General features: G+C 68.0%; 212 protein-coding genes, 1 tRNA gene, 8 pseudogenes and 2 riboswitches (2 of these 223 only partly in view). Of the genes and pseudogenes, 121 read left to right on the top strand and 100 right to left on the bottom strand.

Annotated elements, in window-relative coordinates:
* The 3 genes in view from fgd to ACIUM1_RS11715 are tightly spaced (at most 37 nt apart) and all read left to right on the top strand, a layout consistent with a single transcriptional unit that may run on beyond the window.
* Positions 1-267, top strand: partial view of a glucose-6-phosphate dehydrogenase (coenzyme-F420) gene (fgd, locus tag ACIUM1_RS11725; protein WP_406817305.1) — the final stretch only. Its footprint begins 744 nt before the window's first position; 267 of the gene's 1,011 nt are visible here — the last part of the coding sequence; its start codon lies beyond the left edge, outside the window; its stop codon occupies positions 265-267.
* 37 nt (positions 268-304) lie between these two features.
* Positions 305-2,368 carry a phosphate acetyltransferase gene (pta, locus tag ACIUM1_RS11720; protein ID WP_406817304.1) on the top strand — a complete coding sequence of 688 codons (2,064 nt, stop codon included), beginning with the start codon at positions 305-307 and terminating at the stop codon, positions 2,366-2,368.
* A complete protein-coding gene (locus ACIUM1_RS11715; RefSeq protein WP_406817303.1) occupies positions 2,365-3,528 on the top strand; it encodes an acetate kinase in 1,164 nt (387 codons plus the stop codon). Before pta ends, ACIUM1_RS11715 begins: the two co-directional genes overlap by 4 nt.
* Here the strand turns inward: ACIUM1_RS11715 and ACIUM1_RS11710 are convergent.
* Positions 3,517-4,701 carry a DUF1501 domain-containing protein gene (locus ACIUM1_RS11710; RefSeq protein ID WP_406817302.1) on the bottom strand — a complete coding sequence of 395 codons (1,185 nt, stop codon included), beginning with the start codon at positions 4,699-4,701 and terminating at the stop codon, positions 3,517-3,519. The two genes, ACIUM1_RS11715 and ACIUM1_RS11710, sit on opposite strands and share 12 nt — an antisense overlap.
* 11 nt (positions 4,702-4,712) lie before the next feature.
* Positions 4,713-6,029 (bottom strand): DUF1800 domain-containing protein, encoded by a 1,317-nt coding sequence (locus ACIUM1_RS11705; protein WP_406817301.1) that lies wholly within the window; start codon positions 6,027-6,029, stop codon positions 4,713-4,715.
* A gap of 94 nt (positions 6,030-6,123) precedes the next feature.
* Here ACIUM1_RS11705 and ACIUM1_RS11700 point away from each other — a divergent pair, with 94 nt between their 5' ends.
* Positions 6,124-6,978 (top strand): hypothetical protein, encoded by an 855-nt coding sequence (locus tag ACIUM1_RS11700; protein WP_406817300.1) that lies wholly within the window; start codon positions 6,124-6,126, stop codon positions 6,976-6,978.
* Between the two features lie 90 nt (positions 6,979-7,068).
* Here ACIUM1_RS11700 and ACIUM1_RS11695 read toward each other — a convergent pair whose 3' ends face one another.
* Genes ACIUM1_RS11695 through glnX form a run of 3 tightly spaced genes read right to left on the bottom strand, consistent with a single transcriptional unit; the run spans position 7,069 to position 11,662 of the window.
* On the bottom strand, positions 7,069-9,366 hold the full coding sequence (locus tag ACIUM1_RS11695; protein ID WP_406817299.1) for a serine/threonine-protein kinase PknG: 2,298 nt from the start codon (positions 9,364-9,366) through the stop codon (positions 7,069-7,071).
* On the bottom strand, positions 9,366-10,343 hold the full coding sequence (locus ACIUM1_RS11690; protein ID WP_406817298.1) for a glutamate ABC transporter substrate-binding protein: 978 nt from the start codon (positions 10,341-10,343) through the stop codon (positions 9,366-9,368). The genes ACIUM1_RS11695 and ACIUM1_RS11690 overlap by 1 nt, the downstream gene beginning before the upstream one ends.
* On the bottom strand, positions 10,343-11,662 hold the full coding sequence (glnX, locus tag ACIUM1_RS11685; RefSeq protein WP_406817297.1) for a protein kinase G-activating protein GlnX: 1,320 nt from the start codon (positions 11,660-11,662) through the stop codon (positions 10,343-10,345). Before glnX ends, ACIUM1_RS11690 begins: the two co-directional genes overlap by 1 nt.
* A 140-nt stretch (positions 11,663-11,802) precedes the next feature.
* Between glnX and ACIUM1_RS11680 the strand changes: the two genes are divergently transcribed.
* Positions 11,803-12,435, top strand: a complete 633-nt coding sequence (locus tag ACIUM1_RS11680; protein WP_406817296.1) for an NUDIX hydrolase — start codon at positions 11,803-11,805, stop codon at positions 12,433-12,435.
* Here ACIUM1_RS11680 and thiE read toward each other — a convergent pair.
* Entirely contained in the window at positions 12,407-13,078 is a 672-nt protein-coding gene (gene thiE, locus ACIUM1_RS11675; protein WP_406817643.1) for a thiamine phosphate synthase, read from the bottom strand. The two genes, ACIUM1_RS11680 and thiE, sit on opposite strands and share 29 nt — an antisense overlap.
* Before the next feature lie 49 nt (positions 13,079-13,127).
* Positions 13,128-13,263, top strand: a riboswitch (TPP riboswitch).
* Here thiE and thiO point away from each other — a divergent pair.
* From thiO to ACIUM1_RS11655, 4 genes are all read left to right on the top strand, one after another.
* A complete protein-coding gene (gene thiO / locus ACIUM1_RS11670; RefSeq protein WP_406817642.1) occupies positions 13,264-14,286 on the top strand; it encodes a glycine oxidase ThiO in 1,023 nt (340 codons plus the stop codon).
* Positions 14,283-14,480: a sulfur carrier protein ThiS gene (gene thiS / locus ACIUM1_RS11665; protein WP_406817295.1), complete on the top strand. Its 198-nt coding sequence runs from the start codon at positions 14,283-14,285 to the stop codon at positions 14,478-14,480. The genes thiO and thiS overlap by 4 nt, the downstream gene beginning before the upstream one ends.
* A 103-nt stretch (positions 14,481-14,583) precedes the next feature.
* On the top strand, positions 14,584-15,288 hold the full coding sequence (locus ACIUM1_RS11660; RefSeq protein ID WP_406817294.1) for a thiazole synthase: 705 nt from the start codon (positions 14,584-14,586) through the stop codon (positions 15,286-15,288).
* Positions 15,285-16,052 (top strand): SGNH/GDSL hydrolase family protein, encoded by a 768-nt coding sequence (locus tag ACIUM1_RS11655; RefSeq protein WP_406817293.1) that lies wholly within the window; start codon positions 15,285-15,287, stop codon positions 16,050-16,052. The genes ACIUM1_RS11660 and ACIUM1_RS11655 overlap by 4 nt, the downstream gene beginning before the upstream one ends.
* Positions 16,053-16,116: 64 nt before the next feature.
* Here the strand turns inward: ACIUM1_RS11655 and ACIUM1_RS11650 are convergent, their stop codons facing one another.
* A complete protein-coding gene (locus ACIUM1_RS11650) occupies positions 16,117-16,647 on the bottom strand; it encodes a serine/threonine protein kinase (protein WP_406817292.1) in 531 nt (176 codons plus the stop codon).
* A 337-nt stretch (positions 16,648-16,984) separates the two neighbouring features.
* Between ACIUM1_RS11650 and ACIUM1_RS11645 the strand changes: the two genes are divergently transcribed.
* From ACIUM1_RS11645 to ACIUM1_RS11630, 4 genes are read left to right on the top strand one after another with little or no spacing between them, the layout of a single operon-like run.
* Positions 16,985-17,323 carry a CD225/dispanin family protein gene (locus ACIUM1_RS11645; RefSeq protein WP_406817291.1) on the top strand — a complete coding sequence of 113 codons (339 nt, stop codon included), beginning with the start codon at positions 16,985-16,987 and terminating at the stop codon, positions 17,321-17,323.
* Positions 17,324-17,332: 9 nt separating this feature from the next.
* Complete coding sequence (locus ACIUM1_RS11640; RefSeq protein ID WP_406817290.1) at positions 17,333-17,758, top strand: DUF2752 domain-containing protein; 426 nt, start codon at positions 17,333-17,335, stop codon at positions 17,756-17,758.
* Between the two features lie 53 nt (positions 17,759-17,811).
* Complete coding sequence (locus ACIUM1_RS11635) at positions 17,812-19,296, top strand: M28 family metallopeptidase (protein ID WP_406817289.1); 1,485 nt, start codon at positions 17,812-17,814, stop codon at positions 19,294-19,296.
* Complete coding sequence (locus tag ACIUM1_RS11630) at positions 19,293-20,762, top strand: M28 family peptidase (RefSeq protein ID WP_406817288.1); 1,470 nt, start codon at positions 19,293-19,295, stop codon at positions 20,760-20,762. Before ACIUM1_RS11635 ends, ACIUM1_RS11630 begins: the two co-directional genes overlap by 4 nt.
* A 33-nt stretch (positions 20,763-20,795) precedes the next feature.
* Here the strand turns inward: ACIUM1_RS11630 and ACIUM1_RS11625 are convergent, their stop codons facing one another.
* From ACIUM1_RS11625 to thiC, 5 genes are all read right to left on the bottom strand, one after another.
* Positions 20,796-21,671 carry an LLM class F420-dependent oxidoreductase gene (locus ACIUM1_RS11625; RefSeq protein ID WP_406817287.1) on the bottom strand — a complete coding sequence of 292 codons (876 nt, stop codon included), beginning with the start codon at positions 21,669-21,671 and terminating at the stop codon, positions 20,796-20,798.
* 16 nt (positions 21,672-21,687) lie between these two features.
* Entirely contained in the window at positions 21,688-22,122 is a 435-nt protein-coding gene (locus ACIUM1_RS11620; protein ID WP_406817286.1) for a MarR family winged helix-turn-helix transcriptional regulator, read from the bottom strand.
* A 46-nt stretch (positions 22,123-22,168) separates the two neighbouring features.
* Entirely contained in the window at positions 22,169-22,792 is a 624-nt protein-coding gene (locus ACIUM1_RS11615; RefSeq protein ID WP_406817285.1) for an alpha/beta family hydrolase, read from the bottom strand.
* Entirely contained in the window at positions 22,789-23,616 is an 828-nt protein-coding gene (gene thiD / locus ACIUM1_RS11610; protein WP_406817284.1) for a bifunctional hydroxymethylpyrimidine kinase/phosphomethylpyrimidine kinase, read from the bottom strand. The genes ACIUM1_RS11615 and thiD overlap by 4 nt, the downstream gene beginning before the upstream one ends.
* Positions 23,617-23,662: 46 nt before the next feature.
* On the bottom strand, positions 23,663-25,342 hold the full coding sequence (thiC, locus tag ACIUM1_RS11605; RefSeq protein ID WP_406817283.1) for a phosphomethylpyrimidine synthase ThiC: 1,680 nt from the start codon (positions 25,340-25,342) through the stop codon (positions 23,663-23,665).
* Positions 25,333-25,443, bottom strand: a riboswitch (TPP riboswitch). Its footprint overlaps the gene before it by 10 nt.
* A 170-nt stretch (positions 25,444-25,613) precedes the next feature.
* Here thiC and ACIUM1_RS11600 point away from each other — a divergent pair.
* The 3 genes from ACIUM1_RS11600 to ACIUM1_RS11590 all read left to right on the top strand — a co-directional run bounded on the left by ACIUM1_RS11600 (position 25,614) and on the right by ACIUM1_RS11590 (position 30,601).
* Entirely contained in the window at positions 25,614-26,255 is a 642-nt protein-coding gene (locus ACIUM1_RS11600; protein ID WP_406817282.1) for a PAS and ANTAR domain-containing protein, read from the top strand.
* A gap of 129 nt (positions 26,256-26,384) precedes the next feature.
* Positions 26,385-26,747: an STAS domain-containing protein gene (locus tag ACIUM1_RS11595; protein ID WP_406817281.1), complete on the top strand. Its 363-nt coding sequence runs from the start codon at positions 26,385-26,387 to the stop codon at positions 26,745-26,747.
* Positions 26,744-30,601 carry an ATP-binding protein gene (locus tag ACIUM1_RS11590; RefSeq protein ID WP_406817280.1) on the top strand — a complete coding sequence of 1,286 codons (3,858 nt, stop codon included), beginning with the start codon at positions 26,744-26,746 and terminating at the stop codon, positions 30,599-30,601. The genes ACIUM1_RS11595 and ACIUM1_RS11590 overlap by 4 nt, the downstream gene beginning before the upstream one ends.
* 4 nt (positions 30,602-30,605) lie before the next feature.
* Here ACIUM1_RS11590 and ACIUM1_RS11585 read toward each other — a convergent pair whose 3' ends face one another.
* Complete coding sequence (locus ACIUM1_RS11585; protein ID WP_406817641.1) at positions 30,606-30,881, bottom strand: hypothetical protein; 276 nt, start codon at positions 30,879-30,881, stop codon at positions 30,606-30,608.
* Positions 30,882-30,953: 72 nt separating this feature from the next.
* Between ACIUM1_RS11585 and ACIUM1_RS11580 the strand changes: the two are divergent.
* Positions 30,954-31,136, top strand: a pseudogene (locus ACIUM1_RS11580) (Rv1535 domain-containing protein); the annotation flags it as partial.
* 89 nt (positions 31,137-31,225) lie between these two features.
* Here ACIUM1_RS11580 and ACIUM1_RS11575 read toward each other — a convergent pair.
* The 4 genes from ACIUM1_RS11575 to ACIUM1_RS11560 form a co-directional block, all read right to left on the bottom strand.
* Entirely contained in the window at positions 31,226-31,672 is a 447-nt protein-coding gene (locus ACIUM1_RS11575) for a hypothetical protein (protein WP_406817279.1), read from the bottom strand.
* A gap of 128 nt (positions 31,673-31,800) precedes the next feature.
* Complete coding sequence (locus tag ACIUM1_RS11570; RefSeq protein ID WP_406817640.1) at positions 31,801-32,607, bottom strand: exodeoxyribonuclease III; 807 nt, start codon at positions 32,605-32,607, stop codon at positions 31,801-31,803.
* Between the two features lie 35 nt (positions 32,608-32,642).
* Complete coding sequence (locus ACIUM1_RS11565; protein ID WP_406817278.1) at positions 32,643-33,551, bottom strand: GNAT family N-acetyltransferase; 909 nt, start codon at positions 33,549-33,551, stop codon at positions 32,643-32,645.
* Complete coding sequence (locus tag ACIUM1_RS11560) at positions 33,551-34,144, bottom strand: peptide deformylase (protein ID WP_406817277.1); 594 nt, start codon at positions 34,142-34,144, stop codon at positions 33,551-33,553. Before ACIUM1_RS11560 ends, ACIUM1_RS11565 begins: the two co-directional genes overlap by 1 nt.
* Before the next feature lie 202 nt (positions 34,145-34,346).
* Here ACIUM1_RS11560 and ACIUM1_RS11555 point away from each other — a divergent pair, with 202 nt between their 5' ends.
* The 7 genes from ACIUM1_RS11555 to ACIUM1_RS11525 all read left to right on the top strand — a co-directional run bounded on the left by ACIUM1_RS11555 (position 34,347) and on the right by ACIUM1_RS11525 (position 39,520).
* The gene (locus ACIUM1_RS11555) at positions 34,347-34,655 is read left to right on the top strand and encodes a DUF3263 domain-containing protein (RefSeq protein WP_007768412.1); all 309 of its coding nucleotides are present in this window, start codon (positions 34,347-34,349) and stop codon (positions 34,653-34,655) included.
* Between the two features lie 19 nt (positions 34,656-34,674).
* Positions 34,675-35,151, top strand: coding sequence for a LytR C-terminal domain-containing protein (locus ACIUM1_RS11550; protein ID WP_406817276.1), 477 nt, complete (start codon positions 34,675-34,677; stop codon positions 35,149-35,151).
* A gap of 73 nt (positions 35,152-35,224) precedes the next feature.
* Entirely contained in the window at positions 35,225-35,902 is a 678-nt protein-coding gene (sodC, locus tag ACIUM1_RS11545) for a superoxide dismutase[Cu-Zn] (protein WP_406817275.1), read from the top strand.
* Positions 35,892-37,022 carry a glutamate--cysteine ligase gene (locus tag ACIUM1_RS11540; protein ID WP_406817639.1) on the top strand — a complete coding sequence of 377 codons (1,131 nt, stop codon included), beginning with the start codon at positions 35,892-35,894 and terminating at the stop codon, positions 37,020-37,022. The genes sodC and ACIUM1_RS11540 overlap by 11 nt, the downstream gene beginning before the upstream one ends.
* The gene (locus ACIUM1_RS11535; RefSeq protein ID WP_406817274.1) at positions 37,022-37,660 is read left to right on the top strand and encodes an LON peptidase substrate-binding domain-containing protein; all 639 of its coding nucleotides are present in this window, start codon (positions 37,022-37,024) and stop codon (positions 37,658-37,660) included. The genes ACIUM1_RS11540 and ACIUM1_RS11535 overlap by 1 nt, the downstream gene beginning before the upstream one ends.
* Before the next feature lie 22 nt (positions 37,661-37,682).
* Positions 37,683-38,705 (top strand): TIGR03617 family F420-dependent LLM class oxidoreductase, encoded by a 1,023-nt coding sequence (locus tag ACIUM1_RS11530; RefSeq protein ID WP_406817273.1) that lies wholly within the window; start codon positions 37,683-37,685, stop codon positions 38,703-38,705.
* Complete coding sequence (locus tag ACIUM1_RS11525) at positions 38,702-39,520, top strand: enoyl-CoA hydratase/isomerase family protein (RefSeq protein WP_406817272.1); 819 nt, start codon at positions 38,702-38,704, stop codon at positions 39,518-39,520. Before ACIUM1_RS11530 ends, ACIUM1_RS11525 begins: the two co-directional genes overlap by 4 nt.
* Here ACIUM1_RS11525 and ACIUM1_RS11520 read toward each other — a convergent pair.
* From ACIUM1_RS11520 to ACIUM1_RS11485, 8 genes are all read right to left on the bottom strand, one after another.
* Complete coding sequence (locus ACIUM1_RS11520) at positions 39,515-40,099, bottom strand: TetR/AcrR family transcriptional regulator (protein ID WP_406817271.1); 585 nt, start codon at positions 40,097-40,099, stop codon at positions 39,515-39,517. The two genes, ACIUM1_RS11525 and ACIUM1_RS11520, sit on opposite strands and share 6 nt — an antisense overlap.
* Positions 40,096-41,016, bottom strand: coding sequence for an SDR family NAD(P)-dependent oxidoreductase (locus ACIUM1_RS11515; RefSeq protein ID WP_406817270.1), 921 nt, complete (start codon positions 41,014-41,016; stop codon positions 40,096-40,098). Before ACIUM1_RS11515 ends, ACIUM1_RS11520 begins: the two co-directional genes overlap by 4 nt.
* Positions 41,013-42,470: an acyl-CoA reductase gene (locus tag ACIUM1_RS11510; protein ID WP_406817269.1), complete on the bottom strand. Its 1,458-nt coding sequence runs from the start codon at positions 42,468-42,470 to the stop codon at positions 41,013-41,015. The genes ACIUM1_RS11515 and ACIUM1_RS11510 overlap by 4 nt, the downstream gene beginning before the upstream one ends.
* Positions 42,467-43,903 carry a hypothetical protein gene (locus ACIUM1_RS11505; RefSeq protein WP_406817268.1) on the bottom strand — a complete coding sequence of 479 codons (1,437 nt, stop codon included), beginning with the start codon at positions 43,901-43,903 and terminating at the stop codon, positions 42,467-42,469. Before ACIUM1_RS11505 ends, ACIUM1_RS11510 begins: the two co-directional genes overlap by 4 nt.
* Before the next feature lie 87 nt (positions 43,904-43,990).
* Complete coding sequence (locus tag ACIUM1_RS11500; protein WP_406817267.1) at positions 43,991-44,131, bottom strand: hypothetical protein; 141 nt, start codon at positions 44,129-44,131, stop codon at positions 43,991-43,993.
* Positions 44,132-44,158: 27 nt separating this feature from the next.
* Positions 44,159-46,333, bottom strand: coding sequence for an AAA family ATPase (locus tag ACIUM1_RS11495; protein ID WP_406817266.1), 2,175 nt, complete (start codon positions 46,331-46,333; stop codon positions 44,159-44,161).
* Complete coding sequence (gene pssA / locus ACIUM1_RS11490) at positions 46,330-47,193, bottom strand: CDP-diacylglycerol--serine O-phosphatidyltransferase (protein ID WP_406817265.1); 864 nt, start codon at positions 47,191-47,193, stop codon at positions 46,330-46,332. The genes ACIUM1_RS11495 and pssA overlap by 4 nt, the downstream gene beginning before the upstream one ends.
* Positions 47,190-47,912, bottom strand: coding sequence for a phosphatidylserine decarboxylase (locus ACIUM1_RS11485; RefSeq protein WP_406817264.1), 723 nt, complete (start codon positions 47,910-47,912; stop codon positions 47,190-47,192). The genes pssA and ACIUM1_RS11485 overlap by 4 nt, the downstream gene beginning before the upstream one ends.
* Before the next feature lie 66 nt (positions 47,913-47,978).
* On the opposite strand from ACIUM1_RS11485, the gene ACIUM1_RS11480 reads away from it, so the two are divergent.
* Positions 47,979-49,187, top strand: coding sequence for an MFS transporter (locus ACIUM1_RS11480; RefSeq protein WP_406817263.1), 1,209 nt, complete (start codon positions 47,979-47,981; stop codon positions 49,185-49,187).
* Here the strand turns inward: ACIUM1_RS11480 and glp are convergent.
* From glp to ACIUM1_RS11465, 3 genes are all read right to left on the bottom strand, one after another.
* Positions 49,184-50,398 carry a gephyrin-like molybdotransferase Glp gene (gene glp / locus ACIUM1_RS11475; RefSeq protein ID WP_406817262.1) on the bottom strand — a complete coding sequence of 405 codons (1,215 nt, stop codon included), beginning with the start codon at positions 50,396-50,398 and terminating at the stop codon, positions 49,184-49,186. The two genes, ACIUM1_RS11480 and glp, sit on opposite strands and share 4 nt — an antisense overlap.
* 19 nt (positions 50,399-50,417) lie before the next feature.
* The gene (locus ACIUM1_RS11470; RefSeq protein WP_406817261.1) at positions 50,418-51,356 is read right to left on the bottom strand and encodes an SDR family NAD(P)-dependent oxidoreductase; all 939 of its coding nucleotides are present in this window, start codon (positions 51,354-51,356) and stop codon (positions 50,418-50,420) included.
* Positions 51,357-52,080: 724 nt separating this feature from the next.
* The gene (locus tag ACIUM1_RS11465) at positions 52,081-52,575 is read right to left on the bottom strand and encodes a cupin domain-containing protein (RefSeq protein WP_406817260.1); all 495 of its coding nucleotides are present in this window, start codon (positions 52,573-52,575) and stop codon (positions 52,081-52,083) included.
* A gap of 38 nt (positions 52,576-52,613) precedes the next feature.
* Between ACIUM1_RS11465 and ACIUM1_RS11460 the strand changes: the two genes are divergently transcribed.
* On the top strand, positions 52,614-53,312 hold the full coding sequence (locus ACIUM1_RS11460; RefSeq protein WP_406817638.1) for a M24 family metallopeptidase: 699 nt from the start codon (positions 52,614-52,616) through the stop codon (positions 53,310-53,312).
* On the opposite strand, the gene ACIUM1_RS11455 is transcribed toward ACIUM1_RS11460, so the two are convergent.
* Complete coding sequence (locus ACIUM1_RS11455) at positions 53,309-54,220, bottom strand: SDR family NAD(P)-dependent oxidoreductase (protein WP_406817259.1); 912 nt, start codon at positions 54,218-54,220, stop codon at positions 53,309-53,311. The two genes, ACIUM1_RS11460 and ACIUM1_RS11455, sit on opposite strands and share 4 nt — an antisense overlap.
* A gap of 102 nt (positions 54,221-54,322) precedes the next feature.
* Here ACIUM1_RS11455 and ACIUM1_RS11450 point away from each other — a divergent pair, with 102 nt between their 5' ends.
* Together ACIUM1_RS11450 and groL are read left to right on the top strand one after the other, a co-directional pair.
* Positions 54,323-54,895 carry a TetR/AcrR family transcriptional regulator gene (locus ACIUM1_RS11450; RefSeq protein WP_406817258.1) on the top strand — a complete coding sequence of 191 codons (573 nt, stop codon included), beginning with the start codon at positions 54,323-54,325 and terminating at the stop codon, positions 54,893-54,895.
* A 178-nt stretch (positions 54,896-55,073) separates the two neighbouring features.
* A complete protein-coding gene (groL, locus tag ACIUM1_RS11445; RefSeq protein WP_406817257.1) occupies positions 55,074-56,699 on the top strand; it encodes a chaperonin GroEL in 1,626 nt (541 codons plus the stop codon).
* Positions 56,700-56,786: 87 nt separating this feature from the next.
* Here groL and ACIUM1_RS11440 read toward each other — a convergent pair.
* The 4 genes and pseudogenes from ACIUM1_RS11440 to ACIUM1_RS11425 all read right to left on the bottom strand — a co-directional run.
* Positions 56,787-56,912 (bottom strand): annotated as a pseudogene (locus tag ACIUM1_RS11440) (2-isopropylmalate synthase); the annotation flags it as partial.
* Positions 56,912-57,307 (bottom strand): pyridoxamine 5'-phosphate oxidase family protein, encoded by a 396-nt coding sequence (locus ACIUM1_RS11435; RefSeq protein ID WP_406817256.1) that lies wholly within the window; start codon positions 57,305-57,307, stop codon positions 56,912-56,914. The pseudogene ACIUM1_RS11440 and the gene ACIUM1_RS11435, both read right to left, overlap by 1 nt.
* Before the next feature lie 55 nt (positions 57,308-57,362).
* Positions 57,363-57,983 (bottom strand): annotated as a pseudogene (locus tag ACIUM1_RS11430) (PPE family protein); the annotation flags it as partial.
* A 41-nt stretch (positions 57,984-58,024) separates the two neighbouring features.
* Positions 58,025-59,773, bottom strand: a complete 1,749-nt coding sequence (locus ACIUM1_RS11425; protein ID WP_406817255.1) for an amidohydrolase family protein — start codon at positions 59,771-59,773, stop codon at positions 58,025-58,027.
* An 82-nt stretch (positions 59,774-59,855) separates the two neighbouring features.
* Between ACIUM1_RS11425 and ACIUM1_RS11420 the strand changes: the two genes are divergently transcribed.
* Both ACIUM1_RS11420 and ACIUM1_RS11415 read left to right on the top strand, forming a co-directional pair.
* Positions 59,856-60,374, top strand: coding sequence for a mycothiol transferase (locus ACIUM1_RS11420; RefSeq protein ID WP_406817254.1), 519 nt, complete (start codon positions 59,856-59,858; stop codon positions 60,372-60,374).
* Between the two features lie 10 nt (positions 60,375-60,384).
* The gene (locus ACIUM1_RS11415; protein ID WP_406817253.1) at positions 60,385-61,239 is read left to right on the top strand and encodes a hypothetical protein; all 855 of its coding nucleotides are present in this window, start codon (positions 60,385-60,387) and stop codon (positions 61,237-61,239) included.
* A gap of 9 nt (positions 61,240-61,248) precedes the next feature.
* Here ACIUM1_RS11415 and ACIUM1_RS11410 read toward each other — a convergent pair whose 3' ends face one another.
* On the bottom strand, positions 61,249-62,982 hold the full coding sequence (locus ACIUM1_RS11410) for a cytochrome c biogenesis protein DipZ (RefSeq protein WP_406817252.1): 1,734 nt from the start codon (positions 62,980-62,982) through the stop codon (positions 61,249-61,251).
* 83 nt (positions 62,983-63,065) lie between these two features.
* Here ACIUM1_RS11410 and ACIUM1_RS11405 point away from each other — a divergent pair, with 83 nt between their 5' ends.
* The 3 genes from ACIUM1_RS11405 (at position 63,066) to ACIUM1_RS11395 (ending at position 67,300) form a co-directional block, all read left to right on the top strand.
* Positions 63,066-63,752, top strand: a complete 687-nt coding sequence (locus ACIUM1_RS11405) for a TetR family transcriptional regulator (protein WP_406817251.1) — start codon at positions 63,066-63,068, stop codon at positions 63,750-63,752.
* Between the two features lie 72 nt (positions 63,753-63,824).
* On the top strand, positions 63,825-64,373 hold the full coding sequence (locus ACIUM1_RS11400) for an MmpS family transport accessory protein (RefSeq protein ID WP_406817250.1): 549 nt from the start codon (positions 63,825-63,827) through the stop codon (positions 64,371-64,373).
* Entirely contained in the window at positions 64,370-67,300 is a 2,931-nt protein-coding gene (locus ACIUM1_RS11395) for an RND family transporter (protein ID WP_406817249.1), read from the top strand. Before ACIUM1_RS11400 ends, ACIUM1_RS11395 begins: the two co-directional genes overlap by 4 nt.
* A 91-nt stretch (positions 67,301-67,391) precedes the next feature.
* Here the strand turns inward: ACIUM1_RS11395 and ACIUM1_RS11390 are convergent, their stop codons facing one another.
* From ACIUM1_RS11390 to ACIUM1_RS11375, 4 genes are all read right to left on the bottom strand, one after another.
* Entirely contained in the window at positions 67,392-67,898 is a 507-nt protein-coding gene (locus ACIUM1_RS11390) for a DUF5078 domain-containing protein (protein ID WP_406817248.1), read from the bottom strand.
* A gap of 79 nt (positions 67,899-67,977) precedes the next feature.
* Positions 67,978-68,889, bottom strand: a complete 912-nt coding sequence (locus ACIUM1_RS11385; RefSeq protein WP_406817247.1) for a crotonase/enoyl-CoA hydratase family protein — start codon at positions 68,887-68,889, stop codon at positions 67,978-67,980.
* 7 nt (positions 68,890-68,896) lie between these two features.
* On the bottom strand, positions 68,897-69,208 hold the full coding sequence (locus tag ACIUM1_RS11380) for a hypothetical protein (RefSeq protein ID WP_406817246.1): 312 nt from the start codon (positions 69,206-69,208) through the stop codon (positions 68,897-68,899).
* Between the two features lie 10 nt (positions 69,209-69,218).
* Positions 69,219-71,315 carry a prolyl oligopeptidase family protein gene (locus ACIUM1_RS11375; protein WP_406817245.1) on the bottom strand — a complete coding sequence of 699 codons (2,097 nt, stop codon included), beginning with the start codon at positions 71,313-71,315 and terminating at the stop codon, positions 69,219-69,221.
* A gap of 67 nt (positions 71,316-71,382) precedes the next feature.
* Between ACIUM1_RS11375 and ACIUM1_RS11370 the strand changes: the two genes are divergently transcribed.
* From ACIUM1_RS11370 to ACIUM1_RS11345, 6 genes are read left to right on the top strand one after another with little or no spacing between them, the layout of a single operon-like run.
* Positions 71,383-72,906 carry an aldehyde dehydrogenase family protein gene (locus tag ACIUM1_RS11370; protein ID WP_406817244.1) on the top strand — a complete coding sequence of 508 codons (1,524 nt, stop codon included), beginning with the start codon at positions 71,383-71,385 and terminating at the stop codon, positions 72,904-72,906.
* A complete protein-coding gene (locus ACIUM1_RS11365; RefSeq protein WP_406817243.1) occupies positions 72,906-73,391 on the top strand; it encodes a DUF779 domain-containing protein in 486 nt (161 codons plus the stop codon). Before ACIUM1_RS11370 ends, ACIUM1_RS11365 begins: the two co-directional genes overlap by 1 nt.
* 21 nt (positions 73,392-73,412) lie before the next feature.
* Entirely contained in the window at positions 73,413-73,691 is a 279-nt protein-coding gene (locus tag ACIUM1_RS11360; protein ID WP_406817242.1) for a putative holin, read from the top strand.
* Complete coding sequence (locus ACIUM1_RS11355) at positions 73,684-74,268, top strand: hypothetical protein (protein WP_406817241.1); 585 nt, start codon at positions 73,684-73,686, stop codon at positions 74,266-74,268. Before ACIUM1_RS11360 ends, ACIUM1_RS11355 begins: the two co-directional genes overlap by 8 nt.
* 49 nt (positions 74,269-74,317) lie before the next feature.
* Positions 74,318-75,715: a dihydrolipoyl dehydrogenase gene (lpdA, locus tag ACIUM1_RS11350; protein WP_406817240.1), complete on the top strand. Its 1,398-nt coding sequence runs from the start codon at positions 74,318-74,320 to the stop codon at positions 75,713-75,715.
* 8 nt (positions 75,716-75,723) lie between these two features.
* A complete protein-coding gene (locus ACIUM1_RS11345) occupies positions 75,724-76,005 on the top strand; it encodes a hypothetical protein (protein ID WP_406817239.1) in 282 nt (93 codons plus the stop codon).
* Here ACIUM1_RS11345 and ACIUM1_RS11340 read toward each other — a convergent pair whose 3' ends face one another.
* Both ACIUM1_RS11340 and ramB read right to left on the bottom strand, forming a co-directional pair.
* Positions 76,006-76,557 (bottom strand): carboxymuconolactone decarboxylase family protein, encoded by a 552-nt coding sequence (locus tag ACIUM1_RS11340; RefSeq protein WP_406817637.1) that lies wholly within the window; start codon positions 76,555-76,557, stop codon positions 76,006-76,008.
* A gap of 5 nt (positions 76,558-76,562) precedes the next feature.
* The gene (ramB, locus tag ACIUM1_RS11335; protein ID WP_406817636.1) at positions 76,563-77,987 is read right to left on the bottom strand and encodes an acetate metabolism transcriptional regulator RamB; all 1,425 of its coding nucleotides are present in this window, start codon (positions 77,985-77,987) and stop codon (positions 76,563-76,565) included.
* A 170-nt stretch (positions 77,988-78,157) separates the two neighbouring features.
* Here ramB and ACIUM1_RS11330 point away from each other — a divergent pair, with 170 nt between their 5' ends.
* The 4 genes from ACIUM1_RS11330 (at position 78,158) to ACIUM1_RS11315 (ending at position 82,463) form a co-directional block, all read left to right on the top strand.
* Positions 78,158-78,955: an acyl-ACP thioesterase domain-containing protein gene (locus ACIUM1_RS11330; RefSeq protein ID WP_406817238.1), complete on the top strand. Its 798-nt coding sequence runs from the start codon at positions 78,158-78,160 to the stop codon at positions 78,953-78,955.
* Positions 78,956-79,221: 266 nt separating this feature from the next.
* Positions 79,222-80,508 (top strand): isocitrate lyase, encoded by a 1,287-nt coding sequence (aceA, locus tag ACIUM1_RS11325; RefSeq protein ID WP_406817237.1) that lies wholly within the window; start codon positions 79,222-79,224, stop codon positions 80,506-80,508.
* A 137-nt stretch (positions 80,509-80,645) separates the two neighbouring features.
* The gene (locus ACIUM1_RS11320; protein ID WP_406817236.1) at positions 80,646-81,509 is read left to right on the top strand and encodes a 3-hydroxybutyryl-CoA dehydrogenase; all 864 of its coding nucleotides are present in this window, start codon (positions 80,646-80,648) and stop codon (positions 81,507-81,509) included.
* Between the two features lie 93 nt (positions 81,510-81,602).
* Positions 81,603-82,463: a cyclopropane mycolic acid synthase family methyltransferase gene (locus tag ACIUM1_RS11315; protein ID WP_406817235.1), complete on the top strand. Its 861-nt coding sequence runs from the start codon at positions 81,603-81,605 to the stop codon at positions 82,461-82,463.
* A gap of 60 nt (positions 82,464-82,523) precedes the next feature.
* On the opposite strand, the gene pcaA is transcribed toward ACIUM1_RS11315, so the two are convergent.
* Positions 82,524-83,387, bottom strand: coding sequence for a cyclopropane mycolic acid synthase PcaA (pcaA, locus tag ACIUM1_RS11310; RefSeq protein WP_406817234.1), 864 nt, complete (start codon positions 83,385-83,387; stop codon positions 82,524-82,526).
* A 188-nt stretch (positions 83,388-83,575) separates the two neighbouring features.
* A complete protein-coding gene (locus ACIUM1_RS11305) occupies positions 83,576-84,295 on the bottom strand; it encodes a TetR/AcrR family transcriptional regulator (RefSeq protein WP_406817233.1) in 720 nt (239 codons plus the stop codon).
* A gap of 135 nt (positions 84,296-84,430) precedes the next feature.
* Here ACIUM1_RS11305 and ACIUM1_RS11300 point away from each other — a divergent pair, with 135 nt between their 5' ends.
* From ACIUM1_RS11300 to deoC, 6 genes are all read left to right on the top strand, one after another.
* Complete coding sequence (locus ACIUM1_RS11300) at positions 84,431-85,813, top strand: DUF445 domain-containing protein (RefSeq protein ID WP_406817232.1); 1,383 nt, start codon at positions 84,431-84,433, stop codon at positions 85,811-85,813.
* Between the two features lie 94 nt (positions 85,814-85,907).
* Complete coding sequence (locus ACIUM1_RS11295; RefSeq protein ID WP_406817231.1) at positions 85,908-86,318, top strand: helix-turn-helix domain-containing protein; 411 nt, start codon at positions 85,908-85,910, stop codon at positions 86,316-86,318.
* 285 nt (positions 86,319-86,603) lie between these two features.
* Complete coding sequence (hbhA, locus tag ACIUM1_RS11290) at positions 86,604-87,218, top strand: heparin-binding hemagglutinin HbhA (protein WP_406817230.1); 615 nt, start codon at positions 86,604-86,606, stop codon at positions 87,216-87,218.
* A gap of 86 nt (positions 87,219-87,304) precedes the next feature.
* The gene (locus ACIUM1_RS11285) at positions 87,305-87,592 is read left to right on the top strand and encodes a DUF2516 family protein (protein WP_040629303.1); all 288 of its coding nucleotides are present in this window, start codon (positions 87,305-87,307) and stop codon (positions 87,590-87,592) included.
* Positions 87,593-87,596: 4 nt separating this feature from the next.
* Complete coding sequence (locus ACIUM1_RS11280; protein ID WP_406817229.1) at positions 87,597-88,037, top strand: DUF2599 domain-containing protein; 441 nt, start codon at positions 87,597-87,599, stop codon at positions 88,035-88,037.
* Entirely contained in the window at positions 88,037-88,714 is a 678-nt protein-coding gene (gene deoC / locus ACIUM1_RS11275; RefSeq protein ID WP_406817228.1) for a deoxyribose-phosphate aldolase, read from the top strand. The genes ACIUM1_RS11280 and deoC overlap by 1 nt, the downstream gene beginning before the upstream one ends.
* Before the next feature lie 72 nt (positions 88,715-88,786).
* Here the strand turns inward: deoC and ACIUM1_RS11270 are convergent, their stop codons facing one another.
* Genes ACIUM1_RS11270 through ACIUM1_RS11260 form a run of 3 tightly spaced genes read right to left on the bottom strand, consistent with a single transcriptional unit; the run spans position 88,787 to position 91,205 of the window.
* Positions 88,787-89,827: a DUF2993 domain-containing protein gene (locus ACIUM1_RS11270; protein WP_406817227.1), complete on the bottom strand. Its 1,041-nt coding sequence runs from the start codon at positions 89,825-89,827 to the stop codon at positions 88,787-88,789.
* Positions 89,824-90,645, bottom strand: a complete 822-nt coding sequence (locus ACIUM1_RS11265) for a carbon-nitrogen hydrolase family protein (RefSeq protein ID WP_406817226.1) — start codon at positions 90,643-90,645, stop codon at positions 89,824-89,826. Before ACIUM1_RS11265 ends, ACIUM1_RS11270 begins: the two co-directional genes overlap by 4 nt.
* Positions 90,646-90,674: 29 nt before the next feature.
* A complete protein-coding gene (locus ACIUM1_RS11260) occupies positions 90,675-91,205 on the bottom strand; it encodes a DUF2505 domain-containing protein (protein WP_406817225.1) in 531 nt (176 codons plus the stop codon).
* Between the two features lie 26 nt (positions 91,206-91,231).
* Here ACIUM1_RS11260 and ACIUM1_RS11255 point away from each other — a divergent pair, with 26 nt between their 5' ends.
* Both ACIUM1_RS11255 and ACIUM1_RS11250 read left to right on the top strand, forming a co-directional pair.
* A complete protein-coding gene (locus ACIUM1_RS11255; protein ID WP_406817224.1) occupies positions 91,232-92,335 on the top strand; it encodes a UDP-N-acetylmuramate dehydrogenase in 1,104 nt (367 codons plus the stop codon).
* Between the two features lie 31 nt (positions 92,336-92,366).
* Entirely contained in the window at positions 92,367-93,737 is a 1,371-nt protein-coding gene (locus ACIUM1_RS11250; RefSeq protein ID WP_406817635.1) for an Ig-like domain-containing protein, read from the top strand.
* On the opposite strand, the gene ACIUM1_RS11245 is transcribed toward ACIUM1_RS11250, so the two are convergent.
* Complete coding sequence (locus ACIUM1_RS11245; protein WP_406817223.1) at positions 93,721-94,470, bottom strand: SDR family NAD(P)-dependent oxidoreductase; 750 nt, start codon at positions 94,468-94,470, stop codon at positions 93,721-93,723. The two genes, ACIUM1_RS11250 and ACIUM1_RS11245, sit on opposite strands and share 17 nt — an antisense overlap.
* A 235-nt stretch (positions 94,471-94,705) precedes the next feature.
* Between ACIUM1_RS11245 and ACIUM1_RS11240 the strand changes: the two genes are divergently transcribed.
* The 7 genes and pseudogenes from ACIUM1_RS11240 to regX all read left to right on the top strand — a co-directional run bounded on the left by ACIUM1_RS11240 (position 94,706) and on the right by regX (position 100,874).
* The gene (locus ACIUM1_RS11240) at positions 94,706-95,983 is read left to right on the top strand and encodes an ROK family protein (protein ID WP_406817634.1); all 1,278 of its coding nucleotides are present in this window, start codon (positions 94,706-94,708) and stop codon (positions 95,981-95,983) included.
* A 61-nt stretch (positions 95,984-96,044) separates the two neighbouring features.
* Complete coding sequence (gene mshA, locus ACIUM1_RS11235; protein WP_406817222.1) at positions 96,045-97,319, top strand: D-inositol-3-phosphate glycosyltransferase; 1,275 nt, start codon at positions 96,045-96,047, stop codon at positions 97,317-97,319.
* Positions 97,316-97,853, top strand: a pseudogene (locus ACIUM1_RS11230) (YbjN domain-containing protein); the annotation flags it as partial. The gene mshA and the pseudogene ACIUM1_RS11230, both read left to right, overlap by 4 nt.
* 121 nt (positions 97,854-97,974) lie before the next feature.
* Positions 97,975-98,724, top strand: coding sequence for a phosphoglyceromutase (locus ACIUM1_RS11225; RefSeq protein ID WP_406817221.1), 750 nt, complete (start codon positions 97,975-97,977; stop codon positions 98,722-98,724).
* A gap of 154 nt (positions 98,725-98,878) precedes the next feature.
* Positions 98,879-100,108, top strand: coding sequence for a sensor histidine kinase (locus ACIUM1_RS11220; protein WP_406817220.1), 1,230 nt, complete (start codon positions 98,879-98,881; stop codon positions 100,106-100,108).
* Between the two features lie 2 nt (positions 100,109-100,110).
* Positions 100,111-100,194: pseudogene (locus ACIUM1_RS11215) on the top strand (hypothetical protein); the annotation flags it as partial.
* On the top strand, positions 100,191-100,874 hold the full coding sequence (gene regX / locus ACIUM1_RS11210) for a two-component sensory transduction protein RegX (RefSeq protein WP_007768263.1): 684 nt from the start codon (positions 100,191-100,193) through the stop codon (positions 100,872-100,874). The pseudogene ACIUM1_RS11215 and the gene regX, both read left to right, overlap by 4 nt.
* 37 nt (positions 100,875-100,911) lie before the next feature.
* Here the strand turns inward: regX and ACIUM1_RS11205 are convergent, their stop codons facing one another.
* Complete coding sequence (locus ACIUM1_RS11205; RefSeq protein ID WP_406817219.1) at positions 100,912-101,697, bottom strand: hypothetical protein; 786 nt, start codon at positions 101,695-101,697, stop codon at positions 100,912-100,914.
* Positions 101,698-101,824: 127 nt separating this feature from the next.
* On the opposite strand from ACIUM1_RS11205, the gene ACIUM1_RS11200 reads away from it, so the two are divergent.
* From ACIUM1_RS11200 to ACIUM1_RS11160, 9 genes are all read left to right on the top strand, one after another.
* Positions 101,825-102,841: a hypothetical protein gene (locus ACIUM1_RS11200; RefSeq protein WP_406817218.1), complete on the top strand. Its 1,017-nt coding sequence runs from the start codon at positions 101,825-101,827 to the stop codon at positions 102,839-102,841.
* Positions 102,838-103,851, top strand: coding sequence for a hypothetical protein (locus ACIUM1_RS11195; RefSeq protein ID WP_406817217.1), 1,014 nt, complete (start codon positions 102,838-102,840; stop codon positions 103,849-103,851). The genes ACIUM1_RS11200 and ACIUM1_RS11195 overlap by 4 nt, the downstream gene beginning before the upstream one ends.
* Positions 103,852-103,865: 14 nt before the next feature.
* Positions 103,866-104,708 (top strand): sugar phosphate isomerase/epimerase family protein, encoded by an 843-nt coding sequence (locus ACIUM1_RS11190; protein WP_406817216.1) that lies wholly within the window; start codon positions 103,866-103,868, stop codon positions 104,706-104,708.
* A gap of 26 nt (positions 104,709-104,734) precedes the next feature.
* A complete protein-coding gene (locus ACIUM1_RS11185) occupies positions 104,735-105,598 on the top strand; it encodes a thioesterase family protein (protein ID WP_406817215.1) in 864 nt (287 codons plus the stop codon).
* Between the two features lie 27 nt (positions 105,599-105,625).
* Positions 105,626-106,501, top strand: coding sequence for a pyrroline-5-carboxylate reductase (proC, locus tag ACIUM1_RS11180; protein WP_406817214.1), 876 nt, complete (start codon positions 105,626-105,628; stop codon positions 106,499-106,501).
* A gap of 138 nt (positions 106,502-106,639) precedes the next feature.
* Positions 106,640-106,897: a cell division/environmental response transcriptional regulator gene (locus ACIUM1_RS11175; RefSeq protein WP_040629292.1), complete on the top strand. Its 258-nt coding sequence runs from the start codon at positions 106,640-106,642 to the stop codon at positions 106,895-106,897.
* Positions 106,898-107,043: 146 nt separating this feature from the next.
* Positions 107,044-107,145, top strand: a complete 102-nt coding sequence (locus ACIUM1_RS11170; RefSeq protein WP_003402602.1) for a 30S ribosomal protein bS22 — start codon at positions 107,044-107,046, stop codon at positions 107,143-107,145.
* 52 nt (positions 107,146-107,197) lie between these two features.
* Positions 107,198-108,325: an SDR family oxidoreductase gene (locus ACIUM1_RS11165; protein ID WP_406817213.1), complete on the top strand. Its 1,128-nt coding sequence runs from the start codon at positions 107,198-107,200 to the stop codon at positions 108,323-108,325.
* Entirely contained in the window at positions 108,307-109,395 is a 1,089-nt protein-coding gene (locus tag ACIUM1_RS11160) for a lysophospholipid acyltransferase family protein (protein ID WP_406817212.1), read from the top strand. The genes ACIUM1_RS11165 and ACIUM1_RS11160 overlap by 19 nt, the downstream gene beginning before the upstream one ends.
* 62 nt (positions 109,396-109,457) lie before the next feature.
* Here the strand turns inward: ACIUM1_RS11160 and ACIUM1_RS11155 are convergent, their stop codons facing one another.
* The 5 genes from ACIUM1_RS11155 to ACIUM1_RS11135 all read right to left on the bottom strand — a co-directional run bounded on the left by ACIUM1_RS11155 (position 109,458) and on the right by ACIUM1_RS11135 (position 114,387).
* The gene (locus ACIUM1_RS11155; RefSeq protein ID WP_406817211.1) at positions 109,458-110,387 is read right to left on the bottom strand and encodes a cyclopropane mycolic acid synthase family methyltransferase; all 930 of its coding nucleotides are present in this window, start codon (positions 110,385-110,387) and stop codon (positions 109,458-109,460) included.
* Positions 110,388-110,909 (bottom strand): MaoC family dehydratase N-terminal domain-containing protein, encoded by a 522-nt coding sequence (locus ACIUM1_RS11150; protein WP_406817210.1) that lies wholly within the window; start codon positions 110,907-110,909, stop codon positions 110,388-110,390. It abuts the gene before it with no gap.
* A gap of 44 nt (positions 110,910-110,953) precedes the next feature.
* Entirely contained in the window at positions 110,954-111,862 is a 909-nt protein-coding gene (locus ACIUM1_RS11145) for an HAD family hydrolase (RefSeq protein WP_406817209.1), read from the bottom strand.
* Positions 111,863-112,199: 337 nt separating this feature from the next.
* The gene (locus ACIUM1_RS11140; protein WP_406817208.1) at positions 112,200-112,415 is read right to left on the bottom strand and encodes a hypothetical protein; all 216 of its coding nucleotides are present in this window, start codon (positions 112,413-112,415) and stop codon (positions 112,200-112,202) included.
* 43 nt (positions 112,416-112,458) lie between these two features.
* A complete protein-coding gene (locus tag ACIUM1_RS11135) occupies positions 112,459-114,387 on the bottom strand; it encodes an ADP-ribosyltransferase (protein ID WP_406817207.1) in 1,929 nt (642 codons plus the stop codon).
* On the opposite strand from ACIUM1_RS11135, the gene ACIUM1_RS11130 reads away from it, so the two are divergent.
* A complete protein-coding gene (locus ACIUM1_RS11130; protein ID WP_406817206.1) occupies positions 114,386-114,622 on the top strand; it encodes a hypothetical protein in 237 nt (78 codons plus the stop codon). The two genes, ACIUM1_RS11135 and ACIUM1_RS11130, sit on opposite strands and share 2 nt — an antisense overlap.
* Before the next feature lie 264 nt (positions 114,623-114,886).
* On the opposite strand, the gene ACIUM1_RS11125 is transcribed toward ACIUM1_RS11130, so the two are convergent.
* Positions 114,887-115,177, bottom strand: coding sequence for a WXG100 family type VII secretion target (locus tag ACIUM1_RS11125; protein WP_406817205.1), 291 nt, complete (start codon positions 115,175-115,177; stop codon positions 114,887-114,889).
* Positions 115,170-115,478, bottom strand: a complete 309-nt coding sequence (locus tag ACIUM1_RS11120) for a WXG100 family type VII secretion target (RefSeq protein WP_406817204.1) — start codon at positions 115,476-115,478, stop codon at positions 115,170-115,172. Before ACIUM1_RS11120 ends, ACIUM1_RS11125 begins: the two co-directional genes overlap by 8 nt.
* Positions 115,479-115,537: 59 nt before the next feature.
* On the opposite strand from ACIUM1_RS11120, the gene ACIUM1_RS11115 reads away from it, so the two are divergent.
* From ACIUM1_RS11115 to ACIUM1_RS11085, 7 genes are all read left to right on the top strand, one after another.
* A complete protein-coding gene (locus ACIUM1_RS11115) occupies positions 115,538-115,804 on the top strand; it encodes a glutaredoxin family protein (RefSeq protein ID WP_406817203.1) in 267 nt (88 codons plus the stop codon).
* Between the two features lie 123 nt (positions 115,805-115,927).
* Positions 115,928-117,298, top strand: coding sequence for a glutamyl-tRNA reductase (locus tag ACIUM1_RS11110; RefSeq protein ID WP_406817202.1), 1,371 nt, complete (start codon positions 115,928-115,930; stop codon positions 117,296-117,298).
* A gap of 13 nt (positions 117,299-117,311) precedes the next feature.
* Positions 117,312-118,259, top strand: coding sequence for a hydroxymethylbilane synthase (gene hemC / locus ACIUM1_RS11105; protein ID WP_406817201.1), 948 nt, complete (start codon positions 117,312-117,314; stop codon positions 118,257-118,259).
* Between the two features lie 23 nt (positions 118,260-118,282).
* Positions 118,283-119,944, top strand: coding sequence for a uroporphyrinogen-III synthase (locus ACIUM1_RS11100; RefSeq protein ID WP_406817200.1), 1,662 nt, complete (start codon positions 118,283-118,285; stop codon positions 119,942-119,944).
* Positions 119,944-120,933, top strand: a complete 990-nt coding sequence (gene hemB, locus ACIUM1_RS11095) for a porphobilinogen synthase (RefSeq protein ID WP_406817199.1) — start codon at positions 119,944-119,946, stop codon at positions 120,931-120,933. Before ACIUM1_RS11100 ends, hemB begins: the two co-directional genes overlap by 1 nt.
* Positions 120,934-120,946: 13 nt before the next feature.
* On the top strand, positions 120,947-121,492 hold the full coding sequence (locus ACIUM1_RS11090; RefSeq protein WP_406817198.1) for a DUF3093 domain-containing protein: 546 nt from the start codon (positions 120,947-120,949) through the stop codon (positions 121,490-121,492).
* Entirely contained in the window at positions 121,489-121,749 is a 261-nt protein-coding gene (locus ACIUM1_RS11085; protein WP_406817197.1) for a hypothetical protein, read from the top strand. The genes ACIUM1_RS11090 and ACIUM1_RS11085 overlap by 4 nt, the downstream gene beginning before the upstream one ends.
* Here ACIUM1_RS11085 and ACIUM1_RS11080 read toward each other — a convergent pair.
* Entirely contained in the window at positions 121,733-122,173 is a 441-nt protein-coding gene (locus ACIUM1_RS11080; RefSeq protein WP_406817196.1) for an STAS domain-containing protein, read from the bottom strand. The genes ACIUM1_RS11085 and ACIUM1_RS11080 overlap by 17 nt on opposite strands.
* A gap of 367 nt (positions 122,174-122,540) precedes the next feature.
* Here ACIUM1_RS11080 and ACIUM1_RS11075 point away from each other — a divergent pair, with 367 nt between their 5' ends.
* On the top strand, positions 122,541-123,776 hold the full coding sequence (locus ACIUM1_RS11075) for an acyltransferase family protein (RefSeq protein WP_406817195.1): 1,236 nt from the start codon (positions 122,541-122,543) through the stop codon (positions 123,774-123,776).
* Between the two features lie 90 nt (positions 123,777-123,866).
* Positions 123,867-124,553, top strand: coding sequence for an Rv0518 family GDSL lipase (locus ACIUM1_RS11070; RefSeq protein WP_406817194.1), 687 nt, complete (start codon positions 123,867-123,869; stop codon positions 124,551-124,553).
* A gap of 1 nt (position 124,554) precedes the next feature.
* On the opposite strand, the pseudogene ACIUM1_RS11065 reads toward ACIUM1_RS11070, so the two are convergent.
* The 3 genes and pseudogenes from ACIUM1_RS11065 to ACIUM1_RS11055 form a co-directional block, all read right to left on the bottom strand.
* Positions 124,555-124,695: pseudogene (locus ACIUM1_RS11065) on the bottom strand (response regulator transcription factor); the annotation flags it as partial.
* Positions 124,696-124,894: 199 nt separating this feature from the next.
* Positions 124,895-127,060, bottom strand: coding sequence for an acyltransferase family protein (locus ACIUM1_RS11060; RefSeq protein WP_406817193.1), 2,166 nt, complete (start codon positions 127,058-127,060; stop codon positions 124,895-124,897).
* A gap of 9 nt (positions 127,061-127,069) precedes the next feature.
* Positions 127,070-127,933: an alpha/beta hydrolase gene (locus ACIUM1_RS11055; protein ID WP_406817192.1), complete on the bottom strand. Its 864-nt coding sequence runs from the start codon at positions 127,931-127,933 to the stop codon at positions 127,070-127,072.
* A gap of 452 nt (positions 127,934-128,385) precedes the next feature.
* On the opposite strand from ACIUM1_RS11055, the gene ACIUM1_RS11050 reads away from it, so the two are divergent.
* The 3 genes from ACIUM1_RS11050 to ACIUM1_RS11040 are packed head-to-tail and all read left to right on the top strand — an operon-like array spanning position 128,386 to position 132,285.
* Entirely contained in the window at positions 128,386-129,531 is a 1,146-nt protein-coding gene (locus ACIUM1_RS11050) for an LLM class flavin-dependent oxidoreductase (protein WP_406817190.1), read from the top strand.
* A 6-nt stretch (positions 129,532-129,537) separates the two neighbouring features.
* Positions 129,538-130,884: an MFS transporter gene (locus ACIUM1_RS11045; protein ID WP_406817189.1), complete on the top strand. Its 1,347-nt coding sequence runs from the start codon at positions 129,538-129,540 to the stop codon at positions 130,882-130,884.
* Positions 130,885-130,926: 42 nt separating this feature from the next.
* Positions 130,927-132,285, top strand: a complete 1,359-nt coding sequence (locus ACIUM1_RS11040) for an amino acid permease (RefSeq protein WP_406817188.1) — start codon at positions 130,927-130,929, stop codon at positions 132,283-132,285.
* Between the two features lie 13 nt (positions 132,286-132,298).
* Here ACIUM1_RS11040 and car read toward each other — a convergent pair whose 3' ends face one another.
* On the bottom strand, positions 132,299-135,865 hold the full coding sequence (gene car / locus ACIUM1_RS11035; protein ID WP_406817187.1) for a carboxylic acid reductase: 3,567 nt from the start codon (positions 135,863-135,865) through the stop codon (positions 132,299-132,301).
* A gap of 92 nt (positions 135,866-135,957) precedes the next feature.
* Positions 135,958-136,353, bottom strand: a complete 396-nt coding sequence (locus ACIUM1_RS11030) for a nitroreductase family deazaflavin-dependent oxidoreductase (RefSeq protein ID WP_406817186.1) — start codon at positions 136,351-136,353, stop codon at positions 135,958-135,960.
* A gap of 73 nt (positions 136,354-136,426) precedes the next feature.
* On the opposite strand from ACIUM1_RS11030, the gene ACIUM1_RS11025 reads away from it, so the two are divergent.
* The 8 genes from ACIUM1_RS11025 to ACIUM1_RS10990 all read left to right on the top strand — a co-directional run bounded on the left by ACIUM1_RS11025 (position 136,427) and on the right by ACIUM1_RS10990 (position 144,377).
* On the top strand, positions 136,427-136,771 hold the full coding sequence (locus ACIUM1_RS11025; RefSeq protein WP_406817185.1) for a hypothetical protein: 345 nt from the start codon (positions 136,427-136,429) through the stop codon (positions 136,769-136,771).
* Between the two features lie 92 nt (positions 136,772-136,863).
* Positions 136,864-138,213, top strand: coding sequence for a glutamate-1-semialdehyde 2,1-aminomutase (gene hemL, locus ACIUM1_RS11020; protein WP_406817184.1), 1,350 nt, complete (start codon positions 136,864-136,866; stop codon positions 138,211-138,213).
* Positions 138,213-138,821 carry a histidine phosphatase family protein gene (locus ACIUM1_RS11015; RefSeq protein WP_406817183.1) on the top strand — a complete coding sequence of 203 codons (609 nt, stop codon included), beginning with the start codon at positions 138,213-138,215 and terminating at the stop codon, positions 138,819-138,821. Before hemL ends, ACIUM1_RS11015 begins: the two co-directional genes overlap by 1 nt.
* Positions 138,822-138,918: 97 nt before the next feature.
* Entirely contained in the window at positions 138,919-139,536 is a 618-nt protein-coding gene (locus ACIUM1_RS11010; RefSeq protein WP_406817633.1) for a TlpA disulfide reductase family protein, read from the top strand.
* Between the two features lie 16 nt (positions 139,537-139,552).
* On the top strand, positions 139,553-140,332 hold the full coding sequence (locus tag ACIUM1_RS11005; RefSeq protein WP_406817181.1) for a cytochrome c biogenesis CcdA family protein: 780 nt from the start codon (positions 139,553-139,555) through the stop codon (positions 140,330-140,332).
* Between the two features lie 47 nt (positions 140,333-140,379).
* Positions 140,380-142,008: a cytochrome c biogenesis protein ResB gene (locus ACIUM1_RS11000; RefSeq protein WP_406817632.1), complete on the top strand. Its 1,629-nt coding sequence runs from the start codon at positions 140,380-140,382 to the stop codon at positions 142,006-142,008.
* The gene (gene ccsB / locus ACIUM1_RS10995; RefSeq protein WP_406817180.1) at positions 142,005-143,000 is read left to right on the top strand and encodes a c-type cytochrome biogenesis protein CcsB; all 996 of its coding nucleotides are present in this window, start codon (positions 142,005-142,007) and stop codon (positions 142,998-143,000) included. Before ACIUM1_RS11000 ends, ccsB begins: the two co-directional genes overlap by 4 nt.
* Positions 143,001-143,063: 63 nt before the next feature.
* Positions 143,064-144,377: a MinD/ParA family protein gene (locus ACIUM1_RS10990; protein ID WP_406817179.1), complete on the top strand. Its 1,314-nt coding sequence runs from the start codon at positions 143,064-143,066 to the stop codon at positions 144,375-144,377.
* On the opposite strand, the gene ACIUM1_RS10985 is transcribed toward ACIUM1_RS10990, so the two are convergent.
* Positions 144,374-144,535 carry a hypothetical protein gene (locus ACIUM1_RS10985; RefSeq protein WP_406817178.1) on the bottom strand — a complete coding sequence of 54 codons (162 nt, stop codon included), beginning with the start codon at positions 144,533-144,535 and terminating at the stop codon, positions 144,374-144,376. The genes ACIUM1_RS10990 and ACIUM1_RS10985 overlap by 4 nt on opposite strands.
* Before the next feature lie 46 nt (positions 144,536-144,581).
* Here ACIUM1_RS10985 and ACIUM1_RS10980 point away from each other — a divergent pair, with 46 nt between their 5' ends.
* Positions 144,582-144,977: a DUF4229 domain-containing protein gene (locus ACIUM1_RS10980; RefSeq protein WP_406817177.1), complete on the top strand. Its 396-nt coding sequence runs from the start codon at positions 144,582-144,584 to the stop codon at positions 144,975-144,977.
* On the opposite strand, the gene ACIUM1_RS10975 is transcribed toward ACIUM1_RS10980, so the two are convergent.
* Positions 144,974-145,981: a beta-ketoacyl-ACP synthase III gene (locus ACIUM1_RS10975; protein ID WP_406817176.1), complete on the bottom strand. Its 1,008-nt coding sequence runs from the start codon at positions 145,979-145,981 to the stop codon at positions 144,974-144,976. The genes ACIUM1_RS10980 and ACIUM1_RS10975 overlap by 4 nt on opposite strands.
* A gap of 97 nt (positions 145,982-146,078) precedes the next feature.
* The gene (locus ACIUM1_RS10970; protein ID WP_406817175.1) at positions 146,079-146,951 is read right to left on the bottom strand and encodes a 1,4-dihydroxy-2-naphthoate polyprenyltransferase; all 873 of its coding nucleotides are present in this window, start codon (positions 146,949-146,951) and stop codon (positions 146,079-146,081) included.
* Between the two features lie 86 nt (positions 146,952-147,037).
* Between ACIUM1_RS10970 and ACIUM1_RS10965 the strand changes: the two genes are divergently transcribed.
* Both ACIUM1_RS10965 and ACIUM1_RS10960 read left to right on the top strand, forming a co-directional pair.
* Entirely contained in the window at positions 147,038-147,814 is a 777-nt protein-coding gene (locus ACIUM1_RS10965; protein WP_406817174.1) for an S-methyl-5'-thioadenosine phosphorylase, read from the top strand.
* Positions 147,811-148,839, top strand: coding sequence for an NAD-dependent epimerase/dehydratase family protein (locus ACIUM1_RS10960; protein WP_406817173.1), 1,029 nt, complete (start codon positions 147,811-147,813; stop codon positions 148,837-148,839). Before ACIUM1_RS10965 ends, ACIUM1_RS10960 begins: the two co-directional genes overlap by 4 nt.
* Before the next feature lie 3 nt (positions 148,840-148,842).
* On the opposite strand, the gene ACIUM1_RS10955 is transcribed toward ACIUM1_RS10960, so the two are convergent.
* Positions 148,843-150,567: a hypothetical protein gene (locus tag ACIUM1_RS10955; RefSeq protein WP_406817172.1), complete on the bottom strand. Its 1,725-nt coding sequence runs from the start codon at positions 150,565-150,567 to the stop codon at positions 148,843-148,845.
* Positions 150,568-150,877: 310 nt separating this feature from the next.
* Between ACIUM1_RS10955 and ACIUM1_RS10950 the strand changes: the two genes are divergently transcribed.
* The 3 genes from ACIUM1_RS10950 to ACIUM1_RS10940 are packed head-to-tail and all read left to right on the top strand — an operon-like array spanning position 150,878 to position 154,025.
* On the top strand, positions 150,878-152,701 hold the full coding sequence (locus ACIUM1_RS10950; protein ID WP_406817171.1) for a hypothetical protein: 1,824 nt from the start codon (positions 150,878-150,880) through the stop codon (positions 152,699-152,701).
* Positions 152,702-152,703: 2 nt separating this feature from the next.
* On the top strand, positions 152,704-153,366 hold the full coding sequence (locus ACIUM1_RS10945) for a glycosyltransferase family 2 protein (RefSeq protein ID WP_406817169.1): 663 nt from the start codon (positions 152,704-152,706) through the stop codon (positions 153,364-153,366).
* Positions 153,363-154,025, top strand: coding sequence for a DUF2064 domain-containing protein (locus ACIUM1_RS10940; protein ID WP_406817168.1), 663 nt, complete (start codon positions 153,363-153,365; stop codon positions 154,023-154,025). The genes ACIUM1_RS10945 and ACIUM1_RS10940 overlap by 4 nt, the downstream gene beginning before the upstream one ends.
* A gap of 4 nt (positions 154,026-154,029) precedes the next feature.
* On the opposite strand, the gene ACIUM1_RS10935 is transcribed toward ACIUM1_RS10940, so the two are convergent.
* The 10 genes from ACIUM1_RS10935 to ACIUM1_RS10890 form a co-directional block, all read right to left on the bottom strand.
* Positions 154,030-155,409 (bottom strand): hypothetical protein, encoded by a 1,380-nt coding sequence (locus ACIUM1_RS10935; RefSeq protein ID WP_406817631.1) that lies wholly within the window; start codon positions 155,407-155,409, stop codon positions 154,030-154,032.
* 17 nt (positions 155,410-155,426) lie between these two features.
* The gene (gene menE, locus ACIUM1_RS10930) at positions 155,427-156,518 is read right to left on the bottom strand and encodes an o-succinylbenzoate--CoA ligase (RefSeq protein WP_406817630.1); all 1,092 of its coding nucleotides are present in this window, start codon (positions 156,516-156,518) and stop codon (positions 155,427-155,429) included.
* Between the two features lie 68 nt (positions 156,519-156,586).
* The gene (locus ACIUM1_RS10925) at positions 156,587-156,889 is read right to left on the bottom strand and encodes a DUF3349 domain-containing protein (protein WP_406817167.1); all 303 of its coding nucleotides are present in this window, start codon (positions 156,887-156,889) and stop codon (positions 156,587-156,589) included.
* Positions 156,890-156,945: 56 nt separating this feature from the next.
* A complete protein-coding gene (locus ACIUM1_RS10920) occupies positions 156,946-157,245 on the bottom strand; it encodes a hypothetical protein (RefSeq protein ID WP_406817166.1) in 300 nt (99 codons plus the stop codon).
* Positions 157,245-158,486, bottom strand: coding sequence for an anion permease (locus ACIUM1_RS10915; protein WP_406817165.1), 1,242 nt, complete (start codon positions 158,484-158,486; stop codon positions 157,245-157,247). The genes ACIUM1_RS10920 and ACIUM1_RS10915 overlap by 1 nt, the downstream gene beginning before the upstream one ends.
* A 97-nt stretch (positions 158,487-158,583) precedes the next feature.
* Positions 158,584-158,991: a VOC family protein gene (locus ACIUM1_RS10910; RefSeq protein ID WP_406817164.1), complete on the bottom strand. Its 408-nt coding sequence runs from the start codon at positions 158,989-158,991 to the stop codon at positions 158,584-158,586.
* 40 nt (positions 158,992-159,031) lie between these two features.
* Positions 159,032-159,928, bottom strand: coding sequence for an SDR family oxidoreductase (locus ACIUM1_RS10905; RefSeq protein ID WP_406817162.1), 897 nt, complete (start codon positions 159,926-159,928; stop codon positions 159,032-159,034).
* A gap of 34 nt (positions 159,929-159,962) precedes the next feature.
* Positions 159,963-160,865, bottom strand: coding sequence for a 1,4-dihydroxy-2-naphthoyl-CoA synthase (locus tag ACIUM1_RS10900; protein ID WP_406817161.1), 903 nt, complete (start codon positions 160,863-160,865; stop codon positions 159,963-159,965).
* A gap of 16 nt (positions 160,866-160,881) precedes the next feature.
* A complete protein-coding gene (locus ACIUM1_RS10895) occupies positions 160,882-161,337 on the bottom strand; it encodes a nitroreductase family deazaflavin-dependent oxidoreductase (RefSeq protein WP_406817160.1) in 456 nt (151 codons plus the stop codon).
* Between the two features lie 11 nt (positions 161,338-161,348).
* Positions 161,349-162,272 carry an aldo/keto reductase gene (locus ACIUM1_RS10890; protein WP_406817159.1) on the bottom strand — a complete coding sequence of 308 codons (924 nt, stop codon included), beginning with the start codon at positions 162,270-162,272 and terminating at the stop codon, positions 161,349-161,351.
* A gap of 86 nt (positions 162,273-162,358) precedes the next feature.
* Here ACIUM1_RS10890 and ACIUM1_RS10885 point away from each other — a divergent pair, with 86 nt between their 5' ends.
* Positions 162,359-162,898, top strand: coding sequence for a TetR/AcrR family transcriptional regulator (locus tag ACIUM1_RS10885; RefSeq protein ID WP_406817158.1), 540 nt, complete (start codon positions 162,359-162,361; stop codon positions 162,896-162,898).
* Positions 162,899-162,985: 87 nt separating this feature from the next.
* Here ACIUM1_RS10885 and fadD8 read toward each other — a convergent pair whose 3' ends face one another.
* Positions 162,986-164,587 (bottom strand): fatty-acid--CoA ligase FadD8, encoded by a 1,602-nt coding sequence (gene fadD8 / locus ACIUM1_RS10880; protein WP_406817157.1) that lies wholly within the window; start codon positions 164,585-164,587, stop codon positions 162,986-162,988.
* A gap of 66 nt (positions 164,588-164,653) precedes the next feature.
* Here fadD8 and ACIUM1_RS10875 point away from each other — a divergent pair, with 66 nt between their 5' ends.
* The 7 genes and pseudogenes from ACIUM1_RS10875 to ACIUM1_RS10845 form a co-directional block, all read left to right on the top strand.
* Positions 164,654-166,258 (top strand): amidohydrolase, encoded by a 1,605-nt coding sequence (locus ACIUM1_RS10875; RefSeq protein ID WP_406817156.1) that lies wholly within the window; start codon positions 164,654-164,656, stop codon positions 166,256-166,258.
* Positions 166,259-166,320: 62 nt separating this feature from the next.
* Positions 166,321-167,238, top strand: a complete 918-nt coding sequence (locus ACIUM1_RS10870) for an o-succinylbenzoate synthase (protein ID WP_406817629.1) — start codon at positions 166,321-166,323, stop codon at positions 167,236-167,238.
* A complete protein-coding gene (locus ACIUM1_RS10865; RefSeq protein ID WP_406817155.1) occupies positions 167,235-168,023 on the top strand; it encodes an alpha/beta fold hydrolase in 789 nt (262 codons plus the stop codon). The genes ACIUM1_RS10870 and ACIUM1_RS10865 overlap by 4 nt, the downstream gene beginning before the upstream one ends.
* A 54-nt stretch (positions 168,024-168,077) precedes the next feature.
* On the top strand, positions 168,078-169,736 hold the full coding sequence (menD, locus tag ACIUM1_RS10860) for a 2-succinyl-5-enolpyruvyl-6-hydroxy-3-cyclohexene-1-carboxylic-acid synthase (protein WP_406817153.1): 1,659 nt from the start codon (positions 168,078-168,080) through the stop codon (positions 169,734-169,736).
* 11 nt (positions 169,737-169,747) lie between these two features.
* Positions 169,748-170,305, top strand: coding sequence for a hypothetical protein (locus tag ACIUM1_RS10855; RefSeq protein WP_406817152.1), 558 nt, complete (start codon positions 169,748-169,750; stop codon positions 170,303-170,305).
* 51 nt (positions 170,306-170,356) lie between these two features.
* Complete coding sequence (locus ACIUM1_RS10850) at positions 170,357-171,511, top strand: glycosyltransferase family 4 protein (protein ID WP_406817151.1); 1,155 nt, start codon at positions 170,357-170,359, stop codon at positions 171,509-171,511.
* A 122-nt stretch (positions 171,512-171,633) separates the two neighbouring features.
* Positions 171,634-172,239, top strand: a pseudogene (locus ACIUM1_RS10845) (adenylate/guanylate cyclase domain-containing protein); the annotation flags it as partial.
* Positions 172,240-172,257: 18 nt separating this feature from the next.
* Here ACIUM1_RS10845 and ACIUM1_RS10840 read toward each other — a convergent pair.
* The 3 genes from ACIUM1_RS10840 to ACIUM1_RS10830 form a co-directional block, all read right to left on the bottom strand.
* Entirely contained in the window at positions 172,258-173,745 is a 1,488-nt protein-coding gene (locus ACIUM1_RS10840; RefSeq protein WP_406817150.1) for an FAD-dependent oxidoreductase, read from the bottom strand.
* A gap of 93 nt (positions 173,746-173,838) precedes the next feature.
* On the bottom strand, positions 173,839-174,030 hold the full coding sequence (locus ACIUM1_RS10835; protein ID WP_406817149.1) for a CsbD family protein: 192 nt from the start codon (positions 174,028-174,030) through the stop codon (positions 173,839-173,841).
* A gap of 79 nt (positions 174,031-174,109) precedes the next feature.
* Positions 174,110-174,934, bottom strand: a complete 825-nt coding sequence (locus ACIUM1_RS10830) for an SDR family oxidoreductase (protein WP_406817148.1) — start codon at positions 174,932-174,934, stop codon at positions 174,110-174,112.
* 57 nt (positions 174,935-174,991) lie between these two features.
* Between ACIUM1_RS10830 and ACIUM1_RS10825 the strand changes: the two genes are divergently transcribed.
* Positions 174,992-175,684: a demethylmenaquinone methyltransferase gene (locus ACIUM1_RS10825; protein WP_406817147.1), complete on the top strand. Its 693-nt coding sequence runs from the start codon at positions 174,992-174,994 to the stop codon at positions 175,682-175,684.
* 5 nt (positions 175,685-175,689) lie between these two features.
* Here ACIUM1_RS10825 and ACIUM1_RS10820 read toward each other — a convergent pair whose 3' ends face one another.
* Positions 175,690-176,106, bottom strand: coding sequence for a DUF732 domain-containing protein (locus ACIUM1_RS10820; RefSeq protein WP_112632270.1), 417 nt, complete (start codon positions 176,104-176,106; stop codon positions 175,690-175,692).
* A 112-nt stretch (positions 176,107-176,218) separates the two neighbouring features.
* Positions 176,219-177,457, bottom strand: coding sequence for a menaquinone reductase (gene menJ / locus ACIUM1_RS10815; RefSeq protein ID WP_406817145.1), 1,239 nt, complete (start codon positions 177,455-177,457; stop codon positions 176,219-176,221).
* A 22-nt stretch (positions 177,458-177,479) separates the two neighbouring features.
* On the opposite strand from menJ, the gene grcC1 reads away from it, so the two are divergent.
* Both grcC1 and htpX read left to right on the top strand, forming a co-directional pair.
* Positions 177,480-178,487: a nonaprenyl/(2E,6E)-farnesyl/geranylgeranyl diphosphat synthase gene (grcC1, locus tag ACIUM1_RS10810; RefSeq protein WP_406817143.1), complete on the top strand. Its 1,008-nt coding sequence runs from the start codon at positions 177,480-177,482 to the stop codon at positions 178,485-178,487.
* 112 nt (positions 178,488-178,599) lie between these two features.
* Positions 178,600-179,463 (top strand): zinc metalloprotease HtpX, encoded by an 864-nt coding sequence (gene htpX, locus ACIUM1_RS10805; RefSeq protein WP_085288019.1) that lies wholly within the window; start codon positions 178,600-178,602, stop codon positions 179,461-179,463.
* Between the two features lie 61 nt (positions 179,464-179,524).
* Here the strand turns inward: htpX and ACIUM1_RS10800 are convergent, their stop codons facing one another.
* From ACIUM1_RS10800 to ACIUM1_RS10785, 4 genes are all read right to left on the bottom strand, one after another.
* Positions 179,525-181,075: a SulP family inorganic anion transporter gene (locus ACIUM1_RS10800; RefSeq protein WP_406817142.1), complete on the bottom strand. Its 1,551-nt coding sequence runs from the start codon at positions 181,073-181,075 to the stop codon at positions 179,525-179,527.
* A gap of 242 nt (positions 181,076-181,317) precedes the next feature.
* A complete protein-coding gene (locus ACIUM1_RS10795; protein ID WP_406817141.1) occupies positions 181,318-182,343 on the bottom strand; it encodes an NAD(P)H-dependent glycerol-3-phosphate dehydrogenase in 1,026 nt (341 codons plus the stop codon).
* Between the two features lie 58 nt (positions 182,344-182,401).
* Positions 182,402-183,913 (bottom strand): flavin-containing monooxygenase, encoded by a 1,512-nt coding sequence (locus ACIUM1_RS10790; RefSeq protein ID WP_406817140.1) that lies wholly within the window; start codon positions 183,911-183,913, stop codon positions 182,402-182,404.
* A 102-nt stretch (positions 183,914-184,015) separates the two neighbouring features.
* Positions 184,016-184,507, bottom strand: coding sequence for a YajQ family cyclic di-GMP-binding protein (locus ACIUM1_RS10785; protein WP_007768058.1), 492 nt, complete (start codon positions 184,505-184,507; stop codon positions 184,016-184,018).
* 69 nt (positions 184,508-184,576) lie between these two features.
* On the opposite strand from ACIUM1_RS10785, the gene ACIUM1_RS10780 reads away from it, so the two are divergent.
* A tRNA-Tyr gene (locus ACIUM1_RS10780) sits at positions 184,577-184,660 on the top strand.
* Between the two features lie 181 nt (positions 184,661-184,841).
* On the opposite strand, the gene ACIUM1_RS10775 is transcribed toward ACIUM1_RS10780, so the two are convergent.
* On the bottom strand, positions 184,842-186,032 hold the full coding sequence (locus ACIUM1_RS10775; protein WP_406817138.1) for a tyrosine-type recombinase/integrase: 1,191 nt from the start codon (positions 186,030-186,032) through the stop codon (positions 184,842-184,844).
* Positions 186,033-186,065: 33 nt separating this feature from the next.
* A complete protein-coding gene (locus ACIUM1_RS10770; RefSeq protein WP_406817137.1) occupies positions 186,066-186,308 on the bottom strand; it encodes a helix-turn-helix domain-containing protein in 243 nt (80 codons plus the stop codon).
* Positions 186,309-186,749: 441 nt separating this feature from the next.
* Between ACIUM1_RS10770 and mobF the strand changes: the two genes are divergently transcribed.
* The 7 genes and pseudogenes from mobF to ACIUM1_RS10735 all read left to right on the top strand — a co-directional run bounded on the left by mobF (position 186,750) and on the right by ACIUM1_RS10735 (position 196,727).
* Complete coding sequence (gene mobF, locus ACIUM1_RS10765; RefSeq protein ID WP_406817136.1) at positions 186,750-189,551, top strand: MobF family relaxase; 2,802 nt, start codon at positions 186,750-186,752, stop codon at positions 189,549-189,551.
* Positions 189,552-189,728: 177 nt separating this feature from the next.
* Positions 189,729-192,452, top strand: coding sequence for a DEAD/DEAH box helicase family protein (locus ACIUM1_RS10760; protein WP_406817135.1), 2,724 nt, complete (start codon positions 189,729-189,731; stop codon positions 192,450-192,452).
* Positions 192,449-193,762 carry a restriction endonuclease subunit S gene (locus ACIUM1_RS10755; protein WP_406817134.1) on the top strand — a complete coding sequence of 438 codons (1,314 nt, stop codon included), beginning with the start codon at positions 192,449-192,451 and terminating at the stop codon, positions 193,760-193,762. The genes ACIUM1_RS10760 and ACIUM1_RS10755 overlap by 4 nt, the downstream gene beginning before the upstream one ends.
* 178 nt (positions 193,763-193,940) lie before the next feature.
* A pseudogene (locus tag ACIUM1_RS10750) lies at positions 193,941-194,156 on the top strand (hypothetical protein); the annotation flags it as partial.
* A 420-nt stretch (positions 194,157-194,576) separates the two neighbouring features.
* Positions 194,577-194,795, top strand: a complete 219-nt coding sequence (locus ACIUM1_RS10745) for a hypothetical protein (protein WP_406817628.1) — start codon at positions 194,577-194,579, stop codon at positions 194,793-194,795.
* Positions 194,792-195,214 (top strand): PIN domain-containing protein, encoded by a 423-nt coding sequence (locus ACIUM1_RS10740; protein ID WP_406817133.1) that lies wholly within the window; start codon positions 194,792-194,794, stop codon positions 195,212-195,214. Before ACIUM1_RS10745 ends, ACIUM1_RS10740 begins: the two co-directional genes overlap by 4 nt.
* Positions 195,215-195,233: 19 nt before the next feature.
* On the top strand, positions 195,234-196,727 hold the full coding sequence (locus tag ACIUM1_RS10735) for an N-6 DNA methylase (protein WP_406817132.1): 1,494 nt from the start codon (positions 195,234-195,236) through the stop codon (positions 196,725-196,727).
* 65 nt (positions 196,728-196,792) lie between these two features.
* On the opposite strand, the gene ACIUM1_RS10730 is transcribed toward ACIUM1_RS10735, so the two are convergent.
* From ACIUM1_RS10730 to ACIUM1_RS10710, 5 genes are all read right to left on the bottom strand, one after another.
* A complete protein-coding gene (locus ACIUM1_RS10730) occupies positions 196,793-197,620 on the bottom strand; it encodes a hypothetical protein (protein ID WP_406817131.1) in 828 nt (275 codons plus the stop codon).
* Positions 197,621-197,720: 100 nt separating this feature from the next.
* Positions 197,721-202,202, bottom strand: a complete 4,482-nt coding sequence (locus ACIUM1_RS10725; RefSeq protein WP_406817130.1) for a PIN domain-containing protein — start codon at positions 202,200-202,202, stop codon at positions 197,721-197,723.
* Between the two features lie 464 nt (positions 202,203-202,666).
* A complete protein-coding gene (locus ACIUM1_RS10720) occupies positions 202,667-203,155 on the bottom strand; it encodes a GreA/GreB family elongation factor (RefSeq protein ID WP_406817129.1) in 489 nt (162 codons plus the stop codon).
* Positions 203,152-203,553: a hypothetical protein gene (locus ACIUM1_RS10715; RefSeq protein ID WP_406817128.1), complete on the bottom strand. Its 402-nt coding sequence runs from the start codon at positions 203,551-203,553 to the stop codon at positions 203,152-203,154. The genes ACIUM1_RS10720 and ACIUM1_RS10715 overlap by 4 nt, the downstream gene beginning before the upstream one ends.
* A 162-nt stretch (positions 203,554-203,715) precedes the next feature.
* Positions 203,716-204,648 (bottom strand): DMT family transporter, encoded by a 933-nt coding sequence (locus tag ACIUM1_RS10710; protein WP_406817127.1) that lies wholly within the window; start codon positions 204,646-204,648, stop codon positions 203,716-203,718.
* A gap of 118 nt (positions 204,649-204,766) precedes the next feature.
* Between ACIUM1_RS10710 and ACIUM1_RS10705 the strand changes: the two genes are divergently transcribed.
* On the top strand, positions 204,767-205,282 hold the full coding sequence (locus ACIUM1_RS10705; RefSeq protein ID WP_406817126.1) for a hypothetical protein: 516 nt from the start codon (positions 204,767-204,769) through the stop codon (positions 205,280-205,282).
* Positions 205,283-205,528: 246 nt separating this feature from the next.
* Entirely contained in the window at positions 205,529-206,836 is a 1,308-nt protein-coding gene (locus ACIUM1_RS10700) for an NRAMP family divalent metal transporter (RefSeq protein WP_406817125.1), read from the top strand.
* 13 nt (positions 206,837-206,849) lie between these two features.
* Here the strand turns inward: ACIUM1_RS10700 and ACIUM1_RS10695 are convergent, their stop codons facing one another.
* The gene (locus ACIUM1_RS10695; RefSeq protein ID WP_406817124.1) at positions 206,850-208,211 is read right to left on the bottom strand and encodes a hypothetical protein; all 1,362 of its coding nucleotides are present in this window, start codon (positions 208,209-208,211) and stop codon (positions 206,850-206,852) included.
* Between the two features lie 104 nt (positions 208,212-208,315).
* A complete protein-coding gene (locus ACIUM1_RS10690) occupies positions 208,316-209,200 on the bottom strand; it encodes an NYN domain-containing protein (RefSeq protein WP_406817123.1) in 885 nt (294 codons plus the stop codon).
* A gap of 46 nt (positions 209,201-209,246) precedes the next feature.
* On the opposite strand from ACIUM1_RS10690, the gene ACIUM1_RS10685 reads away from it, so the two are divergent.
* Positions 209,247-210,125 carry an alpha/beta fold hydrolase gene (locus ACIUM1_RS10685; RefSeq protein ID WP_406817122.1) on the top strand — a complete coding sequence of 293 codons (879 nt, stop codon included), beginning with the start codon at positions 209,247-209,249 and terminating at the stop codon, positions 210,123-210,125.
* Here ACIUM1_RS10685 and ACIUM1_RS10680 read toward each other — a convergent pair.
* Complete coding sequence (locus ACIUM1_RS10680; RefSeq protein ID WP_406817121.1) at positions 210,122-212,341, bottom strand: FUSC family protein; 2,220 nt, start codon at positions 212,339-212,341, stop codon at positions 210,122-210,124. The two genes, ACIUM1_RS10685 and ACIUM1_RS10680, sit on opposite strands and share 4 nt — an antisense overlap.
* Positions 212,342-212,451: 110 nt before the next feature.
* Here ACIUM1_RS10680 and galT point away from each other — a divergent pair, with 110 nt between their 5' ends.
* The 3 genes from galT to ACIUM1_RS10665 all read left to right on the top strand — a co-directional run bounded on the left by galT (position 212,452) and on the right by ACIUM1_RS10665 (position 215,562).
* Positions 212,452-213,555, top strand: a complete 1,104-nt coding sequence (galT, locus tag ACIUM1_RS10675) for a galactose-1-phosphate uridylyltransferase (protein ID WP_406817120.1) — start codon at positions 212,452-212,454, stop codon at positions 213,553-213,555.
* A complete protein-coding gene (locus ACIUM1_RS10670; RefSeq protein WP_406817119.1) occupies positions 213,552-214,640 on the top strand; it encodes a galactokinase in 1,089 nt (362 codons plus the stop codon). The genes galT and ACIUM1_RS10670 overlap by 4 nt, the downstream gene beginning before the upstream one ends.
* A gap of 235 nt (positions 214,641-214,875) precedes the next feature.
* Positions 214,876-215,562 (top strand): PAS and ANTAR domain-containing protein, encoded by a 687-nt coding sequence (locus tag ACIUM1_RS10665; protein ID WP_406817118.1) that lies wholly within the window; start codon positions 214,876-214,878, stop codon positions 215,560-215,562.
* A gap of 227 nt (positions 215,563-215,789) precedes the next feature.
* On the opposite strand, the gene ACIUM1_RS10660 is transcribed toward ACIUM1_RS10665, so the two are convergent.
* On the bottom strand, positions 215,790-218,165 hold the full coding sequence (locus tag ACIUM1_RS10660) for a YbhN family protein (protein WP_406817117.1): 2,376 nt from the start codon (positions 218,163-218,165) through the stop codon (positions 215,790-215,792).
* A 161-nt stretch (positions 218,166-218,326) separates the two neighbouring features.
* On the opposite strand from ACIUM1_RS10660, the gene ACIUM1_RS10655 reads away from it, so the two are divergent.
* Both ACIUM1_RS10655 and ACIUM1_RS10650 read left to right on the top strand, forming a co-directional pair.
* Positions 218,327-219,277, top strand: a complete 951-nt coding sequence (locus ACIUM1_RS10655; RefSeq protein ID WP_406817116.1) for a class I SAM-dependent methyltransferase — start codon at positions 218,327-218,329, stop codon at positions 219,275-219,277.
* Between the two features lie 2 nt (positions 219,278-219,279).
* Entirely contained in the window at positions 219,280-220,227 is a 948-nt protein-coding gene (locus ACIUM1_RS10650; protein ID WP_406817115.1) for a class I SAM-dependent methyltransferase, read from the top strand.
* A 54-nt stretch (positions 220,228-220,281) separates the two neighbouring features.
* Here the strand turns inward: ACIUM1_RS10650 and ACIUM1_RS10645 are convergent, their stop codons facing one another.
* The 5 genes from ACIUM1_RS10645 to recC all read right to left on the bottom strand — a co-directional run.
* The gene (locus tag ACIUM1_RS10645; protein ID WP_406817114.1) at positions 220,282-221,526 is read right to left on the bottom strand and encodes an HNH endonuclease signature motif containing protein; all 1,245 of its coding nucleotides are present in this window, start codon (positions 221,524-221,526) and stop codon (positions 220,282-220,284) included.
* Positions 221,527-221,612: 86 nt separating this feature from the next.
* Positions 221,613-222,335, bottom strand: coding sequence for a TVP38/TMEM64 family protein (locus tag ACIUM1_RS10640; protein WP_406817627.1), 723 nt, complete (start codon positions 222,333-222,335; stop codon positions 221,613-221,615).
* Between the two features lie 8 nt (positions 222,336-222,343).
* On the bottom strand, positions 222,344-224,056 hold the full coding sequence (recD, locus tag ACIUM1_RS10635) for an exodeoxyribonuclease V subunit alpha (RefSeq protein WP_406817626.1): 1,713 nt from the start codon (positions 224,054-224,056) through the stop codon (positions 222,344-222,346).
* Positions 224,057-224,067: 11 nt separating this feature from the next.
* Entirely contained in the window at positions 224,068-227,370 is a 3,303-nt protein-coding gene (recB, locus tag ACIUM1_RS10630; protein ID WP_406817113.1) for an exodeoxyribonuclease V subunit beta, read from the bottom strand.
* Positions 227,370-227,538: the final stretch of an exodeoxyribonuclease V subunit gamma gene (recC, locus tag ACIUM1_RS10625; protein ID WP_406817112.1), read on the bottom strand. It continues 3,128 nt past the right edge of the window; the window shows 169 of its 3,297 coding nt (coding positions 3,129-3,297); its start codon lies off the right edge, out of view; the stop codon is at positions 227,370-227,372. The genes recB and recC overlap by 1 nt, the downstream gene beginning before the upstream one ends.

Below are 227,538 nucleotides of genomic sequence, written 5' to 3'. Positions count from 1 at the left end.
TGGGCGCCGCTGTCGCTGACGGCCGAACAGAAGACCAGCATTCACGACCCGCTGGAGATGGAGAAGGCCGCCGACGAGCTGCCCATCGAGCAAGTCGCCAAGCGCTGGATCGTGGCGTCGGATCCCGACGAGGCGGTCGAAAAGGTCGGCCAGTACGTGAAGTGGGGCCTCAACCATCTGGTGTTTCACGCGCCCGGCCATGACCAACGCCGGTTCCTGGAGCTGTTCGAGAGGGACCTGGCGCCGCGGCTGCGGCGGCTGGCCTGAGGGGCGGGCGAATGGTCTCCGGCGCTGTTTCAGTTCAGTGACTGCGATCTATATCGCCGCCCCGGAACCGGAGACCGGCAAGTCGACTATCGCGCTGGGGCTGCTGCACCGGTTGACCGCGACGGTCGCCAAAGTCGGTGTGTTTAGGCCCATTACCCGCTATGACACCCACGAACGCGACTACATCCTGGAACTGTTGCTGGCACGGACCACCGCGGGTCTGTCGTACGAGCAGTGCGTCGGCGTCACCTATCAGCAGCTGCACGCCGACGGTGACGCCGCCATCGCCGCCATCGTCGACGCCTTTCACGCGGTAGCCGAGGCGTGCGATGTGGTGGTGATCGTCGGCAGCGACTACACGGACGTCACCGGTCCCGCGGAACTGTTTACCAACGCGCGCATCGCGGTCAACCTCGGGGCGCCGCTGCTGCTGACGGTCAGCGGCAAGGGCCGCACGGCCGCCGAGATCGCCAGCGTCGTCGAGGTCTGCCTGGCCGAGCTGGACGCCCAGCACGCCCACACCGCCGCTGTGGTGGCCAACCGGTGCGAGCCGGCCGAGCTGACCGACGTCGCCCAAGCGCTGCGCAGGTTCGCGCAGCGCAGCTACGTGCTGCCCGACGAGCCGCTGCTGTCGGCGCCGACGGTGGCCGAGCTGGAAAAGGCGGTCGGCGGAACGCCGGTCAGCGGCGAAGCATCGCTGCGCGAACGCGAGGTCACCGGGGTGCTGGTCGCCGGGATGACGGCCGACCACGTGCTGGAGCGGCTGCGCGACGGCATCGCGGTCATCACCCCCGGCGACCGCTCGGACGTGGTGCTCGCCGTCGCCAGCGCCCATGCGGCGGAAGGCTTTCCGTCACTGTCGTGCATCGTGCTCAACGGCGGCTTCACGCTGCATCCGTCCATCGCCGCCCTGGTGGCCGGACTGCGGCTGCGGCTCCCCATCGTGGCCACCGAGCTGGGCACCTACGACACCGCCAGCGCGGCGGCCTCGGCCCGGGGCCGGGTCACGGCAGCCTCGCAGCGCAAGATCGACACCGCGCTGGAGCTGATGGACCGCCACGTCGATGTCACCGATCTGCTTGCACAGCTTGCCATTCCGATTCCCACCGTCACCACGCCGCAGATGTTCATCCACCAGCTGACCCTGCGGGCGCGTTCGGATCGCAAGCACATCGTGCTTCCGGAAGGCGATGACGACCGCATCCTGCGCTCCGCCGGGCGGGTGCTGCAGCGCCGCGTCGCCGACCTGACCATCCTGGGTGATGAGGCCCAAATCCGCCAGCGCTCGGGCGAACTCGGAGTGGACCTGGGTGATGCCACGGTGATCGATCCGCGCACCAGCCGGCTGCGCTACGAGTTCGCCGACCAGTACGCCGAGCTGCGCAGGGCCAAGGGCGTCACCGTCGAGCAGGCCCGCGAGGTGATGCGCGACAGCACGTATTTCGGCACCATGCTGGTGCACAACTCGCATGTGGACGGCATGGTATCGGGCGCCGCGCACACCACGGCCCACACCGTTCGGCCCGCGTTCGAGATCATCAAGACCGTGCCGGACGTCTCGACGGTTTCCAGTATCTTCTTGATGTGCCTGCCCGATCGCGTCCTGGCGTACGGCGACTGCGCGATCATCCCGAATCCGACACCCGAGCAGCTGGCCGACATCGCGATCTCCTCGGCGCGCACCGCCGCGCAGTTCGGCATCGATCCGCGGGTGGCGATGCTGTCCTACTCGACCGGTGACTCGGGTACCGGCGCGGACGTCGACAAGGTAAGGACGGCAACCGAATTGGTGCGCAAACGCAAACCCGACCTGCCGGTCGAGGGACCCATCCAGTACGACGCCGCGATCGAACCGTCCGTTGCGGCCACCAAATTGCGCGACTCGCCGGTGGCCGGTCGCGCCACGGTGCTGATCTTCCCCGATCTCAACACCGGCAACAACACCTACAAGGCGGTGCAGCGCAGCGCCGGCGCGCTTGCCATCGGGCCCGTGCTGCAAGGCCTGCGCAAGCCGGTGAACGACCTGTCGAGGGGCGCATTGGTCGAAGACATCGTGAACACGGTGGCCATCACCGCGATCCAGGCGCAGGGCCAACCGTGACCGACAGCGGCGACGCACGACTGGTGCTGGTGATCAACTCCGGCTCGTCATCTCTGAAATACCAAGTGGTGGAACCCGATTCGGGAGTGGCCCGGGCGACTGGCCTCGTCGAGCGGATCGGGGAGGAATCGTCGTCGGTCCCCGACCATGACGCCGCGCTGCGCCGCGCCTTCGACGCGCTGGCCGACGACGGCATCGACCTGGAGGCCAGCGGCATCGTCGCGGTGGGCCACCGCGTGGTGCATGGCGGCAACACTTTCTATCGGCCGACGCTGCTGGACGACGCGGTGATCGGCAGGCTGGACCATTTGTCGGAGCTGGCCCCGCTGCACAATCCGCCCGCACTCAAGGGAATCCAGGTCGCGCGCAAACTGCTGCCCGACCTCGCCCACATCGCGGTGTTCGACACCGGCTTCTTCCACGACATGCCGCCGGCGGCGGCGACGTACGCCATCGATCGCGAGCTGGCGCAGCGGTACAAAATACGCCGGTACGGCTTCCACGGCACGTCACACCGCTACGTCAGCGAGCAGGCCGCCGCGTTCCTGGATCGATCGGTCGGTGACCTGAAACAGATTGTGCTGCACCTGGGTAACGGGTGCTCCGCGTCGGCGATCGCCGGCACCCGGCCGTTGGACACGTCGATGGGTCTGACACCGTTGGAGGGGCTGGTGATGGGCACCCGCAGCGGTGATATCGATCCCAGCGTCGTCGCCTATCTGTCGCACGTGGCCGACATGGATGGCGACGACGTCGAGTCCATGCTCAACCAGCGCTCCGGGGTGCTGGGCCTGTCCGGTGAGCGGGACTTTCGCCGGTTGCGGACGAGGATCGAATCCGGCGACGAGTCAGCACAGTTGGCCTACAGCGTGTTCACCCACCGGTTGCGCAAGTACATCGGCGCCTACCTGGCGGTGCTCGGGCACACCGATGTCATCACCTTCACCGCCGGGATCGGCGAGAACGACCCGGCCGTGCGCCGGGACGCGGTGGCCGGCATGGAGGAATTGGGCATCGTGCTCGACGAGCGCCGCAACCTCGGCGGCGGCAAGGGCCCGCGCCAGATTTCCGCCGACGATTCACCGATCGCCGTGCTGGTGGTCCCGACCAACGAGGAGCTGGCCATCGCGCGTGACTGCGTGAACTTGCTAGCCGGATAGGAAGCCGAGGCCGTTTCGTCCGCCGCCCACCGACGGCGCCGGATCGGTCCCAACCGTCCGCGCCAGTAACTCTGCGTAGATGTCACGAAAATCGACTGTGTACTTCAGGTCTCCGTTGTCGAGGTCGGTGAGGCTGGGCTGCTCGCCGTAGCAGCCGCCTGTGACGGGAGCACCCGCGATGAATACGGGGCCGGCCGTGCCGTGATCGGTGCCTTGCGAGGCATTGGCCCGCACCCGGCGCCCAAATTCCGAGTACGCCATCAGCACCACGTCGCGGCCGGCCATCTCCTGAACGAACGCGGTCACCGCCGTGTCGAACGTCTGCAGCAACCGTTGCTGCGTGCCGCGTTCGCCGGCATGGGTGTCGAAGCCGCCCAGTTGCACGGTGTAGACCCGGGTGGGGACGCGGGCGTTGATCGCCTGGGCCACCATGCTCAGCTGGGTGGCCAGCGAATTGCCTTTGCCGGCAGCGGGTTTGACCGCGGCGAAGGTGGTGTCGGAGGTGCGCGCGGCGCGGTAGGCCTTGCACACCGCGGCCATTGCCGGCGTGTCGTCTGGATCGTCGTCGCCCAGCGCCGTCATCAGCGCGTCGAACGTCTCCACCTTGCCCGGCGCCAAGCCGGGCGACAGCGCCGCGGCGGTGCACTTTGCGCCGACGGCCAGTGGGGGCAGCACGGCCCCGATGTTCACCGCCCGCAACGGATCTTCTCCGGTGGCGTCGAGCCAGCGGCCGATCCAGCCGGTCGACACCGGCTCGGCCGGTGAGGCCGTCTGCCAGATGTCCATCGACCTGAAGTGGCTGTGGTCGGGCTTCGGGTAGCCCACCCCGCGCACGATGGCGAGCCGTCGCTGGTTCCACAGCCCCGCCAGCCCCTTCATCGCCGGATTGAGACCCAGCTGCTGATCGAGCTGCAGCACATCACCGGGTGCGTAGGCGAGTTCGGGTCGCGCGTCGTGATAGGCGTTGTCCGCGTAGGGGATCACGGTGTTGATCCCGTCATTGCCGCCGTAGAGCGTGGCGATCACCAGGACGCCCGCGCCGTCGGCCAACGGCCGGTCCCGGGCCGCGCGCATCAGGTCGGGCCAGCCGACCGCGACGGCTCCGGACAGCAGGCCGGCCGCACCGACGCCCGCGCTGGCGATCAGGAATCGGCGGCGGTTCATCTCGGACATGGCCGGTCTCGCTAGGACGTCAGGTATTCGGGAGTGTTGACGGCGGCCGCGACCAACTGCGCCGGTTGGCGGACCAGCGGCTGCAGCGCCTTGACGGTGCGGTCCGACCAGGAGCCGACGCCGATCAGGTAGCCGACCGCGTCGACGCGGTCGCCGGGTGCGGTGTCCTCGATGCCGGACAGGTCGCCGGCGTGTGCCAGTTCGATCGCCGCGCGCAGGCGGGTCCCGGCGCTGGCGGTGGACAGCCACACCTGGCCGCCGGGCCAGCCGCCGACGCTGGGCGGATAGAACGGACGCTGGCCCAGCGTGCGCAAGGTCGCGTCGATCATCTTCAGCCGCTTGGCGTCGTTGACGGGTACCTGCAGCGCGCGGATCACCCCGACGAGCCATTCGGCCGGGGTGTTGACCACCGCCGCTCGGCTGCGGACGAACTCGTCGTCAGTGAGGATCGCGCGGGTCAACGCGCGCAGGTTCCGGCCCGGGCCGTACGCGGACACCAGCCTGTCGAGCGCGGCGCGCGACGGCGGATCGTCGGACGCCAATTGCCGCCATAGGCGTCCGGCAACGTATGCGGCCGATCTGGGTTGCGCCAGCACGGTGTCGCAGAATCCGGCGGCGTCGAAGTCGCGGGTCTGGCCGAACAGCGTCTTGGCGCTCGAGTCGTGGCGTTTGGGGATCATTGCGGTTCTGCCCCCGGCGCCGATGACCCACCCCGTCAGGGCTCGCGCCCCGTTGCGCACGTCGCTTTCGGTGTAGCCGTTGCCGTGTCCCAGCGCGAACAGCTCCATGAACTCGCGGGCCAGGTTCTCGTTGGGCGCCTTGGCGGTATTGCTCTGCGCGTCCAGCCAGCGCAGCATCGCGGCGTCGGTCAACATCGCGTACGCCAGCGCGCGAAAATCGCCCAGCGACCCGGCGCGCAGTTTCTGGTTCTGTGCGGCCATGTGCGCGGCCACCCGCACCTTCTGCGCTGAGGTGGCGAAGTGGTTGTGCCACAACAGGGTCAGCTTCTCTCCCACCGGCTGCCGCACGCCGACCATGCGACGTATCCACCAGTTCGACAGCACGCCCAACTGTTCGCTCATCTGCTGGTTGTACTGCTTGCGCGCGGCCGGCGTCGCGCCCTTGCCCGGCGGGCTGGGCGCGGCCAGGGTGGGCATCGGGGTGGCGAGCGCGCCGGGGTCGGCGTCGGGATCGGTGGCAAGCATCGCGTCCACGTAGCCCGGCCAGTCCCGGCCGACGGCCGCGTCCACCTCTGGTCCGGTCACCCCGAATCCGGCACGGCGCAGCATCCGGGCCGTGCTGACCCACGCGGTGGACTGGCCTGCCATGGATCAACTATGCCCAACCTTTCTTGCGTTTTCCTTGCGAAGCCTGTGGATGCGGGTGCCCGCGATGCGGCGCCCGCGTGTGATCCTTCGCGACATGAAGGAGCCGTTTGTCGGCAGCGAGGCGTTGCGCCATGGCTGGTTGAGCCGGCACCAGCTGCGGACGCGGTACCGCGCGGTGTTTCCCGACGTCTACCTCTCGAATGACGCCGTGCCCTCCCTCGAGTCGCGCATCGCAGCCGCGTGGCTGTGGTCTGGTGGCCACGCCGTCATCGCCGGGGCGGCGGCCGCTTTCCTGCATGGGACCAGGTGGATACCCGACAATGTGCCCGTCGAGCTGATATGCGACCGGCCCCGCGCGCCGCAAGGCGTGCTGACGCGCCGGTGCGCGCTGACCGCGGGGGAGACGCAGTCCATCGACGGCTTGCCGGTCACCACACCCGAGCGCACCGCCTTCGATATCGGCAGGCGCGGGGCCATCCGCTCGGCCGTTGTCCGGCTCGACGCCCTCGCGCGTGCGACGGATTTCAAGGTCGACGACGTGCTTAGGGTCGCCCGAGGCCACCCTTCTTCGCCCGGCCTGCGGCGGCTGGAGGCCGCGCTCAATCTGGTCGACGCGGGCGCGCAGTCGCCGCGGGAAAGCTATTTGCGGCTGCTCCTCATCGACGCCGGCCTGCCCCGGCCGCAAACCCAGATACCGGTGCTCGACGGCGACGGTCTCCCCTTCGCCTACCTCGACCTGGGCTGGGATGAGGCAATGGTGGCTGTCGAATACGACGGCGATCAACACCGGACCAACCGACGCCAATACGTGAAGGACGTTCGACGGCTGGAAAGGCTCGAGCGGATGGGCTGGATCATCGTCCGGGTCGTCGCCGAGGACCACCCCGTCGACGTGGTTCGCCGTGTCCGAGCCGCCCTGGTGGAATCCAGTGTGCGGTCAGGGCTTTGATTGTGCGTGCAGGGCGAGTTCTCGCCGGCTGATTTCCCGCCCAGGACGCACACTCGACGAAATCGAAGCGCAGGCCAAGCCCAACCAGAACTAGAACGTGCTGGTGGGGCGCACCCGGTTGGCCATGTCCACCAGCGCGTAGCGGTGCCGCTGGGTGGGGGCGACGCGGGCCAGGTTGCGCAGCGACGCCTCGACGCCCAGCCGCAGCCCGTGCTCGGTGAACGGAAAACCGAGGATGTGGTTGGTGCTGGCCTTATTGTCTTCCAGCCAGTCCATCGCGCAGCCCAGCACCAGGGCGCGGATCTGCAGCACGCGGGGCTCGGTGGGCGGCAGCGCCTCCACCCGCCGGGCCGCGTCGCGGATGTCTTCTTCGGTGATCTCGCGCTTGGACCGGCCGGACAGCAGCGTCACCGCGCTGGTCAGCCGCGCGGTGGTGAAGTGCCTGGAGGTGGCCGGCACCTCGTCCAGCGTGCGCACCGCGGCGGCCCGATCCCCTTCCGCGGACAGCGATCTGGCCAGCCCGAACGCCGCCGAGATCACGCCGTCGTTGGTCTTCCACACCGTCTCGTAAAACTTGTGGTCGTCGACGTCACCGGCCAGCTCGGCGGTGGCGGCCAGTGCCAGCTTGGGCGCCAGCTCGCCGGGGAACGTGTCCAGCACCTCGGTGAAATGCATTGTGGCGGAGTCATAGTCGCCGGTGAGGAGCTCGGCGACGGCCCTGTACCAGACCAGCCGCCACTGCCAGCCGACCCGCTCGGCCAGGTCGTCGAGCTTGCGGGTGGCCTTGGCCACGTCGCCGAGATCCAACAGCGCGCGGACCTCCATCAGCGGCAGTTCGACCGACTCGGACACCTCGACGCCGTCGGCGTCCAGCGTCCCGTGCCGGGCCGCGCGCAACGAGTCCAGGGTCTGCACCGGCTGAGACAGCACGGTCGTCTGCAGGATCGGAGCCGCGACGTCGGCCGGGTCGACCAGCGGAACCTGTAGTGCGGTAACGATTTCGCGCGCGGTCAGCTTCTCCGAGTGGACCTGACCGTCCAGGTACACGTCCGTGTGCGCGACCAGCAGGTCCACCCCGAACGTCGAGCGACTGGGGCTGAAGATGGTCGACAGGCCGGGTCGGGGCACCCCGGTATCGTGGGCGACCACCTCGCGCAGCACGCCCATCAACTGGGCGGACATCTCCTCGGTGCTGCAGAACCGGCGCCGCGGGTCGGGATCGGTGGCGCGGCGCAGCAACCGGCGGAAGGAGTCATAGGTATCCAGCACGGGGTCGTGTTCGGGCAGGCCGTCGACGTAGCGGCCGTTGCGCGTTTGCAGGTTCAGTGTGAGCGCGGCCAGCGTGCGGCCCACCGTGTAGATGTCGGTGGCCACCGTCGGGCCGGTCCGCACGATCTCCGGAGCCTGGAAACCCGGTGTGCCGTAAAGGTATCCGAACGAATTGATCCGCGACACCGCACCCAGGTCGATCAGCTTGAGCTGCTCCTCGGTGAGCATGATGTTCTCCGGCTTGAGATCGTTGTAGACCAGGCCGATGGAGTGCAGATAGCTCAGCGCGGGCAGGATTTCCAGGATGTAGGCGATGGCCTCGGCGACGGGTAGCTTCTCACCCTTGCCGTGCTTGAGCGGCTGACCGCCGACGTACTCCATGACGATGAGGCCGACGGGATTGCCGTGCTGGTCGGTGTGCTCGACGAAGTTGAAGATCTGCACGATCTGCGGGTGCACCACCTCGGCCAGGAACTGTCGTTCGGCCATCGCGATCGCCTGCGCCTCCGCGTCGCCGGAGTGCACCAAACCCTTGAGCACCACCGGGCGGTCGTTGACGTTGTGGTCGACCGCCAGATAGACCCAGCCCAGACCGCCGTGCGCGATGCAGCCCTTCACCTCGTACTGGTTGGCAACGATATCGCCGGGATTGAGCTGCGGCAGAAACGAATACGGGCTGCCGCAGGACGGGCACCAACCCTCCGACGCACCCTTGGCCTTCTTGCTGGACCGGCCGACCGGTTTGCCGCAGTTCCAGCAGAAGCGCTTGGACTCCGGCACCATGGGGTTGGTCATCAGGGCTTCGAGCGGATCGATGTCGCGTCCGCGGGGAATCTCGACCAGGCCGCCGCCGAGGTGTCGAACCGCCGGCACCGATCGCGTCGCCACCGTCATGCGGTCCTGCGGATCGGTGTCCAGAGCACCCAGCGAGATATGCGGGAAGTCGTCGTCGTCATCGTCGTCGTCGAAGTCGGGACGGAACAGTGCCTGGGTGGCCTGCAGCCGACCGGTCGCCGCGCCGCCGGTCTGGACGTCGGCGGGCTGGGTGCCCGGGCCCACGTCTGCCACCTCTTCCGCGCCGGTTTCCGGCTGCTCGGTGTGCTTGTCCGGCTCGGCCATCAGTCCAGATACCTCGGTACGGGCGGGGCCGGCGCGGGACCCAGCACCGTCAACCACTTGCGGTACAACGTGTTCCAAGTTCCGTCCCGGCGGATCCGTTCCAGGGTCCCGTTGACGAACCGCACCAGTCCGGTGTTGTTGAGATTGACGCCGATGCCATAGGGCTGGGTGGCCATATTCGGCCCGACGATGTGCAAGTAGGGATCCTCTTCGACGAGCCCGGCCAGGATCGAATCGTCGGTGCTGACGGCGTCGATCTCCCGCTGCTGCATCGCCACCAGGCAGTCGGCCCAGTTGACCACCGACACCACGACCGGCGGCGGATCGATCTGCTGGATGCGGTGCAGCGAGGTCGTGCCCCTGGCCACGCACACGCGCTTCCCGGACAGGTCGGCGACCTTGACGATCGCCGAGTCGCGCGGGGCGAGGATGCGCTGGTTGGCGTCGAGGTAGACGGTGGAGAAGTTCACCTGCTTGCGACGCTCGCAGGTGATGGTCATGGTCTTGACCACGACGTCGACCTCGGAGCGCTGCAGCGCGGTGACGCGTTCGTCCGACGACAGGATCCGGTACTCGACGTGGGACGGCGCCCCGAAGATGTCGCGCGCGATCTCGCCGGCGATGTCGACGTCGAAACCGGTGATCTCGCCGGTGATCGGGTCGCGAAAGCTGAACAGGTTGCTGCCGATGTCCAGCCCGACGATCAGCCGGCCCCGGGCGCGGATGTCGGCGACCGCGGCGTCCGCCTCCGCCTTGGTGGCAAACGGCCGCAGGCTGGCCGTCAGGTCGCAATCCTGGGTCGGGCCGTCGGGCGGCAGCGGCGGCTGCGGCGGTAACTGTTCCATGCCCACCGGTGTCGGCGGCGGCAACGTCGGCACGCTGGCCACCCGCAAGGATTCGGTGTGTCCGCAGCCCGACAGCAGCAGCGCGGCGATCACCACCGCGCACGCCCGGCGAAGCGGGGGCAGCCGGGTCATCATCGATACTCTTTCAGCCTCGGCCACAAGCCCAGCGCCACCGCGATGGCGGCGCCGAGGCTGAGCACCACGCCGCCCACCTGTGCGCCGGACAGGCCGCTGCGCGCGTTGATGACGTCGTTGCGCAGGTGGATCCGGCCCTGGTCCATGGCTTTGGCCAGCTCGTCTTCCAGCTTGTCGAACGCCGGGGTGGAGTCCTCTTCGCTGCTGCCCAGCGCGACCTGGGTGGCGGCCCGGTAGTTGCCCACCGAGATGTACGAGGTAATCCGGTCGTTGGCCTGCCGCCAGCGCAACAGCAGCTGATCGGCGCCTTCCAGGTCGGGCTTGTCCACGGCGTCACTGCGGGACATGTACTGGTCGAGCTGGCGGTGCATGGAATCGATGCGCTGGTAGAACGACTGCTTGCGCTTCTCCTCGTCGCCGCGGCGGATCAGCGACAACGTCTCGTCGGCGCGGGCCTGCTGGGCGGTGATCGCGACATTGGTGACGGTCTTGAGGGACTCCGCGGCAGTGTCCTTCGCGCTACGACTGGCCGTCGTAGAAATGGTCAGCGCAGTTCCAACCCAAACCACCATGACGAGAATAGCGAGTGCGCCCACCACCAGGCCCGGGTTGATTCGCCGCCGGGTACGCCGCGCCAGCCAGCGGTGCGAGAACGCGCCGAAGATGACGGTGGCGCCGACCACCATGATGACCGGCGCCGGGATCTGCGTCGACGCGGTGGTTTCCGCGTCCACCCGCTCCGACGTCGCCTGATACAGCCGCGCCGCGTCGGGCAGGATCGTCGATTGCATCAGCCCCGACGCCTCCGACAGGTACGACGACCCGACCGGGTTGCCTTCCCGGTTGTTGGTCCGGGCGATCTCGATCAGGCCGGTATAGACGGCCAGCTCGGCGTTGATCCGGCCCAGCAGCTGCACCAGCGGCTCGTCGGTGAGCCCGCTGGAGGCCCGGGTCACCGCGACCGACGCGTCCGTGATCGCCTGCTCGTAGCGCTGGCGCACCGGCTGTGGCTCCGCTTCGGCGATGAACGCGGTGGCCGCCGCGGCGTCGGCCACCGACAGGGTGGTGTAGAGCCGCCCGGCGGCGAACGACAGCGGTTCGGTGTGGTTGAGCACCGTGGTGAGCACTTGCTGCCGGTGGTTGATGGTGGTCGAGGTGGCGAAGGCGCTGATCCCGCCGAGCGCGGCCAGCACGATGCCGATGGTCAGGATGCGGCCCGGCGTCGTGGAGATGAACCACCAGCGGGGATGAGCCGGTTCGGCCGGTGACCGCGATCCCTGCGGCTCGGTCGACGGATGCGCCAGCTCAACCGTCACGTGTTATCAGCCCTCATCTCTCGGCCACTTCGTTTCGCTGCACGGACCTCTATAAGCGAAGTCTAAGAGCATGTTCGGGTGGATGGGTGGAGGCAGACGCAATTGACGACGCCCAAACCAAGTCTGCATATCCTGAATCCGTGCAGGGCGACGGTGACGGTTGGGTGATCTCCGCCAGCGGCGCCCATTACTGGGGCCGGTTCGGCGCGGCGGGTTTGCTGGTGCGGGCCCCGCAACCCGACGGCACGCCCGCGGTGCTGCTGCAGCATCGGGCGGTGTGGAGTCACCAGGGCGGCACCTGGGGGCTGCCGGGCGGCGCCCGGGACAGCCACGAAACCCCGGAGGAGACGGCCGTCCGCGAGGCGAACGAAGAGGCCGGCCTGCTGGGTGAGCGGCTCGCCGTGCGCGCGACCGTGGTCACGGCCGAGGTTGCCGGGATAGCGGGCACCCGGTGGAGCTACACCACCGTCGTCGCCGACGCCGATGAGTTGCTGCACACCGTGCCCAACCGGGAAAGCGCCGAGATGCGCTGGGTCCCCGAACACGCGGTGGCCGACTTGCCGCTGCATCCCGGTTTCGCGGCCAGCTGGCAGCGGCTGCGTACCGCGACGGCGGTGTTGCCGCTGGACGACGACGACGAGCGGCGGCGATACCTGCCGCGCACCATTGAGATCGAGGCCGGCGTCTTCGTCTGGTGCATGCCCGGGAACGCCGATCAGGCGCCTTCGCAGCTGACCCGCCGGATCAGCTCGCTGCTGCCAGCGCCGAACTGAGCCGCGCGGCCGCGGCGCGCGGGTCCGCGGCGGCGGTGATCGCCCGCACCACCACGATGCGCCGGGCGCCGGCGTCGAGCACCTCGGGCAGCCGCCGCTCGTCGATGCCGCCGATCGCGAACCACGGTTTGCCGATTCCGAGTTCGGTGGCGGCCCGCACCAGCCCCAGGCCCGGCGCCGGCCGGCCCGGCTTGGTGGGTGTGGGCCAACAGGGGCCGACGCAGAAATAGTCGACGGGGCTGACGGCGGCGGCGGCCGCCTGGTCGAGGTCATGGCTGGAGAGCCCGAGCAGCACGTCCGCCCCGGCGATGTCTCGCGCGACGGCCGGCGGCAGGTCGCCCTGCCCGAGGTGCAGCACGTCGGCGCCGGCCGCCCGGGCGATGTCGGCGCGGTCGTTGACGGCGAACAGGGCGCCGTGCCGGCGGGCCGCTTCGGCCAGGATCCGGCACGCCGCCAGCTCATCGCGCGCCTCCAGCGGGCCGAACCGCTGCTCACCGGCCGATCCCTTGTCGCGCAGCTGGATGATGTCGACGCCGCCGGCCAGGGCGGCGTCGGCGAACTCGGCCAGATCGCCGCGCTCACGGCGCGCGTCGGTGCACAGATACAGGCGCGCGGCGGCCAGAGCGGAAAGTCGTCTATCAATGGGACGCTGCACACCGAGACGCTAGCGCGCTAGCGTGGAGCCGAAGAGAACTACCAGACACGGGAGTCCCGGGTGGTCGGCTGACTGCGGGGCTGAGAGTGGGCACAGCCGGGGCCGCCCGGACCTGCCCTTACCGTCACACCTGATCCGGGTCATGCCGGCGAAGGGAGCTGAGAATGACCGGGATGCCCTCGGGACCCCCGCCGGGGTGCCTGGCCGTCGTCGGTGGAGGTGTCATCGGGCTCGCGGTCGCGCGCCGCGCGGCGCAGGCCGGGTGGTCGGTGCGGGTGCACCGCAGCGACCACAAGGGCGCATCCTGGGTCGCCGGCGGCATGTTGGCGCCGCACAGCGAGGGCTGGCCCGGCGAAGAGCGGTTGCTGCGGCTGGGCCTGGAATCGCTGCGGCTGTGGCGCGAGGGCGGTTTCCTGGACGGCCTGCCGCCCGAGGTGGTCACCGCCCGCGAGTCGCTGGTGGTGGCCGTCGACCGCGCCGATGTCGCGGACCTGCGCACCGTCGCGGAATGGTTGTCCGCCCAAGGGCATCCGGTGGTCTGGGAGTCCGCCGCGCGGGACGTCGAACCGCTGCTGGCGCAGGGCATCCGGCATGGCTTTCGGGCGCCCACCGAACTGGCCGTGGACAACCGGGCGGTGCTGGACGCGCTGAGCGCGGAATGTGAGCGTCTCGGAGTGTCGTGGGCGCCGCCGGTGTGCGACGTGTCGCGCGTCGACGCCGATGCGGTGGTGATCGCCAACGGCATCGATGCGCCGGCGTTGTGGCCCGGCCTGCCGGTACGGCCGGTGAAGGGCGAAGTGCTGCGCCTGCGGTGGCGCAAGGGTTGTATGCCGTTGCCGCAGCGGGTTGTTCGCGCCCGCGTGCACGGACGCCAGGTGTATCTGGTGCCCCGCTCCGACGGCGTGGTCGTCGGCGCCACCCAGTACGAACACGGGCGCGACACCGCCCCGGTCGTGTCGGGGGTGCGCGACCTGCTGGATGACGCCTGCGCGGTGCTGCCGGCGCTGGGCGAGTACGAGCTGGCCGAATGCGCCGCCGGGCTGCGCCCGATGACACCCGATAATCTGCCGTTGGTGCATCGCCTGGACGCGCGGACGCTGGTCGCCGCCGGCCACGGCCGGTCGGGATTCCTGCTGGCGCCGTGGACGGCAGAACAGATCGTTTCCGAACTGGCCCCGGTGGGAGCACGCCGATGATCGTCGTAGTCAACGAGCAAAAGGTCGAGGTCGACGCGCACACCACCGTCGCCGCGCTGCTGACTTCGCTGGGTTTCCCGGACCGCGGCGTGGCGGTGGCGATGGACGACGCGGTGCTACCCCGATCTCATTGGACAACAGAGCTTTTCGACGGCGCCAAGCTCGAGATAGTGACGGCGGTGCAAGGTGGCTAGATCCGAATTGTCCCCTTCCTCTGCGGGCCATCCTGACCCGCATCGTCAGGAGACGGAAGCAAAACTGACTATCGGAGACCGCAGCTTCGCGTCGCGGCTCATCATGGGCACCGGGGGAGCGAGCAATCTCGCGGTGCTCGAAGAGGCGCTGGTGTCCTCGGGCACGGAACTGACCACCGTCGCCATCCGCCGGGTCGACGCCGAAGGCGGTACCGGACTGCTCGATCTGCTCAACCGGCTGGGCATCACGCCGCTACCCAACACCGCGGGGTGCCGCGGCGCGGCCGAGGCGGTGCTCACCGCGCAGTTGGCGCGCGAGGCGCTGAACACCAACTGGATCAAGCTGGAGGTGATCGCCGACGAGCGGACGCTGCTGCCCGACGCCGTCGAATTGGTGCGAGCCGCAGAGCAATTGGTCGATGACGGATTCGTCGTGCTGCCGTACACGAACGACGATCCGGTGCTGGCCCGCCGGCTCGAGGACGCCGGGTGCGCGGCGGTCATGCCGCTGGGTTCGCCGATCGGCACCGGTCTGGGCATCACCAATCCGCACAACATCGAGATGATCGTCGCCCGGGCCGGTGTTCCGGTGGTGCTCGACGCCGGCATCGGAACCGCCAGCGACGCCGCGCTGGCGATGGAATTGGGTTGCGACGCCGTGCTGTTGGCGACCGCGGTGACCCGGGCGGCCGATCCGGCAGCCATGGCCGCCGCGATGGCCGCCGCGGTCACCGCCGGCTACCTGGCGCGGCGCGCCGGACGCATCCCGAAGCGGTTCTGGGCGCAGGCGTCGAGCCCGCAACGATGAGTCGTTATGTCGCCCTGGGTAGTTCGATGGCCGCCGGGCCAGGTATCCGGCCCCGGGCCGCGGGCGCACCGCGATGGTCGGGCCGATCCGCACGCAATTACGCGCACCTGGTAGCGCAGCGGTACCGGCATGACCTGGTCGACGTCACCTTCTCCGGGGCGACCACCGCGCACGTGCTCACGGAGCGCCAACACGGCGCGCCCCCGCAGATCGCCGCGCTGGACGGCACCGAGAGCTTGATCACGGTCACCATCGGCGGCAATGACGTCGGCTACATTCCGCTGTTGATGGCCGCGTCGCTGCCGCACCCGCTGCGTCGCCTGCCGCTGCTGGGGGATCGCATCCGCGAACTGCTGGACCGCGAAGCGCGGGATCGGGCCCTGGACGCGGTGTTTGAATCGCTGTGCGCGGTCGGCCGTGCCATGCGTCAGCGATCGGTGCGGGCGCGGATCTTCTTCGTCGACTATCTGACGGTGCTGCCCCCGCCGGGCGTGCCGGCCGCGCCGCTGTCGCCCGCGGATGCGGACCTGGGCCGGCATGTGGCCGCCACGCTGGAGACGATGACGGCCGACGCCGCCGCGGCGACCGGTTGCGAAATCATCCGCGCCGGCGCGGCGGGTTGCGAACATCATGCATGGTCGGCGAAGCCGTGGACGACGCTGCCGGCCCGCTTCGGTGTCCCACTGCCGGGACGCCCCGCTCCGTTACACCCGAACGCCGCCGGGATGCGTGCGGTGGCCGACCTGATTGCAGCTCAGCTGTAGACGTCGGCCGTTCGCGGCGCCCTGCGGTTGATTTCACCAGATCGGTTGCGGCACAGCAGCAGACTCACCCGTTGGCGCGCCACCACTGGTAGAGCGCCGCGACGTCGGTGTTGGACGCGCGCAGGTAACTCAGCATGTTGTTGGCGTCCGTGGTCCAGATGATCTCGGCGCCGTTTTGGTAGGTGCCGCACGCCGCCTGCCCGGCGCTGGCGGCTGAACCGTCCTTGTGCCAGCTGGACGGCGACTGGCCGGCGTCCCCGCACGGGGCCAGCACGTCCTCCTTGATGGTGGCCTTGAACGAGGTGGCCAGGTTCTCGGCGTTGGTGAACAGCACGTACTTGGCCTGCACCGGGCCGCGCGGGTCGGGGCTCTGCCCGCAGGTGAGCACCGCCAGTTGTGTGCTGCGGTCGATGTTCTGGGCGGTGCAGTTGTTCAGGCCGTACCCCTTCGACAGCGAGCCCGCAAGCGTGTTGATATCCGACGCGTTCCCGGTGGTGGCCGGATCCGCGCTCGCCGGGCCGCCGCCCGCTAAGGCCAAACCGCCGGTGAGCACCGTTGCCGCCGCCGCCCTCAGCGCGTTGCTGAAATCCCACATGAATCGCTCCTTGACGACCGCTTCTCAACACGGATGGTAGGGCTATGTCGGGGTAAAGCAACATGTTCCGCCGGCAATTGTCTGGGTGGGCAGTCTTCCCCGGCTCAATCCGCAGACGAGCAGGAAAATGATGGTGACGTGGCGCTCGCCGCACACCAGCGCGAAATATGTTGAGCTCGGCCTTGATCCCGACTTTCGGTGCACGCGATGATGTCGCCGGCGCGCTGCGTCCGGCACGGCCTGAATGTGATCTAGTCATTGCTAGTGCCGATCAGACTCCCCTCGGGTAGGGTTAGCACCGCTTGCCGTCAGCTAACTTCTCTTGACTGGAGAATTCATGACACAACCCCCTCCGCCGCCCGGTTATCCGCCTCCCGGCTACCCGCCGCAGCAGCCGGCCGGTCAAGCGCCGAATAACTATCTGGTGTGGTCGATTTTGGCGACCCTGTTCTGCTGTCTTCCCTTCGGAATCGTGGCGATCGTCAAGTCGAGCCAGGTCAACGGGTTGTGGGCGCAGGGCCGCTACGCCGAGGCGCAAGCGTCGGCTGAGAGCGCCAAGAGGTGGGTGATCTGGTCGGTGGTCATCGGCGTCGTCGTGGGTGTCATTTACGGCATTCTGATGGCGGTCGGTGCGCTGAACACGAACACCAACGCGGCAGTCGCCGCGATGTTTTAAAGTCCGATCATGGAAACCCGCTGGGGGGCGGCGCAGGCGGATCTCGGTGCGCCACTGGTGGTGGCCGCATCCGCGACGCTGATGTGCGTCGTCATCTGTGCGGCTGATCCGACCACCCCCAACGGTCCGCTGCCGGTGTGCCCCACCAAGGCGTTGTTGGGCATCGACTGTCCCGGATGCGGCAGCTTGCGCATGCTGTATTCGCTGTTGCACGGCAATCTGTTGGCGGCCGCCAGGTTCAACGCCTTGGGCCTGGCGGCTGTCGTGCTGTTGGTGTGGGCCTACGTGTCCTGGACCTACGGACGCCTGGTGGGTCGGCGGATTCGCAGCTGGCAACACCGGCGCTGGGCCGCGGCCGTGACGCTGTCGCTGGTGCTGGCCTGGTTCGTGATGCGCAACATCCCCGTTGCGCCCTTCACCGCGCTGCATGTCTGACACCGCCGTGTCCTGAACCGGGCCGCCGGGGCCGCGGTCTAACCTGGGGCGCGATGGTGAACAAATCCACGACGATCCCGGTGTTGCTCGCCGTGATCGCCCTGACCGCATTCTCGACCGGCTGCTTGCATCGGTCGTCTGACAAGCAAACCCTCCCTGCGGGTGACTTTGCCTCCGCGTTGCGCGGCAAGGTGACCACCGACGCGATGATGGCGCACCTGTCCAAGTTGCAAGACATCGCCAACGCCAACAACGGAACCAGGGCAGTGGGTACACCGGGATACGAGGCCAGCGTCGACTACGTGGTAAATGTGTTGCGCGGCAGCGGCTTTGACGTACAGACCCCCGAATTCTCGGCTAAAGTGTTTCACGCCGACAAGCCGGAACTCACCGTCGGCGGCAAGGCGGTGGAGGCGCGCGCGCTGGACTTCAGCCTGGGCACCGGTCCAGACGGGGTGAGCGGGCCGCTGGTCACCGCGCCGGCGAACAACCTCGGCTGCGCGGCCTCCGACTACGCCAACCTGCCGTTGCACGGCGCCGTGGTGATGGTCGACCGTGGCACCTGCCCGTTCGCTCAGAAGGAGGACGCCGCGGCGCAACGCGGCGCCGTGGCGATGATCATCGCCGACAACGTCGACGAACAACAGATGGGCGGCACGCTGGGGCCGACCACCGAGGTGAAGATTCCGGTGCTGAGCGTGACCCGATCGGTGGGCGTGCAGCTGCGGGACCAACCGGGGCCCACCACGATCAAGCTCACTGCCAGCGCCCAAAACCTTCGGGCCCGCAACGTGATTGCGCAGACCAAAACCGGGTCGGCGACCGACGTGGTGATGGCGGGAGCGCACCTGGACAGCGTGCCTGAGGGGCCCGGTATCAATGACAACGGATCGGGGGTGGCCGCCGTGTTGGAAACCGCCACGCGACTGGGGAGTTCGCCGTCGGTGCACAACGCGGTGCGGTTCGGCTTCTGGGGCGCCGAGGAACTCGGGCTGATCGGGTCGCGCAACTACGTCGAGTCGCTGGATTTGACGGCGCTGAAAAACATTGCGCTGTACCTCAACTTCGACATGCTCGCGTCGCCGAATCCCGGCTACTTCACCTACGACGGCGACCAGTCGTTGCCGATGGACGCTCGCGGCCAGGCGGTGGTTCCCGAGGGTTCGGCGGGCATCGAGCGGACGCTGGTGGCCTACCTGAAGTCGGCGGGAAAGACCGCGCAGGACACCTCGTTCGACGGCCGGTCCGACTACGACGGGTTCACCTTGGCCGGGATCCCCGCGGGTGGCCTGTTCTCGGGCGCAGAGGGCAAGATGACCGCCGACCAGGCCAAGTTGTGGGGCGGAACCGCCGACCAACCGTTTGACCCCAACTATCACCAGAAAACCGACACGCTCGACCACATCGACCGCACCGCGCTGGGAATCAACGGCGGCGGCGTGGCTTACGCGATCGGCCTGTACGCCCAAGACCTGGGCGGCCATAACGGCGTCCCCGTCATGGCGGACCGCACCCGGCACGTGCTGAACAAGTCATGATCTCCCGGCTGGGCGCGACTCTGCTGGTGGTCGCCGTGGTGGCCGGTTGCTCGTCGACGCGGCCGGCGGTGCCGACGGCGACACCGGACCTCGGGCACGGTTTGGCCAAGAAGGTGAACGTGCAGGGCATGCTGACGCACCTGCGTGCCCTGCAGAACATCGCCAACGCCAACGGCGGTAACCGCGCGGACGGAACACCGGGCTTCAACGCCAGCGTGGACTACGTTGCCAAATCCCTGCACGACAAGGGTTTCGACGTACAGACACCGCAGTTCGACCGGCTGTACACCGTGTCGTTGGGTAAGCCGGCGGTGACCATCGCCGGCCGCGCCTATCCCGTCGACCAGGCCTCGCTGCTGGTTCAGACGCCGCCCGGCGGACTGACCGGGCAGCCGGTCCGGCCGACGCAGCCGTCGGGTTGCACTCCCAACGATTACCCGGCAGTGGTGCCCAAGGGCGCCATCGCCGTCGTCGACGACGCGCACTGTTCGGTGGTCGACAAACAGAACAGCGCCGTGGCCAAGGGCGCGAGTGCGGTGATCGTGCTGAATTCGCCCACCGGGCGGGGGGCTCCGCCCACGCTGTTCACCACCGGCTACTTCAAGCAGCTGACGGTGCCGGTCGCCGTGCTGGGTCCCTACGGTGCGGCCGCACTGGCGGGTTCCACCGCACCGATACGTCTGGTGCTGGATGCGCAGAACGTCAAGATCACTTCCCGAAACGTGTTGGCGCAGACCAAGACCGGATCGGCCCACGACGTCGTCGTGGTGGGTGCGAAGCTGGACGGCTCGCGCGCCGGACCCGGGATCAACGACGACGGCTCCGGGGTGGCGGCCGTCCTGGAGACGGCGCTGCAACTGGGGCCGCTGGCTCCGGTGAACAACGCGGTGCGGTTCGTGTTCTGGGGGGCCGATGAGGACGGGCGCAACGGCGTCCTGGACTACGTGTTCGGCATGGGCCGCGACCAACTCAACGACATCGCGCTGTACTTGAACTTCACCATGCTGGGTTCACCCAACGCCGGATTCTTCACCGACGACGGCGATCAGTCGGGTCCGCCCGGGCCCGGTGTCTCGCCCGCGGACGTGCCCGAAGGCTCGGCCGGCATCGAACGCACCCTGTCCGGCTACCTGAACCTCGCCGGAAAGCGGCCCGCGGACATGCCGTTGGACACCCGGGCCGACTACCACCCCTTCCTGATCGCGGGCGTGCCCGTCGGCGGCATGACCACCGGATCCGCACAGCCGAAAACCCCCGTGCAGACCCGGCTATGGGGCGGCCAGGCCGGCGTGCCGTTCGACCCGAACTTCCAGAGCCCGCGCGACACCGTCGACAACATCAACCGGGAGGCGCTGGCGGTGATGGGTTCTGGCGTCGGATTCGCCGTCGGCAGCTACGCCGAGTCCATCGGTGGTGTCAACGGTGTGCCGCCGCACAACAAGCGGCATCGCAGCCGGGTGCCGTAGCGGCGCGGCTTGTCGGCCGAACCATCAACGAGCTCAACCTATCTCGGCGAGCCGGGGAATCACCTCGTCGCCCAGCCGGCGAACGAATCCGACCGGATCCGGATTGCCGGGCATCGGGCCGATGTTGATCATCTCGACACCGAGAGCGGCGCAGCGTTCGACCGTCCTCAAGAATTCATCGGTGTCGTCGAAGGGGTCGGTGCCGGCCAGGCCGCCAAACGTCTTGCGGACAGCGCCGGGATCCCTGCCCACTGCGTCGCAGTGCCGGTTGAGCACGTCGATCTTGTGCTCGAGCTCCGCGACGTCATTGGACATGCTGTTCCAGATGTCGGCGTACTGCGCGACCAGGCGCAGCGTCTTCTTCTCGCCGTCGCCGCCGATCAGGATCGGGGGTCGGCGAATCGGTTGCGGCACACAGATAGTCTCGTTCAGCTGGTAGTGCGTGCCGGTGTAGGCCCCGTTGTCCGCACTCCACATCTGCCGGCAGACCTGCAGCGTCTCTTCCAGCATCTCGAAGCGGGTGCGCAGCGGTGGATACGGAATGCCCAGCGCGGTGTGCTCGCGTTCATACCACGCCGCGCCCAAACCCAACACCGACCGGCCCTGCGACAACACGTCGAGGGTGGTGACCGCCTTGGCCAGCAAACCGGGATAGCGATAGGTGACGCCGGTGACCAGCAGGCCCAGGTCGATGGTGGTGGTCTGGGCGGCCAGAAAGCCCAGTGACGTGTAGCCCTCGAGGAACGGATTGTCTGCGGGCGCAAGCTGTTCCATCTGGAACAAGTGGTCGGCAAGTGTGAACAGCGTCGCGCCGCCCTGCTCGGCCGCCTTGGCCGCGTCGGCCAGCGTCGGGCCCAGCCTGCTCGGGTCTCCCGGCAGAAAGTCGATGAAGTGCAGTCCTAATTCCATTCCGACACTTGTCCTTTCATTGTTCGGTCAGGCGCTCGAGCAGTGCTAACGCGTCGACGATGACGGTCCGCTCGGCTTCGGTATAGCGCTCCTGGATGGTGCGGGCCAGCCACTCCTCGCGGGCGCGACGGTCGCTTTCGGCGCGTCTTTTCCCGGCCGGGGTCAGCGAGACCACTTGGCGCCGGCCGTCGTTCGGGTCCGGCGCGCGCTCGACGAGCCCGCGCTGGCCCAGCGCGGCCAGGATGGTGGCCATCGACTGGGGGCGTACCTGTTCCGCGGCGGCCAACGCGCTGGCCGACGACGGCCCTTCCTTCCAGAGCCGGGTGAGCACGGCCGTCTGCGACGGTGTCAGACCGTCGACCGCGATGTCCTTCAACCGGCGCCGTAGCCGGCTGAACACCACCCGGATATCGCGTGCCGCCGCTACCGCGGAGTCGCTGATGCCATCCACCACACCACTCTAAATTAGACAGCTAAAACTGTCCAGTCCAAACTGTCTAATTCCGCCCGAGCAGCTGCAGTGCCGCATCGACGGCCAACGCGGGCACGTTCAACGTCTTGGAGCGCAGATCGTGTCGTGCGCTGGCGATCTCGACGACGGCGGTCGTCCCGGTGATCAACGCGGCGGCGGCACGCAGTTCGTCGGGCGTGCCGAAGGGGTCCGATGTGCCGTGGGTGAACACCGTCGGCACGGTGATGTCGGGCAGGTGCTCGGTGCGGGCGCGTTCAGGCTTCCCCGGCGGATGCACCGGATAGGAGAACAGCGTCAGCACGTCCACCGCAGCCTGCCGGGCCGCGACCACCATGGACGTCTGCCGGCCGCCGTAGGAATGCCCTCCGGCGATCAGCGGGCCGTCGGCAAGGCCGCGGCACAACGCAATCGCCTCGGCGATGCCGGCCCGATCGGTGGCGGCCGAACCCGAGGGCGGGCCGCTGGGCCGACGCCGGCGGTAGGGCAGGTTGTACCGCACCGCCAGCCAGCCACGCTGTGCCCATTCGTCGCAAACCTGTTGCAACAGAATGGAATCCCGGTTGCCACCGGCGCCGTGAGTCAACACCACCACACCCTCGGGGTCACCGACGGGTTCGTGCGCGACGCCCGCGATCTGATCGAGATTCATGACAGCCGAAACAGTGGTGAGACGGGGCCGTGGCCATGGCCCAGCGGGTATGCGGCGCGCAGACATTCGGTCACCCATCGCTTGCCGAACGCGACGGCGTCGGGCACCGTGTAGCCGTGCGCCAGGGCGCACGCCACCGCGCTGGCCAGCGTGTCACCACCGCCGTGGTCGTTGCCGGTGGCCACCCGCTGCGCGTCGAACTCGTGGAAGTCGGCGCCGTCGTAGAGCAGGTCGCAGCTGCGATCCGATGACCGCAGGTGACCGCCCTTGATCAGAACCCACCGCGAGCCCAGCGCATGCAGGGCCTTGGCCGCCGACCGCTGCGACTCGGCGTCCACTACCTCGATACCGACCAGCAGGCGCACCTCGTCGAGATTGGGCGTCACCAGCGTCGCCAACGGAAACAATTGGCCACGAAGCGAATCCAGCGCCGCAGGAGCCATCAGCGGATCGCCGTGCATGGACGCCGCCACCGGGTCGACCACGAGCGGAACCGTCAGCCCGAGCCGGCGCCAGGTGGCGGCCACGGTGTCGATGACGCGCGGCGACGCCAGCATCCCGGTCTTGGCGGATTGGATGCCGATGTCACCGGCCACGGCCTCGATCTGTCCGGACACGACGTCGCCGGGTACCTCGTGAAAGCTCTGCACTCCCAATGTGTTCTGCACGGTCACGGCGGTGACCGCGACGCAGGCGTGCACCCCCAGCAGCGCCATGGTGCGCAGGTCGGCTTCGATGCCCGCGCCGCCCCCGGAGTCCGATCCGGCAATGGACAGCACCCGCCGCGGCGTGGTGCCCGGCGTGGGCAGCGGCAGGAATGTCACCGGTTCAGCTGGCGGTTACCCGGCTCCCGCTCGGCCGCGCTTGCGATCACTGCTGGGCCAGCGGTAGGTACACCCGGTTGCCGTGCTCGGCGAACTCGCGCGACTTCTCCGCCATGCCCTCGGACATGGCGGCCTCGATCGCTTCCTCGCTGTCCAGGCCATGTTCGGCGGCGTAGTCGCGGACGTCCTGGGTGATGCGCATCGAGCAGAACTTCGGCCCGCACATCGAGCAGAAGTGCGCGGTCTTGGCGGGTTCGGCCGGCAGCGTCTCGTCGTGGTATTCCCGGGCGGTGTCCGGGTCGAGCGACAGCGCGAACTGGTCGTTCCAGCGGAACTCGAACCGGGCCGTCGACAGCGCGTTGTCGCGCTCTTGCGCATGCGGATGCCCCTTGGCCAAATCGCCCGCGTGCGCGGCGATCTTGTAGGCGATCACCCCGTCCTTGACGTCCTTGCGGTCCGGCAGCCCCAGGTGTTCCTTAGGGGTGACGTAACAGAGCATCGCGGTGCCGGCCTGGGCGATGATGGCCGCGCCGATCGCCGAGGTGATGTGGTCGTAGGCCGGGGCGATGTCGGTGGCCAGCGGGCCCAGCGTGTAGAACGGGGCCTCCTCGCACCACTCCTCTTCCAGCCGCACGTTCTCCACGATCTTGTGCATCGGGACGTGGCCCGGGCCCTCGATCATCACCTGCACGCCATGGGATTTCGCGATTTTCGTCAGTTCGCCCAGGGTGCGCAGCTCGGCGAACTGCGCGGCGTCGTTGGCGTCGGCGATGGAGCCCGGCCGCAGGCCGTCGCCGAGGGAGAAGGTGACGTCGTAGCGGGCGAAGATCTCGCAGAGCTCGTCGAAGTTGGTGTACAGGAACGACTCTCGGTGATGCGCCAGGCACCAGGCCGCCATGATCGAGCCGCCGCGCGAGACGATGCCGGTGACCCGCTTGGCGGTCAGCGGCACGTAGCGCAGCAGCACGCCGGCGTGCACGGTCATGTAGTCCACACCCTGCTCGCACTGCTCGATCACGGTGTCGCGGTAGAGCTCCCAGGTCAGCTCGGTCGGATCGCCCTTCGTCTTTTCCAGCGCCTGGTAGATGGGCACGGTGCCGACCGGCACCGGGGAGTTGCGCAGGATCCATTCACGGGTTTCGTGGATGTTCTTGCCGGTGGACAGGTCCATGATGGTGTCGGCGCCCCATCGGGTGGCCCACACCATCTTGTCGACCTCCTCGGCGATCGAGGACGTCACCGCCGAGTTGCCGATATTTGCGTTCACCTTGGTTGCAAATGCCTTGCCGATGATCATCGGCTCGATCTCGGGGTGGTTGTGGTTGGCCGGGATCACCGCCCGGCCCCGCGCCACCTCGTCGCGGACCAATTCGGCGGGCATGCCCTCGCGGGCGGCGATAAACGCCATCTCGGCGGTGATCTCGCCGGCGCGGGCGCGCTGCAGCTGGGTGCCGCGGTCGCGGACCACGCCGGGCCGCGGCGACAACCCGGCCGTCAGATCGATCGTCGCGGCCGGATCGGTGTAGGGCCCCGAGGTGTCGTACAGGTCGAAGTCGTCGCCGGTGGACAGGTGCACCCGCCGCAGCGGCACCCGCAGGGTCACTCCGTCCGGACCCTCGATCTCGCGGTAGGCCTTGCTGCTGCCCGCGATCGGGCCGGTGGTCACCGCCGGCTCAACGCTGTGCGACGCGGCACCCGGCGCGGTTCCGGAAAGGACATCAGTCATTTTTCTCTCCCTACGCCGGCATTACCCGGTCAGGTTCGTACGGTCGACGGCCCCGAGCCGTCCTCTCAGCGCACTCGGCGTGCGCTCCCGCGTATGGATGGGTCCGCACGCGACGTTACCCCGACCCCGGACCAAGTGACATGGTTGACGGCCTTTTCGCCCGGGACGGTAGCCGAGCGCATTCCCGTAGTGGAAAAATGCAAACGTGCAACAGGGCGGGCGAACAGGGGAATCGTCATCCAATGGTGGCGGCGCCCGATCTTCCGAGCCGATGCAACCGGCTCCCGGGTATCTGAACATCGGCGCATTCCGTTTTTGGTTCGTCGGGCAACGCTGGGAATGGTCCGACGAAGTGGCCAGGATGCACGGCTACGAACCGGGAGCGGTCGAGCCGACGACCGAACTGCTGTTGTCGCACAAGCACCCCGACGACCGTGCGCACGTCCAGGAACTGCTCGACCACGCCCTGCAGTCCGAGGAGTCGTTCTCCAGCCGGCACCGGTTCATCGACACCCAGGGCGCGGTGCACGACGCGATCGTTCTCGCCGACCGGATGCTGGACGAGTCGGGCGCCGTGCTGGGCACCGAGGGCTACTACATCGACCTGACCGACACCTTCGACGAAACCCGCCAAGAGGTGCTGGACGCGGCGCTGCCGGACCTCTTCGAGAGCCGCGCGGCCATCGAACAGGCCAAGGGCGTGTTGATGTACGTGTATCGGGTCAGCGCCGAGCAGGCGTTCCGGGTGCTGCAGTGGCGGTCGCAGGAAACCAACGTGAAACTGCGTGCGCTGGCCAAGCAGCTGCTCACCGAAGTGGCCACCCAGCCGGCACCGCTGGCCGCTCTGCAGGGTCAGTTCGACCATTTGCTGCTCACCGTGCACGAGCGGATTCCCGCCGAGCCCACTGGGTAAGCTCGAATCGGGAAACGAGCAGTTCGGGTAGGGGTTAATCTCTCAGGGTCTGCGATGCGCGACCGCGCATCCCCGCCGCGTCTTCGGGCTTAGCGGCTGCAGATCTGAACGTAGGCTGCGGCGAAAGGCATGAAGTTGTTGGCGGTCGAACACGAGGCCCACGACGACGCGGTGATTGTGAGTGTCAAAGGCGATGTCGACTCCAGTACCGTCGGTGAGCTCGCCGCTCATCTGACCAGTGCGCTCGGGCTGGCGTCGACGCAGCCGGTGCGTCCGGTGGTGATCGACTTGCTGGCTGTTGATTTCTTCGGCAGCGCGGCGCTGAACGCGATGCTCGACTGCCATGAGGACGCCAAAGCCGGCGGAACGTCGGTTCGTTTGGTCGCCGACCACGACCAGGTGCTGCGGCCGATCCAGGTCACCGAGTTGGACCGGATCTTCGACATCTACCCGACGCTGTCCGCCGCAGTACATCGACGACGACAGCAATGAACTCGCGACTGCCGGCTGACCTGGCCGCTGCCGTTTCGTTGAGCGGTGAGATGGGCCGGCGGTTCGCCGAGTACGACTGGGAAACTCATCCGCTGGGACCGCCGCGGAGCTGGTCCAGTGAGATGCGGGCGGCGGCCGCCACGACCCTGGCGTCGCGGTTCCCGCTGGTGCTGTGGCTGGGCGCCGAGGACCTGTTCGTGGTGTACAACGACGCCTACATCGAGATCCTCGGCGATAAGCACCCCCGCTCCCTGGGCCAGCGCGGCCGCGACGTCTGGTGGGACATCTGGGATTCGATCGCCCCGATGCTCGCCGGTGTGATGTCGACCGGTGAGGCGACCTGGTCGCGAGACCTGATGCTGCCGATGGTGACCGCCGGGCGGCGCGTCGAGCGGTACTTCACCTTCACCTACAGCCCGCTGATGGGCGCCGACGGCAGGCCTTTCGGCATCTTCTGCCCGTCCTACGAGACCACCGAGCGGGTGCTGAGCGAGCGCCGACTGCACCTGCTCAACACGGTCGCCTCCGCCATAGTCGAGAGCCGCAGCATCGACGACGCGGTCGGCGTCGCGGTGCGGGTGTGCGCATCGCAGCCCGCCGACCTGTCGTTCATCGCCGTGTATGCCGGCGCCGGCGAGACGGGCGAGATCACGCTGCGCGGCGCGACGCCATCGGTGCGCACACTGCTCCCCGGCGAGTTGGCGCAACTGACCGACTGGGATACGGCGCGGTCCCGCGCCGAGGTCAAGGTCATCGACGACGTCACGGGCGCCATCCCCGGCATCGACGAGGCGCTGGGCGCCGACTGTCCGCAGCAAGCTCTGGTGTTGCCGCTCGGGGAGGCCTCGACCGCCGGAGCGCTGGTGATCGGCGCCAGCCCTCGGCGCCCCCTGGACACGCAGTTTCAGGGCTTCTGCCAGCTGCTGGCCGACCAGTTGACGTCAACGTTCGGCTCGATCGTCTCCTATGAGCAGGAGCGGCACCGTGCCGATGCGCTGGCCGAACTCGACCGGGCCAAGACCGCATTCTTGACCAACGTCAGCCACGAGTTCCGCACCCCGCTGACGCTGCTGCTCGGACCGCTGGACGACGCGCTGTCCGACGCGGCGCCGGAAAGCGTTCTCGCGCAGCGGCTTACCACCGCGGGACGCAACGCGCGGCGTCTGCAGCGCCTGGTCGACTCGCTGCTCGACTTCTCCCGCATCGAGGCCGGCCGTGCCAACGCGAAGTTGGTGTGCACCGACGTCGGCGCGCTCACCGCGCAGATCGCGTCATCGTTCGCCGAGCTGTGCCACCGGGCGGGGCTCGAGCTCGAGCTGGACTGCGCGCCGGCCCTGGCCGACGTGGACCCGGCCATGTGGGAGACCATCGTGCTCAACCTGTTGTCCAATGCGGTCAAATACACTCTGCAGGGCACGATTTCGGTGCGGGTGCGCTCCGAGTCCGAGGACTGTGTGATCTCCGTGCGCGACACCGGGGTCGGGATCGGCGCCGACGATCTCAAGCAGCTGTTCGAGCGCTTCTACCGGGCCGACAACGCTCGTGGCCGCAGCGTCGAGGGCACCGGGATCGGGTTGTCCCTGGCCCGTGGGCTGGTCGAGCTGCACCGCGGCACGGTGCAGATCGACAGCGAATTGGACCGCGGCACAACGGTGACAATCCGGCTGCCGCGGTCGGCCTCGGACGCGGTGGTCGAGCCGTCGCCCGCCGGGCCGGATGAGACCAATCCGTATGTCGCCGAGGCGAGTCAGTGGGTGGCGTCGGCCGCTGAACCGGTCGCCGCCGCAACCGACTCGGCCCGGCAGTTGGTGCTGATCGCCGACGACAACGCCGACATGCGGGCGCACCTGGACCGGGTGCTGTCGCCCCGATGGGACACGGTTCTGGTCGGCGACGGCGAGTCGGCGCTCGCCGCGACCCGGAAGCTGCGCCCGGACGCGATCGTCACCGACGTGATGATGCCGGGGCTGGACGGTTTCGGATTCGTCGCCGCCGTGCGCGCCGATCCGGAATTGGCGGCGACGCCGATCCTGATGTTGTCCGCCCGGGCCGGCGCAGAAGCCGTCAACGAGGGTTACGCCGGCGGCGCCGACGACTACCTGCCCAAGCCGTTTCGGTCTCGGGAGCTGATCGACCGGCTGGCGTCGAGGTTGGCCGCGGTCGGCCGCGAGCGTGACCGGCAGCGTCGCGAGGCGGAGTCGCGCCTGGCCTCTGATCTGGTGCAGTTGGACGCGGCGCTGCAGAGCACCAGCTCGGTCGGCGGGATCCTGGACGCCCTGCTGGGCTCCTCCTTCGGCTCCGGCGATGCGGGCGCGGTCGCGATCGGGGTCGTCGACGGCGAGCATTACCTGCGGTTCGAATACGCCGGCGACTTGCCCGCGGAGTTCCGCGACCGCTACCACGTCGTCGCGCTCGATGCCCCGCTGATCGGTGCCGACGTCGCGCGCACCGGTGAGGCGATGATCGTCACCGACACGTTCGAGCTGCCGCCGCGCTACGAGCACGCCGTGCGGGACAGCGCGGCGAGCATCCGCGCCTGCGTGGCCCACCCGCTGCGGGAGGGCTCCGGCCGCATGCTGGGTGTGCTCGCGTTGCTGTGGCCGTCGCCGCGCCAGTTCGCGCCCGCCGAGCTCGAGGCCTTCGCCCGGATGGCCGAGCTGACGTCCTCGGCCCTGGACCGGGTGCGTCTGATGGCCCGCGAACACGAGATCGCCGTCGACTTCCAGGAGCACCTCCTCGACCTGGACCGCGGCTCCACCGCCGCGGTCGTGTCGGCCGTCTACCAGCCGGCGGGGGAGGCGATGCGGGTCGGCGGAGACTGGTATTCGGTCACCCCGCTGGACCATCCCGGCAGGATCGCGATATCGGTGGGCGATGTGGTCGGACACGGCCTGGCCGCGGCGATCGTGATGAGCAGGCTGCGGGCCGCGGTCGCCGCCTCCGCGCTCACCGCGGGTGAGCCGGACGCGGTGCTGGGCGCGCTGGATCGCTACGCCGCCAGCGTCGACGGCGCGCGCTGCGCGACGGTGGCGTATGCGCAGATCGACACCGAGGCCCGCGGCGGCGCCGCCACCGTCAGCTACAGCTGTGCCGGGCACCCGTACCCGCTGTTGGTGCTGCCCGACGGGGGCGCGGTGTATCTGGACTCGGGGCGGCGCGCCCCCGTATCGGTGACGGGAAACGGCGCCCACGACGCGACGGACCACCCGGCCGGCGCCACCGCGACGGCGGAGCTGCCGGCGGGCGGGTTGATCCTGCTCTACACCGACGGACTCATCGAACGGCCCGGCGAAACGCTGGACGACGGCTTCGACCGGCTGCGGTCGGTCGCGTCGCAGTGCGCCGGGCTGCCGGTGGAACAGATGTGCGCGGAGTTGCTGTCCCGGATGGCCCCGCCGTCCGGCTACCGCGACGACGTGGTGGTGCTCGCGCTGCGACCGAGCCACCTTGCCGCGGCCAGCTTCGCCACCGTGGTGCCGGCGGTACCCGCTCAGATCCCCGTCGCGCGCGAACAGCTGCGGGATTGGCTGAAGACCATCGTCGTCGTGCCGCACCGCGAAACGGACATTCTGCTGGCGACCGGCGAAGCGGTCACCAACGCGATCGAACACGGCAGCCGCAGTGATTCACGCCGGACGGTTTCCATCGAGGGCTTCCTGCATCAGGACGCCGTCGTGATCACCGTCAGCGACACCGGCCAGTGGATCGGCGATTCGTCGGCCAGCTTGCGTAACCGCCGCCGCGGGCGCGGGCTCACCCTGATGAGCGGGTTGGCCGACGACGTCGACACGCGGCGCACCCCGGCCGGCACCCGGGTCACCCTGCGCTTCGAACACGCCGTGGCGGGGAGCTGACCGGCTAGCTCTCCTCCATCGCCTCGCCGAGCTCCTCCAGAAGCTTGTTGTGGTGGTTGCTCGCCAGGAAATGTCCGGCGGCGATGACCAGGGCTACCGGCCAGTCGATGAGTTCGAGGGCCGCCAGGGCGGCCAGCCCGCCGAAGTAGGCCAACTGCTCTGGCCTGGGAATATCCACCTGGCCGACCACCGGCAGGTTCACCGCGAAGGTCTCGCCCTCGCGGATCTTCTCCACCGCCTCCCGCTGGGGAGTACCGCGCCGCGACTTCTTTTCCGCCATCATTTGCCTTTCGGTAACGAAGGGTTTCCCATCTCGCTGGGTCACGCGTTCACCGTCGGACGTATGTCGACGATGACCGACACCGGGGGCGATCCGCTAGTTTCATCGGTTGCTTCGGTGCTGAGGGTGCCGCTAGTTGAACTCTATGCGCTGTTATGGCGCGTGGGGGTTGTCGAGATTCGGCACAGCGACCGGGCTCCCGGTCGCGGCACGAAAGCGGCTCGCGGCCCGATCTGTCCGGATGCGTCCGCCCACGAAAAAGGTGACGTAGTGCGCTGGACGTCGCGGCAGCTGGCCCCGGCGGTGTTGCACCGGGCAATCAGCTGATCGACGGGGGAATTCGCCTAGTTGGTGCTGCGCAACCCCGCGGTGCCCGCCCGGCGTCCGGCCGTCTTCTTGGCGGTGGACTTGCTGGGGGTTTTCGCTGGCGCCGCTTTCTGCGGCGCCGGCTCGACCGGGACGGACTTGAGGTTCGCCTTCACCGCGCGGGGCCCGGAGTCCTGCCTGTGGCTCAACTTCTGCAACAGCAGTGCGCTGCCGCCCACTGCCACCAGCAGCGGCCACTCGACCAAGCCGGCGACGCCGAGCGCGCCGAAGGCGAGCGCGGCGGCGGGCGCCGAGTGGCTACCGCTGTTCATGCCGCGCTTGACGCCCTCCGCGGCTCCGGTGACGCCGCCGATGACTCCGTTGACCGCCGCGCCACCCACGGCACCGGCGGCCGCGGTCGTCGCGGACGCCGCGCGGTTCACCGCCTGACTCACGCCCCGGACTGCTCCGCCGATGACACTCATGATCACTCCCTGCTTTTGCTGCTAATCCCCAAAGCCTGCCACCTTGCCAACCTGCAGACAACGAGAAGCTGCATCTAATTTGCCCGAGTTCGATGCGATGCCGGCCTGCCCCGACCGTCGAAGCGCGGCTAGTCGCGCCGCACGTCGATGAGCACCGGCGCGTGATCGCTGGCCGCCTTGCCTTTGCGTTCATCGCGGACGATCTGCGCGCCGGTCACGCGGTCCGCCAAAGCCGGTGAGCCCAGGATGAAATCGATACGCATGCCTTGTCGCTTCGGGAATCTCAGCTGGGTGTAGTCCCAGTAGGTGTACACCCCTGGGCCCGGCGCGAAAGGCCGCACCACATCGGCGAATTGCGCATCGACTATGGCCTGGAACGCCCGGCGCTCCGGCTCCGAGACATGCGTGGCGCCGGAGTAGAACTCCATGCTCCACACGTCGTCGTCCTGCGGGGCGATGTTCCAGTCGCCGGCCAGCGCGATCGCGGCGGTAGGATCGTCACGCAACCAGCTCGACGCCGAATCACGCAGTGCGGCAAGCCATTCCAGCTTATACGTGTAGTGTGGGTCGCCCAGCGCCCGGCCGTTGGGAACGTAGAGGCTCCACATCCGGACGCCGCCGCACGTCGCGGCCAGGGCACGGGCTTCCGCGGTGGCGGCAACTTCTGGCTTGCTACTCCAAGTGGGCTGGCCGTCGAATCCGATCTGCACATCGTCGAGCCCGACGCGCGAGGCGATCGCCACGCCGTTCCACTGATTGAAGCCGACGTGGGCCACCTCGTACCCGAGTTCGAAGAACGGCAGAGTCGGGAACTGGCTGTCGGAGCATTTGGTTTCCTGCATTGCCAGCACGTCGATGTCGGCGCGGGCCAGCCAGTCGATGACCCGGGGCAGGCGGCTGCGGATCGAGTTGACGTTCCAGGTGGCCAGCCGCAGCGGGTCGCCGCCATCAGTCGTCCCGTTGGGCATGGCTAAACGCTATCCCAGAGGCCCGGGCGCACCGGGAGGTAGCGGCGGCGGTGGTGCAGCCGGAAACCCGCCGGGGCGGCAGGCGTCGCGCCGGTGTCGGGTAGGCACATATAGCCGCGCGTCGCGCCGCGGCCGGCGCCCCAGGCCAACAACGCCTCGCACAAGTCCGTCGCCGACCGCCCGTCGCCGGGGTCCGCGACGTTCACGGCCCAGACGCCCACCCAGCGCGCGCCATCGGGTGCGTCGGTCACCGCGGCCCGCGCCACCGCTGCGTCACCGTGCCTGCCGAATGCCAGCTCACCGCCGATGACGGCGGTGAGCACGTCGACCGGAATTTCGCTGCCGGATATCCGCAGCCATGCGTCGTCGGGGCCCGGGGACAGGGTCACCGAGCCGGTGGAACCGCCGACGGCCAGGCCGGAAAGGTCGCGCACCACAACCCTTTCCGTGTGTTCGCCGGTCAGCCCGCAAGGCGGCACCAGCATCCGGTCGGGCACCGCCAGGCATGGCGTCAGGCCACGGCGCCGGTACCAGTCGGTGATCTTGGGGGCGGTCCCCACTTGGGCGGAAAGACCAAGTGGCACAGCGGAATTCGCGGCAAAACCGACGCCGTGGCCGGCCCGCAACAGCCAGCCGTCCAGCCATGAGTGCTCCGCCCCCGGCCAGGCCGCGGCGGCGGCATGCTCGAGCGCGCGGATCTGGGAGGTGCGGACGGGGGTGTCGGTGAGCACCCGCAGCGCCACCGCATCGGAGGGCGCGAACTCGACGACGGCGCCGGTCTTCGTCTGCACCCGCACCATCGGATCGACGGCCAGCAGGTGGCCCACCGCATCGGTCAACGGCGGCACCGAACCGGCCGGGCGGCGATAGCGAACCGTCACCCGGGTTCCGGCGTCGGGCCACGAGACCATCAGTGTCCGAACGGGTCCGGTACCTCGCCAGGCATCCAGGACAGTCCGGGAACGCCCCAGTTGTGGGATTTGACGGCGCGTTTCGCGCTGCGGGCATGCCGGCCGATGAGGCGGTCCAGATAGAGGAAGCCATCCAGGTGCCCGGTCTCGTGCTGCAGCATCCGCGCGAACAGGTCGTTGCCTTCGATACAGACCGGCTTGCCCTCGGCGTCGAGTCCGGTGACGCGGGCCCACTTGGCGCGGCCGGTCGGGAACGACTCGCCGGGCACCGACAGGCAGCCCTCGTCGTCGTTGTCCGGGTCGGGCATGGTCTCGGGTATCTCGGAGGTCTCCAGGACCGGGTTGACGACGACACCGCGGCGGCGCTCGGTGCGGCCCCGGTCGTCGGCGCAGTCGTAGACGAAGACCCGTAAGCCGACCCCGATCTGGTTGGCCGCCAGCCCGACCCCGTGCGCGGCGTCCATGGTGTCGTACATGTTCTCGATCAACTCGGCCAGATCCGCCGGCAGCGAACCGTCGGCACCGACCGGCACCGGCTGTGTCGGGGTATGCAGGACGGGGTCTCCCACGATGCGGATCGGAACGACTGCCATGGTCGGCTAAGCTACCGCACGCCCGCGGGCAGCTAGGCCGGCGATCGGCGTCTGGGCAATGTGGGTCAATCCGCCGACTCGCGGGTCTGGATGACGGCTTGAGGGTTTGGCGCGTGTTTCAATATTCGCCGAAACACGCGCTTAGCTAAGTCAAGTCATTCGAGCAGTTCGGTATTCGCCGGAAGGGTCCAGGGGAAGCGATATGGACAGCGCCATGGCGCGGGCAAATCGATCGGGGGACGACTCTGAGATCGCAGATGGGCTCACCCGCCGCGAGCACGACATCCTGGCCTTCGAGCGCCAGTGGTGGAAGTTCGCCGGTGTGAAGGAAGACGCCATCAAAGAGTTGTTCTCGATGTCGGCGACGCGTTACTACCAAGTGCTCAACGCGCTCGTCGACCGGCCCGAGGCCTTGGCCGCCGACCCGATGCTGGTGAAACGGCTGCGCCGGCTGCGCGCCAGCAGGCAGAAGGCACGTGCGGCGCGGCGCCTCGGCTTCGAGGTGACCTGACTCGTTACAGTAGGGCTCGATGAAAGAACGAGTTCCCGACTCCACCGGGCTGCCCCTGCGGGCCATGGTGATGGTGCTGTTGTTCCTCGGCGTCATTTTCCTGCTGCTCGGTTGGCAGGCGCTGGGTTCGTCCGGGAGCTCTGACGACGATTCGGCGTCGGCGGGGTCCAGCGCGAGCTCCACCAGCTCGGCGTCCGCGTCGCCCACCAGCAAGCCGGCCAGCACCCAGGCCGACGTGCAGATCTACAACATCTCCTCGAAAGAGGGCGTCGCCGCGCGCACCAAGGACCAGCTGACCTCTGCCGGCTTCAAAGTCACCAAGGTCGACAACCTGGCCGTGCCCGACGTCACGGCCACCACGGTCTACTACACCGACGCCGGCGACGAACACGCCACCGCGGATGCGGTGGGCAAAAGCCTGGGCGCGCCCGTCGAACCGCGAATCCCCGCGCTCAGCGGCGAGCCGCCGGGTGTCATCGTCCTCGTCGCGGGCTAGTCGTTCAGGTTTGACGCCCGACTCCTGCGCGAGCCGTTCCGGCTCGCATCGTCACGGGGCTAGGCTGCTGGCTATGGGTAAGCTGCCTCTGGTTCTGGCCGGTGGCGTCGTGCTGCTGGGCGCCTGTTCGTCGCCCGAGCATGCGTCATCGGTTCCGGGTACCACCCCTGCGATCTGGACCGGATCGCCGTCGCCCTCGGCCGCACAAGCCTCCGAGCCCGGGGCCGCGACGGCGCCGAGCATCATCACGCACCTGAAGGCGCCGGACGGCACTCAGGTGGCCACCGCGGCGTTCGAATTCAACAACGGCTACGCCACCATCACCGTCGAGACGACCGCCGACGGTGTGCTCACGCCCGGCTTTCACGACATGCACATCCACCAGGTCGGCAAGTGCGAGCCCAACTCGGTAGCCCCGACCGGCGGCCCGCCGGGGGACTTCCTGTCCGCGGGCGACCACTTCCAGGCTCCCGGGCACACCGGCGAGCCCGCCAGCGGAGCCTTGCCCTCCCTGCAGATCCGCAAGGACGGCTCCGGAGCGTTGATGACCACCACGGACGCCTTCGCCATGCAGGATCTGCTCACCGGGCAGAAGACCGCAATCATCATTCACGCCGGTGCGGCCAACTTCGCCAACGCCGCGTCCGGGAGCAACAACCAGACCAGCGGCACGCCGGGCCCCAACGGCATGACGATGAATACCGGTGACGCCGGCAAGCGGGTGGCGTGCGGTGTTATCGGTGCCGGCTAAAAGGGCCAACACCCACATCGACTTCGCCCGTTCGCCACGGCCGACCCTCGGGGTCGAGTGGGAGTTCGCCCTCGTCGACGCGCACACCCGCGACCTGAGCAACGAGGCCACCGCGGTGATCGCCGAGATCGGCGAAAACCCGCGTGTACACAAGGAATTGCTGCGCAACACCGTCGAGGTGGTGACCGGCATCTGCCACTCCGCGGGCGAGGCCATGGAGGACCTGCGGCAGACCCTGGGCCCGGCACGCCGCATCGTGCGGGACCGGGGCATGGAGCTGTTCTGCGCCGGCGCACACCCGTTCGCGCAGTGGACTTCTCAGAAGCTCACCGACGCGCCGCGCTATGCCGAACTGATCAAGCGCACCCAATGGTGGGGACGGCAGATGTTGATCTGGGGCGTGCACGTGCACGTCGGCCTCTCGTCGCCGAACAAGGTGATGCCGATCATGACCTCGCTGCTGAACTACTACCCGCACCTGCTGGCTCTGTCGGCGTCGTCGCCGTGGTGGGCGGGCGTGGACACCGGCTACGCCAGCAACCGAGCGATGATGTTTCAGCAGTTGCCGACCGCGGGGCTACCGTTCCAGTTCCAGACGTGGGCGGAGTTCGAACGTTTCGTCTACGACCAGAAGAAGACCGGCATCATCGACCATGTCGACGAAGTCCGTTGGGACATCAGGCCTTCCCCGCACCTGGGCACCATCGAAATGCGGATCTGCGACGGCGTGTCCAACCTGCGCGAGCTGGGTGCGCTGGTCGCTTTGACGCACTGCCTGGTGGTCGATCTGGACCGCAGACTGGATGCCGACGAGTCGTTGCCCAGCATGCCGCCCTGGCATAACCAGGAGAACAAGTGGCGCGCCGCCCGTTACGGCCTGGACGCGGTGATCATCCTGGACGCCGACAGCAACGAGCGATTGGTCACCGAGGATCTCGACGACGTGCTGAACCGGCTCGAGCCGGTGGCCAGGAAGTTGAATTGCGCCGACGAGCTGGCCGCGGTGGCCGACATCCCGCGAGTGGGCGCGTCCTACCAACGGCAGCGCCGGGTGGCCGAGGAGCACGACGGTGATCTGCGTGCGGTCGTCGACGCGCTGGTGGCCGAACTGGAAATTTGATGACCGAACCCCTTGAGCTGGCGATGTTTCCGCTGGAGTCGGCCCTGCTGCCCGACCAAGAACTGCCGTTGCGGATCTTCGAGCCACGCTATGGCGCGCTGGTGCGGCACTGCATGGACACCGGCGAACCGTTCGGGGTGGTGTTGATCTCGCGCGGCCGCGAGGTCGGTGGTGGTGACGCCCGTTGTGACGTCGGTGTGTTATCCCGGATCATTGAATGCGTCGACCACGGCGCCGGCCGGTACTCCTTGGATTGCCTTACCGGAGACCGGATCCGGGTGTCCGAATGGCTGCCCGACGACCCCTATCCACGGGCGACGGTCACGCTGTGGCCCGACGAACCGGGGGAGGCGGTGTCGGACGCCCAGCTGCTCGACGTCGAAGACCGGGCCATGGCGCTGTTCGAGCGGATCGCGCAGGCGCGTGACATCAACCTCCCTGGCCGCGAGGTGGTCCTGAGCCACGACCGGCACGCCCCGGCGGGGAAGCGCTTGTACGCGTTGGCATCTCGCATCCCGATCGGCGCCGCCGACCGGTATTCGGTGCTGTCGTCGCCGACGGCCGCCGAACGCCTCGTCGCACTGCGCGAAGCTGTGGACGCGGTCGCCGAAGTGGTGGAGTTCCAGCTTTCCGAATGACGGGCGGGTGAAGGACGGGCGGATGAAGGTACAGCTTCAGGTCAGCGGTTCACCGGCGCAGGCGGCGGCGAGTGCGGCCGACATCGCCGCTACCGGCGCGGACGGATTGTTCACCTTCGAGGGCCAGCATGACGTCTTCTTCCCGCTGCTGATCGCCGCCGGAACGACTGGCCTGGACTTGATGACCAACGTGGCGATCGCCCCGCCGCGCAGCCCGTTACACATGGCGCACTGCGCCTACGACCTGCAGCTCTACAGCGGCGGCCGATTCCGGCTCGGCTTGGGCTCGCAGATCAAGGTGCACATCGAAAAACGTTACGGCAGCAGCTGGGGCAGGCCGGCGGCGCGGATGGCCGAAGCCGTCGCCGCGATCAAGGCGATCTTCGCCGCGTGGGAAGGACTGGCGCGCTTGGACTTTCGCGGCGAGTTCTACACGCACACCATCATGGCCCCCAACTTCAACCCCGGCCCCAACCCGTTCGGACCGCCGGCGGTGCTGCTGGGAGCGCTGGGCCCGGTGATGACGCGCACCGCCGCCGAGGTCGCCGACGGCCTACTGGTGATGCCGTTCAACAGCGCCCGCCACTTCACCGAACGCACCGTGCCCGCGATCGGCGAAGGGCTGCGTCGCTCGGGGCGGACGTTCGACGAATTTGCGGTCATCGCCCAGGCCATGGTCGCCGTCGGCCGCGACGAGGCCGACCTGGCGACCGCGATCGACGGGGTCGCTTCCCTCATCGCGTTTTACGGCTCTACGCCGGCCTACCTGCCCGTGCTGGAGGTCGAGGGCTGGGCCGATGTCCAGCCCGACCTCAACGCGCTGTCCAAGCAGGGCCGCTTCGCCGAGATGCGCGGGCTGGTCACCGACGAGATGGTTGCCCGGATCGGGATCGTGGGAACGCCCGAGCAGTGTGCCGAGCAGATCGCCGCGCGGTTCGGCGAGCACGCCGGCGAAGTGTGCTGCTATTTCCCCGGTTACACGCCGCGGCCCGCGGACGTCGCCGACATGATCGGCGCCCTGCACCGGGTGCCCGCCCTGCCATGAGCGCCGACCTGACGGTCGAAATCGATTCGGGCGTGGCGGTGCTCACGCTCAATCGGCCCGACCGGCTCAACGCCTACACCGCCGAGATGGGCGAGCTGCTGAGCCGCGCATATCGGGATTGCGATGAGGACGACGACGTCCGGGCCATCGTGCTGACCGGCGCCGGGCGCGCCTTTTGCGCCGGGGCCGACTTCTCGGGCGACGCAAGCCCGTTCGACGCACCCGCCGCCGACGGCTCGTTCTCGGCCTCGCCGATCACCCCGGCGGCCTTCGAGTTGCGCAAGCCGGTGATCGCCGCGGTCAACGGCCACGCCATCGGCATCGGGCTGACCATCGCGCTGCAGGCCGATATCCGCATCGTCGCCGAGGACGCGAAATACGGTGTGGTGCAGGTCCGCCGGGGAGTACTACCCGACTGCATGTCGCACTGGACGCTGACCCAGTTGACAACCCTGGGGGTGGCCGCCGACATCCTGCTCACCGGGCGCACGTTCGGCGGCGCCGAGGCCGCCGCGCTCGGTGTGGCCAGCCGCGCGTTGCCCGCCGGCCAGGTGCTCGACCACGCGCTGACGGTGGCCCGCGACATCGCGGTCAATGTGGCGCCCATGTCGGCCGCGCTGTGCAAGCGCCTGCTGTGGGACAGCGTGATGTATCGCTACACACCGCGACAGGTCGCCTCGCTGGAAACCCTGCTGCACGAGCGGGTGATGGGCAGTCCCGACGCCGACGAGGGCGTCGCCGCGTTCCTCGATCGCCGGCCGCCGCGTTTCACCGCACGGCTGTCCGACGAATGGACCCCACTTCCCGAGCTATGAACCGGCGTCGGCAGTGAGCAACGCGGCCAATGCGGCACCGAGGTTGTGCAGGTTGGTGTCGAGTGAATAGGTGCGGTCCAGAGTCCAGTTGAGGATGCCCCCGGACAGGGCGCCAACCATGATGTCCGCCAAGGTTTGTGCGTCGTGACGCGGACTTACCTCTCCGCGCGCCACCCCCTCCTTGACCAGCTCGACAAACGTGTCGTGCAGGTGGGATCCACGGTGGATGCCGTAGCCACTGATGGCCAGCATTTCCCCGATCATCTCCCGGTAGGTGTCGCCCGATCCGGCCAGCGTCGCGGCGATGTCGTCGAACACACCGACAAGCCGGACGGGGATCGCCTCGTCGGCGCGTTCGAACACGACGTCATGGAGGTTGACCAGCCGCTGCTCGGCCAGTGCGCGGATCATGTCCTGCCGGGTGGCGAAATGGTTGAAAAACGTTCGGTTGGCGACGTCGGCGCGTTCGCAGATCTCCTCGATGGTGGTGGCCGCGACGCCGTGATCCAAAAACAGATCGAAGGCGGCGGTGAGAATCCTCTCCCGCACCTCGCGTTTGCGTCGTTCGAGCCTACTCATGCTGTTGCACAGAGCTTTTCGGAGAGCTCCCACAGCTCCGCGGCGCGACGCTCGTCGCGGGCGTGCGGTGCCGCCGCGCTGACCGCGCAGTCTTCCAGGTAGAGGCCGCCGCGGCCGGCGAGTTCCGGGCTGACGGCGGCCCACACCTGGGTGGCTGCGCCTTGCTCGGGCATGACGAAGTCGAGGAAACCGTCGGAGGGTTCGGGGCTGTTCTGGACGGCGAGCTTACGCAGCTGCGAGAAGTCGCCGCGGGACATGTACCGCGCCAGCGAGGTGGCCACCGTGCCGGGATGCACGGCATAGCAGCGGATCCCGAAGTCGCGCAGGCGCCGGTCGGCCTCCACCGCGTGCAGGATGTTCGCGGTCTTGGCGGCGCCGTAGGCGATGAACTTGTCGTACTCACGGCGCTCCCAGTTGGGATCGTCGAAGTCGACGTCGCCCATCACGTGGCCAGCCGAGGACAGGATGACCACCCGGGCGTCGCCGGCGGCGGCGAGCTGGGGGCGGAGCAGCCGGGTGAATTCGAAGTGCCCGAAATGGTTTGTCCCGATCTGCAATTCGAAGCCGTCCAGAGTGCGGCCGAACGGGGTGAACATGACACCGGCGTTGTTCATCAGCACGTGCACCACCGGCGTGATGTCGCCGATCGCGCTTGCCGCCGCGCGAACGCTGGACAGCGCGGTGAGGTCGAGCTGCACCGCCGAGGTCCTGGCGCCGGGTGTTGCGGCCGCGATCCACTGGGCGGTCTCCGCGAGCGCATCGCGATTGCGGGCGGCCAGGATGACGTGCGCACCCGCGGCGGCGAGCGCCCGGGCCGACTCGCGGCCCAGCCCCGACGACGCCCCGGTGATGACGCATGTCTTGCCGGACAAGTCGATTCCGTCGATGACTTGAAGTGCGGTGGGACGGTTGGTCATGCGGGCGCGGCCTGCCATAGCGGGACGACGACGCTCGGATCGCATTCCTCGTCGACGATCCATTTACACATCCGCCGGATCGGTTCGATGGCGTCCTGCGGCATGGCGAGTGCCACGCTGCAGGCATACCCCAGGCTGGTCAGTCGCTGGGCGCCGAACAACGGCAGTGTGTCGCGCAGCCGGCGCTTGAGCGATTCGGGATAGATGCCGATGGTCTGCGTGTAGGCATTCACCGCGGCGGTCACCTTGTCGATGCTATCCACCGGGACGATGTTCGCGACACGACCGGACAACATCGGCGAATAGTCGACCGGTTCGTCGATTTGAGAGACGACGATGGCACCCTCGTGGTGCTCGCCGCCGACGACGCGGTAAAAATCCTCGGCCATTCGCGAGGCCTCGACATGGTCGAGCAGTTCGCGGCTGGGGTAGCGCGGCGCGGTGCTGACGACCGCGGGCAGGCGTACCAGTTCGCGATAGATCAGCTCGCCGAGCCGGTTGGCGTTGGACAAGCCCACGGCGTCGGTTCCGGTGAGCACGTAGATGACCCTGGCGTTGGCACAGCCTTCCTGGTTGGCCACGCCGATGTCGATCGCCGCGCGGCGGGCCACCTCGCGCAGAGTCTCGTCGTCCGCGAATGCCTCGGCACCGATGATGGTTGCGCTGCGTTTGGGGTCCAGCGCGATCAGCTCCAAACCGGGCTGAATGTAGCGGGTCACGTGCCTGACCGACGCCAATCCACCCCAGGCCACGATCTTTTCGATGCGATGTGGCTGGTAGAGCGTTTCCTCGACGGCCGGGTCGCCGCCCTTCCAGTAGCCGACGGCCAGATGCTTGGTGATCGGGTGATCCGGTGCGATGTCGGCCAGGGTGCGGGCAATGGCGATCGCGGTGAGGGGATCGTTGGACGGCGCCTTGATGATGACGTCGGAGCGGGTGATCACCGAACGCAGGATGGTCACCGCCGAGACCAGGCCGCCGTTGCCGGCCGGGATGTGCAGCACCCGCGAGCCGAAGGCACGCACCCGCAATTCGCGGCCGTCGCCCAACGTGCGCGGCACCCAGCCGTTCAAGTACTCGAGCCCGACCTGGGTGTCGGCGATTTCGGTGACATTGGCACGGGAAAACAGCGGCGGCAGAACGCGATAGCTGTTCTTGAGCATCTCCGCTGGCAATACGTTGGCGACCAGCGAGGCCTCGTAGGCCTCCTGTAGGTGGGTGTTCGTTTCGAAATCCAACGCGTCGCCGAGGGCGGCAAGGACATCGAGGATCTCGTCGAAGCTCAGCGCGTAGAGATCGGTCATCTGGCCGGGGCTGCTCAGCGGTAGACGCTCGACGTACCTGCTCATGTCCGGCGCCAGGAATTGCGAGGCGCCGATCCGGGTCTCGAACGGCACCAGATCGTCGGTGATGACCTCCCCGCGCAAGAACAGCGGGACAGTGTAGGCGATCACAGCTCCACGCCCTTCATGAAGTTGACGGCTTCGTCATGCACCTCTTGGGTTGCGGCGCAGGTGATCCGGTCGTCCTCAACACCTTGCTTCTCGCTATAACGGATGATGTCTTTCTCGAACGCGACGCTGGCCTGCCCGCACGGACAGTGCAAATCCCAGTCGATCGTGACCTCGTCGCCGGAGATGACGCCGCCCCAGTGAGCGCGCAGCAAGATGTCGTAGACCGCTGCGCGGCCGGTCTGCACGCCGGTGCGGGGGAGTGGCTCGCTGGTCTCGGGATCGAGCACGAACGGAATGACCCACGGCGCCACGTGGTAACGGCCCTCGCTGCAGCCCCAGTGGAAAGTGCTGGATTCGGAGAAGCCGTAACCGACCTGAATGCGGTCGACCCCGAGGAAGTCCTTGATGGTGTCCATGAAATCATCCGGCAGCGCAACGCCTTTCATGCCACCACCGGTGAGAATCGCCGAGTCCGGTGCGAAGACACTGCGCACGCCGCGATCCAGCCCGGCTTTGGCGATGTCATACATGAGGTGATAGGTGCCGAGCATGAAGACTCGCTTGCCGCGCAACTGCTCGGTGATGCGGGTGAAGAACTTGTCCATGTCCTGCGGCTGTCGTGCCTGCAAAGCGATGAACTCGTCTTTGCGCGCGGCCAGCGCGGGATCGATCTGGAGCCGGTCCAGCTCGCCGCGGGATGCTGCCGCCCGCATCTTGGAGGCCAGAAACATCAAGTCGGTGTCCACGGCGAACGGGTAGAGGGCATGAAACTTGGTTTCGTCGCCGCCGGTGAAGCCACGCTTGATCATGTTGGCGATGCGCAGGTGACCGAGCTTGCCGCTGGCGAAGTTCGGCCACACCACCTCGACGGACGGGTTGAGTTCCTTATCGGTGGGTTCTTGACCGAAGGTTTGAAACAGGCAGATCTTCCACAGCGTCATGCCTTCACTTGCGCCACGTTTGTCTTTGGGCAGGATCGAGATGGTGCCGGTGGTGCCGCTGGAGGTGATCACCTCCAGCGGAGTTTGCGCGTCGAGCCGGTCGATCCACTCGTCAATGCCGGTGCAGCCGGCGGTGTCGACGCCGGACAAGTCATAGCTGGTCAGCTTGTCCAGCCACTGGGTCATCAGATCGAAGCGCTTCTTGTCGATCAGCGCAGCCGGGTAGGACTTGAAGGCTGTATGCGAGAACAACAGCGGCACAACGTCATGGAACTGCTCGAGTGCGCTGATGCCCAGTCGGTCGGCCAGCTTGCGCAGCATCTCGATGCTTTGGTAGTGCTCAGCGAATCGGATGCGCATGGCCTGGCGCTGCAGCTCTTCCAGCTCGAGGCGGTCGATGCTGTGCATCTGCGTGTAGGACTGGGAGAAGAAGCCGATCGGGTCGTTCATGAATTCGTGCACGGGAAGTGCCGTGCTTTCGGTGACCGTCATCAGGGATCCCTCGATTCGTTGCCGCCCCTGATGGCCACCATAGCCACAATATGCAGTTGTAGGCAAGATTGCAGTAAACTGCAAAAACTAGCTCCACACCGCCGGGAGGCGACTCCGGTGGGCGCTGCGCCGCATCAGCCGGGGTGCCACCACCCGGTGCAGGGGGCCGATCAGCGCCCAGACCGCCAGGACCGACGCCGCTACGTCGTTTTCCAGCCAGGCCGGCATCGGGACATCGTGCGCATGGCGCCAGTGCTACAGAGCTTTGGCGAACGCCCGTAGCGACTCCACCTGCGCGGGATCCAAAGAGGGACGCACGTTTTCGCGCGCCGTGGCGAGGTCGGCGGCGGTCACATCGGTGGCGTCGATGGATCGGCGCATGGCCGTCAGCGCGGCCTCCCGCAGCAGCGCCACACAGTCGGCGGCGCTGTAGCCGTCCAGCCCGGCCGCCACCTCGTCCATATCGACATCGGCGCTCAGTGGAATGGATTTGCCTGCCGTGCGCAGGATTTCGCGGCGGGCCGCGGCGTCGGGCGGTTCGACGAAGACCAGCCGTTCCAGCCGGCCCGGGCGCAGCAGCGCGGGGTCGATGAGATCCGGTCGGTTGGTGGCGCCCAGCACGACCACGTCGCGCAGTGGGTCGACGCCGTCGAGCTCGGTCAGGAGCGCGGCCACCACTCGATCGGTCACGCCCGAATCGAAGCTCTGCCCGCGCCGCGGCGCCAGCGCGTCCACCTCGTCGAGGAAGACCAGCGAGGGCGCCGAATCCCGTGCGCGCCGGAACAATTCGCGCACGGCCCTTTCCGAACTCCCCACCCATTTGTCCATCAGCTCGGAGCCCTTCACCGCGTGCACGGACAGCTGCCCGGTGCTGGCCAGCGCCCGCACGATGAAGGTCTTGCCACAGCCCGGTGGCCCGTACAGCAGCACCCCGCGCGGCGGCTCGATGCCCAATCTGGCGAACGTGTCCGGATGCTGCAGCGGCCACAACACGGCCTCGGTCAACGCCTGTCTGGCCTCGGCCATGTCGCCGACGTCATCGAGGGTGATGTTGCCGACGCTGACCTCCTCGCCGGCCGAACGGGACAGCGGCCTGATCACCGTCAGGGCGCCGGCCAGGTCCTCGTGTCTCAGCTCGGGCGGCCGGCCGTTGGCGCTGGCCCGCGATGCCGCTCGCAGCGCCGCCTCGCGCACCAGCGCGGCCAGGTCGGCCACGACGAAACCCGGTGTACGCGAAGATATTTCATCGAGGTCAAGCTCCCCGGTGGGCACGTTTCGCAGCAGCGACTCCAACAGCGCCTTGCGGGTGGCGGCGTCGGGCAACGGCAGGCCCAGCTCGCGATCGCACAGATCGGGGGCCCGCAACCGGGCGTCGAGCTGGTCGGGTCGCGCGGACGTGGCGATCAGGGCGACGCCCTCGCTGGCCACCGCCGTGCGCAACTCGCTCAGGATCAGCGAGGCGACCGGCTCGGCGGTGGCCGGCAGCAGGGCATCGACATCGGTGATCAGCAGCACGCCGCCGCCCTCGCGGGTCGTCTGCACCGCCGAAGCGACCGCCTTGAGCCGGTCTTCGGGGCCCAGTGCGCCGACCTCCGGGCCGTCCAGCGTGACCAGCCTGCGGTCACCGCACACCGCGCGCACCAGCGTCACCTTGCCCACGCCGGGTGGGCCCGACACCAGCACACCGAGGTTGGCACCGGCGCCCAATGTTTTGAGCAGGTGCGGTTCGTCGAGCGCGAGCTTGAGCCATTCGACCAGCTTGGCCGCCTGTGGCTGGGTGCCTTTCAGTTCCTCGACGACCATCTCGGGCCTGGCGACTTCGACCGAAATCTGCGACGCGGCCCGGGCATTGGAGACAACGCCGGTGCCCCAGGTGACCAGCGAGTTGGGCTGCACGCTCACCGGCCCCTCGGGGTCGACGCCGGTGACCGTCAGCAGCTCCGAGGTCCAGCTGATGCCCACCGCGGCGGCCAGCGCGCGGGTGGCCTCGGACGTCGAGGTGCCGGGACCCAGGTCGCGGGGTAGCAGCGAGACGGCGTCACCCACGGTGAGCACCTTGCCCAGCAAGGCTTGTCGCAGCGTCACCGGTGTGACCGACTGGGTGGCCAGCGCCGAGCCGGACAGCGTCACCGACCGCGCGCCGTAGACGGTGACGGTGCCGACCACCACCGCGGTCCCCTCGCGCAGTCCCGCGTTCGACAGTGTCACGTCGTCGAGCAATACGGTGCCGACCGGTGTGTCCGGGCCGGCCAGGCCCGCGACGGCCGCCGTGGTGCGCGACCCGATCAGCGATACCGCATCCCATTCTCGAATCCCCAGTGCGGCAATGGCGTTGGGGTGTAGTCGAACGACGCCGCGGCGGGAGTCGACCGCGGAGGTGTTCAGCCGGGCGGTCAGGGTGAGCTGACGGGCGTCGCCGGAGCGACTCACGGCAAGCGCCTGCCCGGCTTGCGCAGGCCCAGCCGCGCCACCGACCGGCGGTTGGGCTGTGCCCGCCGGATCGCCCGCCGGGCGGCCCGGCGCTGCTTGGGTTCGTCGTCCCACGCCTCGGGGTGCGCGGCCAGCCAGCGCGAGTTGCGGATGGCGAATGGTACGTGGCACAGGTAGGCGACGATGAGCACCCAGATCAACACATACGGCGCCAGCACCGCCGCCGCCGCGCCGATTGCCAGCACCGCCAGCAGCGGTGCCGCCCAACTCGGCGGCACCGCGACCGCGTGCATCTTGCGCATCGGGATCTTGCTGACCATCAGGATCGAGGTCCCGGTGATCCAGATGCACAAGAACAACGGTGACGTCCACCAGCCGTCACCGAACTGCAGCTTGAGTCCGATCAGACCGATCATCGAGATCGCGCCGGCCGGGGCCGGCATGCCCACGAAGAACTCGTGCGCGTAGGACGGCTGGCTGCCGTCGTCCTGCAGGGCGTTGAACCGTGCCAGCCGCAACACCACGCAGACGGCATAGAGCAGGATCACCACCCACCCGGCCGGCGACGTGGTCAGCAGCGTCACGTAGAGCACGATCGCCGGGGTTACGCCGAAGTTCACCGCGTCGGCCAGCGAATCGATCTCTTCGCCCATCCGCGACTGGGCGTCCAGGATGCGGGCCACCCGCCCGTCGAGTCCGTCCAGGATGGCGGCCGCCGCGATCAGCGCCATCGCGGCCTTGGGCTGATGTTCCAGGGCGAACCGGATCGAGGTCAGGCCCGCGCAGACAGAGAGCACCGTCATGGCGCTCGGCAGGATCTGCAGGTTGACCGCCGGCCGTCCGCGCGGCTTGCTGATCATCGCAGCTCGGCCAGCACGGTCTCGCCGGCGATCGCGCGCTGGCCGACCTTCACCAGCGGTTCGGCGCCCGCCGGCAGATAGGTGTCCAGCCTGGAGCCGAACCGGATCAAGCCGTAGGTGTCACCGATCGACAGCTTGTCGCCGACGTGCGCGTCGCAGATGATCCGCCGAGCCAGCAACCCGGCGACCTGTACCGCGACGACGTCCGCGCCGCTGGCGGTGCGCAGGCGCAGGCTGGTGCGCTCGTTTTCGGTGCTCGCCGCGGCCAGATCGGCCGAGCCGAATCGGCCCGGCCGGTGCTGCACGGCGATCACCTCGCCGCTGACCGGCGCACGCTGCACATGGGCGTCCAGCAGCGACAGGAAGATGCTGACGCGCGGCAGCGGCGCGTCGCCCATGCTCAGTTCGGCGGGCGGCGCGGCGAAGTCGATCACGCAGATCTCGCCGTCGGCGGGTGCGACGATCGCGCCGGGCCGGCTGGGCGGGACTCGGGGTGGGTGGCGAAAGAAGCCCGCGCAGGCGCCGGCGGCCAGCAGGCCGGCCCGCCGCACCCAGCGGTGCCTGCGGCCGAGCAGCGCCAGTGCCAGCCCGGCGCCGACGAACGGCCGCCCTGCCGGATGCACCGGTGGGACCGCGGAGCGCACCAGCTCCAGCGCGTGTTGCGGGCTGAAGCCCGGGTCCTGAGCAGAAGGGCCGATAGTGCGGGGGCGTCGTGCCACGGCGGCCATCTTACGGAGCGCGCCGCTGATTCGTAGCCGGCCGCAGCGGGAACGTCCACCGTCGACATGCACTCGAACGATCGGCGGAAAACACAGTTGCGCCGGGCGAAAGTCGCGGTCACCGCCGTATTCATCGCCCACGGCCTGGTGTTCTCGTCCTGGGCCGCCCACATTCCCCACGTCAAGGCCGGCCTCGGCCTTTCCGACGCCGCGCTGGGAACGGCGCTGTTCGGCGCGCCGGCGGGCTCGGTGGTGGCCACGTTGCTCAGCCATTGGGCGCTGCCGCGCCTGGGCAGCCACCGGTTGATCCCGGTCACGGCTGCCGGCTATGTCGCAGCCGGAGTGACGGTGGGCCTGGCCGGCTCCGCGGCGGCGCTGTTCGGTGCGCTGGCGCTGTGGGGGCTGTTTCAGGGGGCGCTGGACGTCGCGATGAACACCCAGGCCGGCACGGTCGAGCGGCTCGCCGAGGCGCCTATCATGGCGCGATTCCACGGCATGTGGAGCGTCGGGGCGTTGCTGGGGGCCCTGATCGGCGCGGCGTGCGTCGGCGCGGGCGTCAGCCTGACCGTCCAGCTGACTGTCCTGGGGCTGGTCGTGCTGATCGTGGTGGAACCGCTCACTCGTGGCCTGATTCCCGACGCGGTAACGGCCGCCGCCGCACCGTCGCAGCCTGCGCCGGGTAGGCGGGGGTGGATGACGCCGGCGGTGGCGATCCTGGCCGCGGTGTCGTTCGCGTCGTTTCTGTGCGAAGGCGCCGCCACCGACTGGTCGGCCAACTACCTGCGCAACGTCGTGGGCGCCGGCCCGAGTGTGTCTGCGCTGAGCTACGCCGCCTACACGTGCGCGATGGTGGTCACCCGGTTCGGCGCACCCTGGCTGCACGCGCGGACGTCCAGCCGCCGGTTGCTACCGGCGCTGGCGCTGGTGGCCGTCGTAGGCATGGGCGTGACGCTGGCGGCCGCCAGCGCCTGGGTCAGCGTGCTCGGTTTCGCCGCGCTGGGCGCCGGTGTGGCGCTGCTGGTACCCACCGCCTTCAGCGCGGCCTACGGCGCAAGCGGCGCCGGATCGGCGATCGCCATCGTGGCCGCGACCGGTTGGCTGGGCTATCTGCTGGGGCCGCCGCTGATCGGCCACCTGTCCGGGCGGGTGGGGCTGTCGGCGGCGCTGATCACCATTCCGGTGATGATGGCGATCGTCGGCGTCGCGATCCGCTGCACCCCGGCCTTCGGCCAGGCCGACGAATTCCACCGGGACGTGGCGACGCCCGCCGGCTAGCGCAGGTCCCAGACCTGTAGCTGCGTTCCCTCGGGCAGCTCGACGACGTCCTCCGGGATGTCCAGCAGCCCGTTCGCCGACGCGAGCCAGCGCAGGTGATGCGACGCCGGCGGTCCGTAACTGGTGACGGTGCCGGCGTCATCGTTGAGCACCGCGCGCCGGAATTGGCGCTTGCCGCGCGGCGATGTCAACGACTCGGCGAGGACCGCGGTGCGGTGCGGGCGGTCCGGATCGGGCAGGCGCATCGCCCTGCGCAGCGCGGGCCGGATGAACACCTCGAAGGACACCAGCGCGCTGACCGGGTTGCCCGGCAGCGTGACGATCGTCGCGCCGCCCACCCGGCCCACGCCCTGCGGCATGCCCGGCTGCATGGCGACCTTGACGAATTCCACGCCCTGGTCGCCGTCGCGCCCGAACGCGTCCTTGACCACCTCGTAGGCGCCGGCGCTGACCCCGCCGCTGGTGATGATCAGATCGACTTGGTTTTCGGGGCCCGCGTATCGGTCGATGATCGAGCTGAATTGCGCCACTTCGTCTTCCGCGGTCGCGACGGCGACCAGATCGGCGCCCGCATCCCGGACGGCTCCGGCCAGCATGATCGAGTTGGATTCGTAGATCTGCCCCGGCAGCAGCGGCGTGCCCGGTGTCACCAGCTCCGATCCGGTCGAGATCACCAGCACCCGCTGGCGCGGGATCACCGGCAACTCGGCGATTCCCAGCGCCGCGGCCAAGCCGAGGACGGCCGGCGTCACCACCTGGCCCCGGCGCAGGACGGTGGTGCCGGGAGAGACGTCCTCGCCCGCGCGGCGAATGTGCCGGCCGGCGTCGTGGGGCGCGCGGATCGCGACCACGTCCACGCCGCCGTCGGTGTCCTCCACCGGCACGACGGCCGTCGCCCCGGCGGGCAGCGGCGCGCCCGTCATGATCCGGTGGGCCGTGCCGGGCTGCAGCGTCAGCTCGTCGGTGCGCCCGGCCGGAATGTCCTCGGCGACGGGCAGCACCACCGGATGGTCGGGCGTGGCGCCCGACGTGTCTTCGGCGCGTACCGCGTAGCCATCCATGGCGGAGTTGTCGAAGACCGGCAGCGCCAGCTGCGCCACCACGTCGTCGGCCAGGACCAGGCCCTGGGCCTGGGCCAGCGGGACCGCGACCGGCGGCCGGGCACGAATCAGTTCGGTGACGACCCGCTGGTGTTCGGCGACTGAGCGCATCGGGGTCATTATCCGTGCTTCAGACGGGGAAGCCGACGCCGGTCAGTTCTTCGGAGACGGCCCAGAGCCGGCGCTGCAGCTCCGCGTCGTGGGACTGGGCGCTCGACTTGACGAGCTTCGGGCGACCACGTTGCTCGAGGAACCCGGCCGGGCCGTAGTACTGCCCGCCCTGGACGGCCGGGTCGGTGGCCGCCCGCAGCGTCGGCAGCGCGCCCATCGCCGGGCTCTGGAACAACATCGGCCCCAGCGCGGCCTTCACCGGCCGGAAGACGCCCGGCAGGTGGCGGGCCAGCTCGGTGTTGGAGCCGCCCGGGTGCGCCGCGACGGCAATGGTTTTCGCGTCGGCCTTGGCCGCGAGCCGGCGCTGCAGCTCGTAGGTGAACAGCAGGTTGGCCAGCTTGGATTGCCCGTAGGCGGCGATCCGGTCGTAGCCGTGTTCCCACTGCAGGTCGTCGAAGTGGATCGCGGCCCGCAGCCGGTGGCCGAGGCTGCTGACCGTCACCACCCGCGAATCCCGCACGCCCAGCAGGTTGTTCAGCAGCAGCCCGGTCAGCGCGAAGTGTCCCAGATGGTTGGTGCCGAACTGCAATTCGAAGCCGTCGGTGGTCAGCTGCTTGGGCGTCCACATCACCCCGGCGTTGTTGATCAGCAAGTCGATTCGGGGGTAAGCCGAGCGCAACGCGTCGGCGGCGGAGCGGATCGAATCCAGCGAGGTCAGATCCAGCTGCTGCAGCGTGACGTCCGCGCGCGGGCTGGCGGCGACGATGCGCGACAGCGCCGCGTTGCCCTTCTCGAGATTGCGCACCGCGAGCACGACGTGGGCGCCGCGGTAGGCGAGCACGGCGGCCGCCTCATATCCGATGCCGGTGTTGGCGCCGGTGACGACGACGACGCGGCCGCTTTGATCCGGAATGTCACCCTCCGACCAATTGCGGTTCTCTTTGTCGTTGGAAGCCATGGCCCAAAACATACCTATGGTCGGCGGACGCCGCCGGGTTGGGCGACGGCCTCGGTATCGCGGCGGCCCCGTAGCCCCGGGGTGTCATAGCCCTTGGCCTCGGTGATCACCAACATCGCCGAATTATTTTGCTGGGCAACCGAATTCCCGCGGTTCGGCCGGCGCGCCGAGCTGATGAGGCGGGGGGAGTGGACCGGCGGCAGCGACCAGGCAGCTGAGACATGTTGAGGCATCGACGATTTGGACGATCCGGACGTCGCGGCGCGCCGTCATCGCTGTCGGCCTGCGGCGCTACGTCAACGGCGACCGGTCGCCAGCGACGTAGCGACGGCCGGCGTGCGCGGGCGGTGGGCCGAAGGGCGCGGCACGCGGGGCCGTCGAGTCATCGCGGGCGGCGCGAGGGACAGGCGCGCCCGGGCGCGATCACGGTATCCGCGCCCGCCCCGCTGATAGCCGGTGACCCGGGTGGCGCGTTCGCGCGTGGCGACCGGCTCCGGTGGGCGCGGCCGGAAGTCCGGTGTGCTCCGGGGTTTTGGGCGTTTGATCCGCAGGCTGATCATCACCGGCGCGCTCATCGACCAATCGATTCTTTGCCGCATCCAGGCCGCAGCCCGCTTCGACGGCTTGCTCGTCCGCACGGCCACACCCTACGCCCACAGCTGCGGCGGCCAGGGGCAAGAGCAGAAACCTTACAGCAGAACAAAATTCGGGTTAACGCAACGGTTTACTGCACCCAGAAATTATCGTGGCGGACGAACCACTCGCGGCGCTCGTCGTCGGTCATGTCGGCCAGCGCCGCAAAGCCTTCGAAGTAAGCCTCGCGGGGCGCGCCGGGCGCGAACAACATCAGAATGGACGCGGCTTCGTCCGCCTCGTTACGAAAGCCGTGCACGCCACCGGGCGGCACGTACAGGAAGTCGCCTTGGTGGCCGTCCGTCCACTGCGTGCCGTCGTAGAGCTTCATCGTCCCGGACAACACGAAGAACGCCTCGGACATGGCGCGGTGGAAATGCGCCGGGGGTCCGCCGCCGGCCGGCGCGATGTCGACCCGGTAGAGCCCGTAGTCGCCGGCGGTGTCCTCTTGGTTGGCCAGGTAGTGGTACTTGACCCCGGTCGCCTCATAGTCGGGGGGCTGATCGGCGCGCTTGAGCGAGGCGCTGATCTCCGGCTCGTCTTTGGTGTATCGGGCTGGCGGGTAGGGCGGCACGACGAGGGACATGGATCCAGTGTGCGCATAGCATCACCGGTGTGGGGACTGTGGACGGATCGATCGCCGAAGATGTCCGCGTGCAACGGCTGCTCGACGCCGAACGAAAAGCCACGCAACTGTTCGACGAGATCGAGCGGCGGGCCATGATCCGGCCGGGTCTGGGCGAGAAGGAGCTGTCCGACCGGATCCACGACCTGGCGGGCGAGATGTTCGGGGTGACGCGGCACTGGCACCGGCGGATCGTGCGCGCCGGGGAGAACACGCTGCAGCCGTTCAACGAGCGCCCGCCTGACCGGGTGATCGCCGAGGACGACATCGTCTTCCTCGACCTGGGTCCGATCTTCGAAGAGTGGGAGGCCGACTTCGGGCGGACGTTCGTGCTCGGCGACGACCCGCACAAGGCAGCCCTTCGCGACGCGCTGCCACGGGTCTGGGAGGCCGGCCGCGAGCATTTCGCCGGCCATCCCGAGATCACCGGCGCCGAGCTGTTCGACTACGTCGTCGGGGTGGCCCGTGCCGAGGGCTTCGCGTGGGGCAGTCGAATCGCGGGCCATCTGATCGGCGAGTTCCCGCACAAGAAGATCGCTGGTCCCGGCGTCGAGTGGATCATCATGCCCGGATCGAACAAGCCGATGCGCCGCACCGATCCGCGCGGGCGCATCTGCCACTGGATCCTCGAGATCCACCTTGTCGATCGCCCGCGCGGCTTCGGCGGCTTCTACGAGCAGCTGCTCGATTTGGGCTAGTCGACGGGGTAGACGACGCCGGTGAGCTCCTCGGATACCGCCCACAACCGGCGCTGCCGCTCGGCGTCGTGCGACTTGCGGCTGGATCCCACCACTTTGGGGTAGCCGCGCGTTTGCGCAAAGCCGTCGGGTCCGAAGTATTGCCCGCCGACTACCGCTGGGTCGGTCGCGGCACGCAGGCTGGGCAGGGCGCCCATCGCCGCGTCTTGGAACAGCGGTGCGAGCGCGGGGTAGACGACCGCAGCCCATCGCGGCAGGTTGCGCATCAGCTCCGTGTTCGAGCCGCCGGGGTGGGCTGCCGCGGCGATCGTCGTCCCATGCGGAGCGAGCCGTCGTTGCAATTCGTAGGTGAACAACAGGTTGGCCAGCTTGGCCTGCCCGTAGGCCGAGACCCGGTTGTAACTGCGTTCCCACTGCAGGTCGTCGAAGTGAATGTCGGCGCGGATGCGGTGGCCGATGCTGCTGACCGTCACCACCCGCGAACCCGCGACCGGTAGCAGTCGATCCAGCAGCAGACCGGTGAACGCGAAGTGGCCGAGATGGTTGGTGCCGAACTGCAGCTCGAAGCCGTCCTTGGTGGTCGACCTGGGTGTGTACATCACGCCGGCGTTATTGATCAGCAGGTCGATGCGATCGTGCGCGGACCGCAACTGCTCGGCCGCGGCCCGAACAGAGGCCAGCGACGTCAGGTCGAGTTCCTGCAACGCGACGTCGGCATGCGGGTGCTGCGCGGTGATCCGGGCCGCCGCGTCCTTGCCCTTGTCCAGGTTGCGCACCGCGAGCACCACGTGCGCGCCGTGCTCGGCGAGCGCCGCGGCGGTCTCGTAGCCCAGGCCGGTGTTTGCTCCGGTGATGACGGCGACCCGACCGGTCTGGTCGGGAATGTCTGCAGTGGTCCACTTGGCCATCCGAGGCTCCTTGAACTTGTAGAGTAAACGGAGCGAGCGCCCCGGTTGATTGCACTATACGGAACGCACGCCCCGTTTTGTCAACCGTCAGGTGGTGAACAGATGACGCAGCCCGAACGTCCGCTGCGCGCGGACGCGGCGCGCAATCGGGCGCGCGTGCTGGAAGTCGCCTACGAAACCTTCGCCGCCGAGGGGCTCTCGGTACCCATCGACGAGATCGCCCGGCGCGCCGAGGTCGGGGCCGGCACCGTCTACCGGCACTTCCCCACCAAGGAGGCGTTGTTTCAGGCCGTCATCGAAGACCGCATGCAGCGGCTGGTCGACGACGGCCGCGCCCTGCTGGAATCCGAAGGATCCGGCGAAGCGCTGTTCACCTTCCTGCGCTCGATGGTGCTGCATTGGGGCGCGACCGACCGCGGTCTGGCCGACGCGTTGGCCGGTCTCGGCATCGACATCGCCTCCGCCGCCCCCGACGCCGAGGACGCGTTCCTGGCCATGCTCGACGAGTTGCTGCGGGCCGCGCAGCGGGCGGGCACCGCGCGCCAGGACATCGGGGCCGGGGAAGTGAAGGCGATCTTAGTCGGCTGCCAGGCGATGGAGGCCTACAACTCGGACCTGGCCGAGCGGGTGACCGGCGTCGTCGTCGACGGTCTACGCGCTGGGAGATCGGGCTGACCTCTTCTTGCACTCGACATAGGCGAGTGCTAAGAATGACTTGGCACTCGCGACCGGCGAGTGCTAGGTCGGGACGGTGAGGCCAGGGCCGCGACAAGCGGAAGACACCTAGCCGTCCGTCGCGGGCACTGCACCCGGCCAGAACGTGTCATCCCCAATCCGGAGGAATCACTTCGCAATGGCCAAGACAATTGCGTACGACGAAGAGGCCCGGCGCGGCCTCGAGCGGGGGCTGAACGCCCTCGCCGACGCGGTAAAGGTGACGTTGGGCCCCAAGGGTCGCAACGTCGTCCTGGAGAAGAAGTGGGGTGCCCCCACGATCACCAACGATGGTGTGTCCATCGCCAAGGAGATCGAGCTGGAGGACCCCTACGAGAAGATCGGCGCCGAGCTGGTCAAGGAAGTCGCCAAGAAGACCGACGACGTTGCCGGTGACGGCACGACGACGGCCACGGTTCTGGCCCAGGCGTTGGTCCGCGAGGGCCTGCGTAACGTCGCGGCCGGCGCCAACCCGCTGGGTCTGAAGCGCGGCATCGAGAAGGCCGTCGAGAAGGTCACCGAGACCCTGCTCAAGTCGGCCAAAGAGGTCGAGACCAAGGACCAGATCGCTGCCACCGCGGCCATCTCCGCGGGCGACCAGTCGATCGGCGATCTGATCGCCGAGGCGATGGACAAGGTCGGCAACGAGGGCGTCATCACCGTCGAGGAGTCCAACACCTTCGGCCTGCAGCTCGAGCTCACCGAGGGCATGCGGTTCGACAAGGGCTACATCTCGGGCTACTTCGTCACCGACGCCGAGCGTCAGGAAGCGGTCCTGGAGGACCCGTACATCCTGCTGGTCAGCTCCAAGGTTTCGACCGTCAAGGACCTGCTGCCCCTGCTGGAAAAGGTCATCCAGGCCGGCAAGCCGCTGCTGATCATCGCCGAGGACGTCGAGGGCGAGGCGTTGAGCACCCTGGTCGTCAACAAGATCCGCGGCACCTTCAAGTCGGTGGCCGTCAAGGCTCCCGGCTTCGGTGACCGCCGCAAGGCGATGCTGCAGGACATGGCCATCCTCACCGGTGGCCAGGTCATCAGCGAAGAGGTCGGCCTGTCGCTGGAGAGCGCCGACGTCAACCTGCTGGGCAAGGCCCGCAAGGTCGTCGTCACCAAGGACGAGACCACCATCGTCGAGGGCGCCGGTGACCCCGATGCCATCGCCGGTCGGGTGGCCCAGATCCGCCAGGAGATCGAGAACAGCGACTCCGACTACGACCGCGAGAAGCTGCAGGAGCGCCTGGCCAAGCTGGCCGGCGGTGTTGCGGTGATCAAGGCCGGGGCCGCGACCGAGGTCGAGCTCAAGGAGCGCAAGCACCGCATCGAGGACGCGGTGCGCAACGCCAAGGCCGCCGTCGAGGAGGGCATCGTTGCCGGTGGTGGCGTGGCCCTGCTGCACGCGACCCCGTCGCTGGACGAGCTGAAGCTCACCGGTGACGAGGCGACCGGCGCCAACATCGTCCGCGTGGCGCTCGAGGCTCCGCTGAAGCAGATCGCCTTCAACGGTGGTCTGGAGCCCGGCGTTGTGGCCGAGAAGGTCCGCAACTCGCCCCCCGGTACCGGCCTGAACGCCGCCACCGGTGAGTACGAGGACCTGCTCAAGGCCGGCGTTGCCGACCCGGTGAAGGTGACCCGCTCGGCGCTGCAGAACGCGGCGTCCATCGCGGGCCTGTTCCTCACCACCGAGGCCGTCGTCGCCGACAAGCCGGAGAAGGCGGCCGCACCCGCGGGCGACCCGACCGGTGGCATGGGCGGTATGGACTTCTAAGTCCACGACTCGAATATCGGAAAGCCCGGCCCTCATCAGGGGGCCGGGCTTTTCCATGTCTGCGCGAAGATGCGTCGCCCGGCTTCGCCGGCCTCGCACTAGGCCGCTAGCGTGCCGACCCGCTTCGCCCGGCTTCGCCGCGCTCGCGATCGGCACTGGGCTGATCGCGTGCCGACCCGCTTCGCCCGGCTTCGCCGCCCTCGCGATCGGCACTAGGCCGGCAGGGAGAACACCACGCAGTCGTGCAAGCAGCCCTTGGCGGCGTCGGGGGAGTCGGCGTCACGATGCAGCAGCGCGCGGGTCGGAACCACGGTCAGGCGGGCGGTCTCGGCGCCGGCCTCGGTCACTTCGGCCGTGCCGTCGACGATCAGTGAGTAGCCGCCGGGTTCGGCGGGCGGCCACAACAGGGTCACGTCGGCGCGCTGGGCCAGGTTGTTGCGGGTTCGCCCGCCGATGAGTCCGACGTCCAGGGTGGCTTCACGCAGCTGCGGCTCGACCGTCACGGTGTGCACGCGGTATTCGTCGTCGACCGTGATCAGGTACGCATACGGGTAGTCGACGAGCGCGTCGGCCAGCGCCTTGAGATCGACCTTCTTTTTGGTGCGCATGATCTTTCCAGGATAAGCGCGGGTCGGTGCCTTACTGCGGCGGCGAGGGCCGCAGGAACCCGGCGATGCGCGACGTGTAGCCGCGGGCGACGGCGCCGGAGCTGGCCGGGCGCGTGACGGCCGTGCTGGTGTTGGAGAAGCCGAGGTTTCGCAGCACCTGGTGCCAGGGCGGCAGCTTGGCCACGGCCGCCGACGCGTCGGCGTGGTAGCCGAACATGGCTGCCACGTCCGAGGCCCACATCTGCTCGTATGCGGCCTCGATGTCGGCGATGGCCGGGGTGTTCTGACCCAGGTGATTGTTTGCTGCCAGCGCCGACACCAGGGCGCGGTTGGCCGCGACCACGGCGGGCTGCACGGTGGCGGCAAGCGCCACCTCGAATGCGGTCGCGATGGCCGAGGCCTGCTGCGACACCTCTTCGGCCTGCGCGGCAGCTGCGCTGAGCCAGCTCACGTACTGGCTGGCCACGGACAACATGGCCGCCGACGACGCCCCCTGCCACGACCCGCTGGCGAGATCCGTCGTCACTGCCGAAAATGACGAGGCCGACGATGCCAACTCCTCAGCCAGTCCGTCCCACGCCGCCGCAGCAGCAAGCAGCGGCCCGGGACCAGGACCGGAAAAAATCAGCGCCGAGTTGACTTCTGGCGGCAACCACGCAAAATGCGGGTTCGTCACGGACCCAACTTAGCTGGTATATGCCACTTTTGGTGGCATTATCACGAGGCTGCGGGGACGGGCTGGCGGCCGCGCACCAACCTGCCCGGGCGGGCGTCGGTGGGAACGCCGTTCTCGGCGATCACTTCCCCGGCCACGATTGTGGCGACGTAGCCCTCGGCGGTCTGATCCAGGCGGCGCCCGCCCGCGGGCAGGTCGTAAGTGATCATCGGCTTGTGCAGCCGCAGCGCGGCGTGGTCGATGATGTTGAGATCCGCCTTGTAGCCCACCGCGATCCGGCCGCGGTCGCCCAGCCCGGCGATGCGGGCAGGCACCGACGTGAGTTCGCGAACCGCCTCGGGCACCGTGAACCGTCCGGCCTTGCGGTCCCGCGCCCAGTGCGTCAGGAAGTAGGTGGTGTAGCTGGCGTCGCAGATCATCCCGTAGTGCGCGCCGCCGTCGCCGAGGCCGAGCACCACGTCGTCACGGTGCAGCAGCTCACCGACGGTGTCCAGCGAGTTGTTCTGCAGGTTGCTGGTGGCGACCAGCAGCATGGCCCGGCCCTCGTCGTCGAGCAGCCGGTCGTAGGCCTCCTCCATCGGTTCCACGCCGCGGGCGCGGGCTCGCGCCCCGATGCTGGTCGACGGGTCGGGCTCGTAGTCGGGGGTGTCGCCCAGTGGGAAGATCCAGTCCCACATCTGAGCCACGTACAGGATCGGGTGGCCCTGGCCGGGCTTGTCGGCCAGGATGCGGGCGCGGACCTCCGGCTTGCGCATCTCGGCGACCCGCTCGGCCAGCGGCAGGTGGGCGATCTCGCGGTAGCTCGGGTAGAGGACGAACGGGTTGGCCGTCAGTTGCAGGCCGATGATCAACCCGATCGGGCGCGGCAGCAGCTGCGCTGTGACTCGGATGTCGCCGCCGTCGGCTGCGCTATTGGCCTTCTCGATCATCGTGATCGCGTCCGGCCAGGACGGGTCGCCCGAGTTGGCGACGACGAGGGTGAAGGTGACCGGCAGCCCGACGTCCTCGGCGACGTCGAACACCGTCTGCAGCACGGGCTGGTAGCCGCCCGACGGAATGTCGGGAACGAACTGCAGCAGCCCGCCGCCGCCGTCAACGACGCCGCGGGCGATCTCCTCGATTTCCTCCCGCGCGGCCTCGTAACTCGGGATGGGCGAACCGCTTTCGGTCTTGTGAATCGTCAGCCGCGACGACGCGAAACCGAGCGCGCCGACCTCGATCGCCTCCTTGGCCAGCGCCCGCATCTGCGCCAGGTCGTCGGCGGTGGCCGGCTCGCGGTCGGCGCCGCGCCGGCCCATCACGTACACCCGCAGCGGCGAGTGCGGTAGGTAGGCGGCCACGTCGATGTCGCGCTTTCCCGATTCGAGCGCGTCCATGTATTCGGGGAAGGTCTCCCATGTCCACGGCAGACCGTCGGTCATGACGACGCCGGGAATGTCTTCGACACCGGCCATCACGTCGACCAGTACGTCATGGTCGGACTGGCGGCAGGGGGCGAAGCCGACCCCGCAGTTGCCCATCACCACCGTTGTCACCCCGTGCGCCGAGGACGGTGTCAGACGCTCCGACCAGATGGACTGGCCGTCGTAGTGGGTGTGCAGGTCGACGAAGCCGGGCGTGACCAACAGTCCGGTGGCGTCGATCTCCCGCGAGGCGGTCGCCCCCCGTAGGTCACCGTTGGTGCCGACCGCCTTGATGACGTTGCCTTGCACCGCAACATCGCCGACGTACGGCTCACCGCCCAGCCCGTCGACGATGGTGCCATTGCGGATGATGAGGTCGTAAGTCATCCAAACAATCTACGACCGGCGCGGTGGGTCATGCCAGGATCTTCCCGTGATCTCTGCCGAGCGCTCCCGTAGTGTCGCCGATATGGCCAGCACCGATGATGACGCCGTTCTGCAAGAGCTCCTGCGCGACGCGTTCACCCGGCTGATCGAACACGTCGACCAGATCACCGAGGGTTTGACCGACGAGGTGTCCGCCTACCGGCCGGCCCCGAACGCCAACAGCATCGCCTGGCTGCTCTGGCACAGCGCGCGGGTGCAGGACATCCAGCTGGCCGACGTCGCCGGCGTGGAGCAGGTGTGGTTGCGCGACGGGTGGGTGGATCGGTTCGGACTTGATCTGCCGCGCAACGACACCGGTTACGGACACGGACCCGACGACGTGGCCAAGGTCAAGGCGCCCGCGGATCTGCTGTCGGGCTACTACCACGCGGTGCACAAGCTCACCCTCGAATACATCGCCGGGGTTACCGCCGAGGAGTTGGCCCGCGTGGTGGACACCAACTGGGATCCACCCGTGACGGCCAGCGCGCGGTTGGTGAGCATCATCGACGACTGCGCCCAGCACCTCGGGCAGGCCGCGTACGTGCGGGGGATTGCGTAGATTCGCAGGCGTGCGATTCGCGGCGACCGTGCTGTGGTGGCTCATCACCACTCTCGCGCTGGCGGCGGCGATCCCCGCAGCCTGGGCGCAGCTGCATATCGTTGACTCCGACGGTTACGCCGCGCTGGCGCAACACGCGGCGACCGACCCGGCGCTGCAGTCGGCCATGGCGTCCGAATTGACCAGCCGGGCAATGACTCTCATCACCCAGCATGGCGGTGGTCGATCTTCGGTCGACAGCTCGGAGGTGCATGACGCCGCGAGCGCCTTCACCGCCGGCCCGGCCTTCCCGCCGCTGTTCGCCCAGGCGAACCGGGCGGCGCACGGCTGGTTGTTCGGCGACCCGGGGGCCGGCGACAACGGCAACCAATGGGCGGTCGACGTGGCGCCGATGCTCAACGACGGCGCGATTCGGTCGCTGCTGAGCCGACACAACGTGACGGTCCCCGCGAAAATGACTGTCCCGCTGACCGTTTCGGTCCCGCAATCGATGCGGCAAGGACGGCTGAGCCGGCTGTCCACCTGGGGTCCGTGGCTGAGTGTGGGTGCGGCGGCGCTGTGCGGTGTCTGCGCGCTGCTCACGGTGGCCGCCGCGCGCCGCCGCGGTAAGGCGCTGAGCAGCCTGGGGGTCTCGGCGCTGCTCGTCGGGGCGGCCGGGTGGGCGGGCATCGAGGTCGCCGGTCGCTACGTCAACGACGCGCTCAACCGCACCACCGGCAATGTTCGCAGTGTCGCCGAGGTGATGGTCGAACACGCCGAAGCCGGTCTGCGCCAATGGCTCAACGTCACGTTGCTCGCCGGCGCCGCCCTGGTCGCGGTCGGCGTGGTCGCCGCGATGCTGGGCACTCTCGCGAAGAAGTCGTGAGCCCGCCGGCTAACCGAACGTGAACGAGAACAGCTGCATGCCCTTGCTGACTTGCATGTCCAGCTGATCGCGGTGCGCGGCGTCGTCGGCGACGATCCGGTGCAACGTAGGTGCGCCGCCGATCGGCGTGGTGGTGGTCTTGCCGCCCCTGGTCACGGTGATGGTGCCCGTTCCGCCGACGACGGCGTAGACGTCTTTGGCGGTGTAGTTCAGCCGGACGGCGGAGTCGTCGCCGTCGGCCGTGGCCCCCTGATCGTCCAGGGTCCAGCGGCCGCGCAGGGCGAACTTGTCGTCGGCGAGCTTGGGTGGGAAGCTCAGCGTGGCGGTGCCGTCTTTGTAATCCCCACCGCCGCCGTAGTTTCCGGTCTTGCCGACACCGAGATACGTCTCGGGTGTGAGCCTGGTCCGCGGAGTCATGTCGGCCGAGTTCGTCGGCGAGGGCAGCCGGACGCCGGGATGGGCATCGACCAGGAGCGCGCGAATCAGTTCCTCGGTGCCGTCGTAATCGCCCTCGCCGAACTGGGTGTGCCGCACTTGCCCCTTCGTGTCGATCAGGTACTCGGCCGGCCAGTACAGGTTCTGAAAGTTGTTCCAGATGGCGTAGTCGTTGTCCAGTGCGATGGGATAGGGGATGTGCAGGTCGGCGGCGCCGCTGGCCACATTGGCGGGCACCCGCTCGAAGGCGTACTCCGGGGTGTGCACCCCGATGACCAGAAACCCGCTGTCGCGATACCGGTTGTACCAATCGATTACGTGCGGGATGGCGCGCTGACAGTTGATGCACGAGTAGGCCCAGAAGTCGATCAGGATGACCTTGCCGCGCACCGATGCCGGATCCAGTGGTTTGCTGTCGGGGGTGTTCAGCCACCCGGTGATGCCGGTGAGGGCGGGAGCCGGTCCGCACTGTTGCAACTCGGCGGAGCCGTCGGAGCAATCGCTTAGTGCGCCGCCCCCGGTGCTGCCGGGCCGGCTCAGCTGCAGCCCGCCGCCCTGGTTCGGCTGCTGCATGGGGGCCGGGCCCAGGCTGCGCTCGATGTCGTTGGCCCCCAGCCTGTTCTGCATTGCCGTCGTGTAGTCGGGGACGGCGCGTTGCAGCACCGCGGGCAGGTTGAACACCAGCGCCACGGCCAGCACGATCATCGCGATCCCGCCGGCGATCTGAATCGCGCGCTGCCGGCGGCGAAACGCGGCCACCCGTTGGGCGACGCGTCGGCCGGCCAGCGCGAAGGCCAGCAGCGGCAACGCGTTGCCGACGGCGAACGCCGCGGTCAACACCAGCGCACCGGGGCCGATCGACGAGGTGCCGCCGGCCACCACGATGGCGGCCAGCACCGGTCCCGCGCACGGCACATATAGAGCGCCCAGCGTCAGTCCGAGGCCGAAGCCGTTTGTGCCGGAACCGATTTGGCGCTGCGGGAGATACGCGAACGGCCGCTCGATCAGGTGTTGCACGGGCGGGAAGATCAACCCCAGGCCGATCAGGGTCAACACCACCAGGGCGGCCCACCGGATCGCGTCCTGCGGCAGGTGCAGCGCGGTCAGCAGCGCGGAGCCGATCAACGTGGCCAGGCTGAAGCTGCACACCAGGCCCGCGATCACCAGGTACGGCCGCGCTGCGGAACTCACGCCGGCCCGGGTGCTGTCCATGCCGGACAGCAGAATCACCGGAAGGACCGGCAGGATGCACGGCGAGATGCCGGTGATGAGACCGCCGAGAAACCCGATGAGCGCGATGGTGTGCATAACTACATACACCTTTACCTGCGGCGAGCGGTTCACGTGACCCACCGCAAATCACGTCGCGTGCGTTATGCAAATCACACAATGTGCGTTACGCTCGGCCGGTGGCGCAACTGACATTCCAGCGCGCCCGCACCGAGGAAAAGAAGCGCCAACGTGCGGAGGCCCTCGTGGAAGCCGCACGCTCGCTGGCGATGGAGACGGGCGTCGCGTCGGTAACCCTGACCGCGGTGGCCAGCCGCGCCGGAATTCACTATTCGGCGGTGCGCCGCTACTTCACCTCGCACAAGGAAGTTCTGCTGCACCTGTCCGCCGAGGGCTGGGTGCGATGGTCGAACACCGTGTCCGAGAAGCTGGCCGAACCCGGCGCGAAGTCGCCCTCGCGCATCGCCGAGACACTCGCCGAAGCGCTGGCCGACGACCCGCTGTTCTGTGACCTGCTGGCCAACCTGCACCTGCACCTCGAACACGAGGTGGACGCGGAACGGGTCATCGAGGTCAAGCGCATCAGTACCGCCGCCACGCTCTCGCTCGCCGGTTCGATCGAGAGCGCGCTGCCCGAGCTCGGGCGATCGGGCTCGCTCGACATCCTGCTGGCCGCGTACTCGCTGGCGGCCACGCTGTGGCAGGTCGCGAACCCACCGGAACGGCTCACCGACGCCTACGCCGAGGAGCCGGAAGTGGTTCCTCCCGAATGGAATCTGGACTTCGCGTCCGCGTTGACGCGCCTGCTGACGGCCACGTGCGTCGGGCTCATCTCGGGATCGCAATGAACGCAGAGAGGAGGCCGGGGGGCTGTGGCTTGGCGAACTACAACCGGTGAACGGGAAGGACTTGGAGCGTCTATGACGACGACTGAGCCGAGGACCGAGCCGCTGAAGAAGCAGGGCTCCGCCGACAGGGAGGGCGAAATGGCCGCTCCACAGCGCGCCAGGAAAAAGGGGCTTTTGGCGCGTTTCTGGCTGGTGCTCACGATCGCAGCTGTCGTCGCGCTGTCAGGATTCGTCGTATACCGATTGCACGGCGTCTTCGGCGTTCATCGTGGCTCGTTCGGTGGTGGCACCTCGGGCGAGGTCCTCGACGAGTTCAACGCCAAGACGATCACGCTCCAGGTCTGGGGCCCACCGGGCAGCACGGCAACCATCAACTACCTCGACGAAAACTCCCACCCACAGCAGGCCCTCAACGTGCCCTTGCCTTGGAGCAAAGTATTGAGCTCAACGAAGCCCGGCATCCCGGCAAACCTGGTGGCGCAAGGAGACGGCAGTTGGATCGCCTGTCAATTCGTGGTGAACAAGCACGACGGAAGCGGTGACGTCATCAAGACTCCGAATCACTCGCCCCCCAACGAAACGGTGAATGCCATGGTCTACTGCCTGGACAAGTCCGCATGAGCGAGATCACCACGGATATGCCGCGCGTCGATCAGCCGCTGATCCCGCCGTTCCTGCCGCGGATGATCCACCGGCTGGCGCTGCCGATCGTCCTGGTGTGGTTGGGTATCGTGTTCGTCACCAACACCGTGGCCCCGCAGCTGGAGGTCGTCGCCAAAACCCACTCGGTGTCGATGAGTCCGACCGACGCGGCGTCCTTCCAGTCGATGATGAAGGTCGGATCGACGTTCAAAGAGTTCAACTCCGACAACTCGGCCATGATCTTGCTGGAGGGCGACAAGCCACTCGGCGCCGAAGCACACCGCTACTACGACGAGATCGTCAGACGCGTCGAGCAAGACAAGAAGCACGTGCAGCACGTCCAGGATTTCTGGAGTGATCCGCTGACCGCGGCGGGTTCCCAGAGCCACGATCAAAAGGCCGCGTACGTCCAGGTGTACCTCGCCGGCAACATGGGCGGCGGGCTGGCGAACGAGTCCGCCGCGGCCGTCCGCAAGATCGTGGACTCGGTGCCCGCGCCGCCGGGAATCAAGGCCTACGTCACCGGCGCGGGCCCGCTGTTCGCCGATCAGTCCCACGCCGGTGAGAAGGGCGTGGCGAAGGTCACGCTCGTCACCTTCGTGGTGATCATCGTGATGCTGCTGTTCGTCTACCGGTCGATCAGCATCGTCCTGATCATGCTGGCCATGGTGTTCATCGAGCTGGCAGCGGCGCGCGGTGTCGTCGCGACGCTCGGTAACTACGGCATCATGGGGCTGTCGACGTTCGCCAACAACATGCTGGTGCTGATGGCGATCGCCGCCGGGACGGATTACGCGATCTTCGTGGTCGGCCGCTATCACGAGGCCCGTGGGCTGGGCGAGACGCGGGAACAAGCGTTCTACACCATGTTCCACAGCACCGCGCATGTCGTGCTGGGATCGGGCCTGACCATCGCCGGTGCGATGTACTGCCTGAGCTTCTGCCGGCTGCCGTACTTCCAGTCGTTGGGGGTTCCTTGTGCGGTCGGCATGCTGGTCGCCGTGTTGGCGGCTTTGACACTGGCTCCGGCAATACTGACGGTTGCGTCGTTCTTCAAGCTCATGGATCCAAAGCGCATGCTGCAGACCCGGGGCTGGCGTCGCATGGGCACCACTGTTGTCCGCTGGCCCGCACCGGTTCTCGCGGTGACCGTCGCGATCGCGCTGGTTGGACTGCTCGCCCTGCCCGGTTACAAGACGGACTACGACAACCGCCACTTCCTGCCGGCGGACACCCCGGCCAATGTCGGTTATGCCGCCGCGGACCGGCACTTCGACCAGGCTCGGCTCAATCCTGAGCTGTTGATGATCGAGACCGATCACGACCTGCGTAATCCGGCCGACTTCATCGTCCTGGACAAGGTCGCCAAGGCGGTCTTCCACATTCCCGGTATCGGCCGGGTGCAGACCATCACCCGGCCGTTGGGCACGCCGCTAGACCACAGCACCCTCGGTTTCCAGATGGGCGCGCAGGCCGCGGGGCGAATCCAAACCCAGCACTATCAGGACGAGCAGGCGGCAAACCTGCTCAAGCAAGCCGACGAGCTGCACAAGACGATGGCAACCCTGCGCGAGCAGATGCAGGTGACCCAGGATCTCAGCAACACGACGCACGAAACCACCAGGCTCACCAAGGAAACCGTGCAGATCACCGAGAAGTTGCGCGACGACATCGCCAACTTCGACGACTTCCTCCGGCCGATCCGTAGCTACTTCTACTGGGAGAAGCACTGTTACGACATCCCGGCCTGCTGGGGACTCCGGTCGGTTTTCAACGCGCTCGACGGCATCGACCAGGTGGCTGAGAACATCGTGAACCTCAGCGCGAACCTGGACAAGCTGGACAAGATCCAGCCGAAGCTGGTGGCGCTGATACCGCCGCAGATCGAGAGCCAGCAGCGCAACCTCGACACCATCATGTCGAACTATGCGATCACGCAGGGCCTCAACGAACAGGCGAGAGCGCAGTCCGACAATGCCACCGCGCAGGGCGACGCCTTCGACAAAGCGAAAAACGACGACACGTTCTATCTCCCACCGGAGGCGTTCAAGAGCCCGGATTTCGCGCGAGGTCTCAAACAGTTCATCTCGCCGAACGGGCACGCGGTCCGGCTGATCATCTCCCATGAAGGCGACCCGGCGACTCCTGAAGGCATCAACCACATCGAACCGATCAAGCAGGCGGTGCACGAGGCGATCAAGGGCACTCCCTGGGAGGGCGCCAAGGTCTACCTCGGCGGCACCGCCGCGACGTACAAGGACATGCACGACGGCTCCAACATCGACCTGATGATCGCCGGAATCGCCGCGGCCACATTGATTTTCATCATCATGCTGGTGATCACCCGAAGCGTCGTGGCGGCTGTCGTGATCGTCGGTACCGTGTTGCTGTCGCTGGGCGCCTCATTCGGACTCTCCGTGCTCTTGTGGCAGTACATCTTGGGCATGAAGTTGCACTGGATGGTGCTGGCGATGGCGGTCATCCTGCTGCTGGCGGTCGGCTCGGACTACAACCTGCTGCTGATATCGCGGTTCAAAGAGGAAATCCACGCCGGGCTCAAGACGGGGACGATCCGCGCGATGGCCGGGTCGGGCTCGGTGGTGACCTCCGCCGGTCTGGTGTTCGCCGCCACCATGGCCACGTTCATGTTCAGCCCGCTGCTGGTGATGGCCCAAGTGGGTACGACGATCGCGCTGGGTCTGCTCTTCGACACCTTGATCGTGCGGTCATTCATGACGCCGTCGCTGGCCACCCTGCTCGGGCGCTGGTTCTGGTGGCCGCAGCACGTGCGTCCACGGCCGGCCAGCACCATGCTGCGGCCATACGGACCGCGTCCCGCCGTGCGCCAGTTGCTCCTCAAGGACGTCGACGAGCACCCGCCGGGCGGATTAGTGCAGCCGCGCTGATTCAGCGGCGCACGAACGTCCAGATCCCTGCGGGCGCGCGAGGACGGCGCCGGGACGACGCTACGGATCCCTTCGGGGGGCCGTCAGCGAATTACTGATCCACCCGACCCTTGACGGGCCCCGGCCATCCGGGGGGGCCGGTTGGCTCGGCCCAGTCCCAGACCGCCATGTCGCCGGGTGGGTACTGGTTGCAGATATCGGTGGCCTTGGCCACGACGCCCTTGTTGTTCCAGAAGATCTTCATGTGGTTGGGCCAGGCCACCCACAGCGGATCGGACACGGGCGCGTAGAAGTTCTCGGAGTAGTTCCGGCGGTCCTGCGGCGACAGCGAATAGAACCAGTGCGCCTTGTCGATGGTGGCCTGCTGGACGTTCGGGTGGTTGTCGAAGTCGATCATGTAGCGCTGGTAGTACACCGGGCTGGTGTCCCGGGTGGCCGCCAGGATCTGCTCGGCGTCACACGTGGTGTTGATCATGCGGCGGGGGATCGGAAAGTCCTCCGTGGAGTCGGCTACCGCGGTCGACGGAAAGATCGCAGCGGTAACACCCAGAGCAAGGAACGCGGCGCCTGCACGCAGGCCAGTACTCAGCCGAGACATAGCAGATACGGTAACACTTTTTGGCCCGCCCGGAACAGTTCCCAGCCCACTGCCAGGATTTGGCTAGTGCAGCTCACTATCAGTCGCGATCAGGCACGATGACGTGATTGGGATCGGGCCGTAGCTCCGGCGGGGCCTGACTGTAATCGCCGAACGGGCCGTCGCGGCGCTCGATCGCCGCCCGCACGCCGTCGGCCTCGGCGGTTTTGATGAAGGCCAGCGCGTCGGGGGTGTTGCGCATCAGGCCGTCGAGGATGCCGCCCAGCGTCTGGGTGGAGGCCAGCCCCATGTTCTCGTAGGCCTGGTTGACGATCAGTTTCTGAGCTTGTAGCTGCGACAACGGGATTTGCGCCAGCTCGCTTGCGACCTCGGCGACCCGCGCCTCCAGCCGCTCGAACGGCACCGCCTCGTTGATCAGCTCGACCTCGGCCGCCTGCACGCCGGTCAGCGGCCGGCCGGTCAGCGCATGCCACTTCGCCTTGGCCAGGCTCAGCCGGTAGAGCCACATCCCGGTCAGATACGCCCCCCACATCCTGCTGTAGGGCGTGCCGATCACGGCGTCCTCGCTAGCGATGACGATGTCGGCGCACAGCGCGTAGTCGCTGGCCCCACCCACGCACCAGCCGTGCACCTGGGCGATCACCGGCTTGGACGCCCGCCAGACCGCCATGAACTTCTGCGTCGGCCCGGTCTCGCGGGCGCTGACCATCGCGAAGTCCTTGCCGGGATCCCATTTCCCGTCGGTCATCATGGACTCGCCCCAGTGCCGGAACCCGCCGCCGAAGTCGTAGCCGCCGGAGAAGGCCCGGCCGGCACCGCGCAGCACGATGACCTTGATCGCCGGGTCGCGCTCCGCCAGGCCGATGGCGGCCTCGATCTCGTCGGGCATCGGCGGCACGATGGTGTTGAGCTGCTCTGGACGGTTCAGCGTGATGGTGGCCACCGGGCCGGCCGTCCGGTATAGCAGCGTCTGGAAGTCGCTGGTTGGCATAGCGTCCTTACGGGTCGGGCTGACGGTTCTCCGGCGAGGACGCGTAGATTCGCCCGCCGATCTTGAGATACGGCGTGGTGAGGTAGGCCGAGAACGCGACTATGGCGGCGAAGACCGCCGCCGCGAGGATGCCGTTTGGCCACAGCTGGCCGGTGCCGAATGCGAAGCAGACGATGCCGATGACCGCGGTCGCCCAGTAGAACCGCCGGCCGGCGCGACGGTGCTTGACGAAGCGATAGCGCGCCTGTGCCGCCGAGGCCAGGATGAAGATCAATCCCGTCGCCAGCAGGGTGAGTTCGATGCGTTGGATCGCGGACACGTCGACGATCCTATGGCCGCCCGAGCATCTGCCATAGGAACGAGTAGGTCAGTGCCGACTTGAACGCCACCTGCTCGTTGTCCGCCGCACCGGCGTGGCCGCCCTCGATGTTCTCGTAGTAGAAGACCTGATGGCCGGCGGCTTCCAGCGCCGCGGTCATCTTGCGGGCGTGACCGGGATGCACCCGGTCGTCGCGGGTGGAGGTGGTCATCAGCACCGGCGGATACCGTCGCGTCGCCGAAATGTTCTGGTAGGGCGAGTATTCGGAGATGAATTTCCAGTCGTCCGGGTCATCCGGGTCGCCGTATTCGGCGACCCACGAGGCGCCGGCCAACAGCAGGTGATAGCGCTTCATGTCCAGCAGCGGCACGCTGCACACCAGCGCGCCGAACCGCTCCGGGTACTTGGTCAGCATGATGCCCATCAGCAACCCTCCGTTGCTGCCGCCCTGCGCCCCGAGCTGCTCGACGGTGGTGATGCCGCGGTCCACCAAATCGGTTGCCACGGCCGCGAAATCCTCGGCCACCTTGTGCCGGCCATCGCGCATCGCCTGGGTGTGCCAGCCGGGGCCGTATTCGCCGCCACCGCGAATGTTGGCCAGCACATACGTGCCACCGCGGGCCAGCCACAGCCGGCCCAGCACGCCGCTGTAGCCCGGCGTGTTCGACGATTCGAAGCCGCCGTAGCCATAGAGCAGGGTGGGCGCCGGCCCGTCGGAAGCCTGCTCGCCGCCGGGCCGCACCACGAAATACGGGATCGAGGTGCCATCGCGCGAGGCGACGAAATGCTGTGTCACCGAGATGTTTTCGGCATCGAAGAAGGCTGGGGCGGATTTTATCTGCTCGATTTGGCCGTCGTCGGTTCCCCGCATCAGCCGCGAAGGCGAGTCGAATCCGCTGGAATCCAGGAAGAACTCGTCACCGGTGTCGTCGGCGGAAACGACCACGGTGTTCGTCGCGGCGGGAATGCCGGGTACCGGCTCGCGCCGCCAGTCTGCCGGTGACGATCGCAAGCGCGGCGAAGCCGGGCGCTGAGGGTCGTCACGCGAGGGCGGCGTGACGATCTCCACCCGACTGGCCACGTCGGCCAGTGAGACGATCAGCAGCCGGTCCTTGGTCCACGCGTAGTGGTTGAGGGCGGTGTGTTCGTCGGGTTCGAAGACCACCTGCAATTGTGCTGTGCCGGCGAGGAATTCGTCGTAGTTCGCGGCCAGCAGCGACCCGGCGGTGTAGGTGGCTTCACCCACCGACCAGTCACTGCGCAGCTCGATCAGCAGCCACTCGCGGTGCAGGCTCAGGCTGGCGTCGGTGGGCGCGTCGATGCGGATGAGTTCGGAGCCGCGCAACTCATAGACCTCTTCGTTCCAGAAGTCCAGGGCCCGGCCGATCAGGGTGCGCTCGTAGCCGGGAATCCGGCTGGTGCTGGCGACCACGTTCACATCGGACGTCGCCCCCTCGAACACCGTCTCGGCGTCGGTGAGCGGGGTGCCCCGGCGCCACCGTTTGATCACCCGCGGATAGCCGGAGTCGGTGAGCGAGTCGGCGCCGAAGTCGGTGCCGACCAGCACGGTGTCCGGGTCGGCCCAGCTGACCTGCGACTTGGCTTCGGCAAGCTCGAACCCGTCGTCGACGAATTCGCGTGTGACCATGTCGAATTCGCGCACGATGGAGGCGTCCGACCCGCCGCGGGACAGGCTGACCAGTGCGCGGGTGTACTCGGGATAGATGACACCGGCACCGGCCCACACCCACTTCTCGCCGTCGGCCCGGCCCAGCTCGTCGACGTCGATCAGCACGTCCCAGTCGGGGGAGTCGGTGCGGTAGCTGTCCAGCGTGGTGCGCCGCCACAACCCGCGCGGGTTCGCCGCGTCACGCCAGAAGTTATAGAGGTACTCACCGCGGCGGACCACATACGGGATGCGGGCGTCGGTGTCGAGCACCTCGAGCGCCTCGGCGCGCATCCGTTCGAAGTTGTCGTCGCGAAAACGCGCCAGCGTCGGCTCGTTGCGCGCCCGCACCCAATCCAGGGCTTCGTCACCGGTGACGTCCTCGAGCCACAGATACGGGTCGTGGTTGTCTTCGGTGGCAGCGTGAGGTTGCGACGTCATAGCTGCCATTGTTCCTGCGGCGGTAGTGTGAGGTGAATTACACGCCAGGAACGAGGAGTGAGAGCAGATGCCTGTTTTCGCACGTCCGGGTTCTGCCGGGGCATTGATGTCGTATGAATCCCGCTACCAGAACTTCATCGGGGGGCAGTGGGTCGCGCCGGCGAAGGGGCGTTACTTCGAGAACCCGACCCCGGTCACCGGTCAGACGTTCTGTGAGGTGGCCCGTTCCGACGAGGCCGACATCGAAAAAGCGCTTGACGCCGCGCACGCGGCGGCTCCGGCGTGGGGCAAGACGGCCCCGGCCGAGCGCGCGGCGATCCTGAACAAGATCGCGGACCGCATCGACGAGCACACCGCCGCGCTGGCGGTGGCCGAGGTGTGGGACAACGGCAAGCCGATCCGCGAGGCGCTGGCCGCCGACATCCCGTTGGCGGCCGACCATTTTCGATACTTCGCCGCGGCGCTGCGCGCGCAGGAGGGTTCGCTGAGCCAGATCGACGAGGACACCGTGGCCTACCACTTCCACGAGCCGATCGGCGTGGTCGGGCAGATCATCCCGTGGAACTTCCCGATCCTGATGGGCGCCTGGAAACTGGCGCCCGCGCTGGCGGCCGGCAACGCGGTGGTGCTCAAACCCGCAGAGCAGACGCCGGTTTCGATCCTGTACCTGATGTCACTGGTCGGCGACCTGTTGCCGCCCGGAGTGGTCAACGTCGTCAACGGCTTCGGCGCCGAGGCCGGTAAGCCGCTGGCGTCGAGCAACCGGATCGGCAAGATCGCGTTCACCGGCGAAACCACCACCGGGCGGCTGATCATGCAGTACGCGTCGCAGAACCTCATCCCGGTCACCCTGGAACTCGGGGGCAAGAGCCCCAACATCTTCTTCTCCGACGTGCTGGCCAAGGCCGACGACTATCAGGACAAGGCGCTGGAGGGCTTCACCATGTTCGCCCTCAACCAGGGTGAGGTGTGCACCTGCCCGTCGCGCAGCCTGGTCCAGGCCGACATCTACGACGAGTTCCTCGAGCTGGCCGCGATCCGCACCAAGGCGGTCCGCCAGGGTGATCCGCTGAACAGCGAAACCATGCTGGGTTCGCAGGCATCCAACGACCAGCTGGAAAAGGTGTTGTCCTACATCGAGATCGGCAAGGACGAGGGCGCCAAGGTGATCACCGGCGGCGAACGCGCCGAGCTCGGCGGCGACCTGTCCGGCGGCTTTTACATGCAGCCCACCATCCTCGGCGGCGACAACAAGATGCGCGTCTTCCAGGAGGAGATCTTCGGGCCGGTGGTGACGGTGACGTCGTTCGCCGACTACGACGACGCCATCTCGATCGCCAACGACACCCTCTACGGCCTGGGAGCCGGGGTATGGAGCCGCGACGGCAACACCGCGTATCGGGCCGGGCGCGACATCCAGGCCGGCCGGGTATGGGTGAACTGCTATCACGTCTATCCCGCACACGCGGCGTTCGGCGGGTACAAGCAGTCGGGCATCGGACGGGAGAACCACAAGATGATGCTCGACCACTATCAGCAGACCAAGAACCTGTTGGTGTCCTACTCCGAGAAGGCGCAAGGATTCTTCTGATGGTCCCGCCCCCTGGGGTGGTCATCACGGCACCGGCCGCCGAGGTGCTGGCCCGGCTGCAGGCGACCCACGGTCCGGTGATGTTTCACCAGTCCGGTGGCTGCTGCGACGGCTCAGCACCGATGTGTTACCCGCTGGGCGACTTCCTCGTCGGCGACCGCGACGTGTTGCTGGGCGTCCTCGACGTCGGGACACCGGGAGTGCCGGTATGGATTTCCGGTCCCCAATACACGGCCCACTATCGCGACAAGCACACCCAACTGATCATCGACGTGGTGCCTGGCCGCGGCGGCGGGTTCAGCCTGGAGGCCCCCGACGGGGTGCGGTTCCTGTCCCGCGGGCGCGCCTTCACCGACGACGAACGGGCATCGCTGGCGACCGCGGCGGTGATCACCGGCGCGGATTACCAGCGCGGTGAACGCCCCGCGGCACGGGGTCCGGTGGTGGCCGACGCGGCCGCGGCGGCATGCCCGCCGCGCCGGTAGCCGCACAGTACAGTCGAGAAAGTGATCCCCCTTCCGCGTCCCTGGGTGCTGGCCGGCGCCATGCTGATCGGTAGCGCGGTCGGACTTTTGGCGGGTGTGGGATGCACCGTGGCGATCCACGCCAGCGTCCGGCCGGGAGTCGCCATCGCCTCGGTGGTCGGCATCCTCAGCGTGGTCGGGCTGACCACGATCCTGTTCTCCGGCCGCCGCTGGGTCACCATGCTGGGCGCGTTCCTGCTCTCGGTGGCGCCGGGGTGGTTCGGCGTGCTGGTCGTGTTGCGGGTGACCGCCGGTGCCTGACGACAAGGAGGCCTCGAACCCCGGCACCGAGGCGTTCGTGCCGGACTTCTCGGATGACGAAGACGAGCACACCGGCACCCAGTCCTGGGTCCCCGATTTCGATGACGACACCGGCGAGCACCCCACCGCGATCGAGCCTGAACCTGCGACGGGCACCGTCGACGACGGGGCGGCGACGCCCACACCGGATGCCCGCGAGCAGGAGTCGGCCGAGCCCGTCGGCCCGGTGCAACCAGTCAACGTGCCCGGCCGCTACCTCTACCTCAAGTGGTGGAAGTTGGCCCTGGTGCTGCTCGGCGTGTGGGCCGGTGCGGCCGTGATCGGGCTGGGGCTGTTCTATTGGTGGTACCACTCGGTCGACAAGACGCCGGCGCTGTTCCTGGTCCTCGTCTATGTGGTGGTGTGCATCGTCGGCGGCGTGATGCTGGCGATGACCGAGGGCAGGCCGCTGATCTCGGCGCTCTCGGTGGCGGTGATGTCCGGGCCGTTCGCCGCGCTGGTCGCGGCGGCGCCCGTGTACGGCTACTACCACTGCGAGCGGGTGGGCCACTGTCTCGTCGGCGTCATTCCATACTGACGCCTCGCCCGGGCGGCCAGCATGGGTGGTGGCCAACTAGGGTGGGTTGGTGACTTCTCACTATGACGTCGTCGTCCTCGGGGCCGGTCCCGGCGGATATGTCGCAGCCATTCGCGCCGCACAACTGGGCCTGAGCACCGCGGTCGTCGAACCGAAGTACTGGGGCGGAGTCTGCCTCAACGTCGGTTGCATCCCGTCCAAGGCGCTGCTGCGCAACGCCGAACTCGCCCACATCTTCACCAAAGAGGCCAAGACATTCGGCATCAGCGGCGAGGCCACCTTCGACTACGGGATCGCGTTCGACCGCAGCCGCAAAGTGGCCGAGGGCCGCGTCGCCGGCGTGCACTTCCTGATGAAGAAGAACAAGATCACCGAAATCCATGGCTATGGCCGCTTTACCGACGCCAACACGATATCGGTCGACCTCAATGACGGCGGCACCGAGACCGTCACCTTCGACAACGCCATCATCGCGACCGGCAGCAGCACCCGGCTGGTTCCCGGCACGTCGCTGTCGGCCAACGTGGTCACCTACGAGGAACTGATCCTGTCCCGGGAGCTGCCGGAGTCGATCGTCATCGCCGGCGCCGGCGCCATCGGCATGGAATTCGGCTACGTGTTGAAGAACTACGGCGTCGACGTGACCATCGTGGAGTTCCTGCCGCGCGCGCTGCCGAACGAGGACGCCGACGCGTCCAAAGAGATCGAGAAGCAGTTCAAGAAGCTCGGCGTCAAGATCCTTACCGGGACCAAAGTCGAATCCATCTCCGACAACGGCTCCGATGTGACGGTGGCCGTCAGCAAGGACGGTAAGTCGGACGAGCTCAAGGCGGCAAAGGTGTTGCAGGCCATCGGGTTTGCGCCCAATGTCGAAGGCTACGGACTGGAGGCGGCCGGGGTCGCGCTGACCGACCGCAGGGCCATCGGAATCACCGACTACATGCGCACCAACATCGAGCACATCTATGCCATCGGCGATGTCACCGGCAAGTTGCAGCTGGCCCATGTCGCCGAGGCGCAGGGCGTGGTGGCCGCCGAAACCATCGCCGGCGCAGAGACTTTGGCGCTCGGCGACTACCGGATGCTGCCGCGGGCGACGTTCTGCCAGCCCAACGTCGCCAGCTTCGGTCTCACCGAGGAGCAGGCCCGCGCCGAAGGCCACGACGTCGTGGTGGCCAAGTTCCCGTTCACCGCGAACGCCAAGGCCCACGGTGTGGGCGACCCGAGCGGGTTCGTCAAGCTGGTCGCCGACGCCAAATATGGTGAGCTGCTGGGCGGACACCTGGTCGGCCACGACGTCTCCGAACTGCTGCCGGAGCTGACGCTGGCCCAGAAATGGGACCTGACCGCCACCGAGCTGGCCCGCAACGTGCACACCCACCCGACCATGTCCGAGGCGCTGCAGGAATGCTTCCACGGCCTGACCGGGCACATGATCAACTTCTGAGACAACAGATGATGCGCACCGTCACGCCTGAGGCCATCGCGGGTGCCGTCGGTGGCCTGGCGACCGGTTATGTCGGGTGGTTGCTGGCCATTTCGAATGGCGACAACGCGACGGCCGGCCAGTGGGGCCCGCTGCTGCTGCTGGCTTCGGTGCTGCTGGGGATCGGCGCCGCGCTGTGGGGCTTGCGGCAGCGCCGGCGCGGCAAGCAGGCATGGGCGGGGTTCGCCTTCGCGCTGCCGGTGCTCCCGGTGGTATTGACGCTGGCCATCCTGGCCGACGTCTACCTGTAGCTAGCGCGGATGGTCCAGCGGGATCTCGAGCGCTGACATGGTCGCGGCAAGGCCGTCGTATTGGCTTGCCAATAAACAGAATTCGATCAGCTGCCGGCGATCGAGGTGAGTCGCCAGCTGCCGCCAGGTGTCGGCGGTGACGGTGCGGTCCTTGACGAACTCGTCGGTGGCCGCCAGCAGCGCCTGCTGACGGACGGTCAGGCGTGCGTCCACCGGGTCCAGCTTGTCGGGCCACGCGAAGATCGCGGCCTGCAGGTCGGCATCCAGGCCGGCCGCCCGCGCCATCCGGCGGTGGTGTTGCAGCTCGTATTCGCAGGCGCGCAGATGCGCGACCCGCAGGATCACCAATTCGGTGTCGATGGTGGGAAGCCGCCCGCGCAGCAGCCGGCCCCCGTAGGCCAGCCACGTCCAGAACAGCAAGCGGCGCTGACCCAGGGTGGTGAACAGATGCATCTCCGGGGCGGCCACGGTGCGGGCACCGAGCTTGGCGATCACCCAATTGATCGGTCCCAGTTCGCGAAACCGCCCCGGCGGGATGCGGCCGTCCGGCAGGTCGGTCACGGTTGGGTCACCAGGTAGGGCGATACCGTGCTGCGGTGTTCGTCGAGATCGAGGGCGCGTCCGAGCGCCGGGAAGGCGCGCTGCGGGCAATTGTCGCGTTCGCAGACCCGGCAGCCCGCGCCGATCGGTGTGGCCACTGTTCCTGGTTCCCCCGAAACGTCGAGTCCTTCGGAGTAGACGAGCCGGTGAGCGTGCCGAAGCTCGCAGCCCAGCCCGATCGCGAAGGTCTTACCCGGCTGACCATACCGGGCCGCGCGACGCTCCACGGTGCGGGCCACCCACATGTAGTTGCGGCCGTCGGGCATCTGGGCGATCTGGACCAGGATCTTGCCCGGATTGGCGAACGTCTCGTAGACGTTCCACAGCGGGCAGGTGCCTCCGCTGGAGGAGAAGTGAAAGCCGGTGGCGGACTGGCGTTTTGACATGTTGCCAGCCCGGTCGACCCGCACGAACGAGAACGGCACGCCGCGCATCGAAGGGCGCTGCAGCGTCGAAAGCCGGTGCGCGATGGTCTCGTAACTGATCGAGTAGAACGACGACAGCCGCTCGACGTCGTAGCGGAAATTCTCCGCGACGTCGTGGAACTGGCGGTAGGGGAGTACGGTGGCCGCGGCGAAGTAGTTGGCTAACCCGAGCCGGGCCAGCGTGTGTGACTCGTCGCTGGTGAACTTGCCCTCCTCGACCAGGGTGTCGATCAGGTCACCGAACTCGAGATAGGCCAGTTCGGCCGCCATCTTGAAGACCTGTTGTCCCAATGACAGGTGATTGCTAAACTCCAGCGTCTTGGTCTGCGGGTCATAGCGGTGCAGCACGGTGTCGCCCAGGTCGATCCGGCGATTGATGTGCACCCCGTGCACCTCGGTGAGCCGGCGGGTCAGCTCCCGCGCCAGATCCCCGTGGTGCAAGCGCATTTTGATGGTCAGGTCCTCGGCCGCGGTATCCAGCTCATGCAGGTAGTTCTGCCGTTGGTAGAAGTAGTCGCGCACTTCCTCGTGCGGCATGGTGATCGACCCGCTGCCGCTGCCGTCGGAGAACCGCTCCTCGGTGGCGGCCGCGAGCTGCGCCGTGGTGATCCGGTAGCGGCGGTGCAGGTTGACCACCGCGCGGGCCAAGCCGGGGTGCGCGCTGACCATCTCGGCGACCTCGGTCGGGTCGACGTCGATGTCCAGATCGCGGTCCATGGTGACTTCGCGTAACTCGGCCACCAGCCGGGTGTCGTCCTGGGACGAGAAGAACGTCGCGTCCACCCCGAACACCTCGGTGATGCGCAACAGCACGGCCACCGTCAGCGGGCGGACGTCGTGCTCGATCTGGTTGAGGTAGCTCGGCGAGATCTCCAGCATCTGGGCCAGCGCGGCCTGGGAAAACCCGCGTTCGTTGCGGAGCTGGCGAACGCGTGAGCCGACGAACGTCTTGGACACCCCATCGAGGTTACCGGCCATGTGAAGGTGTGGTTCGCAGACTTCGCACCGCCGGCGGTCGCGCCGGGATTGGTATTCGGTGCACCCCGTTGGCATGATGCGACCGGGGCCTCAGGCCTTAGCCTGTGGTAACCACGAGGAGGAGACGGGGAGCAGCCGGGAGGGTGGCCGTGAGCCTGGATAAACAACTGATGCCGGTGCCCGACGGTCACCCTGACGTTTTCGATCGCCAGTGGCCGTTGCGGGTCGGTGATATCGACCGCACGGGCCGGTTACGGCTGGACGCGGCCGCCCGGCACATCCAGGACATCGGCCAGGACCAGCTGCGCGAGATGGGCTTCGAGGACACCCATCCCCTGTGGATCGTCCGGCGCACCATGCTCGACCTGATCAAGCCCATCGAGTTCAACGACATGCTGCGGCTGCGCAGATGGTGCTCGGGCACCTCGAACCGCTGGTGCGAGATGCGGGTGCGCATCGATGGGAAGCGCGGCCAGGGCCTGATCGAGTCCGAGGCCTTCTGGATCAACATCAACCGCGAGACCCAGATGCCTTCGCGCATCGCCGACGACTTTCTGGCCGGCCTGCACAAGACGACCTCCGTCGATCGGTTGCGCTGGAAGTCCTATCTGAAGCCGGGCAGTCGTGACGACGCGGTCGAGATCCACGAGTTTCCGGTCCGGGTCACCGACATCGACCTGTTCGACCACATGAACAACTCCGTCTACTGGAGCGTGATCGAGGACCACCTCGCGGCGCACCCGGAACTGTTGCGGACGCCGGTGCGCATCACCATCGAGCACGAGGCGCCGGTGGCGCTCGGCGACAAACTGGACATCATCTCGCACGTCCACCCCGCCGGATCCACCGACCAATTCGGTCCGGAGCTGGCCGATCGCACTGTTACAACGCTCACATACGCCGTCGGCGACGAGGCCAAAGCCGTCGCCGCGATCTTTGCTCGCTAAATCGGACAAGCGTCCCGTTAACCGCCGTTGACCTGCGCATTCCAGTTACCGGTGGGTAGCTTCTGAAACGGTTAAGTTAGTTAGCAACTTAGCAAACTTCGCAAATTGCCGCGTTCCCGTTGCTTAAATTGGCAACTGAAACGGGTGGACCGGCCGCTATGACCTGTGCCATCTTCGAGTTAGCACACCAGTGAAGTTGAGCCGCTAGCTACCGCCGGTGAGGCCTCCAGCAACTCAGTAGTGAAGATCGTGAAGGAGCACGCCCAATGTCTTCCGTTGGCACCCCTAAGAGCGCCGAACAGATCCAGAAGGACTGGGACACCAACCCGCGTTGGAAGGATGTCACCCGGACCTACTCCGCCGAGGACGTCGTCGCCCTGCAGGGCACCGTCGTCGAAGAGGCCACCCTGGCCCGCCGCGGCGCCGAGGTGCTCTGGGAGCAGCTCCACGACCTGGAGTACATCAACGCGTTGGGCGCCCTGACCGGCAACATGGCCGTGCAGCAGGTCCGCGCCGGCCTGAAGGCCATCTACCTGTCCGGCTGGCAGGTCGCCGGTGACGCCAACCTGTCCGGCCACACCTACCCCGACCAGAGCCTGTACCCGGCCAACTCGGTGCCGCAGGTGGTCCGCCGGATCAACAACGCGCTGCTGCGCGCCGACGAGATCGCCAAGGTCGAGGGTGACACCTCGGTGGAGAACTGGCTGGCCCCGATCGTCGCCGACGGTGAGGCCGGTTTCGGTGGCGCGCTCAACGTCTACGAGCTGCAGAAGGCCATGATCGCCGCCGGTGTGGCGGGTTCGCACTGGGAGGACCAGCTGGCCTCGGAGAAGAAGTGCGGTCACCTGGGTGGCAAGGTGCTGATCCCCACCCAGCAGCACATCCGGACCCTGACCTCGGCTCGCCTGGCCGCCGACGTGTGCGACGTCCCGACCGTCGTCATCGCCCGCACCGACGCCGAGGCCGCCACGCTGATCACCTCCGACGTCGACGAGCGCGACCAGCCGTTCATCACCGGTGAGCGCACCAAGGAGGGCTTCTACCGGGTCCGCAACGGTCTGGAGCCGTGCATCGCCCGGGCCAAGTCCTACGCGCCGTTCTCCGACCTGATCTGGATGGAGACCGGAACTCCGGACCTCGAGCTCGCCGCCAAGTTCGCCGAGGGCGTCAAGGCCGAGTTCCCCGACCAGATGCTGGCCTACAACTGCTCGCCGTCGTTCAACTGGAAGAAGCACCTCGACGACGCCACCATCGCGAAGTTCCAAAAGGAGCTTGCGGCAATGGGATTCAAGTTCCAGTTCATCACGCTGGCCGGCTTCCACGCGCTGAACTACTCGATGTTCGATCTGGCCTACGGCTACGCTCGCAACCAGATGAGCGCCTACGTCGAGCTGCAGGAGCGCGAGTTCGCCGCCGAGGAGCGTGGCTACACCGCCACCAAGCACCAGCGTGAGGTGGGTGCCGGTTACTTCGACCGCATCGCCACCACCGTGGACCCGACCTCGTCGACCACCGCGCTGACCGGCTCCACCGAAGAGGGCCAGTTTCACTGAGGACGAGCGGGCTTGCCCGAGCGTCCGCGGCGCGAGCCGCGCCTTGAAAATCAAATCAAGTAGCGTAGGCCCCGCCCAGCTAAACCCTGGGCGGGGCCTATTGCGGTGCAAGTCGATACGACACCGGAGAAAAATCAGTGAGTGACGCAACGATTCAGCGGGTAGGGGTTGTCGGGGCCGGCCAGATGGGGTCCGGCATCGCCGAGGTCTCGGTCCGCGCCGGTGTCGACGTGACCGTGTTCGAGACCACCGAGGCCCTTATCACGGCCGGACGCAACCGCATCGTGAAGTCGCTGGAGCGCGGGGTCAGCGCCGGCAAGGTGACCGAGCGGGAACGCGACCGGGCGCTGAGCAAGCTCACGTTCACCACCGACCTGAACGACCTCGCCGACCGCCAACTGGTCATCGAGGCGATCATCGAAGACGACGCCGTCAAGGCGCAGGTGTTCGCCGAACTCGACCGGGTCATCACCGACCCCGACGCGGTGCTGGCTTCCAACACGTCCAGCATCCCGATCATGAAGATCGCTGCGGCCACCAAGAACCCGCAACGCGTGCTGGGTCTGCACTTCTTCAATCCCGTGCCGGTGCTACCGCTGGTCGAGTTGGTCAGCACGTTGGTCACCGACGACGCCGCCGCTGCGCGCACCGAGGAATTTGCGAGCGCGGTGCTGGGTAAGCAGGTGGTGCGCTGCTCCGACCGGTCCGGCTTCGTCGTGAACGCGCTGTTGGTGCCCTACCTGCTCTCGGCGATCCGCATGGTGGAAGCCGGCTTCGCCACCGTCGAGGACGTCGACAAGGCCGTGGTGGCCGGGCTGTCCCACCCGATGGGTCCGCTTCGGCTGTCCGACCTCGTCGGACTGGACACCTTGAAGCTGATCGCGGACAAGATGTTCGAGGAGTTCAAGGAACCGCACTACGGCCCGCCGCCGCTGTTGCTGCGCATGGTGGAGGCCGGCCGGCTCGGCAAGAAGACGGGCCAGGGCTTCTATACCTACTGAGTAACGGTTCATGACTCACCGGTGCGGGGACGGCCGTTACTTACGTATCCGTTAGTATGCTCGCGTTGAGTAGGACGAAAGGGTTGTGCCGTTATGACGAAGTTGGAGCCCTATTACGCAGAGTCGCAGTCCATCTACGACGTCTCGGATGAATTTTTCGCATTATTTCTCGACCCCACGATGGGCTACACGTGCGCCTACTTCGAGCGCGACGACATGACTCTCGAAGAGGCGCAGATTGCGAAATTCGACCTGGCGCTGGGCAAGCTGAACCTCGAGCCGGGGATGACGCTGCTGGACATCGGTTGCGGCTGGGGCGGCGCGCTCAAACGAGCGGTGGAGAAGTTCGACGTCAATGTCATCGGAATCACGCTGAGCCGCAACCAATTTGAGTACAGCAAGAAGAAGCTGGCCGGGATGCCGACCGACCGCAACATCGAGGTGCGCCTGCAGGGCTGGGAGGAGTTCGAGGACAAGGTCGACCGGATCGTCTCCATCGGCGCCTTCGAAGCATTCAAGATGGAGCGCTATCCGGCTTTTTTCGACCGTGCTTACGAAATCCTTCCCGATGACGGCCGGATGCTTTTGCACACGATCTTGACCTACACGCAGAAACAGCAGCATGAGCGTGGTGTCTCGATCACGATGAGCGATATCAGATTTGCCCGATTTATTGGTCAAGAGATTTTCCCGGGCGGACAGCTGCCGGCGCAAGAAGACATTTTCAAGTTCGGCGAGGCGGCGGGTTTCACGGTCGAGCGGGTGCAATTGCTGCAGCAGCATTACGCGCGGACCCTCAATATTTGGGCGGCAAATCTGGAAGCCAATAAGGAAAAGGCGATCGCCATCCAGTCCCATGAGGTTTACGACAAGTACATGCATTATCTGACCGGGTGCGAGAATTTCTTCCGCAAGGGCATCACCAATGTGGGGCAATTCACATTGGTGAAGTAGCGCGGTCAGGTCAGCCCCGAACGGTGCTCCGTTCGGGGCTGAATGCTTTGAAGCAACCGGTTACTTCTGCAGCGTGAACTGATTGACGTCGGTGTACCCCTCCCGGAACAGCTTCGCGCAGCCGGTGAGGTACTTCATGTAGCGGTCGTAGACCTCTTGAGACTGGAGGGCGAGGGCCTGCTCGCGCTTCGCCTCGAGCGCCTCGGCCCACAGGTCCAGTGTCCTGGCGTAGTGCAGCTGCAGCGACTGAACCCGGGTCAGTTCGAAGCCCGCCGTGACGCCGTACTCGCCCACGGTCTGAGGCGTCGGCAGCCAGCCGCCCGGGAAAATCTCGGCCAGGATGAATTGCGAGAACTGCACGATCTCGTGGGTCAGCTTCATCCCCTTGGCTCGGGCCTCCTTGAACGAGGGCCGAACGATGGTGTGCAGCAACATCACTCCGCCGGGTGGCAGCGCTTGATAGGCCATCTTGAAGAAGCGGCCGTAGCGCTGGCGGCCGAAGTGCTCGAACGCGCCGATCGACACGATGCGGTCCACCGGCTCGTGGAACTTCTCCCAGCCCTCCAGTAGCACCCGCCTGGTGCGGGGGGTGTCCATCTGATCGAAAGACTTCTGCACATGCTCGGCCTGGTTCTCGGACAGCGTCAGGCCGACGACGTTGACGTCGTACCTCTCGATGGCACGTCGCAGGGTGGCTCCCCAGCCGCAACCGATGTCCAGCAGCGTCATCCCCGGCTCGAGGTTCAGCTTGCCCAGCGCCAGGTCGATTTTGGCCATCTGGGCTTCTTCGAGCGTCATGTCGTCACGCTCGAAGTAGGCGCAGCTATAGGTCTGGGTGGGATCCAGGAATAGCCGGAAGAAATCGTCGGACAAGTCGTAATGAGCTTGCACGTTTCCGAAGTGCGGCGTGAGCTGCACGGGCATGTCGACGTGAGCCTTTCTATATGTGGCGGACAGGGGGCAGACAGCCAAACGACAACCCCGCTATATCCCCCGACACTCCCTGGCATGCTAGTCGCTGTTAAGGCTTGAGTCGCCCCGACAAGGTGCGTCCTAGCCCCATACGGGACGAGGGTAATCGCCAAAACCGGCAGAGCGGTGTCGAGCCATTTCTACGGGCCGAACTCGTCCCGAAGCTCTGGCGGCGGCACTATCGGCGAAGGATGCGGCTCCCCGCGGAATTTCTCCAGCGAACCGCCGACTTCGACGATTCCCTTGAGGGCGTTCCAGCTCAACATGGTCAGGTAGTCGATCAACTCATCGCGACTCATTCGCGGGTATGACATCCAGGAGTGGGTGGCCAACTGCACGCCGCCGACGATCAGATACGCCCACGGTTCCACGCCACCGGTGTCCATCCCGGCGTGCTGCATGCGCCGGCGCATCAGTACGGCGAGCATGCGCGCGATGATGCGCTCGGAGTCGGCGATGACTTTGCTCTTGCTGGCCGAGCTGTTCGACATCACGAACCGGTAGGGCTCGGGCTCATTCGCGACGGTCTCGACGTAGACGCGGATGACCTCGCGGGTCAGGTCGAAACCGTCCAGGCCGGAGGTGAGCGCCCCGGCCATATTGGGAATCAGGGTGGTTTGGGTGAAGCGCATCATCACGGCCGTCGTGAGGTCGTTCTTGTCGACGAAGTAGCGGTACAGCACCGTCTTGGAGACCCCGATCTCGGCGGCGATCTCATCCATGCTCAGGGTGCCACCCAATCGGCGGATCGCGTCGATCGTGCCGTCGACCAACTCGTTACGACGCTCCACTTTGTGCTGATGCCATCGCCGCTTGCGCCCATCCATCTTGACGCTCACAGCCGTGTATTGCTCTGCCACAATCGCCCGATTTCCCATTCCCTAGACGCCTTGATCTTACGGCGTGCGGGGGTTGGTTTCCTGTCTCGCCGGGGCGTGGGTGAGACGCCGCGAACCGTGTCGTCACACCAATTGGCGGGAAAGATAGATGATGGAGTGGTGGCACATCGAGCCTCGGCGAGGGGCGACGCGTCGGGCCCGCCGGGGGCGAGGCCCGACTCGTCGACGCCGCCGGCCGCCGCCCACCCCGTTCGGGCGTCTTTTGCGGAATCCTTCGCCGGCGCCGATCCCGAGGCCGACGCGCAGCGCCGGGTGGCATTGCGCCGGATGAAGATGGTGGCACTGAGCTTTCTGATCGGTGCCACCGGCGTGTTCCTCGCCTGTCGGTGGGCCCAGGCGCATGCCAGCCTGGGAGCCTGGGTCGGATATGTCGGCGCCGCCGCCGAGGCCGGCATGGTGGGCGCACTGGCGGACTGGTTCGCCGTGACCGCGCTCTTCAGGCACCCACTGGGCATTCCCATCCCGCACACCGCGATCATCAAACGCAAGAAGGACCAGCTGGGGGAGGGGCTCGGCACGTTCGTGCGGGAAAACTTCCTGTCACCGGAGGTCGTCGAAACCAAGCTGCGCGACGCCCAGGTGTCCGGCAGGCTGGGCAAGTGGCTGTCGGAGACGGCCCATGCCGAGCGGGTGGCGAGCGAGACGGCCACGGTGCTGCGGGTGTTGGTCGAACTCCTGCGCGACGAGGACGTCCAGCAGGTGATCGACCGGATGATCGTGCGCCGCATCGCCGAACCGCAGTGGGGCCCGCCGGTTGGGCGGGTGCTGGCCACCCTGTTGGCCGAGCACCGGCAGGAGGCGCTGATCCAGTTGCTGGCCGACCGGGCCTTTCAGTGGTCGCTGAAGGCCGGCGAGGTCATTCAGCGGGTGGTCGAGCGCGACTCGCCGACCTGGTCGCCGCGGTTCGTCGATCACCTGGTCGGCGACCGCATCCACCGCGAGCTGATGGACTTCACCGACAAGGTGCGCCGTAATCCGGACCACGAATTGCGCCGGTCGGCCACCCGCTTCCTGTTCGACTTCGCCGACGACCTGCAGCACGACCCGGACACCATCGCGCGCGCCGACGCGATCAAAGAGCAGCTGATGGCGCGCGACGAGATCGCCAACGCCGCGGCGACGGCCTGGAAGACGCTGAAGCGGCTGGTGCTCGAGGGTGTAGATGATCCGTCCAGTGCTCTGCGCACCCGGATCACCGACACCGTGGTCCGCATCGGGGAATCGCTGCGCGACGATGCCGACCTGCGGGACAAGGTCGACAACTGGCTGGTCCGGGCGGCCCAGCATCTGGTCTCGCAGTACGGGGTGGAGATCACAGCGATCATCACCGACACCATCGAGCGCTGGGACGCCGAGGAGGCCAGCCGGCGCATCGAATTGCACGTGGGCCGTGACCTGCAATTTATCCGGATCAACGGGACCGTGGTGGGTTCGCTGGCGGGTTTGGTGATCTACGCCGTGGCGCAGCTGCTGGTCTAGCGAATTTCTACCAGTGCTAACAAGTGCTTGCAATAGCAAGCACTTGTAGTAGTCTGAGGCGCGTCAAGACCAGCCGTCCGACCAGGAGCACGCCATGACGCCCGAGGAGAAGCTCTCCGCCAAGGTGTCCAACGCTGCCTCCGACATGGCCTCTGATATCGGCAGCTTCATCCGTAGCCAACGTGAACTCGCGCAGGTGTCGGTGCGCCAACTCGCCGAAAAGTCCGGCGTCAGCAATCCCTATTTGAGCCAGGTGGAGCGTGGATTGCGCAAGCCCTCCGCCGATGTCTTGAACCAGATCGCGAAGGCCCTCCGGGTTTCCGCCGAGGTTCTCTATGTGCGCGCCGGGATTCTCGAACCCAGTGACAAAAGTCAGGTGCGAGATGCGATCGTCACCGACACTGCGATCACCGAGCGCCAAAAGCAAATTCTGCTCGACATCTACTCATCGTTCGCCCAGCAAAACGAATCGAGCCAAGAGGAGTGTCCGACCGAATCCGACTAGCGAGTGATAGTCCGTTTCACCTGGCGCCGTCACCGTCTGTGCTGGGAGTTTGCGCCAGAAGGCGGGCTTTGCACAGCGCAGTAGCGAGTTGGTGATGTATAGACGACCGGCCGTAGGGGTTACCCAACGGACAGCACCTAAACGGTTCCAGCTGAATCGTTGGACGAAACACCCCGGCATCGGCGCCCCAGTTGCGAAGGAGACGTTTGCACCTAACTTCTCGACCAGACAGCTAATAACACCGAATAACGCCCATAGCGAAAACACACCATGAAAGGAAAGACCATGGCGGAAAACACGAACATCGAAGATTTGCGGGCCCCGCTGCTCGCGGCGCTGGGTGCGGCCGATCTGGCCCTGGCCACCGTCAACGACCTGATCGCCGGCCTGCGGGAGCGCGCCGAAGAGACCCGCGCCGAGACCCGCACCCGCGTCGAGGAGCGTCGCGCTCGGCTGACCAGGCTGCAGGAGGACCTGCCCGAGCAGTTCACCGAGCTGCGCGACAAGTTCACCACCGAAGAGCTGCGCAAGGCCGCCGAGGGCTACCTGGAGGCAGCTACCACCCGGTACAACGAGCTGGTCGAGCGCGGCGAGGCGGCCCTGCAGCGGCTGCGCAGCCAGACCGCGTTCGAGGACGCGTCCGCGCGCGCCGAGGGCTACGTCGACCAGGCCGTCGAGCTGACGCAGGAAGCGCTCGGCACCGTCGCGTCGCAGACCCGCGCGGTCGGCGAGCGCGCCGCCAAGCTGGTTGGCATCGAGCTGCCCGGTAAGGCCGAAGCGGGCGCCAAGAAGGCGCAGAAGGCCGTGAACGCGCCGGCGAAGAAGGCTCCGGCGAAAAAGGCTCCGGCCAAAAAGGCTCCGGCTAAAAAGGCTCCGGCCAAGAAGGTCACCCAGAAGTAAGCACCAACGGTCACACCTGTCGGCTCCGAGTCACCTCTGGGTGACTCGGAGTCGACGTTTTCCAGGGTGCCCCATACGCTTAAGGCGTGAACCACCTCGTGGGAACCGTCATGCTGGTTCTGCAGATCGCCGTCCTCGTCACGGCGATCTATGCGTTCGTGCATGCCGCGCTGCAACGACCCGACGCCTATACCGCCGCCGAGAAGCTGACCAAGCCGGTGTGGTTGCTGATCCTGGGCGGGGCCGTCGCCCTGACGTCCATCTTGGGTTTCGTTTTCGGCGTGCTCGGAATGGCGATCGCGGCCTGTGCCGCGGGCGTGTATCTGGTCGACGTTCGACCCAAATTGCTTGAGATTCAAGGTAAGTCGCGCTAGCCGAATGAAGGCCCTGTTGACGGCGCCGGTGGCGGTGCTCGTCGGTTTGTGCTGCCCGGTGCCGCATGTCGCCGCGGCTCCCGATCCGGGCAGCGGTGCGGCGAATCCGCCCGTCCCGGCCCCGCCGTACATCGACCACACCCAGTGGGCGCAGTGGCAGGGCCGAAGCAGCCTGCGGGTCTTCCCGTCGCCGGCCGGCCGGACCGCCTCGAGAATTCCCGCAACCCCGGCGCTGGCCGACGAGGCCTGGGCCGAGGTGCTGGCCTTATCCCCAGACGCCGACACCGCCGGCATGCGCGCGCAGTTCCTCTGTCATTGGCAGTTCGCCGAACTCGCCCAGCCCGGCAAGGTCAGCTGGAACCTGGAGCCGTGGCGACCGGTCGTCGACGACGCCGAAATGGTCGCCTCCGGCTGCAATCCCGGCGGTCCGGAAGAATCCTTCTGATGGCAACAAAACCCAGCCGAGCGCAGTTGGCGGCGTTCGTCGACCACACCCTGCTCAAACACGAGGCGACCGACGCCGATATCGCAGCCCTGGTCGCCGAAGCGGCCGACCTGGGTGTCTACGCGGTGTGCGTGTCGGCCTCCATGGTTCCGGTCGCGGTGCGAGCCGGTGCCGGCGTGCGGGTGGCCGGCGTGGCAGGTTTCCCGTCCGGCAAGCACCTCTCGGCGGTCAAGGCGCACGAAGCGGCCCTGGCCGTCGCCTCGGGCGCCTGCGAGATCGACATGGTCATCGATGTGGGGGCGGCGCTCGCCGGTGACATCGCCGCGGTGCGCGCCGATGTGCACGCCGTGCGCAGCGCGATCGGCGGCGCGGTGCTCAAGGTGATCGTGGAATCCGCGGCGCTGTTGACGCTGGCGGGCGAGCCCATCCTGACGCAGGTGTGCCGCGCCGCCGAAGACGGCGGCGCGGACTTCGTCAAGACCTCGACCGGGTTTCATCCGTTGGGCGGCGCATCCGTGCGGGCGGTCGCTCTGATGGCCGAGACCGTCGGGGGGCGGCTCGGGGTGAAGGCCAGCGGCGGCATCCGCACCGCCGCGGACGCGCTGGCGATGCTGGATGCCGGCGCCACCCGGCTGGGGCTGTCGGGCACCCGCGGAGTGCTCGACAGCCTGGGCTGAACTGTCCGGCTCCTCAGCGCGGCCCCTGCCGCGCATCGTCACCGGACGAGCTGTCCGGCTAGGCGCCCGCCGTCACAGGTTGGCGAAGCACGGGTCGTTGTTGTTGCCGGTTGGAATGCTGGCGTTCTGCGTCGAGAAGTGGCTCGCCACACCCGTATCGGTGACCTGCACGCTGTCGGCGTGGATACCCAGCGGGTAGTTCTTGGTCAGGTTCGAGGTGAAGTCGTCCAGCGTCGACTGCACGGACTCCTTGGGCATCGTGAAACCGAGCGCATTGAAACTGACGATCTGCAGCTGCAATCCGGTGCCCGACACCACCGGCTTGGCCGTGATGTTGTCCAACATCCCCTTCAGTTCGATGGTGCCGTCGGCGGGATGGGTGGTCACGGTGTTGGTGACGAACGGGCCCAGAACCGGGATCGCGTTCTGCACCGACTGCTTGATGCCGTCAGAGGTCCAGCTGATGGTGGCGTCCAGCGAGCCGATGGTGCCCTTCGAGTTGGCGGTGTCCTTGAGCCGGACGTCGTTGATGTTGATCGAGAGCTTCATGCCCTTGGCGTCGCGGATGTTGTTGCCCGCCGTCTGCACCGAGATGTTGGTGTAGTGCTTGGTCGCCTGCTGCCACAGCATCAGGGGCGTCACCCCGAAGGACGCGGTGGCCTGATCTTTGACCTCGCAGGCCACCGCCTGCGCGACCTTGCTGTCCGCGACGTGGCGCACGTACAGCTCCGCCCCGATGAGCCCGGCGATGATCAGCGCGAACACGATGACGAAGATCAACAGGACGGAGACCGGGTCGCGGCCGAAGCGGCGCTTCTTCTTCCCGTCCTCGTCGTCGCCGGGTTGAGTGGCCAGCCGCTCCGTCGGGCCGGCGGGCGGGGTCGGCGGCGGCGGGTAGCCGGGCTGCTGCATGTTCGGCTGCGGCGTCCCGAACCGCTCGGTCTGCCCGGGCGGGGGAGCCTGAGCGGGAGGCGGCGGCGGTACATGACCCGGACCGCCGGTGGTTATCCGCTCGGTCGGTCGCTCCGTGGGCGGCTGGCCGAAGGGCCCCTGGTGGGCGGGACGGCCCCACTGCGACGGGTCCGGGTTGGGTGGTCCTTGTGGGTTCGTCACCCGACCGATTCTGCCCTATCAACCTGAGCAAAGTCCGAGCGGTTGCGCAGGACCGCGATGCTCTCGCGGGCCTGGGTCACCCTGTCGACATCGATATCGGCCACCACCAGCTGCGGCTGCGGGCCGGCCGACGCGACGACCTCACCCAGCGGTGAGACGACGAGGCTGCCCCCGACACCGGTCGGCGCCCCCGACCCGGATCCGTGCGCGTCACCGGGATCCGCCTGACCGGCCGCCGCGACGTAACTCATCGAATCGAGCGCGCGGGCGCGGGCCAGCAGAGTCCACTGGTCGAGTTTGCCCGGACCCGCGCCCCAGGACGCGCACACCGCGATCACCTGGGCGCCGCGCCGGGCCAGCTCGGTGTAGAGGGCCGGGAAACGAATGTCGTAGCAAACGGTCAACCCGACCCCAACGCCGTCGACCGTGAACACCACCGGGTCGTGTCCCGGCGCGACGGTGCGGGATTCGGTGAAGCCGAATGCGTCGTACAGGTGGATCTTGTCGTAGTGGACCGAATCGCTCGGACCGGCCGCGATCAGTGTGTTTTTCACCCTCCCGTCGCCCGCCGGGGTGAACATGCCGGCGACGACGCTGATGTCGAGGTCGGCCGCGATGCGGCGCACGCCGTCGGCCCACGGCCCGTCGACCGGCTCGGCGACCGGGCCCAGCGGCACACCGAATCGGCACATCGTCGCCTCTGGGAACACCACCAGCTTCGCGCCCGCGTCGGCGGCCCGGTGACTGTACTGGCGCACCAGCTGCAGGTTTGCTGCCGGGTCGGCGCCGCTGAGGATCTGCGCCAAGGCGATTCGCATGAGGGCCAGCTTAGGCCGGGCAACGCGGATCAGGGCCGGTGCGTCTTGGCGATCCACTCCGTGGTGAACCGTTGTTCGGCGGCGACCAGTTCGGCCAGCCGGGCGCCGATGATGTTCTCCAACTTGCCGCCGATGATCGGGACGCGCACCTGGACGGTGGCGCGAAAGGTCAGCCGGGCGCCGCCGGTCCCTTCGATCGGCGCCAGGGCGGCGCTGCCGGCCAAGCTCACCGGCGCATCGACAATTGAACCCACGACCGACCCCGACGCCGAGCCGCCGGCGACCGGCCCCCACGTCTCCTCGCGCCGGATGCACAGGTCACCGCTGTGCAGCTGGGTGACCATTCCCGGGAGCTTGTCACTGCGGATCACCTGCAGTGTGACCACCTCGACGGTGTCCTCGGCACCGGACTCGCCGCCGACCCGCATGGACTCCAGCGTGGCGACGTCGACACCGGACCCGGCCAGTCTGGCCCGCCAGTAATCCGCATCGGTGAAGGCGCGGTGCACCTCGTCAACGCTGCCGTCGTAGTCGGCCGACAAGTCGAATGAACGCGGCATAGCAGGTCAGGCTACCGTTACGGGCCATGAAATCCAGCGGAGCCGGTTCGGAGTTCGCCGGCGCGCCGGTCACCGACGCGGCCCCGCTGGCGCCGCTGACCACGCTGCGGGTCGGGCCGACCGCGCGTCGCCTGATCACCTGCACCAGCAGCGAACAGGTGATCGCCACCTTGCGGCAGCTGGACGGCGAATCGCCTGGCGGGCAACGCGACTCGGTGCTGGTCTTCGCCGGGGGCTCCAACCTGGTGATCTCCGACGCCCTGACCGACCTGACCGCGGTGCGGCTGGCCAATGACCGCATCGCCGTCGACGGCAACCTGGTCCGGGCCCAGGCGGGCGCGGTGTGGGACGACGTCGTGGTCACGGCCATCGAGCACGGCCTCGGCGGGCTGGAATGCCTGTCCGGCATCCCCGGGTCGGCCGGGGCCACCCCGGTGCAGAACGTCGGGGCCTACGGCGCGGAGGTCTCCGACACCATCACCCGGGTCCGGGTGCTCGACCGGGCCAGCGGCGAGGTGCGCTGGGTGCCGGGCAACGCGCTGGGCTTCGGCTACCGCACCAGCGTGTTCAAACGTGGCGGCAATAAACCCGAAATCCGCTCTGTCGTACTGGAAGTGGAGTTCGCGCTGGACGCGTCCGGGCGCAGCGCGCCGCTGCGTTACGGCGAGCTGGCCGCCGAGCTGGGCGTCACCGTCGGCGAGCGGGCCGACCCGCGCGCCGTCCGCGACGCGGTGCTGGGTCTGCGGGCCCGCAAGGGCATGGTGCTCGACGCGACCGACCACGACACCTGGAGCGTGGGCTCGTTCTTCACCAACCCGGTGGTCGCCCCGGACGTCTACGAGCGGCTGGCCGCAACCGTCGACGGGCCGGTTCCGAACTATCCGGCGCCCGACGGGGTCAAGCTGGCCGCCGGCTGGCTGGTGGAGCGGGCGGGCTTCGCCAAGGGCTACCCGCATGACCCGACCGCCCGGTGCCGGTTGTCCACCAAGCACGCGCTGGCGCTCACCAACCGCGGCGGCGCGAGCTCCGAAGACGTGATTGCGCTGGCCCGCACCATCCGCGACGGTGTGCGGGCTGTGTTTGCCATCACATTGGTTCCCGAACCGGTCCTGCTCGGCTGCAGGCTGTAGCCGCAATTTTGCCGACGCGCACGCGGCCGCGATTTGGGGTGGCCGGGCCGCTCGGTTTTCCCCGGTATCTTTAACTTCCGTGACCCCGTCCAACGCCCCCCGGCCGGTCAACCGGCGTGCGGCTTTGGCGACCCTTGGACTGGGTGTGCTCGCGCCCAACGTGTTGGCGGCGTGCGGCGGCACCTCCGCGAAACAAGCCGAAAAGAAAGAGCAGCCCGCACCGCAGCTCAAGTACCAGCCGGCCAATGCGACGGAGAACGTGGTGCCGATCGCCCCGGTCAGCGTCGAGGTGAGCGACGGCTGGTTCCAGCACGTCACGCTGTCGAACTCGTCGGGCAAGGCCGTCGCGGGGTCTTTCAACCAGGACCGCACGGTGTACACGACCTCCGAGCCCCTGGGCTACGACCAGACCTACACCTGGAGCGGCTCGGCCGTCGGGCATGACGGCAAGGCGATCCCGGTGGCGGGCAAGTTCACCACGGTGGCGCCCACCAAGAAGATCGGCGGGGCATTTCAGCTGGCCGACGGCCAGACGGTCGGGGTCGCCGCCCCGATCATCATCCAGTTCGACTCGCCGATCAGCGACAAGGCCGCCGTCGAGAAAGCGCTCACCGTCACCACCACCCCGCCCGTCGAAGGCAGCTGGGCCTGGCTGCCCGACGAGGCCGCCGGTGCCCGCGCGCACTGGCGCACCCGGGAGTACTACCCCGCCGGCACCACGGTCAACGTCGAGGCCAAGCTCTACGGCCTGCCGTTCGGCGACAACGCCTACGGTGCCGAGGACATCTCGCTCAACATCCAGATCGGTCGCCGGCAGGTGGTCAAGGCCGAGGTCTCGTCGCACCGCATCCAGGTGATCCGCGACGAGGGCGTCATCATGGACTTCCCGTGCAGCTACGGCGAAGCCGACAAGGCGCGCAACGTCACCCGCAACGGCATCCACGTGGTGAGCGAAAAGTACGCCGATTTCTACATGTCCAACCCGGCCGCCGGTTACAGCCACGTGCACGAACGCTGGGCGGTCCGGATCTCCAACAACGGCGAGTTCATCCACGCCAACCCGGCCAGCGCCGGCGCGCAGGGCAACACCAACGTCACCAACGGCTGCATCAACCTGTCGACCGGCGACGCCGAGCAGTACTTCCAGTCGGCGATGTACGGCGACCCGGTCGAGGTGACCGGCAGCACCATCCAGCTCTCCTACTCCGACGGCGACATCTGGGACTGGGCGGTGGACTGGGACACCTGGGTGGCCATGTCCGCGCTGCCGCCGCCGACCGCGCGCCCCCCGTCGACGCAGATCCCGGTCACCGCGCCGGTCACGCCGTCCAACGCGCCGACGCTGTCGGGGACGCCGACCACGACCACCACCACGACCAGCTCGGCTACGCCCGGCGGTTGAACCTCGACGCGTTGGCCTGATCGCGCGGCTTCACGACGATCAGGTCCAGGTCGACGTGCGACGGCCGCGAGGCGACAAACCCGATCACCTCCGCCACGTCGTCGGCGACCAGCGGTGTGATGCCGGAGTAGACGGCGTCCGCGCGTTGTTCGTCGCCGTCGAAGCGGACCAACGAAAATTCCGTTTCGACCGCGCCCGGGGCGATCTCGGTCAGCCGCACCGGCTTGCCCAACAGCTCGCCGCGCAGCGTGCGGTGCAGCGCTCCCTGGGCGTGTTTGGCCGCGGTGTATCCGGCGCCGCCGTCGTAAACCTCAAGTGCCGCAACGGAAGTGACGGTGACGATCAGCCCGTCGCCGGAGTCGATCAGCTTGGGCAACAACGCGCGGGTGACCCGCAGCGTGCCGATCACGTTGGTCTCCCACATCCACCGCCACTGCTCGAGGTCGGCATCGGCGACCGGTGCCAGACCCCGGGCGCCTCCGGCGTTGTTGACCAACACATCGACGCGCTGCAATTTGCTCGCCATTGTTTCGATCGCCGCATCATCTGTGACGTCGGCCACAATCGCGGTACCACCGATTTCACTGGCCAGAGCCTCGATCCGGTCCGCGCGGCGTGCCACCGCGACGACGTGAAAGCCCTGCGCAGCCAGGTTGCGGGCGGTTGCTGCGCCGATACCGGAGCTGGCCCCGGTGACTACTGCGACCCGTTCATTCCTGCCAGTTTCAACCATCGAACCAACCTTAGTGAACGTGCTAGATTTTGCGTGTGCTCCTCAGCGCCCTGTCCAACACCACGACCACCGCGTGTCTTTGCGCGGCGGGTGCGTGTTGTTGCTGCGCACTTTGCCGCTCCTGACCCCAGCCAGGTGTGGCCAAGACGGCCAGCAAAAATCGGACAAAAGGACGCTCGTGCGCACCAATACCCTCACCCATACCCATCATTCGCCCAGCCGCGCCGTCGGGCACCTGCCCGGTCAAAAGGGTCACCGCGCGGTGCGCCGGCAAATTGTGCCGCCGGCGCTGAACATCCCCGACTCGGCGGCCGCTTCGGTCTTCCGGGCGGTGCGGCTGCGCGGCCCCGTCGGCCGTGACGTCATCGCCGGTGTCACCTCGCTGAGCATCGCCACGGTCAACCGCCAGGTCATCGCGCTGCTGGAAGCCGGCCTGCTGCGGGAGCGCGCCGACCTGGCCGTGTCCGGCGCGATCGGCCGCCCGCGCGTGCCGGTCGAGGTCAACCACGAGCCCTTCGTGACGCTGGGCATCCACATCGGCGCGCGAACCACCAGCATCGTGGCCACCGACCTGTTCGGCCGCACCCTCGACACGGTCGAGACCCCGACCCCGCGCAACCCGGCCGGCCCCGCGCTGGCGACGCTGGCCGACAGCGCCCGCCGCTACCTGCGGCGTTGGCATCGTCGGCGGCCGCTGTGGGTGGGCGTCGCCATCGGTGGCACCGTCGACAGCGCCACCGGGCAGGTGGACCACCCGCGGCTGGGCTGGCGGCAGGCGCCGGTCGGGCAGGTGCTGGCCGATGCGCTGGGCCTGCCGGTCTCGGTGGCCTCGCACGTCGACGCCATGGCCGGCGCCGAGCTGCTGCTGGGCATGCGGCGCTTCCTGCCCAGCTCACCGACCAGCCTCTACGTCTACGCCCGCGAGACGGTGGGCTATGCGCTGGTGATCGGCGGACGCGTGCACGTCCCGGCCAGCGGGCCGGGCACCATCGCGACCCTGCCGGCCCACTCTGAGCTGCTCGGCGGCACCGGGCAGCTGGAGTCCACCGTCAGCGACGAGGCCGTCGTAGCGGTCGCCCGCCAGCAACGCATCTTGCCGTTCGCCCCGGCGAATCGCGCCACCGGATCCGCCACCGGCATCGCCGACCTGCTCCGGGTGGCGCGGGCCGGCAACCAGCAGGCCAAGGACCTGCTCGCCGAGCGCGGCCGCGTGCTCGGTGAGGCGGTGGCGTTGCTGCGCGACATGCTCAACCCCGACGAGCTGGTGGTCGGCGGCCAGGCTTTCACCGAATACCCCGAGGCGATGGAGCAGGTGCAGGCGGCGTTCGTCGAACGCTCCGTGCTCGGCCCTCGCGACATCCGCCTCACCGCCTTCGGCAACCGCGTGCAGGAGGCCGGCGCGGGGACGGTCTCGCTGTCCGGGCTGTACGCCGACCCGCTCGGCGCGATGCGCCGCGCCGGGGCGCTGGACGCCCGGCTGCACGAGGTCGCTCGCGACGAGTCGTCCGCCTGACGCGACCGTATTGTCCAGCGCGCTTGGGCTGGCCGGTGAACCATCCTGTAAAGATGACAGGGTGCGCCACGATGACGTTGTCCGGCTGAATGAACCGCGCCGGGTCGCAGTGTTGGCGGTCCACACCTCACCACTGGCCCAGCCCGGCACCGGCGACGCGGGCGGCATGAACGTCTACGTGCTGCAGACCGCGCTGCACCTGGCGCGGCGCGGCATCGAGGTGGAGATCTTCACCCGCGCGACCGCCTCGGCCGACCCGGCGGTGGCGCGGGTGGCGCCCGGGGTGCTGGTCCGCAACGTCGTGGCGGGCCCGTTCGAGGGCCTGGACAAATACGACCTGCCGACCCAGCTGTGCGCGTTCGCGGCCGGTGTGTTGCGTGCCGAGGCGTCGCACGAACCGGGCTACTACGACATCGTGCACTCGCACTATTGGCTGTCCGGACAGGTCGGCTGGCTGGCGCGGGACCGCTGGGCGGTGCCGTTGGTGCACACCGCGCACACCCTCGCCGCGGTCAAGAACGCCGCACTGGCCGAGGGGGACTCACCCGAACCGCCGCTGCGCACGGTCGGCGAGCAGCAGGTCGTCGACGAGGCGGACCGGCTGATCGTCAACACCGACGATGAAGCCAACCAACTGATCTCGATCCACCACGCCGACCCGGCGCGCATCGACGTCGTCCACCCCGGAGTGGATCTCGACGTGTTCCGCCCCGGCGACCGCGGGGCCGCCCGCGCCGCGCTGGGGCTGCCGAGCGACGAAGACATCGTGGCGTTCGTCGGGCGGATCCAGCCGCTCAAGGCGCCCGACATCGTGTTGCGCGCCGCCGCGAAGCTGCCCGGGGTGCGGATCGTGGTGGCCGGCGGACCCTCGGGTAGCGGCCTGGCGTCCCCGGATGGATTGGCCCGGCTGGCCGCCGAACTCGGCATCGCCGAGCGCGTCACACTCCTGCCGCCGCAGTCGCGCCCCAACCTGGCCACATTGTTCCAGGCGGCCAATCTCGTTGCGGTGCCCAGCTATTCGGAGTCGTTCGGCCTGGTTGCCCTCGAGGCGCAGGCGTGCGGGACGCCGGTGGCCGCGGCCGCGGTCGGCGGGCTGCCGGTGGCCGTGCGGGACGGGGTGACCGGCGCGCTGGTGGGCGGGCACGACGTCGGGCACTGGGCGGACGCCCTGGGCCGGCTGCTGCGTTTGCCGGCCCCACAAGCCGACGCGATGAGCCACGCCGCCGCCGCGCATGCGGCCAGGTTCTCCTGGGATCACACCACCGACGCGCTGCTGGCCAGCTATCGGCGCGCGATCCGCGAGTACACCGCCGAGCGCCGCGGGGTGGGCGCATGAGCTCCGCCACCGTCGAGCGGGTCATCGAGGATGCTCTGCAGGCCAGTGGGCTGAACTACTCGAAACACGCTGGCGCACATGGGGGTCCGCCGGGACTGGTGGTGGAACTGCCCGGCGAGCGCAAGCTCAAGACCAACACCATCCTGAGCATCGGCGAGCATTCCGTAAGGGTGGAGGCGTTCGTCTGCCGCAAGCCCGACGAGAACCACGAAGGCGTCTACCGCTTCCTGCTCAAGCGCAACCGCCGCCTCTACGGCGTGGCCTACACGCTGGACAACGTCGGCGACATCTATCTGGTGGGCCGCATGTCGCTGGCCTCGGTCGACGCCGACGAACTCGACCGAGTGCTCGGGCAGGTGCTCGAAGCGGTGGATTCGGACTTCAATACGTTGCTGGAGTTGGGTTTTCGCTCGTCGATTCAGAAAGAGTGGGAGTGGCGGGTGTCGCGCGGTGAGTCGCTGAAGAACCTGGAGGCCTTCGCCCACCTGATCGGCGAAGACGACGATGCAGAGCGCGAAGCGCGATGAGGAGGAGTCGAGCATCAGACGACGAAGACGACGATGCAGAGCGCGAAGCGCGATGAGGAGGAGTCGAGCATCAGACGACGAAGACGACGCTGACGACCGCTGAATGAGTGCGTGAGAGACTAACCGGCATGGGAGACACCGCCACGCTGGTACTGCTGCGCCACGGCGAAAGCGAATGGAATTCGTTGAACCTGTTCACCGGTTGGGTCGACGTCGGCCTCACCGAAAAGGGCCGGACCGAAGCCGTGCGCAGCGGTGAGTTGCTGACCGAGCACAACCTGTTGCCCGACATCCTCTACACGTCGCTGCTACGCCGGGCCATCTCGACCGCGCACCTGGCGCTGGACGCCGCCGACCGGTTGTGGATTCCGGTGCGCCGCAGCTGGCGGCTCAACGAACGCCATTACGGGGCGCTGCAGGGGCTGGACAAGGCCGAGACGAAGGCCCGCTACGGCGAGGAGCAGTTCATGGCCTGGCGGCGCAGCTACGACACACCGCCCCCGCCCATCGAGAGGGGCACCCGGTACAGCCAGGACACCGACCCGCGCTACGCCAACATCGGCGGCGGTCCGCTGACCGAGTGCCTGGCCGACGTGGTGGCGCGCTTCCTGCCGTACTACACCGACGTCATCATCCCGGATCTGCGCAGCGGCAAGACGGTGTTGATCGCCGCGCACGGCAATTCTCTGCGTGCCCTGGTCAAGTATCTCGACGGGATGTCCGACGAGGAGGTCACCGGCCTGAACATCCCCACCGGCATCCCGCTGCGCTACGACCTGGACGCCGACCTGCGGCCGGTGGTGCCCGGCGGCACCTATCTGGACCCGGAGGCGGCCGCCGCCGGCGCCGCCGCGGTTGCCAACCAGGGGCGCGGCTGACCCGGGGGCGCCCGCGCCGTTTGGCGAGATAAAGGCCAATTCGCCAAACATCGCGTGAACGGGAGCGGAACACCTGTGGCGCAAGGTGTGACTTGTCCGATTTTGGCCTCGTTCCGCTAGGGCAGCGTTCAGGAAGATTTGTAGGATTTGCTATGTGACTGTGTTCTCGGCGCTGTTGCTCGCCGGGGTTTTGTCCGCGCTTGCGCTGGGCGCAGGTGTGCTGGTGGGGCTTCGGCTGGCACCGCGGGCGGTGCAGCGCCGCCAGCGGGTCGAGTGGACCGGGATCACCGTCGCGCAGATGCTGCAACGCATCGTGGCGCTGATGCCGCTGGGCGCGGCGGTGGTGGACGCCCATCGCGACGTCGTCTACCTCAATGACCGGGCCAAGGAGTTGGGCCTGGTGCGCGACCGTCAACTCGATGACGAGGCTTGGCAGGCGGCGCAGCAGGCCCTGACCGGCATCGACGTCGAATTCGATCTGCAGCCGGCCAAACGGGCGGGCGGCCGCTCCGGCCTCTCGGTGCACGGGCATGCCCGGTTGCTCAGCGAGGAAGACCGCCGGTTCGCCGTGGTCTTCGCCCATGATCAGTCCGACTACGCGCGAATGGAAGCGACCAGGCGCGACTTCGTCGCCAACGTCAGCCACGAGCTCAAGACCCCGGTGGGTGCCATGGCGCTGCTCGCCGAGGCCCTGCTGGCCTCGTCCGACGACTCCGAAACCGTGCGGCGGTTCGCCGAGAAGGTGCTCGTCGAGGCCAACCGGCTCGGCGACATGGTCGCCGAATTGATCGAGCTGTCCCGGCTGCAGGGCGCCGAGCGGCTGCCCAACGTCGTCGAGGTCGACGTCGATAAGGTTGTGGGCGAAGCGATTTCGCGTCACAAGGTGGCGGCCGACAACACCGATATCGAGGTCCGCACCGACGCGCCGAGCGGTCTGCGGGTGCTGGGCGACGAAACGCTGCTGGTCACCGCGCTGGCCAACCTGGTGTCCAACGCCATCGCGTATTCGCCGCCGGGCTCGCCCGTGTCGATCAGCCGCCGCCGCCGCGGCGAGAACGTCGAGATCGCGGTGACCGATCGCGGCATCGGGATCGCCCTGGAAGACCAGGAGCGGGTTTTCGAGCGGTTCTTCCGCGGGGACAAGGCGCGCTCACGCGCCACCGGCGGCAGCGGCTTGGGCCTGGCCATCGTCAAGCATGTCGCGGCCAATCACAACGGCAGCATCGGCGTGTGGAGCAAGCCCGGAACGGGATCGACGTTCACCCTTTCCATTCCGGCGGCCATGGCGTCTCATCAAGACGATGACGATGAGGAATCCGAGCAATCGCAGGGCCGCGACGTGCGGCCCACCCGCTCACAACGAGAGGAAGAACTAAGTCGATGACCCGCGCGTATGACGATGCAGTGGGGGTACCCCCAGCCGCGCAGCGGCCAGGGGGCCGCAGCGATGAGGAGGAATCGCGCCGATGACCAGTGTGCTGATCGTGGAGGACGAGGAGTCGCTGGCTGATCCGCTGGCGTTCCTGCTCCGCAAGGAGGGTTTCGAGGCCACCGTGGTGACCGACGGTTCGGCCGCGCTTGCCGAATTCGATCGCGGCGGCGCCGACATCGTGCTGCTCGACCTGATGCTGCCGGGAATGTCCGGCACCGACGTCTGTAAGCAACTGCGTGCGCGTTCCAGCGTGCCGGTGATCATGGTCACCGCCCGAGACAGCGAGATCGACAAGGTCGTGGGCCTCGAACTCGGTGCCGATGACTATGTGACCAAGCCGTATTCGGCGCGCGAGCTGATCGCGCGGATCCGGGCGGTGCTGCGCCGCGGCGGCGACGACGATTCCGAGATCAGCGATGGGGTGCTCGAATCCGGCCCGGTGCGGATGGACGTCGAACGTCACGTCGTTTCGGTCAATGGCGACACGATCACGTTGCCGCTCAAGGAGTTTGACCTTCTCGAGTATCTGATGCGCAACAGCGGCCGGGTGCTGACCCGCGGACAGTTGATCGACCGGGTGTGGGGCGCCGACTACGTCGGCGACACCAAAACACTCGACGTCCACGTCAAGCGCCTGCGGTCCAAGATCGAAGCCGATCCGGCCAACCCGGTGCACCTGGTGACGGTGCGGGGATTGGGTTACAAGCTCGAAGGCTAGCCCGACGGCTTCGTCTGCGGCGTGGTCGCCTGCCCGGCTACTCGGCGAGGCGAGTGGCCGGGTGCACCGCGATGAGCCCTAACTTGCTGCGGCGCTTGCACATTGCGGCCAGTTCCGCGTAGGCCTTCGCGCCCAGCAGCTCGCTGAGTTCGTCGGCCAGGCTCTCCCAGACCTGCTTGGCGCCGACATGGGCGGCCGGGTCGCCGGTGCAGTACCAGTGCAGATCGGCCCCACCGGAACCCCAACCGCGGCGGTCGTATTCGGTGACCCAGGTCTTGAGGATCTCGGTGCCGTCGGGCCGGGTCACCCATTCCTGGCTGCGACGGATCGGCAACTGCCAGCAGACATCGGGCTTCATGGTCAGCGGCGGCACGCCCAGCTTGAGCGCCTTGCTGTGCAGCGCGCAGCCGACACCGCCCGGGAAACCCGGCCGGTTCAAAAAGATGCACGCGTCTTTGTGCTTGCGGGTGCGGTACTGCGGTTGGCCGTCGTGCTCGTCGAGCTCCAGATATCCCTTGCGGCCCAACCCTTTTTCGCGAAATTGCCAATCGGCGTCGGTCAGTTTCTGCACCGCGTCGTCGAGGCGGGCGCGGTCGTCGTCGTCGGACAGGAACGCACCGTGTGAGCAGCACCCGTCGTCCGGGCGGCCTTCAACGGTGCCTTGGCAGGCCGGAGTGCCGAACACGCAGGTCCATCGGGACAGCAGCCAGGTCAGGTCCGCAGCGATCAGGTGCTCGGGGTTGTCGGGATCGTAGAACTCCACCCATTCGCGGGCGAAGTCCAGCTCGACCTCTCGTCCCGGTCCCGGGTGCGAATTCCCCACCAGTCCACGTTAGACCACTTTTCCGCCCATGCGAGGCGCGGACACTCGGGGCCCGTATGGCCCCGATCACGGCGGGTTGACCGGGTCGCGCAAAGCACCACCGCCAGGGCTTCGTTAGGTTGTTTGCGTGCGATTGGGCGTTCTAGACGTGGGCAGCAACACGGTGCACCTGCTGGTGGTCGATGCACACCGGGGCGGTCACCCGACGCCGATGAGTTCGACGAAAGCCACCCTGCGCCTGGCCGAGGCGACCGACAGCGCCGGCAAGATCACCAAGCGCGGCGCCGAGAAGCTGATCTCCACGATCGACGAATTCGCCAAGATCGCCGACAGTTCGGGCTGCGCGGAGCTGATGGCCTTCGCCACATCCGCGGTCCGGGACGCGGGCAACTCCGACGAGGTGCTGAGCCGGGTGCGCAAGGAGACCGGCGTCGAGTTGCGGGTGCTGACCGGGGTCGACGAGTCGCGGCTGACCTTCCTGGCGGTGCGCCGGTGGTACGGGTGGAGCGCGGGCCGCATCATCAACCTCGACATCGGTGGCGGCTCGTTGGAGATGTCTAGCGGCGTCGACGAGGAGCCCGAGGTCGCGTTGTCGCTGCCGCTGGGCGCCGGACGGCTGACCCGTGAGTGGCTGCCCGACGATCCGCCCGGCCGGCGGCGGGTGGCGATGCTGCGGGATTGGCTGGACGCCGAGCTCGCGGAGGCCAGCGTCAACATCCTCGAGGCAGGCAGTCCCGACCTGACGGTGGCGACATCGAAGACCTTTCGCTCGCTGGCGCGGCTCACCGGCGCGGCGCCGTCGGGCGCTGGACCGCGGGTCAAGCGGACGCTCACAGCAAACGGCCTCAGGCAACTCATATCTTTCATCTCTAGGATGACGACCGCTGACCGGGCAGAACTGGAAGGAGTGAGCGCCGAGCGGGCGCCGCAGATAGTTGCGGGCGCTCTGGTGGCGGAGGCGAGTATGCGAGCGCTGTCGATCGAATCGGTGGATATTTGCCCGTGGGCATTACGGGAAGGTCTCATCTTGCGCAAACTCGACAGCGAAGCCGACGGAACGGCCCTGATGGAGCCTTCGGTGCGCAATGCTGGAGGTCAGGTAGTTGATCGGAATCAGAACCGATCGAGAGGCGACAAACCATGACCGGACCGCACTCCGAGACCGAGAGCCCCGGCACTCGGCCCATCTCGGTGGCCGAACTGCTGGCCAGAAACGGAACCATCGGTGCCCCGGCTGTCACCCGGCGGCGGCGACGCCGGCGCGGCGACAGCGACTCGGTGACCGTCGCCGAGCTGACCGGCGACCTCCCGGTGATCCGCGATGACGACGACGAACCCGCCCGCAACGCCAACGAAGCCACCGACACGATCGACGCCGTCGAGCCGGACCCGCCCACTGAGACCGCCGCCCGGGACGCCGAGGCGGTCACCAAAGCCGAGTCGGTGACCAAAGCCGAGCCGGTGACCAAAGCCGAGCCCAAAGCGCCCTACTGGTCCGAGCCCGAGCCGCGCTGGCCCAAGTCACCGCCGCAGCCCAAGCGGGCGGCGGGCCCCGAGCGCAGCGAGTACCCGCGGCCGCTGCCCGACTCCGGCCCGGCCGGCTCGTCCGGCTCGGGCACCGGTTCCGGGGCCGAGGACATGAGCTTCGACCCGCTGGACCACTACGCCGATGTCCCGGTTGACGTCATGGACTCCGAGGTTCGCGAGGCCGAACCGGCGCTGGAGGATTCCGCGTACGTGCGTTCCTTCCTGCGGTCCGGGGATGCCGAGGACGACGAGGACGGATCGGGACCGTTGCCCGCCGGGGTGCTCAGCGATGACGAGCACCTGGATGTCGAGGACCGCCACGCGGACGCGGGCCCGGATGCCCACCCGGAGCAGGGCCGATTCGACGCGGTGTGGCGCGGCGGCGTGGTCGTGCTGCAGTCGATGCTGGCCGTCGCGTTCGGCGGCGGGCTGTTCGTGGCCTTCGATCAACTGTGGCGCTGGAACAGCCTGGTGGCGCTGGTGCTGTCGGTGCTGGTGATCCTGGGCCTGGTGGCCGGGGTCCGGGTGGTTCGCAAAACCGAGGACATCGCCAGCACGTTGATCGCGGTCGCGGTGGGTGCGCTGATCACCCTGGGACCCTTGGCGCTGTCGTTGCAGTCGGGCTAGCGGCACCGCAAACAGTGCGCCCAGCCATCAAAGTCGGCCTTTCCACGGCTTCGGTGTACCCGTTGCGGGCCGAAGCCGCCTTCGAGTACGCGGCCCGGCTCGGCTATGACGGCGTCGAGCTGATGGTGTGGGCCGAGACGGTCAGCCAGGACGTCGCCGCAGTCAAGAAGCTGTCTGAGCGCTATCGCATCCCGGTGTTATCCGTGCACGCGCCCTGCCTGCTGATCTCGCAACGGGTGTGGGGCGCCAACCCGATCCCCAAACTCGACCGCAGCGTGCGCGCCGCCGAACAGCTGGGCGCCCAGACCGTGGTCGTGCACCCGCCGTTTCGCTGGCAGCGGCGCTACGCCGAGGGTTTCTCCGAGCAGGTGGCGACGCTGGAAGCGTCCAGCGACGTGATGGTCGCGGTGGAGAACATGTTCCCCTTTCGGGCGGACCGGTTCTTCGGCGCGGGCCAGTCACTGGAACGGATGCGCAAACGCGGGGGCGGGCCCGGCCCGGCGATTTCGGCGTTCGCGCCCTCCTATGACCCGCTCGACGGCAACCACGCCCACTACACGCTGGACCTGTCCCATACCGCGACCGCGGGCACCGACGCACTGGACATGGCCGAGCGGATGGGAGCAGGGCTGGTGCATCTGCACCTATGCGACGGCAACGGTCTACCCGCCGACGAGCACCTGGTGCCCGGACGCGGCACGCAACCCACCGCCGAGGTATGCCAGATGCTGGCAGGCAGCCATTTCGCCGGGCACGTCATCCTGGAGGTGTCCACGTCCAGCGCGCGTTCCGCCGACGAGCGCGAAGATATGCTCGCCGAATCGCTGCAGTTTGCCCGCACGCATCTGCTGCGCTGACCACGCCAGGAGAACACCCGAACAACATGAGTGCCCTATTCACCACCGCAATGACGTTGCGGGAGGCCGGTTCAGGCGTCTTTGAGGGCGAGCTCGACAAGCGGTGGACCATCGGTCCCAAGGTGCACGGCGGCGCGATGCTGGCGCTCTGCGCCAACGCCGCGCGCACCGCCTGCGGGGCGCCCTCCGACGGGCTCGAATCGGTTCAGCTGCCGGTCCTGGAACCTGTCACCGTGTCGGCGAGCTTCCTGTGGGCGCCCGATCCCGGCCAGGTCGAGTTGGTGACCTCCATTCGCAAGCGGGGCCGTCGGATCAGCGTCGTCGACGTCGAACTGAACCAGGGGGACCGCACCGCGGTACACGCGGTGGTCAACCTCGGCCAGCCCGAGCACTGGCATCGGGACGGCTCGGACGGGGTAGCCCGACCCCTGCTGTCGGCCAACCCGGTGTTGGGCCTGATGGCGCCCGAGCCCCCGGACGACATCGAGCCGATCGGACCGGGGCACCCGCTGGCCGGCCTCGTGCACCTGGGGGAGGGCTGCGACGTGCGGCCGGTGTTGTCGACGATGGCGCCGCGCAGCGACGGGCGCCCGCCGGTGATCCAGATGTGGGCGCGCCCCCGCGGTGTGGCCCCAGACGCCCTGTTTGCGCTCATGTGCGGCGATCTGTCCGCGCCGGTGACCTTCGCCGTCGACCGCACCGGCTGGGCGCCCACAATCCAGCTCACGGCGTTTCTGCGGGGCCTGCCGGCGGACGGCTGGCTGCGCATCGTCGCCACCTGCACCGAGATCGGGCACGACTGGTTCGACGAGGATCACACCGTCGTCGACAGCCTGGGGCGCCTGGTGGTGCAGGCCCGTCAATTGGCATTGGTCCCTGCCGCTCGCTAGGACGCGCTGTCTGCGATGCTTTCCGGCATGGCAAGAATCGCGATCATCGGTGGCGGCAGCATCGGGGAGGCACTGCTGTCGGGTCTGCTGCGAGCGGGCCGGCAGGTCAAAGACCTGGTGGTGGTCGAGCGCGTTCCGGAGCGCGCCAAGTATCTGGCCGACACGTATTCGGTGCTGATCAGCTCGGTGTCCGACGCGGTGGAGAACGCGTCGTTCGTCGTGGTCGCGGTCAAGCCCGCGGATGTCGAGTCGGTGATGGCCGAGATCGCCCGTGCGGCCGCCGGGGCGGACAACGACACCGCCGAGCAGGTCTTCGTCACGGTGGCGGCCGGCATCACCATCACCTACTTCGAGTCGAAGCTTCCGGCCGGGACGCCGGTGGTGCGGGCGATGCCGAACGCGGCGGCCCTGGTCGGCGCCGGGGTCACGGCCCTGGCCAAGGGCAGGTTCGTCACCGCGCCACAGCTCGAAGGCGTCTCGGCCCTGTTCGACTCCGTGGGCGGCGTGCTGAGCGTTCCGGAGGGCCAGATGGACGCCGTCACCGCGCTGTCAGGCTCCGGACCGGCGTATTTCTTCCTGCTGGTCGAGGCCCTGATCGACGCGGGCGTCGCCGCGGGCCTGAGCCGCGAGGTCGCCGCCGACCTGACCGCGCAGACCATGGCCGGCTCGGCCGCGATGCTGCTCGAGCGCATGGACGCTGATCGGCAGCTGGGCGAGGCGGAGGCTTCGGGACCGCGGATGGACGCTACCGCGACGCAGCTGAGAGCGACAGTGACCTCGCCCGGCGGCACCACCGCGGCCGGCCTGCGTGAGCTGGAACGAGGGGGGCTGCGAGCGGCCGTGGACGCGGCCGTTCAGGCCGCCAAAATGCGCTCTGAGCAGCTAAGAATTACATCAGAGTAATCCAAGTTTTTTGAACTGATTGTCCCCCACCAGTACCAGTAACCCCATTAGTCCCGCTATTCTCCTCTTGTAAGCACGTGTGGGTGCCAGCGGAGGGGAAGCCGCTGGCATGCGCGTGCCTGACACGATTGGGTTGCGATGACGTCTAGTAACGGGCCATCGGCGCGAGATGCTGCAGGTAAGCCGCGGGACGCCAGTTCCGTCGACAGCCAGCAGGGCAGGACTCAGTTTCTCACCGTCGCTGAGGTGGCGGCGTTGATGCGGGTCTCCAAAATGACGGTGTACCGGTTGGTGCATAACGGCGAGTTGCCCGCGGTCCGGGTGGGCCGGTCCTTCCGGGTGCACGCCAAGGCCGTCCACGACATGCTGGAGACGTCCTACTTCGACGCGGGCTGACCTGAATCGGTGCCGCTTCCGGGCGGCACTCAGGCTCCGTGGTCACGCGGCGATCCGCCGACGCCGGTTTGGTGTTCGGTGCGTTCCGCCGGGTAAAGTGTCCGGGTCCAATCTTTGAAGCAGGTCACGGTCAGATAGCGGAGTTCATGGGTTCAGTAATCAAGAAGCGGCGCAAGCGTATGTCGAAGAAGAAGCACCGCAAGCTGCTGCGTCGCACCCGGGTGCAGCGCAGAAAACTCGGTAAGTAACCCCGTCCGCGGCATAGTGCCGCCTCCCTGGCCTGGCCGCTAGGCTGTTCGGGTGGATCCGTCGAATGGGGAGAACGCCGGGCCGGGCGACACCGCCGGCGACACCGTGCATTACCCCAAGGTCGTGCTGGTCACCGGGGCCTGCCGGTTCCTGGGCGGCTACCTGACGGCTCGGCTCGCGCAGAACCCGATGATCAACGGGGTCATCGCGGTGGATGCGATAGCCCCGAGCAAGGACATGCTGCGCCGGATGGGGCGCGCCGAGTTCGTCCGGGCCGACATCCGTAATCCCTTCATAGCCAAGGTGATTCGCAACGGCGACGTCGACACGGTGGTGCACGCGGCGGCCGCGTCGTACGCGCCGCGCTCCGGCGGCACCGCGGCGTTGAAAGAGATCAACGTGATGGGCGCGATGCAGCTGTTCGCGGCCTGTCAGAAGGCGCCCTCGGTGCGCCGGGTGGTGCTCAAGTCGACGTCCGAGGTTTACGGCTCGAGCGCTCACGATCCGGTGATGTTCACGGAGGACAGCACCAGCCGTCGCCCGTTCCGCAACGGTTTCGCCAAGGACAGCCTCGACATCGAGGCCTACGCGCGCGGATTGGGGCGGCGCCGGCCCGACATCGCCGTGACGATCCTGCGGCTGGCCAACATGATCGGTCCGGCGATGGACACCACGCTGTCGCGCTATCTGGCCGGCCCTTTGGTGCCAACGATGTTCGGCCGGGATGCGCGACTGCAACTGCTGCACGAGCAGGATGCGCTCGGTGCCCTGGAACGCGCGGCGATGGCCGGCAAGGCCGGAACGTTCAACATCGGCGCCGACGGCATCATCATGCTCTCGCAGGCGATCCGGCGGGCCGGCCGGATTCCGTTGCCAGTACCGGGATTCGGCGTGTGGGCCCTGGATTCGTTACGACGCGCAAACCGTTACAACGAAATCAGTCGTGATCAGTTTGATTACTTGAGTTACGGCAGAGTCATGGATACCAGTCGGATGCGATCAGAACTTGGTTTTCAGCCGAAATGGTCGACGGCGGAAGCATTTGACGACTACGTTCGCGGCCGAAGCCTGACTCCCATTATCGACCCGGATCGGGTACGCTCCTGGGAAGGTCGCGCCATATCCCTAGCTCAGCGCTTGGGTAGCCGAAATCCAATTCCGTGGGGTGGGGTCAGGTAGGAATCGTGGCGGGTGAAACCAGAGCGAATGTCATTCCACTGCATACGAATCGGGCTCGGGTAGCGGCGCGTCGGAGAGCCGATCAACGAGCAGACTCATCTCGCCAGCACCCCTCGTTACTGTCTGATCCGAATGGGCATGCCTCGGCCGAGCAGATCGCCGCGGTGGTTCGTGAAATCGACGAGCACCGCCGCGCCGCGGGGGCATCGTCGGCCGACGCACCGCTGAATGATCTGGCGCAGCGGGTCGCCTCGGTGGCCGGATTCCTCCGCCAGCGACTCACCGGCGACTACACCGTCGACGAGTTCGGCTTCGACCCGCACTTCAACAGCGCGATCGTTCTGCCGTTGCTGCGGCCGTTCTTCCGATCCTGGTTCCGGGTCGAGGTGAGCGGGATCGACAACCTGCCCGCCGACGGCGCCGGGCTGGTGGTCGCCAACCATGCCGGTGTGTTGCCGTTCGACGGGCTGATGCTGTCGGTGGCCGTGCATGACGAGCACCCCGCGCATCGCGAGCTGCGACTGCTCGCCGCCGACATGGTGTTCGATCTGCCCGTGGTGGGCGAGGCGGCCCGCAAGGCCGGGCACACCATGGCCTGCGCGACGGACGCGCACCGGTTGCTCGCCGCCGGCGAGCTCACCGCCGTGTTCCCGGAGGGCTACAAGGGGCTGGGCAAGCGCTTCGAGGACCGCTACCGGCTGCAGCGGTTCGGCCGGGGTGGATTCGTCACGGCGGCGCTGAAGACCAAGGCGCCGATCATTCCGTGTTCGATCATCGGGTCCGAGGAGATCTACCCGATGATCGCCGACGTCAAGCTGCTGGCGCGGCTGTTCGGGCTGCCGTACTTCCCGATCACGCCGCTGTTCCCGCTGGCCGGGCCCGTGGGCCTGGTTCCGCTGCCGTCGAAATGGCACATCGCGTTCGGTGAGCCGATCTACACCGACGACTATTCCGCCGCCGACGCCGACGACCCGATGGTCACCTTCGAGCTGACCGACCAGGTGCGTGAGACCATCCAGCAGACGCTGTACCGGCTGCTGGCCGGGCGTCGCAACATCTTCTTCGGCTGAGCCGCGCAAAAGGAAACGCCACCGCGGAAAGCCGCGATGGCGTTGACCTTTGACGAAGCCGACTACTTGACCATGGTGAACTGGCAGACGTTCGTGTAGCCGTCCCGGAACAGGTCCGAGCAGCCCCGCAAGTACTTCAAGTAGATGTCGTAGGTCTCCTGCCCCTTCAGGGCGATCGCCTCTTCCTTGTGCGCCTCCAGGGCATCCCCCCAGGCCGTCAACGTCGGAACGTAGTTCTTGCCGATGAAGTGATGGCGCTCGATCTTGAAACCCGCGTCAGTCGCGTACTTGTCGACCAGGTCGACCTGGGGCAACTTACCGCCCGGGTAAATCTCCTTCAGGATGAAGCTGATGAACCGCAGCAGGGTCATGTTCACCTGCAAGCCCATCGCTTTGCCCTCTTCGGCGGAGGGCACCACGATGGTGTGCAGCAGCATCCGGCCGTCGTCGGGCAGCAGGTCGTAGTACTTCTTGAAGAAGGTGGCGTAACGCTCGTACCCGGCGTCGCCGGCACCGTCGGCGAAGTGCTCGAACGCGCCCAGCGACACGATGCGGTCGATCGGTACGTCGCCGGGGAATTCCTCCCAGCCCTGGATCCGCACCTCCTTGCGGCGCGGGCTGTCCATTTTGTCGAACTCCGCCACGCAGTGGGCGTACTGGTTCTCGCTCAGCGTCAGGCCGATGACGTTGACGTCGTACTCGGCCACGGCGTGCCGCATGGTCGAGCCCCAGCCGGAGCCGATGTCCAGCAACGTCATGCCGGGCTCAAGGTTCAGCTTGTCCAGCGCGAGCTTCCGCTTGGCGTATTGCGCCTCTTCCAGCGTCTTGGTCAGATTCTGCGGGTCCGGGTTCTCGTCGAAGTAACCGCAGCTGTAGGTCATCGACGGGTCCAGCCAGAGCTTGAAGAACTCGTTCGACTTGTCGTAGTGCGACCGGACTTTCTCGACCGGCGGCTTCAGCTGCGTGCTTCCAGCTTCCCCCTGTGCAGACATTTACAAAGCCCCTAACTTTCCTGCGGATATGGATGCCACTGCCGCGGCGGTAGCTTCAACGTCCTCCTGGTTTGAGGACTCTCCCAGCATCGTGACGACACTCGTGACGATCGGCTTTCCATCGCCATCGGTCACTTCGCTGCGGATCTCCGCCAACACGGTGCCGTGGGACTCGATCACCGAGTCGAGGTAAGTGTCGAAGTACAGCCTATCGTGCGCCAGGATCGGCCGGTGGAACTTGAACTTCTGGTCGCGGTGAATGACCCGGGCGATGTTGATCGGAATGCTGAACTTGGTGAAGATCTCCAGCTGAACGCGGCGCCCCGCAATGGCGAGGAACGTCAGCGGCGCCACCATGTCGGGGTACCCCGCTTTCTCGGATTCCCGCTCGTCGAAGTGCGCCGGGTGGTCGTCCTTGATCGCCATCGCGAACTCACGGATCTTCTCGCGACCGACCTCGAAGTAATCAGGTGCGCGGTAATGGCTGCCGATAAGTCCTTCGGCTTCCTTGGGGACCGTCATGGCGATATGCCCTCCGCTCGATTGTGTGTCAGCGGCGCAGCTTATCAGCGTGATTGCCGCCGAGAGGCCAGCGCAGCCAGCGCACCACCGGCTGCGCCCAGCGCCAGCGCCGACGGCACCCCGATCCTGGCCGCCTTTCGAGCGGTGCGGAAGTCGCGAATCTCCCAGCCACGCTCCCTGGCCAGGGCGCGCAGCCGTGCGTCGGGATTGATGGCGACCGCGGTGCCGACCAGCGACAGCATGGGCACGTCGTTGAAGCTGTCCGAGTAGGCGGTGCAACGTTTCAGGTTGAGCCCCTCGCGAATCGCCAGCGACCGGACCGCGTGCGCCTTGCCCGTGCCGTGCAGGATGTCGCCGACCAGTCTGCCGGTGAAGACACCGTCGACCGATTCCGCGACCGTGCCCAGCGCGCCGGTCAGGCCGAGCCGATGGGCGATGGTGGCGGCGAGCTCGTAGGGCGTGGCGGTGATCAGCCAGACCTGCTGCCCGGCGTCCAGATGCATCTGGGTGAGTTCACGGGTGCCGGGCCAGATCTTGTCGGCGATGATCTCGTCGTAGATCTCCTCGCCCAGGGCGACCAGCTGTTCGACCGAGCGGCCCTCGATGAAGGCGAGCGCCTTGCGCCGGCCGGCGGCGACGTCGTTGCTGTTTTCCGTCCCGAGAATCTGGAACTTGGCCTGCGCGTAGAGGAATCCGAGCACGTCGCGATAGGTGAAGTAGTTGCGGGTGGCCAGCCCGCGTCCGAAATGCACCGCCGACGAGCCCTGCACGAGCGTGTTGTCCACGTCGAAGAAGGCGGCGGCGGTCAGGTCGATCGGCGGTTGGGGGCGGTCCTGCGAGGCGGCGGCTTCCTGCATGCCCTCGATCGCGCGGGCGGCGCTGGCGTCGGCGGCCAGCGACTCCGGGTCGACGTAACCGGTGTGGTCCGCGTTGCCCGGGTCAGAGGAAGTCATCGTCAAACCTCCTAGATCGCTGTGTTGCCTGGCGACCCAGCGGGTGCCCGACCTTCAACCCTATCGGGCTGATGACGGCCGGGCGCTGACGTGTCCCGGGCTGGTGGAGCGGGCCCTACTCCCTCCGGCGTGGGACCTGAGCGGTGACGTTGTCCGGCATGCCCTCGAGCAGTGCGGCAGTCAGTTCATCGAAAGACAGCGCGAGGACTTCCATGTTGGTTTGTTCGGCAATCGCTATGCACACTCACCACGATGCAACGATCCGATGCAGGAATGCGGGAAATGCGGTGAGGCCTAGATGCCGCTACTGATCAACGACGCTATACCGAAAATTCGTCTAAGCTTTCTTGTTGGGGTCATACTCGGTCCCAGAGATATCATCCCAAAATTTCGGCGAAACGTTTATTTTTCGGTCCCCTGGAGCAACAGCGTCGACTTTGGCCTGAAATTCGTCGAAGCCCCGTCTTGCGCGCGCTAATTCTTCTTCTGTGGGCGCGGTGACACCAGCTTCTTCTGGTGTCGAAAAAGTCTTGCCAGCAATCTTTTTGCTCATTTAGACTCCCGTCAGGATCTCAAGGTGAGAGCGGAATAGCCAGTCAGCGTTCGATCATTTCAATAATCGTCCTACCTGTCTTAGGATCTATTGTCTTGCTTACGACATAAAATTTTGACCCGGCTGGAAACAATACTTCTTGCTCACCTGGAAACATCGACACGGAAGAAACATCTCGTCCTGTAGTCGACCAGATTCTGAACTCGGTGTTTCCGGCGAAAGTAGGTGACAGAGCTACAGTATGGTCCGTTGACGTGCTAGTGAAGGCAGCCTCCGTAATTACTTCGCCGGGCCGGTACTGTTCGAGCACATCGGCCGGCAGGTTTGTGCCGCGGACTACGGCGCCTTCATACATCGGAAGTTTCTCCAACGCTTTGTGAAGTGCGTCAACACGGTCCTGTTGAGATGCGTCCAACGCGCCTTCCCTAAGGGCAGAATTCAGGTCTTGGTATCCGGGCCCAGTGTAGTGAGCGAGCGCGGCCAGATCATCCGAGTTAAGCGGGTGCAGTGGTAAATGGTGATTGCTGCTGTTGTCCGTATCCGGGTGGTGCGCTCCGTGGCCGTTGGGCTCTTTCGGGTCGCCGTCGGGCGGCTTATGGGCACCGCCGTCGGCGGGCGGGTGTGGGTCCCCGCCATTGCCGGGCGGGTGTGGGTCCCCGCCGCGCGGCTCACCGGGATGGGTGGGTGGCTCGCCACCGTGGGGAACCTCACCCAGGCCGGGAGGTGCTTCGGCGGGGATCCCGCCGAACGTCGGGGCAGACGCCGGCGTCGGCAGGTGCGGCGCAGCCGCGTGTGCGTGAGCGGGGACGGGCTCGGGTGGTTTCGCATCGGGTAACGCGGTGTCTCCCGCATGCGCAGCCACCGGCGCCCTACCGCCGGGCGCGGCCGGCGCCGCGGTCGGTTTGGGCGGCTCCGCGGTCGGTCTGGGCGGCTCCGCGGCAGGCGGCTTCTCGACGGGCGGCGGCTTGGACTCGGTGGTGCTGTGCGGCAGCGGACCGTCCGCGGGCAGCGGCGCCGGCTTGCCCGACGGCCCTGGCTTGCCCGCGGCTGCGGGTGCCGGTTGGCGCGATTCCGGCGGCTTGGGGGCGGCCGGGGGTGGTTCCGCCGCAGGCTTGACCGACGGCGGCCTGGGAATTTCAGGCGGCTCCCTCAAGCCTTTGAGAGCATCGGCAGCACCGTGCCCGACCTTTCCCAGCTTGGCCAGCGGCCCACCGGGGAGAGCCAGAGTTGCCACGTCGAAGATGGATTTTCCGAGGGCTTCGGCGGGGTTCTTGCCCCACTCGTCCCAGTGGGTGACGTCCTTACCCAGCGCTTTCCACGAATCGGCGACTCCGGGCCCTCCGTCGGGCCCCAAGCCGACGAGCGTCCCGGCCCCGGTAACCATGCCGCCCATGGTTTCGCCGTAACCCTTCGGGTCGAGCACGGCGTGGAATTGGCTGATGTCGTACAGCCCTTTGAGCAGATCCCACCCTTCGACGCCAACGCCTTTGAACGTCTGGCCCACCTGATTGAGTGCCTTGCCCACCGGGGTGCCGTGCAAAAAGTGGTCCCACTCTTTGTCCGCCCAGTGCGCCATATCCTTTGCGGCGGTGGCGGCCTCGGACACGGTGGTCTTGATCTGGTCGGCGAGCGTATCGGCTTCCTGGGCGAAGCTGTCCACCACCGTTTTGATGTCGTCGGCGATTCTTTTGATCTCGTCTTCGTCTTCGTCGGTCAGCAGGTCCCAGACCTCTTTGATCCCGGTCAGCGGATCGCAGATGCGCGACAACAGATCCAGGATGGCCGCATGGACCTTGTCGATCTTGGCCGCGTAGCTGTTGAGTTGCGCGGCGATCGTTTGGCATTGCCGTGCAACGCTGGTGGTGGCGCCGGTCGCATCGGCCAACGCTTTGTTGATCGCCGCGGCCTCGGGAATCTGCTGCGCTGCAATGGCAGCCATCGTGCCGCCGCCTGCCGCGGTCTCGGTCGTCATGAAGTTCACGCCCGCGGTCGTCCACGCCGCGGCGGCGGCACGCAACTTCGCCGAATCGCCGGTGGGCCAGATCATTCCGATATACGGCGCGACCCAGCTCCAGCCCGCCGGGGCGCTACTGCCGGCGCCGACGGCCGACGGCGGTGCAGCCCCGACAGTCAACGGCGCCGTGACCGGCGGTGTCGGCAGGCTCTCCCGGCCCGCGACATCCGACATCGCCTCGGCCAGCGCATAGTTGAGCGCCGACATCCGCACGCCGTCGCCGATGCTGCACAGCCCATTGCGGGTTCTGGTCATCGCCTCGATCACCTTTGCCGCCGCGCCGTCGTATGCGCGACCCAACGCCGCGCCGACCGGATCGTCACCGGCCATGCCGGCGCTGCCGGCCAGCGCCGTGGTCAAGCCCGAGATCACCGATCCCAACGAAACACCGGTGGCCAGTACGGTGCCACCGGCGCGGTCTAGGGCAGTCGGGTCACACGCCAGCGGCGCCATGCGTTCACGACCACATACCGAGATTCGTGGACATCGCCCCGGTGTAGTTGCCGTGCGCGGTCGTGGCCGCCTTCTCCAGTTGCGCCAGCGCTTGGCGCATCATCGCCTCGCCGCGCACCCAGTGTTGATGCGCCTCGGCGTGAGCCGCTGCGGCATCACCCGTCCACGAGGTGTGCAATCGCGTTACGCGAGAATCGATTTCAGTGATCATGTCTTCGGCATAGCGTTGAAACGCCGCCATCCGCTGCACCGCGTCGGCCAACGCCTGCGGGTCGACCCGAAACGCCTCAGCCACCACGCACCGCCCGTTCCGCCTCGGCGGACCCGGCCTCGTTGCTTTGATACGCCCCGCCGGCCTGGCCCACCAGATGTGCCAGCATCGACAACCCGAGCTCGACCTCGCGGGCGCCCCGGTGCCACAGCTCCCACGCCGACCCATACGCGGAGCCCGCCGCACCCTGCCAGCCACCCAGCATCTGGCCCACCTGATCGTCGAGCTGGGAAAGCTGGGCCGAAAGCTGCTCGGCCGCACCGCTGAGCGAGACGGCAGCGCCCTGCATCGCGAGGGGATCGACCCGCAGCGTCTCGTCGGCCATAGGCGGAACATAACGCCTGGTATATGGGCCCACAAGTCACCGATGACACACTGGTGCCCATGACTGACGCGACCCGGCGGCGGGTGGAACTGTTGACCCGCGACGGGTGCACCATCTGCGAAAGCGTCCACGCCCGATTGGCCGAACTGGCCGGCGAGCTCCGCTTCGAGTTGTCGACGACCGACGTCGACGCCGCCGCCGCGGCGGGCGACACCGCGCTGCGGGCCGAGTTCGGCGACCGGCTGCCGGTGGTCCTGCTCGACGGCCGCGAACACAGCTACTGGGAGATCGACGAGCCCCGGCTGCGGGCGGACCTCGCCACGTGACCAGGGCGACCGTCCGGCGCAGTGACGTCGGTCAATTATTTGGTAGCCCAGCTGATAAACGTTTACCGTGGACAGCAGTTCAGTTACTGGAGGAAGCAAGGGAGCTGGCCAGGTGATGCTGCCGTGAGCGTCTTGCTCTTCGGGGTTTCGCACCGCAGTGCGCCGGTCTCCGTCCTGGAACAACTCAGCATCGACGAGGCCGATCAGGGCAAGATCGTCGACCGGGTGTTGCAATCGCCGCTGGTGACCGAGGCCATGGTGCTGTCCACCTGCAACCGGGTCGAGGTCTACGCCGTGGTGGACGCGTTCCACGGCGGATTAGCGGTGATCGGGCAGGTGTTGTCGGAACAGTCCGGCATGTCGATGGCCGACCTCACCAAGTACGCGTACGTCCGATACAGCGAGGCCGCCGTCGAGCACCTGTTCGCGGTCGCCAGCGGGCTGGATTCCGCGGTGATCGGCGAGCAGCAGGTGCTCGGCCAGGTCCGGCGCGCCTACGCCACCGCCGAGACCAACCGCACCGTCGGCCGGATACTGCACGAGCTGGCCCAGCGCGCCCTGTCGGTGGGCAAGCGGGTGCATGCCGAAACCGCCATCGACGCCGCCGGCGCCTCGGTGGTGTCGGTCGCGGTGAACATGGCCGAACGCCGGCTGGGCCGGTTGTCGGGCAAGACCGCGGTCCTGGTCGGCGCCGGGGCGATGGGCGCCCTGGCCGCCGCGCACCTCTCCCGTGCCGGCATCGGCCACGTGCACGTGGTCAACCGGTCGCTGTCCCGGGGTCAGCGCCTGGTCCGCAAGATCCGCAGCGGCGGTGTGCAGGCCGACGCCCTGCCCTTGGATCGCCTGGCCGACACCCTGGCGGGTGCCGACGTCGTGGTCAGCTGTACCGGGGCGGTGACCCCGGTGGTCTCGCTGGCCGACGTGCACCACGCGCTGGCCGCCGCGCACCGCGACGAAGAGACGAACCCCCTGGTGATCTGCGACCTGGGCATGCCGCGCGACGTCGACCCGGCGGTGGCGGGACTGCCCGGCGTGTGGGTCGTCGACGTGGACCGCGTACAGCACGAGCCGTCGGCCCACGCCGCGGCCGCGGACGTCGACGCCGCCCGCACCATCGTCGCCACCGAAGTTGCTGCCTATCTGGCCGGGCAGCGGATGGCCGAGGTCACGCCGACGGTCACGGCGTTGCGTCAGCGCGCCGCCGATGTGGTCGAAGCGGAACTGCTGCGCCTGGACAACCGGCTGCCCGGGCTGGAAAGCGCCCAGCGCGAAGAGGTGGCCCGCACCGTGCGGCGGGTGGTGGACAAGTTGCTCCACGCGCCGACCGTGCGGATCAAACAGCTCGCCAGCGCGCCCGGCGGTGACAGCTACGCCGAGGCGTTGCGGGAACTCTTCGAACTTGATCAGACCGCGGTCGATGCCGTGGCTGCCGGCGAATTGCCGGTCATTGCAACCGGATTCGACGCGGGTATTCCGCAGCAAACCGCCGAGTAGGCGATTGGCGAACGTGATCCGGATAGGCACCCGGGGCAGCCTGTTGGCCACCACCCAGGCCGGAGTCGTCAGGGACGCTTTGATCGCGCTGGGGCATCCGGCGGAGCTGGTGACCATCACGACGGCCGGGGACCGCTCGTCGGGGCCCATCGAGTCGCTCGGGGTGGGTGTCTTCACCACCGCACTGCGCGAGGCCATGGAGGAGGGCCGTGTCGACGCCGCGGTGCACTCCCATAAGGACCTGCCCACCGCCGACGATCCGCGGTTTGCTGTGGCGGCCATACCGCTGCGCAACGACCCGCGCGACGCGGTGGTCGCACGGGATGGACTGGTGCTCGCGGAGTTGCCGGCCGGTTCGCTGGTGGGCACCTCCTCGCCGCGGCGGGCCGCGCAGCTTAGAGCATTGGGTCTCGGTTTGGAAATTCGCCCCCTACGAGGCAACCTAGATACCAGGTTGAACAGGGTAAGCAGTGGTGATCTCGACGCGATCGTGGTAGCCCGGGCGGGACTCGCCCGGATCGGTCGCCTCGACGATGTCACCGAGACGCTAGAGCCGGTGCAGATGTTGCCAGCACCGGCTCAGGGTGCGCTCGCCGTCGAATGCCGCGCCGGTGACAGCCGGTTGGCGGCAGTCCTGGCGGAACTGGACGACGCCGACACGCGCGCGTCGGTCACCGCGGAGCGAGCCCTGCTGGCCGAACTGGAGGCCGGTTGCTCCGCACCGGTGGGCGCGATCGCCGAAGTGGTCGAGTCCATCGATGAGGAAGGCCGGATCTTCGAAGAGCTGTCGCTGCGCGGCTGCGTGGCGGCGCTGGACGGGTCCGACGTGATCCGCGCGTCTGGTATCGGCAGTCCCGATCGGGCACGGGAGCTAGGGCTTTCGGTGGCCGCGGAGCTGTTCGAGCTGGGCGCGCGAGAGCTGATGAGCCAAGCGCGGCAAAACCCGCCGCAAGGAAATTAAATGCGAGTTACCTGGGAGCGACAATGACGACGCGAGGGCGTAAGCCGACACCCGGCCGCATCACGTATGTGGGCTCGGGCCCCGGTGACCCGGGATTGCTGACGACCCGGGCCGCCACGGTGCTGGCGAACGCGGCCCTGGTGTTCACCGACCCCGACGTGCCTGAGCCGGTGCTGGCCCTGATCGGCAAAGACCTGCCACCGGTTTCCGGGCCGGCTCCGGCCGAACCGGTTGGCACGAACGGCGACGGCGGTTCCGACCAGGGCATGGTGCAGCCGGCGGTGATATCCGGTGGCCCCGACATCCGTCCGGCGCTCGGCGACCCCGCCGACGTGGCCAAGATCCTGACCGCCGAGGCTCGCACGGGCATCGACGTGGTGCGGCTGGTGTCCGGCGACCCGCTGACGGTCGATTCCGTCATCACCGAGGTCAACGCCGTCGCACGCAGCCACCTGCATTTCGAGATCGTGCCCGGACTGGCCCCCAGCGATGCCGTACCGACGTACGCGGGGCTGCCGCTGGGCTCGTCGCACACGGTTGCCGATGTGCGCGACCCACACGTGGATTGGGAGGCGTTGGCCGCGGCACCCGGTCCGCTGATCCTGCAGGCCACGTCGTCGCACCTGGCTGATGCGGCGCGCACCCTGATCGAGCACGAGCTCGCCGAGACCACCCCGTGCGTGGTGACCGCGCACGGCACCACCTGTCAGCAGCGTTCCATCGAAACCACGCTGCACGGCTTGACCGACTCCGCGGTGCTGGGCGGCACCGACCCCGCCGGCCCGTTGACCGGACCGCTGGTGGTGACCATCGGCAAGACGGTGGCCAGCCGGGCCAAGCTGAACTGGTGGGAGAGCCGTGCGCTGTACGGCTGGACCGTGCTGGTGCCGCGCACCAAGGATCAGGCCGGCGAGATGAGCGAGCGCCTGACCTCTTACGGCGCCCTGCCGATCGAGGTGCCGACCATTGCGGTCGAGCCGCCGCGCAGCCCGGCTCAGATGGAAAGGGCCGTCAAGGGATTGGTCGACGGCCGCTTCCAGTGGGTGGTGTTCACCTCCACCAACGCGGTGCGTGCGGTGTGGGAGAAGTTCGGTGAGTTCGGTCTGGATGCGCGCGCGTTCTCCGGAGTGAAGATCGCGTGTGTGGGCGAGTCGACCGCCGACCGGGTCCGGGCGTTCGGGATCAGCCCCGAACTTGTACCGGCCGGCGAACAGTCCTCGCTTGGGCTGCTTGACGACTTTCCGCCCTACGACAGCATTTTCGATCCGGTCAACCGGGTGCTGCTGCCGCGCGCCGACATCGCCACCGAGACGCTGGCCGAGGGTCTGCGCGAACGTGGTTGGGAGATCGAGGATGTCACCGCCTACCGGACGGTGCGGGCCGCGCCGCCCCCGGCGGAGACACGGGAAATGATCAAGACCGGCGGCTTCGACGCCGTGTGCTTCACGTCGAGCTCCACGGTGCGAAACCTGGTCGGCATCGCGGGCAAGCCGCACGCACGGACGATCATCGCCTGCATCGGGCCCAAGACCGCCGAGACCGCAGCCGAATTCGGTCTGCGGGTGGACGTCCAGCCCGAGACCGCCGCGGTTGGCCCGCTGGTCGACGCGCTGGCCGAACACGCCGCGCGGTTGCGCGCCGAGGGTGCGCTGCCACCGCCGCGCAAAAAGAGCCGCAGGCGCTAGTGCCGGTCGGGGGTTACCCGCGGCAGCGCCCGCGCCGGCTTCGCACCACTCCGGCATTGCGCCGCTTGGTGGCGCAAACATCCTTGGAGCCAAGGCATTTGGTGTTGCCGATGTTCGTCGCCGACGGCATCGACGAACCACGGCCGATCGCTTCGATGCCGGGCGTGGTGCAGCACACCCGTGATTCGTTGCGCAGCGCGGCCGCCAGCGCCGTCGCCGCCGGGGTGGGCGGGCTGATGCTGTTCGGCGTGCCCCGCGATGAGGACAAGGATCCGATCGGGTCGGCCGGCACCGACGCCGACGGCATCCTCAATGTCGCCCTGCGGGACTTGGCCAAGGACCTCGGTGAGGCCACCGTACTGATGGCCGACACCTGCCTGGACGAGTTCACCGACCACGGGCACTGTGGCGTCCTCGACGACCGGGGCCGGGTCGACAACGACGCCACCGTGGGCCGCTATGTGGAACTGGCTGTGGCACAGGCTGAATCGGGCGCTCACGTGGTGGCGCCGAGCGGCATGATGGATGGACAGGTGGGTGCGATCCGCGACGGGTTGGACGGCGCGGGCTTCAGCGACGTGGCGATTCTGGCCTACGCCGCCAAGTTCGCCTCGGTGTTCTACGGCCCGTTTCGGGAGGCGGTCAGTTCCAGCCTCTCCGGCGACCGGCGCACCTATCAGCAGGAGGCCGGCAACGCCCGGGAGGCGCTGCGCGAGGTCGAGCTCGACCTTGACGAGGGTGCCGACATCGTGATGGTCAAGCCGGCGATGAGTTATCTCGACGTGGTCGCGGCCGCGGCCGACGTCTCGCCCGTTCCGGTCGCCGCCTATCAGGTGTCGGGTGAATACGCGATGATTTGCGCTGCGGCCGCGAATAATTGGATCGACGAACGGGCCGCGGCGCTGGAGTCGCTGACCAGCATCCGGCGCGCCGGAGCCGATATCGTTCTCACCTATTGGGCCGCGGATGCGGCAAGGTGGCTCTCGTGAGATGGGGCTTGGGATGACTACCGGCAGCGACACCGCACCCAAGCCGTTGTTCTACGAACCCGGGGCCAGCTGGTGGTGGTTGGCGTGCGGCCCGGCCGCGGCGGTCGCCATGGTCTTGATCGAAATCTGGAGCGGCGCCCCGGTGTCGCTGGTGGTCCCGGCGATCTTCTTGGTGCTCGTGTCGGCGTTTCTGGGGATACAGGTGAAGGCCGCCCGGATCCACGTCTCGGTCGAGCTCACCGAAGATGCGCTGCGCCAGGGCACCGAGACGATCTTGGTCCGCGAAATCGTCAAGGTGTATCCGGAGCCGGACAATCACGAAGCCTCCGGGAAAGAGCTGGCGCGGTGGCAGTCGGCCCGGGCCCTGGGCGAGCTGGTCGGAGTGCCGCGCGGGCGCGTCGGCATCGGTCTCAAGCTCACCGGCGACCGCACGGCCCAGGCCTGGGCGCGTCGTCATCGTCAGCTGCGCGCGGCCCTTACCCCGCTGGTCCAGGAGCGGGTCGAGCCCAGCCGATCGATCGACGGAGACCGCGAAGACGACGCCGGGAGTGCGCAGTGAACGCCCGCCACCGCGCGATGCTCGAGCTCGTGCTGGCCTGCGCCGCGCTGGTGTGCTCGGGACTGACGTGGGTGCACTCGCATCATGTGGTGGGCGTGGCGCCGATCGCCGACGGCCAGCCCTCCACCACGTCGCTGGTCTACGACCCGCAGCTACTACTGCTGACGTTGGTGCTGTTGACGAGCGCCGGCGTACTGGCCGTCATCGGGGCCACAGGGCTGCGGCGCGCGCGCTCGGACGCTAAGACGGCTTCCTGACGAGCGGCAATGCCATCCGGCGGCGCAGCACGATGGCGTCGGCCCGATCCTGCAGCGCCTCGTGAACCGAGCGCATGAGCGGAAAACTGGCGTCATGGCCGGTGTCGTCCAGCACCTGGGTCACCGCTGAGCTGGCGACCAGGGTCCAATCCACCCCGGCGGCGCGACAATCGGCATCGAACGCATACAGCAGCGAAATGCCGGCCTCAGCAAATTCGTCGACGTCCGCCACGTCGAGCACCACGGGGTTTTCTCCGAGCGTGAAGCGCGCGATGTGGTCGCTGATGCGGTCGACGTTCAGGTCGTCGATCTCGCCGCGAATGTGCACCACCGTCGCCAGGTGGCGGGAGTGCGCCCGGACCTGTGCACCGTCGCAGTCGAACACGCAGTTGTCCTGGCCGGTCCGACCGCCTGCGATCGTCATGAAGACCCCTCACTCGCCGTGGCGCTCGCGCTGTCTTCGGGGGCGCCTCCACGCTCACCAAAGGGCGTATATGACGTTAGGCCGCAAGCCTAAGGGGACCGGAAGCCGTGTCTAACGCTTTGCTAAGAAGCGAGCGGGAGGTTGCCGCACCCGGCGGATTTAGCAAATGCTTGGCGGTGTATCGGGCAATTCGATTACCCCGGAACGCCGTTTGCCACACCTCAACCGTCCCCGCATGCCGTCGGTTGCGCTGCTAGGCTGCCTAGGCTGCCGGTTTCTGGTCGGGGGGCTTGTGAAAAGGCGAGATGTCCCGTCCAGCCGAAGTGACGGCGGAACGAAACAGCAGGATTCGGACGGGAAGAGCAGCGTGCGGGGCGCAGAGATCAAGGGCGAGATTACCGCCCTGACGGGGCTCCGTATCGTCGCCGCGCTCTGGGTGGTGCTGTTCCACTTTCGGCCGATGCTCGGCGACCTGTCGCCCGATTTCCTCGAGAACCTCGCACCGGTGCTCAATTGCGGCGCCCAGGGCGTCGACCTGTTCTTCATTCTCAGCGGGTTCGTGCTGACCTACAACTATCTCGACCGGATGGGCAGATCCTGGTCGACCCGCGCAACCCTGCACTTCCTGTGGCTGCGCCTGGCCCGGGTGTGGCCGGTATACCTGGTCACGTTGCACCTCGCCGCCCTGTGGGTGATCTTCACCCTGCACGTCGGTCATGTGCCGTCGCCGGACGCCGCTTCGCTCACCGCGATCAGCTACGTGCGCCAGATCCTGTTGGTGCAGTTGTGGTTTGTGCCGTTCTTCGATGACTCGAGTTGGGACGGGCCGGCCTGGTCGATCAGTGCGGAGTGGCTGGCCTACGTGCTCTTCGCGGTCCTGGTACTGGTCCTGCTGCGGATGAAACAGGCGACCAGGGCGCGCAGCCTGATGGTCTTGGCGTTCGCGGCCTCGCTGCCGCCCGTGCTGATGTTGCTCGCCAGCGGCCACTTCTATACGCCGTGGAGTTGGCTGCCCCGGATCGTCACCCAGTTCACAGCCGGCGCACTGGCCTGTGTCGCGGTACGCAGGCTGCGGCTGAGCGATCGTGGCCGTCGCGTCGCGGGATACGTCTCCCTGCTGCTGCTGGCCGCGATGGTGGGCGTGCTGTATTGGTTTGGCGCGCACCCGATATCGGGAGTGGTGGAGAACGACAGCGGCGGCGTGGTCGACGTGCTGTTCGTTCCGCTGGTGATCTCGCTGGCCATCGGGCTGGGTAGCCTGCCGCGGGTGTTGTCGACTCGGGCGATGGTGTACGGCGGCAAGATCTCGTTCTGCCTGTACATGGTCCATGAGCTGGTGCACACCGCCTGGGGCTGGGCCGTGGAGCAATTCGAGCTACCCACCCTGGACAATCCGTGGAAATGGAACATCCTGGGCCTGCTCGCGATTGCGCTGGCCGCCTCGGTGCTGCTGTATCACGGCGTCGAAGAGCCCGCGCGCCGCTGGATGCGCAGGATGGTCGACGTCAGGGCCGTCAACGCGAGAACCGATCCCGGCGACTCGAACAGTAAGCTGCATCCCATCGACCGTCCGCTGGAAGCGGTTTCGGCCCGCGCGGTGTGATGGCCGCCTCAGCGGCCGGCCGCGATTCACGGGGAATACTCGATGGGGACGCGGCGGCACCCGACTATGCCGTTCACAGTGGAGGTGAGAGTGAGTCGTCTGGCCACCTTTCTCATTGGGTTGAGTTTTCTGGCGGGCGTGGCCATCGCATACCCGGGGCAGGTGCGCACCTACGAGACTTTGACGCTCGACTTCCGGCTGAATCATGTGGCGGTGGTTGGGGATTCGTACACCACCGGGACTGCGGAGGGGGGTCTGGGCTCGAGATCGTGGACGTCACGCGCCTGGCAGCTGCTCGGCTCGCGGGGTTCGCGGATCTCGGGCAGCGTGGCGGCGGAGGGCAGGGCCGGTTATGCCACCCCGGGTGACCACGGCAGTATCTTCGAGGACCTGACACCCAGGGCGGTCCAGCCCGACGATGCGCTGGTGGTGTTCTTCGGCTCCCGCAACGATCAGGGTGTGGACCCCGGGACCCTGACCGCAAAGACGCACGCCGCTTTGGATGTGGCGCGCCAGCTCGCGCCGTCGGCGCGACTGCTGGTGATCGGACCGCCGTGGCCCACCGCCGATGTGCCGCCGTCGATGTTCCTGATCCGCGACGTCCTCGCCGGCGCGGCCGGGGCCGAGGGGGCGACGTTCATCGACCCGATCGCCGAACACTGGTTCGTCGGCCGGCCCGACCTGATCGGCGCCGATGGGGTCCATCCGAATGACGCCGGCCATCAGTACATGGCGGACAAGATCGCGCCACTCATCCGCACCCAGCTGTCGACCTGACTCAGGCGTGGCCGGCCGCTGCCCGGGCGAGCTGAAGCCGCGATGACACACCGAGTTTGGCGTAGACGTGCGTCAGATGGGTCTGCACGGTGCGCGGCGAGACGAACAACCGCGCCGCGATGTCTTTATTGGGCAACGCTTTTGCTGTCGGTGGCTCAGTCGTTCGCGTGCCGCTCGTAGTCCCAGCGCTCCAAGCGGTCCTGCACGTGCAGGAAGCCGATTCCGGCGAAGGGTGCGGCCAGTGCGATGCAGACCAGCAACAGCGGAGACATGACCCTAAAACCTCCAAACACCCTTCACTGATCTGACGTTGGTCAGCCATGAGAGGTTCATTTCAGCACTCACCCGTCCACCAGGGCGCGGTCGGCGAGCGCACCCAGCAGCGGTGCCACCAACTGCGCGTACTCGGTCGTCACATGGTTGTCGTCGCGGAACACCAGGGTGTTGCCGACGATGAGCGGGCAGCGGTCGGGGGTGCAGAACAGGTCGGTCAGGTCGGCGTAGCGGCCGCCGCTGCGGGTCGTCACCGCCTGCTCCGCGGCGATCCCGTCGCCGTCCACCGCCGCGGATCTTGTTGGCGCACAGGCATTCACGTCGTCGAGGTGGGCGGACAGGCAGGTCGGCGCCGAGGAATGCGGGTCGGCGGCGGGCCCCAGCACCAGGACGGTCGCGCCGGTGCCGCGCAACTGCGCCACCGTGCGTCCCAAGGTGTCGATCCACGCCGGGTCATACGAGGTGAAGCCGAAGTCCCCGCCGTAGCGCCGACTCATGTCCAGCACGATCAGCCGTGGGTGTTCGGCGTTCATCCGGTCCATGATCTGCGCGCGCCACTGTTCGCATTCGGTGTACTCGCGGCCCAGATACGGGCTGACGATGTGCAGGTCCTGCAGCGGGCAGGTCACCTTGGCCAGCGTCTCCAGCCGCCAGTGCCGCTGCTCGGCGAGCTGCTCGAAGGCGGGGTTCCACATGGCGGCGTGTGAGTCACCGATCAGGGCGACGGTGGTCGGCGAGGCCGTATCGCCGGTCGCACACTCGCTTTGTCCGACGTCGCGCCAGGACCGCACGCAGCCGTTGACGAAGACGGCGGCCTTGTCCGCGGGCGCCTTGGCCAGCGGCGGATCCAGGTTGGAGGGCACGGCTCGCAGTCCGGCGGCCGCCGCGAGCGCCAGCCGCGCCTGGTCGAACCCCTGACGAACCGCCGCCTCCTGCGGGCTGACGGCGGGAACGTTGGTCGGGGGCGTCGCGATGATGTTGGCGCGCGGGGCGGCCACGCCGTGGCCCACCGGCGCCGGTATCACGTTGAGCAGCAGCATGCATGCGCACGCGGTGGCGGCGCTGGCACCGCCCGCCACCACCAGGCTGACTTTCGCCGACCGGCGCAGCGCCGCGGCGAAGCGGCCGGGGTTCTCCACCAGGTGCAGGGTGATGACGGCAAGTCCGGCGGAGACGGCCGTGGCGCTCAACCTGGCCGGCAGCCCCGCGGGCTCGCCGAGCAGCGCCGGCATCAGCAGCAGCACCGGCCAGTGCCACAGGTACCACGAGTAGGAGATCCGGCCGATGGCGCGCATCGCCGGTCGGCACAGCAGGCGACCGGGCCCGAGTCCACCGGTGACGGCGCCACCGCCGATGATCAGCGCGGTGCCCAGCACCGGCAGCAGCGCCGCGGTACCGGGATACGGGGTGTGCGAGTTAAGCTGGGTGCAGGTCAGCACAATCAACGCCAGGCCGCCCCAACCGACGACCGTTGCCGCCCGCAGCGACAGCCGGCGCCACTGCTGAATCGACAGGGCCACCAGGCCACCGGCGGCCAACTCCCAGGCGCGGGTGGGTAGCGAGAAGAACGCCCACGACGGCGACGTGCGGGTCCACAGCGTCCCGGCCGTCAACGATGCCGCGGCGACCACCGCCAGGACCGCCGCGTACGGGACGGTGCGCGTCGAGGACCCGCGAAGACGCGGGATGCGCCGGACCGACCAGGCGACGGCGATGATCAGCACCGGCCACACCAGGTAGAACTGCTCTTCCACGCCAAGCGACCAGTAATGCTGGAACGGTGACGGGGCGTCGGAGGTCAGGTAGTCGGTGCCGCGCAGCGCGAACCGGTAGTTGCCTACGTACAGGGCGCTGGCGATGCCGTCGGAGAACACGCTGCGCGCCTGCAGCGGGGGCAGCACCGCGGCCGCCCCGGTCGCGGTGATGGTGCCGACGATGGCCGCGGCCGGCAGCAGCCGCCGGGCGCGCGCTCCGTAAAAACGGCCCAGCCGAACGGTATTCGTCGTGCTCGCCTCGCGAAAGAGCAGCCCGGTGATGAGGAAGCCGGAGATGACGAAGAAGACGTCCACACCGATGTAGCCGCCGGTGATCCCGGGGATGCCCGCGTGGTAGAGCACGACGGCGATCACCGCGACGGCGCGCAGTCCTTCGATGTCCGGCCGGAATCCCCTTCGAGAGGTCGGCCGCGCAGCCGGGCGTGGGCTGCTGGCGACCGATTCCTGCCGACGTGTCATCTGCGTGGGCTAGGTCGCCATCCAGGCCAGTTCACCGGGCAGTTGACTGCGCCAGTAGGCAATGTCGTGTCCGCCCAGGGAGAAGCTGCCTGCCGGTTGGGTCTTCAACTGGTAGACGAATTGCTTTGTGGCGAAATAGAAGCGGTCGAAGTTGCCGCAGTCCACCCGCAGCGGTATGGAGTTCAGCGCCGACAGGCCCATCACGCTGTTCTGCACGAAGTCGTCGTTGCTGTCGAACGCCCCGGGGGCACTGGTCGCATACGAGGTGTACAGCGCTGGGCTGATCGCGCAGATGCCGGCGGTTCGGGCCGGCCCCAGCTTGGCGCCGAGACGAAGCGCCCCGTATCCGCCCATCGACCACCCCATGAAACCCACCCGGGAAGTGTCGAACCCCATGGTGGACAGCATCGGCAGCAGCTCGTCGAGCACCATGGCGCCGGAGTCCTCACCGGAAGTCCTTTTGTGCCAGTAGGTGTTGCCGCCGTCGACGCCCACCACCGCGAACGGCGGCTTGCCCTCCTTGACCAGCTGGGCCAGCCCGTCTGGGACACCCATGTCGAGCATCTGATTGGCGTCGCCATCCACGCCGTGCAACGCGATCACCGGGCGCAGCGCACCGGTCTGGCCCGGCGGCAGGGCGATCACGTAGTTGGTCTTGATCCCGCCACGCGCGGCCGACACGAACGACCCGGTGAGCCGGGTGGGCAGCGCTTTGCCCGCCGTCGGCGGCTCGAACGGCGCAGGAGCCTGCGGCAACGTCGCGGCGCGCGAAGCGGCCGGAGCCAGCAGCGAGCCGAAGGTGAGCACGCCGGTGGCCCCGAGGCTGGCACCGGCGCCCATCCGGAGCACCGCTCGGCGTGTGAGATCAGGCATGATCGCAATAATGCCGCCCTGAGCGGGGATTACCCGCCGAGCCACGCCGTATTGGAAGCATTGTGTGATCTGGCGTGATCTTTCGGTGCCGAAGCGGTGACCTGGTAGGCCGTCCGACCGCCGCCCCTCGCGGAAAATGTCGGCGCCGAGTTGCGGCGGCGACCGGACCGTAGTCATGGTAGCGCCGATCCTGCCGGTTGCCGCCGCCGGAGATCATTGCGATCGTATTGCCTTCTGGGACAGCGGGAGACGCGGGCGCTGCCCGACCTCTGCCCGGTGGCCCGACGTCTGCGTTCGGCGCGCGCTGCTGTCGGCTATCGCGGTGCCGGCGGCGTTGTACCGAAATGCAATCTGGCAGGTTTCAACCCTCGCCCGGCGGCGCCGACTCCAGAAGGATGAAGCGAGTCTGGCGTGTGCACGGGGGCGAAAGCGGAGCGAAGAAGGATTGTGAATTGAGTCTCGCGTTTCATTGGTTTCTGCCGACCTACGGCGATTCGCGGAATCTGGTCGCGGGCGGGCACGGCACGGCGATGTCCGGTGACCGGCCGGCCACACTGAAGTACCTGCACCAGATCTGCACGGCAGCCGAAGACAACGGTTTCGAAGCCGTCCTCACGCCCACCGGATTGTGGTGTGAGGACGCATGGTTGACGACGGCGATGCTGGTCGAATCGACCGAGACGCTGAAGTTCTTGGTTGCGTTCCGCCCAGGGATGCTGAGTCCGACCCTGGCCGCGCAGATGGCCGGCACCTTCCAGCGGCACTCGGAGGGGCGGCTGCTGCTCAATGTGGTCACCGGCGGCGAACCGCACGAGCAACGCGCCTACGGGGACTTCCTGGACAAGGAGGCGCGGTACGCCCGCACCGCGGAGTTCCTCCACGTGGTGCGGCAGTTGTGGACCGCCAAGGAGCCGGTCACCTTCGCCGGAAAGCACATTCAGGTCGAGGGCGCGCAGCTGAACAACCCGCCCGACCCGATACCGGCGGTGTTCTTCGGCGGTTCCTCGGCATCCGCCGGGCCGGTGGCGGCCAAGCACTCTGATGTGTATCTCACCTGGGGCGAACCGCTGACCGCGGTCGCCAAGAAGCTGGACTGGATCCGCGGCCTGGCCGTTGACGCCGGCCGGATCCTGCGGTACGGCTTGCGGATTCACGTGATCAGCCGCGACACCGCCGCCGAGGCGTGGGCCGAGGCGGACCGGTTGCTGGCCGCGATCGACCCGGCGGACGTCGAGCGGGTGCAGGCCAGCCTGGCGCGCAGCGAGTCGGAGGGCCAGCGTCGCATGCTGGACCTGCATGGCGGCGACAGCGGCAAACTGCTGGTGGCGCCCAACCTGTGGGCCGGCGTGGGCCTGGTGCGCGGGGGAGCGGGCACCGCCCTGGTCGGGTCGCACGCCGAGGTGGCCGAGCGGCTGGCCGAATACGCCAGGTTGGGCATCAGCCACTTCATTCTGTCGGGGTATCCGCATCTGGAAGAGGCCTACTGGTTCGGCGAGGGCGTGTTGCCGATTCTGGAGCGGATGGGTTTGTGGCGCCATCCCAACCGCCAGTCGCACCCGGCGGCGGCGACGCCGTTCGCGGTCGCCTCGGCGCACTGACGGGTCATGGCGTCCACCCTGCCCGCGTCCGCGGTCGCCACCCCGGCGCCCGGCGCGGTTGACGAATCCGCCGAGCAGCAGCGCCGGCGGTTGCGCATCGTCGTCGCGGCGAGCCTGTTGGGCACCACCGTCGAGTGGTACGACTTCTTCCTCTACGCCACCGCGGCGGGCCTGGTGTTCAACAAGGTGTTCTTTCCCGACGAGAGTTCCTTGGTGGGAACACTTTTGGCGTTCGCGACGTTCGCCGTCGGGTTTGTCATGCGGCCCATCGGGGGCCTGGTGTTCGGCCACATCGGCGACCGGATCGGTCGCAAGCGCAGCCTGGCCCTGACCATGCTCATCATGGGCGGCGCGACGGCGCTGATCGGGGCGTTACCCACGGCCGCACAGGTCGGGGCGTGGGCGCCGATACTGCTGCTGGCCCTGCGCGTGCTGCAGGGGTTCGCGCTCGGGGGGGAGTGGGGCGGGGCGGTGCTGCTGGCGGTCGAGCACAGCCCCGGCGACCGGCGCGGCCGCTATGGGGCGGTTCCACAGGTCGGCTTGGCGCTGGGCCTGGCACTGGGCACCGGCGTCTTCGCGTTCCTGCAGGCCGCCTTGGGCCAGGCCCGGTTTCTGTCCTACGGCTGGCGGATCGGCTTCCTGCTGAGCGTGCTGCTGGTGGTGATCGGCATCGTGGTGCGGCTGCGGGTCGAAGAGACCCCGGCGTTCCGTCAGTTGGGTGCCCTCGCGGGAGCGGCCACCGTGCCCATCCGGGACATCGTCCGCGAACCCCGTTCCCGGCGAAACACTCTGCTGGGATTGCTTTCTCGCTGGGCGGAGGGCTCGGCCTTCAACACCTGGGGCGTCTTCGCGATCAGCTATGCCACCGGCGCGCTGGGCTTCAACAAGGTCTCGGTTCTGGTCGTGGTGACCATCGCCGCCTTGCTGATGGCGGTGCTGCTGCCGGTGTCTGGAAAGCTGACCGACCGGTACGGCGCACGACGGGTGTACATGGTGGGCGTGACCCTCTACGGCCTGGCGGCCTTTCCGGCGTTCGCCTTGTTCGGCACCCGCAACCTGGTCTGGTTCGGACTGGCGATGGTCCTGGTGTTCGGTGTGGTGCACGCGCTGTTCTACGGTGCACAGGGGACCCTGTACTCGTCGCTGTACCCCACCGGCACCCGCTACACCGGCTTGTCGTTCGTCTACCAGTTCTCGGGCGTGTACGCGTCCGGGGTGACGCCGATGATTCTCACCGCGCTGATCGCGGCCGTCGGTGGCGCGCCCTGGCTGGCCTGCGGGTATCTGGTTGCGACCGCGGTGATCAGCGTGGTCGCCACGGCGCTGATCCGCGATCGGGACCTCTACCTGTAGGTCGTTGTTGCTGTGGGCCGCGAAGCCCGCTAGCGTCCGGGCATGGCTAGCAATCCGCAACTGCGCCAAGGACTGTCGCAGCGCCAGCTCGGCATGATCGCCCTCGGCGGCGTGATCGGCGCCGGGCTGTTCGTCGGGTCCGGCGTGGTGATCAGGGACACCGGTCCGGCCGCGTTCCTCACCTATGCCCTCTGCGGTCTGCTCATCGTCCTGGTGATGCGGATGCTGGGTGAGATGGCGGCGGCGAACCCGTCGACCGGTTCGTTCGCCGACTACGCGGCCAAGGCGCTGGGCGGCTGGGCGGGATTCTCCGTCGCGTGGCTGTATTGGTACTTCTGGGTGATCGTGGTGGGCTTCGAGGCGGTGGCCGGCGGCAAGGTGCTCAACTACTGGTTCCATGCCCCGCTCTGGCTGCTGTCGCTGTGCCTGATGCTGTTGATGACCGCGACCAACCTGTTCTCCGTGTCGTCATTCGGTGAATTCGAATTCTGGTTCGCCGGAATCAAAGTCGCGACGATCGTGGTCTTCCTGGTCGTCGGCACGGCGTACGTCCTGGGATTGGTGCCGGGCCACCACGGTGGCCTGGCGAATTTGCACTCACATGGCGGGTTCTTTCCCCACGGCGTCGGCGCCGTGTTCGCCGCGATCGTGGTGGTGATCTTCTCCATGGTGGGCGCCGAGATCGTCACCGTCGCCGCCGCGGAGAGCCGCGACCCCGAGCTCGCGGTGCAAAAGGCGACCCGGTCGGTGGTGGCGCGGATCGCGGTCTTCTTCGTCGGTTCGGTTTTCTTGCTCGTGGCGCTATTGCCCTGGGATTCCGTGGAACTCGGCGCCTCGCCGTACGTGGCGGCGCTCAAACACATGGGACTTTCCGGGGCGGATCAGGTGATGAACGCGGTGGTGCTGACCGCGGTGCTGTCCTGCCTGAATTCCGGTCTCTACACCGCGTCGCGCATGTTGTTCGTGCTCGCCGAGCGGGGCGAGGCCCCGATGCGGTTGGTCAGACTGAGCGGACGTGGCGTCCCGCACTTCGCGATCCTGTGTTCGTCGGCGGTTGGATTCGGCTGCGTCATCATGGCGCGGGTCGCGCCCAACACGGTGTTCCTGTTCCTGCTCAACTCGTCGGGCGCCATCATCCTGTTCGTCTACTGGCTGATCGCGTGCTCGCAGATGATCTTGCGCCGCCGGACGCCCGCGGAGAAATTGACGGTGAAAATGTGGTGTCACCCGGTGCTGTCCATTCTCACACTGATCGGAATCACCGCCGTGCTGGTGCAAATGGCGTTCGACCACACGGCCCGCAGCCAGCTATGGCTCAGCCTGCTGTCCTGGGCCGTGGTGGCCGGGTTGTACTTGCTGGCCCGATCTCGCGGGCGCATCCGGGTGTCGGCCGGGGATTAATGCTTGAGTGCCCTTACCCCGCATGCGCTTCGCTGCGGGTCCTCAGCAACCCGAGCCGCTGCAGATCGGTGACGTATTTGTCGATCAACCCCTCGGTCACGTGCGGCACGTCCTTGTCGCTTCCGATCCCCGCGGATTGCACTGCGGCACGGAACTTTTCAGCGGGGATACCGGTACCCTGCGTCGGTTCACCGGGCTTGGCGTAGGCGTTCATCAGCGGCAGCAGGGAGTTCTTTCGCTGCTTCTCGGGCAGTGCCTTCATCGCCTCGGTGAACCTGGCCAGCCACTGCTGGTAGTCGTCGATGCGCTCGATCTGGTGCCCGTCGGCGATGAGCCAGTCGACGAAGGTGTCCAGCGAAACGCCGTCATCGTGGGTGTTGAGCACGTTGTAGGTGTGATAACCGCGCCGGGCGCGCGCCCCGAGGGTGGTGATGGCCTCGGCGGTGAAATCGGCCGGTAGCCCGTCGTAATGGGCGCGCTGCGGATTGCCGGACGCATCGAGCTGGTAGAACGACCGCGGTGCGATCCCGGTGGCGACCAGGCTCAAGATCAGGCGGGTGAACATGTCCGGCACGTTGAGCTGACCGGCGAAGTCACTGTGCGCCAGGATCATATCGGACCGGAACACCGCGACCGGCACCCCGCACAGGTCGTGCGCCTCGCGCAGCAGCACCTCGCCCGCCCATTTACTGGTGGCATAACCGCTGGCATACGACTCGTCGAGGGGCCGCGACGGGCTCGCCAAGCGCACGTCGACGTCCTCGCCGATGAAGCCGCCGTCCGGCAGCGTGGTCATTGCCACGGTGGAGATGTAGTTGATCGGCTTGAGCCGCTTGGTGATTGCGAGTTTGATGATCTCGGCGGTCCCCACCACGTTGGGTCCGAACAGCTGGCTGTAGGGCAGCACGTGGTTGACCAGGGCGGCCGAATGCACGACGAGGTCGACCGACCGGGCGAGCCGCTCGTATGTGGGTGTGTCCAGGCCGAGGTTGGGCGCCCCCACGTCACCGACGAGCACCCGCAGCTGCTTGTCGGCCAATTGACGGAAACGCTCGGACAATTCGGCGTCTCCGCTGTCGATCGCGGCCTCGATGCGCTGACGTCCGGCGGCCGGGTCGGCGCCGCGGGCCAGGCAGATCACCGTGCCTCCGACGGGCGCCAGGCGCTCCAGCCAATCCAGGCACAGGAAGCGCCCGAGGTAGCCGTTGGCTCCGGTCAGGAGCACGGTGGTGATGGTGCCGGTCGGCGCCGGCAGGTGGGGCGCGACCGCCAGCGTGTCGGCGTCGATGAACTTGTCCAGGGTCAGATCCTCGGCACGGGCGACGGTGGCGTCGCGTCCGTGTACCGATGCGAATGTCGGCCGGGTCGACACCGAGGTACGTTCGCCGTCGACGAAGTTCGCGACGGTGGCCAGGTTCGCGGTGGGGCTGACGATGGTTTGCACCGGCACGTCGACGTTGAAGATCTCCGACAGCAGCGTGGCGAAGGAAAACGCGGACAGCGAATCACCGCCGAGTTCAATGAATTTCGCGTCGGCGCGCAGCGCGGTGTCCACCGGCAAGCCCAGGGTGGCGGCGGCCGCCCGCCGGACCGTGTCGAGGGTGGGCAGCTCGCGGCTGGCGGCGCGCAGCTCGCCGAGCTGGTTGCCGTGGCTGGCCTCGATGTCGTCGTACATGGCGTCGAGGCGTTCGCCGTAGCGCGCCTTGAGGGCCGGGCGCAGCAGCTTGCCGACCCCGGAGAGCAGCCCGTTGTCGCGGGTGAATCGGCGTGACTCCAGCAGAAAATCGCGCGGGATCTCGTAAGGGTGCAGGCGGGCGTCGGCGGCGATGCGTTGCAGCGAGTCCGCGATCAGGGCATGCGCGTCCCCGTCACCCACCGCGTCCTCGTTCGGCACGATCACCGCGAGCAGGAATGGCTGCTCGCTGCTGCCGTAGAGAAAGATCTGCCGGATGTACGGGCTCGTCGAGAAGGTGGCCTCCAACTGTGCGACCGCGACGAATTCCCCCTGCGAGAGCTTGATCACGTTGTTGCTGCGGTCCAGATACATCAGGTGGTCGGGGCCCAGCTCGGCCATGATGTCACCGGTCTTGTAGAACCCCTCGTCGTCGAAGATCTTCGCCGTCAGCTCGGGGTGTTTGAAATACCCGGGAATCAGGTTGCCGGCCTTGAGGTATAGCTCACCGCGCGGGTACGGCTTGTCGGTGGTGAGGTAGCCCAGCTCGGGGACGTCGACCAGTTTGTAGTCGGTCACCGGTGGGCGCCTGATCCTGCCGTCGCGGATGATGCCGCCGCCGGTCTCGGTGGTCCCATACCCGTCGGCCACCGGGATGTCGAGCAGCGACTCCATGAAGGCATGCATCTGCTTGGACAGCGGGGCGCTTCCGCACATCGCCGAGATCACCCGTCCGCCCAGAAAGTCTTGCCGCAGTTCGGCTTTCACCGCGTCATCGAGCTGCTCGCCGTACAGCTCACCGCTGGAGCGCTGGTCGAGCTCCTTGCGGTAACGGCGAAAGAACATGTCGCACACCCGCGGAACGAGGTTCAGGGCGGTGGGCCGGACCAGGGCGATGTCGTCGAACAGGGTGGACATGTCACTCTTAGCGGCGAAGTAGCCGATCCCCCCGGAGGACAGGGTGGCGATCAGCCACTCCAATCCGTATACGTGCGACAGCGGCATGTACTGCAGGTGGATCGCGGGAATCAGCCTGCCGATGTCCACGGAAGGACTGTGCGGTCGCTGCCAGGTCCGGGTCAGCATGTCGACGGTGTACATGGCCCCTTTCGGGGCGCCGGTGCTGCCGGAGGTGTAAATCAATGTGGCCAGCGGGTTTTCGCCGTCGGGCGGGACGAACGCGGCAGGCGGCGGGAGTCGGCGGCCCGACTCGAGTTCGGCGGAAAGCGACACCACCGCGGCGCGGTGCCCGGCGTCGAGTAGCCGAGCGCGGGCGTACAGGTACTCGTGGTGCTGCTCGTCGTCGTCGCTGGTGTAGTCGAACACCACCAGACGTTCGACCGAGGGCGCGTCGATGACGACATCGACCGCGGTGCCCAGCGACTCGACGCTGACGGCAAGAACACGCGGTGCCGTCTCGGCGACGATCGGGCCGAGCCGGGCCGCCGTAGAACTGGTCTGCAGCGGCACGAACACCGCACCCAGCCGGATGCAGGCCAGGTAGTGCACGACGTAGTCGACGCTGGTGAAACCCAAGACGCCGACGAAATCGCCCGGGTGTAAACCGCCGGCCAGGCCGGATTGCCACGCCGCGGCCAGCGCCGTGACCCGCTCACCCAGCTCGCGGTAGGTGATGGTCTCGAATCCGGATAGCAGTGTCGTCGCCGCGCGGTCCGTCGCCGGGTCGCGCACCACCTCGCAGGCGCGCTGCCCCAGCGCGGGCCGGTCGGCATAACCGCTCAGATAGGTCTCGACGACTTCGGCCAACCGCAATCCCGGGCGATGCGCGGCTTCGGTCACTTCCGGCAACGGAGCGGCTGCCCGAAACTGCGGGTCGTCGGCATACAGCTGCTCGATGCGCTCGGTCAGTCGCTGTTCGCGGCCCGAGTCGGTGTCGGTCTCAGTCATCGGCGGCTTCCTCTCGTCGCGGCGGATGCCGGTGCCGTATACCCGCCCTGGCTGCGCCCAGTCAGCCCGCCGCGATCCTCATCACCGCGTCGTCAGGAGGTCCGGGTGAGCAACACCGCTTGCTCGAAGGGAATCCTCTCGAAAACCGGTCGCACGCCGCGCCTTACGTACGCCGCCGCCTCGTGCTTGCTGACCACGCGCGGATCGGCGATGCCGAAACTCTTGCCCTTGGTGCGCAACCGCCCGCCTCCCGCCGCGATCAGGTTCTTCAGCCAATCCCGGTCGGGGCCGTAGCTCAGCAGGATGGCCACCCCGGGTTTGCCATCGACCTCGGTGTTGAACACGTTCACCGGCGTCCGGTACGGCTTGCCCGAGCGCCGCCCAACGTGCTCAACGATCCCGAACAGTGGGAGCCGACCCGCCCACATCCGCTGAATCGGGTTGGTGACGCGGCGGTTGAACCGAGCAAGTCCTTGTGGGAGTTGCATACCGCTATCCAACTCGCAATTCCCGGGCGAGCACAACCCGCCATCGGCGCGGCAACGGGTCTACTGTCATCTCATGGGAGAGGCAGCAGGTGACGAGGCCACGCGGCGGGCCGAGGAGCTGCTGCGCAGGGGGGAGGAACTGTCGGCGGGCAAGGCCATCACGGCCGACGACGTAAAGCGTGCCGCCGAGCGTGCCGAGCTCGCCCAGTTGCGCGACCAGGCGGCGCATCGCCGCGTCGCGCAGCGCCATTATGAAGCCGGCGTCGCGCACGAGCGTGCCGCCGAAGTCGAGCAACGTGCGGTCGCCGAGGGTCTGGGTGACGTCGCCGCGCACCGGCGGGCGGCGGACCAGGAACGCGAGGCCGCGCGCCGCAACTTCATCGCGGCGCAGCAAGCCGGGCAGCGGGACGCCGACTAGCACCCCGGCACCGAGACCACGCCGCGTGCCCCTGGCGCGTTCTGCTACACCCTGTAGTGGAATGGCCCGCGCGGGCTGGGACACTGGTCGTCATGGGAAGCAGTGATCAGGCGACCGCGCACGCCACCGGGGCCCCCCGGGCCACGGCGGCGTCGGCCCGGTTGTTCGAGGATGCCTGCGCCGTCATTCCCGGCGGGGTGAACTCCCCGGTCCGCGCGTTCAGTGCCGTGGGCGGGACGCCGCCGTTCATCACCGAGGCACGCGGGTGCCGCCTGACCGACGCCGACGGCAACCATTACGTGGACCTGGTCTGCTCGTGGGGCCCGATGATCCTGGGGCATGCCCACCCGGCCGTCGTCGAGGCCGTCGCCAGGGCCGCTGCCTCGGGCCTGTCGTTCGGGGCGCCCACGCCGGCCGAGAGCGAGCTGGCCGCCGAGATGATCGCGCGGGTGGCGCCGGTCGAGCGGATCAGGCTGGTCAATTCCGGCACCGAGGCCACCATGAGCGCGGTCCGGCTGGCCCGCGGCTTCACCGGCCGCGCCAAGGTCATCAAGTTCTCCGGTTGCTACCACGGCCATGTCGACGCGTTGCTCGCCGACGCGGGCTCCGGGGTGGCGACGCTGGGCCTGCCGTCCTCGCCGGGAGTCACCGGCGCGACGGCGGCCGACACGATCGTGTTGCCCTACAACGACGTCGACGCCGTGCGGCAGAGCTTCGCCCGGTTCGGCGATCAGATCGCGGCGGTGATCACCGAAGCCAGCCCCGGCAACATGGGCGTCGTCCCGCCCGCGCCCGGCTACAACGCCGCATTGCGCGCAATCACCGCCGAGCACGGCGCGCTGCTGATCATCGACGAGGTGATGACCGGTTTCCGGGTCAGCCGAAGTGGTTGGTACGGCATCGATCCCGTCGAGGCCGACCTGTTCACCTTCGGCAAGGTGATGAGCGGAGGCCTGCCGGCCGCCGCGTTCGGCGGTCGGGCCGAGGTGATGGAGCGGCTGGCGCCGCTGGGCCCGGTGTATCAGGCCGGCACGCTGTCGGGGAACCCGGTGGCGATGGCCGCCGGGCTGGCCACGCTGCGCAACGCCGACGCCGCCGCCTACGCCAGCTTGGACGCCAACGCCGACCGCCTGGCCGGACTGTTCTCCGAAGCGCTCACGAATGCCGGTGTGGCGCACCAGATCCCGCGTGCCGGGAACATGCTCAGCGTGTTCTTCTCCGAAACGCCGGTGACCGACTTCGCGTCCGCGCGGGCCACCCAGACGTGGCGCTACCCACCGTTCTTCCATGCGCTGCTGGACGCGGGTGTCTACCCGCCGTGCAGCGCCTTCGAGGCGTGGTTCGTCTCGACCGCGCTGGACGACGGCGCGTTCGACCGGATCGCCGACGCGCTGCCCGTCGCGGCCCGGGCCGCCGCGCAAGCCCAGGAAGGGACATCCTGATGGCCGAGCACACCAGGGTGCACGTCGTGCGGCACGGCGAGGTGTACAACCCGAGCGGCATCCTGTACGGCCGGCTGCCCGGCTTTCACCTGTCCGACAACGGTCGCGCGCAAGCGGCCGCGGTCGCCGACGCGCTGGCCGACCGCGACATCGTCGCGGTGATCGCCTCGCCACTGCAACGGGCCCAGGAAACCGCCGCGCCCATCGCCGCCAGGCACGGATTGCCGGTGGACACCGACCCGGATCTGATCGAATCGGCCAACTATTTCGAGGGCAAACGGGTCAGTCCCGGCGACGGTGCCTGGCGCGACCCGCGGGTGTGGTGGCAGCTGCGCAACCCGTTCCGGCCGTCCTGGGGTGAGCCGTACGCCGAGATCGCGGCCCGGATGCAGACGGCGGTGGACAAGGCCCGCGCCCGCGGCGCCGGCCACGAGGTGGTGTGCGTCAGCCACCAGCTGCCGGTGTGGACGCTGCGGCTGCACCTGACCGGCCGACGGCTGTGGCACGACCCGCGGCGGCGGCAGTGCGGGCTCGCGTCGGTGACCACCCTGGTCTACGACGGCGACCGGCTGGCCGGCGTCGAGTACAGCGAACCGGCGGCACCTTGATCACTCGCCGACGACGATGCAGAGCGCAGCGATGAGGTGGGGGCACCTCCCGCGCGCGGGGGAGAGTGGCGCCTTGACCGCGCGACGACGACATGCGATGGCCGGGGCCGTGCTGGCGGCGCTGCTGCCCGGCCTCGTCGCCGGCTGCTCCGCGGGGCATGACGCCGTCGCCCAGGGCGGCACCTTCGAATTCGTCTCACCCGGCGGCAAGACCGACATCTACTACGACCCGCCCTCCAGCCGGGGCCGCCCCGGCCCGCTGGCCGGGCCGGACCTGGCCGACCCGGCGCACACGCTGTCGCTGGACGACCCGATCTTCGCCGGCCGGGTGGTCGTCATCAACATCTGGGGACAGTGGTGCGGGCCGTGCCGGGCCGAGGTGACCCAGCTGCAGCAGGTGTACGACGCCACCCGCGGCTCCGGCGTCTCCTTCCTGGGCATCGACGTCCGGGACAACAACCGGCAGGCGGCGCTGGACTTCGTCAACGACCGCCAGGTGACGTTTCCCTCCATCTACGACCCGGCGATGCGCACGCTGATCGCGTTCGGCGGTAGATACCCCACCACGGTGATCCCGTCCACGCTGGTCCTGGACCGCCAGCACCGGGTCGCGGCGGTGTTTTTGCGGGAATTGCTGGCGACCGACCTGCGGCCGGTGGTGCAGCGGCTGGCCGGCGAGGCGGCGCCGACCCCGGCCGGCAAGGCGGCGACGTGACGGGCTCGGGACCGCAATGACCGGCTTCACCCAGATCGCCGCCGCCGGACCGCTGCTGGTGGCCCTCGGCGCATGCCTGCTGGCGGGGCTGGTGTCGTTCGCCTCGCCGTGCGTGGTGCCGTTGGTGCCCGGCTACCTGTCGTACCTGGCCGCCGTCGTCGGGGTGGACGAACAACCGCCGGCAGGAGCAACGAAGGCCCCGCCGGGCGCCCGCTGGCGGGTCGCCGGCTCCGCGGCGCTGTTCGTCGCCGGGTTCACCACCGTGTTCGTCCTCGGCACCGTCGCCGTCCTCGGCATGACGACCACGCTGATCACCAACCAGCTGCTGCTGCAGCGGGCCGGGGGAGTGCTGACCATCGTGATGGGGCTGGTGTTCGTGGGGCTGATCCCGGCCCTGCAACGCCAGGCCCGGTACAGTCCGCGGCAGCTGACCACGGTCGCCGGGGCGCCGGTGCTGGGCGCGGTGTTCGCCCTGGGCTGGACGCCGTGCCTGGGGCCGACGCTGGCCGGCGTGATCACCGTCGCCTCGGCCACCGATGGCGCCAGCGTGGCGCGGGGAATCGTGTTGGTGATCGCGTACTGCCTTGGCCTGGGCATTCCGTTCGTGCTGTTGGCGTTCGGCTCGGCGGGCGCGGTGGGTGGACTGGCCTGGCTGCGCCGGCACACCCGGGCCATCCAGATCCTCGGCGGCGTCCTGCTGATCACGGTCGGCGCGCTGCTGGTCACCGGGGTGTGGAACGACTTCGTCTCCTGGCTGCGCGACGCGTTCGTCTCCGATGTGAGGTTGCCGATTTGAGAACGGCGATCGCTTTCGCACGCAACACCTGGCGCGCGTTGACCTCGATGGGCACCGCGCTGGTGCTGTTGTTCCTGCTTGCGCTCGGCGCGATCCCCGGGGCGCTGCTGCCGCAGCGCAGCCTGAACGCCGGCAAGGTCGACGACTACCTGAAGGCCCACCCGGTGATCGGCCCGTGGCTGGATCGGCTGCAGGCCTTCAACGTGTTCTCCAGCTTCTGGTTCACCGCCGTCTACGTGCTGCTGTTCGTGTCCCTGGTCGGCTGCCTCACCCCGCGGATGGTCGAGCACGTCCGCAGCCTGCGGTCCACCCCGGTGGCCGCCCCGCGCAACCTGGCCCGGCTGCCCAAGTACGCCAGCCGGCGGGTCGACGCCGGCGCCGAAGAACTCAACAGCCTGGCCAACACGATGGCCGGGCGGCTGCGCGGCTGGCGCACCGCCATCCGGCACACCGACGGCCCCGAGCCCGCCGGTTCCGATGTCGCCGAGGTGTCCGCCGAGAAGGGCTACCTGCGCGAGTTCGGCAACATCGTCTTCCACTTCTCCCTGCTGGGCCTGCTGGTCGCGGTGGCCGTCGGCAAGCTGTTCGGCTACGAGGGCAACGTGATCGTCATCGCCGACGGCGGCCCCGGCTTCTGTTCGGCCTCGCCGGCCGCATTCGACTCGTTCCGGGCCGGCAACACCGTCGACGGCACCTCCCTGCACCCGCTGTGCATCCGCGTCGACGACTTCGCGGCGCACTATTTGCCGTCGGGGCAGGCCACTTCGTTCGCCGCGAACATCGAATACCAGTCCGGCCGGGATCTGATTTCCAACGACTGGCGGCACTACCGGCTGGAGGTCAACCACCCGCTGCGGCTCGACGGTGACCGGGTGTACCTGCAGGGGCACGGCTACGCGCCCACCTTCAGCGTCACCTTCCCCGACGGGCAGATCCGCTCGGCGACGGTGCAGTGGCGCCCGGACAATCCGCAGACGCTGCTCTCGTCGGGTGTGGTGCGCATCGACCCGCCCGCCGGCAGCTATCCCAATGCCGCGGAACGCCGCCGCCACGAGATCGCCATTCAGGGCCTGCTGGCGCCGACCGAGCAGCTGGAAGGCACGCTGTTGTCGTCCCGCTTCCCGGCCCTGGACGCCCCGGCGGTGGCCGTCGACATCTACCGCGGCGACACCGGGCTGGACACCGGGCGGCCGCAGTCGCTGTTCACCCTGGATCCCCGCCTGATCGAGCAGCACCGGTTGACCAAGGAGAAGCGGGTCAACCTGCGTGCGGGCCAGTCGGTCCGGATCGACCAAGGGCCGGCGGCCGGCACCGTGATCCGCTTCGACGGCGCCGTGCCGTTCGTCAACCTGCAGGTCTCGCACGACCCGGGCCAGGCCTGGGTGCTCGTCTTCGCTATCACGATGATGGGCGGTCTGGTGGTGTCGCTGCTGGTGCGCCGCCGCCGGGTGTGGATCCGTCTGACGCCCGACGCCGGCGGATCGCCCGGTACGGTGAACGTCGAACTGGGTGGCCTGGCGCGCACCGACAACTCCGGTTGGGGCGACGAGTTCGAGCGGCTGTCCGAGCGGTTGTTGACCGGCTTGGGCGAGTCCGGCACCGGGACACCCACCGCGTCGGACGGCGACCCGATACCCGCAGCGTCCAAGAGGAGTTCTGAGGTGGACGTCACATGAATACCCTGCACGTCAACATCGAGCTGGCGCGCTACTCGGACTGGGCGTTCACGTCGGCCGTGGTGGCCCTGGTCATCGCGCTGCTGTTGCTGGCCTTCGAGCTGGCCTATGTGGGGGCCCGGGCCGGCGGGCGCCGCGCGGATCAGCGGGACCGGGTGTTGGCCGGTGCCGTCAGCGCCGACTCCACCACCCCCGGGGTGGTGGAGCAGGCAACCCAGCGGCCGGTCGACGAGCGCGCCGGCCGTGCCGGGCTGTCCGTGGTGTACCTGGGCACCGGGCTGCTGCTGGCCTGCCTGGTGCTGCGCGGCCTGGCCACCCTGAGGGTGCCGTGGGGCAACATGTACGAGTTCATCAACCTGACCTGCCTGTGCGGGTTGATCGCCGGGGCGGTCGTGCTGCGCCGCCCGCAGTACCGCCCGCTGTGGGTGTTCCTGCTGCTGCCGGTGCTGATCCTGCTCACGGTGTCCGGTCGCTGGCTCTACACCAACGCCGCGCCGGTGATGCCCGCGCTGCAGTCCTACTGGCTGCCCATCCACGTGTCGGTGGTCAGCCTGGGCTCGGGGGTGTTCCTGGTCGCCGGCGTCGCCAGCATCCTGTTCGTGCTGCGGACGTCGCCGCTGGGAGATCCCGACCGCGCCGAGCACAGCGCGCTGAGCCGGCTGGTGCAGCGGTTCCCCGACGCGCAGACCCTGGACCGCGTCGCTTATCGCACGACGATTTTCGCTTTTCCGGTGTTCGGTTTCGGCGTTATTTTCGGCGCCATCTGGGCCGAAGAAGCCTGGGGCAGATATTGGGGGTGGGATCCCAAAGAGACGGTGTCTTTTGTCGCCTGGGTGATTTACGCCGCATATCTGCATGCCAGGTCGACGGCGGGATGGCGGGACAGGAAGGCCGCCTGGATCAATGTCGCGGGCTTTGTGGCCATGGTCTTCAATTTGTTCTTCGTTAACCTGGTCACTGTGGGCCTGCATTCTTATGCGGGCGTCGGGTGACGGTGCTCAACCGGCCCGGATAACGCACGACATGCCGAACAACGCACAACAAGGGGGAGTGCAGTGACCGAGCATCCGACGACGGGCGTGGGGGCGCCCGAACAACCGACCACGCAGCTACCCCCACAGCCCGCGCCCCCCGCAGACCAGCATGAGGGCGCCGGACCGCAGGCCCAGTCGGGCGGCGAAGACGCCCCCACCCGCGCCTTCGCCGGGTTCCGCACCGAACGCCGGGTCCCCGGACCCGAGCGCCCGCCGGCCGCGCCGCCCCCGGCGCCGAGACCCGGTGGGATGCCGCCCTGGGATCCCACACCGATGACCGGCATCCCGCGGGTCGACCCGACGGCCTACGGCGCCTACTACGACGGTCACGACGCGCCGCCCACCCAGGTCCACGGGGCCCCGCCGCGGCCCCCGGAGCACCTGCCGCACACGCCGTATCCGGAGCTGTCCACCGGCATGCTGTTGCGGCCGGTAGCCCCGCCGCCGTCGGACGGCTGGCGGCGACTGCTGTTCAAGCTGTCCGGCGGGCTGATCAACCTGGGCGAGAGCCCGCGGGCCGCCCGGCACAACAACCTGGTCGCCCAGGTGAACCGGCCCCTGCGGGGCTCCTACCGGGTGGCGTTCCTGTCGCTCAAGGGCGGCGTCGGCAAGACCACCATCGCCGCGACGCTGGGCGCCACCTTCGCCTCCATCCGCGGTGACCGGGTGGTGGCCGTGGACGCCAACCCGGACCGCGGCACGCTGAGCCAGAAGATCCCACTGGAGACGGCGGCGACCGTGCGTCAGCTGCTGCACGACGCCGGCACCATCGAGCGCTACAGCGACGTGCGGCGGTACACCTCCAAAGGACCGAGCGGCCTGGAGGTGCTGGCGTCCGAGACGGATCCCGGCATCTCGGACGCCTTCAGCGCCGACGACTACGGGCGGGTCCTGGACATCCTGGATCGGTTCTACGGCCTGGTGCTCACCGACTGCGGGCCGGGACTTCTGCACTCCGTGATGAGCGCGGTGCTGGACAAGGCCGACGCACTCGTCGTGGTCAGCTCGGCGTCCATCGACGGCGCGCGCAGCGCCTCGGCGACGCTGGACTGGCTGGACGCCCACGGCCACGAGGACCTGGTCCGCAATTCGATCGCGGTGATCAACGGGGTGAAGGCACGCCCGGGCAAGGTCGACATGAACAAGGTGATCGACCACTTCTCCCGGCGCTGCCGCGCGGTTCAGCTGGTCCCGTTCGACCCGCACCTCGAAGAGGGCGCCGAGATCGAGCTGGACCGGCTGCGGCGCGGGACGCGGGAAGCGCTGACCGAGCTGGCCGCGATCGTCGCCGACGGGTTCCCCGGCGACCAGCACAACCCGGGAGTGTTGGGCTAGCGCGGGTTGTTGTCGCCGTGACCCAACCGCCGCAAGAAATCCGGATCGTCGTCGGGCCCGATGACGCGGGTCTTCGGCCGGTGGGCCTGCGATCGCGCAGCACGCCAGCCGACGTAGATCAGCGTCCCGAAAATCACGACGAGCAGCAGGTAGAGCACGCAACACCTCCTTGGGGCGAATATACCCGCGCCGTAGGCTCTCCCTGTGTCACAAGAAGCTAGCGACGACAGCACCGGGAACACGGAGAACCACGCCGCGCCCGGGGGTGTCGCCCAGCCCGCCGGGAACCGGGTCGCGGTGCACGTGGCCGCCTACCTGGCGGCACGGGTTCTGCTGGCGGTGGCGCTCACCGGAGTGATCTACGGTGTGGCGCGGCTGGCGGGCATCACGCAGTTCCCGATCGTGGTGGCGGTGCTGTTCGCGCTGATCATCGCGATGCCGCTGGGCATCTGGATGTTCGCCCCGCTGCGCCGCCGCGCCACCGCGGCGCTGGCCATCGCCGGGGAACGACGGCGCCGGGAACGCGAACTGCTGCAGGCCCGTCTGCACGGCGACGCTGCGCCCGGCGAGGGCGGCGGCCAAGATTCAGGGCACGGCTAGCCGCTGGGCAGCCGCACGACCTGCGCGGCATAGCTCAGGCCGGCGCCGTAGCCGAGCAGCAGGGCCAGGTCGCCGGCCTTGGCCGCCCCGGTGGTCAGCGCCGCGGCCATCGCCAGCGGGATGGACGCGGCCGAGGTGTTACCGGTGTGTTCGATGTCGTTGGCGACGATCGCGTCCGGCCGCAGATCCAGACTCTTGGCCAGCACCTCGTTGATCCGGCTGTTGGCCTGATGCGGCAGGAACACGTCGATCTCGTCGGGCCGGACGCCCGCCGCGTCCATCGCCTGCCGGCCGACCTTGCCCATTTCGAAAGCCGCCCACCGGAAGACCGCGCTGCCTTCGAGCCTCAGGTAGGGGCGCTCGCCGGTGCGGTTGTCCAGGAAGTCGATCCACTCGATGTCCTGGCGGATGGCGAAGGCCTGCGCGCCGTCGCTGCCCCAGACGGTGGGTCCGATGCCCTGGTCGGGGGTCTCGCCGACCACCACTCCGGCGGCGCCGTCGGCGAAGATGAAGCAGTTGCTCCGATCCTGCATGTCCACGGTGGGCGACAGCTTCTCCGAACCGAGCACCAGCACCTTGGCGGCCGTGCCGCCCCGCACCATGTCGGACGCCACGCCCAGCGCGTAGCCGAAGCCGGCGCAGCCGGCCGAGATGTCGAACGCGGGCACGCCGGTGGCGCCCACCGCCGTCGCGACCGCCGGCGCGCACGGGGGCGTCTGGGTGAAGTGGGTGCTGGTGGCGACGATGACGCAATCGATGTCGGATGGCTCGAGGGAGGCCTTGGCGACCGCCTCCAGCCCGGCCGTGGTCGCCATGGAGGTGACGGATTCGTCGCGCGCGGCGAATCGGCGGGTCTTGATTCCGGTTCGCGAATAGATCCACTCGTCGGACGAGTCGATGTTCTCGCAGAGCTCGTCGTTGGTGACCACCCGCTCGGGGCGGTACGACCCGACGCTGAGTAAGCCGATGTTGGTGGGCCCGCTGGTCGCGGCAATCTGCTTCATTGCGGTCCTTCGCTATCGCCCGAGCAGACGCAAAGGTACCCGAAACGGGGCGCCCTCGGGAGTTTTTGACTGGACTATAGGTAACCCCAAGCGGCCGTTAGGGAGTCAGCGCGAGCGCCGCAGCCACCGCGACCGCCCACACCACCATCGCCAGCCCGGTATCGCGCAGCACCGGAATCAGCTCGCGCCCGCCGCGGCCCGATCGCACCGGGGCCGCAGCGCGCAGCGCCAGCGGCGTGGCGATCAATCCGGCGGCGCACCACGGGGTCGCCCGCAGCAACACCAGAGTCAGCACGCCGGCGGTGCCCAGCAGCGCCTGGTACAGGATCCGGGTGCGGGCATCGCCCAGCCGCACCGCCAGGGTGATCTTTCCCGACTGCGCGTCGGTCGGGATGTCCCGCAGGTTGTTGGCCACCAGCACCGACGAGGACAACGCCCCGATCGACACCGCCAGCGTCAGGCCCACCCAGTCCACCCGCAGCGCCTGGGTGTACTGGGTGCCCAGCACGGCGACCAGCCCGAAGAACAGGAATACCGCGACCTCGCCGAAACCGGCGTACCCGTAGGGTTTCGACCCGCCGGTGTACAGCCACGCCCCGGCTATGCAGGCCGCGCCCACCGCGATCAGCCATGGCGCGCTGGACAGCGCCAGCGCCAGCCCGGCGATCGCCCCGATCGTCAGGCTGGCGACCGCGGCGGTCAGCACCGCCCGCGGCGCCGCCAGCCGCGAACCGACCAGGCGCACCGGGCCGGCCCGGTCGTCGTCGGTGCCGCGGATGCCGTCCGAGTAGTCGTTGGCGTAATTGACGCCGATGGTCAGCGAGAGCGCGACGGCCAGCGCCAGCAGCGCCTTCCACCACACCGCGGATCCCAGCCACGCCGCCGCACCGGTGCCCGCGACAACCGGCGCCACCGCGTTGGGCAGCGTCCGCGGCCGCGCACCGGAAATCCACTGCCCCAAATTGGCCACACCGACATCCTGCCAGGTGGCGGGTCCGCGATGCCCGGGCCCCGCACCGACGATCAGCCCGCGCGGTCATGCACCACAATGGTCGGATGCTCGGAGTCATCGGCGGCAGCGGCTTCTACACCTTCTTTGGATCCGACTCCCACGACGTCGCCGTCGACACCCCGTACGGGCCGCCCAGCGCCCCGGTCACCGTCGGCGCCATCGGCGATCACGAGGTGGCTTTCCTGCCGCGGCACGGCGCCAAGCACGAATTCTCCGCGCACACCGTGCCGTACCGGGCCAACATGTGGGCCCTGCGCAAGCTCGGCGTGCGGCGGGTACTCGCACCGTGCGCGGTCGGCAGCCTCAAACCCGAACTCGGTCCGGGCACCGTCGTGGTGCCCGACCAGCTGGTCGACCGCACCAGGGGCCGCGCCGACACCTATTTCGACTCCGGCGGCATCCACGTCGACTTCGCCGACCCGTACTGCCCGGCGCTGCGCGACGCGGTGACCGCCCTGCCCGGTGTGACCGACGGCGGCACCATGGTGGTGATCCAGGGGCCGCGCTTTTCCACCCGCGCCGAAAGCCAATGGTTCGCCTCCGCCGGCTTCTCGCTGGTCAACATGACCGGCTACCCGGAGGCGGTGCTCGCCCGAGAACTCGAAATATGCTATGCCGCAATAGCTTTGGTGACCGATCTGGATGCAGGGGTGAGTGCCGGGGAGGGTGTGAAGGCCGTCGACGTGTTCGCCGAATTCGAGAAGAACATCGAAGTGTTCAAGACGCTGGTCCGCCGGGCCATCGGCCGGGTGGCCGTCGACCGCACCTGCACGCATTGCCGGCCGCACGCCGGGGTCACGTTGCCCATCGAGTTGCCGTGAGGGTGCTGCTGACCGGCGCGGCGGGCTTCATCGGTTCCCGGGTGGACGCCGCGCTGCGGTCCGCGGGGCACGAGGTGGTGGCCGTCGACGCGTTGCTGCCCGCCGCGCACGGCCCAGATCCGGTGCTGCCGCCCGGATGTCACCGCGTCGACGTGCGAGACGCCGACGGGTTGGCCCCGTTGTTGGCGGGCGTGGACGTGGTGTGCCATCAGGCGGCGATGGTGGGTGCGGGCGTGGACGCCGCCGACGCCCCCGCCTACGGCGGGCACAACGATCTGGCCACCACGGTCCTGTTGGCGCAGATGTTCGCCGCCGGGGTGCGGCGCCTGGTGCTGGCCTCGTCGATGGTGGTGTACGGGCAGGGCAGATATCACTGCGAACGACACGGATCCGTGGATCCGCTGCCGCGGCGACGCGCGGACCTCGACGCCGGAATCTTCGAGCACCGTTGTCCGCTCGGCGGGGAGGAACTGCACTGGCGCCTCGTCGACGAGGACGCCTGCCTGCGGCCCCGAAGCCTGTACGCCGCCAGCAAGACCGCCCAGGAGCATTACGCGCTGGCGTGGTCGGAGGCCACCGGTGGTTCGGTGGTGGCGCTGCGCTACCACAACGTCTACGGCCCCGGCATGCCGCGCGACACCCCCTACTCCGGGGTGGCGGCGATCTTCCGGTCGGCCCTGGAAAAGGGTGATCCGCCAAGGGTTTTCGAGGATGGCGGGCAGATGCGTGACTTCGTTCACGTCGACGACGTCGCCGCAGCCAACGTCGCCGCGACGCAGCAGCGCGAGGGCTTCACCGCCGTCAATGTCTGCTCGGGCCAACCGATTTCGATTCTGGAGGTGGCCGGCGCGCTGTGCGATGCGCGGGGCGGCTCGCTGTCCCCGGTGGTCACCGGGCAGTACCGCAGCGGCGACGTGCGCCACATCGTCGCCGACCCGTCCAGGGCCACCGAGGCGCTCGGTTTCCGGGCGGCCGTCGCACCGGGCGACGGGCTGCGGGAATTCGCGTTCGCGCCCCTTCGCTGAGCGTTAACCCTGCGGGGGACGGTAGATCTGCGGTTTCTGCGCGGGGATTTGGCGGGTTCCCGAATCGTCACCGCGAAAGATCCGGGGCGCGTTGCCCAGCGGCGGTATCTCGTTGGTGGGTGGATCGTTGTCGGCGCCGGGGACGCCGGCGGGAATGCGGGTGGTCGCCGCGGTCGACGGCCTCGCACCGTGGCCCACCGGGACTCGGGTGGTGGGTGCCGCGGCATTCGCCGCGGCGGCGCGCCGGCGCGCGGCGCGACGAGCCAGCCGACGACCGCTCAGCTGCCCGGTGACGATGGCCGCCACCAGGATGCCCAGCGCCAGCCAGCACAGCGTCACGTCGAAGACGCTGGTGATCTGCTGGGCCAGGTTGTTTCCGTAGACCGGGTGCAGCGCAGGCGAATTGGGCGAGTCGGCGAACCGCGGCGCCAGCTCGACGCCGACGATGACACGGGCCACGCTGAGGGTGGCGACGAGCCCGCACAGCGAGGTGACCGTTCGCGTCGAGAGGGTGGCCAGCCTGCGGCGCAGCCAGATCGCCAGCACCGCGGTGGCCAGGTCGAACGCGGCCTGCACGATGCTGTTGTACCGGGAGAACGGATAGTTCAGGATCACGCCGACGACGAGGTCGGTGATCCGCATCGCCACCGATCCCACGCACCAGACGGCGATGAGCAGCAAGCCATTTCGGATCGTCGCGCGCCACGCGGATTCCTCCGTCGGCAAAGCGTTCCGGTGCCCGAACAGGGCTCGCGGCGCGAACAGCGCCGCGCCGGCCGCCCACGCCAGGTAGCCCTCGAACCCGACGCCGGCGGTCGACGTGTTCTGCGCGATGCCGTGGAAGGCGTCGATGTCACGACCGGCGGGCAGGAACCACACCAGGATCCCGGCGGCCAGCGTCGACGCGCCGAGCACGACGGTCGTCAGCCGGCTGTCGCGGGCGCTGCGCAGCAGCCACCTGGAGGCGACCAGCACCGCGATCAGCGCCACTACGCCGTACACCACCGCGGTCGCGATCACGGCGATGTTCTGCTTGCCGAATTCCGCGGCGCCGCCGGTGTTTTGCAGCGCGTACCGCACCCGCCAGTACAGGTTGAAACCGAAGCTGAGCACCGCCGTGAGCATCGACAGCGCGCCGATGATCCGCGCCGACCTGTGCCATCCGGTGGATTCGTCGCCGGCCGGAATCGGTCCGGCAACGGCGCCGGTCGGCACCGCCTGGGCGCTCAGCAGCGAGCCGGCAACCCCGGCCCAGGCCCCCGGCCCGACACCGCCGGGCACGTTGACCGTGCCACCGAAACGTACGGTCTCGTACGCGTCGAACACCACGAAGGCGAGCACCAGCAGTAGATAGGGGGCGTTGAGCGCCAGCCGAAGCCGCGCGGCCCGCGCCGGGTTGAACCGCGCGCCGGTCGATCGCCAGGTCCCGGCGAGCAGGACGGCGACGACGGCCAGCACCGTCACCGCGATCAGCACCCCGAACAGGATGCCGTTGCTGTTGGGGATTCCCAGGCCGAAGTAGAGGTTCCACGGCAAGAACACCGCGAGGACCAGCAGCGCGACGGCGGTCAGGTCGCCGACCACGTGCCGGTACCGCTTCGTCGCCGCGGCCGCCGGGGCGGCGGCGCCGCCGGTGGCGTGCGCGCGGATGATGCGCGGCGCCGGTGCCGGCCCGGTCTGACCGCGGATGGGCCCGGTCGGCGTGTCGTCGCTGCTCTGGCTCACCATGCCCCCCGGGGTTCAAGGACGGATATTCTTGGCGCAGTTTCGGGTGTCCGGTGAGGGATTACCCCGCCGAGCGAAACGCCGTGCTCGCTTGCCAACATATTCTCCGTTCGGATGCCGTGGCGGTGGCTCAGACCGGCTGCTGGGGCGCAGATGATTCCGCGGTGGGGCGTCCTGTCGTTCGAAAAGCTGGTTACGCTGCGCTAGTAGACGAAGCTTGTCGCCTGAATGATTGACACTGCCAACGGTATCGCAAGTGTAATGATGCCGGGACATCGCCGGCTGCGGGGTAGCCGGGTGAAGGAGAGCGGGGATGGACGTCGTTTTGGGGGTTGCGGTCACCGGACCCGTCGCTCGCTTGGCCCTGGTCGGGTCGGGCGCGCAGGGGGCCGACGTGATCGACCAATCCGTCGTCGATCTCGCTGACAATCCGATCGGAACGCTGACCGAGACCGTGGTCGGCACGAACCGGCTGCTGGCCGGCGAGAACCACCGGCTGGTCGGCACCCGGCTGTGCTGGACCGACCACCCCGCCGCCGACCGGTTGCGGCGGGCGCTGGAGGATTCCGGCGTGCACAACGTCGCGGTGCTGTCCGAATCCCAGGCGGTGGCCGCCCTGATGCGCGCGGCCGGCCGGCCCGGCGCGGCGCTGGTGATGGACGACGCGACCGCGACGCTGTCGATGGTGGGTTCGGGCGACGGCGACCCGGACGCGCCGCCGACCGTGCTGGCCAGCCAGCCGCTGGCCGGTGCGGGCGGCGATGCGACGGCCGCGTTCCACACCATGATGGCGAACCTGCGCGCCCACCCCGACGCCCCACAGGATGTGTATCTGCTGGGTGCGTCGCCCGATCTGAACCGGGTCGCCGACGAGCTTCGCGACGCGTCGACCATGCGGGTGCGGGTCGCCGACGACCCCACCTTTGCGCTCGCGCGCGGCGCCGCGATCGCCGCCGCCCCGGCGGGGACGCTGCCGGCGGGGGACGCGACGGCCCTGGCGCCGGCGGTCGGGCTGACCGGCGACGAGACCGCGATGGCACCGGTGGCCGGGGACGCCACCGCGCTGGCGCCCGCGTTCGGGGACGCCACCGCGCTGGCACCGGCGGCCGGGTTCACCGGCGACGAGACGACCGTCGTGCCGGCGCCGGAGTTCGCCGACCCGAACGCCGAAGACCACCAGCTGGCCTATTCGATGGCCGATGACGGCGAGCAGTACCCGGGCGAATTCGACGAGTACGACCCCGAATTGGACGACTACGAGTACGGCGACGTCGACGAGGAAGTACCGACGAAGCTGTCGCGGCGGTCGCTGGTGATCGGCAACGCCGTCATCGCCTTCGCGGTCATCGGGTTGGCCTCGCTGGCCACCGCGATCGCGGTCGCCGTTGAGCCCACCGCCAGCCGGCAGCCGGTGGTGGGTGTCCAGAATGGCACTCCGGGCAAGTTCATGCCGATCCTGCCGAGCCAGCAGCAGGCGCCGCTGCCGCCGCCCCCGGCCGATGCGCCCAACGCCGGATTCCAGGGCGGCACCGTCCCGGCCCCGAACAACCCGGTTCCCCAGCAGGTGGCGCCGCCGTCGGGAGGCGGCGTACCGGCCCCCGTTCCGGAGGCACCCGCCCCCGGTGGCGTGCCCAACCCCGGTGCGGTGCCCAATCCCGGTCCGGGTTGGGCGCCTCGCCCGAATCCCATTGTGCCGGTTCCCCTTCCGATTCCCGTGCCGATCCCGGGGTGGGGGCCGAACTACCCGCCCTACCACCCTCCGTACAACCCGCCCTACAGCCCGCCCTATACGCCGCCGACGACCACGCCCTATACGCCGCCGACCACCACGTACCAACCGCCGACGACGACGTATTCGCCGCCGAGCACCACACACGAGCCGCCGACGACGACGTATTCGCCTCCGACAACGACGTATTCGCCGCCGAGCACCACACACGAGCCGCCGACGAGCACCTATTCGCCGCCGAGCACCCGGGAAACCACCCAGGCGCCGCCGCCGACGCACACGCAGCAGACCGTGCCGCCGACGCATTCGCAGCCGGTCTACCCGCAGCAGCCGGTCTACCCGCAGCAGCCGATGTCCCCGCAGCAGCCGATGTACCCGCAGGAGCCCCACCCCCACCGCGGGTTCTGAGCGTGGCCGAGGCCGACGGTCTGGTCACGGTGGTCCTGCCCTGCCTCAACGAGGAGGAGTCGCTGCCGGCGGTGCTGGCCGCCATTCCCGCCGGCTACCACGCGTTGGTGGTGGATAACAACAGCACCGATGACACCGCCGGCGTCGCGAGCCGGCACGGCGCCCGCGTCGTCGCCGAACCCCGGGCCGGGTACGGCGCGGCCGTGCACGCGGGCGTGCTGGCGGCGACGACACCGATCGTGGCGGTCATCGACGCCGACGGCTCGATGGACGGCGGCGATCTGCCCCGGCTGGTCGCCGAGCTCGAGCGCGGCGCCGACCTGGTGACCGGCCGGCGCCGGCCGGTGCCCGGGCTGCACTGGCCGTGGGTGGCCCGGGTCGGCACTGTCGTCATGAGCTGGCGACTGCGCACCCGGCACGGGCTGCCGGTGCACGACATCGCGCCGATGCGGGTGGCCCGGCGCGATGCGCTGCTGCGGTTGGGCGTCGTCGACCGGCGATCGGGTTATCCGCTGGAACTGCTGGTGCGTGCCGCCGCCGCCGGATGGCGCGTCGTCGAACTCGACGTCAGCTACGGCCCACGGACGGGCGGCAAGTCGAAGGTCAGCGGGTCGCTGCGGGGCAGCATCACCGCGATCCTCGACTTCTGGAAGGTGATTTCGTGAGCCTGCTGCCGGTGACGCTGCTGGTGGTCGCCAAGGCGCCCGAGCCGGGCAGGGCCAAGACGCGGCTGGCTGCGGCCGTCGGCGACCGGGTCGCGGCCGAAATCGCCGCCGCGGCACTGCTTGACACGCTCGACGCCGTGGCCGCGGCACCGGTGGCGGCGAGGGTGGTGGCCCTGACCGGCAACCTGGACGCGGCCGCGAACGCCGCCGAGATCCGGCAGCGGCTGGCGTCCTTCACGGTCATCGCGCAGCGCGGTGCGGATTTCGCGGCCCGGCTCGCCAACGCGCACGCCGACGCGGCCGACGGGTCTCCGGTGCTGCAGATCGGCATGGACACGCCCCAGGTGAGCGCGGAGCTGTTGGCCGGGTGCGCGCGCCGGTTGCTCGAGATGCCGGCGGTGCTCGGGCCGGCCCGCGACGGCGGCTGGTGGGTGCTCGGCGTGGCGGAGCCCGCCATGGCGCAGTGCCTGCGCGGCGTTCCGATGTCCGCGCCCGACACCGGGGACCTGACCTTGAAAGCATTGCGCGACAACGGCATCGACGTCGCAACCGTCCAGACGCTGGCCGACGTGGACTATGTTGACGACGTCGCGCTGGTGCGCGACGCCTGCCCACCCACCGGCCGGTTCGTCCGGGTCACCCGCGCCGCCGGCCTGTGAGCCGCTACCAGTTCGTCAGGATGACGGTGTTGAGTGCCAGGGCGCCGACGGCGTTGAGCGCCAAGAAGATTCGGTGTGAGCGTACCGGCAGCAACGCGGCCGCCGCGGTGAGCCACACGGTGAACGGCAGCCAGATGCGTTCCACCTCGGCCTTGCTGAGCATGCTCAGGTCCGCGCACACCACGGCGGCCAGCACGCCCAACAGCAGCAGGTGAAAACCGGAGCGACGCCGGATGGCGGCCCAGTCGAACACCCTGCTGATTCCGGCGACGCCACCCAACCCGATCGCGCACACGACGCACGCCAGGTTGGCCCAGCTCCAATACTGGAACGGCCGGAATTTGGCGATGCCCTGCCAATAGCGTTGCTGCACCAGGGTGTAGCCGTCGAACCAGAAGAACCCCGCGACGGCGAAGGCCACCGCCACCGCGATGGCGGCCAGCGCCGCCGGGCCCAGGGCGCGCAGGATCGCTCGCCAGTGCGCCCAGCCGTTGTCCGGCTGCTGGGCGGAGGCCAGCACCGCCAGGGCCGGCAATCCCATCAGCATCAGGCCGTAGTTGCAGAACACCCCCCAGCCCAGCAGCAGGCCCGCCCCCGCGGCCGTCAGCGCGGGGAATCGGACCGGGCGGTGCACCGCCACGGCCAGCAGCGCGATGCCCCAGGCCGCCACGCCGGCGAAGTAGCCGTCGGCGGACACGGCCACCCAGATCGCCGTCGGTGCCAGGGCGACGAACGGGGCGGCCCGGCGCGCGGTCTGCTCGTCGGCCAGCGCGCGCACGGCGATCATCACCGCGGCCGCCGCGCTCGACCCGCACAGCAGACACAGCAGCCCGGCCCAGGCGCCGCCGTGCAGGCCCAGCCGGTCCAGCCAGACGAAGGTCAGCAGCGCGCCGGGTGGATGCCCCGACACGTGGGTGGTCCACGAGTTCGGTTGGTAGTCCACGATCCGGCTCGCGAACGTTCGGAGCGTCGCGCCGATGTCGGTGATGCTGGGCACCTGCGACAGGTATTCGTCCCGGGTGGTCAGCCGGCCGACGAAGCCGCGCTGCCAGCCGTCGATCATCGCCAGCGCGAACGCCCACCCGCACGCGGTTGCCCAACTGCCGAGCGTCAGCGCCCGCCACGAAAGGCGTTGCGACAGAACGGGTCCCCACGCGACGACGGCGATCGCGATGGCGATGGCCGGTCCGGTTCCCCAACTGGCGTGGATCAACCATTCGCCGAAGATCGGCGCGGCGCCGGCGTGGGTGGCGAACTTCTCGGCGCCGACGTCGAGACGCGGCCGCACGCCTGCGTTCACCCGCGGCAGCACGAACGCCGCCGCCACCAGCACCACCCCGATCGTGACCGCTACCGCTTCGCGCGCTGCCTCCCGTCCGGCGATCCTCACGGAGGAACAGCCTATTGATCGCCCGCGCCGGCGAACCGGCGCACCAAGGCCGTCCGGTCGACCTTGCCGATGCCGCGGCGCGGCAGTGCGTCGACGATGTGCAGCTCGCGCGGCGCGGCGGTGGCGTCCAGGGTGCGGGTCACCTGCGCCCGCAGCGCGTCCAGGGTCGGCGCGGCGGACCCGTCGCGCACCACGATCGCGGCGACCACCCGCTGCCCCAGCCGGTCGTCGGCCACTCCGAACACCGCGCACTCACGCACCGCCGGATGGGCGCACACCGCCGCCTCGACCGGCTGCGGCAGCACCGTCAACCCGCCGGTGCTGATCGCGTCGTCGGCGCGGCCCAGGACGGTCAGCACCCCCGCGTCGCTGACGGCGCCGAGGTCGTCGGTGCGAAACCAGCCCGGCTCGGCGAACGGATCCGGGTCGACCGGGTTGCGGTAACCCTTGGCCAACGTGCTGCCGCCGATGACGATGCGGCCGTCGACCGTCCGTAGCCGCACGCCGTGCAGCGGGACACCGTCGTAGACGCAGCCCCCGGCGGTCTCGCTCATGCCGTAGGTGCGGACCACGGTGATGCCCGCCGCGGCCGCGTCGTCGAGGACCGGTCGCGGCGCCGGGCCGCCGCCGAGCAGCAAGGCGTCCAGTTCGGCGAGCGCGGCCGCGGCCGCCGTGTCGGCCAGCGCCTTGGCCAACTGCGCGGCAACCAGCGACGTGTATCGCCGCCCCGGCCGCAACGCCCTTATCGCCCTGGGCAATTCGGCGACGTCGAATCCGGCGGAGACGTCCATCTCGACCGGTACCGAGCCGGCCAGCACGCTGCGCACCAACACCTGCACCCCGGCGATGTGGTGCGGCGGCAAGGCAAGCAGCCAGCTGCCCGGCCCGCCGAGGCGGTCATGGGTGGCCGTCGCGCTGGCCGTCAGGGCGGCGGCGGTCAGCAAGGCGCCCTTGGGAGTTCCGGTGGTTCCCGACGTCGCCACGACCAGGGCCACGTCGTCGTCGATGGATTGCCCGACCCGCAAACCCACCCGCAGCGCCTCCGCCTCGCGGTCGTCGCCGGCGGGCAGCGCGACCAACGCGGGGTCACGCCCGTCGAGCACCCGTTCCAGGGCGGGCAACAGCGCCGAGACCGCCGAGCCCGGCGCGAGGCGCAGGGCGCGCAGTACGGCTATGCCGGGTCCCCGGCCTGGTCGGCGTCGTCGAACGGCCAGCCCTTCGCCGCCAGTCGCACCCGCACCCGCTCGACGTCGGCGGGGGAGGGCAGCTCGTCGGTGATCTGGGTGATCAGCACGCCGATGTCGACATCGTCGAACTCGCCGCGCCGAACCAGCTCGCAGGCCACCGCCTTGGCTTCGTCATTGGACAGCCGGCGGGCCAGCAAGGCCAGCACCGGGAAGGTGTCGGTGGGCGGCACGCCTTCGGGGTAACCCGCCCGCAGCCAGGAGACGATCGAGTTGAGGAATCCGTTCACGCGCTGACAACACCCCCCGGTGTCTGGCTAAGCAAATCCGTGGGCACCAATCGATGCTACTTGGGTTTGGCGCCGAGGAAAGGTTGGCCAGTGTGATGGGCGATGAAGTCCCGCGAGATGTACAGCAACGCGAAGGCGATGACGAAAAGCACCACCGCGTAAATGGCCCAGGCGATCGCGAGCAGCGCCGGGTTCTTCTGCGCTGGGCTGCCCTCGGCGCCGGCCTGTCCGGCGCCGATCGCCTGGAATCGCAGCCCCAGGGCGAACAGTCCCGGTAGTGCGGCGCCGGCCAGCATGGAGAAGAGCAGGATCTTGAGGGAGGCCTGGTAGTTGAACCAGTCGCTGAAGTGACTCATCACGCATTCGCCTTAATGGTGGGGTCGTCGGAGCCGAACCGGGGAGTCGTACCGCCGCCGACCTTGGGCCCGGCATCCGAGGGCGGGTGCTGATCGTCGGACTCCTCGAGCCCGCTGGTCAGGTCGCCCTTCCATTCGGCGTTGACGTTGCGGTGGTCGACCTTGACCTTGCGCGACCGGATGTAGATGGTGGCCGAGACCGCGACCAGCAGCGCGAAGCCGACGATGGCGCCCGGGTAACCGCCGATCAGGTGCACGATCCAGTAGGTGAGAGCACCGACCAGCCCGGCCAGCGGAAGCGTGACCAGCCACGCGACACCCATCCGGCCGGCGACGCCCCAGCGCACCTCGCCGCCGGGCTTGCCCAGCCCGCTGCCCAGCACCGAGCCGGTGCAGACCTGGGTGGTCGACAGCGCGTAGCCGAAGTGGGCGGAAAGCAAAATCACCGCGGCCGAAGAGGATTCGGCCGCCATGCCCTGCGGCGACTGGATCTCGACCAGTCCCTTGCCCAGGGTGCGAATGATCCGCCAGCCACCCAGATACGTGCCGAGCGCCATCGACACCGCGCAGCCCACGATGACCCACAGCGGCGGCATGGCGGCGGTCTTGCTGACCGAGCCGTAGGACATCAGCGCCAGGAAGATGATGCCCATCGTCTTCTGCGCGTCGTTGGTGCCGTGGGCCAGCGACACCAGCGACGCCGAGCCCCACTGGCCGTACCGGAAGCCGGCCTCGGTGCGCGCGGCCGAGATGCCGCGGGTGATCCGGTAGACCAGCCAGGTGGCGACCGCGCCCACCACGATGGCCAGGATCGCCGACACCACCGCCGGGATGATCGCCTTGGACACCACGCCCTTCCAGATCACCCCGTGCGCGCCGACGGCGGCGATGGTGGCGCCGACGATGCCCCCGATCAGGGCGTGCGACGAACTCGAGGGGATACCGAGCAGCCAGGTCAGCAGGTTCCACACGATGCCGCCGACGAGGCCGGCGAAAACCAGCTCCAGCGTCACGATGTGCCCGTCGATCAAGCCTTTGGCGATCGTCGCGGCGACGGCGGTGGACATGAACGCACCCACGAGGTTCAGCACCGCCGACAGCGCGACCGCCACCTTGGGCTTGAGCGCGCCGCTGGCGATCGAGGTCGCCATCGCGTTGCCGGTGTCGTGGAAGCCGTTGGTGAAATCGAAAGCCAGTGCCGTGATTACGACAATGATCAAGAGGAACAATTGGATGTTCACAGCGCCTGATTCTGGTGGTAGGAGGTTTCCATTGTCGAATGCTGGGCGAGCCGAATCGCGGGTATACCTTGACTCGTCGCCAGATGTTACCTCTCAGTTAACCGGCGTTTGCCGGTCGTTCACCTCGGGTGTCGCGCCGTAACGGGTGGTCGGAGGGGATTTCGAGGAAGATCAGCGTGACGCCGTCCGGGTCGATCACGTGCATCTCGTGCAGGCCCCACGGCTCCCGGCGAGCCTCACGAGCGATCGCCACCCCGCGGCCGCGAAGCTCGGCCTGGGTTGCCTCGATGTCGCGGACCTGTAGCCACAGCGCGCCCGGGAACGGCCCGCGGGAATGGTCCGGGGAGCCGTACCCGGCGAGTTCCAGCAGCGACTGGCCCGCGAAAAATACTGTGCCCGCGCCATATTCACGCGCTATCGCCAGGCCGATCTGGTCGCGGTAGAAGGCCAACGACCGCTGATAGTCCGCCGGCCGGAGCAGCATCCGGCTGGCCAGGATCTCCATAGCGTCGTGTCTATCACAGCGCCCGCTCGAAGCGGCCGGATCAGCCGTCGGTGATGCGGTTGGGTTGCAGGCTCTGGCGCTGCATGACGGCGTTGACCCAGCGGGGGCCGAAGGTGTCCAGCGCCTTGGCGGCGATCGCCATCCGCGGTGCGATGCGCACCGGGCGGGTGCGCGCGGCGGTGATCATCCACTCGCCGGCCTCCTCCGGCGTCAGCGCCGGCATGCCCTGGTAGGCCTTGGTCGGCGCGATCATCGGGGTGGCCACCAGCGGGTAGTACAGCGTGCTGGAGTGCACCCCTTTGTCGCCCCACTCCGTTTCCACCACCCGGCTGACCGTCGACAGCGCGGCCTTCGAGGCGTTGTACACCGCGAACAGCGGCGAGGCCTCCGACAGCACCCCCCACGTCGAGACGTTGATGATGTGGCCGTCGCCGCGCTCGATCATCCCCGGCGCCAGCCCGCGGATCAGCCGCAGCGGCGCGTAGTAGTTGAGCACCATGGTCCGCTCGACGTCATGCCAACGTTCCAGTGATTCGGCCAGCGGCCGGCGAATGGAGCGGCCGGCGTTGTTGATCAGGATGTCGATCCCGCCCAGACGTGTTTGGACGTCGGCGACCAGCGTGTCGACGGCGTCCATGTCCGAGACATCGCACGGGATCGAAATGGCGTCACCGCCCGCGGCGGTGATGCGGTCCGCGAGCGCGTCGAGCAGTTCTGCGCGGCGGGCCACGACGACCACCGTGGCGCCCGCCCGGGCGAACTGCTCGGCGGCGGCCTCGCCGATGCCGGAGGACGCTCCGGTCAGCAGGATGCGCTTGCCGGCCAGCTCGATCGGCTTGATCAGCGGACGGTTGACCAGTACTTGCGGCGCCATCGGGGGTCGCATGGTCGCCAGCACGAACTGGTCGGCGATCCGGCGGAGGGGACTCTTGCTCACGGGACGCGAGTCTAGGCGGGCGACTTGCCGGCGCTCAGAAGTAGCGCGGGAACCGGCTCCAGTCCGGGTCGCGCTTCTCCAGGAACGCGTCGCGGCCCTCGACGGCCTCGTCGGTCATGTACGCCAGCCGGGTGGCCTCGCCCGCGAACAGCTGCTGGCCCACCAGGCCGTCGTCGAGCAGGTTGAACGCGAACTTCAGCATGCGTTGCGCCTGCGGGGATTTGGCGTTGATCTCGGCGGCCCACTCGATGCCGGCCTTCTCCAGCTCGGCATGGTCGACGACGGCGTTGACCGCGCCCATCTGGTGCATCTGCTCGGCGGTGTAGGGGCGGCCCAGGAAGAAGATCTCCCGGGCGAACTTCTGGCCGACCTGACGCGCCAAATACGCGCTGCCGTAACCGCCGTCGAAGCTGCCCACATCGGCGTCGGTCTGCTTGAAGCGGGCATGCTCGCGGCTGGCCAGGGTGAGGTCGCAGACCACGTGCAGGCTGTGCCCACCGCCGGCCGCCCACCCGTTGACCAGACAGATGACCACCTTGGGCATGAACCGGATCAGCCGCTGCACCTCGAGGATGTGCAACCGGCCGGCGCGGGCGGTGTCGACGGTGTCGGCGGTGTCGCCGGTGGCGTACTGGTAGCCGCTGCGCCCGCGGATGCGCTGATCGCCGCCGGAGCAGAACGCCCAGCCGCCGTCCTTGGGGGACGGCCCGTTGCCGGTCAGCAGCACCACGCCGACGTCGGGGGACATCCGGGCGTGGTCGAGCACCCGGTAGAGCTCGTCGACGGTGTGCGGGCGAAACGCGTTGCGCACCTCGGGCCGGTCGAACGCCACCCGCACCGTGGCGTCGTCGACGTGCCGGTGATAGGTGATATCGGTGAGGTCGCCGAACCCGGCCACGGGACGCCAGGCCTGTTCGTCAAAGGGGTTGTCACTCAAGGGTGTTGAACTCCATCTAGATCGGATCCAGCCGGAATACCGCGCAGCGGCCGGCCAGCGCCTCGAATTCCTCCGGGCGTCCGTCGGTGACCAGACCCGCCCTTTTCATGAAACCCACGCCGGTGGGCACCTCGGCCGGGAAGGCCCGCAGGATCGGCCGTGCGTCGTCGGCGGGCAACTCGGCCATCCGCACCCGCTCGACGCGGCGGCCGCGCGCGATCGTCGCTTCCTGCGCCGCCCGCACGTTGGCGACCCAGTCGGCACCGGGGAATCCGGCGACGATGTACCGGTTGCCGTCGACCGTCATCGGGGTCACCGGTGTCGATCGGGTGGCGCCGGACTTGCGCCCGGCCACGCTCAACACCACCGGGCTCTCGGCCCCGAAACTCATTCCCAGCCGTGACATTCCGATGAAGATCTTGTTGGCCGGCTTCAGCCACCACGGAGGCCGGACGCGGTTACCGCTTCCCATAGGCAGCGACGTTACCTCTGAAAGGGCCCGACACCATGGGGCTGGGGCTCGGTAGCTCCGACGGCGTCGAGGCGTGCCAGCGCGTCGGCGCTCAGCGCGACGTCCGCGGCGCCGATGTTCTCTTCGAGGTGGGCGATCGACCGGGTGCCGGGAATCAGCAAGGTATTCGGCGTGTGGGCCAACAGCCAGGCCAGCCCGACCTGGGCAGCGGTGACACCGAGCTCGCCCGCGATCTCGGCCACCGCCGGGTTGTCGGCCACCTTGGGGAATCCGGGGAACGCCGAGCCGAGCGGGAAGTACGGGACCCAGGCGATGTTTCGGGCCGCGCACAGCTCGAGCGTGGCTTCTTGGGAGCGGTCCAGCAGGCTGTAGGGGTTCTGCACGCAGACGATGCCGGCGGGTAACGCGCGTTGCACGACGTCGAGCGGCACGGCGCTGATCCCGATCCCGCCGATCTTGCCTTCGTCGCGCAGCGCGATCATCTCGGCGAGTTGGTCATCGAGGTCGACCACCTGGTCTCCCTCGGCGGCCAGCCCGGGGCCGAGGTCGAGGCGGCGCAGGTTGACCACCGCAATCCGATCCAGGCCGAGGTGGCGCAGATCGTCTTCGACGGCGGCGCGCAGCTCGGCCGGCTTTTGGGCGGCGGCCAGGGGAATGGGTTGTCCGCCGGTGTAGCGCGCACCGACCTTGCTGACGATGACGAGGTCGTCCGGATAGGGGGCCAACGCCGCCCGGATCCGGCGGTCCACCTCGCCGGGGCCATAGAACGATGCGGTGTCGATGTGGTTGACGCCCAGTTCGATCGCGCGGCGCAGCACCGCGACCGCGTCGTCGACGGTCGTGGCCTCGAACAGTTGCATGGCGCCGTAGCCCATCCGGGCGACGGGCGTCGTGCCCAGGGTGCCGATGCCGCCGGGCGGGGTGTGGCCTGTCATGGTGCTCCTGAAGGATTCGGTGACACACTGGGGAAGCGGAGGGGCCTCCGCATACGCAGCATAGCAGAAACGGAGGGACCTCCGCTTTGGTGGAGAGGTCGGATGCGCGGCGCAACCGCGAACGGCTGCTGGAGGCGGCCACCGCGGCGTTCACCGCGCACGGGGCATCGGTCTCGCTGGAGTCGATCGCCCGGGACGCGGGAGTGGGGATCGGCACGCTCTACCGCCATTTCCCCAACCGCGAGGCGTTGGTCGAGGCGATTTTTCGCGCCGAGCTCGCCGAGGTGGCCGCCGCGGCCGGGCGGCTGCTGCAGCGGCACCCGCCCAAGATTGCGCTGCGACGCTGGATGGACCGCTATGCGTCATTCGTGGCCGCCAAGCGCGGCATGGCCGAGTCGCTGCAGGCGATCTTCGCCTCGGGCGCCATGGAAGTCAGCCAGACTCGCGACAGCATCGTCGGCGCCGTCGAGATGCTGCTACGGGCCGGCGCCGACGACGCGAGCCTGCGTGCCGACGTGCCGGCCGACGACGTGGTGTCCAGCCTGAACGGCATCTTTCTGGTCAGCGGTTCGCCGGAGCAGACCGGCCGCATGCTCGACCTGCTGGTGGCGGGGGTGTCGGCTTAGCCCCCACCTACCCGCCGAACGTGAAGTTGGTTTCACGCTCGGACGCGAGCGTGAAGTTGGTTTCACGCTCGGCGCAAAGCGCACGCCCTAGCCCACGGAGCGGGCGGCGCCCTCCCAAAACTGCGCACGGACGGCCTTCTTGTCCGGCTTGCCGAGCGCGGTCACGGGGACCGAGTCGACGACGATCACCTGCTTGGGCGACTGCACCGAGCCCTTGCGCTCCTTGACGGCGGACTGGATCTCGGCGGTCACGCGCGCCACCGACTCCTCGTCGGACGGATGGTCGGGCCGCAGCACGATCACCGCGGTGACGGCCTCGCCCCACTTCTCGTCCGGTGTGCCGATCACGCAGACCTGCGCGACGGCCGGGTGCTCGGCGACGACGTCCTCGACCTCGCGCGGGAACACGTTGAACCCGCCGGTGACGATCATGTCCTTGACCCTGTCGACGATGAACCAGAAGCCGTCCTCGTCCTCGCGGGCCATGTCGCCGGTGTGCAGCCAGCCGTCCTTGAACGTCTTGGCGGTCTCCTCCGGCAGGTTCCAGTACCCGCCGGAAAGCAGCGGGCCGGACACGCAGATCTCGCCGACCTCGCCCTGCGGCACCGGGTTGCCGTCGGCGTCCAGCAGCGCGGTGCGGGCGAACAGGGTGGGCCGCCCACAGGAGGTGAGCCGCTTCTCGTCGTGGTCCTTCTTGGCCAGGTACGAGATCACCATCGGGGCCTCGGACTGTCCGTAGTACTGGGCGAAGATCGGCCCGAAGCGGCGGATGGCCTCGGCCAGCCGCACCGGATTCATCGCCGAGGCGCCGTAGTAGACCGTCTCCAGCGAAGACAGGTCGCGGGTGTGTGAATCGGGATGGTCCATCAGCGCGTAGATCATCGACGGCACCAGCATGGTGGCGGTGATCTTCTGCTCCTCGATGACCCGCAGCACCTCGGCCGGATCGAACTTGGTCAGCACCACCAGCTCGCCGCCCTTGATGATCGTCGGCACGAAGAACGCTGCCCCTGCGTGCGATAGCGGGGTGCACATCAAGAACCGCGGGTTCTCCGGCCACTCCCACTCGGCGAGCTGGATCGTCGTCATCGTGGTGATGGACTGCGCGGTGCCCAGCACGCCCTTGGGCTTGCCGGTGGTGCCACCGGTGTAGGCCATCCCGCCGATGTGATCGGGCGGAAGGTCGGCCGCCACCAACGGCTTTGGCGAATACTTGGCGGCTTCGGCCACCAGGTCCACCGCGGAATCACCCAGCGATTCGGGGACCGGACCGATGGTCAGGACCTGCTTGAGGCCGGGCACCTTCTCCAACAGGCCCAGTGCCCGCTCGACGAACATCGGGTTGGGGTCGATGATCAGTGACGTCACGCCGGCGTCGTTCAGCACATAGGCGTGGTCGTCCAGCGATCCCAGCGGGTGCAGGGCGACGCGCCGGTAGCCCTGGGTCTGGCCGGCGCCGATGATCATCAGCACCTCGGGCCGGTTCAGCGACAGCAGCCCGACGGTTTGGCCGGTGCCCGCACCGAGCGCCTCGAACGCCTGGATGTACTGGCTGATGCGCTCGGCGAGCTGACCACCGGTCAGGGTGGTGTCGCCGAGATGAAGCACCGGCTTGTCTTTGTTGCGCTTGAGCGCACCGACGGTCAGGTGTCCGGAATGAATGGGATGGCGCAGGAGATCGTCACTCATGTGGCCAGACTAGAACGTGTTGCAATTTGGGTCAGCCAGACCCTCCTGCCACTAGCATCCGTGGCTATGGCCGATGCAGATCTCGTCGTCACCGGAACCATCCTGACCGTCGACGAGGCGCGGCCCACCGCCGAGGCGCTCGCCGTCGCCGGCGGCCGGATCGTCGCCGTCGGCACCCGCGCCGAGGTCGCCGGCTGCACCGGCCCCGCCACCCAGACCATCGACATCGGCGACGGCTGCGCCATGCCGGGATTCGTTGAGGCACACGGACATCCGTTGATGGAGGCGGTCGCGCTGTCGGACCGCATCGTCGACATCCGCCCGGTCACCATGCGCGGCGCCCACGACGTCGTCGCGGCCATCCACCGCGAGGTCGCCCGGCGCGGGTCCGACGGCGCCTACCTCAATGGCTGGGATCCGCTGCTGCAGAGCGGTCTTCCCGAACCCACGCTGAGCTGGCTCGACGACATCGCGCCGGACAGCCCGCTGGTGATCATGCACAACTCCGGGCACAAGGCTTACTTCAATTCGCGCGCCGCCAAGCTTCATGGGCTCACCCGCGACACCCCCGACCCCAAGGGCGCCAGGTACGGCCGCGACGCCAACGGTGAACTCGACGGCACCGCCGAGGAGACCGGCGCGGTGTTCGGGCTGCTGGGCGGGGCCATCGACTTCGCCGACTACCCGCAGATGCTGCTCGCCGAATGCGCCCGGCTCAACCGCGCCGGCCTGACCACCTGCTCGGAAATGGCGTTCGACCCCAACTTCCGGCCGGTGGTCGAGCAACTGCGCGAGCGGCTCACGGTGCGGCTGCGCACCTACGAGATCTCCAACCCGCAGATGTCCACCGCCGCCACGCCCGGGCAGGGCGACGACATGCTGCGGCAGGTCGGCATCAAGATCTGGGTGGACGGCTCGCCCTGGATCGGCAACATCGACCTGTCGTTTCCCTACCTGGACACCGAGGCCACCCGGATCATCGGTGTCGCGCCGGGCTCGTGTGGCTGCGCCAACTACACCGCCGAGCAGCTGCACGAAATCGTCGGCGCCTACTTCCCGCTGGGCTGGCCGATGGCCTGCCACGTGCAGGGCGACGCCGGCGTGGACACCATCCTCGACGTGTACGAAGAGATCCTGAAGCGCCATCCCCGTGACGACCACCGGTTGCGGCTCGAGCACGTCGGCGCAATCCGCCCCGAGCAGCTGAAAAGGGCCCACGACCTCGGGGTGACCTGCAGCATCTTCGTCGACCAGATCCACTACTGGGGGGACGTCATCGTCGATGGCCTGTTCGGCGAGGAGCGCGGAACCCGTTGGATGCCAGCGGGATCCGCGGTGGCAACCGGGATGCGCATTTCGCTGCACAACGATCCGCCGGTGACCCCGGAGGAGCCGCTGCGCAACATCAGCGTGGCGGTGACCCGCACGGCGCCGAGCGGCCGGGTGCTCGGACCCGAGGAACGGCTGACCGTCGAGCAGGCGATCCGCGCCCAGACCATCGATGCGGCCTGGCAGCTGTTCTCCGACGACGTGATCGGCTCGCTGGAGGTCGGCAAGTACGCCGATCTGGTGGTGCTCTCCGCCGATCCGCGCACCGTGCCGCCCGAGCAGATCGCCGACCTACAGGTGCGGGCGACGTATCTGGCGGGCCGCCGGGTCTACAGCGCGTGACGGCAACGCGCCCACCCGGCCTGCAAGACCTGCTCGGCCGCCTGCACGTGGTGGCGCTGCCCATGCGGGTGCGGTTTCGCGGCATCACCACCCGCGAGGTCGCGCTGATCGACGGCCCGGCGGGCTGGGGCGAGTTCGGGGCGTTCGTCGAGTACGGACCGCGCGAGGCCGCGCACTGGCTGGCGTCGGGCATCGAAGCCGCCTACCGAGAGCCGCCGCCGACCCGCCGCGACCGCGTCCCGATCAACGCCACGGTGCCCGCCGTGGCCGCCGCCCGGGTGGCCGAGGTGCTGGCCCGGTTCCCGGGTGCGGCCACGGCCAAGGTGAAGGTCGCCGAGCCCGGCCAGACGCTGGCCCACGACGTCGACCGGGTGAACGCGGTGCGCGAACTGGTGCCGACCGTGCGGGTGGACGCCAACGGCGGCTGGACCGTCGAGGAGGCGGCCGCGGCGGCCGCCGCGCTGACCGCCGACGGCCCGCTGGAATACCTGGAACAGCCCTGCGCGACGGTCGACGAGCTCGCGGCGCTGCGCCGGCGGGTCGAGGTGCCGATCGCCGCCGATGAAAGCATCCGCAAGGCCGACGACCCGCTGGCCGTGGTCCGCGCCGGCGCCGCCGACATCGCGGTGCTCAAAGTCGCTCCGCTGGGCGGGATTTCGGCCATGCTCGGGATCGCCGCGCAGATCGACATCCCGGTCGTGGTCTCCAGCGCGCTGGACTCCGCGGTGGGTATCGCGGCCGGCCTGACCGCGGCCGCGGCGCTGCCGCAGCTGCGGCATGCCTGCGGGCTGGGCACCGGCGGGCTGTTCGTCGAGGACGTCGCCGAGGTGGCCGCACCCGTCGACGGCACGTTGGCCGTCGGGCCGGTGGCGCCCGATCCGGACCGGCTGCACGCGCTGCGCGCGGCGCCGGAGCGGCGGCAGTGGTGGATCGACCGGGTCAAGGCCTGCCATCGGCTGCTTGTACCGTCGACCGGGTGATCAACCTGGCTTACGACGACCGCGGCTCCGGTGAGCCCGTGGTCTTTATCGCCGGCCACGGCGGCGCCGGACGAACCTGGCACCCGTATCAAGTGCCCGCTTTCCTGGATGCCGGATACCGCGTCATCACCTTCGACAACCGCGGCATCGGCGCCACGGAGAACGCGGGCGGCTTCTCGACGCAGACCATGGTCGCCGACACCGCCGCCCTGATCGAAGGCCTGAATGCGGCCCCGGCCCGCGTCGTCGGGATGTCGATGGGCGCGTTCATCGCCCAAGAGCTCATGCTGGCCCGGCCCGAGCTGGTGAGCTCGGCGGTGCTGATGGGCACCCGCGGCAGGATGGACCGGGCCCGGCAGTTCTTCCGCGACGCCGAGGCCGAACTGTCCGACGCCGGCATCTCCCTACCGGCCGCGTACGAGGCCAAAATCCGCCTGCTGGAAAACTTTTCCCGCAAGACGCTCAACGATGACACCGCGGTCGCCGACTGGATCGCGATGTTCTCCACCTGGCCCGTCAAGCCCACCCCGGGCATCCGCGCGCAGCTGGATGTCGCGCCCTACACCAGCCGTTTGACCGCCTACCGCAGCATCGCGACCCCGGTGCTGGTGATCGGCTTCTCCGACGACGTGCTCACCCCGCCGTACCTGGGCCGCGAGGTCGCGGATGCGCTGCCCAACGGCCGCTACGTGCAGATACCCGACACCGGTCATCTCGGCTTCTTCGAGCGCCCCGATGCCGTCAACGCCGCCATGCTCAAATTTTTCGGCGAGGCCACCGGCTGAGCGCGGTTCGCCAGCGCCGAGTGCGGTTCTGCGCGCCTGTGACAGGCTGTAGGAGTGAACCCCTCGACGACTCAGGCTCGCGTCGTCGTTGACGAGCTGATTCGCGGCGGCGTCCGCGACGTGGTGCTTTGCCCCGGTTCGCGGAACGCCCCGCTGGCGTTTGCGTTGCAGGACGCCGACCGGTCGGGCCGGATCCGTCTGCACGTCCGCATCGACGAGCGCACCGCCGGCTATCTGGCGATCGGGCTGGCCATCGCCGCCGGCGCGCCGGTCTGCGTCGCCATGACGTCCGGTACCGCCGTCGCCAACCTGGGCCCGGCGGTGATCGAGGCCAATTACGCCCGGGTGCCGCTGATCGTGCTCTCGGCCAACCGGCCCTACGAGCTGCTGGGCACCGGGGCGAACCAGACCATGGAGCAGCTGGGCTACTTCGGCACCCAGGTGCGGGCCACCATCAGCCTGGGCCTGGCCGAGGACGCCCCCGAGCGGATGGATTCGTTCAACGCCACCTGGCGATCGGCCACCTGCCGGGTGCTGGTGGCCGCCACCGGTTCCCGTACCGCCAACGCCGGGCCGGTGCAGTTCGACATCCCGCTGCGCGAACCCCTGGTGCCCGATCCCGAGCCCCAGGCGCCGACGCCGCCGGGCCGCCCGGGCGGGCGGCCGTGGACCTACACGCCGCCGGTCAGCTTCGACCAGCCGCTGGACATCGACCTGTCTGCCGACACGGTGGTGATCGCCGGGCACGGCGCGGGCGCCCAGCCCGACCTGGCGCAGCTGCCCACCGTCGCCGAGCCGACGGCGCCCGCCCCGGCTAACCCGCTGCACCCGCTGGCGCTGCCCCTGCTGCGGCCCAAGCAGGTCATCATGCTCGGCCGTCCCACCCTGCACCGCCCGGTGTCGGCGCTGCTGGCCGACCCGCAGGTGCCGGTGTTCGCGCTGACCACCGGGCCGCGCTGGCCGGACGTCTCGGGCAATTCCCAGGCCACCGGGACGCGGGCGGTCACCACCGGCGCGCCGAACCCGGCCTGGCTGCGGCGCTGCGCGGAGACCAACCGGCACGCGCTGGCCGCCGTGCGCAACCAGCTCGCGGCGCACCCCTTGACCACCGGCCTGCACGTCGCGGCGGCGGTGGCCGACGCGCTGCGGCCCGGCGATCAGCTGGTGCTGGGCGCGTCCAACCCGGTCCGCGACGCCGCCCTGGTCGGCCTGGACACCCGCCGCATCCGGGTGCGGTCCAACCGCGGCGTCGCCGGCATCGACGGGACGGTCTCCACGGCCATCGGGGCGGCTCTTGCACATGAGGCGTCCCACGAACGCGACGGTGACCCGGACAGCCCGGCGCGCACCGTCGCGCTCATCGGCGACCTGACGTTCGTGCACGACAGCTCCGGGTTGCTGATCGGCCCCACCGAGCCCACCCCGCGGCGGCTGACGATCGTGGTCTCCAATGACAACGGCGGCGGCATCTTCGAACTGCTCGAGCAGGGCGACCCCCGGTTCTCCGACGTGTCGGCACGGGTGTTCGGCACGCCGCACGACGTCGACGTGGGGGCGCTGTGCCGCGCCTACCACGTCGAGAGCCGCCAGATCGAGGTCGGCGAATTGCCGGCCGCCCTCGACGAACCGGCGCCCGGCATGCGGGTGCTCGAGGTCAAGGCCGACCGGTCGTCACTGCGCCAGCTGCACGCCGCCATCAAGGCCGCGCTGTGAGGCCCGCCTAGATGGCGATATCCCCAAAAGCTCTGCTGCGCATGCTGCTTCACGGACGCAGTGATGAACGGCCGAACACCCCCGCCCGGATGGCGTTGCGGTGGGCCCGAATTGCGGTGCTGATCGTGACCGGGCTGGTCACGTTGCAGTCCCTGCTGCTGGTGGCCGGCGCGTGGCGCGACGACATCGCGATCACCCACAACATGGGCGTCGCGCAGGCCGAGGTGCTCAGCGCCGGGCCGCGCCGCTCCACCATCGAATTCGTCACCCCCGAGCGGATCACCTATCGCCCCGAGCTCGGGGTGCTCTATCCGTCCCATCTCGCCACCGGGATGCGGATCTACGTCGAATACAACAAGAACGACCCGAACCTGGTGCGGGTGCAGCATCGCAATGCCGGACTGGCGATCATCCCGGCCGGATCCATCGCGGTGGTGGGGTGGCTGGCCGCGGCGGCGATCCTGATCGCGCTGGCGCTGCTGGACAAGTGGCTCGATCGTCGTGACGCCCCCCGGGAGGAACCGCAGAGCGCGGCCGAAAAAAGTGTCGGACCTGCAAATTTCGCGTGACGTATACACACAGGCAACCTTGTCGACAGCCGGCGCTGACACCGTGGTGATGTGCGCGTTGCCATCGTCGCGGAATCCTTCCTCCCCGAAGTCAACGGTGTCAGCAACTCGGTGATCCGGGTGCTCGAGCATCTGCGCCGGACGGGTCACGAAGCCCTCGTCATCGCCCCGGACACGCCTGCCGGCCAGCCCCGGGCGGATCGCATCTACGACGGGATCCGCGTTCACCGGGTGCCGTCGCGGATGTTCCCCAAGGTGACCACCCTGCCACTCGGGGTGCCGACGCCGCGGCTGAGAAAGGTGTTGCGCGGATTCGATCCGCACGTGGTGCACCTGGCCTCGCCGGCGCTGCTGGGCTACGGCGGAGTCCGGGCCGCGCGCTGGCTGGGGGTGCCGACGGTGGCGGTGTATCAGACCGACGTTCCGGGATTCGCGGCAAGCTACGGCATTCCGATGACCGCGCGGGCGGCGTGGGCGTGGTTCCGGCATCTGCACGGCCTTGCCGACCGTACCCTGGCGCCATCCACCGTGACGATGGAATCACTTGTCTCCCATCGCTTTCCGCGGGTCCACCGATGGGCGCGCGGGGTCGACGTGCTGCGGTTCGCGCCGTCCGCGCGCGACGAGGCGCTTCGGCAGCGGTGGTCACCGCAGGGCAAGCCCATCGTCGGATTCGTGGGCCGGCTCGCGCCCGAGAAACACGTCGAGCGACTCATCGGGCTGGCCGCCAACGACGCGGTCCAACTCGTCATCGTGGGCGACGGTGTCGACCGCACCAAGCTGCAAACGGCAATGCCGACAGCGGTTTTCACGGGGGCGCTGTACGGCGGCGACCTCGCCGCGGCGTACGCCAGCATGGACGTGTTCGTGCATCCCGGTGAGCACGAGACGTTTTGTCAGGTCGTGCAAGAAGCGCTGGCGTCGGGGTTGCCGGTGATTGCCCCCGACGCCGGCGGCCCACGTGACCTCGTCACCCCGTGGCGAACCGGTCTGCTGTTGGCCGTCAACGAGTTCGAGTCCCGGCTGCCCGAGGCGGTCGGGCACCTGATCACCGAACGGCCGCGCTACGCCCTGGCCGCCCGGCGCAGCGTGGTCGGCCGGAGCTGGCCGGTCATCTGCGACGAACTGCTGGGCCACTACGAGGCGGTGCTGTCGCCGTTCGTGCGCCGGCAACTCGGCGCGACGCGCTACGCGCAGGGCGAATGACCCAGGGGCCGTGACGCTCCGCCACCCGCGCTGAAATTAACGGCTCCCTCGCGGGGTGTCCAGCGGCTTATCCTTTCGCCAGACCCACTGCAGACGTGGGGGCCGGATCAGCGGAGGGTCGGATGACGGCCACAACAGCGTGCCGGGCGTGTGGCACCGAAACTCTGGATAGCGCCCGGTTTTGTCATCACTGCGGCGCACCGGTTCGCGACGGTGCTGGCCGCGCCGAGTACAAGCAGGTCACGGTCCTGTTCGCCGATGTGGTCCACTCGATGGACATCGCCGCAGCCGTCGGGACGGAGCGGCTGCGCGAGATCATGGTCGACCTTGCCGACCGCTGCGCGGCCGTCGTCCGGCGGTACGGCGGCACCGTGGACAAGTTCACCGGCGACGGCATCATGGCGGTGTTCGGCGCGCCGGCGGCGATGGAGGACCACGCCCTTCGCGGATGCCTTGCGGCGCTGAGCATCCAGGAAGAAGCGAAAGCTCTCGGCACCGAGGTGCAGGGCCGAGACGGTGCGACATTGCTCGTGCGCGTCGGGCTGAACTCCGGGCAGGTGATCGCCGGTGAACTCGGTTCTGGATCTTTCGGCTACACCGCAATGGGCGATCAGGTGGGCCTGGCCCAGCGGATGGAATCGGTCGCGCCGCCGGGCGGGGTGATGCTCAGTGTCTTTACGGCGCGACTGGTTGATGACGCAGCGGCGTTGAGCGAACCGGAGTTGGTCGCTGCCCTGAGAAGGTAGCTACGTTTTGGCGCTGGGAACGTGCTCGGAACCTAGTGGGCCACAACGGATTCCGAATCGCTCCCGGACCGTGTCGAGGACACGGCGCTGGCGCTCACATTCGCGGCGGTGCGCGAGCATGAACCGTGCCATGCCCGGCAGGCGGCGCGGTAGTGGATACCACTTGTCGAAATCGAGGCCGTTCTCAGCGAACACGCGGCCGGGGACGTTGTCGTAGATCAGGCTGAGGTTGTGCCCGACGAGTACGAAAAGCACGTACGGAAATGCGAGCGGCGCCTTCTGCCGCAGACTCATCCAGTCGATCTCGTAGAGCGGGATCTCACCGAGTTTGTCCAGAAACATCAGGTGGCCCAGGAAATACCCCATGAACGCGGGCAAGTGCAGCGTGGCCGACCGCACGTTGATGGAAACGACTGCGCCACTGGGCGAAACGTAGGGCTCGTACGGGTATTCGTCGGGGAATTTGACGTATCCCGTGCAGTTCACGAGCCAGCTGCCCGGTTCGATCGTCTTCGTCGATCCGCTGCGCAACACCAACTCGGTGGTGCCATCGCGGTCGACCGCATCTTCGAAATAGTCCATGACGAGATCGTTCAGCCCGGCGGCGATCGTGCGGTTCTCGGCCTCAGACAAGACTCCCAACACGAAGTTGTCCGCCTGTGGCGTCAGGAACGTGCCATGGGTAGTGCGGTACCAATCTTGAACTTCCGATTCGTTCGTGCCGTCATACCGGTGACTCAGCTGGGTAGCGACGACGCTCGGCGGTGTGCCCGTCCACCAGCGGCGGGCGCCGCTCGGCAACAGGCTGTCGCGGCAAGAGAAGAATGTTCCGCGGCCGGCGACCAGGTTGACCTGTCGACCGGGGTAGCTCGTGATCAGTGCGTGGGCGGTGTCCATCGCGGTCTTTCCGCCGCCGATGATCCACACCGGCGCATCGCTTTCCCTGATGTCACCCCCCCGGACGTCGCAGTAGTCGGGCGACACCGAATGGACGCGGGTGCTGGAGACCTCGAGCGGTTCGTTCGGCGTGACTCCCAGGCCATACGCTTTGATCAATCGCTTGGCCTCGACGACGAGGCCTCGGCCGTCGGCGGCGCGACAGGTGGCCCGCACGAGTCCGTTCACTTCTACTTCCGACTCCAGATGCCAGCCGAAGTACTCGTCGACGTGGACTCGCTCCTTGATCACGTCGAGACAGTGTTCGAAGTGGCCGAGTACCTCGCCCTTGGTCGCCAGGTAGCTGCGGTCCTTGCCGAGCGTCCACGCGATGTTTCCCGCGGTGAACATCGGGTGCGGTTGGTGCAGGCGAACATACGGGTAGACATCGACCCACATGCCGCCCGCACGCGCCCGACGATCGACGAGGATCACCTTCTGATCCCGGGACAGGTATCGGCTCGCGGCGAACAGGGCGTTCAACCCGGCGATGCCGGCTCCGACGATGCAAACGTCGCAGGTCTCCACGGCTGGGAACAGGGGTGCGGACATCGGACCGCCTTTCCTCGCGGACGTTCACAATTATGTGTCCGCAGCGTGGTGGCGGGACGAGTAATCGACTACTCGATCACTCGCGGTTCGTCGCTAGGGCTGTCGGCGCCGGCGGGGCCGGAACGCATCTTTGACCTTTTCACCGGCATCTCTCAAATGGGCCGCCCGCTGGTCCGCCCTGCCCTCAGCTTCCAACGCCGGGTCGTTGGTGGCGCGCCCGGTTGCCGCCTTGAGCTTGCCCGTGACCAGCCGCACCTTGTTTCGGGCCTTATCCGCGCCGCTCATAACGTGTCCTTCGGTCGGTTCCAAGTGGTACTACAGCGCTTACCCCTTTTTCCCGCTCGAGCCACGCGTGTCCCGTCGATCAGCCCTGCGCCAGCTCGGCGACGGGCTGCCATTCCTCCCAGTTGCGCAGCCGGCTCTCGTACTCCGCCTTGGTGGTTTCCAGTGGGGAGGCTCCGAAAAAGACTCGCAGCGGCGGCTTTTCGGCGTCCACCACCTTCAGCAGCGCGGCCGCGGTAGCGCGGGACTGGCCCTGGTTGGCGGCGCGTTCACTGCGGGCTTTATCGGCGGCCGAATGCACCTCGGCGTAGGCCGGCAGTCGCGCCGCGCGTTTGGCCGACGCGCCGCCCCAGTCGGTGTCGAAAGATGCGGGCTCGACCAACGTGACATGCACACCGAACGGGGCGACCTCCTGAGCCAGCGACTGGGAGAGTCCCTCCAGCGCCCACTTCGAGGCATGGTAGATGCCGAGGTTCTGGACCGTCGTGATGCCACCGATCGATGACACCTGGATGATGTGCCCGCTGCCCTGCTCGCGTAGGTATGGCAACGCGGCCTGGGTGATCCACAGTGCGCCGAAGAAATTGGTTTCGATCTGGTTGCGTGCCTCTTGTTCCGACAGCTCCTCGACCAACCCGAATTGGCCGTAGCCGGCATTGTTGACCACGATGTCGAGCCGGCCGAAGTGGTCGTGCGCCCGCTTGACCGCCGCGAAATCGGCCCCCCGGTCGGTCACGTCCAGTCGGATCGGCAGCAGTGCGTCGCCGTACTTCTGCACGAGGTCGTCCAGTGCGGCGGTGTTGCGCGCGGTCGCGGCGACTTTGTCGCCGCGCTCTAGCGCCGCGCTCGTCCACTCCCGCCCGAAACCCCGCGATGTCCCGGTGATAAACCACACTTTTTCAGTCACGCCCCGATACAACGCCGACCGTGCCCGCTCATTCCCACGACAGGTAGCGTTTCTCTGGTGAGTCGCGCGGAGCTGGACAAGGATCCCCGGGACGTCGCGTCGATGTTCGACGGCGTCGCCCGCCGGTACGACCTGACCAACACCGTGCTGTCGATGGGCCAGGACCGCTACTGGCGCAAAGCCACCCGGTCGGCGCTGGCCATCGGGCCGGGGCAGAAGGTGCTCGACCTCGCCGCGGGCACCGCGGTGTCCACCGTGGAGCTGGAGAAGTCCGGAGCGTGGTGTGTGGCCGCCGACTTTTCGGTCGGCATGCTGGCGGCCGGTGCCGCGCGCGACGTTCCCAAGGTCGCCGGTGACGCCACCAGGCTGCCATTCGCCGACGCCGTATTCGATGCCGTGACAATCAGTTTCGGGCTGCGCAACGTCGTCGACACCCAGGCCGGTCTGCGCGAGATGGCCCGCGTCACGCGTCCGGGTGGCCGGTTGGTGGTGTGCGAGTTCTCCACTCCCACCAACGCGCTGTTTGCCACGGTCTATAAGGAGTACTTGATGCGGGCGCTGCCGCGGGTGGCGCGGACGGTGTCCAGTAACCCCGACGCGTACGTGTATCTCGCGGAATCGATCAGGGCGTGGCCCGATCAGGCGGCCCTGGCGCAGCAGATAACCGAGGGGGGCTGGTCCGGGGTGCGCTGGCGCAATCTGACCGGCGGCATCGTCGCCTTACACGCCGGGCACAAGCCCGCGCGCTAAAAGTTCTAGTGGTTGCCGGCGGCTTGCACGAAGCCGACCTGGTCGGGGCAGTAGTGATCAACCGCGGCACCGAGGAACTGGAACGCCTGGCCCTGGGTGGTGCCGCGCGGCAGGTTGCGCTGGATGAAGGTGGCCGACTTGTACGCGTCGCCGTCCACGCCCCGGCCAATGCGCTCGCAGGTGATCTTGCCCAGCCACGCCAACTGGTCCTGCGGCTGGTAGATGCCGAAGCCGTTGACGGTGTTCTTGAATGGGGCGTCGTAGTCGCTCGGCGGCGACGGTGTGCGCGGTGTCGGGTATGGCGCCGTCGGCGGCGGGTCCGCCTGCGCCGGCGCGGAAAGCTGCGCCGGGCCGGCCAGCGCGATAGCAGCAGCGGCGGCGGCAGCAGCGGCTCCGATAGTAGCCAGCCTCGTTCCCTTCATTAGCTGGACTATACACGCCTCGGCCTGGGAGCGGGGACGAAAGTCAATCGCCGATCGCCGGCCCCGCCGGACCGCGGCCGGCCCGCCGACCAGCGGCGATACCCATGCTCAGTCAGCTGAACGGCGTGCGGCGATCCAGCAGCCGCGACAGCCGCCCGCCGCCGCGCCAGGCCCGGGCCACCCAGTCGGCGTCGTCATCGGTGACCAGGTTCGCCATCACCCGCACCGCGACGGTCATCAGGGTCGTCGAGCGCATGGCGATCGGTCCGGTCGACGGCAGAAACCGCTGAAACGTCAGCAGCAGTGCCAGCCGGCGCGCCACCGAGAAGCCGCGACCGTAGTGCCGCTGCAGCAGCGCCGGCCACACCTGCGACAGGTCGGGGCAATCCAGCAGCTCGGCCGCCAGCCGCCCGGTTTCCAGCCCGTAGTCGATGCCCTCCCCGTTGAGCGGGTTGACGCAGGCCGCGGCGTCGCCGATCAGCATCCAGTTGGTGCCGGCCACCCCCGACACCGCGCCGCCCATCGGCAGCAGCGCCGACGCGACCGCGCGAGGTTGGCCGGTGAATCCCCACTCGTCGCGACGCAGGTCGGTGTAGTGGTCGATCAGCGGCCGCAGCGCCAGGTCGGCGGGCCGTTTCGACGTCGACAACGCCCCGACGCCGATGTTCACCTCGCCGTTGCCGAGCGGGAAGATCCAGCCGTAGCCGGGCAGCACTGTGTCCTTGGAGCCGTCGGGTCCGCGCAGTTCCAGATGCGACGTCAGCCAGGGGTCGTCGGCGCGCACGGTGGTCAGGTACCCGCGGGCGGCGACGCCGTACACCGTCTCCTGATGCCAGCGCCGGCCCAGCTTGCGGCCCAGCGACGACCGGGCGCCGTCGGCCACGATCAACCGACCGCAGCTCACCTCGGTGCCGTCGGCCAACGTCACCGACGTCACCCGGCCCGATGAATCATGTTGCACCGCAACGGCCTTGGCCCCGAGTAGCATCCGCGCCCCGGAATCTTCGGCGACTTTGCGGATCCGGTCGTCCAGTTCGAAGCGGGCCACCGCGCTGCCGGTCGACGGGAACGACGGGCCGGGCCAGTCGACCTCCACCTCGCCGCCGAACCCGCTCATCCGCAACCCCCGATGCCGGATGCGGGTGTCCAGCCAGTCGCGCAGCCCCAGTCGTTCCAGCTCGGCGACCGCGCGCGGGGTCAGCCCGTCACCGCAGGCCTTGTCGCGGGGAAAGCTCGCCGAATCGATGACCAGCACCTCATAGCCCGCGCGGGCGGCCCAGGCCGCGGCCGCAGAACCGGCGGGTCCCGCGCCGACGACCACCACTTGGGCTCGGGTCGCTGCCGTCTTCATGTACACCAGTATGTTTGGTCCCGTGAGTACTCCGGCGACGGTGGTGGCGGGCGTTGACTTCGGCGACCGGGCCTTCGCGGCGACCGTGCGCGACGGTGTGGGGCGGATCGAGCAGCTGATGGACACCGAGCTGCGCAGCGCCGACGACATCATGACCGAGTCGCTGACCCACCTGTTCAAGGCCGGCGGCAAGCGGTTCCGGCCGTTGTTCACCGTGTTGTCGGCGCAGCTGGGGCCCAACCCGAGCAGCGCGGACGTGACCATCGCCGGCGCCGTCATCGAGCTGGTGCACCTGGCCACGCTGTACCACGACGACGTGATGGACGAGGCGGAGGTTCGTCGCGGCACGCCGACCGCCAACGTGCGCTGGGGCAACAACGTCGCCATCCTGGCCGGCGACTATCTGTTCGCCACCGCTTCCCGGTTGGTCTCCCGGCTGGGGCCCGAGGCGGTGCGATTGATCGCCGAGACGTTCGCCCAGCTGGTGACGGGACAGATGCGCGAGACGCGCGGGTTCGTCGAGGGATCCGATCCGATCGAGCACTACCTGAAGGTGGTGTACGAGAAGACCGCGTGCCTGATCGCCGCGGCGGGCCGGTTCGGGGCGATGTTCTCGGGTGCCGACGCCGATCAGGTGGAGCGCCTGAGTCGCCTCGGCGGCATCGTGGGCACCGCCTTCCAGATTTCCGACGACATCATCGACATCGACAGCGACGCCGGTGAGTCCGGCAAGCTGCCCGGCACCGACGTGCGCGAAGGCGTGCATACCTTGCCGATGGTCTACGCGCTGCGCGAACCCGGACCCGAGGCGGCCCGGCTGCGTGAGCTACTGGTCGGGCCCATCGACGACGACGCGGCGGTGGCCGAGGCGCTGGCGCTGTTGCGGGCGTCGCCGGGCATGGCCAAGGCCAAACGTTCACTTCAGGAGTACGCCGAGCGGGCCCGCGGGGAATTGGCGCTGTTGCCGGACGTCCCGGGCCGGCACGCCTTGCAGACGCTGGTGGACTACACCATCAGCCGGCACGGCTAGCGCGGCCTAGCGCCTCCAACCGGCGTGTGGAACCAACGGGGCCATCTCGGGCGTTCAATGAGCTGTAATCGGCAATAACGCGCGCTCCCGAGTGCTCGCAAGGAGGACACCGATGACCTGGCATCCGCATCACAACACGTTCAAGACGTTCGCGTTGTTGGTTGGCATGTCCGCGTTGATCGTGTTCGTCGGTTCGCTGTTCGGCAGGACCGCGATGTTCCTGGCGGTGCTGTTCGCCATCGGCATGAACGTCTACACGTACTACAACAGCGACAAGCTGGCGCTGCGGGCGATGCGCGCGCAGCCGGTCTCGGAGGTGCAGGCGCCGGCGATGTACCGGATCGTGCGTGAGCTGGCCACCGCCGCGCACCAGCCGATGCCCCGGCTGTACATCAGCGACACCAACGCGCCCAACGCGTTCGCGACCGGACGCAACCCCCGCAACGCGGCGGTCTGCTGTACCACCGGCATTCTGGACATTCTCACCGAGCGCGAGCTGCGCGCCGTACTGGGACATGAGCTTTCGCACGTGTACAACCGCGACATCCTGATCTCGTGCATCGCCGGCGCGTTGGCGTCGGTGATCACCGCGCTGGCCAACATCGCCATGTTCGCCGGCATGTTCGGCGGTAACGACCGCGACGGCGAGAATCCCTTTGCGCTACTGCTGGTTTCGTTGCTGGGTCCGATCGCCGCGACGGTGGTGCGGTTGGCGGTGTCCCGGTCACGCGAATACCAGGCGGACGAATCGGGTGCGGTGCTGACCGGCGACCCGCTGGCGCTGGCGTCGGCCCTGCGCAAGATTTCCGGCGGTGTCCAGGCCGCGCCGCTGCCGCCGGAGCCCCAGCTGGCCAGCCAGGCGCACCTGATGATCGCCAACCCGTTCCGGGCGGGCGAGCGGATCGGGTCGCTGTTTTCCACACACCCGCCGATCGAGGACCGTATCCGCCGGCTGGAGGAAATGGCCGGGCGCTAGCCCGGATTCGCCAGGCCTGGCCGGCTGTCGTCCGGGCCTGCCTGGGCGGGGGCCGGTCCAATTACGCTGCGGCCTCGGGGCTTTGGGCTTCGGCCAGCGGTTCATGCAAATCGCGCCGGCCCGTCTCGATCACGCCCTGAATGTGAACCGTCCCGCCGGTCGCCTCGTGCTGTTGCTGCCAGTCGGTAATCGTCTGCTGGGCAGCGTGATCCAGGTAGTGCACCGCGATGACCACCGTCACCGTCGCGCCCTGCGGAACCGACGCCAGCATCCGCGTCAGCCTGGGCAGCGCCAGGAAGGTGCACGCCGCGCCCTGGATGCTCACCCGCCATTCGTCGTGCACCGGCGAGGCTTCGATCTGAGCCCGGATCACCCGCCAGCCGGTCAGCGCGATGGCCAGCGCGAGCCCGATGATGACCCCGTGCAGCAGGTTGAGGAAGATGACGCTGAGGGCCGTCACGACGTATACCGCGAAATCCCGGTGCTTGACTGCGGTTTCGATGTGAGCCGGCTTCAGCAGCTGAATCCCGATGACGATGAGCAGGCCGGCGAGGGCGGCCGTGGGAATCTCCTCGACCAGCCCGGCGAACGGGATGGTGAACAACAGGATCCACACACCGTGCATGATCGACGAGGCGCGAGACTTGGCCCCCGCATTGACATTTGTCGAGCTACGGACGATCACCCCGGTCACCGGGAGACCGCCGAGGGTGCCCGACACGATGTTGGCGGCGCCCTGCCCCACCAGTTCGCGGTTGAAATCGGTGCGTGGCCCGTTGTGCATCCGATCGACCGATACCGCCGACAGCAGGCTCTCGACGCTGGCGATGAGCGCCACCGTGATCACCCCGACGGCGAACGCGCCCCAGTTGCCGTGCGGAAGATCGGGCAACCGCAGCGCGTCCAGCGGTGACCCCTCGAGGTCGATCCGGCGCACATGGAACGGGAACACCACCGAGATCACCGTCACCGCGACTATGGCGACCAGGGGACCCGGAATGCGGCGGACCGTGGGCGGAACCCACCGCCAGCCGACCAGGATGACGATCACCAGCGCCCCCAGGATCACCCCGGGGCGGTGCGCGCCGATGATCTGGCCGGGCAGCCCGACGAGGTTGTGCCAGGCCGTGCTCTTGGACTTCCCGCCGAGCAACACATGCGCCTGTTGCAGGGCGATCGTGATGCCGATGCCGGCCAGCATGGCGTGCACGACGACGGGTGCGATCGCCAGGGCGGCGCGCGCAACGCGGCTGAGCCCCAACAGAACCTGCACGACGCCGGCGGCAACGGTGATCAGACACGTTATACCCCAACCGAAGTCGGAAACCAGGTCGGCGACAACGACGGTCAGCCCGGCCGCGGGCCCACTGACCTGGAGCGGGGAGCCACCCAGCGCGCCGACGACGATTCCGCCGACGATCGCGGCGATCAGGCCGGCGAGCACCGGGGCGCCCGACGCGATCGCGATTCCCAGCGACAGGGGCAGTGCGACCAGGAAGACCACGAGCGATGACGGCAGGTCGTGCCGGATGACGCCGCGCACCCGGTCGATGCGCGGTCCGCGCAGGCGTTGTTCGCGGGCTGGGCCGACCGCCTGTTCTACGTTGTGCATCGGTCCCGTCCCTCGTCAGGTGTTAGCGGGGGACGTCCGGTATCCGCCCCGTAGTGCGTTTCATTACCTCTTCGTAACGTATTGGCGTACAAGCGATTACACCGGGCCGATCCGCAGGACCGTGCCCGGGGACCCCTGGCCGCCTGGGATGACGGTATTTTGCTGGCTAAGGCCGGTCAAGCGGACGGGCGCTGCCCATAGAGAACGCAAAGATTTGAATTACCCGACGTCGAACGGCCAGCTCAGAAGCCGGAGCCGTGCACCTCGTGGCCGGGCACCTCGGCGATCAGGCCCCGATAGGCCTGCTCGACGGTCGAGCCGTGGTTGATCACGGCGTCGACTTCGCGGGCGATGGGCATGGTGAGGCCGAACTCGTTGGCGAACTCCATGATCACGCTGGCGGCCTTGACGCCCTCGGCGACCTGGTTCATCGAGGCGATGATCTCGTCGATCGGCTTGCCCGCCCCCAACTGTTCACCGACGTGCCGGTTACGGCTGCGCTGGCTGGTACAGGTGACGATGAGATCGCCCAGCCCGGCCAGGCCCGGGAAGGTATCGGGATTGCCGCCCAGGGCGACGCCCAGCTTGGTCATCTCGCGCAGCGCACGGGCGATCACCAGCGCGCGGGTGTTCTCCCCGATGCCCAGCGAGTAACCCATCCCGACGGAGATGGCGTACACGTTCTTCAGCGCCCCGGCCATCTCCACCCCGACGACGTCGTCGCTGGTGTACACGCGGAAGCGCCGGGTGCGGAACAGTCCCGACAGCCGGGTCGCCAGGTGCTGGTCGGGCATCGCCAGCACCGCCGCGGCGGCATAGCCCTCGCCCACCTCGCGGGCGATGTTCGGCCCGGCCAGGATGCCCGCGGGATGGCCGGGCAGGGTCTCCTCGATGATCTGCGACATCCGCATGTTGGTGCCCTGCTCGAGCCCCTTGACCAGCGACACCACCGGCACCCACGGCCGCAGTTCCTTGGCCAGCTCGCTCAGTACACCCCGAAAGCCATGCGAGGGAACGCCCATCACGACGACGTCGGCGGAGTTCGCCGCCTCGGCGAAATCGGTGGTGGCGCGCAGGGTGTCGCTCAGCACCACGTCGTTGCCGAGGTATCGGCTGTTGCGGTGGTTGTCGTTGATGTCGGCGGCGGTCGCCTCCGAGCGCACCCACTGCAGCGTCGGCCCGCGTCGCGCACAGATTGATGCCACGGTGGTGCCCCAGGAACCGCCACCGAGGACAACGACTTTGGGTTCGCGCTTCTCAGATGCCATGGCGATCAGCGTATTGCGACACCTGCGATTTAGTAGCAGTTCACGCACTCTCGCTCGGTTATCCCGCCAGCGGCGCCCGGTCGCCGGCCCGGCCGAACACCATCGCCTCCTCGATCCGGTCGAACCGGTAGTCGAGGGCGTCGGCCAGATAGTTCTGCCGCACGTTCCACGGCCGCTTGGTTCCCGACTTCGGCAGCGCGTGCACCGAGCGCAACACGTAGCCGGCGTTGATGTCCCACGACGGCTTCTCGGCCATCGGCTCGTTGCCGCGATGCGGGGCGGCGTGGGTGTAGCCGTGAGCGGCCATGTGTTCCATCAGTTTTGCGGTGGCCCGGGCGGTGATGTCGGCACGCAGCGTCCACGACGCGTTGGTGTAGCCCACGCACCAGAACAGGTTCGGCGCGTCTTCGAGCATGTGCGCTTTGTAGACGAAGCGGTCGCTGGTCTTGATCTCGTTGCCGTCCAGGCTGATCGAGGCCCCGCCCAGCGCCTGCAGTTGCAGGCCGGTGGCGGTGACGATGATGTCGGCGTCGAGGTGCCCACCGGATTTCAGCGCGATGCCGGTCGTGTCGAAATGGTCGATGTGGTCGGTGACCACCTCGGCGCCGCCGGCGCTGATGGCGTTGTACAGGTCGGCGTCGGGGATCAGGCACATCCGCTGGTCCCACGGGTTGTAACGCGGCTTGAAGTGGGTGTCGACGTCGTAGCCGGCGGGCAGGCTGTTGATCGCCTTGCGCCGCAGCAGCCACCGCACCAATCCCGGCGCCTTGCGGGACAACGCGAAGAACACCGCCTCGGTCAACGCGCTGTACATCCGCACCACCAGATGAGCGGGCTTGCGGGGCAACACTTTACGCGCCGCGGCCGCGACCTTGCCGTACTTGGACGCCGAAATGAGATAGGTCGGTGAGCGCTGCAGCATGGTGACCTTGGCGGCGCGGTCCGACAGCGACGGCAGCAGCGTGACCGCGGTCGCCCCGCTGCCGATCACCACCACCTTCTTGCCGGTGTAGTCCAGGTCTTCGGGCCAATGCTGCGGGTGCACCACGGTGCCCGCGTATTGCTCGATGCCGGGGAACTCCGGGGTATAGCCCTCGTCGTAGTTGTAGTAGCCGCTGCCGAAGAACAGGAAGCGGCCGCGGTACAGCTTGCGTGCGCCGTCCTGCTCGACGGTGACCGTCCACGTGTCGGTATTGGAGTCCCAGTCCGCCGAGCGCACGTAGCTGTTGAACCGGATGTTCCGGTCGATGCCGTACTTGTGCGCGGTGGCGGCCAGGTACTCGCGGATGTGCACGCCGTCGGCGACACCCTCTTTGCGGGTCCACGGCTCGAACGGGAAGGACAGGGTGAAGATGCTGCTGTCCGAGCGCACCCCGGGATAGCGGAACAGGTCCCACGTCCCGCCGATCCGCGCGCGCCGCTCCAGGATGGTGTAGGTCAGCTGGGGGTTGCGCTCGGTGATCCGGTAGGCCGCTCCGATGCCGGAGATGCCGGCGCCGACGATGATGACGTCGGAGTATCCGGCCTCGGTCGCACCGCTATCGGCGGCTCCCTGCGGAGTCACGGTCATCTGAACCTCGCTCAATTGTGGAACTCGTCACCAGCCTAGAGACCCACCGGTTGGTCGGGCCAGAAACTGGCGAATCCGGGTGACGACGTGCGAACGGGGCGGTCAGCGGTAGTTGACGAACTGTAGCGCCACGTCCAGGTCGGCCTGCTTGAGCAGCGCTTGCACGGCCTGCAGGTCGTCACGCTTTTTGCTGGTGACGCGGATCTCCTCGCCCTGGATCTGGGTCTTGACGGACTTGGGGCCGTCGTCACGGATCAGCTTGGTGATCTTCTTGGCGTTCTCGCTGCTGATGCCCTGCTTGAGGGTGCCGCTGATCTTGTAGGTCTTGCCGGAGGCCTGCGGTTCGCCCGCGTCGAAGGCCTTCATCGAGATGTCACGGCGGATCAGCTTCTCCTTGAAGACGTCGACGGCCGCCTTGACGCGTTCCTCGGTGGACGACGTCAGCTCGATAGCCTCGTCGCCCTTCCAGGCGATCGTGGTGTCCGTGCCGCGGAAGTCGAACCGGGTGGACAACTCCTTGGCGGCCTGGTTGAGGGCGTTGTCGACCTCCTGGCGATCCACTTTGCTGACGATGTCGAACGATGAGTCCGCCATGCATTCCGTCCCTTCACTCGGTGATAGGCGTTTGTGCTTTGTCTACCCGCTCGTTGTAACCTGTCTGGCGGCAGGTTGCCCGAGCGGCCAATGGGAGCGGACTGTAAATCCGTCGCGAAAGCTTCACAGGTTCGAATCCTGTACCTGCCACCACCAGGTCAGGGGCTATTTGGTCTCTGGCTACGCGTTCGAACATGCCCGGGTTGTCACGATTTGTCACAACCCGCGCGAAACTCGCTGCGCACGTGCACACCAGGACGCCGGCATTGCATCTGTGTGACCGTGTCGTGCGAAGCCGGACTGGCTCGGTGATGCGGTCAGGGGGCCGGGTAGGTCAGGAACGTCGCGACTCGCCCACGACGCTGTTGAAGCTCTGCGCGGCGAGCGTCAGGGCCTCGGGCTGTGAGTGCACGTATGTGGCCATAGTGAAGGCCTTCGAAGCGTGCCCGATCCACGCAGAGATCACCGCGATCGGCACGTCTTGTAGATGCATCAGCGTCCCGCAGGTGTGCCGTGCGCCGTGGAACCGAATGTGCCGGACCCCGGCGGCCTTGAGCATCCGCGCCCACCGTGATGTCAGCGCGTGCGGACTTAGCGCCGCACCGCACTCGTCCACGACGACGTAGCCGCTCGCTTCGTAGTCCTCGCCGAGGGCCAAGCGGTCGGCAGCCTGGATGGCGCGGGCGGCCCGCAACGCGGCGGCCAGGTGGTCAGGTATGGGGAGGGTGCGGCGACTTGCGCGGGATTTCGGGGTGTCCTCGACGAGGTGCTTACCGAACCGGAGCCGCGTCGACGAGATCTGCAGCGTCCGCGCGGCCAGGTCGATGTCACTCCACCGCAGGCCCGCCACTTCGCCGCGGCGCAGCCCGGTAAGCGCAAGCTGCCAGGCGATCGCGTAGCGGTCGCCGTCGATATGAGCGAGAACCGCTTGGAGCTCGGCTGGGGCGAATGTGTCTGCAGGTTTCGGATCGGCAGGGATGCGGTCGACCAGCTCGCCGACATTACGAACCACATGCCCCTGCCGCATCTGGTCCCTCAGCACCGCAGTCAGTAGGCCCAGCAGGTAGTTCACAGATCGCGGTGACCACGATTTGCGCGACTTGCCGGTGGGAGAGGCCAGGCCGCCGGCGCGCAGGGCTGTGACGAGATCGTCGATGTGCCGCTTGCTCAGCTTCTGCACTTCGACCTCACCGAGTTCGGCGAGTGCGGGCGCGAGGTTTACCCGATGTCCATGAAGCGTCGAAGGTTTGAGTCCGTGCTTGGAAGCCAGCCAGTCCTCGCACGCTTGGGAGAGTGTGATTTTTGACGGATGCACATAGGTGCCCTTGGCGACATCGCCACGTACGGCATCTAGCGCTGCCCGAGCCTCTCGCTCGGTCTTGTACCGCTTCCGCAGCTGCTTGCGCCTACCGTCGACCACGCCCACGTCGACGGTGAGTTGATAGCGAATAACGGGGCGGCCGCCATCGCGTGCGGCAAGTTCGACCCGTTTGATTTGAGGCGGCAGTTGGCGACGTTCAGCCATGGCGGCCTGCTCAGTCTGCGTTCAGTGGCGGGATCACGATGCCGCCTCAGTGTGTGCAGCGATGAAACGCTCGATCTCTGCGGACGCCACCCGGCGCGATCCGCCGATCTGGACCCATGCCAGCTGGCCAGCGTCGAAAAGACGATAGATAGAAGAACGCGAGATACTCAGTGCTTCAGCCGCTTCCACGATGGTGAGAAGCCGCCGAGGGGTAGAAGGCCTGGGCTCAGGCGTGTCGTGAACGGTCACCGCGTGCTCCGGATAGGTGTAAGTCATGTGCTCCGCCTCGCGTTATGGGCCTTCCACAACTGTAATTCGCCCTACCGACTAGTCCTGCACAAATTCCAGGGGCTCACCGAGCGCGCGGGACGATCGGGCACGAGAGCATCACGACGCGCTCGACGCGCTCGACGCGCTCGACGCGTGCGGCGGCGCGGACCGTCGGCGCAACGCAACGCCTCACGCTACCTGCACCCTGTCCTCTATCACCCCATCTGCACTATCATCTCAACTCGTCCCACATTGTCCCATCTCATCTATCTCAAAACTACGACACCACAACACGTTTCACCCCGTCCCACTTTCCACCCTTCTTCGAAATTTTCCCGGCACATTGGCACAAGGGGTGCAATACTGATCTGGGGGCGTGCTACGCGCACCTCCAGATCCCAGCCGCTACAGGTGGTTTCGCTCGCCGAGGTTGTGAGGTGGTCGCCGGTGTTGACGATCTCGCGGCTATCACGTTGGAGCATCAACTATTACAACGACACCGCCCGCCAAGCCGCGCAGGAAGGCCTGGATCGCCAGCGGGCCAACGGCGGGCTGGGGGAGTACTACTCCGAGGGTGATACCCGTGCCCCGACTTGGCTGATCGCCGGGGACGCCGCCCGCACCGCGGAGCTGGTCGGCCTGGACGGGCGCGCGGTCGCCGGTGGAACGGCCAACCCCGATGTCGTGGAGCGCTGGCTCGATGACGGGATCGCCCCCAACGGCCACGCCGGCCGGGCGTTCAGGAAGGGCAGTGTGCACGGGTTCGATCTGACCTTCGCCGCGCCCAAGAGTGTGTCGCTGCTGCGGGCCTTGACCGACGACCGCGCCGAAAAGGCGATGCAGGTGGCTCATCAGCGGGCCATCACCGCCGCCATGGCTTATCTGCACGAGCACGCCGGATACACCCGGGTGCACAACCCGGTCACCGGGATGAAGGACTTGCAGCCGCTACCAGGGTTGGTGGCGATCGCCTACCAACACGAGACGTCCCGATGCGGGGACCCGCATCTGCACACTCACGTGATCGTTCCTAACCGCCAGGCCCGGGCCGACGGCGCTCTGGTGTCAATCGATTCGAAGTCGCTATTTCACGAAGCCAAAGCCGCCGGGGTCGTGTATCAGGCGGTGTTGCGTCACGAGGTGCATGCCGAGCTGATGCTGGAATGGGCGCCGGTGGATCCGTTTACGGGGATGGCCGAGATCGCTGCGGTCCCTCAGGACAGCATTAAGGTGTGGTCGCGGCGCTCGTCGCGGTTGCGGGAGTGGGCGCGCAACAACCTGGTGGTGGTTGATGGCGCGCCGAGCGCGCAGCAGTTGGCGACTGCGCAGAAAGCGACGCGGCCGGCCAAGCCGGAATCCACCTCGTGGGCCCAGTTGCAAGCCGACTGGCGCGCCGATGCTCGCGGTCTGGCGCTGGATCGCGCCGCACCGCGGCTGTTGACCGACCACGCGCAGTTGGTGCGCCTGGTCGCCGAGATCGATAAGGCCGCGTGCACGCGCGCGGACTTGGTGGAGTGGGTGGGCGCGTTGCTGCCGGTAGACGCGCCTGGAGATGCGCGGACGCTGATCGAGCAGATCGTCGACATCGTGGGGGTGCGCGTCAGCGCGCCCCGACAAGCGCACCACCGCGAGGGCCACGAGGTGTTCACCGTGGACGCGGTCATCGCCGAAGAGGAACGCGTCTTGGCCCTGGTCGACGGGGCCGACACCCGCGCGCGGCTCGATGTGCGCGCCGAAGATCTGGTCGACCTGTCGGCCGACCAGGCGCGGGCCATCGCCAACATGGCGCACTCGCCATACCTGGTGCAGCCGCTGCGAGCCCCGGCCGGCGCGGGCAAAACGCACTCACTGCAAGCGCTGCGCGCCGCCGCGCACCGCACCAACAAAGAAGTGCTGGTGTTCGCGCCCACCGGCAAGGCCGTCGATGAGGCGCTGCGCGACGACGCCGGCGACCGCGGGTTCACCGTCGCCAAGGCGCTGCAGCTGATCGACGGCGGCCAGATGACCCTGGATCGGCGCACCGTGGTGGTGGTCGACGAAGCCTCCATGCTCGGCACCCCCGAGCTGCGCCGCCTGCTCGAGGCCAGCACCGCCTCGCACGCCAAGATCATTCTCGTTGGCGACGCCTATCAATTGGCCCCGGTCAAAGCCCGCGGCGGCATGTTCGAGCACCTCTGCCACGACCTGCCCTGGTCACAGCGCCTCACCGAGGTGTGGCGGATGCGCGACCCCGCCGAGCGCGACGCCTCACTAGCGCTGCGGTCCGCGCGCGGCAACCGGCTCCGCAAAGCCATCGGCTGGTACCGCACCCACGACCGCCTGCACACCGGCGATCAGGTCACCATGGCCGCCGACGCCACCACCGCCTACATCAAAGCCCGCGCCCAGGGCAAAGACGCCGCAATCCTCTGCGACACCTTGGAAATCGCCGATGCCGTCAACCAGCGCCTGCATGATCACTACACCAATCCAAACGCCCCGAGTGTGCGGGTGGCGCGCGATCAGCAGGTCCGCGTCGGCGACCTCATCCTAAGCCGGCGCAACGAATCCAGCATGACTGTTCAACCCGGCACACAGCAGCGCCGCGTCACGCAAGTCGACCGGGTACGCAACGGCAACCGCTGGCGCGTGGTAGCTGTCGACCCCACACAAGGTCGGATCCTCGCCGAGCGGCTTACCGACAACGCCCGCGTCATCTTCGAGGGCGACTACCTGCGCGAGCACGTCACCCTTGGCTACGCCGGCACCGTGCACTCCGCCCAAGGCATGACCATCGGCAACCAGCACCAACGGGGCATCTGCTGGACGATCCTGTCCGATCGCGCCAGCCGCGCAATGGCCTACGTAGCCATGACCCGCGGCCGCGACGAAAACCACCTCGCCATCTATCCGTTGGTCACCAGCGAAGCCCACCAACACCATCAGGGCACCGACACCGGCATCCACCGGATGTACCGCGGCACCAGACATGCCGCCGCCTATGCCCTTCACACCATCGTGACCGCCAACGACGACCGCGCCCACACCATGCACAGCGTCGCCGACCGCACCGACCGAGAACTGCTGCCCATGGTCGTCGCAGCACTGCTCGACCGCAACGACCGGCGTCGCGCCGACCGCGCCGCAGCCTGGCGACAGCACACCACCCAAAGCCGCGCCCGCGACGCCGCTTACCAGCGCATCACCATCGCCACGCGTCAGGCCAGTCGTGAACGCAGCCGTACTCGGGGATACGGGCTCGAACTCTAGAACCGACATCGTGTCTCCTCGCAGAACTTGCCGCGTAGGTCAGAGGTTCGTCGACGGCGGCAGATTGCTGCAACCACTTATGGGCTGTACCTGCCCCTTGGTCGATCGCCCAAAATGGCGATCAGCTGCCGGATTTACGACTGGGAATGGGTCGGTGTCGGTAACCTTTGCCACGCCATGAGTGATGAGGACGGTACAAGCCTTCTTCCCGCGGAGACGCGTGCTCGTGTCCGTATCGACCAGCAGTTGATCCAGGCGGGCTGGAAGGTTCAGGACAGAAAAGACCTGAATCTGTTCGCCGGACAGGGCGTCGCCGTTCGAGAAGTCGTGATGAAGCCCGGGCATGGCCGCGTTGACTACCTCCTCTACGTGGACAAGGCTATGGTCGGCGTCATCGAGGCTAAACCAATGGGTACGCCCTTGTCGGGTGTCGAGTGGCAATCGGCGATGTACGCCCACGGGCTGCCGCCAGATGTGCGCCTCGCGGCGAAGTCCCGGGACGGCCGGCTGCCGTTCGTGTTCGAGGCATCGGGGGTGGAGACACACTTCACCAACGGTTTTGATCCCGAGCCGCGGGCGCGGCTACTTTTTAACTTTCCCAAGCCGGCAACGTTGGCTCGCATCCTGCGCGACGCGGACGCGTCGCCGGAGCACCCCACCTGGCGCGCCAAGGTCCGCGATGTCCCTGCTCTCGATACCGGCCCGTTGCGCCCGGCGCAGATCAAGGCCATCAACGGAATCGAGAAGAGTCTCGCCGATCAGCAGTTCGACCGATCGCTGGTGCAGATGGCCACCGGAGCCGGCAAGACCTACACCGCGGTCACCGAGTCCTACCGGCTGCTGAAACACGCTGGCTTCAACAGGATCCTTTTCCTGGTCGACCGCAACAACCTGGCCGACCAGACGCTGGCCGAGTTCCAGAATTACCGCACTCCAGACGACGGTCGCCGCTTCACGGAGCTGTACAACATGGCCAAGTTGTCCAGCGCTGGGCTACTCGGCTCGACCAAGGTCACGATCTCGACCATCCAGCGGGTCTACAAGTTCCTCAACGAGGGCGAAGTCAGCGACGCCGACGACCCCAACCTCGATGACTTCACCCCGGACACCCCCGTCATGGTCTCCTACAGTGACGTACTTCCTCCGGAAACGTTTGATCTGGTCATCGTCGACGAGGCGCACCGCAGCATCTACGGGGTCTGGCGCGGCGTCCTTGAGTACTTCGACGCCCACGTCGTCGGACTGACCGCCACCCCAGGCAAGCAGACCTTCGGGTTCTTCCGCCAAAACCTCGTTTCCGAATACACCTACCCCGAGTCCGTCGCTGACGGTGTCAACGTGGACTTCGACATCTACCGAATCCGCACCCGAATCACCGACGAGGGTTCACGGATCGAAGCGGGGACTGTTGTGCCGAAAGTCGACCGCCGCACGCGTGAGCAGCGACTCGAAACCCTCGACGAGGATCTGGATTACCGAGCCGCGCACCTGGACCGCGCCGTGACCGCCACCGACCAGATCCGCACCGTTTTAGAAACCTTCCGCGATCGGCTCTTCACCGAGATCTTCCCGGGCCGCTCCACCGTGCCGAAGACACTAATCTTCGCCAAGGACGACAACCATGCGGAGGAGATCGTCAGGCAGGCTCGGGAGGTGTTCGGCAGGGGCAATGACTTCGCCGCGAAGATCACCTACAGCGTGGGCAACGCCAGAGAACAGCTTCAGGCGCTGCGGACAAGCCCGGCGCTGCGGATCGCGGTGACTGTCGACATGATCGCCACGGGCACCGACGTCAAGCCGCTGGAGTGCGTGTTCTTCATGCGCGATGTGCGTTCCGCGCAGTACTTCGAGCAGATGAAGGGGCGCGGCGCGCGCACAATCGCTTCGGCAGACTTCCAGGCCGTCACGCCCGATGCGGAGAACAAAACCCGGTTCGTCATCGTCGACGCCATCGGCGTCACCGAGCACCCTTACGTCGAGCCGCCGCTAGACCGACAAAAGTCGGTCAGCCTCAAAAATCTTCTGGACAAGGCTGCGGCCTTGACGCTTACCGAGGATGAAGCGGCCACCCTTGCATCACGGCTGGCCAAGCTCGAACTCGATCTCACCGACGAGGAACGCCAAGAACTCGACGAGGTCGCCGGACAGGCAGTCCGCGATATCGTCAAGGCACTCGTCGATGCTGTCGAGCCGTCCACGACCTCTGGTGAGGCGATCGCGCAGGCCATCGAGCCGATTGCGGCCAACCCGGAACTGCGCAACCGCGTCCTCGAACTCCGTAGAACCCACGATCGCGTCATCGACGAAGTCAGCAGCGACGAGCTCGTCGAGGCCGGAGGAGTGGTCGATACCGACCGCGCCCGGTCGATCGTGGAGTCGTGGCGCGCCTACCTTAATGAGCACCGCGACGAAATCACCGCGATCCAGGTTGCCTATGAGGCCGGCGAGCAGCGTATCGACTTCGCTCACATCCAGGGACTTGCAGCCCGCATCGCCCGGCCGCCGCACAATTGGACGCCTGACATCATCTGGAACGCCTACGCCGCGATCGATGCGCCCAGGGTGCACCACAGCCCGACCCACACCCTCACCGATCTGGTATCGCTGATCCGCTACACCACCGGCGTCGACGACGAACTCGTTCCCTACGGTGAGCGGGTGCGCGAGAAATACGCGGCCTGGTTGGCGCAACAGGAGCAGGCCGGCGTGGTGTTCACCGACACCGAGCGCTGGTGGTTGGACCGAATGGTGTCAGTGATCGCCAACTCCGCCGGGATCCGCGTGGAAGACCTTGACGACGCGCCCTTCATTGAACGGGGAGGAACCGATGGGGCGCTGCGGGATTTGGGGGAGCGGGCGGGTGAACTCGTTGATGAGCTTAATGAGGAGCTCACCGCATGACTTGGCCAACGGTTACGCTCGACGATTTGAAATCTGACGAACCGAAGGCGATCACGGATGGTCCGTTCGGCTCCAATTTGGCTCGCCGCCATTACACCGCGTCAGGGCCAAGGGTGATCCGTCTTCAGAACATAGGCGATGGGGTATTCATCGATCAGAAGGCTCACATATCGCCAGAGCACTTCGAGAGGCTGCGAGCGCACGAAGTTCGTGGCGGTGACCTCTTAGTGGCATCTCTGGGGGAAGTGCTGCCGCGAGCATGCCTTGCTCCGCAATGGATCGGTCCTGCGATTGTGAAAGCCGACTGCATCCGTGTGCGTCTCGGGAATCAGGTCGATCCCCGCTGGGTTTTGTATTCGCTCCAACGCCCCGAGGCGCGACGTTGGGCCGCGGAGCATCGCCACGGGGTTGGACGTCCACGCCTCGGACTAAGTGTGATCCGTCAGATTCCTGTCCCGTTGCCACCGCTTCCAGAGCAGCACCGCATCGTCGACTTCCTCGAAGACCACCTCTCGCGCCTCGACGCCGCGGACCGGGGGCTGGCGCGAACCCTCGCCAAACTCGACACGCTTCGTGAACGGACTATTGTTCGTGCCCTAACAGCAGCTAATGTCGCCAACCGCACCAGTGCGAGGCTTGAGGAGGCCGGGACTGCTGACGGATGGCTTCCATCGCTCCCGGTTGGCTGGTCGTGGGCACGACTCGGGGATGTGGCCGATGTCGTAGGTGGCGTCACTAAGGATGCAAAGAGAGAAGGAGATCTCACGTTTGTCGAGGTGCCGTATCTGCGGGTTGCAAACGTTCAGCGCGGGCGATTGAAGCTCGACGACATCGAAACTATTAGGGTTGCACCGGCTAAGGCCAGTGCATTAAGGCTCCAAGAGGGCGACGTCCTGCTTAATGAAGGCGGCGATCGGGACAAATTGGCTCGTGGCTGGGTGTGGGAGAACCAAATCGACGAGTGTATTCACCAAAATCACGTGTTCAGGGCGCGCGTCCGGGAACCTCGCCTCGATCCATTCTTTTTGTCAATGACGGCGAACACAATTGGCGGCTCCTGGGCCGAGCGTAACGGCAAGCAGAGTGTGAACCTTGCATCCATCAGCCTCAGCATCATCCGCAAGATGCCTGTGATTGTTCCCGCCGCTGGCGATGCTCAGCGCATCGTGGCTGTAATCCGTGAGAAGCAATCTGAATACGAGCGCCTAAAGGATGCAATGGTCGAGGCCCGGTTACGGGCGGAAGCGCTGCGGCGTTCCCTCCTGGCCAAAGCCTTTTCGGGTCGATTGACTGGGACCTTTGGTGAGTAAGAAAAAAGCCGGGGCATTGAGTGATGCTGACTGCGCTGGGCGAGTAACGCGACGTGTCAGACGTAGCTGTGATCACCGGGAAGAGCGTTTCTGCCGGTGAGGGCAGAATTGATGTGGACGTCGTGTGCTATGCCGTGGTGACGACGCGCCGGAGCACGGACTTAAGGAGGTAGCTGCGATGATCAAGGAGATCGAGTTCCGTCTCATTGACGCTGCCGTCCCAAGTGGCGAGATTGCGGTCAAGGACCTAGCCGCCCTCGCAACTGCTCTGCAGGAATTGACGACTCGAATCAGCCGCGAAGTAATCAACACGCCCGGGCCTGGCCGCACAAAGCAGTTCATGGAAGAGCTCTCGCAACTGCGGCTCCACGCAGTCGAGCCCGGAAGCACTGTCCTCCGATTCAGCAAAGGGCCTACCGACAAACTCGACGTCGACCTGCCCGAACAAGCCACGGCGGATGACCGCTTTTGGGAGATATTGCGAGCTATTGGCGACGACAGTCGCCCGGATTGGGCGACCGACTTGATCGCGGAGAGCGTCGGCAAGTTGGTCAACGCCATTCAAGCCGCGGCGCCCACCGTAGTCCTGGGCTCGCCTTCACGGCCCGATGTGCGGATTGTCTCGTCGGCCCTGCACGTCGAGACGTGGACACCGATACGCGTTCACCCGGGAGGCATCATGACTGCCACCGGCCGACTGGAGAAAGTTGATCTACGGTCACACGAGTTTCGTGTCCGCGACGACGTCGATCAAACCGTGGACCTCAAGCATGTCCAAAGCGATACCACCGCAGCGCAATTCGTTGGTCAGTGGGTGGTCGCTCGGGGTGATGCCGTGCTGCAATCGGGTCGGCTTGTCGTGTTGGACAATGCCAGCATCTCGCGTACTGACGATCCGGCAGCCGAGCACATGGACCGCAGCGTCACGACGCTCGAAGAGATCCTGGCCAGCGCCCCCGGACCAGACATCGACGGCGGGATCGACCTTACTGACGACGAATTCCAGGCGTTTCTCGAGGCGGCGCGTTCGTGAATCAAGTGGCGGCGGCGGTGGTCGATACTGACGTCTTCAGCCTGATTTACCTGCGCCGCGCTAATAGCGATTCGCGTGTCGCTGGTTGGCGCGAATACCTGACCGGCCGGCGTGTGCTCATTTCATTTCAGACCAGGGCTGAGGTGCTTGCGGGCGCGCGAAGCGCCAAGTGGGGTGAACGAAGGATGGCCGAAACGATCGAGATTCTTGACCGTACGCCCACGATCCGTCCTGACAACGAAGTGGTGGACGCGTACGCAGAGCTGGCTGCCGAGTGCCGCAGGCTCGGCCATGGCTTACACGCCAGAGAGCACACCGGTGATCGATGGGTAGCTGCCTGTGCCATCGCCAAGCGGCTTGATCTATTGGCCGGAGACGAGATCTACCGTGGCGCACCCAACCTCGTTGTGTATAGCTGATCAGAAGGGCAAAACCACTGTGTCTGACTCCCGACGCCTCGTCGACAAACTCTGGGCTTACTGCAACGTGCTCCGTGACGACGGCGTTGGTGTCATCGAGTACACCGAACAACTCACCTACCTGCTGTTCCTGAAGATGGCACACGAGCGGGAGACCAGAAGGCTCAACCCGCAGCAGATCGTTCCCGACGAGTACTCCTGGCAGAAACTGCTTGACGCCGAAGGAACCGACCTCGAAGTCCAATACACGAAGATCCTCGTCGGATTAGCGCAGCAGCCGGGCACCCTTGGCACGATTTTCCGCAAGGCGCAGAACAGGATTCAGGATCCGGCGAAGCTCAAACGCCTCATCGTGGATTTGATCGACAAAGAGAACTGGTCCGCTTCGGGCACAGATCTCAAAGGCGACGCGTACGAGGCGCTGCTCTCCAAGGGCGCCTCCGACAAGGGGTCGGGTGCAGGCCAGTATTTCACCCCCCGTGACCTCATCCGGGCGATCGTCGACGTCATCGACCCCACACCCGCCGACATCGTCGTCGACCCGGCCTGTGGCACGGGTGGCTTCCTCCTCGTTGCCCATGAACACGCCGTGCAAGGGGCCGAGAACCTTAACCCGACGAAGCGCAAGCACTTGCGTGACGAGTTCGTCACCGGCTACGAACTCGTCGACGGAACAGCGCGACTGGCTGCTATGAACCTGCTGCTCCACGGCATCGGAACCGCGGACGGCGCCTCACTGATCGATGTTCGTGACGCCCTCATCTCTGACCCGGGCCGGCGCTGGTCGGTGGTGCTGACCAACCCGCCGTTCGGCCGTAAGTCGTCGTTGACGATGGTCGGTGCCGACGGTCGGGAGGTCCGCGAGGACATCGAGATCGAACGGCAGGACTTCGTCGTCACGACCAGCAATAAGCAGCTCAATTTCCTACAGCACATCATGACCATTCTCGACATCAACGGTCGCGCCGCCGTCGTCCTTCCAGATAACGTCCTGTTCGAGGGCGGCGCCGGCGAGACCTTACGCCGAAAGCTGTTGGCCGACTTCGACCTACACACGATCCTTCGCTTACCCACTGGCATTTTCTACGCTCAAGGTGTGAAGGCCAATGTGCTCTTTTTCGATAAGAAGCCGGCTTCCGAGCAGCCGTGGACTATGAAGCTATGGGTCTACGACCTTCGCACCAACCAGCACTTCACTCTCAAGCAGAACCCTTTACGCCGCCATCACCTTGACGAGTTCGTCGACTTCTATCTCAGCGGAAAGCCTCGTGACGAACGTGTCGAGTCGGAGAGGTGGAAATCGTTCACCTACGAGGAACTCGTTGCGCGCGACAAGGTTAACCTCGACATCACCTGGCTGCGTGACGAGTCGCTCGACGACGCCGATAATCTCCCAGCCCCTGAGGTCATCGCCAGAGAGATCGTCGAAGACCTCACTGCGGCGCTCACGGAGTTCGAGGCGGTCGCAGCGGCCCTCGAAGCCACGGCGAACGGAGACGTTGCACTAACCTGACCCGCCGCTGGTCGCACATTGTCGCTGTCAGTCGTCGTAAGGAGGGCATCTTTCGCGTTGAGTAGTTAGGGAACGCTCTTGCTCGCCAGATCAGCGATTGCTGCTCGAAGCACCTTGTTCGCGATCTCGGCGGTCACCATGCGCGGAGTGAAGTTCTCCCGGATCTGCTGGCGCGGGTGGATGTAGTTGCGGAAGCCGCGCACAGCGTGGGCATGCTTTGCAACGTCCTCGCCGACAAGGCCGAGCTCGCGGGTCACGTCGATGAGGTTTTGAAGCGTCCACTCGCTAAATGGTCTTACGTTGCCGTCTTTGGTGGGCGCTGCTCTGGCTTGGTTGTAGTCCCTAGGTTTCCTTTCGGCGACGGCGAAGAGCAGGCCTTCCAAGGTGCTGCCGCACAGGAAGATGACCGCGAGCGGAGCTTTGGCTCTCAGGCATAGCTCGATCTCAGCTCGGCGCTGTTCGATCACTTCTCGGAAGGTGATGGGGACAGGAACTGCGCTGAGGTCGATGTTGCCGAGATCTCTGTCTAGGAAGGCGATTTCATCCGCGGTTGGTGATGGTTCGCCTGGTTTGAGCACCTTTAGCTCTTCCATGACTCTCTCGTAAATATTCATATCGGCGTCGGCGATGCCGCCGTTCATTAGTTCGTTAGTCTGCCAGCGATCAAGCATTTCCAGTGTGAGCTTTGTGACGGTCTCATCATTTTCTCTTTGCCAGAACGCGCGGAGCCGAGTGGCTTTGGAGCCCTGCGGGTACCGTTCGTCGACGTCTATGCCGACGCTCGTCAGGATGAAGTCTTGGAAGGTAGCGTTGCTGAAATCAAGCACGTAACCGGTGGACATGCCGAACAGATGCTCAAGTTTTCGCTTTGTTGGGTTTTTTAAATTTGACATTGAAGTGATTGTTCTTTCGCGATGGATCACAGAGGGTTACGCAATAGAAGTATTAACCTTCTTGAAGGCTATTCTTCCGGCGATCACCGGCCCGCAAAGGCTACGTTCCTGCCGACTGGATGTAGGCCGCGAACACGCGTCTTCCGGTCTCCTGGTCGAGACGGTTCGCCAGGGCAGCGACGATGCGGCTAGTCGCTTGCGGCCCGACCGACTTGAGCAGGCCGCCGAACAAGACGTCGACGAGCTTGGTCAAGCCGTCAGCCGCGGGGTAGTGGTGGTCGCGGAGGGCATCGGCGGCGGTAAATATCAGCTCTGCGACGCGCCCCCCGTCTGGTGGAACATTCGCGTCATCCAGTGTGTGGGGGCGTTCGTGAACGGCGGTGAAGAAGGGGTCTGCGAACGAGATCGTCCACGCGAGGAATGCGGATACGACAGTGGGTCGGGCCGACGGCACGGTTGCCATAGCGAGACCGTTGGCGGCCAGGTGCGCCCATGCAGCGGTCGTCTCGGGATCGATGTCCCTGGGTCGGCCGGTGACGAGGGACCGGAACTGAGCGAAGGCCTCGGGGATATCGCGCCAGGCAGCAGGGCGAGAGATTGCGAGGGCGAAGGGACTGTCGACCTTCCACTCGGCTTGTTCTGCGAGGCGGTCCCAGGGCTGGTCGATTGGCAGGTCGACCACTTTGTTGTCGCGGAACGCTGTAATTGCGGCAGCGAGGTGGGCGTCGTTATCTAGTGCGCGGACCAGGTCGATTGACCCGAACGCGGGTACACCCATAGAACGGGCGAATCGGCGAATAGTGACGTCGTCGGCCCAGACCGGAACACCGAGTTCTTGCGCGGCGGTGATCGCACTGAGCCACCGACCGTGGGGGGTGGCCTCTGCGACGGGTGCGACCTGCAGGCGCTGAGCGTCGGCCCAGATCTGCTCGGCGGTATCGGCATACGCTTGGGCTTCTTCGGCCGACGTCGTGCTGAAAGTGAGGTTTTGTGATCGGGTGTCCCAGCGCAGCGTGGCGGTCGACTTCATCGCAAGGCCGGTGCGCGCGCGCGCGACGTCGGCGCGGAGTGTGGCCGGGACGATGACTGCGTCGAAGCTTGCGGCGAGCTTCTTGAACGTCTGGCCGGTCCAGCGCGCGACCACGAGCGCGGTGACGTCGACGACGACGCGGCCGTCAAGGGCCTTGCGTGCTGTTTGCTCACCAACCCCCCCATCGTCGTCGACTGCCATGACGTAGCCGAGGTCGCGTCGGATGAGGCTCTCGGTAGTGGTGCAGCCCGCGGCCTCGGTGAGGACAGCGAGTGGAAAGCGGCCGCTGCGCACTTCGCCGGCGAGTTCTTCGAGCGCGCGTTGGCCCGCATCGCCGGCGCGCATGTACTCCTTGAGCGGCTCGAGGTTGTCGCGTTCGACGGGCAAGCGGGTGATGGAGGCATTGTCGCCATGCTGTTCGAAGTACCTTCTGGTGTAGCCACGGAGTTCGGCGACCTGGGCTTCGGTGAAGCTCGAGTCCGGCGCGGTGAGCACGACCGACATGGCGGCGGTGGCGATCTGCTCATCGTGTGCCCATTCTGCGGCGGCGCGCATGAAAATCGCGTACAGCCGAGGGTTGCCGAGACCGGTGCGGGTGGCGTCGGTTTGGCCGTTCGCGCGTGCGCGCTGCTCGTTGGTGACGCGCCAGATGAGCGTGAGGAACAGCTGCGCCCGCTCGCGTTGGGCGAAGCTCAGCGGCGGCGAGTCGAGAAGTACGTCGAGTGCCTTTTCGAACTTCTCCTGGAAGAACAGTGCCTCTGCGAGCTGCCAGTACTGAATCTCCGGCACCGGAAGGTCATTGTCGTGAAGCTCCCGGATTAGCTCCTGGGTGCGGGCCGCTACCTCGGACCAGTTGGACTCACTGAGGGCAATCTGCTGCAGTGCGTGCAACGCCTTGAGACGCAACGACTTCCCATCCTGGTTGCCTAACAGGTCGAGCGCGATGTTGCGGCCGATCTCGGACAACCCATTGTCCATCGCTAGATCCAGTGCCTCAGTCACCAGCAGAACATCGCCGCGGGACTTGCCCTCCTCTAACACCAGGAGAGTGGCCTCCTTCGCACGATTGGAGGCGACGAGAGCATCGGCATGGGCCTCCAAGACCAGCTCACTGCGTTCCATTCCACGCACATGACGCAGCGCGCCGCTGGTGTCGCCTTGGCTGATGAGCACGCGCGCCCGCATGACGCCAGCGAGAGCAGGATCGAGCTCTCCGATTTTTTCGATGTGCGCGGTCACGGTGGCCTGCTCGGTCTCGTTGAGCGAGTTAAATCGCCTGGCCAAGGCCATGAGGGCCAGGTAGTCGTCGTGATGGTCGCCCCTGGAGAGCGCAAGTGCCGCGAAGAGGGCGTCCTTGGACTCACCGGCCATCTCCGGGTTCGCTCCGAGCACGGCGGCGCGCATCAGCTGCGCCTCGACCTCATTGGGGTTCTTCGCCGCAAGCGCAAGCGCCAAATCGTCGTCGCCAACGACCTGTGCGAGGTGCGCACCCAGCCGAATTACCTCGGGGTGACGTGCTTCCTGCTGCGATGCGATGCCATCCGGAGCGGGCTGCAACATGCGCAGCGCGCCGTTGAAGTCGCCCTGGATGGACCGGGCCCGGGCGGCGACCGCCAGCGCACTCCCCGAAGTGCCATCCCAGTCGCGGAGCGCGTCACGCACCACCATCGCGTCGGTCTCCACGGTTCTGGCATAACGCGCGACGTGGACGCCGACATCGGCCGCGGTGCGGCCGGCCATCGAGACCAGCACCGCGAGCGTTGTCTGGGCGAGTGTCAGACGTGTGCCCTCAGCGTCGGGGCGCAACGCGACAGCCCATTGGGCGAGGTGCATGGCGTCGTCGGCTAGGTCGCGGGTCACTGGGTTGCCGCGCAGGGTTGGTGCCGCGAGTCCGGACGTGATGCCGAGTTGATCTGCTGCGCCCGGCGCCAACATCAACTGTGCAAGCTGGCGGAGCACGGTCGCGGCCACCAAATCCCGCAACTCAGAATCGAACTCGATGACGTCCACTGCTTCCGTCGGTAGGCTTAGCACGCCAGACTGGTCGCTGAACCCGAGGCAGGCGAGCGCGATCTCGGTGCATGCTTTTGCCTTCGCGAGGTCGTGCTCCAGGACCGCCCGGTAGACGTCGATGACTGGACGCAGCCGGTCGAGGACGTCGTCGTCGAAATCATCTAGCGCGGACGGCCCGGGCTCGGTCGGGCCGACGGCTTCGTTTGCGTCGGTGTCCTTGGCGATCCGCTCGAGCCGGGCAGTCATCGTGAAGTAGGCGCTCGCGTCGAGGTCGCCGGTGAGTGTCGCCGAACGTGCGGCCTGCTCGAAGGCGCGCCACGCAACCTTCGACCCAGACCACGACGCCAGCGATCCGACGAGCGCCCAACCGTCGCCGGTATCGTCCTCACGCAGCCAGGCCGGCGGCCGGTGTAGTGCCCGACTTAGCCAGGTGGCCGCAGTGCCACCGGAGCGTCGCATCTCGGCTAGTGCTTCTCGTGCGGCTTCGGCACGGGCGTCTGAGCGGCGCGCGAGACGGTCCATCCACATCTGGATGGCACAGGGTAGGACTACCTCGGGAGCGTGCCCGGGGTAGTCGGTCGGTTCCGGAGGTACGACCGCGGCGCCGCGCTTGACGTCGTCGGGGTCGGCGAAGACCAGGATGTCGCGAAGCAGACTGGCAGCGTGCCCGGCAGCGAGCGGCTGCTGGTCGTCATTCCCGGCGGCAGACTTGTCGCCGATGAAGTCCGAGATGCCCCGGATCACCAAGACCGGGAGGTCGTGAATGTCGGAGCCTGCCGCAAGCCCGAAGGACTCCATGTCTAGCGCCGCTGCGTCCTGAAATCGGGCCCGGATCTCCTGCATCACTGGACCGTCGGGGTCGGTCTGGACGGCGTCGACGGCCACGATCGGTGCGACGAAGGCATGCGGGTGTCTGGGGTCGTAGTGCGGGCTACGGGTCGACGAGGTCCACGCGCTGTCGGCGATACAGGCGGTCACGACCGAGACCAACGGCGCCGGAACGACATAGGACTTGTCGCGGCCGAGGAGCACTGAGCCGGAATCGGTTGGCACCTGCTTCCCCGCGTATGGATTGTGGATACTGCTCGCGACGACGACATCGAGGTGCTGCTGGTCTCCAGGCTTCAGGCCGGCGGCCGTGCCGACGAACGCGACGAGATTGGCGCGCAGTTCCCCGGCGGCGAGTCCAACAAGGGCCGCCGACGTCGCGTTTCCCATCCCCGCGCGGGCGAGGTAGACGTTCCAATCGGTGCGGGCGCCCGGCACCTCGCCACGCAGCATATAAATTCCGCCGACCCGTATGCGCTCGACGTTCACCAAGCGGTTGCGGACCTCGGTGTGCTCGAGGTCGACCCCGGTGACCACGAGGGCCACCCGATCCTGCGTCGACCCCTCCAGTTCCGTCAGCCCAGCCACGTCCGCGGTCGTGGTCCACAGGGTGGCACGCCCAACTTTCCTGGAATCGACCAGCCGACGCTCCTGCAGCGCCCTAAGCGCCCGGTTCGCAGTGTTGGGTGCCACCCCCGCGATTTCAGACACTTGCCGGCCGCTTAGCGGTTCGGCCGACCGCCGGAGCATTCGCAAGATGTCGCTCTCGACCGCAGTCAAACTCACATCACAAGTGTGGCATTCCGCATACGGTTTGTGCAATCAACCGAACGCGTTGCACATGGCGTGTGCAGTGATTACGTCGAGCTTGAGATCGTCTCCGAGGATGTTTGGTCCTGCGGCCGTCGAACGGCAGGCTTGTCCACGCCGGCCGAGGGAGGTCGCTGTCAGCACTGTCACGGGGTTGTCACAAGGCATACAGAACAAGATGGCACGCGCGGGCACTCACCGAGACCGACGCTGCAGGTCAGGGATGTGCAGGGTATGCAGGGACATGCGCGGAAACGCCGTCCTGCGGACTGTAAATCCGTCGCGAAAGCTTCACAGGTTCGAATCCTGTACCTGCCACCACCGGCCGACGGTCGCAACCGCGACGTGCTCGCGGCCCGAGGCTTTTAGTCGGGATACCGGATCGCCACCAGCTCGACCTGCTGTCGTCCCTGCGGCGTCTCGAATGTCACGACGTCCCCTGGCCGGTGGCCTGCCAGGGCGAGCCCCATCGGGCTGTCCGGCGTCAAGGCGTGCTCGTCCACGACCGGCACCTCTCCGACGATCGCGACCACCCGCAGGTGAACGAGCTCCCCATCCGGGAAGCGCAGCGTCACCTCGGTGCCGTCCGGCAGCGCGCCCGGCACCTCGGACGCGGGTCGCCCACCGTGCAGATGCCAGTTGAGTTCGGCGATCCGGTCGTCGATCGCGGTCAGCTCGTCGGCGAGGCCAATCTGATCCGCCGCATCGGCGTCGACGAGGTCGCCGACCGTATCCCGGATGCTGTCCAGGTCGGCCGCCACGCGCTCGCGCCGCCGCTTCAGTTCTTCGAGCTCGGCCTCGAGAAGGGCGAGCTCGTCCGGCGTCAGCATCGCCGCCCGGCTGTGCTTGCTCACGACCCCGCGCCCGCGCCCGACCCCGGGCGGCGGACGGTGTCGCGCCGCAGCCGACGGTTTCTCTTGGGTTCATGCTCCGTCTTGCGCCGATCGATCTGAGTGATCAGGTCCTTCTTGGCTTCGGCAAGAGCCCGCATGAGATCCCGGTCGTCTCCAACCGCCACAAGCGGGGGGCCGCCCGGCAGAAATGCGCGGAGCGTCACGCGCTGATCTTTACCGCCGCGCTCGCGCACGGACACGTCGACTTCGACCTCGCTCGGGTCCCACCGGGCCAGGTGCGGACCCAGCGCGGACAGCACTTCGAGGATTTGTTCGCGTTCCTGCTCCTCGAACCCGGCGCCCAGACGAAACGAGCGCTCGTCCAGACGGCCCCGCTGCGCATTGTCGGGGTAACTCACGCCTATGAGCATCAGGCACAAACGACGTGGACCGCTTCCCCTCCGCAGGCCCGATCTCAGGGTGGATTATGGGCCTGCGAGGACCATCGCACACGGGTCACGCCTTGGCCAGCTGCTTCAGCGTGTAAATCCAGCGCCACAGGGGTGACCCTGCGTGGGCTGTTACCGCCCGACCGCAACGGCTTCGTCGAGGTCCGGCCGCTTCCCGCGCTCCTCATCGGGGGCTTCGCCGTTGTCGATCGCCTGGCTGCGGGCCAGGGCGACTGTGGCCGCCAGCATCGCCGCCACCGCGAGGGCGAGGACGACGGCCGTCAGGCCGCCCACCGCCAAGTGTTCGCCGAGCACCAGGACGCCGAGCAGCACCGCGACGACCGGCTCACCCACCAGCATGATCGGGACGGACGCCTGCAGCGCACCGGCGTGAAAGGCCGAGTTCTGCACCACGGTCACCGTGATTGCCAGCGCCACCAGCACATAGGGGGCGGGGACGGTCATGAGTGCGTCCCATCCGCCGACCGAGTAGCGGTGGGTGCAGACCTTCGTGATGACGGCGATCATGCCGAGCAGGACCGCGACCGCGGCGCCCAGCAGCGAGGCGCGCACCCGGCCGGCGGCCCGGTGCGCGGCGATGACGCAGGCGAGCACCGACGGCACGGTGATCGCCAACGCCAGCGTCCACGCCGGGATCGGGGGACGGCTGTGGCCCTCGCGGGGCTGGCCCACCAGCAGAAAGACCGCGAGCGCGGCGGTCAGCAGCATCGCCCAGCCCCACTGAATCCGGCTGATCCGCTGGTGGCACAGAGCCGCGCTCAACGGCAGCGCGAACAGCAACGACGACACCAACAGCGGCTGCACGAGCAGCAGCGATCCGTGCGCAAGCGCGACGGCCTGAAACACATAGCCGGCCACCGCGGCAAAGGTCCCCGCCCACCACAGCGGCTGGCGTACCAGCGTGGTCGCCATCGCCGCGGACATGGCCTCATCACCGGGAACGCGGTGGGTCGCGCGCTGCCGGACCACGATTCCCACCGCAGCCCAGAACGCCGAAAGCAAAGCCGAGAAGATCGCAACCGCGTGCGACGTCACCCACCCCATGCCCCAAGGGGTACCCGAGACCTGCGCGCCGTTAACTCAGTCTTTCGGCGGCCGGCCATCCCGCCTTACCCTGGGTGGCCGGCGGGAGTCCGTCCCGCCCGCCCGATCGAAAGGAAACATGCTGCGTAGCAAGGTATTAACCATAGCCGGGATCGCCGCGGCCATCGCGTCAGCGGCGCTGACGCTGCTGCCCTGGATCGACCTGAGCCACCTGGGATTCCCCATCCGCTGGAATGGTCTCGGCATGTACGACGGCGAGGATGCCGATCACTACGGCGCCTTGCTCAACGGCATGGTGAACAGCGCGCCGGGTTGGATCGTGCTGATCGCCGCGATCGCGGCCGCCGCCACCCTGCTGGCCGCCGCCCGGGTGCGCCGGCTCGGCCTTGTCGCGTGCGCCTGTGCCGCGGTCGCCTTCGTCACCGCCGTCTCGTGTGCGGTGTATCCGGCGCTACTGGTCGGCGGTACCAAACACGAAATGGGGGCGTCCGGGCTGGCCGACCGGGATTTCGTCAACTCCGGGGCGTTGATCGCCGAGGCCGTGGTCACCGCCGTGCTGCTGGCCTGCACCGTACTAGCCGCTGTCAGGTCGAGAAACGTTGCGGTTGAAGATGGTTCGAGTCTCAAGACGTGAGCCCAGCGGTCTCGCCCGGACCCCATCTCAATCGACTTTGCTGACACCGGTTTTCGCGCCGGCCGCGGCCCAGCTCGATTGAGCGGGTGGTCTCGATGACACTGCGTACGTTGCCTTCGCGGCGGGTTCGGCTTTGCGTCTCTTCTACCGCACTCCGGAAAAACTCCCGCGATTAGGTCAGGCTTGGCTATCCTCGGTGCGGATCGGGTTGCACGAACGCGGGCGTATCAGAGGAATGAGGCAGGGTTGACCGAGACAACCACGCAGCCGGTGGCGGACGAATTCAACGATCGACCGCCGGTGTCACTGCGCACGCGTGGCCGTTGGCTGCGCTGGGGACTGCTGTCCGTCTGGGGCCCCGGCCTGGTGGTGATGCTGGCCGACACCGACGCCGGGTCGCTGATCACCGCGTCGCAGTCCGGCGCCCAGTGGGGCTACCGGATGGTGCTGCCGCAGCTGATCTTGATGCCGGTGCTCTACGTCGTGCAAGAGATGACCGTGCGGCTGGGCATCGTCACCCGGCGCGGCCACGGCGCGCTGATCCGGGAGCGGTTCGGCCGCGGCTGGGCGTGGCTGTCGGCATTCACCCTGTTCGCCTCGGCGATCGGGGCGTTGCTGACGGAATTCGCCGGTATCGCCGGAGTCGGCGAACTCTTCGGCGTCTCGCGGTGGGTCAGCATTCCGGTCGCCACCGCCGCGCTGCTGGCGTTGGCGCTGACCGGCAGCTACCGGCGCGTCGAGCGCATCGGCCTGGTCATCGGCGCGGCAGAACTGGCGTTCCTGGTGGCCATGGTGATGGCGCGGCCCGATCCGCAGGCGCTCATGCACGGCCTGTCGTCGATGCCGCTGGGCAACTCGTCGTATCTGCTGTTGATAGCGGCCAACGTCGGCGCGGTCATCATGCCCTGGATGATCTTCTACCAGCAGGGCGCGGTGGTCGATAAGCGGCTGTCGGAGAGCACGATTCGGCAGGCTCGCTACGACACCGCGTTCGGCGCGGTGCTGACCCAACTGATCATGATCGCGGTGGTGATCACCATGGCATCCACGATCGGGTCGAGTGGCGCGCAGGGCGGCGGGGCGGAGCTGGAAACCGTCGGCCAGATCGCCCAATCGCTGACGCCCTACCTGGGGCACGTCGGCGGCACGATGCTGTTCGGGCTGGGCATGCTGGGTGCCGCGCTGGTGGCCGCGATCGTCGCCTCGCTGGCCGGGGCGTGGGGGCTTGCCGAGGTGTTCGGCTGGAAGCACACGCTCAACGAGCGGCCCAACCGCGCCACCGCCAAGTTCTACCTCACCTACGGGCTCGCCCACGTTGCGGGCGCGATCCTGGTGCTGGCCAGCGTCGACCTGGTCAACCTGGCCGTGGACGTCGAGGTGATGAACGCGCTGCTGCTGCCCATCGTGCTGGGCCTGCTGCTGGCGCTGGAAGCCAGGGCGCTGCCCGAGCGGTGGCGCATGCGGGGGCTGCACAAACACCTCACCCGCGCACTGTGTTTCGTGACCATCGGCTTCGGCCTCTACATGGTGCCGCAGGCCCTCGGCTTGTTCTGAGCGGGAACGAAGCTCAGAACCAGGGGCCCGGGTAGTGACCGTCCTGGTCTTGCACCATGACGATCTCCTTGCACTCGCCGTTGCCGCCCGGCGCGTTCTCGCCGCGGCATACCAGGGTCCATCCGGAGATCCGCTCGAACGGGCGTAGCGTCCAGTTCGATGCGACGGGATCGGTTGCGGGCAAGGCGATTACGGAGAACGTCCCGCCGGTGCCGGCGATGTAGAGGTGATCTTCGAAAAACGCCAGCTTGGAAATCGACAGCTTCTTGGCGTCGTCCCGGCTTTTCTGGAAGTCCCACTGCTGGCTGCGCAGGTTCCACACGCCGAAGCCGAACTGGGAGGTGTCCGAGTTGTGGCCGTCGACGAACAGCTTGCCGTCGGACAGCGCCGCGGTCAGCCCGCCACCGGAAATCCGGTCGGAATCGCCGATCTTGATGATGGACTTGGCGTTGATGTCATAAAACATCGTCGACACCACCGGGGGGTTGTAGGAATCCCAGTGCGTGAGCTTCACCAGTTTGTTTGAGCCGTCGGTCAATTCGGCGTCGACGGATTGCACGTCGTTGTCCTGGTAGATCGCTTCACCGCTCGGCCGGCGCAGCTCGGCGCCGGATGTCTTGCCGGGCTCGGTGTTGCGCGCGAACGCGAGAACATCCTGCCAAGCCCGGCCTGGCTGCGGATCGTTCCACATCATCGACAGGTCACCATTGGACAGGACCACGGTCCGCGGCGGCGACGGGGTGCCGTGGCCGTCGGTGAAGGCGTTCAGCCACGCCACGCCCGAGGCGGTCGAGGCCAGGCCCCACTCCTTCGGCGCGGACAGCTTCAGCTCGGGGGCCGGCGGCTGCAGGTCCTGGGTGGCCAGCTGCCGGCCCGACGTGGAGTCGTACAGGTAGGCGGTGGCCTTGGTGACGTCGGGCGCCGGGGGCTGCGCCGGCTTGACGGTGGTGACGACGTACACGACCTTCATGTCGTCGGCGGTGCCGGTCAGTGCGCAGATGCCGCCGGTGAGGTTCTCCCCGGCCGGAATCGCGGGAATGGCGGGTGCGGTGTACTGCCCGGTTTTGGGATCGAAGATTTTCGGCCGGATGTCGTCCAGCGCCGACTTGCCGACCGAAAACTTCTCCGGGCAACCGAAATACGCCGTTCCGCCGTAGCTTTTCCAGTCCTTTTCCAGCGGCCCGGTTATCGGGGCGGGCGGGGCGGCCGCTCGGGTGCTGGTTTTCGAGGCGGACGCCGAGGTGGTGGCGGTAAGCGGGGGCGGCGCTGCGGTTTCCGAACAGGATGCGACGGCCAGGCAGCCGACCGACGCGACAGCGGCACACCCGTAGGTGAACAGGCGGTGCCGGGCCGCATGCACCCAGGCTGCACCCATGAAAACCCTCGTTAAGTTCGTGTAACCAAGCAGCGTAAAGCCGCCCCGATGCGACCGCGACTCGGGCGTACGGCGGCCATTGCCACGACCGCACGCCGTGCCGGTCAATCGCGCAGCCGCACCATTCGCGTCGTGGATGTCTCGTCCAGCTCGACGACATCCGAGCGCGACCGCAGGAAATCGCTGAATGAGCGGAATCCCAAAGACCTTTCGCTAAACGACGGGTCCATCCGCTTCATCTGCGCCTTCACGGCAGAGTTGTGCAGCCAGTCGACGTCGTCCTTCTCCAAGCCGATCCGCAGGGCACGGGTCAGCAGCGCGGTGGCGGCGGCCTGCGGGTCGGGCTGTTCGTCCGGCTCGTCCGGCTTGACCGATTTGGCACGGGCGGCCCGTTTCTTCGGCGTGGCCGCCGCCGCGCCGGCCGGCGCCGGTTCGGGCACCGGAACCCCGGGCAGCGCGTCGTAGATGACGAACTCGTCGCAGGCGGCCGCGAGCGCGCGGCTCGACGCGCCGGCCACCCCGATGCCGACCACATACCGGCCGAGGCGCTTGCAGCGCTGGGCCAGCGGAATGTAGTCGGAGTCGCCGGCCACGATCACCACGTGGGTCAGGTCGGGCAGCCGGAACATGTCCTCGACGGCGTCGACGGCCAACCGGATGTCGGCGCCGTTCTTGCCGTAGGCCGCCGCCGGGAACAACTGCACCAGATCGACCGCGCGCGCCACCAACTGTCCGCGATACCCGGCGTTGATGTCCGCCGACCAGTCCGCGTAGGCGCGGGTGAGCACCAGGGTCCCGAAGGACGACGCGAAGTCGAGGATCGCGCCCACGTCGACCGTCGCCTGGTCCAGCCGCTGGACGTGCCGCTCGAGCCCCTTGGCCTTGTCCCGCTGAAACGAATTGCGCCCGTGAATCTGGTCATACCGGGAAATCACGATGTTGTCGAAGTCGAGGTAGACGGCCACTCGGGTCGCAACCGGTTCGGTCATGTCCTAGATCATTGCTGAGGCGGGCCAAAGCGGGTATGCAGGCCACATGAATGAGCTCAAGGTTCTCGAACTGCACGGTGACCGGGTCGCCTACCGCGATGAGGGTGACGGCGAGGTGTTGCTGCTCATCCACGGCATGGCGGGCAGTTCGGAGACGTGGCGGTCGGTGATCCCGCCGCTGTCGAAGAAATTTCGGGTCATCGCCCCGGACCTGCTCGGCCACGGCGACTCGGCGAAGCCCCGCACCGACTACTCGCTGGGTGCGTTCGCGGTGTGGCTGCGTGATTTCCTCGACGAACTCGGCGTCAGCCAGGCCACCATCGTCGGTCACTCGCTCGGCGGCGGGGTGGCGATGCAGTTCGTCTACCAGCATCCCGACTACGCGAAGCGGTTGATCCTGATCAGCAGCGGGGGCCTGGGACCCGACGTGGGCTGGGTGTTGCGGCTGCTCTCGGCGCCCGGTGCGGAGCTGGTGTTGCCGATCATCGCGCCGCCTCCGGTCCTGTCCGTCGGCAACAAACTCCGGTCCTGGCTGCGAAGCGCGGGCATCCAGTCGCCGCGCGGTGCCGAACTGTGGAGCGCCTACTCGTCACTGTCCGACGGCGAAACCCGTCAGTCTTTCCTGCGGACGCTGCGGTCGGTGGTGGACTACCGCGGGCAGGCGGTCAGTGCGCTCAGCCGGCTGCGGCTGCGCGAGGAGTTGCCGGTGATGGCGATCTGGGGCGAGCGCGACGGCATCATTCCCGTCGCGCACGCCTACGCCGCGCACGAGGCGCGCACCGATGCAAGGCTCGAGGTGCTGCCCGATGTGGGTCACTTCGCCCAAGTCGAGGCACCCACTGAAGTCGTGGAGCTGATCGAGGACTTCATCGCCACGGGCGAGCGGCGCGATGCCGAAAGCCAGCAGCCTTTTGCGCCCAGCTAGCGCGTCGCGGGGCTGGCCGTCCTGACGCTTTCCCGGCCGCCGAGATTGGTGGCCGCCGTGATGACGGCGCGCTCGATCTGTCGCAGCGCGTGCACGGCGGTGAGGAAGCGCCGGGTGTCGGGATCCGGATCGCCGCCGCTGTCCTGTTGCCGCGCCACCGTCTCGGCGGCGTCGAGCTCGTCGGCCGCCGAAACCAGGGTCGGCGGGTGGCCGCCCTCGATGGCTTCCTGCAGCGCCTCGATGTTGCGTCGGGTCTGGGCCGCGGCCGCCGAAAAGGCTTGCGCGAGTTCGGCGGCCAGCGATGTGGACCCCGCCGGATTCCGATACTGCTCGGCGCTGCGGGCCAGGCTGCGGCCGTAACGGTCGCAGGCGGTGAAGATCCGCAGCGCGCGCCGGATGCTGCGCCGGCCGGCAAGTCCGGCGACGCCCGCCAGCAACGGTTTGGCGGTGACCCGGAACTGCTGCAGGTCCCGATCGAGCTGACGCGCCTGTTCCGAGGGGCTGGTGCTGTCCGCCTCGTCGAACATGGTCGCGGCGGAGACCTCGATCAGGGCGGACAGGCTCGTCAAGAAGGCGCGGGCCTCGCTGCGGATTGCGGTTCTGGTGTTGGTCGGCAGCACCACGACCGCGACCGTCACCCCGATGACGGCACCGATCGCGGTTTCCTCGATCCGCAGCATCAGCACACCGAACGAGAATTGACCGAGCAGGCCGTACAGCAGCGCCAGCATCGTGGTGATCCAGAAGGTCATCAGGCTGTAGGTGACCGTCATGAAATAGAAGGCGCAGAACAGGCACACGAAGATGCCGACCAGCGCGGCGGTCTTGTGGCCGGCCAGCAGCGTGGCCACCAGCACGCCACACGGCACGCCCAGCATGGTGCCGAGCAGGCGTTGCCAGCCCTTGGTCAAGGTCTCGCCCCAGGAGTTGGTGCCGGCGAAGATGACGAACGCGGCGATCACCGCCCAATACCAGCGCGCCGGCGATACCAGCTCGCCGACCACGATGGCCAGCGAAGCGGCGACCGAGACCTGGATGGCCTGCCGGGTGGTCGGCCGCAGCCCGCCCGGCTGTTCTTCCCCGGCGGTCTCGTCGGACACGGGGTCCTCGGGCACCGGGGGCCGTTCGCCGTCGGCGTCGTCGAGGGGCCGGCCGGCGGCCACCCGGTCGACGATCGCCCGCACGTCGGACGTCGCCGACGCGGCGTTGATGATCGCCAGCGCGAGCCGGCGCGCGGCCGCGCCGCCCTCGTCACCGCCGGCCGGATCCGCCCCGGGACGGCGCAGCTCGTCGAGCAGCCGCTGCGCTCGATCGGCGGCCCGGCGCAGCCCGTCGGGTTCGGGAACCCGGATGGCCCGCGACAGTTCGGTGAGCGCGTCGACGAGTGCGGCCCGGGTGGACGGGGGCATGGCATCGGGGTGCTCGCATGCGACGACGGCCGCGCGCCGGCCCGCGGTGGCGACCCACTCGATGGCCAGCTCCGCGTCCAGCAGCCACGGGGCCAGTTGTTCGGCGGTGACGCCGGGCCACACCAGGCCGGGGTCGGCCTTGTCCTCGATCTGGCTCTGCACCATCAGGGCGGTCTCGTTGAGCCGGACGGTGCGGGCCCGCATGCGGCGGCGCCGCCGTTCATCGAGACGGCCCGTCCGCACCGCTTCGGCGGTGGTGTCGAGGACGATCGCCATCCGCGCCCGCAGCGCCCGGATGGTGGCGCGAAACACCTGCTCGGGTCGGTCGGGCAGCACGTAGGTGCTCATCACGTACGTGCACACGGTGCCCACCGCGACCGCCCCGATCAGCCAGGGCAGCTCCGCGAGGCGGGCCCGCAGATACAGCGTGAAGAAGTAGGACATGAACGCGACCATGCCCAGCGCCCTGCCCCGCGCCCCGAAGCGCCGGACGTAGGCCGCGGTGAACACCACGATCACGAAGACGACGTCGCTGGCCACCTGGTGGGGGGCCAGCACCGCGGCGGCGGTGATGGACACCGCGGCGGGCAGGGGCAGCAGCGCCATGGTGATGCGCTGCTGATGCGGGTCGGGTTCGTTGACCGAGCGTGACGCGACCATCGTGATGACGACGCCCAGCAGGGCGACGGTCAGCGGCTGTCCCGTCGCCCTGGTCAGGATGAAGAGCGCCAACAGCGAAAGGCCAAGCGCGGCCGTGGTCCGAGTCGCCATTCGCAGCCGAAGCAAGCCAGGATCGGAGCCGATCACCCAGTTGCGGGCGCGTTCGTAAAGAACAGTTATCGGACACCGCCTCTCTTGCGCATACCCAACATGGTTACCCGAACCGGGCCGCGGCGACCAAGCTAGTCTTCGACATCGTGACTTTGCCGACGCGCGCGAAGCTGGCCGACGGTCGCGACCTGCTGTTCTTCGCGCTGCCCGGGCATCGTCCGGCGCCCGTGCCAGATCGCCGGCCGCTGCCGGCGCGGGCCACCGAGCCGTCCGCGCAGTCACAGTTGCGGTTCGACCGGTCCACCGGGCAGTGGGTGATCGTTGCGGCGCTGCGCCAGGACCGCACCTACAAGCCGCCACCGGAGGCGTGCCCGCTGTGCCCGGGCCCGACCGGGCTGACCAGCGAGGTGCCCGCCCCCGATTACGACGTCGTGGTGTTCGAGAACCGGTTTCCCAGCCTGTCCGGGGCGCTGCCGTCCGTGCCGGCCGCGGCGCCGGTGCCCGCCGAGGAAGGTTTCGCGTCCGCGCCCGGGCACGGCCGCTGCGAAGTGATCTGTTTCTCCGCCGACCACACCGGGTCCGTCGCCCAGCTGGAGCCGGCGCACGCGCGGCTGGTCGTGGAGGCGTGGCGGCATCGCACCGCCGACCTGATGGCCCGGCCGGGCATCGAGCAGGTGTTCTGCTTCGAGAACCGGGGCGAGGAAATCGGGGTGACGCTGACCCACCCGCACGGCCAGATTTACGGTTATCCGTATCTGACCCCGCGCACCGCCACCATGCTCGAGCAGGCGCGTCAGCATCGAAACCGGCACGGCAGCAACCTGTTCGCCGATCTGCTGGCCCGTGAGGTCGCCGACGGCGGCCGCATCATCGCGCGCAACGAGCTGGTCACCGCGTTCGTGCCGTTCGCGGCGCGCTGGCCGGTCGAGGTGCACATCTACCCGAACAGGTTCGTGCGCAACCTGACCGAGCTGGGCGAGGACGAACTCGACGCGTTCGTGCGGATCTACCTCGACGTGCTCGGCCGCTTCGACCGGATGTATCCGGCACCGCTGCCCTACATTTCGGCGCTGCATCAATACGCCGACACCGCGGCCCAGGCCGAGGGCTACTTTCACGTCGAATTGATGTCCATCCGGCGCAGCGCCACCAAGCTCAAGTACCTGGCCGCCTCGGAATCGGCGATGGGCGCCTTCATCGGCGACGTCACGCCGGAAAGCGTGGCCCACCGGCTGCGGGAACTGCGGTGACGATCCGGTACGCCGCGCCGGGACGGATCAATCTGATCGGCGAACACACCGACTACAACCTGGGTTTCGCGCTGCCCATCGCGCTACCGCAGCGCACCACCGCGACGTTCACGCCCGCCGCCGACAACGCGATCACCGTGCTCAGCGACCGTGCCGGGGCCCCGGTGCGGGTTCGGATCGGCACCTCTCCCGGCGAGGTGGGCGGCTGGGCGGCCTATGTGGCCGGGGTGGTGTGGGCGCTGCGCCAGGGCGGCCATCCGGTGCCCGGCGGCACGATGTCGATCACCAGCGACGTGGAGATGGGCTCGGGCCTGTCGTCGTCGGCTGCGCTGGAATGCGCGGCGCTGGGCGTCCTCACGTCGGCCACCGGCGTCCGCATCGACGCCAAGGAGCGGGCCCGGCTGGCCCAGCGAGCCGAGAACGAGTACGTGGGTGCGCCAACGGGTTTGCTCGACCAGCTCGCCTCGCTGTTCGGCCGGGACGCGACGGCGGTGCTGATCGACTTCGCCGACCTCGCCGTCACGCCGGTGGCGTTCGACCCGGATTCCGCGGGAGTCGCCTTGTTGCTGATCGACTCTCGGCAGCGTCACACCCACGCCGGGGGCGACTACGCCGCGCGGCGCGCGTCGTGCGAGCGGGCGGCCGCGGACCTGGCGGCGTCGTCGCTGCGTGCGGCCGCCGATCGCGGGTCCGCCGACTTGGCGGCCGTGCGTGACCCCGTCGACGCCCGCCGTGCCCGTCACGTGCTTACCGAGAACCAACGGGTCCTCGATTGCGTTGCGGCGCTCGGTGATTCGGATTATGCCGAAGCCGGGCGGATTTTCACCGCCTCGCACGCCTCCATGCGGGACGATTTCGAGATCACCACCGAACGTATCGACCTGATCGCGGACACCGCGGTGCGCGCGGGCGCGCTGGGCGCGCGGATGACCGGCGGCGGCTTCGGCGGCTGTGTGATCGCCCTGGTACCAGTGGACCTTTCCGAGAAGGTCGGCGAGGCGGTGCGGGTTGCCGCGGTCGACGCCGGCTTTGACCGGCCGCTCGTCGCCCGGACCCGCGCGGCCGCCGGCGCGGGGCCCGCGTGAGCGAGTCGCCGGCGAGCGCCGGCAAATGCCCCGGCCGGGAACCAAACTTACTTGCCCGGCAATTTCGGCATTCTGCCGATGACCACTGGTCAGAAAATGTAACGTGACCCCCCATGGGGGTATCTCACTCCTGCAGGTGCAGAACGGGTTTTGCCGCCCGGACAGTAGCGATCCACGCGCGATCGCTACCGATGTCGGCCGCCGACTTCATTGTCCCCGACGCGAAAAGGTCGCCGTGGCTTGGAAACTAGACAGCCACGCCGCGGCGATCGAGCGGGTGCTGGCCGGCGCCACCCCGCAGTGTGCGGGGTGGTTCCGCTTCTACTTCGAAGGCCGGCGCTGGGAGTGGTCGGACCAGGTTCAGCGCATGCATGGGTACAAACCCGGCACGGTGACGCCCACCACCGAGCTGGTGTTGTCGCACAAGCATCCGGCCGATCGTCCCCAGGTGATGGACGGCATCAACGACATGATCAGGCGCCGGCAGGCGTTTTCCAGCCGGCATCGCATCGTGGACACCGGCGGCATGGTTCACCACGTCGTCGTGGTGGGCGACCAATTCTGCGATGACGGTGGAAAAGTCATCGGAATGCACGGCTTCTACATCGAAGTCACGCCGGCACCCGCCCGCGGTCGCGAGGAATCGATCAGCGCGAAGGTCGCCGAAATCGTCGGGCGTCGCGGCGTGATCGACCGCACCAAGGGCATGTTGATGTTGATCTACGGCATCGACGAAGACGCCGCGTTCAACATGCTCAAAACGCTGTCCCAGTCGGGGAACATAAGGCTCGGACTGCTCGCCCAACGGATCGCCGAGGACTTCGCGGCGCTGGGCAAGGAGGTCATCACCGCGCGGTCGCGCTTCGACCAGCGCCTGCGCAGCGCGCACCTGCGTGCGCCCAGCGCCGGCGGCGGCGCCTGACCGGATCCGCCGCGGAAGTTCTGCTTGCACGGACTGCCGGTCAGCGCGTACAGCCGGCCGTCAATCAGGTGCGCGCTCAACGGGATCGAATACGGACGTCCCGTCTTGCGCCCGGTGAAACGCAGCACCATGAACTGGTTGCGGGCGAGGCCGGCCAGCGGGCTGCGCAGCAAGAATCTCATCACCGGGCCCAGAGGCTCGGCCCGGTGGCCGAATCCGAGCTGGCACTAGACCATCTCGTTGGTGGTCAACCACCGCATCACCGGCCACCCGACGAACACCGGTAGCCAGCAGGTCAGCACCCGGTACAGCAGGACCGACGGCACCCCGACGGCGGCCGGCACACCGAACGCCGCCAGCCCACCGATCAGCGCCGCTTCCACCGCCCCGACACCGCCGGGCGTGGGCGCCGCGGACGCCAGCGTCCCGCCCACCATGGTGACCACCGTGACCGCGACGAAAGTCGTTCCGCCGCCGAATGCTTCGACACTGGCCCACAACGCCAGCGCCGCACCCAGGGTGGTGCCGGCACAGCCCAGCAGGATCAGGGCCAGCCGCCGCGGTTCGCGGGCGAGCTTGACCAGATCGGTCGCCACCTCGTTCAACTTGGGGCGCACCTCGGTCGCCAGCCACTTGCGCAGCGTGGGCACGAACAGGAAGGTGCCGACGATGCCCAGCGCGACACCCGCGATCAGGTACAGCAGCGTCGCGCTCGGGACGAAATGCTTCAGGTTCATCGAGGCGCCGGCGACGGCGCTGAAAAAGACCAGCAGCGCAAGGTGCGCGATCACCTGGACCGACTGTTGCAGCGCCACCGCGGCGGTCGCCCGCATCGCCGACAGGCCGCTCTTCTGCAGGAAACGGGTGCTCAGCGCCAGCCCGCCGACGCCCGCAGGAGTGGTGGTGGCGGCAAAGGTGTTGGCCACCTGGACGATTGACAGCGTCCAGAAGTTGACCATGCCGTCGGCGCAGGCCCACAGCGCGGCGGCCGCGCCGACGTAGGTCAGCGCCGACACCAGCAGGCCCAACAGCGCCCACCACCAGTTCGCGGTCCGCAGCTGGGAGAAGAACGTCGGCGCCGTGCTGATGAAGGGATACGCGACGTAGACCAGCGCGCCGAACAGCACCAGCTGGACGATCTGGCTCCGGGTGAACCGGGTGATGGTCTGCGGCTTGATCTGATCGGCGCCGGTCTGGCGCTTGACTTCGGCCCGGGCCCCGGAGATCACCGCACCGGCGTCCGGCACCGACCGCCGAATCGACCGCGGCACAGCGACTTTCGTGAGCCGGCGAGAGGCGCTCAGGATGGTGTCCTTGCCGAACACCTCGATCGCCGCGCTCACCGCGGACTTCGGCTGGTAGAGGGCGGAGGTGGTCACCAACAGCTGTGCGATGTCGGATTGAAGCTGGGCGTCGGTCGCCCCGTACTCGGCGCTGCCGAACCCGCCGAACATCACCGTGTCGTCCTCGACCGTGATGTGGTGGCTGCGCAGATCACCGTGGGCGATCCGTCGGTCGTTGAGCGCGCGCAGCGAGTCCCACGGCCGGCCAACGGGAGTCGTCTCTGCGCATTCGTCGATGGGCGTGCCGCGTGGGGGTCGGTGCGAGTACAGCATCCAGCCCCGGTCCAGCGGGGCGACGGCGAGCGTCGCCGTGTTGGCCAGCCCCGCGTCAGCGATGGCGATCGCCATCAACGCGCGATGCTCCACGGCACGGCGCATCGAGGTCACCAGGGGTGCGGTTTCGGCGTCGCGCAGCTTCAGCTTTCCCCAGAGCTGGCGCAGTGCTCCGCCGCTGCGTTGATGCGGGCCGTACAGCTCGATAATTGCCGTCTCCCCGAGATGTTCGCCGTCGGCCGACAGGATCAGCGGTCCCCGGCCCGCCGGCCGGACCACCCTCAGGCGCGAGACGGCGAAGCCGCTCTTGGCCAGCGCACGCACCGCGGCCTCCAGCGGCACCTCGAGCGCGGGAGTGCCGACCACCAGCACCACCAGTGCGCCGACGACCCACCCGACCGCCAGGCCCACCAACGAGCGCGCCGGGACGATGGCGCTGACCACCAGATGGATGGGGACGAAGGCCAGCAGCAGCGCCCACCACCAGTGCCGCCACCGCGCCGGCTGCCACGGGCCCGACACCGTCAGCACCGCCGCCAGCATCCCGATCCACCGGGGGTCGTCGAGCAACTGCGCGGGCAGCGTGGTGAGCCGGTCGAGGGCGTCGAAGTGCCACCGCGGCGCGGCGAGGCCGGTGCCGCTGATCGACAGCAAGACGATCGCGCTCAGCCCCGCGGTGGCGTAGGCGCCCAGCAGCTTCCACTGCCCGGTGACGATCAGGCCGATGAGGATCATGAACGGCAGTGCCACGATCGCCAATCCGTAGATCAGGTACACCACATCGGATTGCGTCGGCGACAGCACGCCGACGATCTGGGAAACGGATCTCTCCAGCGCGATCCACTGCGGGCGGGTGATCACCGAACCGGTGATCACCAGCGCCAGGAACAGCAGGGCCAGCACCAGCCGCAGAATGTCGTTGGTCCGCCGGGTCAGCGGCTGCAGCAAGTTGCCGGAAACGATGATGTCGCGCCCGTCAACTCGCATGTAGTAACGATCCTTCGGATTTGCGCTGACACCGTGCTTTCGGCCCGCTACGGCCCGCCGACAAGTTAACTCGAAAACCCGGTTCGTTGACAGCTCCCACACATCCGGCGCGCGTAGGGTCGGGTAGGTAGGCGTGCTAGCGAATTGGGGAAGGCAGTGGCGTGGCCAGGACAGACAACGACAGCTGGGAGATCACCGAGAGCGTCGGGGCGACGGCGCTGGGCGTGGCGGCGGCCCGGGCCGCGGAAACCGAAAGCGAGAACCCGCTGATCAGCGACCCGTTCGCGCGGGTGTTCCTGCAGGCCGCCGGGGAAGGCATGTGGGACTGGTTCGCCGCCCCCGACCTGCCCGCCCAGATCGCGGAGCGGGAACCGGACCTGAAGCCGCGGATGCAGGGCATGGTCGACTACATGGCCGCGCGGACGGCGTTCTTCGACAAGTTCTTCCTCGACGCTGCCGGCGCGGGCGTGCGGCAGGTGATGATCCTGGCGGCGGGCCTGGACTCGCGGGCCTGGCGGCTGCCCTGGCCGGACGGCACCACGGTGTACGAGCTGGATCAGCCGCGGGTGCTGGACTTCAAGGCGGCGACGCTGCGCGACAAGGGCGCCCAGCCGACCTGTGAGCTGGTCAACGTTCCCGTCGACCTGCGCCACGACTGGCCGTCCGCATTGCAGCGCGCCGGATTTGACGCGGCGGCGCCCAGCGTGTGGTCGGCCGAGGGGCTGTTGCCGTTTCTGCCCGCGGCCGCCCAGGAGCTGTTGTTCGAGCGGGTACAGGCGCTCAGCGCGCAAGGCAGCAGGATCGCGGTGGAGGCGCCCGGGCCCGACTTCCTCGACGAGGACGCCCGCGATCGGCAGCGCCAGACCATGCAGCGGGTGCGCGACCTGATGGCCGAGCTTGATCCCGACCGCGACATTCCGGATGTGCAAGACCTGTGGTACTTCGAGGAACGCGAAGACGTGGGTGACTGGCTGGATCGGCACGGCTGGGACGTGACCGTCACCCCGGCGCCGGAGCTGATGGCCGGCTATGACCGCAGACCACCGCAAGACATCGATGACGCCACGCCGCAGACGCTGTTCGTGTCGGCGCGGCGCACGGAAAGGAACTGATTGTGGCCAGGACGGACAACGACAGCTGGGAGATCACCGAAAGCGTCGGGGCGACGGCGCTGGGTGTGGCGTCGGCCCGCGCGGCGGAGACTCGCAACGAAAACCCGTTGATCACAGACCCGTTCGCGCAGGTATTCCTCGATGCCGCCGGCGACGGCGTGTGGAACTGGCACTCCGCGGGGCAGCTGCCGGACGAGATCGTCGCGGCCGAACCGACGCTGCCGCTGCAGATGCAGTCGATGGTCGGCTACATGGCCTCGCGCACAGCGTTTTTCGACAACTTCTTCCTGGACGCCACCGGCGCGGGCATCCGCCAGGTGGTGATCCTGGCCGCCGGCCTGGACGCGCGGTCGTGGCGGCTGCCCTGGCCGGCGGGCACGACGGTCTACGAGCTCGATCAGCCGCGGGTGCTGGACTTCAAGGCGTCCACGTTGGCCGAACACGGGGCGCAGCCCGCCTGCAACCGCGTCGCGGTGCCGGTCGATCTGCGCCACGACTGGCCGGCCGCGTTGCAGCAGGCGGGTTTTGACGTCTCTGCGCCCAGCGTCTGGTCGGCCGAGGGGTTGATGCCATACTTGCCGGCCGCCGCTCAAGAGCTGCTGTTCGACCGCATTCAGGGGCTGACCGTTCCGGGCAGCAGGGTCGCGGTGGAGGCGTTGGGTCCCACCTTCCTCGACCCGCAGGCCCGCGCCAAGCGCCGCGAGCGGATGGACCGGATCCGCGGCCTGATGGCGAAGGTGGATCCGGATCGCGACGTGCCCCGGACCGATGAGCTCTGGTATTTCGAGGAACGCGAGGACGTCGGCGAGTGGTTCGGCCGGCACGGCTGGGACGTGACGGTGACGCCGGCCGACGAGCTGATGGCCGGCTACGGGCGCTCGGCGCCCGAGGAAGTCCGCGACTATGTGCCGGGGAACCTCTTCGTGGCGGCGCACCGGACGGCGAGTTAGCGGCATTAAAACCCTTGCGCCACTTCGGTTTTAGTGGACCGTCTCGCCAACCGGCTAGTTGTTGGTGGGTGGTGGTTGGGGTTGGAAGGGTGTGTACCACCACCACTGGGCGCGTTCGCCGGTGGGTCCTGGGCAGGGCGGCACCGTGGGTGGGGGTTTGGTGGGTGGGCGCGCCAGCGATCCCGGGTGAAGCGGTCGCCCGGCGTCATCGGTGACGACGAGGGCGTCTGCGGATCCGGTGATGGTGATCAGGCCCCGGTGGTGGGCGCGGTGATGATAGGGGCAGACCAGCACCAGGTTGGCCAACTCGGTGGGGCCGCCGTCTTCCCAGTGCCGGATGTGGTGGGCGTGCAGACCCCGGGTGGCCCCACAACCGGGAACCACGCACATCCGGTCGCGATGCTCGAGCGCGCGGCGTAGCCGCCGGTTGATCAGCCGGGTCGCCCGCCCGGCGCCGATGACCTCGCCGTGCCGTTCGAACCACACTTCACACGTGGCATCACAGGTCAGGTATCGGCGGTCGGCATCGGAGAGCAGCGGACCCAGATGCAAGGCCGCGGCGGGCTTTTCAACATCAACGTGCACCACCACGGTGGTGTGCTGCCCGTGCGGGCGGCGGGTCGCCTCGGCATCCCAGCCCGACTCGACAAGGCGCATGAACGCCTCAACACTGCCCGGCATCGGGGGCCGCTGACCGCACGCGTCGTTGTCGTGATCACGCTTCCACTCGGCCATCAGCGCATCCCGATGCGACGCCAAAGCCGCGTCAAACTTGGCCGCGTCATGGTGGCCCAGGGTGATCCGATAGCAGCTGCCCTGCTCGTCGGTGGTCGTGACGATGGAACGCTCCCGCTCGGGTCGGGGCTCGGGGTCGGGTCGCGGTTCCAGCTTGACCGCGGTGCGCAATTGGGTCACGGTGGCAACTGCCGCCAACTGCGCGTAGTGCTCATCGGACCCTTCGCCGGCGCGCGCGGCGATGACGCCGACCTGATCGACCGACAGCCGGCCCTCCCGCATGCCCTGAGCGCAGCGCGGAAACTCGTTGAGCCGGCCCGCGATCGTGGTGATCGTGTGCGCGTTTGCCGGCGAGCAGCCGGTCTTCCAGGCCACCAACGCCGGCACCGACCGCGCCCCGGTCATCCCGCACAGCTCGTCGCGATCGATCTCGGCCACGATCTCCACGATGCGGCCATCAATCGCATTGCGCTGACCGGTCAACTCCGCCAGCTCCTCGAAGAGCACCTCGAGACGTTCCTTAGGGGACGCTTCGACGCTGGCTGCAGTCGCGGTCGGGGACATGACATCATCATCGCAGGGGGGTACGACAAATCCAGCCAGCGGCGATCCCCCGCTTGGGGGTTGTGCACATCCGTCGCCAGCGGGTTTTACGAATTCGGTTCTGGCGCAGCATCGTCCTGGTCGCCGCCCGCGCGCCCACGCCACTTCCGGTAACCGCGATGCGCGGCGAACGCTCCGACAATGGCGCTGACGCACCACACCGTTATCGCCGCGTAGGCCAGCGGCGAGGACCGGTTCCCGATCGAGGCGCCCAGCGCGGTGTAGGCGAAGGCCCGCGGGGCCGAGCCGATGAAAGCGCCAACGGCCATCTGCCACAACGCAACCCCGAACGCGCCGAACGCATACGAGGCCAGCGCATCCGAGATGCCAGGGACGAAGCGCTGTCCGACGACCGCCCACAGTCCGCCGCGGCCGATCAGGGCGTCCATTCGATCCGCCCGCGCCGGCCCCAGCAGCGCGCGTGCGCTGTCACGGCCGGCCCGGCGGCCGACGAGGCTCGCGACGACCGCGGTGCCCACCGTCGCGCCCAGCGTCACGAAGACACCCAGCAGCGGACCGAACAGCAACCCGCTGCCCGCGGCCAGTATCGAGCCCGGAACGAACAACGCGCCCACCACCGCCGAGACCACCACGTAGGTCAGGGGCGCCGCCGGCCCCGTCGCCGACACCACGTCCCGGATCTCGCCGATGTTGATCACCCGCGCGACGGCCACCAGATAGAAGACCACGAACAGAAACCCGGCGAGCACGGCCAGCCGCACGATGTGGCCCCGCCTCGATGTCCGTGGGGGAGCGCCGTTGTCGTCCATACCGGCCGTCACTGGGCGCCGGCCCGCAGCCGCTGGCGCAGGCCGGTGGCCCGCACCGCCCGGCGCTCGATCGCCGCGCGCACCGAAGCCTCGGGGCCCACCACCCGCACCTTGGCCTTCGCCCGGGTCACCGCCGTGTAGAACAACTCCCGCGTCAGCAATCGCGAATCTTCCGGCGGTATCAACACCGTCACCTCGTCCGCCTGGCTGCCCTGGCTCTTGTGGATGGTCATGGCATGCATCGTCTCCACCTCGCCGAGGCGACTGGTTGCGAAGTCCAGCGGCCCGGCCGCACCGGCGACGACCGCGCGCAGGCCGTCCGCGGCTGCCACCGTCACGCCGGTGTCGCCGTTGTAGAGGCGCAGGCCGTAGTCGTTCGCCGTCACCAGCAAGGGGCGTCCCGCGTGCCACTGGGACCAGGCCGGCTGGCCGGTTTCTTCGGCAATCCAGTTCTGCACCAACGTGTTCCAATGCGTCGCGCCGTAGGGTCCCGCGCGGTGCGCACACAACAGCCGGTGCTCGTCCAGCGTGGCCAGCGCCTCGGTGACCGCGCCCAGCAGCGCGGCCGAGCGGAGCCGCAGGGCGTGCGCGACCAGCACCTCACGCAGCCGCTCGGCCGGGCGCTCGGAATCCACCCACTCGATGTGCTCACCGCCGGCCGCCAGCACCTGCACCACGCGGTCCGCGTCGCCGACCCGGATAGCCTCGGCCAGCGCGCCGATCGAGGTGCCGAATCGGTGTGGCGTGCGCAGGGCCGCCACCCGCACGTCGTCGCGGGCGGCCAACCCGTCGACCAGGTCGGCCAACACCGCGCCCGCTTCCACCGAGGCCAACTGGTCGGGGTCCCCGACCAGAATCAGCCGGGTGTCCGGCCGGACCGCTTCGACCAGCCGGGCCATCATGGTCAGCGACACCATCGACGTCTCGTCGACCACGATCACGTCGTGCGGCAACCGATTTCCGCGATTGTGCTTGAACCGCACCGACGTATCCGGCCGCGGACCCAGCAGGCGATGCAGCGTTGTTCCGGACAGGCCGGCCAGGCGAGCCCGGTCCGCCGCGGTGAGCTCCTCGCTTTCCGCGGCCACCGCCTCGGCCAGCCGGGCCGCCGCTTTGCCGGTCGGTGCGGCCAGCGCGATTCGCGGCCGCCGCAGACCGGCGCGCTCCGCCTGTTCGACCAGCAGGGCGAGTAGGCGCGCGACGGTGGTGGTCTTGCCGGTGCCGGGCCCGCCGGTCAGCACGGTCAGCGCCTGCGTCACCGCGATCTCGGCGGCCGCCCGCTGCTCCTCATAACCGGGCGGGAAAAGCCGGTCGTAGCTGGATGATTCGACGACCGCAGGGGCCGCCGACAGGGCCAGCAGATCGGCGCACACCTGCTCTTCCTCGAGCCAGTACCTGTCGAAGTAGATCAGATCACCCAGCAGCCGCAGCACCGGTGGCCCGTGAAGCAAAGCGCTGCCCCGCACCGCCGCCATCCAGTCGTCGGCGCCGGGCCAGGGCAGGTCGTCCTGGCCGACCTGTCCGGGCAGCGCGCGCAAATCGACGCACACCGAGCCACCCCGCAGCGCACGCACCAACAGGGCAACCGCCAGCGCCACCCGGTCATCGGATTCGCCGGCCAGAGAGGTAAGCCGTTGTGCCACATGGACATCGGCGGGCTCGAACACGTCGGCATCGCTGAATGCGCGCAGCAGTCCGGTCTGGCACGCCGCCACGGACATCACTTCCGCCGTCACGCGGCCACCCCTCGGGCGTCGAGCAGGTCCGACAGGGCCGCGACCAACGACCAGGGCGGCCGCCAATCGAAGACGCCCGCCGGGTGCCCGTCGAGCACCGGGGTATGCGCGCCGCACATGCCCCGCAGGAACAGGTAGAGGACGCCGCCGAGATGCCGGCTCGGGTCGTAATCGTTCAACCGCCAACTCAAAAATCGGTGCAGCACCGCGCAATACAGCAGGGCTTGCAGCGGATAGTCCGAGTGCAACATCGCCTCCGCCATCCGTGACCGGTCGTAGTCGGCGGCGGTCAGCGGTCGTTCCGGGTCTCCGAGCCGGTTGGTCTTGTAATCCACCACCACGAAGCGGTGCCCCGAACCGTCGGGAATCCGGAGCACGGCGTCGATCGACCCGGTGAGGTAGCCACGCAGCGGCTGGTCGCCGAGGCCGTGTTCGGTCAGCCGGTCGGCATAGGATGCCAGCACGTCATCGGCCGGCAGGTGCTCGCGCAGCAGCGACGCCAGATCCGCCAGCCGAACCTCCGGCGCCGCCGAAGGACGGTCACCGCCGGCCAGCGGAAGCTCAAAATCCAGTTCCCGCAGGCGCTCTGACAACCCGATCTGGCGCAGCGTCAAGCCGCCCGTCAGCGGGCCCAGCGGCGTGTCGTGCATCGGCACCATCGCGGCGGCCAGCTCCTCGGGAGTGGCGGCGACCGGCCACCACGCCGAGTGCGCCCGGATCTGCGTCTCCAGCTCCGCGGCCAGGTCGGCGGCGAACGGGTCGGCCGTCTCCAAGACGGCGTGCACCAGCGTGCCGAAGGTGGCGCCCGCCGGTAGGTCCGCCATCGGCGACGGCACGTCCGGCCCGGACGCCGCCGAGACCAACGGGATGTCACCGGCTTCGTCGTCGAGTTCGCTGATTTCGGGTTCGCTGCTCACCCCGCTGGTTTGCGCCGCTCGGAGCAGACCGGAATAGGAGGTGCGTCGCCAGCCGGTGTCGATGCCGCGATGGAAATGGCGATTCGCCAGGGGGCCGGGCACCGGTTCGGCGGGCAGCGACGGGGCCGGCGCCACCAGCGACTCCTCGATGACCGGCCCGCCGGCCGCCTCCCACTCCCGCAACCGGGCCATGGCGTCGTCGTCGGAGATCTTGGCGGGTTCGCAGCGGTCCGGCACCACCGGCTCCCCGGGCCGGCGGCCGCGCAACAGCCGGGACAGGCCGCCGTTGGGCTCGTAATATGCCGGCGACCACCAGGCCACCACCTGGGCCTGCGCGCGGGTCAGCGCGACGTAGGTGAGCCGGCTGTCATCGCTGGCGTCCTCTTTACGTCCCAGCCGCTCAACGGCTTTGAAGTCCGGGCTGTCCTTGCCCCCGACGTGCAGGCAACGCGTACCGTCCTCGTCGTGGAACAGCACCACGTCACTGTCCTGCGTGTTGCGGTTGAACGCGAACGGCAGATACACGATCGGGTACTGCAGACCCTTGCTGACGAACACGGTCATGATCTGCACGGCCGCGGCGTCGCTGTCGAGCCGGCGGTTGCGTTCGGGTGCGCCGCTGCGCTCGTCTCGCTGCCGGCGCAGCCAATCCCGCAGTGCCGGCAGGCTGTAGTGCTCGCGGTGCGCGACATCCTGCAGCAGCTGGGTGACATGCGCGAGGTCGGTCATGTGCCGCTCGCCGCCCTGCCAGGCGAGCACGCGGTTGCCCATGCCCAGCAATTGGGCCGCCTCGAAGATCGCCGCGACGCCGCGTTCGCGCGCATGGCCGGCCCACTCCCGCAAGGTCTTTGCGATTCGATCGGTGAGCGCGTCACCGCCGGCCGCCAGCGTTTCGGCCGTCTCGCCGAAGAACATCGTCGCCGCGGCCGCGCGCACCATCCCGGGCCGGTGCGGCTGGTCGAAGGCCTCCAGCAGGCACAGCCAATCCCCGGCGGCCTCGGAGGTGAATACATCGGAGTTGCCCGTGTAGACCGCGGGAACGCCGGCGGCGCAGAGCGCGGTGAAGCAGGCATGGGCGTCGCGGTGTTTCTCCACGATCACGGCGATATCCCGGGCCTGCAGAGCTCTACCGGCGAACGTGGCGCCGCCTGCCAGCAGCGCGCGAATGTCGGACGCGAGATCGGCACCGATGTGCTCGCGCAGCTGATCGATCGATAGGTTCTGAACACCGCTGCGCCCCAACGTCTTTCGTGCCACCACCCGGAGGCGGAACGGGTCGTTGCGCGGTGCGCCGGCGAGCCGATGTCCGCGGTGATACGCCTCGACGTCGTTCACCACGATGGCGGGGTCACCGAGCTGGGCACCGCGCAGCACCACTTGCAGCCGCTGCAACAGCGCGGAATCGCTGCGCCAGTTGGTGTCCAACGTCTTGCGGTCACCCGCCGTCTCGGCCGCCCGCAGGTAGGTCACGATGTCACCGCCGCGAAACGCGTAGATGGCCTGCTTCGGATCACCGATGAGGATCACGGTGGACCGCCCGCTGAACGCGCGGTCGATCACCCGCCATTGCACCGGGTCGGTGTCCTGGAACTCGTCGACCATGACGATCGGCCAGCGTTGATGCATGCGCAGCCGGGCGGGGGAGTCGTCGGTGGCCAGCGCGTCGGCCAGCCGGATCAGTAGGTCGTCGTAGCCGAGGACGCCGAGCCGCCGCTTGCGGGTATCCAGCTCGGCCAGAACATCATTGGCGAAGCTGACGCTGATCGCGGCCCGCGAATCGGGATCCGGGTCCCGCGGCCGCAGCTGGGCCGACGGATTCTTGACGACCTCGCGCGCCAGCCGCAGCGCTTCACGGTAGTGCAGCGCCGGGTCGTCGCGTTCCTGTCCGAAGCGGGCCAGGTAGAGATCATCGACGATTTCGGTCACCAGGTCGTCGAGGCTGTCCAGCAGCGTCACGCCGGCCGCGGTGTCGCCGGCCACGCCGAGCGAGCGGAGCACCAGCTGGCAGAACTGATGGGTGGTGGCGATCGTCGCCGCGTCGAAGCCGGCCAGTGCGTCGCGGAGGCGCTGTCGGCGTGCCGCGCGCTGATCGTCGGTACCGTCCAGCAGGTACGCCACCACCTGGTTGTCGCCGACCGTCGACGGATCCGCGAAAGCCCTCACCGCATCCACGATTTGGCAGCGGACCCGCTCGCGCAGCTCCTGGCTGGCGGCCCGGCCGAACGTGATGAGCAGCATCTGGTCCAGCGTCGCCACGCCGTCGGCGACATACCGCGTGACGAGCCCGGCCAGCGCGAAGGTCTTGCCGGTTCCCGCGCTGGCCTCCAGCACGGTGGTGGAGCGCTCGGCCGGCAGCGCACCCAACAGGTCGAATCGCTCCATCAGATGACTTTCCGCTCGGCGCGCAGCATCGGCAGCCAAAGCCGGGCGGCGTAGGCGCCGAGCCGGTTGTCTTCACCGTCGCACTCTTCCCCCGGCCGCACCGGCTGCATCAGCTCGTCCAGCGCCGCGCCCTTGCCCCACGCCCGCGCGTGCGCCGGGGCCTGGTCC

Source organism: Mycobacterium sp. M23085 (genome assembly GCF_045343915.1).
GTDB lineage: Bacteria > Actinomycetota > Actinomycetes > Mycobacteriales > Mycobacteriaceae > Mycobacterium.
The sequence above is the reverse complement of the archived record's forward strand: the minus strand, read 5'-3'. Positions and strand labels throughout refer to the sequence as shown.

Bases quoted from the DNA above. Each gene is read 5' to 3' on its own strand.
- ACIUM1_RS11710 (WP_406817302.1), bottom strand. From the start codon at position 4,701: ATGTCCGAGATGAACCGCCGCCGATTCCTGATCGCCAGCGCGGGCGTC.
- ACIUM1_RS11705 (WP_406817301.1), bottom strand. From the start codon at position 6,029: ATGGCAGGCCAGTCCACCGCGTGGGTCAGCACGGCCCGGATGCTGCGC.
- ACIUM1_RS11700 (WP_406817300.1), top strand. From the start codon at position 6,124: ATGAAGGAGCCGTTTGTCGGCAGCGAGGCGTTGCGCCATGGCTGGTTG.
- ACIUM1_RS11695 (WP_406817299.1), bottom strand. From the start codon at position 9,366: ATGGCCGAGCCGGACAAGCACACCGAGCAGCCGGAAACCGGCGCGGAA.
- ACIUM1_RS11690 (WP_406817298.1), bottom strand. From the start codon at position 10,343: ATGACCCGGCTGCCCCCGCTTCGCCGGGCGTGCGCGGTGGTGATCGCC.
- thiO (WP_406817642.1), top strand. From the start codon at position 13,264: ATGCCCTCGGGACCCCCGCCGGGGTGCCTGGCCGTCGTCGGTGGAGGT.
- thiS (WP_406817295.1), top strand. From the start codon at position 14,283: ATGATCGTCGTAGTCAACGAGCAAAAGGTCGAGGTCGACGCGCACACC.
- ACIUM1_RS11660 (WP_406817294.1), top strand. From the start codon at position 14,584: ATGGGCACCGGGGGAGCGAGCAATCTCGCGGTGCTCGAAGAGGCGCTG.
- ACIUM1_RS11655 (WP_406817293.1), top strand. From the start codon at position 15,285: ATGAGTCGTTATGTCGCCCTGGGTAGTTCGATGGCCGCCGGGCCAGGT.
- ACIUM1_RS11650 (WP_406817292.1), bottom strand. From the start codon at position 16,647: ATGTGGGATTTCAGCAACGCGCTGAGGGCGGCGGCGGCAACGGTGCTC.
- ACIUM1_RS11645 (WP_406817291.1), top strand. From the start codon at position 16,985: ATGACACAACCCCCTCCGCCGCCCGGTTATCCGCCTCCCGGCTACCCG.
- ACIUM1_RS11640 (WP_406817290.1), top strand. From the start codon at position 17,333: ATGGAAACCCGCTGGGGGGCGGCGCAGGCGGATCTCGGTGCGCCACTG.
- ACIUM1_RS11635 (WP_406817289.1), top strand. From the start codon at position 17,812: ATGGTGAACAAATCCACGACGATCCCGGTGTTGCTCGCCGTGATCGCC.
- ACIUM1_RS11630 (WP_406817288.1), top strand. From the start codon at position 19,293: ATGATCTCCCGGCTGGGCGCGACTCTGCTGGTGGTCGCCGTGGTGGCC.
- ACIUM1_RS11625 (WP_406817287.1), bottom strand. From the start codon at position 21,671: ATGGAATTAGGACTGCACTTCATCGACTTTCTGCCGGGAGACCCGAGC.
- ACIUM1_RS11615 (WP_406817285.1), bottom strand. From the start codon at position 22,792: ATGAATCTCGATCAGATCGCGGGCGTCGCGCACGAACCCGTCGGTGAC.
- thiC (WP_406817283.1), bottom strand. From the start codon at position 25,342: ATGACTGATGTCCTTTCCGGAACCGCGCCGGGTGCCGCGTCGCACAGC.
- ACIUM1_RS11600 (WP_406817282.1), top strand. From the start codon at position 25,614: ATGCAACCGGCTCCCGGGTATCTGAACATCGGCGCATTCCGTTTTTGG.
- ACIUM1_RS11595 (WP_406817281.1), top strand. From the start codon at position 26,385: ATGAAGTTGTTGGCGGTCGAACACGAGGCCCACGACGACGCGGTGATT.
- ACIUM1_RS11590 (WP_406817280.1), top strand. From the start codon at position 26,744: ATGAACTCGCGACTGCCGGCTGACCTGGCCGCTGCCGTTTCGTTGAGC.
- ACIUM1_RS11585 (WP_406817641.1), bottom strand. From the start codon at position 30,881: ATGGCGGAAAAGAAGTCGCGGCGCGGTACTCCCCAGCGGGAGGCGGTG.
- ACIUM1_RS11575 (WP_406817279.1), bottom strand. From the start codon at position 31,672: ATGAGTGTCATCGGCGGAGCAGTCCGGGGCGTGAGTCAGGCGGTGAAC.
- ACIUM1_RS11565 (WP_406817278.1), bottom strand. From the start codon at position 33,551: ATGGTCTCGTGGCCCGACGCCGGAACCCGGGTGACGGTTCGCTATCGC.
- ACIUM1_RS11560 (WP_406817277.1), bottom strand. From the start codon at position 34,144: ATGGCAGTCGTTCCGATCCGCATCGTGGGAGACCCCGTCCTGCATACC.
- ACIUM1_RS11555 (WP_007768412.1), top strand. From the start codon at position 34,347: ATGGACAGCGCCATGGCGCGGGCAAATCGATCGGGGGACGACTCTGAG.
- ACIUM1_RS11550 (WP_406817276.1), top strand. From the start codon at position 34,675: ATGAAAGAACGAGTTCCCGACTCCACCGGGCTGCCCCTGCGGGCCATG.
- sodC (WP_406817275.1), top strand. From the start codon at position 35,225: ATGGGTAAGCTGCCTCTGGTTCTGGCCGGTGGCGTCGTGCTGCTGGGC.
- ACIUM1_RS11535 (WP_406817274.1), top strand. From the start codon at position 37,022: ATGACCGAACCCCTTGAGCTGGCGATGTTTCCGCTGGAGTCGGCCCTG.
- ACIUM1_RS11530 (WP_406817273.1), top strand. From the start codon at position 37,683: ATGAAGGTACAGCTTCAGGTCAGCGGTTCACCGGCGCAGGCGGCGGCG.
- ACIUM1_RS11525 (WP_406817272.1), top strand. From the start codon at position 38,702: ATGAGCGCCGACCTGACGGTCGAAATCGATTCGGGCGTGGCGGTGCTC.
- ACIUM1_RS11520 (WP_406817271.1), bottom strand. From the start codon at position 40,099: ATGAGTAGGCTCGAACGACGCAAACGCGAGGTGCGGGAGAGGATTCTC.
- ACIUM1_RS11515 (WP_406817270.1), bottom strand. From the start codon at position 41,016: ATGACCAACCGTCCCACCGCACTTCAAGTCATCGACGGAATCGACTTG.
- ACIUM1_RS11505 (WP_406817268.1), bottom strand. From the start codon at position 43,903: ATGACGGTCACCGAAAGCACGGCACTTCCCGTGCACGAATTCATGAAC.
- ACIUM1_RS11500 (WP_406817267.1), bottom strand. From the start codon at position 44,131: ATGCCGGCCTGGCTGGAAAACGACGTAGCGGCGTCGGTCCTGGCGGTC.
- pssA (WP_406817265.1), bottom strand. From the start codon at position 47,193: ATGATCAGCAAGCCGCGCGGACGGCCGGCGGTCAACCTGCAGATCCTG.
- ACIUM1_RS11480 (WP_406817263.1), top strand. From the start codon at position 47,979: ATGCACTCGAACGATCGGCGGAAAACACAGTTGCGCCGGGCGAAAGTC.
- glp (WP_406817262.1), bottom strand. From the start codon at position 50,398: ATGCGCTCAGTCGCCGAACACCAGCGGGTCGTCACCGAACTGATTCGT.
- ACIUM1_RS11470 (WP_406817261.1), bottom strand. From the start codon at position 51,356: ATGGCTTCCAACGACAAAGAGAACCGCAATTGGTCGGAGGGTGACATT.
- ACIUM1_RS11465 (WP_406817260.1), bottom strand. From the start codon at position 52,575: ATGTCCCTCGTCGTGCCGCCCTACCCGCCAGCCCGATACACCAAAGAC.
- ACIUM1_RS11455 (WP_406817259.1), bottom strand. From the start codon at position 54,220: ATGGCCAAGTGGACCACTGCAGACATTCCCGACCAGACCGGTCGGGTC.
- ACIUM1_RS11450 (WP_406817258.1), top strand. From the start codon at position 54,323: ATGACGCAGCCCGAACGTCCGCTGCGCGCGGACGCGGCGCGCAATCGG.
- groL (WP_406817257.1), top strand. From the start codon at position 55,074: ATGGCCAAGACAATTGCGTACGACGAAGAGGCCCGGCGCGGCCTCGAG.
- ACIUM1_RS11435 (WP_406817256.1), bottom strand. From the start codon at position 57,307: ATGCGCACCAAAAAGAAGGTCGATCTCAAGGCGCTGGCCGACGCGCTC.
- ACIUM1_RS11425 (WP_406817255.1), bottom strand. From the start codon at position 59,773: ATGACTTACGACCTCATCATCCGCAATGGCACCATCGTCGACGGGCTG.
- ACIUM1_RS11420 (WP_406817254.1), top strand. From the start codon at position 59,856: ATGGCCAGCACCGATGATGACGCCGTTCTGCAAGAGCTCCTGCGCGAC.
- ACIUM1_RS11410 (WP_406817252.1), bottom strand. From the start codon at position 62,982: ATGCACACCATCGCGCTCATCGGGTTTCTCGGCGGTCTCATCACCGGC.
- ACIUM1_RS11400 (WP_406817250.1), top strand. From the start codon at position 63,825: ATGACGACGACTGAGCCGAGGACCGAGCCGCTGAAGAAGCAGGGCTCC.
- ACIUM1_RS11395 (WP_406817249.1), top strand. From the start codon at position 64,370: ATGAGCGAGATCACCACGGATATGCCGCGCGTCGATCAGCCGCTGATC.
- ACIUM1_RS11390 (WP_406817248.1), bottom strand. From the start codon at position 67,898: ATGTCTCGGCTGAGTACTGGCCTGCGTGCAGGCGCCGCGTTCCTTGCT.
- ACIUM1_RS11385 (WP_406817247.1), bottom strand. From the start codon at position 68,889: ATGCCAACCAGCGACTTCCAGACGCTGCTATACCGGACGGCCGGCCCG.
- ACIUM1_RS11375 (WP_406817245.1), bottom strand. From the start codon at position 71,315: ATGACGTCGCAACCTCACGCTGCCACCGAAGACAACCACGACCCGTAT.
- ACIUM1_RS11370 (WP_406817244.1), top strand. From the start codon at position 71,383: ATGCCTGTTTTCGCACGTCCGGGTTCTGCCGGGGCATTGATGTCGTAT.
- ACIUM1_RS11365 (WP_406817243.1), top strand. From the start codon at position 72,906: ATGGTCCCGCCCCCTGGGGTGGTCATCACGGCACCGGCCGCCGAGGTG.
- ACIUM1_RS11345 (WP_406817239.1), top strand. From the start codon at position 75,724: ATGATGCGCACCGTCACGCCTGAGGCCATCGCGGGTGCCGTCGGTGGC.
- aceA (WP_406817237.1), top strand. From the start codon at position 79,222: ATGTCTTCCGTTGGCACCCCTAAGAGCGCCGAACAGATCCAGAAGGAC.
- ACIUM1_RS11315 (WP_406817235.1), top strand. From the start codon at position 81,603: ATGACGAAGTTGGAGCCCTATTACGCAGAGTCGCAGTCCATCTACGAC.
- pcaA (WP_406817234.1), bottom strand. From the start codon at position 83,387: ATGCCCGTGCAGCTCACGCCGCACTTCGGAAACGTGCAAGCTCATTAC.
- ACIUM1_RS11295 (WP_406817231.1), top strand. From the start codon at position 85,908: ATGACGCCCGAGGAGAAGCTCTCCGCCAAGGTGTCCAACGCTGCCTCC.
- hbhA (WP_406817230.1), top strand. From the start codon at position 86,604: ATGGCGGAAAACACGAACATCGAAGATTTGCGGGCCCCGCTGCTCGCG.
- ACIUM1_RS11280 (WP_406817229.1), top strand. From the start codon at position 87,597: ATGAAGGCCCTGTTGACGGCGCCGGTGGCGGTGCTCGTCGGTTTGTGC.
- deoC (WP_406817228.1), top strand. From the start codon at position 88,037: ATGGCAACAAAACCCAGCCGAGCGCAGTTGGCGGCGTTCGTCGACCAC.
- ACIUM1_RS11265 (WP_406817226.1), bottom strand. From the start codon at position 90,645: ATGCGAATCGCCTTGGCGCAGATCCTCAGCGGCGCCGACCCGGCAGCA.
- ACIUM1_RS11260 (WP_406817225.1), bottom strand. From the start codon at position 91,205: ATGCCGCGTTCATTCGACTTGTCGGCCGACTACGACGGCAGCGTTGAC.
- ACIUM1_RS11255 (WP_406817224.1), top strand. From the start codon at position 91,232: ATGAAATCCAGCGGAGCCGGTTCGGAGTTCGCCGGCGCGCCGGTCACC.
- ACIUM1_RS11245 (WP_406817223.1), bottom strand. From the start codon at position 94,470: ATGGTTGAAACTGGCAGGAATGAACGGGTCGCAGTAGTCACCGGGGCC.
- ACIUM1_RS11225 (WP_406817221.1), top strand. From the start codon at position 97,975: ATGGGAGACACCGCCACGCTGGTACTGCTGCGCCACGGCGAAAGCGAA.
- regX (WP_007768263.1), top strand. From the start codon at position 100,191: ATGACCAGTGTGCTGATCGTGGAGGACGAGGAGTCGCTGGCTGATCCG.
- ACIUM1_RS11195 (WP_406817217.1), top strand. From the start codon at position 102,838: ATGACCGGACCGCACTCCGAGACCGAGAGCCCCGGCACTCGGCCCATC.
- ACIUM1_RS11185 (WP_406817215.1), top strand. From the start codon at position 104,735: ATGAGTGCCCTATTCACCACCGCAATGACGTTGCGGGAGGCCGGTTCA.
- proC (WP_406817214.1), top strand. From the start codon at position 105,626: ATGGCAAGAATCGCGATCATCGGTGGCGGCAGCATCGGGGAGGCACTG.
- ACIUM1_RS11175 (WP_040629292.1), top strand. From the start codon at position 106,640: ATGACGTCTAGTAACGGGCCATCGGCGCGAGATGCTGCAGGTAAGCCG.
- ACIUM1_RS11170 (WP_003402602.1), top strand. From the start codon at position 107,044: ATGGGTTCAGTAATCAAGAAGCGGCGCAAGCGTATGTCGAAGAAGAAG.
- ACIUM1_RS11155 (WP_406817211.1), bottom strand. From the start codon at position 110,387: ATGTCTGCACAGGGGGAAGCTGGAAGCACGCAGCTGAAGCCGCCGGTC.
- ACIUM1_RS11150 (WP_406817210.1), bottom strand. From the start codon at position 110,909: ATGACGGTCCCCAAGGAAGCCGAAGGACTTATCGGCAGCCATTACCGC.
- ACIUM1_RS11145 (WP_406817209.1), bottom strand. From the start codon at position 111,862: ATGACTTCCTCTGACCCGGGCAACGCGGACCACACCGGTTACGTCGAC.
- ACIUM1_RS11140 (WP_406817208.1), bottom strand. From the start codon at position 112,415: ATGAGCAAAAAGATTGCTGGCAAGACTTTTTCGACACCAGAAGAAGCT.
- ACIUM1_RS11130 (WP_406817206.1), top strand. From the start codon at position 114,386: ATGAAGTTCACGCCCGCGGTCGTCCACGCCGCGGCGGCGGCACGCAAC.
- ACIUM1_RS11135 (WP_406817207.1), bottom strand. From the start codon at position 114,387: ATGACGACCGAGACCGCGGCAGGCGGCGGCACGATGGCTGCCATTGCA.
- ACIUM1_RS11120 (WP_406817204.1), bottom strand. From the start codon at position 115,478: ATGGCCGACGAGACGCTGCGGGTCGATCCCCTCGCGATGCAGGGCGCT.
- ACIUM1_RS11115 (WP_406817203.1), top strand. From the start codon at position 115,538: ATGACTGACGCGACCCGGCGGCGGGTGGAACTGTTGACCCGCGACGGG.
- ACIUM1_RS11100 (WP_406817200.1), top strand. From the start codon at position 118,283: ATGACGACGCGAGGGCGTAAGCCGACACCCGGCCGCATCACGTATGTG.
- ACIUM1_RS11090 (WP_406817198.1), top strand. From the start codon at position 120,947: ATGACTACCGGCAGCGACACCGCACCCAAGCCGTTGTTCTACGAACCC.
- ACIUM1_RS11080 (WP_406817196.1), bottom strand. From the start codon at position 122,173: ATGACGATCGCAGGCGGTCGGACCGGCCAGGACAACTGCGTGTTCGAC.
- ACIUM1_RS11060 (WP_406817193.1), bottom strand. From the start codon at position 127,060: ATGACACGTCGGCAGGAATCGGTCGCCAGCAGCCCACGCCCGGCTGCG.
- ACIUM1_RS11055 (WP_406817192.1), bottom strand. From the start codon at position 127,933: ATGCCTGATCTCACACGCCGAGCGGTGCTCCGGATGGGCGCCGGTGCC.
- ACIUM1_RS11045 (WP_406817189.1), top strand. From the start codon at position 129,538: ATGGCGTCCACCCTGCCCGCGTCCGCGGTCGCCACCCCGGCGCCCGGC.
- ACIUM1_RS11040 (WP_406817188.1), top strand. From the start codon at position 130,927: ATGGCTAGCAATCCGCAACTGCGCCAAGGACTGTCGCAGCGCCAGCTC.
- car (WP_406817187.1), bottom strand. From the start codon at position 135,865: ATGACTGAGACCGACACCGACTCGGGCCGCGAACAGCGACTGACCGAG.
- ACIUM1_RS11030 (WP_406817186.1), bottom strand. From the start codon at position 136,353: ATGCAACTCCCACAAGGACTTGCTCGGTTCAACCGCCGCGTCACCAAC.
- ACIUM1_RS11025 (WP_406817185.1), top strand. From the start codon at position 136,427: ATGGGAGAGGCAGCAGGTGACGAGGCCACGCGGCGGGCCGAGGAGCTG.
- hemL (WP_406817184.1), top strand. From the start codon at position 136,864: ATGGGAAGCAGTGATCAGGCGACCGCGCACGCCACCGGGGCCCCCCGG.
- ACIUM1_RS11015 (WP_406817183.1), top strand. From the start codon at position 138,213: ATGGCCGAGCACACCAGGGTGCACGTCGTGCGGCACGGCGAGGTGTAC.
- ACIUM1_RS11010 (WP_406817633.1), top strand. From the start codon at position 138,919: ATGGCCGGGGCCGTGCTGGCGGCGCTGCTGCCCGGCCTCGTCGCCGGC.
- ACIUM1_RS11005 (WP_406817181.1), top strand. From the start codon at position 139,553: ATGACCGGCTTCACCCAGATCGCCGCCGCCGGACCGCTGCTGGTGGCC.
- ACIUM1_RS11000 (WP_406817632.1), top strand. From the start codon at position 140,380: ATGGGCACCGCGCTGGTGCTGTTGTTCCTGCTTGCGCTCGGCGCGATC.
- ccsB (WP_406817180.1), top strand. From the start codon at position 142,005: ATGAATACCCTGCACGTCAACATCGAGCTGGCGCGCTACTCGGACTGG.
- ACIUM1_RS10975 (WP_406817176.1), bottom strand. From the start codon at position 145,981: ATGAAGCAGATTGCCGCGACCAGCGGGCCCACCAACATCGGCTTACTC.
- ACIUM1_RS10965 (WP_406817174.1), top strand. From the start codon at position 147,038: ATGCTCGGAGTCATCGGCGGCAGCGGCTTCTACACCTTCTTTGGATCC.
- ACIUM1_RS10955 (WP_406817172.1), bottom strand. From the start codon at position 150,567: ATGGTGAGCCAGAGCAGCGACGACACGCCGACCGGGCCCATCCGCGGT.
- ACIUM1_RS10950 (WP_406817171.1), top strand. From the start codon at position 150,878: ATGGACGTCGTTTTGGGGGTTGCGGTCACCGGACCCGTCGCTCGCTTG.
- ACIUM1_RS10920 (WP_406817166.1), bottom strand. From the start codon at position 157,245: ATGAGTCACTTCAGCGACTGGTTCAACTACCAGGCCTCCCTCAAGATC.
- ACIUM1_RS10910 (WP_406817164.1), bottom strand. From the start codon at position 158,991: ATGGAGATCCTGGCCAGCCGGATGCTGCTCCGGCCGGCGGACTATCAG.
- ACIUM1_RS10895 (WP_406817160.1), bottom strand. From the start codon at position 161,337: ATGGGAAGCGGTAACCGCGTCCGGCCTCCGTGGTGGCTGAAGCCGGCC.
- ACIUM1_RS10890 (WP_406817159.1), bottom strand. From the start codon at position 162,272: ATGACAGGCCACACCCCGCCCGGCGGCATCGGCACCCTGGGCACGACG.
- fadD8 (WP_406817157.1), bottom strand. From the start codon at position 164,587: ATGAGTGACGATCTCCTGCGCCATCCCATTCATTCCGGACACCTGACC.
- ACIUM1_RS10875 (WP_406817156.1), top strand. From the start codon at position 164,654: ATGGCCGATGCAGATCTCGTCGTCACCGGAACCATCCTGACCGTCGAC.
- ACIUM1_RS10870 (WP_406817629.1), top strand. From the start codon at position 166,321: ATGCGGGTGCGGTTTCGCGGCATCACCACCCGCGAGGTCGCGCTGATC.
- ACIUM1_RS10855 (WP_406817152.1), top strand. From the start codon at position 169,748: ATGGCGATATCCCCAAAAGCTCTGCTGCGCATGCTGCTTCACGGACGC.
- ACIUM1_RS10840 (WP_406817150.1), bottom strand. From the start codon at position 173,745: ATGTCCGCACCCCTGTTCCCAGCCGTGGAGACCTGCGACGTTTGCATC.
- ACIUM1_RS10835 (WP_406817149.1), bottom strand. From the start codon at position 174,030: ATGAGCGGCGCGGATAAGGCCCGAAACAAGGTGCGGCTGGTCACGGGC.
- ACIUM1_RS10820 (WP_112632270.1), bottom strand. From the start codon at position 176,106: ATGAAGGGAACGAGGCTGGCTACTATCGGAGCCGCTGCTGCCGCCGCC.
- menJ (WP_406817145.1), bottom strand. From the start codon at position 177,457: ATGAAGACGGCAGCGACCCGAGCCCAAGTGGTGGTCGTCGGCGCGGGA.
- htpX (WP_085288019.1), top strand. From the start codon at position 178,600: ATGACCTGGCATCCGCATCACAACACGTTCAAGACGTTCGCGTTGTTG.
- ACIUM1_RS10800 (WP_406817142.1), bottom strand. From the start codon at position 181,075: ATGCACAACGTAGAACAGGCGGTCGGCCCAGCCCGCGAACAACGCCTG.
- ACIUM1_RS10795 (WP_406817141.1), bottom strand. From the start codon at position 182,343: ATGGCATCTGAGAAGCGCGAACCCAAAGTCGTTGTCCTCGGTGGCGGT.
- ACIUM1_RS10790 (WP_406817140.1), bottom strand. From the start codon at position 183,913: ATGACCGTGACTCCGCAGGGAGCCGCCGATAGCGGTGCGACCGAGGCC.
- ACIUM1_RS10785 (WP_007768058.1), bottom strand. From the start codon at position 184,507: ATGGCGGACTCATCGTTCGACATCGTCAGCAAAGTGGATCGCCAGGAG.
- ACIUM1_RS10775 (WP_406817138.1), bottom strand. From the start codon at position 186,032: ATGGCTGAACGTCGCCAACTGCCGCCTCAAATCAAACGGGTCGAACTT.
- ACIUM1_RS10770 (WP_406817137.1), bottom strand. From the start codon at position 186,308: ATGACTTACACCTATCCGGAGCACGCGGTGACCGTTCACGACACGCCT.
- ACIUM1_RS10760 (WP_406817135.1), top strand. From the start codon at position 189,729: ATGAGTGATGAGGACGGTACAAGCCTTCTTCCCGCGGAGACGCGTGCT.
- ACIUM1_RS10755 (WP_406817134.1), top strand. From the start codon at position 192,449: ATGACTTGGCCAACGGTTACGCTCGACGATTTGAAATCTGACGAACCG.
- ACIUM1_RS10730 (WP_406817131.1), bottom strand. From the start codon at position 197,620: ATGTCAAATTTAAAAAACCCAACAAAGCGAAAACTTGAGCATCTGTTC.
- ACIUM1_RS10710 (WP_406817127.1), bottom strand. From the start codon at position 204,648: ATGGGGTGGGTGACGTCGCACGCGGTTGCGATCTTCTCGGCTTTGCTT.
- ACIUM1_RS10705 (WP_406817126.1), top strand. From the start codon at position 204,767: ATGCTGCGTAGCAAGGTATTAACCATAGCCGGGATCGCCGCGGCCATC.
- ACIUM1_RS10695 (WP_406817124.1), bottom strand. From the start codon at position 208,211: ATGGGTGCAGCCTGGGTGCATGCGGCCCGGCACCGCCTGTTCACCTAC.
- ACIUM1_RS10690 (WP_406817123.1), bottom strand. From the start codon at position 209,200: ATGACCGAACCGGTTGCGACCCGAGTGGCCGTCTACCTCGACTTCGAC.
- ACIUM1_RS10685 (WP_406817122.1), top strand. From the start codon at position 209,247: ATGAATGAGCTCAAGGTTCTCGAACTGCACGGTGACCGGGTCGCCTAC.
- ACIUM1_RS10660 (WP_406817117.1), bottom strand. From the start codon at position 218,165: ATGCGAGTTGACGGGCGCGACATCATCGTTTCCGGCAACTTGCTGCAG.
- ACIUM1_RS10645 (WP_406817114.1), bottom strand. From the start codon at position 221,526: ATGTCCCCGACCGCGACTGCAGCCAGCGTCGAAGCGTCCCCTAAGGAA.
- ACIUM1_RS10640 (WP_406817627.1), bottom strand. From the start codon at position 222,335: ATGGACGACAACGGCGCTCCCCCACGGACATCGAGGCGGGGCCACATC.
- recD (WP_406817626.1), bottom strand. From the start codon at position 224,056: ATGTCCGTGGCGGCGTGCCAGACCGGACTGCTGCGCGCATTCAGCGAT.
- recB (WP_406817113.1), bottom strand. From the start codon at position 227,370: ATGGAGCGATTCGACCTGTTGGGTGCGCTGCCGGCCGAGCGCTCCACC.